The sequence below is a fragment of the Streptomyces sp. NPDC048001 genome, from assembly GCF_043203115.1.
GTDB classification, from domain to species: domain Bacteria; phylum Actinomycetota; class Actinomycetes; order Streptomycetales; family Streptomycetaceae; genus Streptomyces; species Streptomyces sanyensis.
The window spans coordinates 1-226,653 of the sequence record NZ_JBIDBN010000007.1 but is presented as its reverse complement, the minus strand read 5'-3'; the positions used below and the strand labels follow the sequence as shown (position 1 = coordinate 226,653).

Below are 226,653 nucleotides of genomic sequence, written 5' to 3'. Positions count from 1 at the left end.
GTGGACGCCGCCGTGCGGCTTCTTGTACTTGCCGGACTTCTCGTGCTCGTCGTCCTTCTTCTCCCAGTCGTCGGCCGAGACCGCGGCGAGAGCACCACCGCCGGCGTGGACGCCGCCGTGCGGCTTCTTGTACTTGCCGGACTTCTCGTGCTCGTCGTCCTTCTTCTCCCAGTCGTCGGCCGAGACCGCGGCGAGAGCACCGCCACCGGCGTGGACGCCGCCGTGCGGCTTCCTGTACTCGCCGGACTTCTCGTGGTCGCCGTCCTTCTCCCACTTCTTCTCACTGCTGGAGGCCTCGTCGCGGCCGTGGTCGTCGGCGACGGCCAGTGCGTAGGAGGCGGGGGCCGAGACGGCGAGGGCCGCGGTGACGGCGGCCGAGGCGATCAGAATGCGGGCAGAGCGCATGTCGAGCCTTTCCTTTCGCCGCGACTGCGTGGGCCGGCACTTCGCCGGCTCCGGGGATCGCAGTGGCGACGTGAATCACCGTCAGCCGGATTCGCGCCGCTCACCACCGGAGAACCGCGCATCCGGGTCACGCGGTGGGCCCCCTGAGTGATCTCCGGCCCATATTCACCCGTGCGTCGGCACGGCACGCCGAGGGGAGGTTTGACGGTCCGTCCGAGCGGTGCCCGGGACCGCGCCGACGGGGCGCCGGAGTCGGCGCACACCCTCTGAGCTGCGATGTTCCGGCCGGGCGGACGGCTTCTGCGGGCTATGAGCGCGGTGGCGGTCCGTCAGGCGGGAAGCACGGCGTCGTGGCGGTCCTGGCCGAGCACGACCTTCAGCGCCCCGGTCTCCGCGGCGCGGGAGAAGACCTCGTAGGCCTCCTCCATGGCCGCGAGGGGGAAGCGGTGGGTGATCAGGTCGCCGGCGGGGAGCCTGCCCGCGGACATCATGGCGAGCAGCCTCGGGGTGGAGGAGGTGTCGACCAGGCCCGTGGTGATGGTGATGTCCTTGATCCACAGGTCCTCCAGGTGGAGGGCCGCGGGCTTGCCGTGGACTCCGACGTTGGCGACGTGCCCTCCCGGCCGGACCGTGCGGGTGCACAGCTCGAAGGTGGCGGGTATACCGACGGCCTCGATGGCGACATCGGCCCCGGTCCCCGCGGTGAGGTCGTCCACCAGCCGCTCGGGTTGCTCGTCCGCGCGGGCCACCGCGTCGGCGCCCAGGGCACGGGCCGCGGCGAGGCGGGCGTCGTCGAGGTCGACGGCGATGACGCGTGCGGGGCTGTAGAGCCCCGCGGCGGTGACGGCGGCCAGTCCGACGGGGCCGGCTCCCACGACGACCACGGTGTCGCCGGGGCTCACCCGGCCGTTGAGCACGCCGACCTCGTAGGCGGTGGGGTAGATGTCGGCGAGGAGGACGGCGTCCTGGCTGTCGAGGGCGCTGGGCAGCGGGTGGAGCGACATGTCGGCGAAGGGGACGCGGACGAACTCGGCCTGGGTGCCGTCGACGAGGTGGCCGAGGACCCATCCTCCGCCGCCGCGGCACTGGCCGTAGCGGGCGCCGCGGCAGGAGGGGCAGCGTCCGCACGGGGAGATGCACGAGACCAGGACCCGGTCGCCGGGGCGGACTCCGCGGACCTCGCTGCCGGCCTCCACGACCTCGCCGACGGCCTCGTGCCCGAGGACGGTGCCCGGGGCGACCTCCGGCACGTCGCCCTTGACGATGTGCAGGTCGGTGCCGCAGAGCGTGACGGCGTCGACGCGGACGACGGCGTCCGAGGCGTCCTCGAGCGCCGGGTCCGGTACGTCCTCCCAGGCTGTCCGCCCGGGACCGTGGAAGACGAGCGCCTTCATGGCGGATCCTTTCTGCCGTGCCGGGGGGCGCCCGGCGCCGGATCGTCCTCCTCCAGCGTCCGCCGCGCGGCCACCGCGGCGCTTGGGCCACCGGGGCCCGCCCGCTGCCGCCCACGGGGCCGGTCGGCCCCGTCCGCCCGGGCCCGCGGGATCGCCCGGGCCCGCGGGATCACTCCCGGCCGTGCCCGAGCACGGCGGCACGCCCGGCCTCCAGCCGGGCCACCGGCACCCGGAACGGGGAGCAGGAGACGTAGTCGACGCCCGCGGAGTGGAAGAAGTGCACGGACCGCGGGTCGCCGCCGTGCTCCCCGCAGACGCCGACGGGGAGGCCGGGCCGCGCGGCCCGGCCCTCGCGGACGGCTGTCTCGACCAGGCGGCCCACGCCCTCGGTGTCGAGAGTCTCGAAGGGCGAGTCCCGGAGCACGCCGCGGTCCAGGTAGGCGGGGAGGAAGGAGGCCTCGACGTCGTCGCGGGAGAAGCCCCAGGTGGTCTGGGTCAGGTCGTTGGTGCCGAAGGAGAAGAAGTCGGCGTCGGCGGCGATGGCGCCCGCGGTCAGCGCGGCCCGGGGCAGCTCGATCATCGTGCCGACCGGGCAGGGGACGGCGATCCCGGTCTCCGCGGCCACGTCCTCAAGGGTGCGTCGCACCTCCTCGCGGACCAGGCGGAACTCCTCCACGGCGCCGACCAGGGGCACCATGATCTCCGGCCGCGGATCGCCACCGGCGCGGAGCCGGGCGACCGCGGCCTCGGCCACGGCACGCACCTGCATGGCGACGAGTCCCGGCACGGTGATGCCCAGCCGCACCCCGCGCAGGCCCAGCATGGGGTTCTCCTCGTGGAGGCGGGCCACCGCCGCCAGCAGCTCCCTGCGGCGGGGATCCGGACGGGCTCCCCGGCACTCGTCGCGCGCGAGTGCGACGGACAGGCCGGTCAGGTCGGGGAGGAACTCGTGCAGCGGCGGGTCCAGCAGGCGGACGGTGACCGGGAGGCCGTCCATGGCCTCCAGGATGCCGGTGAAGTCCGCGCGCTGCCGGGGCAGCAGTGCGGCGAGGGCCGCGGCCCGCTCCTCGGCGCCGGAGGCCAGGATCATGGCCTCGACCAGCGGGCGGCGCTCGCCGAGGAGCATGTGCTCGGTGCGGCACAGCCCGATGCCGCGGGCGCCGAAGCGCCGTGCCCGGGCGGCGTCCTCGGGGGTGTCGGCGTTGGCGCGGACCTCCAGGCGGCTCACGCCGTCCGCGTGGCGCAGCAGCGTGAGGGCCGCGTGGGCGGCGGGGTCGGCGCCGCGGGCCGCCGTGCCCGCTTCCAGGGCCCGGGTGACGGTGCTCTCCCGGGTCGGGACGGCGCCGAGGTGGACGGCCCCGGTGGAGCCGTCCACGGAGACCACCGTCCCCTCCTCGACGACGCGGTCCGGTGTGAGGACGCGGCGGTGGACGAGGTCGACGGTGATCCCGTCGGCACCGCAGACGCACGCCCGTCCCATGCCCCGGGCCACCACCGCCGCATGGCTGGTCTTGCCGCCGCGGGCGGTGACCACGGCCTCGGCGGCCACCATGCCCGCCAGGTCGTCGGGGGTCGTCTCGGGCCGGAAGAGGACGGTCCTCTCCCCCCGTTCGGCGCGGCGGACGGCCTCGGCGGAGTCGACGACGACGGCGCCGACCGCGGCGCCCGGCGAGGCGGGGATGCCGCGGGCGAGGGGGTCGGCCGGGGCGTCGGCGAAGGCGGGGAACATCAGCTGCGCCAGCGCGTCGCCGCCGACCCGCCCCAGGGCCTCGTCCTCGGTGATCGTGCCCTCGTCGGCCAGTTGGGCGGCGATGGTGAAGGCCGCCCCGGGGGTGCGCTTGCCGACCCGGGTCTGGAGCATCCACAACGTCCCGCGCTCGATGGTGAACTCGATGTCGCAGAGGTCGCGGTAGTGGGCTTCGAGGCGGTCCATGCAGCCGCGGAGCCGGGCGAAGGAGCGGGGGTCCAGCGAGGCCAGGCGCTCCAGCGGCACGGTGTCCCGGATACCGGCGACGACGTCCTCGCCCTGGGCGTCGGGCAGGTAGTCGCCGTAGACGCCGGGGCGCCCGGTGGCGGGATCCCGGGTGAAGGCGACGCCGCTGCCGGAGTCGGGGCCGAGGTTGCCGAAGACCATGGTCTGGACGGTGACGGCCGTGCCGGGGCCGTCGGGGATGCGCTCCCTTCTGCGGTACAGCCGGGCGCGTTCGCCGTTCCAGGAGGCGAAGACGGCCAGCACGGCGCGGTGCAGCTGCTCGGCGGGGTCCTGCGGGAAGGCCTCTCCGGTGTGCTCGCGGACGAGGTCCTTGTAGGTCTCGGTGAGCCGGATCAGGTCGCAGGTGTCGAGGGCGGTGTCGTCGGCGGCCCGGAGTTCCGCCTTGAGGCCGGTGAGCGCGTCCGCGAAGACGGCGGGGTCGGCGCCCATCACCGTGGAGCCGAACATCTGCACGAGGCGCCGGTAGGAGTCCCAGGCGAAGCGCTCGGTGTCGGGGGTCAGGCCGAGCCCGAGGACGGACCGGTCGTTGAGGCCGATGTCCAGGATGGTCTCCATCATGCCGGGCATGGAGTGCCGGGCCCCGGAGCGGACCGAGACCAGCAGCGGGCGGTCCGCCTGGCCGAGGCGGCGCCCGGCGCCGCGTTCGAGCCGCTCCAGGTGCGCGGCGACCTCCTTCTCCAGGTCCGCGGGGGGTGCGCCGGTGGCGAGGTACACGCGGCACGCCTCGGTGGTGATGGTGAAGCCCGGGGGCACGGGCAGTCCCATCCGGACCATCTCGGCGAGGTTGGCCCCCTTGCCTCCGAGGAGGTCGGCCATGCCCCGGTCGCCCTCGCTGAAGTCGTGGACATAGCTGGTGCTCATCTGCTCCGCCTCGTGGCTGGTGGGGACGGCGCCCCCGCGGAGAGGCGCCGGCACCCCGGGCGACTGGCCGGTACGGGCCGGCGCCGCCGCGTCCGACGGGGCGCCCTCCCCTTCCCTCCAGCCTCCCTCCGCGGAGGGCTCGGGCGCAGGGGCCGGTCGGCCCCCGCGCCGGGTCCGTCCGGCACGGCCGGCGCCCGGCTCTGCTGCGGGAGCGGGGCGGTTGGCTACGATCGATCGTCGCGGCGCCTCGGCCTGGGGACCGCCGCTCGGCCTGGCAGCGCGTCAGGCGGATGCCGCGACCGGCACGGCCGCGGCGCCGGGTTCGGGAGAGTGGGAGTGGGACCGTGTTCTACTACGTGCTCAAGTACGTGCTGCTGGGACCGTTGCTGCGCCTGCTGTTCCGCCCCCGGATCGAGGGGCTGGAGCACGTTCCCGACGAGGGCGCCGCGATCGTCGCGGGGAACCACCTGTCCTTCTCGGACCACTTCCTGATGCCGGCGATCCTCGCGCGGCGGATCACCTTCCTGGCGAAGGCCGAGTACTTCACCGGTCCCGGGCTGAAGGGGCGGCTCACCGCCGCCTTCTTCAGGAGCGCCGGGCAGATCCCGGTGGACCGGTCCGGCAGGGAGGCGGGCCGGGCGGCGATCCGGGAGGGGCTCGGCGTGCTCTCCCGGGGGGAGCTGCTGGGCATCTACCCCGAGGGGACCCGCTCCCACGACGGGCGGCTCTACAAGGGCAAGGTGGGCGTCGCGGTGATGGCGCTCAGGGCGGGGGTGCCCGTCGTGCCGTGCGCGATGGTGGGGACCTTCGAGATCCAGCCGCCCGGCCAGGTGCTGCCGCGGATCAAGAGGGTCACCGTCCGCTTCGGCGAGCCGCTGGACTTCTCCCGCTACGCGGGGATGGAGAGCGAGAAGGCGGTGGTCCGCGCCGTGACCGACGAGATCATGTACGCGGTCCTGCGGCTCTCGGGTCAGGAGTACGTCGACCGGTACGCAGCCGAGGTCAAGGCCGAGGAGCAGGAGCGGCAGCGCGTCCGGCGCCTGCCCGGGCGCGGCGGGGGCGGGGCGCCCCGGCAGGGGTAGCGCCGCAGGCCGGGCGGGCAGCACGCCGGGGCGGCTGCGCCACACGGCCCGGGCGCCGGGAGGCCGTCCGCCGGGGTCCGCGGCGCGGGCCCCGGCGGACGGGTCTCACAGGGCCCCGACGACCTTGCGCGCGGTGATCCGGACCACGACCCGTTCGGCGTCGTCCTTCGAGGCCGGGTTGAACTCGGCGTAGTCCTTGCCGGTGTACTTGTGGGAGAGGGCGTCGATGAGTTCCTGCCCGCCCTCCGTGGTCAGGGTGGCCGTGCCGCGGACCTCGGCGTAGGTGTAGGGCGCTTCCGCCGGGTTGATCAGGACGTTCACCCGGGGGTCCCGGCGCAGGTTCCGCTCCTTGCGCCGCCCGATGGTGGTGGAGAACAGCAGGTCCTCGCCGTCCCGGGTGATCCAGACGACGGACTGCTGGCAGCTGCCGTCGGGCTGGATCGTCGCCACGACGGCGAAGACGGGCCTGTCGACGGCCGCCTTCAGTTCCTCCGAGAGCACGCCGGACTCCTTCCCTCCGTGGACCGCCTGGTGCGGTCGCCCACGGGAGGAGACCACCATGGATGGACGGCCTGCTTCAGGCCGACTCGCCGCTTCGGCCGAATTCCGGCGCCCGTCGGCGGCCGCACCCGGGGGCCCGGCCCCGGGGCCCGGGGCCGCCCGCCGTTCAGTCCGTCCGCGCGGTGAGCTCCGCCAGGGCGCGGTCGAGGACGGCGCGCAGCTCCCTGCCGTCCTCCGCGACGGCCGTCACGAGGACGGCGGGGCCGGCCAGCGGGGCCAGCGCGGCGGTGGGGCCCAGGCTCCGGGGGCCGGGGGGCTGCCCGCCGAAGGCCGGGTCGACGACGAGGAGTTGCCCGGCCGCGCGGTGGCCCCCGAGGACGGCGGGCCCGTCCCAGCCCCCCGGTGCCCCGGGTCCGCAGGCCAGTTCGCCGTCCAGCAGGGGCCGGTCGCCGCGGTGCACGGAGAGCCGGGTGACGAGGGTGCCCGGCGTCTCCCGGTGGCGGCCGAGCACCTGCTCCTCGCGCAGCACCAGCCGGGCGGTGGCGGCGAGGCGTACCCGGGTGTGCATCCGCAGCACGCTGCCGCGGGCGGCCACCACGGGTTCCGGCAGCCAGTGCAGCGCCGCCCGCTCCCCCACGGTGAGGACGGTGTCGTAGTGGGCGGGCTCCCCGCCGCGGCCGGGCAGCGAGAGGGTGGCGGCGGCGGCGTCGACGGTGAGGCGGGTCGCCTCCCGCACCTCCGCCTCGATCGCCAGCCGGTCGCCGCCGAGCGGGGCGCTCATCGCACCGACCACGGTGACCCGCAGGTCCGGTCCGGCGGTCCGGGTGCGGCGCAGGGCGAGCGGCCCGTCCCCGGCGAGGACCGGCAGCGCGCTGCCGTCGGCGACGATGCGCGCCGTGGCGTGGATCCCCACGGGGCTCAGGTGTTCCAGGCCGCGAGCTGTGCCCGGACCCAGGCGGCGACCGGGGCCACGCCCTCCGCGTCCTTGAGGGAGGTGAGCAGGACGGGCAGGTCGCCGCGCTGCTCCTTGGCGTCGCGTTCCATCCGGGCGAGGTCGGAGCCGACGTGGGGGGCGAGGTCGGTCTTGTTGACCACGAGGAGGTCGGCCGTGGTGACGCCCGGACCGCCCTTGCGCGGGATGTCGTCACCGCCCGCCACGTCGATCACGAAGATCTGCGCGTCGACGAGGCCCTTGGAGAAGGTGGCCGTGAGGTTGTCGCCCCCCGACTCCACCAGGACCAGGTCGAGGGGCCCGACGGCGTCCTCCAGGTCCTCCACCGCCTCCAGGTTGGCGGAGATGTCGTCGCGGATCGCGGTGTGGGGGCAGGCGCCGGTCTCCACCGCCTGGATCCGCTCGGGGGGCAGTACCGCGTGGCGCAGGAGGAACTCGGCATCCTCGCGGGTGTAGATGTCGTTGGTGACGACGGCGAGGGAGAGGGTGTCGCGCAGGGTCGCGCAGAGGGCGGCGACGGTGGCGGTCTTGCCCGATCCGACGGGCCCGCCGAGGCCGATCCGCAGGGCGCGCCGGGTGCCGTCGGGGCGCCGGGCGTCGGCGCCGACCGCCGCGGGGCCGTGGTGGTCGTCGTGGGGGTGTGTCAGGTGCATCGTGGTCTCCTGGTCGGTGCGGTGCGGGCGGGTGCGAGGGCGGCCGCCCTCAGGAGGCGAAGAGGCGTACGGGCCAGGAGGCGTGGTCCTCGGCGGTGATGTCCAGCAGCGGCGCGGAGGCGGCGGGCAGGGCCTCGGGGCCCTGCCGTCCCGCGGCGGCCGCGCGGGCGGCCACCTCGTCCAGTTCGGGGGCGAGCCGTGCGAGAACGGCACTGGCCTGGAAGGGGTCCAGCCCGAGGAGCCGTACGGCCGCGGTCGCCGGGCCGCTGACCGCCTCGTACACGGCGCAGTGGGCGGCGTCCTCGGGGCCGAGGCCCGCGGCGCGCGCGGTGGTCCCGAGGACCACGGGCTGGTGGGCTCCGCGGGGGAAGGCGGCCGCCAGCGCGTCGAGTTCGGGGGCGGGCCAGGTGGCGCGGGCGGCGCGCAGGAGTTGCCGGCCCAGCCTGCGGGCCGCGGTGCGCAGTGCGGGCGAGGGGGTGCGGGCGTCCGCGGCGGCGTCGAGCAGGGCGGGGTCGTGCCCGTGGGCGGCCGCGGCGGCGAGGCCCGCCGCGGTGAGACCCGCGGTGTGCAGCCGCCCGCTGCAGAAGGCGGCGAGCCCTGCCGCGTCGCGGACGCGCCCCGCGGCGACCGCGGCCTCCACGCCTCCGGAGTGCGCGTGGCCCCCGGCGGGGAAGCGGCCGTCGGCGAGGACGAGCAGCGCGGCCCGGCCCGCGGCCGGGCGGGGGCCGGGGCGGCCGTCGGCGGGGGCGGGCGGGGGCGCGGCCGGTGCGGTGGTGGTGGCGAGGGCGGTCATCAGAACAGGAAGTAGCGCTGGGCCATGGGCAGTTCGGCGGCCGGGTCCGGCTCGACCGGCTCCCCGTCGACGGTGACGGTGAAGGTGTCGGCGTCCACCTCGACCCGGGGCAGGGCGTCGTTCTCCCGCATGTCGGCCTTGGTGACCCGGCGGGTGCTGCGGATCGGCGTGAACTCCTTGGCGAGGCCGAGCCGCCCGGGGAGGTCGTCCTCGATCGCGGCGCGGGTGACGAAGTTGAACGAGCCGCGGGTCGCGGCCCGGCCCAGGGCACCGAACATGGGGCGGGGCAGGACGGGCTGCGGGGTGGGGATGGAGGCGTTGGCGTCGCCCATCTGCGCGTAGGCGATCTGGCCGCCCTTGAGCACCAGGAGCGGCTTCACCCCGAAGAAGGCCGGCTCCCAGAGCACGAGGTCGGCGAGTTTGCCGGGCTCGACGGAGCCCACCTCGTGGTCGATCCCCTGGGCGAGGGCCGGGTTGATCGTGTACTTGGCCACATAGCGACGGGCCCGGTGGTTGTCCGCGCGCCCGTCGCCGGGGAGGGCCCCGCGCCGCCGCTTCATCACATGGGCCGTCTGCCAGGTGCGCAGGACCACCTCGCCGATGCGTCCCATGGCCTGGGAGTCGGAGGAGATGATCGAGATGGCCCCGAGGTCGTGGAGCACGTCCTCGGCGGCGATGGTCGAGGGCCGGATCCGGGACTCGGCGAAGGCCAGGTCCTCGGGAACGGAGGGGTTGAGGTGGTGGCAGACCATCAGCATGTCGAGGTGCTCCTCGATGGTGTTGACGGTGTGCGGGCGGGTGGGGTTGGTGGAGCTGGGGAGCACATGGGGCTCGGAGACCACCGTGATGATGTCCGGCGCGTGGCCGCCGCCCGCCCCCTCGGTGTGGTAGGCGTGCACGGTGCGCCCGGCGATGGCGGCGAGGGTGTCGCCGACGAATCCGGCCTCGTTCAGCGTGTCGGTGTGGAGGGCCAGCTGGGCGCCCGTCTCCTCGCAGACGCCGAGGCAGGCGTCGATCACCGCGGGGGTGGCCCCCCAGTCCTCGTGGATCTTGAATCCGAGTGCCCCGCCGCGGAGTTGGGAGTGCATGGCCTCCCGGGACATGGTGTTGCCCTTGCCGAGCAGTCCGATGTTGACGGGGTAGGCCTCCAGGGCCTCGAACATCCGGGCGAGGTGCCAGGGGCCCGGGGTGACGGTGGTCGCCTTGCTGCCCTCGGCCGGTCCGGTGCCGCCGCCGACGAGGGTGGTGACCCCGGTGGCGAGCGCCTGGTCGACGAGGGTCGGAGAGATGAAGTGGACGTGGGCGTCGACGGCGCCCGCGGTGACGATCCGCCCGTTGCCGGAGATCACCTCGGTCTCCGGACCGATGACCAGGGCCGGATGGACGCCGTCCATGGTGTCGGGGTTGCCCGCCTTGCCGAGGGCGGTGATCCGGCCGTCCAGGATGCCGATGTCCGCCTTGACGACACCCCAGTGGTCGAGCACGACGGCCCCGGTGATCACGGTGTCCGGGGCGCCCTCGGCCCGGGTGGTCCGGGACTGGCCCATGGACTCGCGGATCACCTTCCCGCCGCCGAAGACCGCCTCGTCCCCCGCGAGCCCGGGGCCGCCGGAGCGGTCCTGCTCGATCTCGACGAGCAGGTCGGTGTCGGCGAGGCGGATGCGGTCGCCGGTCGTGGGGCCGTACAGGGCGGCGTAGGCGGCGCGGTCCAGCTCAGCCATCGAGGGCACCTCCGGTGGTTCGGCGCAGACCGGGCACGATGCGCCGGCCCCGCAGGGCCACCAGTTCGACGCCGACGGGGATGCCGGGTTCGAAGCGCACGGAGGTTCCGGCGGGGACGGCGAGGCGCATCCCGCGGGCGGCGTCCCGGTCGAACTCCAGCCCGGGGTTGGCCTCGGCGAAGTGGTAGTGGGACCCGACCTGCACCGGGCGGTCGGCGGTGTTGACGACGGTGAGGGCCACGGTGGCGCGGCCCTCGTCCAGCTCGATCGGACCGTCGCCGAGGAGGACTTCCCCGGGGATCATGCGCGCCCCCTCAGACGATCGGGTCGTGGACGGTCACCAGTTTGGTGCCGTCCGGGAAGGTGGCCTCGACCTGGACCTCGCGGATCATCTCCGGGACGCCCTCCATGACCTCGTCGCGGCCGACCACCGCACGGCCGGAGGCCATCAGCTGGGCGACGGTGCGCCCGTCGCGCGCGCCTTCGAGGAGGTGCGCGGTGATGAGGGCGACGCACTCGGGATGGTTGAGGCGCAGGCCGCGCGCCCTGCGCCTGCCGGCCACGTCGGCGGCCACATGGATCAGCAGCCGCTCCTGCTCGTGCGGGGAGAGTTGCACGCGTCCACCTCACTGTCGTCCGGCCCGTGGGCGGGGTCGGCACCCACCTCAGCACGGCCTCGGCCCGGTTGCCGCACTTCGACACCAGGCGGTGAAGGTTAGGACGGAAGTTTTTCCGGCACGTTAACCGGCCTGGGGATCCCGCATGGACATCAGCCCTCTGAGCCCCGCCTGGAGCCCCTCCACGCGCACGTCGCCGAAGAGCGCCTGCTGGGCGATGAAGCCCTGCGCCGCCGCGATCAGCGTCCGGGCCATGTCGTCCGGGTCGACGTCGGAGTCGAGCATGCCGGCCTCCCGGTAGGCGCGCACGAGGTCCGCCCACACGCGGCGCATCGCGCCGTAGCCCTCCCTCAGGGTGTCCCCGAGGAGGTCGTTGCGCAGGGTCTCCGTCCACACCTGGACGACCAGCCGGGCGAAGGTCCCCGCATCGGCACCCGGGACGGTGTCGACGAGGACCCGGCCGAGGACGCGGCCGAGGAGTTCGTCCGGCATCGGGGGCGGGGTGGCGCTCGCGGCGTCCTCGTAGGCCGCGCGGATGGCGGCGAAGGCGCGTTCGGCGATGGCGGCGACGAGTGCGTCCTTGCTCGGGAAGTAGCGGTAGACGGCGCCCGCGGACAGCTCGGCCTCGCGCAGGACGTCCTGCATCGAGGTCGCGTGGAAGCCGTTGCGCGCGAAGCAGCGGGAGGCCGCCTCGATGATCTGCCGGCGGCGGGCGTCGAGGTGGGCCTGGGATACACGTGCCATGGCCCCAACAGTAAAACGAACGTTCATTCTTGACAACGCTCCACGGCCCGCCGCAGAGTGGACCCATCTAAAACGAACGATCCTTCTCTTTGATGGGAGCCCCCATGCGCGGCACACCGACCCGCCGCATGATCGCGGTCATGGCCCTGGTCCCGGTCGTGGTGGCCGTGGCCCTGTGGGCCTTCGCCTGGCCCGCGGCACGCACCGCACCGCACGGGCTTCCGGTCGGCGTGGCCGGCCCGGCCGCAGCGGCCACCGCCCTGGAGGAGCAGCTCCACCGGCGGGGCGACGCCTTCGAGGTCCACCGGTTCGCGGACGAGGCCGCCGCCCGGGAGGCGATAGGCGCACGCGAGGTGTACGGAGCCCTCGTCGCCTCGCCGTCCGGGCCCCGGCTGCTCACCGCCCCCGCCGCCGGACCGGCCGTCGCCCAGCTGCTCACGGCCGCGGCGCAGAGCCCGGACGGCCCGCCGGTCGAGGTCGCCGAGGTGGTCCCCCTCCCCGCGGGCGATCCGCGGGGCAGCGGCTTCGCCGCGAGCGTGCTGCCGCTCACCCTGGCCGGGGTCGCCGCCGGGGCGCTGGTGGCCCTGACGGGCCTGCGCGGGGCACGGGCGGCCGGGGCGCTGGCGGGCGCCGCGGCGCTGGCCGGCGTCACGGTCGCCGCGATGGCCCACAGCTGGCTCGGGGTGCTGGCGGGCGACTGGTGGCAGGAGGCGGGTGCGCTCGGGCTGACCACCCTCGCCGTCGGCTCCGCCGTCGCCGGGCTCGCGGCGCTCCTCGGCCCGCGGGGCATCGGACTCGGCGGCTTTCTGGCGGTCCTGCTGGGCAACGCCTTCGCGGGCGCCGCCGCGGCACCCGAGCTGCTGCCCGCGCCGGTCGGCGCCCTGGGGCAGTGGCTGCCGCCGGGCGCCGGGGTGTCCCTGGTGCGCTCGGTGTCCTTCTTCGACGGCGCCGGGGCGGGACCGGCCGCACTGGCCCTGGCGGCGTGGGTGGCGCTCGGACTCGCGGCGCTGGCCCTCGGCGCCCGCCGGCGGCCCGGACCGGCACCCGCCCCGAAGCAGCCCGCGGCCGCCGCGGCCTGACGCCGCGCCCGCCGCCCCGCCGCCCCGCCGTACAGGAAAGGGGCGCCGGGGGGGTGGCGCGCCGCTCAGCCCCGGGGACCCTCCGGACCCCGGTGCTCGGCGGTCAGCCCGAAGCCGCCGCGCGCCCCGGAGGCGTCGGCGACCGCGTCCAGCGAGGAGACCGAGCGGACGGGCCGCTCCTCCTCGACGGCCGCCGCCTCCAGGGCGTCCAGCCGCTCCAGATCGGCCGCGGACACGAGCGCCACGAGCGGCTTGCCGTGCCGGGTCACCACGACGCGCTCCCCGCCGTAGACGACGCGGTTGATCAGGTCGGCGAGTTCTGCACGGGCTTGCGTCACCGGAATCTCGTAGGCCATGCCCCCAGCCTATCGGGCGCCCGTAGGCGGGCACCGCTGCTGAACGGGAGACGAAAGGCCAGGTCAAAGGCTGTAGGGCGAGGGATTGCGGAGCCCCCTGCCACTCCGCGGCGAGGGCCGGGGAGCCCTCCGGCGGCGAGCGCCGCCCGGCGCCCGGGCGGGCGGGGCTCCCCGTCGTTCCCGGGACGGAGATACGTACGTCCTGTACATTTTCAAGGACAGCACTCCGGAACCGGAAGAGGTACGCCGTGCACCGTCCCGCCTCCCGCCATGCCCTGCCCGAGTTCACCGACCGCTCCCCGCTCGGCACCCGCACCCTGGACCCGTACGCGAAGCTGTTCGGCGAGCGGATCGTCGTCCTCGGAGCGCCGCTCGACGACACCGCCGCCAACGACGCCGTCGCCCGGCTGCTCCTCCTGGAGCACGCCTCACCCGGGCAGGACATCCAGCTCCACATCAACTCCCCCGGCGGCCCCTTCGCGGCGATGACCGCCGTATACGACACGCTGGCGGCCATCACCTGCGACGTCGCCACCACCTGCATCGGCAGGGCCGACTCCACCGCGGCGCTGCTGCTCGCCTCCGGCACACCGGGCAAGCGCTCGGCACTGCCCGGTTCACGCATCCTGCTCCGGCAGCCCGCGGTGGACGAGCCGCTCCACGGGAGCCCCTCCGACCTCGCGGTCCACGCCGAGGAACTGCTGCGCCGACGCGCGCTGACCGTGGCCCTGACGTCCCGTCACACCGGTCGGGACGAGGCCGCGGTGGCCGGGGACCTCGAACGGGACCTGGTGCTCGACGCCCGGGCGGCGAAGGCGTACGGAGTGGTGGACCACGTCCTCGGGGGCCGCCGCGGCACGGGGTGGACCGCGTGATCCCCGAACCGCCGCGACTGCCCGCGCCGACCCGGGCCGAGGGGGCCTACCTCGACAGCTACCTCCAGGCCGCCGACCGACTCGGCCGCGCCAACCCGGCCCGCGCGGAGCGCACCTACGAGGCGCTCCGGTCCGCCCAGGCGCTGGTGGGAAGCGCGATCGCGCTGCGCGATGCCCTCACCCGGATGCACCGCAACGGGGAGAGCGACGTGCACAGCGCGACCCTGGCCCGGGCGCTGCGCGCCCTCGACGGCGAACGGCGGACGAACCGCCTGACCCTGCCGCCCCTTTCGGGGCCGGAGGGGATCTGACGGAAGGTCCGCCCCTGTCAACCGCCGACGGGGTAACGGTGTTCGTCCCTCGTTCGGTGGAGCGGGGACGACGACTCCGTGCTCCGGAGCAGTTGCGGGCGAGGACCACCGATTTGGCTGAACCGGTCGGTTTCGATGCTGGTACGACGATGGTTCCGGCGGGAGCCGGGGGCGCCCCAACACCCCTGCCCACCCGAACAGATCAGTCGTGATCGGCTTCACAAAAGCCGTTTCAACTCGGAAATCGGACATCCGTGAGTCACGATCCCTGGGACGACAAGCCCCCGTCACCTCGACGGGGCGGTCCGGGCGGACGCTGAGTCCTGCCGCCGTGCCGGGCGTCGGGTCGACGGAAGTGCATCGGCAGGAGTGGAGGACCCGGCAGTACGGGGCGACCGGTGGTTCCGGTCCGCTCCTCGGGGTGAAGCCGCTGCGGCGGCCGGGCGTCTTCGCGGTCCGAACCCGACAGGTCACCCTTCACAGGCGGCAGACGAAGGGTTGCGCATGACCGCGCAGACGCAGGTTCCGTTCCCCTCCTCCTCCGTGCCCGCCGCCCCCCGCGGCGCCCGCCTCCCCCGCACGGGCGTCGTCTCGGCACTGACGGCCGCCGTGGTGGGCGGCTCCCTCCTGGTGCCGGGCGCGGCACCGGAGGCCGCCGCGTCGAGCAGCCACGCGGGCACGGCGCTCCGGGTGGCCGCCTCCAAGAAGGGCGCGCCCTACCGCTACGGGGCGGCCGGGCCCTACCGGTTCGACTGCTCGGGGCTGACGCTCTACTCGTACCGGAAGGCGGGCAAGGCGCTGCCGCGCACGGCCCAGCAGCAGTACAACCGCACCAGCCGCATCTCCGCGGGCAACCGCCGCCGCGGGGACCTGGTGTTCTTCCACTCCGGCGGTTCCGTCTACCACGTGGGCATCTACGCCGGGAGCGGCCGCATCTGGCACTCCCCCAAGACCGGCGACGTGGTGCGGCTGGCCAAGATCTGGACGAAGCGGGTGTCCTACGGCCGGGTGCGGTGACCCGGCGGCGGGACGGCCTGGGCGGCCGGGACCGGCCGCTCGGGGGAGGCGCTCCCGGCCGCCCGGGGAAGGCGCTCCCGGGCCGCCGGGCCGCCGAGCCCGGCCTCGGCTGCCGCCGGGGGCCGGGGCCCCGGCTCGCCCCGGCCGTGCCGGGGCGGGAGGGCGGGCTCCGTCAGCGGCTCCGGTTCCGGCAGGGGCAGGACGACCCACACCGTCTTGCCGCCGTCCTCCGTCGGGCTGACGAACATCCGTCCGCCGTGGTGGGCCGTGAGCGAGCGGATGATCCCCATGCCGCGCCCGTTGTCCTGCCGCACCGCCGCGGGAAGCCGGCGGGGCCAGCGCGGGTGGCTGTCCGTGACGCCCACCAGCAGCCGTCCCGCCGCCGTGCCCGGCCCGCCGTCCCCGGTTCCCGCCTCCTCCAGGAACAGGTCGACGCGGAACGTCGGGGACTGCCCGAAGGTGTGCTGAACGGCGTTGGTGGCGAGCTCGGAGACGATCAGGCGGACCGAGTCCCGCAGTTCGCCGTCCCCGGGCAGCCGCCAGGCGCCCAGCACGTCGGCGGCGTACCGCCGGGCCGTGGAGACCGACACCGGATCGCTCGGCAGGGTGACGGAGGCTTCTTGACGGTCTGCCATGGCGTTGCGGTCCCTTCCACCGGGGCGCGGTCCGGACGGCCGCGCGGGGCGGCCCGCCCCGGAATGCCCAACGCCGACAGGGTGCCATCCGGCACCGGGCGGGGGAGGCGTTCCGCCCGGATCAGGGGACAACTGTCGCCCGAAGCGGTGATGCCCGAGGCGTGCACCTGTTCGGCACGGGCGGCCGGGCCCGCCGGGCGAGGGCAGCCCGCGCGCCGCCCTCCCCGGGCGGGCCGCGGCGGGCTCATCCCGGCGGCGCGGTCGCCAGGACGGTTCCGGCCGCGGCGGCCACCTGGCGGTCCGTGAGATCGGCCCGGGCGGTGAGCCGGAGGCGGGAGACGCCGTCGGGCACCGACGGCGGTCTGAAGCAGCCCACCAGCAGCCCGGCGTCCCGGCAGTCGGCTGCCCACCGCACCGCGGCCTCCGGCGACGGTGCCCGCACCGAGACCACGGCGGCGTCCGGGCGGGCGGCCGTCAGACCGGCCTCGGTGAAGCGCCGGTGCAGCTCGGTGGCGACCGCGCGGGCCCGGGCGGGCAGGTGCGGCTCGCGCCGCAGGACCCCGAGGCTCGCGAGGGCGCCCGCGGCGGCGGCCGGGGCGAGGCCGGTGTCGAAGATGAAGGGGCGGGCGGTGTTGACCAGGTGCTCCACGACACGCGCCGGACCGAGGACGGCACCGCCCTGGCTGCCGAGCGACTTCGAGAGGGTGACGGTCGCCACGGTGCCCGGCGCCCCCGCGAGGCCCGCCGCGTACGGGGCGCCCCGGCCTCCGTCGCCGAGCACGCCGAGCCCGTGCGCGTCGTCGACCAGCAGCGCGGCGCCCGCCTCCCGGCAGGCGCCGGCGATCCCCGCCAGGGGTGCGGCGTCCCCGTCGACGGAGAACACCGAGTCCGTGACCACCAGCGCCCGCCGCCCGGGGTGCGCCTGGAGGGTCTTGTGCACCGCGTCCGGGTCGGCGTGCGGCACCACGGCCGTCTCCGCCCGGGCGAGCCGGCAGCCGTCGACGATCGAGGCGTGGTTGGCGGCGTCCGAGACGACCAGCGCACCGCGCCCGGCCAGGGCCGTGACGGCGGCGAGGTTGGCCGCGTACCCGGAGGACAGCACCAGCGCGGCCTCGAAGCCGCAGAAGGCGGCCAGCTCGCGCTCCAGCTCGGCGTGGAGCCGGGTGCTCCCGGTGACCAGGCGGGACCCGGTGGCGCCTGCGCCCCAGCGCAGTGCGGCGTCGGCCGCGGCCCGGGCGACCTCCGGGCGGCGGGTCAGCCCCAGGTAGTCGTTGCCCGCCAGGTCCAGCAGCTCCGAGGCGGCCTCGCGGGGGCGCAGGGTGCGGACGAGCCCGGCGCGCGCCCGGTGGCGCGCCTCCTCGTCGATCCAGTCGAAGGGGTCGATCCGGTCGACGGGATCGCGGGGGGCCTGCGCCATGGGGTCCGGTCCTTTTGTAGGCAGCGCACAGACCCTAGCGGGGCGGCAGCGCGCGCGGGATGTGGTCATACACACACCTGATTCCACCGCCGTTGTGCACATCCTCCTTGGCCCGGGCCCGTGCGGTGCGTCAGGATCAGCGCCATGGACCTGCTGAACACGCTGGTGGAAAAGGGCATGCGGCGCGAGCTGCCGACCCGTGAAGAAGCGCTCGCCGTCCTGGCGACCTCCGACGACGACCTGCTCGAGGTGGTGGCCGCGGCCGGCCGGGTCCGCCGCCAGTGGTTCGGACGGCGGGTGAAGCTCAACTACCTCGTCAACCTCAAGTCCGGGCTGTGCCCCGAGGACTGCTCCTACTGCTCGCAGCGCCTCGGCTCCAAGGCCGAGATCCTCAAGTACACCTGGCTGAAGCCGGAGGAGGCGACCGAGGCGGCGGCCGCGGGCGTCGCGGGCGGCGCGAAGCGCGTCTGCCTGGTGGCGAGCGGGCGGGGCCCGACCGACCGGGACGTGGACCGGGTGTCCAGGACCATCGAGGCGATCAAGGACCAGAACGGCGAGGTCGAGGTGTGCGCCTGCCTCGGCCTGCTCTCCGACGGCCAGGCCGAGCGGCTGCGGGCCGCCGGGGCCGACGCCTACAACCACAACCTGAACACGTCCGAGGAGACGTACGGGGAGATCACCACCACCCACACCTACGCCGACCGGGTGGACACGGTGAACAAGGCGCACGCCGCCGGGCTGTCCGCGTGCTCCGGCCTGATCGCCGGCATGGGCGAGAGCGACGAGGACCTGGTGGACGTGGTCTTCGCCCTGCGCGAGCTGGACCCCGACTCCGTGCCGGTGAACTTCCTGATCCCCTTCGAGGGCACGCCGCTCGCCAAGGAGTGGAACCTGACCCCGCAGCGCGCGCTGCGGATCCTGGCCATGGTCCGCTTCGTCTGCCCGGACGTGGAGGTCCGCCTGGCGGGCGGGCGCGAGGTCCATCTGCGCAGTCTCCAGCCGCTCGCCCTGCACCTGGCGAACTCGATCTTCCTCGGCGACTACCTCACCAGCGAGGGCCAGGCGGGCAAGGCGGACCTGGAGATGATCGCCGACGCCGGCTTCGAGGTCGAGGGCGCCGGCACGACGACCCTGCCGGAGCACCGGGCGGCCGGGGGCTGCGGCTCCGCGGGCGCGGCGGGCTCCGTGTGCGGCGAGGGCTCGGGCGGCTGCTCCGGCGGCGCCGGGGAGACCGCGTCCGCGACCGGGTCCGCCCCCGCCCCCGAGGCGGCTCCGGCCGGAGCCCGTACCGACCTGGTCGCGGTGCGGCGGCGCGGCGCGGGCACGGACCTGGCGCCCAATGCCTGAGTTCACCACCGGTGAGCTGCTGGACCTGGACCGGGCCCATGTGTGGCACCCGTACGGCCCGATGCCGGGCCGTACCGAGCCGCTGCTCGTGGAGTCGGCCTCCGGCGTCCGGCTCCGGCTGGCCCGGGAGGTCCACGGGCGGCGGGAGCTGATCGACGGCATGTCCTCGTGGTGGTCGGCCGTGCACGGCTACAACCACCCGGTGCTCAACGAGGCGGCCACCGCCCAGCTGGGACGGATGAGCCATGTGATGTTCGGCGGGCTCACCCACGAGCCGGCCGTGCGGCTCGCCGCGCGGCTGGTGGAGGTCACACCGGAGCCGCTGCGGCACGTCTTCCTGTGCGACTCCGGCTCGGTCTCCGTCGAGGTGGCCGCCAAGATGTGCCTGCAGTACTGGCGCTCCCTCGGCCGCCCGGCCAAGCAGCGGCTGCTCACCTGGCGCGGGGGCTACCACGGCGACACCTGGCAGCCGATGTCGGTGTGCGACCCCGAGGGCGGGATGCACGAACTGTGGCAGGGGGTCCTGCCCCGGCAGGTGTTCGCGGGGCCCCCGCCCGCGGAGTACGACGAGACCTACGCCGAGGAGCTGCGCGCGCTGGTCGCGGCGCACGCGCACGAGACGGCCGCGGTCGTGGTCGAGCCCGTGGTGCAGGGTGCGGGCGGGATGCGCTTCCACTCCCCGGCCTACCTGGCGGTGCTGCGCGAGGCCTGCGACGAGCACGAGGTGCTCCTGGTCTTCGACGAGATCGCCACCGGGTTCGGCCGGACCGGCGAACTCTTCGCCGCGGACCACGCCGGGGTGTCGCCGGATGTGATGTGCCTGGGCAAGGCGCTGACGGGCGGCTATCTGACGATGGCGGCGACACTGTGCACGACCCGGGTGGCGGAGGGGATCTCGCGGGGCGAGGTGCCGGTGCTCGCCCACGGCCCGACGTTCATGGGCAACCCGCTCGCCGCCGCGGTGGCCGGTGCCTCGCTGGACCTGCTCCTCGGGCAGGACTGGCGGGCGGAGGTGAAGCGGCTGGAGGCCGGGCTGCGCACCGGGCTGGCCGAGGCCGCCGCGCTCCCGCGGGTGCGCGAGGTCCGCGTGCTCGGCGGGATCGGGGTGGTGCAGCTGGACCACGAGGCCGACATCGCGGCGGCGACGGCCGCCGCCGTCCGGGAGGGGGTCTGGCTGCGGCCGTTCCGCGACCTGGTGTACGTGATGCCCCCGTATGTGACGGGGGACGAGGACCTGGCGCAGGTCTGCCGCGCGGTGTGCGCGGCAGCGGCGGCGGGCTGAGGCGCACCGGCCGGGCGGCCGGTGCCGGGCCGGGCGGGCCGCGCCCGTAGCGGGAGAGCGGCGCCCGGTACGGCACCCCGCGGGGCGCCGTGCCGGCCTCCTGGGCCCCGCCCGGCCGGTCCGGGAAGGCGGCGGGGCGGGGCACCGCCGCGACCGGGGCCGGCCGCGGCCGACGGGGGCAGTGGCGACCGCCGCGAGGCGCGGCGGTCGGTGGACGAGAACGGGAAGACCAGCATGTCAGTGATCGTCGTGACGGGTACGGGTACCGGGATCGGCAAGACGGTGGTGACCGCGGCGCTCGCCGCCGCGGCGCTGGCGGGCGGCCGTTCGGTGGCCGTGCTCAAGCCCGCGCAGACCGGGGTCGCCCCGGGTGAGGACGGCGACGCCGCGGTGGCGGCCCGGCTGGCCGGAGCCGTGACCTCGCGCGAACTGGCCCGGTATCCGGAGCCGCTGGCCCCGGCCACGGCGGCGCGGCGGGCGGGGGCCGCGCCGGTCACGCCGGCCCGGGTGGCGCAGGCGGCCGCCGAGCTGGCCGCCTGCCACGATCTGGTGCTGGTGGAGGGCGCGGGCGGTCTGCTGGTGCACCTGGACGACTCCGGGGCCACGCTCGCCGACGCTGCCGCGCTGCTCGGGGCACCGGTCCTGGCCGTCGCCCCGGCGGGGCTGGGGACGCTGAACGCGACCGCGCTGACGGCGGAGGCGCTGCGCACACGGGGCGTCCCCCTGCTCGGCTGCGTGATCGGCAGCTGGCCCCAGGCGCCCGACCTGGCCGCGCGCTGCAACCTGGCGGACCTGCCCTCGGCGGCCGGGGCACCGCTGCTGGGGGCGGTTCCGGAGGGGGCCGGGGCGCTTGAGCCGACCGCCTTCCGGGCCGCGGCCGCGGGCTGGCTGGCTCCGCAGCTGGGCGGCACCTGGGAGGGTGCGGACTTCGCGGCGGCCTTCGGCCCGCCGCCGGCCGCGGACGCTCCGGGGCCGCAGGAGCCGGTGGCCGGGGACGGCCCGGCCGGTGTCGACGCGCTGGTCCTCGACTGCGGCGAGCCGGCCGGACTCGCCCGCTTCTGGGGCGCCCTGCTGGGTGCCGAGGCGGTGGACCGGGGGCCCGACTGGTCCTGCGTGGACCCGCCCCGGGGGCCGCGGGTGGCCTTCCAGCGGGTGCCCGAGGGCAAGCGGGTGAAGAACCGTCTGCACATGGACCTCGGCACCGGGGACGTGGAAGCCGCTGCGGAGGCCGCCGTGCGCCGGGGAGCCCGCCGGCTCGGTGCCGTGGTCGAGGACGCTCAGGGGCGGTTCCAGGTGCTCGCGGACCCGGAGGGCAACGAGTTCTGCTTCGTCTCGCCCGCACCGGCCCCGGGGGAGGGCTGAGCGGCCCGGGACCGGCCCCGGCCGCTCGGCCCTCCGCTCCCGGCTACTGCGGCTGGTCGGCGTCGGGCGCGTCGGGGCGGTGGTCGGGCAGGGCCGACCCCGCCGTCGCCTCGTGGTGGAGGCGCAGGAACTCCAGGTGCCGCTCGTACTGGTCGAGGGTGTCGGCGATGAGCTGCTCCCGGGTGTACCCCATGACGTCGTAGCCCTGGTTGCCCTCGGCGAGCTGCACCTCGTAGCGCACATAGCTGTCGTGGGTGCTGATCGACCGGGTGGCGAAGCCGGGGGTGGGCCGTTCCACCGGCCAGACCCGGTAGAGGAACTGGTCGCGCGGGCCGATGGCCACGGTGATGCCGACGTGCGGCAGGCCGTTCTCCTCGTCGGTCCCCGCGGTGACCTCCGCCTGCGCGTCCTGCTCCCGCAGCGCCTGGGCGACCTCCTCGAAGGCGGGGCGGCACACCTCCTCGACGAACCGTGCCGCGGCGCGCGGGCCGGGGAAGGCCATCGCCCGGGTCAGGCGCTGGCGCCAGGTGCGCGTCCCCGCCGGGCCGTGCTGCGGGGTCCGCCCGGAGAGGGAGGCGGGCAGGGTGGTGGTCAGCGCCTCCTCGCGCATGCGCTCGGAGCGCAGCGCGAGATAGAGCCCGGCCATGATCAGGAACATCACGAAGGAGAAGGGCAGCCCCATGATGATGGTGGCGTCGGTGAGCGCCTGCACGCCGCCGACGATGAGCATGGCGAGGGTGAGCAGGCCCGTCGTCACCGCCCAGAAGATGCGCATCCAGGTCCGCGCGTCGGTCACCGGGGTGGGCAGGTGCGAGCTGAGGTTGCCCATCACCAGGGCACCGGAGTCGGCGGAGGTGACGTACAGCAGCAGGCCGACGAAGGTCGCCAGCCCGGCGCTGAAGGTGGCCCCCGGGTAGAGCTCCAGCAGTCCGTAGAAGGCCTGCTCGGGCGAGTTCAGCGCGGTCTCGCCGAAGGCGGCGTTGCCGTCCTGCACCACGAACAGCGCGCTGTTGCCGAAGACGGCGAGGAACAGCCCGGTGAAGAGGAACGGGATGATCAGCGTGGCGGCGACGAACTGGCGCAGCGTGCGGCCGCGGGAGATGCGGGCCAGGAAGAGCCCGACGAACGGCGCCCAGGCGATCCACCAGGCCCAGAAGAACAGCGTCCATGCGTCCAGCCACTCGGTGGGCTGGTCGTAGGCGAAGGTGTTCAGCGTCATGGAGGGGAAGCCGCTGACGTAGTCGCCGATGTTCTGCACCAGGGCGTTGAGCAGGCGGAACGGTTCGCCCACCACCAGGATGAACAGCATCAGCAGCACGGCGAGGAGCACGTTGAGCTGCGAGAGCCGGCGGATGCCCTTGTCCACGCCCGCGACGGCGGAGACGGTGGCCATCACCACGGCGACGCCGATCAGGCTGATCTGCGCGGGCAGCCCCTCGGGCACGTCGAAGAGGAACTTCAGGCCGTAGTTGAGCTGGACGACGCCGATGCCGAGCGAGACGGAGATGCCGAAGACGGTGCCGATGATGGCCGCCAGGTCGACCGCGTCGCCGATCCGCCCGTGGATGCGGCGGCCGATGATCGGGTACAGCGCGGAGCGGATGGCCAGGGGCAGCTTGTAGCGGAAGGCGAAGTAGCCGAGGACCATGCCCATCAGCGCGTACATCGCCCAGCCGGTGATGCCGTAGTGGAACAGGGTCCACACCACGGCCATCCGGGCGGCCTCCAGCGACTCCGGGGTCCCCTCGGGGGGTACCAGGTAGTGGCTCACCGGCCCGGCGACGGAGAAGAACATCAGGTCGATGCCGATGCCGGCGGCGAACAGCATGGCCGCCCAGGCGAAGAGCCCGTAGTCGGGCTTGTAGTGCTTGGGGCCCAGCTTGACCGTGCCGTACTTCGACACGCCGATGAACAGGACGAAGACCAGGTACAGGGTGGCGGCCAGGAAGTAGTACCAGCCGAACCAGTCCGAGATCTTGTCCACCACCACCCCGATGACCTCCTCCGCCCCGGAGGGGGTGATCATCGCCCAGATCGAGATGGCCAGGATGAGGACGGCCGAGCCGTAGAAGACCAGCGGCTTCAGCGAGCCCGGGTCCTCCTCCTCGGGCTCGACCGGCTCCTCGGGGGCGTACCCGGCGTCCCTGCCTCCTACGGTCGACACGGCCGGCTCCCTTCGGCTCGGGGTGGGGTCACTTCGCTGCTCCCTGACCGGAGGGGCCGGGACGGCCGGTGATCAGGTCGGCGGCGCGTTCGGCGGCGAGCAGCACGGTCACCATGGGGTTGATGGTCGGCATCGTCGGGAAGACTGAGGCGTCCACGACGCGCACGCCCTCGACCCCCCGCAGCCGCAGGTCGGGGCCGCAGACGGCCATCGGGTCGTCGGGCGCCCCCATGCGGCAGGTGCCGGCGGGGTGGTAGACGGTGTGCGCCGCGCGGCGGCCGTACTCGGAGAGCTCGGCGTCGGAGGTGACACCGGGCCCGGGAGCGACCTCGCGGACGAGCCAGTCGCGCAGCGGCGCGGTCGCGGCCACCTCGCGGGCGATCTTCAACCCGTCGACGACGGTGCGCTCGTCGTACCCCTCCGGATCGGTGAAGTACCGGAAGTCCAGCGCCGGATGCTCCGCCGGGTCGGCGCTGCGCAGCCACATCCGGCCGGTGGACCGGGCCCGCGGCACGTTGGGGGTCATGCACACCCCGTGCGCCGGGACGGGGTAGCCCAGGCGTTCGGTGTTGACGGTGAACGGCACCTGGTAGAAGTGGAACATCAGGTCCGGGCGGGGCCGGCCGGTGTCGCGGCGCAGGAACAGTCCGGCGTCGGAGTCCATCGCGGAGTTCGGCGGCAGCGGGCCGGCGGTCTCCCAGACGATCACGGACTCGGGGTGGTCCAGCAGGTTCTCGCCCACGCCCGGCAGGTCGGCCCGCACCTCGATCCCCAGCCGCCGCAGGTCGTCGGCGGGGCCGACGCCGGAGAGCAGCAGCAGGCGGGGGGTGTCGACCGCCCCCGCGCAGAGCAGGAGTTCGCGCTCGGCGCGCACGGTGGCGGGTGCGCCGTCGGCGCCGCGGACGGCGACCCGGGTCAGCCGGCCCGAGGCGTCCGGGAGCAGCCGGTGCGCCCAGGTCTCCAGCATGAGGGTGAGGTTGGGCCGGTCGAGGACGGGGTGGAGGTAGGCGACCGAGGCGGAGGAGCGCAGGTTGCCCTCGGGCTGGTAGGCGAGGGAGAAGAACCCGGCGCCCTCGGCGAAGGGCCGGGCGTTGAAGTCCTCGACGACCGGGACGCCGAGGGCGGCGGAGGCCGCGGTGACGAAGTCCTCGGCGATGGGGTTCCGGTCGGCCTCGGCCACCGGGACGATATGGGTCCGGAGCCGGTCGCGGTAGGGCAGGACCGTCTCGGGGCCCCAGCCGGTGCAGCCCGCGGCCACCCAGTCGTCGAGGTCCTCCGGCAGCGGGAGGAAGCTGATCAGGGTGTTGTGGGAGGAGCAGCCGCCGAGCACCCGGGCGCGGGAGTGCAGGATGTGGGAGTTGCCGCGGGGCTGCTCGACGGTGGTGTAGCCGTAGTCGAACTCCGAGCCGAGCAGGTTGATCCAGTTGCGCAGGCGCAGGATGCGGTCGTCGCCGACGTCGCTGGGCCCGCCCTCGACGACGCAGACACGGCAGTCGGGGTCCTCGCTGAGCCGTGCGGCGAGCACGCAGCCGGCGGTGCCGCCGCCGACGATGACGTAGTCGTAGGCGGTCTCGGTGCCGTGCGGGGTGGTGGAAGCCATGGGTGTCCTTCTTCGGGCCGCCGGTCGCGGGCGGCGCGCGGGGCTCGGTCAGCCCTTGAACCGTCCGGGGCTCGGTCAGCCCTTGAACCATCCGGAGGGGGCGGGGCTGAGGTTCTGGTAGATGTGCTTGGCCTCCTGGTACTCGCGCAGCCCGGTGGGCCCGAGTTCGCGCCCGACGCCGGAGAGCCCGAAGCCGCCCCACTCGGCGCCGGGGACGTACGGGTGGAAGTCGTTGATCCACACCGTGCCGTGGCGCAGGCGCCCGGCGACGCGCTGGGCGCGGCTCGCGTCGGAGGTCCAGACGCCGCCCGCGAGGCCGTAGCGGGTGTCGTTGGCCAGCTCCACCGCCTCGTCCTCGGTGCGGAAGCGTTCGACGGTGACGACCGGGCCGAAGACCTCCTCCTGCACGATGCGCATGGTGCGGTCGCAGTCGGCGAAGACGGTCGGCCGGAGGAAGAAGCCGCGGCCCAGTGCGGGGTCCGCGGGGCGGTCTCCCCCGGTGACGAGCCGGGCGCCCTCCTTGCGCCCCACGGCGATCATGCGCTCGACCTTCTCGCGGTGCTCGGCGGAGCTGAGCGGTCCGCTCTCGGTGCCCTGGTCCATGCCGTTGCCGAGCCTGATCGCCTCGGCGCGGCCCGCGAGGGCGTCGACGAAGCGGTCGTGCAGCGCGTCCTCGACCAGCAGCCGGGACCCGGCCGAGCAGACCTGGCCGGAGTGGAGGAAGGCGGCGTTGAGGGCGTTGTCGAGGGCGGCGTCGAAGTCGGCGTCGGCGAAGACGACGTTGGGGTTCTTGCCGCCCAGCTCCAGGGCGATGTTCTTCGGCCCCTCGGCGGCGCCCGCCATGATGGTGCGTCCGGTGGCCAGCCCTCCGGTGAAGGAGACGAGGTCGACCTCGGGGTGGGTGGTGAGCGCGGCCCCCACGGTGGCGCCCGCGCCGAGCACCAGGTTGGCGACCCCGGGCGGGGCGCCGGCCTCCTCGATGAGCCTGACCATGGCGATGGTGGTCAGGGGCGTGGTCTCGCTCGGCTTGAGCACGAAGGTGTTGCCCGCGGCGAGCGCCGGGGCGACCTTCCAGGAGGCCTGCAGCAGGGGGTAGTTCCAGGGGGCGACGAGCGCGCACACCCCGATCGGCTCGTGGACGACGCGGCTGAGGACGTCCGGGCCGACGTCCACGACACGGCCGCCGTCCTTGTCGGCGACCTCGCCGTAGTAGCGGAAGGCGTTCGCCACGTCCTCGACGTCGATGCGGGCCTCGGCCAGCGTCTTGCCGGTGTCGAGGGTCTCGGTGCGGGCGATCTCCTCCTTGTCGCGCAGCAGGAGGCCGTGGACGCGCAGCAGCAGGTCGGCCCGGCGGCGGGTGGGGGCGGTGGCCCAGTCCGCCTCGCGGAAGGCCCGGCGGGCGGCGCGCACCGCGCGGTCGACGTCACCGGCGTCGGCCTCGTCGACGGTGGTGACGACGGAGCCGTCGAAGGGATTGACCACCTCGCGCCGCCCGCCGGCCGCCGCCGGTGTCCACTCGCCGCCGATGTACAACTTGCCCACCGTGGGTCTCCTTCGCATCCGGCCCGGTGTCGCGCCGATCGACCCGACGGTCAGCAACATGGCCCATGCGGGGCCGTCGGCCTACGGGACGCACCGCCGCGGGCGGGAGCCGGGGGCCGAGGCACCCCGGGCGGGCTAACGGACCGCGGCTCCGGGCGTCCGGCGCGCGGGGCCCCGAGCGGGGGGCGGGGCCGCGGCGGCGCCGCACACCCATGGGGCGGCCCCGGTCGGGGCAGAATGCCGGTGAGGGTGTGTCCCCCTGCGAGGAGGTCGGTGACGGTGGCCCTGCGCTCCCCCAAGGTCCCCGGCGACGCGGTGCACCATCCGCTGTTCGCCCGTTTCTACGCCCGGTTCAGCGTGGCGGCGGATGCCCGGGCGGGTGTCGCCGCGCTCCGGTCGGAGCTGCTGTCGGGGCTGTCCGGCCGGGTCGTGGAGATCGGGGCGGGCAACGGGCTGAACTTCGCCCACTACCCCCCGGCCGTCAGCGAGGTGGTGGCGATCGAGCCCGAGCGGCTGCTGCGCGGTGCCGCCGTCGAGGCGGCGGTGCGTGCGGGGGTCCCGGTGGACGTGGTGCCGGGTACCGCGGAGGCCCTGCCGGTGAAGAGCGAGGGCTTCGACGCCGCGGTGGCCTCCCTGGTGCTGTGCTCCGTGCGCGATCTGCCGCGGGCGCTGGCGGAGCTCCGCCGGGTGCTCCGCCCGGGTGGGGAGCTGCGGTTCTTCGAGCACGTCGTGGCGCCGGCGCCGGGCCTGGCGCGGGTGCAGCGGGGGCTGGACCGCACGGTGTGGCCGCGGTTGTTCGGCGGCTGCCACACGGCGCGGGACACCCTGGCGGCGATCGGGGCGGCGGGCTTCGAGCGGCCCGCGTACCGGCGGCTGACGGTCCCGGAGGGCGGGGTGCCCCTGCCCTCGTCGCCGTGCGTCCTCGGCAGCGCACGCAAGCCCCCGGACGGCTGACGGCTGACGGCTGACGGCTGACGGCCTCCTGGTCCCGGCCGGGGCGTGCGGCTCAGGGGCGCCAGCCGCGCAGCTCGTCCGCGATGGCGCGGACGTCGGCCCGGTCCCGGGCGACCAGGCGCGCGAGGTCGCGCACCCGCTCCGCCGAGGTCTCCACCTCGACCCCGGAGGCGACGAGGTAGCCGTAGGCCACGGCGCTGGCGAAGAGGGCGTTGGAGTGCTCCAGCGCCGGCACGCGGAGCAGCAGGTGGAGCAGGGCCGCGGCGCGCTCGTGCGGATCGCCGTAGACGGGGGTCCCGAAGATCTCCGCGTCGTGGCGGGCCACGGCGGCGATGAGTGCGCCCCAGTCGGTCACCCGGGGGTCGCCGGGGGTGCGGTGCTCGGCCACCATCAGCAGCCAGGCGAGATCGATCGGGAGGCTCACCGCCGGTCGCCGGGCTCCTCGGCGAAGGCCGAGGCGTAGTCCTCCATGAACGCCGCGGCCGAGTCCACGAAGGTGCGCCCGGCCTCGCCCGCGTCCCTGCGGACGAGTTCCTCGATGTAGCGGTTGACGCTCATGCCCCGGGCGTCCGCCTGCCGGCGGGCGGTCTCGGCGGTGCTGGTGTCCACGCGCACGTTCAGCTGGGTCTTGGCCATACCCCACGCTAGCGCCGCGACGCTAGCACCGGCAAGGCCCTGCGCGGCGGAGTCGCACCGCCCTGTGGCACCGGACGGCGGGGGAACCGGACGGCGGGCGGCTCCCCGGCCGTGGCGGACTCGGGGCCCGTGGAGGAGGTGCGGACGCGCACGGGCGGACCGGAGGGGACGGAGGCCGTGCGCGCCGTCCGGCGGCAGGCGCCCGGGGCCCCGTCCGGGCCGCGCGGGGGACCCGGCGGCACGCCGCGGCACCCGCGTCGGCGACCGGCGCGCACGGTCGGCCGCGCGGCCTTCTACGATAGGGCCGACATCGGCCCCACGTTCGAAAGGTGTGAGCGTCCGCCCATGGGCGAGCCTCCCAGTAGCAGACATCGCGCGATCCGCCTCCCCCTGACCGATCATGGGACGGAGGTGAACCGATGACCGAAGTACTGCTGCTCGTCGTGGCCGTACTGCTCTCCCTCGCGTGCGGCGCCTTCGTCGCGGCCGAGTTCTCGCTGACGACCGTCGAGCGCGGCGACCTCGAACGGGCCGTGGAGCGGGGCGAGCGCGGGGCCGCGGGAGCGCTGAAGGCCGTCCGCAGCCTCACCTTCCAGCTGTCCGGCGCCCAGCTCGGCATCACGGTGACCAACCTGGTCGTGGGCATGCTCGCCGAGCCCTCCATCGCCGCGCTCATCCGCGGGCCGGTCGAGGCGCTCGGCTTCTCCCCCCAGGTGGCCTCCTCGGCCGCCCTGGTGATCGGTACCGCCCTGTCGACCGTGGTGCTGATGGTCGTCGGCGAGCTGGTGCCCAAGAACTGGGCCATCTCCTCGCCGCTGTCCGTCGCCAAGGTGGTCGCCGGGCCCCAGCGCCTGTTCACCGCGGCGTTCCGGCCCTTCATCGGCCACCTCAACAGCACCGCCAACAGGATGGTCACCCGGCTGGGCATGGAGCCCACCGAGGAGCTCGCCTCCGCCCGCAGCCCCAAGGAGCTGGTGGCGCTCGCGCGCCACTCCGCGAAGGAGGGCGCGCTGGAGGCGGACACCGCCGAGCTGTTCGTCCGCACCCTGAACCTGGCCGAGCTCACCACGGAGAACGTGATGACCCCCCGGGTGCAGGTGATGGCCCTGGACGTGTCGGCGACGGCCGAGGACATCGCCAACGCCACCCGTGCCACCGGCCTCTCCCGCTTTCCCGTCTACCGCGGCAGCCTGGACACGGTCGTCGGCATCGCGCACATCAAGGACGTGCTGGCCATCCCGGCCGCCGACCGCGCCCGGCGCGGCGTGTCGGCCCTGCTGCGCGAGCCGGTGCTGGTGCCGGAGAGCCTGACCGTCGACCGCCTGCTGGACCGCCTCTCCGGCCGGTCCACGCTGGCGGTGGTGATCGACGAGTACGGCGGCACCGCCGGGGTGGTGACGCTGGAGGACATCGTCGAGGAGGTCGTCGGGGAGGTCCGCGACGAGCACGACCCGCACGAGACCCCCGACCTGGCACGGGCCGGCGAGGACGCGGACGGCCGCGGCCTGTGGTCGGCGGACGGCGCGGCGCGCATCGACCAGCTGGCGGCGATCGGGCTGCAGGTCCCCGACGGCCCCTACGAGACCCTCGCGGGCGTGGTCGCGACCTCGCTCGGCCGCATCCCGGCCGAGGGGGACCGGATCGACCTGGCGGGCTGGCGCCTCGACATCGTGGACGCCTCGGGGCGCCGCGCGGCCCGGGTGCTGATGCACGCGCCGCCCGGCGACGGGGCCGCGGGCGCGGGCGGCACCGGAGAGGAGGCGGGCCGATGACCGCGGTCCAGTTGCTGATCGGCCTGCTCACGCTGGTGGCCAACGCCTTCTTCGTCGGCGCCGAGTTCGCCCTGATCTCCGTGCGCCGCAGCCAGGTCGAGCCGGAGGCGCAGGCGGGCAACAAGCGCGCCCGCAGTGTGCTGTGGGCGCTGGAGCACGTCTCGGCGCTGCTCGCCGCCGCCCAGCTGGGCATCACGCTGTGCACGCTGGTGCTCGGCATCGTGGCCGAGCCGGCGATCGCGCACCTGCTGGAGCCGGTGTTCGACGCGGTCGGTGTGCCGCACCCGCTGGTGCACCCGATCTCGTTCGTCATCGCGCTGTCCGTGGCGACCTATCTGCACATGCTGCTGGGCGAGATGGTGCCGAAGAACATCGCGCTGGCCGAGCCCCGGCGCACGGCCCTGTTCCTCGGACCGCCGCTGGTGGCGCTGGCCCGCGCCCTGCGCCCGGTGATCTTCACGATCAACGCGCTCGCGAACGGGGTGCTGAAGCTGCTCCGGGTGGAGCCCAAGGACGAGGTCACGGCGACCTTCTCCGACGACGAGCTGGCCACCATGGTCCGGGACGCCGGTGAGGCCGGGCTGCTCGACGACCGCGCGGCCGTGCGGCTGCGGGACGCCCTGGAGCTGGGCCGCCGCCCGGTCCGGGACGTGGTGATGCCGGTCGAGCGGGTGGTGTACGCCAAGGCGGGCACGACGCCGGAGCAGCTGGAGGCCCTGTCGTCGGAGTCCGGGTTCTCCCGCTTCCCGGTCATCGACACGGGCCGCCGGATCCTCGGCTACCTCCATGTGAAGGACGCGCTGGACGCGATGCCGCGGGACCTGCCGTTCCCGGTGACGGCGCTGCGCCCGATCGCCCGGGTGCGGGCCACCACCCCGCTCGACGACGTCCTCACCGCGATGCGCCGCAGCCGTACCCACCTCGCCGCGGTCCTGGACGAGGCGGGCCGGCCGGAGGGGCTGGTGACGATGGAGGACATCCTGCGGGAGCTGGTCGGGCGGCCCGGCGCCTGAGCCGCCCGGCCCCGGCGGTGGACCGGCCCCGGCGTCCACCGCCGGGGCCGGTCCGCGTCACGGGGCGGTGGCGGCGAGCCAGGCGTCCAGCACGGCGCGGTCGCCGCGGACGGCCACCTCGGGATCCCCCGGGCGCCGTCGCCCGTACACCAGCAGCAGCAGTGCGGCGGCGGGGGCCTCGACCCGTACGTCGGCGGGGCCCGCGCAGGCGGTCCAGCGCAGGCCGCCCGGCCCGAAGCGCACCGTCCAGGCGGCGCCCGTGTCGCGGGCGGTCAGGCCCACGGAGCCGACCGGCAGCGCGGCGAGCGGCTGCGCGAGGTGCGGCGCATGGGGCAGGTTCTCCAGGAACTCCGCGATGCCGTCGGCCGCCGTTGCGGGCCCGATGTGCGGCTCCTCGCCCAGCGCGGCCTGCGCGTCGCAGAGGTGGACGAGCGCCTCGAACAGCAGGCGGCGCGGGTAGTGGGCGATGCGCTGGTCCGCGCCCTGGGACCACACGGGCGTGTCCGGGTCGGCCTTGCGGAGCACCGAGAGCGCGGCGTCCGCGGAGCGCGCCAGCCAGTCGGGGTAGGCGGCCGGGTCGTCCGGCAGGTCCGCGGGAACCTCGTGCGCCCACACCCGCTCCGCCGCGCGGATCCGCACCGTGTGGGCGACCCAGCGGTGGGTGGTGCCGTGGTGGCGCACCACGTCGGCGAGGGTCCACCCCGGGCGGGCGGGCACCGGGGTGGCCGGGTCGGCGTCCCGGGCGAGCCGCACCAGGCTGCCCACCAGGTCCTCCACGGCGTCGCAGTACAGCTCGTGCTGGTCGTCGTCGAGGCCCAGGCCGTCCGGGACCCGCAGCAGCGCCTGCCGCTCCCGGCCCGGCGGCCTGCGGCCGGCGGCGGCGCGCAGCAGGCGGGCGAGCGCGCGGCGGTCGGCGGGCGGAAGTCTGTCCAGAACCGCCCCGGTGCCCTCCAGCCAGGCGACGGCGGTGTCGGGGTCCAGCTCCCCGTCGTCGCAGGTGTCGATCGAGACCACCACGTCGGCCAGTGCCTCGGCCAGCGCGTGCAGCAGGGCGTCGCTCACGGGTCGCTCCCCTTCCCCGGTACGGAACCGGGGGACCCTACCGCGCGGTAGGATCACTGCGCCATGGAGACGCATGCCACCTACACCAGTTTCGTCGCGGTCGGCGACTCGTTCACCGAGGGCATGTCGGACCGGCTGCCCGACGGGAGCTACCGGGGGTGGGCCGACGTCCTGGCCGGGCGGATGGCGGCCCGGGAGCCGGGCTTCCGCTACGCGAACCTCGCCGTGCGGGGCAAGCTCATCGGGCAGATCGTGAGCGAGCAGGTCGGCCCGGCGGCGGAGATGCGGGCCGACGTGGTCACGCTGGTCGGCGGCCTCAACGACGCCCTGCGCCCGCGCTGCGACATGGGCCGGGTCAGGGGCCTGCTGGAGGAGGCGGTGGCCCGGCTGGCACCCGCCTGCGGAACCCTGGTGCTGATGCGGTCCCCCGGCCGGCGCGGCCCGGTGATGGAGCGCTTCCGTCCGCGGATGGAGGAGCTGATCGCCCATGTCGACGCCCTCGCGGCGGCCTACGGGGCGCAGGTCGTCGACCTGTACGGGGCCCCGGTGCTCGGCGACCCCCGGCTGTGGGCCGCGGACCGGCTGCATCTGACGGGCGAGGGCCACCGGCGCGTCGCCGAGGCCGTGTGGCAGACGCTGGGCCTGGCGGCGGAGGAGGACTGGCGGGCCGGACTGCCGCCGGGGGCGCTGCCGGGCTGGTCGGCACGGCGGGCGGAGGACCTCCGGTTCGCCCGCCAGCACCTGGGGCCATGGATCGGGCGACGGCTGACGGGCCGCTCCTCGGGCGACGGTCTGCCGGCCAAGCGCCCCGGCCTGCTGCCCTACGAGCCCCCGCCGGGGCGGGGCGCCGGAGTGCCGGGCGGAGCCTGACGCTCCGGGCGGCGGGCCGCCGACGGCCCCGGAGCCCCGGAGCCCGGCCCCTCGTAGCAAGCCACAACCGGGACCGCGGCGCTGGCCTGCAGGAACCACCAGTAGAATCCGGACACGTGACTGCTGTGTCTGCGAAGCCTCGCATCCCCAATGTCCTGGCCGGCCGCTACGCCTCCGCGGAGCTCGCCGTCCTCTGGTCCCCCGAGGAGAAGGTCAAGCTGGAGCGCCGGCTCTGGCTGGCGGTGCTGCGCGCCCAGAAGGACCTCGGCATCGACGTCCCCGACGAGGCCCTCGCGGACTACGAGCGCGTGCTCGACCGGGTCGACCTGGGGTCGATCGCCGAGCGCGAGAAGGTCACCCGCCACGACGTGAAGGCCCGCATCGAGGAGTTCAACGCCCTCGCCGGGCACGAGCACGTCCACAAGGGCATGACCTCGCGGGACCTCACGGAGAACGTGGAGCAGCTCCAGGTCCGCCGCTCGCTGGAGCTGGTCCGCGACCGCACGGTGGCCGTCCTGGCCCGGCTGGGCCGGCTCGCGGGCGAGTACGCCGAGCTCGTGATGGCGGGCCGCTCGCACAACGTCGCCGCTCAGGCGACGACGCTGGGCAAGCGCTTCGCCACCGCCGCCGACGAGCTGCTGGTGGCCTTCGGGCGGCTGGAGGACCTGCTGGAGCGCTACCCGCTGCGGGGCATCAAGGGCCCCGTCGGCACCGCGCAGGACATGCTGGACCTGCTGGGCGGCGACGCGGGCAGGCTGGCCGAGCTGGAGGAGCGCATCGCGGGCCACCTGGGCTTCGCCCGCGCCTTCACCTCGGTGGGCCAGGTCTACCCCCGCTCCCTCGACTACGACGTGGTCTCGGCTCTGGTGCAGCTGGCCGCCGGCCCCTCCTCCGTCGCCAAGACGGTCCGGCTGATGGCGGGCCACGAGCTGGTGACCGAGGGCTTCAAGCCGGGGCAGGTCGGCTCCTCGGCCATGCCGCACAAGATGAACACCCGTTCCTGCGAGCGGGTCAACGGCCTGATGGTCATCCTGCGCGGATACGCCTCGATGACCGGCGAGCTGGCCGGCGACCAGTGGAACGAGGGCGACGTCTCCTGCTCGGTGGTGCGCCGCGTCGCCCTGCCGGACGCCTTCTTCGCCTTCGACGGCCTGCTGGAGACCTTCCTGACGGTGCTCGACGAGTTCGGCGCCTTCCCCGCCGTGGTCGCCCGCGAGCTGGACCGCTACCTGCCGTTCCTCGCCACCACCAAGGTCCTGATGGGCGCGGTGCGCGCCGGGGTGGGCCGCGAGGTGGCCCACGAGGCGATCAAGGAGCACGCGGTGGCCTCGGCGCTGGCCATGCGCGAGCAGGGCGCCGAGCGCAACGAGCTGCTGGACAAGCTGGCCGCCGACGAGCGCATCCCGCTGGACCGGGCCGCTCTGGACGCCCTGATGGCGGACAAGCTGTCCTTCACGGGTGCCGCGGCGGGCCAGGTCGCCTCGGTGGCGGCCCGGATCGAGGAGGTCGTCAAGCGCCACCCGGAGGCGGCCGGCTACGCGCCGGGGGCGATCCTCTGACCCGCCCGACGGCGGCGGAGCTGGAGGCCGCCCGCGACCGGCTGGTGCCGGACGTGGTCGCGGACGGCCTGCGCGTGCTGTTCTGCGGGATCAACCCGGGGCTGATGACGGCGGCCACCGGCCACCACTTCGCGCGGCCCGGGAACCGCTTCTGGCCGGTGCTGCACCGGTCGGGGTTCACCCCGCGGCGTCTGGACCCCTCCGAGCAGCACCGGCTACCGGCGCTGGGCCTGGGCATCACCAATGTCGTCGCCCGGGCCACCGCTCGGGCCGACGAGCTGACGGCGGAGGAGTACCGCGAGGGCGGACGGCTGCTCGCGGAGAAGGCGGCGCGGCTGCGGCCGGGCTGGCTGGCGGTGGCGGGGGTCACCGCCTACCGCGCGGCCTTCGGCGAGCGCGGCGCCTCGGTGGGGCCCCAGCAGCGCACCGTCGGCGGGGTCCGGGTCTGGGTGCTGCCCAACCCCAGCGGCCTGAACGCCCACTGGTCCCTCGACGCGATGGCCGCGGCCTACGCGGAGCTGCGGACGGCCGCCGGACCGCCCCCGTGCTGAGCCCGGGCCGCGGGGCGGGGGCCGCGGCCGGGGTGCGCCCGGGGGCGGGTTCCGCTCCTGCCGTGCCCCTCAGGGCGGGTCGATCTCGGTGACGAGGACGAGGAGTTCCAGGCGCCCCTCGCCGCAGCGGGCCGCGGCCAGGCCGGCCCACCGGCGGCCGACCCGCCACAGCAGGACGTCGTCGGCCCGCCGGACCGCCTCGTCCCAGGGCGCCGGGGGCGTCCGGCCCGCCGCGTCGCGGACCGAGGCGGACCAGAGTCCCAGGTGCTCGGGCGGCCCCCACCGGGCCCGGAGCGCCGCCGCCAGCGCCTCGCCCTCCGCCCGGCACCGCTCCGCCTGCCCGTCGGGGTCTGCGTCCCGCCCGTCGGGGTCCGCGGGAGGCCCGTGCGCCTCCGGCCCGGCCGGGCCGGGACGCGCCCGGTGGAAGCCGGGGCCGCTGTCGCCGAACCGGGTGGGCAGGTGCTCGGCCGGGAAGGGCTCTCGGAGCAGCGCGTCGATGGCGGCCAGATACCGGGCGGTGGTCATGGAGGCCAGTAAACGCCCCGGGTACGACAGTTGGCGGTGCGTCAGCAGCTCGGTGGCGCCCATCGCCCCGCCCGGCCCCTCCGGCGGCGGCCCGCCGGAGCCCCGCCCGGGGGCGTGCCGGCCCCGGGCCGGATGCGCGGCTGTCCGAGTCGCCGAGTACCATCCGGCAACAACGCGTACGAGCCGGGAGGACACACAGTGGGGCGGCTGACCGGCGGAGACCCTTCGCTGCTGCGGCGGATCAACTCCGCGGTGGTGCTCCATTCCCTGCGGGCGGCCGACTCGCCCACGCTCACGGACCTGACCCGGATCACCGGGCTGTCCCGGCCCACGGTCGAGGGGGTCGTGGAGGGCCTCGTGGAGGCCGGGCTGGTGGTCGAGAGCGTCCCCGAGGAGGGCGGGGCCCGCCGCCAGGGCCGTCCCGCACGCCGCTACCGCTTCCGTGCGGAGGCCGGGCACCTGCTGGGCATCGAGATCGGTCCCCACCGCATCGCGGCCCTGCTGTCGGGGCTCGACGGGCGGATCATCGGGGCGGGCAGCCGCGAGGTCACCCAGGCGGCGAGCGCCGATGACCGGCTGGAGAAGGTGCGCTCGGTGGTCACGGACCTGCTGCGGCGCACCGGTGTGCCGCGCAGCAGTCTGCGGGCCGTGGGCGTGGGATCGCCGGGCATCGTGGAGGCGGACGGCACGGTCCGCCTGTCGACGGCGCTGCCGGGGTGGACGGGGCTGCCGCTGGGCGAGCGGCTGGGCCGCTCCTTCCGCTGCCCGGTGCTGGTGGAGAACGACGCCAACGCGGCCGCCGTCGCCGAGCACTGGAAGGGCGCGGCGACGGAGTCGGACGACATCGTCTTCGTGATGGCGGGCCTGAGCCCCGGCGCCGGTTCGCTCATCGGCGGGAGGCTGCACCGGGGCTTCGGGGGCGCGGCGGGCGAGATCGGGGCACTGCACCTGCTCGGGCGCGGGGTGGCGCCGGAGCGGCTGCTGTCCACGACGGGCGAGCCGCTGCACCCGCTGGACGAGCACGCCGTGGCCGAGGTGTTCGCCCTCGCCCGGCAGGGCGACGAGGGGGCCCGTGCCGCGGTCGAGCGGTTCCTCCAGCGCCTGGTGCACGACGTGGCCGCGCTGGTGCTGGCCCTCGATCCGGAGCTGGTGGTCGTGGGCGGCTGGGCCGCCGGACTCGACGGCGTCCTGCAGCCGCTGCGCGAGGAGCTGGCTCGCTACTGCCTGCGGCCGCCTCAGGTGGTGCTGTCCCTGCTCGGTGAGGCCGCGGTCGCGACCGGAGCACTGCGGCTGGCCCTGGACCACGTCGAGGAGCAGTTGTTCGCCGTGGAGGGCACGGTCACGGCGCGGCGCTGAGCCCCCCGGCGGGTCCGCGGCCGTGCGGCGGCGCCGGACGCGTCCTCGCGCGGGCGTCCGGACCGCCGCCCCGCGGCCGCGGGGCTGGGTGCGGCGTCCTTCAGGAGACCCGGCGCTGCTCCTCCTCGTGGCGGATCTCCAGCCCGCCGTGGGCGCCGAAGGTGAGCCGGCAGGTGTCCGCCCGGTAGGTGGCCAGGGACACGGCCGCGGTCCGCCCCCCGGAGAAGTAGCGCGTGGTGACCACGAGGACCGGGGCGCCGGGCAGGCGGTCCAGTTCCTTGGCGTCCACGGCGCCGGCGGAGCCGAGTTCCACGGAGCGGTCCTGGCCGTCCAGCGGGAGGCGGGCGAGTTCGCGCAGCACGGTGCGGGCGAGGGCGGGGCCGGAGGGCGCGTCGATGCCCGTGAGCCCGGGCACGGAGGCGGCGGGGACGTGGAGCAGTTCCGCGGCGAGGGACTGGCCGTGGCTGGTGCGGACGCGGCGGACCACATGGGTCTGCGCGTCCGGTCCGATCTCCAGGAGGCGGGCCACCGCCGCGGGCGGCGCGGCGGCGGTGCACTCGGTCGGCTGCCAGGACTCGGGCCCGGTACCGGGCCAGGCGGTCTCGGAGGAGGAGACGTCGACGCCCATGCGGGGCGGCGCCACCGTGGTGCCGACGCCGCGGCGGCGCTGGAGGCGCCCTTCGAGTTCCAACTGCTCCAGCGCCTGCCGGAGGGTGGCCCGGGCGACACCGAAACGGGCCGCCAGCTCACGCTCGTTGGGCAGGATCTCGCCCACGGCGAACTCCGAGTCGAGCGCCTCTGCGAGCACCGTCTTGAGGTGCCAGTACTTAGGTTCCGGCACCGTGTCCAGCTGCGTGGTCCCCACCCTGACTCCTCCGCAATCGCCGTGTTCCCGGCGGCTTTCCGTGCCCTTGTTTATTAAAGGTTCCTGCACTAACTCTGTGACCATAGAACCGGCCACCCCCTTGGTCAAGACCAATGCTGCGGTGGTCACCCAGGGAGACGGAGCGACTTCGCAGGGCGTTCACAGGGATGTCGTATCCACGCGCCACCCGCACGCACAAGTCCCCGCGCCCGAATCGGACACGGGGCCTGACGTGCGCGGACAGCGGTTTCAGGACGGAGCGGGAACGGCGAACGCCTGGAGCTTGTCCGGGTTGCGGACGATATAGACACACGTGATGCGCCCGTCCCGGGCCTCCAACTGGATGACGCTGTCCGGCCGTCCGCCGACGGACACCAGGAGGGCGGGCGCCCCGTTGGCCTCGACGAAGGAGTACTGCGTCCCCTCGGCCGGGTCGCGGGTGACGGCGCACAGGAAGCGGCCCACCTTGTCGGCGGTCACCAGGACCCTGCGCGGCGCCTTGGCCTTGCCTCCGCTGTCGCCGACCAGCGTGACGTCGGGGGCCAGCAGGCGGAGCAGGCCCTGGAGGTCGCCGCCCGCGGCGGCCTCCAGGAAGCGCTCCGTCAGCTCGCGGCACCGGGCGGGGTCGGCGTCGAAGCGGCGGCGCCGCTCCGCGACGTGCCGCCGGGCCCGGCCCGCGAGCTGGCGCACGGCCGCCTCGCTCTTCTCCAGCGTCGCGGCGATCTCCGCGTACGGGAAGCCGAAGGCCTCGCGGAGCACGAACACCGCGCGCTCCGAGGGGCTGAGGCTCTCCAGGACCACCAGCACGGCGACCGAGACCGTGTCCGCGAGGAGCGCGCGTTCGGCGGTGTCGGGGACCTGCGGGCCGTAGTGCGTGACCACCGGTTCCGGCAGCCAGGGGCCCACGTAGGCCTCGCGCCGGGACGTGACGTGCCGCAGCCGGTCGATCGCCAGGCGGGTGGTGATCCGCACCAGGAAGGCCCCCGGCTCGCGCACCTCCGCCCGGTCCCCGGAGGACCAGCGCAGCCACGCCTCCTGGACCACGTCCTCGGCGTCGGCGACCCGGCCGAGCATCCGGTAGGCCACCCCCGTCAGGAGCGCACGGTGCTCTTCGAAGACGGCGGTCGCGGCGGGGGTCTCCATGGACTCCATCCCAGTCCACCGACGGGCGCGCTGTCCAGCGGATTCGGGACGGCGGGGCGGCGGTGGAGCACTCCGCGGCGCACCCCCGGCCGTGCCGCGCGTCCGCCGCGGAGACCGCCCGGCCCGCCCCCGGTGCCACCACTCCCCCACCGCCTTTCGCCCGCGCCCCTTGCCCTTGAACCTACCGCCCGGTAATCATGGCTGACGGACCGTCCGGACCTCCAGGGAGCAGCAGGACATGGCCTCAGCGATCTCGTTCCCCGTCCCCGGCGACCACGGCAGCGGATCGCTGACCCTCGCCTACGAACGCCGGGGCTCCGGGGCTCCGTTGCTGCTCCTGCACGGCATCGGGCACCACTGGCAGGCGTGGGAGCCGGTGCTGGACGTGCTGGCGGCGGAGCGCGAGGTGGTCGCCGTGGACCTGCCGGGCTTCGGCGCCTCGTCACCGCTGCCCGCCGGCCTCCCCTACGCCCTCCCGACGGTCACGGCGGTGCTGGAGGCCTTCTGCCGCGAGCTGGGCATCGACCGCCCGCATGTCGCGGGGAACTCCCTGGGCGGCCTGCTCGCCCTGGAGCTGGGCCGGGAGAAGCTGGTGCGCTCGGTCACCGCGCTGTCCCCGGCCGGGTTCTGGTCGGAGGCCGAGCGGGTCTACGCCTTCACCGCCCTGAGGGCGATGCGCCTGGCGGCCCGCTCGCTGCCCGGCCCGGCCGTGGAGCGCCTGGCGCGCACCACCGCCGGACGCGCCGTGCTGGTCAGCTCGATCTACGCCCGGCCCGGCCGCCGCGCACCGCAGGCGGCGGTCGCCGAGACACGGGCGCTGCGCGGGGCGACGGGGTTCGCCCCGACCCTGGGCGCCGGCGGGCGGGTGCGCTTCACCGACGACGTGCCCGGTGTCCCGGTGACCATCGCCTGGGGCGCCAAGGACCGCCTGCTGGTGCCCCGCCAGGGGCCGCGCGCCAAGCACACGATCCCGGCCGCGCGCCTGGTGCGCCTGCCGGGGTGCGGCCATGTGCCGATGAGCGACGATCCGGCGCTGGTGGCCCGGGTGCTCCTCGACGGCAGCCGCTGACCGGGCTCCCGCACGGCCCCCGGGCGCCCCTGTCGGCCGGTCGGCGGGCGAATTGCTGCACGGATCCGGCCGAATCCTCCCAGGATTCGGCCGGAAAGGGACGATAGCGGCCCCGATCGGCCTTTAACTCATCAGTCACAAAGCGTTCGTGATCACGCAACACCCTTCGTCCACAGTGGTCATATGACTGAGGCGACATCCGCGAAGAAGACCCTCCGCACCCCCCACTGGCGGCGCGACGTGATCGAGCTCGCCGCCCTCTTCACCGCGGTGGCGGTCGCCGACGCCCTCGCGAACCTGGTCGGTCACGGACCCGACGGCCCCTTCCTGCTCGTCGCCTCGGCCGCCGTCCTCGTCGCCACCGCCGCCTTCCACACCTGGTGGGCACACCGGCACCGCCACGCCGCGCCCCCCGACGACGGGGCACCCGGCCCGGCGGCGGCCGGGGACGGCGCGGTCCGGGAGACCGCGCTGTGGCGCATGCGCACCACGGTCGAGGACGCACCCGGGAGCCTGGCGGCCCTGTGCGCGGCCCTGGCCGCGCTGCGGGTGGACATCCTCACCCTCCAGACGCACCCCCTCGGCGACGGCACCGCCGACGAGTTCCTGCTGCGCGCCCCCGCCGAGGTCGACGCCCAGCGCCTGTGCCGCGAGGTCGCGGCGGCCGGTGGCCGGGACACCTGGACCGAGCGGGCCGACGCCCACGACCTCGTGGACACCCCCACCCGGGTCCTGGGACTCGCCACGAGGACCGCGCTGGACGCGGCGGAACTCCCCCTCGCCCTGCGCCAGCTGCTCGGGCGGTGCACCATCCGCTCGCGCCCGCCGGTCTCCCTCAGCGGCCGCCCCGTCGGGGACATGCCACCGGTGGAAGGGGTGCTGGAGGACACCGTGATGCATCTGCGCGACCCCGCCGGGGGCGCGATCACCGTCGAGCGCCCGTACCTTCCGTTCACCCCGACCGAGTTCGCCCGGGCCCGGGCGCTGGTCGAACTGGACGCGCGGCTCGGTCCCCGGGTCCCGCGCCGCCAGGACGTGCTGACGCTCCCCGCGGGCAACGAGATCATCGTCCGGCGCGCCGACCAGGCGGACGTCCCGGCCGCGCTCGCCATGCACGAGCGGTGCTCGGAGCGTACGCGCTCGCTGCGCTACCACGGCCCCGTGGCCGACGCGGACCGCTACCTCAACCACCTGCTGAGCCCGCGCTACGGCCGCACCCTCGCCGTGCAGACCGCGTCCGGCCGGCTGGTGGCCCTGGGCCACCTGCTGTGGGACGGGGACGAGACCGAGGTGGCCCTCGTCGTCGAGGACGCCTGGCAGCGGCGCGGGATCGGATCCGAGCTGTTGCGGCGGCTGGTCGCTCTCGCCGCGGAGGCGGGCTGCGCCAGCGTCTACGCCGTGACCCAGGCGTCCAACACCGGCATGGTCGCGGCGATGCGGGGACTCGGTCTGCCGCTCGACTACCAGATCGAGGAGGGCACGCTGGTGGTCACCGCCCGCCTGGACCCCGCCGCGTCGGCCCTCCCGGAGGCGTACCGCGGGCCCGCCCGGGCACCGGGGCGCGGCGAACGCTGAGCCGCGCGTCCGGCGGCGCCGGCGGGCCCGCGGGGCACGGAGAGTGCGGCCGGCCGGGCGGACCGGGGGCGGGGCGGAGCCGCCCCGCCCCCGGGGAGCGCCGCGGCCCGGCGTCCGCCCCGTGCGGGACCGGCCCCGCGCGCCCTCAGGAGCCCAGCAGTTCCGCGGGCCGGGCCGCGGCCGCCGGCCGGCCGCGGCCGCCGAGCGCCCCGGTCAGGTCCCGCCACAGGTCCTCGACGTCCTCCAGACCGACGGACATCCGCAGCAGGCGGTCGCTGACGCCCGCCGACCGCCGGTCGCCCTCGTCCACGATCCGGTGGCTGATCGAGGCCGGGTGCTGGATGAGCGTGTCCACGCTGCCCAGGCTGACCGCGGGGGTGATCAGCCGGACACCGGCGATGACCTCCAGGGGGTCGCCGTAGGTCTCGAAGGAGACCATGGCCCCGCCGACGGACGGGTAGTGCACCCGGGCCACACGCGGGTCCGCGGCCAGGCGGCGGGCCAGGTCCGCGGCCGTCCTCGACGCCGCCCGGACGCGCACCGGCAGCGTGGACAGCCCCCGCAGCAGCAGGTAGCCCGCGAGGGGGTGCAGCACCCCGCCGGTGGCGAAGCGGATCCGGCGCAGCGCCCGCGCGGACTCCTCGTCGCAGGCCACCACACCGCCCATCACGTCGCCGTGGCCGCCGAGGTACTTGGTGGCGCTGTGCAGCACCATCCGGGCACCCTCCTCCGCGGGACGCTGGAGCACCGGGGTGGCGAAGGTGTTGTCGACGAGCAGCGGCACCGATCCGCAGGCGTGGCGCACCGCCCGCAGGTCCACCTCGGCGAGGGTCGGGTTGGCCGGGGTCTCCACCATCACCAGCCCCGTGTCCGGGCGCAGCGCGTCGGCGATGCCCGCCGGGTCGGTCCAGGTGACCTCCGTGCCGAGCAGCCCGGCGGTCAGCAGGTGGTCGCTGCACCCGTACAGCGGGCGGACGGCGACGACATGGCGCAGGCCCTCGGCGGCCCGTGCCAGCAGCACGGCCGTGAGCGCGGCCATCCCGCTGGCGAAGGCGACGGCCGCCTCGGTTCCCTCCAGCGCGGCCAGGGCCGTCTCGAACCGTGCGGTGGTGGGGTTGTCGAGCCGGGCGTAGACGGGCGGGCCGTCCAGGCGTGCACCGGTCTCGGCGAAGGCGTCGATCCGGGCCGCTTCGGCGGCGGCGTCGTAGGAGGGGTAGGTTGTCGAAAGATCGAGCGGCGGGGCGTGCAGGCCCAGTTCCGCGAGATCCTCGCGGCCGGCGTGCACGGCGTCGGTGGCCAGGGCCCGGGATGCGGGCGCGGCCGCTGCTGCGTTCTCCATGGGCGGCACTGTGAACAGTTACCAAGAAGTAGCCCCCTGGCCCCGTGCTACGTTCGGCGCATGGCCGAATCCGTCGCACTGGACCCGGTGGATCTCCACATTCTCCGGCTCCTTCAGAACGACGCCCGGACCACCTACCGCGATCTGGCCGCCGAGGTCGGGGTGGCGCCCTCCACCTGCCTGGACCGGGTCGCCCGGCTCCGCCGCTCCGGCGTCATCACCGGGCACCGGCTGGCCCTCGACCCCGCCCGCCTGGGACGCGGGCTCCAGGCCCTGCTGATGGTCCAGGTGCGGCCGCACCGCCGGGAGCTGATCGGACCGTTCGTCGAGCGCATCAGGGCACTGCCGGAGTCGCTCGCCCTCTTCCACCTCACCGGCCCCGACGACTACCTGGTGCACGTCGCGGTGTCCGACATGGCGGACCTCCAACGTCTGGTTCTGGACGAGTTCACCTCGCAGCGGGAAGTGGCCCGGGTGGAGACCAGGCTGATATTCCAGCAGTGGGAGTGCGGTCCGCTGCTGCCACCGGCCCCGGCACGTCAGGCCACCCGCGGCGAAGGGTGCTGACGCGGCGGCCGCCCGCGTACCAGGATGGCCCCATGCCAGCCACTTCCAGCAGCGCGCTGCCGCGCCAGGTCGCCGACGCCTACGTCGACGCACTCGTCGAACTCGACCCGATCACCGGTACGTACCTGGGGATCCCGGAGAGCTCCGGACTGCTCCCCGACTTCTCCCCCGCCGGCCGGGAGGAGGTGGCCGCACTCGGGCGCCGCACCCTGGACCTGCTCTCCGCGGCGGAGCGGCTGCCCGGCGCCGAGGCCGAGACCGAGCGGCGCTGCGCGCGCCTGCTGCGGGAGCGCCTCACCGCCGAACTCGCCGTCCACGAGGCCGGCGAGGAACTCCGGACGGTGAGCAACATCCACTCGCCCGCCCACGCGGTGCGGGAGGTCTTCACGGTCACGCCGACCGCGACGGAGGAGGACTGGTCGGCCGTTGCGGAGCGGCTGCGGGCCGTCCCCCGGGCCCTGGACGGATACCGCGCCTCGCTGGCCCTCGGGCTCGACCGCGGGCTGTACGGCGGCCCCCGGGCGACCGCCACCTTCGTCGGCCAGCTGACCGAGTGGATCGGCGGCGGCCACGGCTGGTTCGAGGAGTTCGCCGCCGGGGGGCCGGCCTCCCTGCGCGTGGAGCTGGACGTCGCGGCCCGCGGGGCGACCGAGGCCCTGGTGTCGCTGCGGGACTGGATGCGGGAGGTGTACGCGCCGGCGGTCGAGGGGGCGCCCGAGACCGTGGGCCGCGAGCGGTACGCCCGCTGGTCGCGCTACTTCAACGGCACCGACCTCGACCTCGACGAGGCCTATGCCTACGGCTGGTCCGAGTACCACCGGCTGCTCGCCGAGATGCGGGCGGAGGCCGCGCGGATCCTGCCCGGCGCGGGCCCCTGGGAGGCGCTCGCCCACCTCGACGAGCACGGGGAGCACATCGAGGGCGAGGAGGAGGTGCGCGTCTGGCTGCAGAAGCTGATGGACGAGGCGATCGACGCGCTCGACGGCACCCACTTCGACCTCGCCGACCGGGTACGGCGGGTGGAGTCGTGCATCGCGCCGCCCGGAGGCGCCGCGGCCCCCTACTACACGGCCCCCTCGGAGGACTTCTCCCGGCCGGGCCGCACCTGGCTGCCGACCATGGGCGAGACCCGGTTCCCGGTGTACGACCTGGTGTCCACCTGGTACCACGAGGGCGTGCCGGGCCACCACCTCCAGCTCGCGCAGTGGGTGCACGTGGCCGACCGCCTCTCCCGCTACCAGGCCACCGTCGGCACGGTCAGCGCCAACTGCGAGGGCTGGGCGCTGTACGCCGAGCGCCTGATGGACGAGCTGGGCTTCCTCCCGGACGCGGAGCGCCGCCTGGGCTACCTGGACGCGCAGATGATGCGCGCCTGCCGGGTGATCGTGGACATCGGCATGCACCTGGAGCTGGAGATCCCTGCGGACTCCCCCTTCCACCCCGGGGAGCGGTGGACGCCGGAGCTCGCGCAGGAGTTCTTCGGCGCGCACAGCGGACGCCCCGCCGACTTCGTGGAGAGCGAGCTGACCCGCTACCTCTCCATGCCGGGCCAGGCCATCGGCTACAAGCTGGGCGAGCGCGCCTGGCTGCTGGGCCGGGAGAACGCGCGCCGGGCGCACGGTGACGCCTTCGACGCGAAGGCCTGGCACATGGCCGCACTGTCCCAGGGGTCGCTCGGGCTGGACGACCTGGTGGACGAGCTCTCCCGGCTCTGACCGGCACCGGGCCCCTCCGCCCTGCTCCCGCGGAGGGGCCCGGCACGGGCCGCCGGCGCGCGCGGCCGGGCGTCAGCAGCCGCAGGCGCCCGGGGCGGTGGGGGCGGTCAGGGGGTCCGGTGAGCGGCGCTCGGGCCCCTGGGCCGTGTCGTAGGCGAAGCCCTCGCGGGCCCAGTACTCGAAACCCCCGAGCATCTCCTTGACCCGGTAGCCGCGTTCGGCGAGGGCGAGGGCCGAGCGGGCGGCGCCGTCGCAGCCGGGGCCCCAGCAGTAGGCCACCACCGGGACCGCCCGGTCGAGCAGCCGCTCCGCCTGCTCGGGTACGAGGGCGGTGGGGAGGTGGACCGCGCCGGGGACGTGCCCCTGCTCCCACGCCTCGGTGGAGCGGGAGTCGACGAGGACGAACGCGGGCCCGCCCGGCGCGGCCAGGGCGGCGGCGACGTCGGCGACGTCGGTGTGGAAGGCCAGACTCGCCCGGAAGTGGGCGGCGGCGGCCTCGGGCGAGGCGGGCGGCACCTGCAGGACGGGGCAGTCGGTCCGGGAGGCGGTGGGCCGTGGTGTGCTGTTCATGACGGAAAATCTATGGCTGCTTCTCGCGGCGCTGAAGGCATCTTCCACGGGGTCCACGGTGATCCGCCGTGGAATCCCCTGTCATCATCAAGTGATGACGGGATATTCACCGGACGCCACGGATCGGCGCATCCTGGCGGTCCTCCAGGCGCAGGGCCGCATCGGCTTCACCCAGCTCGCCAGGGAGGTGGCCATGTCGGCGAGCGCGGTCACCGAACGGGTCCGGCGGCTGGAGGACGCGGGCGTCATCACGGGCTACGCGGCCGTGGTCGAGCCCGAGCGGCTCGGGCTTCCGATCCTGGCCTTCGTGCGGCTGCGCTACCCGAACGGCAACTACAAGCCGTTCCACGACCTGCTGGAGACGACGCCGGAGGTCGTCGAGGCGCACCATGTGACGGGTGACGACTGCTTCGTCCTGAAGGTCACCGCCCGCTCGATGCGGCACCTGGAGGAGGTGTCGGGGAGGATCGGCGCCCTCGGCTCGGTCACCACGAGCGTCGTGTACTCCTCCCCCCTGCCGCGGCGCGCGGTGGGCGGCTGACACCGGGCCCCGCCGGCAGCCGCCCCCGCCCCGCCTCCGTCAGCCCGCCGGCGCCCCCGTGCGCAGGCGGACGGCCGAGCCCGTGCGGGCCTTGACCACCTCCAGCTGGACGGGGATGCGGCGCCGCAGGTCGGGGACATGGCTGACGATGCCGACGCTGCGGTCGCGTTCGCGCAGGGAGTCCAGCACGTCGAGCACCTCGTCGAGGGTCTGGTCGTCGAGGCTGCCGAAGCCCTCGTCGATGAAGAGGGTGTCCAGGCGCATCCCGCCCGCCTCGTCGGTCACCACGTCGGCGAGGCCGAGGGCGAGGGCGAGGGAGGCGAAGAAGGTCTCGCCGCCCGAGAGGGTCGCGGTGTCCCGCTCGCGGCCCGTCCAGGCGTCGACCACGTGCAGGCCCAGCCCGGCGCGGCGGGCGCCCGCCCGGGCGTCCGAGTGCACCAGGGTGTAGCGGCCCGAGGACATCCGCTGGAGCCGCACCGTCGCCGCGGCGGCGACCTGTTCGAGCCGGGCGGCCAGGACGTAGGACTCCAGGCGCATCCGGCGCTCGTTGTCCGAGGAGGTGCCCGCGGTGAGCCCGGCCAGGGCGGCGACCCGGTCGTAGCGCTCGCGCACCGGACCGAGCCGGCGGACCTCCGCGGTCGCTTCGCGGGAGAGTCCGTCGAGCGCCGCCGACCGCTCCCGCGCGGCCGCGAACCGCTCGGCGGCCTCGCGCAGGGCGCGTTCGGCCCGCCCGGCCGCCGCCTCGGCGGCCGGGAGGTCGGCCGGGTCGAGGCCGGCCGCCGCCCGGGTGTCGGTCTCGGCCATGCGCTCCGCCACGGCCGCGTGCTCCGTCCGCCAGGCGTCGACCGCCGCCCGGAGCTCCTCCAGTTCGGGCGGGGCCAGGGCGGCCTCGCGCGCGTCCTCCGCCGTGGCGAAGCCCGCCTCGCGCAGGGCGGCGTCCAGGTGCTCGGCAGCCTCCTGGCGCTGCCGTTCGGCGGTGGCGAGGGTGCGCGCCGCCTCGCCCGCCGCGGCGAGCAGCGCGAGGCGCCGCTCCAGCTGCGCGGCGCGCTCGGCGACCGTCCCCGCATCGCCGCGGGCCCGGTGCAGCTCCTCTTCGAGGAGGTCCTGCTCCCGGTCGAGCGCCTCGCGGCGGGAGGTGCGGGCCGCGATCCGCTGCTCGGCCCGGTGGCGGGCGTCGCTGCGTTCGTCGTGCTCCCGCTCGGCCCGCTCCAGCGCCGCCCGGGCCGGGTGGGTCGCGGCGGCGCCGGAGCGGGCCTCGGCGAGCGCGCGCTCCAGTTCCTGGACCGCCCGTCCCAGTTCCTCGGCCGAGGGCTCGTCCTCCGCCGCGCGGGGTCCCGGCACGCCCGCCCGGCCGGGGTCGTCCGCGCCGGGGGCGAGGGCGGTGCGGAGGTGCGTGCCGCCGCCCTCCGGCGCCGTCGATGCGTCAGGGGCGGCGGCAGGCCCGTCCGGGGCGGCGGGGGAGCCGCCCGGTGCGGCGGGCGCCACCCCCCGGGCACGGGCGGCGGCACCCGCGCGGGCCTCGCCGAGCACGGCGAGTGCGCGCTCCCCCTCCGCGCGGCGCTCCTCGGCACGACGGCTCTCGGCGTACGCCGCGTCCTCGGCCGCGCGGTCGACATGGCCGGCGGACGCCTGCGCGGGGGCGGGGTGGTCGGTGGAGCCGCAGACGGCGCAGGGGGCTCCGGGTGCGAGGGCCGAGGCGAGTTCGGCGGCGATGCCGAGGACCCGGCGCTCCTTGAGGTCCAGCCAGTGGCTGCGCGCCTCGTTGGCCGCGCCGTGCAGCCGGTGGAGCCGGGACGCGGCCTGCTCGGCGCGGGCGGTGAGTTCGTCGCGTTCACGGGCGGCGTCCCGGCGTTCGCGGGCGGGGGCGAGGCGGCCCGCGAGGTGCTCGGCGCGGGTGGCGGCCTCCTGCGCGGCGGCGATGCGGTCGAGGTGGCCGCGCCGCAGGGCCTCCCAGCCCGCGAGCCAGGCGGACGCCTCCGCCAGCGCCTCCTCGTCGGCCCGGGCCTCGCGCTCCAGCAGGGCGCGCTCGCGGACGATCTCCTCGGCGCGCCGCTCCGCGCGGCGGGCGGACTCCAGGGCGCCCAGCTCCCGGCGCAGGGCGTGCTCCCGCTCGGTCGCCGCCTCGGCGCCGGGCTCCGCTGCGGTGTCCGCGGCGGCGGCGCGGTCGGCGGGGTGGAGGGCTGCTCGGGCGCGGTCGTGGGCCTCCCGGGCCTCGGCGTGGGCGCGGGCCGCGTCCTGCCCGAGGCGGAGCGCGGGCAGCACGGGCCCGGCCCGCAGGGCGCGGTCCTCCCGGGCCAGGCGGGCCTCGTGGCGGGGCCGGGCGGCCTCCAGGGCGTCCCGGCGGCCGGTGGTCTCGGCGTGGCGGCGCTGGAGGCGGGCCCGTTCGCGGGCGGCGTCCAGGGCGGCGCGGGCGTCGGCCTGGCGCGCCTCCGCGGCCTGTGCGCGCAGCAGCGCGGCCTCGTGCTCCTCGCGGGCCTCCACCCGGGCGAGGGCGGCCCAGCCGAGGACGGTCCCGGCGAGTCCGGCGTCCCCGGGACGGAGCCGCGGCAGGGCCAGGTCGCCGTCCCGGGGGGCGCGGGCGGCCTGCTCCATGCGGTGGGCGAGGGCGAGCAGGCGCTCGTCGCCCGCGCGCACCTGCTGCTCGGCGGCGCGCCGCAGTTCCGCGAGGCGCTCCTCCACGGCGGCGAAGCGGCGGGTGTCGAAGAGCCGTCCGAGGAGCTTGGCCCGGGACTCGGCGTCGGCGCGCAGAAAGCGCGCGAAGTCCCCCTGGGGCAGCAGCACGACCTGGCAGAACTGCTCCCGGCTCATGCCGACGAGGCGGGTGACCTCCTCGCCGATCTCCTGGTGCGAGCGGCTGAGCGCCGTCCAGGTGGCGGTGGCGGCGTCGTACTCGCGCAGCAGGCTCTGGGCCCGTTCGGTGGTGAATCCGGTGCCGCGGGCCTTGGGGCGCGGCTGGGCGGGTCTGCGGGTGATCTCCAGGCGCCGGCCGCCGACCGTGAGGTCGAGCCGGACCTCGGTGGGTGTGCGGGCGTCGGCGTGGTCGCTGCGGAGGGAGGCGCCGGGGCTCTGCCGGGCGCCCGGCACGGCTCCGTAGAGGGCGAAGCACACGGCGTCGAGGACGGAGGTCTTGCCCGCGCCCGTCTGGCCGTGCAGGAGGAAGAGCCCGGCCTCGGAGAGGGTGTCGAAGTCGACGTGCTGGGAGGTGGCGAAGGGGCCGAAGGCGGTCGCGGTCAGCCGGTGGAGTCTCACCCGGCCACCTCGCGCAGCCGGCCGTCGACGCGGACGGCGTCGAGGGCGTCGCGGAGGACGGCGCGCTCCTCGGCGTCGGGGGCGCTGCCGCCGCGCACATGGGCCACGAAGTCCTCCGCGATCTCCTGGTCGCTGCGTCCGGCGAGCCGCCGGGCGTAGCCGGCGGTGTCGTCCTGCCCGGCGCGTTCGGGTGCGAAGGCGAGGCTCAGTGTGTGGGGGAAGCGCTCGCACAGGCGGGCCATGGGGTCGGCGGGGCGCACGGGGTCGGTGAGCACCGCTTCGACGAAGGCGTCCTCGTGGCGGGTGTGGGCGGGGTCGGTGAGGAGCCGGTCGAGGGTGCCTCGGAGCCGGGCGAGACGGCGGGGGACGGGGCAGTCGACCCGTTCCGCGGCCAGTTCGCCGCCGGGGCCGAGGTCGACGAGCCAGAGGGACTTGCGGTGGGCGGCCTCGGAGAAGGAGTAGGCGAGGGGGGAGCCGGAGTAGCGGACCCGTTCGGTGAGGGTCTGGCAGCCGTGGAGGTGGCCGAGGGCGACGTAGTCGACGCCGTGGAAGACGCCCGCGGGAACGGCGGCGACTCCTCCGACGGTGATGTCCCGCTCGCTGTCGCTCTCCCGCCCTCCCTGGACGAAGGCATGGGCGAGGACGACGGACCGGGTGGCGGGGGGACGGCCGGCGAGGTCCTCGCGGACGCGTCGCATGGCCGCGGCGAGCACGCTCTCGTGTGCGGCCTTCTCGGTGCCGAACTCGTCTTTGACGAGGGCGGGTTCGAGGTAGGGCAGGCCGTAGAGGGCGACGGGGCCGTGGGCGTCGTGGAGGAGGACGGGGGCGGCGCAGCCGGCGGGGTCGGTGCGCAGGTGGATCCCGGCCCGTTCGATGAGTCCGGCGGCGACGCCGAGACGGCGCGCGGAGTCGTGGTTGCCGGAGATCATCACGGTGGGGACGCCGGCCTCGGCGAGGCGGTGGAGGGCGGAGTCGAAGAGTTCGACGGCGGCGAGCGGGGGCACCGCGCGGTCGTAGACGTCCCCGGCGACGAGCACCGCGTCCACCTCCCGGTCGCGGGCGGTGGCGACGAGGTGGTCGAGGAAGGCGGCCTGGGCGCCGAGCATGCTCACCCGGTGCAGCGACCGCCCCAGGTGCCAGTCCGAGGTGTGCAGGAGTCTCATGATCGGTGAGGGTATCGGCGGGGTCGGACATCGGGGGCGGGCGCGGCGGGCGGGGTGCGGCCGGGGTCACGCATCGCCGTAGGCCTCGCCGCCGATCTCCAGGGCGGCGGTGCCAGCGGTGGCGTCGGCGAGCCAGGCGGCGAAGGCCCCGACCTCGGCGTCGGGCAGCCCGATCTCGATGCGGACCGCGTCGCCGTAGGCGACCTCGCGGACGGTGCGCCCGGTGGCCCGGAGGTCGTTCTCCAGCTTGCCCGCGCGCTGGTGGCCGACGGTGACCGCGAGGATGCGGAAGCGCCTGCGGGTGACGGTGCCGAGGGCGTCGAGCGCTTCGCCGACCGCGCCTCCGTAGGCGCGGATCAGTCCGCCCGCGCCCAGTTTCACGCCTCCGTAGTAGCGGGTGACGACGGCGGCGGTGTAGCGGACCTCGCGGCGCAGGAGCATCTGGAGCATCGGGACGCCCGCGGTTCCGCCGGGCTCGCCGTCGTCGCTCGCCTTCTGCACGGAGGCGTCCGCGCCGACGACATAGGCGTAGCAGTTGTGCGTGGCGGTGGGGTGCTCCCTGCGGATGCGGGCGACGAAGGCCTGCGCCTCCTCCTCCGTCGCCGCGGGGGCGAGGGCGCAGAGGAAGCGGGAGCGGTTGATCTCGCTCTCGTGGACGCCCTCGCGGGCGACCGTCCGGTACTGGTCCTGCATCCCGCCACCCTATGCGCCCCGCGGTGCCGCCCGGGCGCCGGGAGGGGCGGGCGGGCGGCACCGCGGGGCGGGAATGCCCGACGGGTCGCGCCGGGTTGTGCGGGCATGGACGCTGACGACGAGACGATCCGCCGGATCCTGAACGACACGGGCGACACCTGGGCGGTGGTGGGGCTGTCCGGCAACCGGGCGCGTGCGGCGTGGGGCGTGGCGCGGACGCTGCAGCGGCACGGCAAGCGGATCGTGCCGGTGCATCCGAAGGCCGAGACGGTGCACGGCGAGCAGGGGTACGCCTCGCTCGCGGACATCCCCTTCGGCGTCGACGTGGTGGACGTGTTCGTGAACGCGGAGCACGCGGGCCGCGTGGCCGACGAGGCGGTGGCGGTGGGCGCCCGGGCCGTCTGGTTCCAGCTGGGGGTGGTCGACGCGGAGGCGTACGCCCGTACGCGGGCGGCCGGGCTGGACATGGTGATGGACCGCTGCCCGGCGATCGAGCTCCCCCGCCTGGGCTGAACCGCACCGGCCCGGCCGGGCCCGGGCCCGGCGGGGCGTGCCGGGCGGGTCCCGTGGGACGGGGCGCGCCCGGCGGGGCGTCCCCGGCGGGTCCCCGGCGCCGGGCGCGCCGCGCTCACGGGGCCGGGCGCGCCTGCCCCCGGGGCGGCCCGGCTCAGCGCACCGGGGGCACCGAGACGGCCATCATCAGCTCCACGGTCTCGTCCCCGTCGTTGCGGTAGGTGTGCGCGACGTTGGCCTCGAAGGTGGCCGAGGTGCCCGCCGGGACGGTGTGCTCCTGGCCGTCGGCGATCAGGGTGAGCACCCCTGCGGTCACATGGATCAGTTCGGTGGTGCCGTCGGGGTGGGGGTCTGAGGCGCTCTCGTCGCCGGGTGTCAGCCGCCAGGACCAGAGCTCCAGGGGGCCGCCGCGCTCGCTGCCGACCAGCAGGGTGGTGGAGCTGCCGGTGGAGGTGGACCACATCCGTACGGCCTGCTCCGGGGGGACCATGCGCACCTGGGCGCACTGCTGGTGGTCGAGCAGGGTGGTGATGCTGACGCCGAGGGCGTCGGCGAGCTTCACGGTGGTGCCGACGCTGGGGTTGGTGCGCGCCTGCTCGATCTGGATGATCATGCCCCTGCTGACGCCGGAGCGGGCCGCCAGGGCGTCCAGGGTGAAGCCGCGTTCGCTCCGCCAGTGCTTGAGGTTGCGGGCGAGGGACTGCGTGAGCTGGTCGAGGTCAGACACGGTCCGTCCAATATAGTGAATGACAGGATGCAATGGACTGCACTACCGTGTGGTGCACTCCACCGTTCAACACACTGTACTGCGAGGCCCTGATGACCGCACTCTTCGCGCTGGCGACGAGCCTCCTGTGGGGGCTCGCGGACTTCGGCGGGGGCCTGCTCACCCGTCGCACGCCGGCGCTGACCGTGGTGGTGGTCTCCCAGTCCGTCGCCGTGGTCGTCCTCGGTGCGGTGGTGGTCGCCACGGGCGGGTTCGCGGAGGCCGGCCCCCGGCTCTGGTACGCCGCGGCCGCCGGGGTGGTCGGCCCCGTGGCGATGCTCTCCTTCTACAAGGCCCTCGCGCTCGGCCCCATGGGCGTGGTCTCCCCCCTCGGCTCCCTGGGCGTGGCGGTCCCCGTCGGCGTGGGGCTGCTGCTCGGGGAGCGGCCGGGGCTGCTGCAGTTCGCGGGCATCGGCGTGGCCGTCGCGGGAGTGGTGCTGGCCGGCGGACCGGAACTGCGCGGGGCGCCGGTGCAGCGCCAGGCGATCTGGCTGACGCTGGTCGCCGCCTTCGGCTTCGGCGCCGTGATGGCCCTGATCGCGGAGGCCTCCACCAGCGTCAAGGGACTCTTCCTGGCCCTCTTCGTCCAGCGGGTCGCCAATGTCGCGGTGGGCGGCGCGGCCCTGTGGGTCTCGGTGCGGCGCGGCGGACGGGCCCTGCCCGCCGAAGGGGGCCTGGCGGTGGTGGCGGCCTCGCTGCCGGCCCTGGCCTTCGTCGGCCTGGCGGACGTCGCGGCCAACGGCACCTATGCCACGGCGGCGCAGCTCGGGCCGGTCACCATGGCGGCCGTGCTGGCCAACCTCTACCCCGTGGTCACGGTGCTCGCCGCGCTGGTGCTGCTGCGCGAGCGGGTACGGGCGGTCCAGGCCGCCGGTGCCGGTCTGGCGCTGATGGGCACGGTCCTGCTGGCCACGGGCTGACGGCCGGCCGGCCGCCGCGCCGACGCGCACGGCGCCGCCGCCTCAGCCCTCCTCCAGCTCGGCGAGCGCCAGCAGTTGCTCGGGGGTGACGCCCTCGGGGACGGGCACCGGGGCGGGCGTGCGCAGCGGCGGCTGCCAGCCCGCCTCCGGGTCCCAGCGCCGGACGACCCGGGCGGGCGCCCCGGCGACCACGGCGTGGTCCGGCACCTCGCCGCGCACCACGGCCCCGGCCGCGACCACCACGTTGCGCCCGAGGCGGGCGCCCGGGAGGACCACCGCCCCCGTGCCCAGCCAGCAGCCGGGACCGATCTCCACCGGGTCGGCGCGCGGCCACTGGCGGCCCACCGGCTGCTCGGGGTCGTCGTAGCTGTGGTTGGTGGAGGTGATGTAGACGTACGGCCCGCAGTAGGTGTCCGAGCCGATGGACACCCGGGTGTCGGCGATGACATGGCTGCCGCGCCCGAGCACCACTCCGTCCCCGAGGGTCAGGATCGCGTCGGGCCCCAGGTCGAGTCCGGGCATCATCCCGGCGGTCAGGGTCACCTGTTCGGCGATGACGCAGTGGGCCCCGAGCTCGATCCACCGCTCGCCGAAGACCGTGCCCTGCGGGAAGGCCAGGCGGGTGCCCTCGCCGATGCGGCGGAAGCGCAGCCGCCCGGGGTGGGACGCGGTGACGGACCCGGCCTCCTGCACCCACCGCCACCCGCGGTGGACGGCACGCGCGAGGACGCGCCGCCGCCACGCGGCGAGCGGGGAGGACGTGTTTCGGTTCCTGGGCACCCGCACACGGTAGTCGGGCCCCAGGACCCAAAGGCCCTGGTGCGCTGTGATGTTCACCCCACACGCGCCCCCCGCGCACGACCCGCTCCACGCGCCCGGCACCCCGGGAACTACCACGGACACGCGCCCCCGCGCGCGACTTCGCAGGGGCTTCCACCGTTCTGTGGACATACGCGCGCTCCCGCCGGTGCGGGGCACCCCCGTGGCTAGCATGAGCACCACACGTACACGAGCGATCACACCCGGCGACCGGCGGCCGGGTGCGATCGCGGACCTGCCGCCGCGGCCTCCGCCGCCTCCCGGGCGACCGCCGCGGCACCGGCCGCCCCGGGTCGACGGGCGGCCCGTCCCGTTCCAGGTGAACATCCCGCACAAGAGCAGCGAGGGATCGCGGAATGCCAGTGCCAGCCACTCCCCCGCAACGCAGGAACCACGCACCGCGACCGGTCTCCGCGGCCGCCCAGGCCGCCCTCGTCACCGCGGCGGCCGCCGCCGGTGCGGCAGCGGTCGCCGCGGCGCCCGACGCCGCGCGCCCCTGGGTGGCCGCGACCGTGTGCGCGGCATGGCTCTGCCTTGCGGCGGCGGTCGCCGGAGGGGCGGGCGCCGTGAACCGGGCCCGCCGCGCCGCCGCGGCCTCCGACGCCGAGCTGCGCACCCTGCGGGCCCGGGCCGCCCGGGCCGCCGCCGAGTCCGCGCAGCTGGCCGACACCGCCCTGCCCGCCCTCGCCGCGCGGCTGCGCGACGGGGAGCCGGCCGCCCGGGTGCTCGCCTCGCTCGCACCGCCGCAGGACCCCCGGTTGCAGCGCCTGCTGCGCCGACTCGCCCAGGAACTGGAGGACGCCGCCCGGCGGACGCGGCAGGCGGCGGACGACGGCGGGCGCGCCGTACGGCAGCTGGCGCTGGCCGCCGACGGGATCGACCGGCTGACCGCGGTGACCCTGCCCGCCGCCGTCGCCCGCCTGCGCGACGGCTCCTCCGCCGACACCGTCCTCGGCCGGCTGGAGCTGCCGCCCGACGGACGGCTGAGGGTGCTCGCCGAGGCGACCGTGCGCGAACTGGCCCTGGGCGAGCGACGGGCCGCGGCGGCCCGGGAAGCGGGTGCCCGAGCACTGAGCAGGGTGCAGGCCGCGGTGGTGTCCATGCTGGCCGATCTGCGGGAGATGCAGGACCGGCACGGCGAGGAGGTCTTCGGCGACCTGCTCCTCCTGGACCACAGCACCTCCCAGCTGGGCCTGCTCACCGACCGGCTCGCGCTGCTCATGGGCGGCCGCGCGAGCCGGGCGTGGAACAAGCCCCTTCCCCTGGAGAGCGTGCTCCGCGGGGCCGCCGGGCGCATCGCCGCCTACCGGCGGGTGCGGCTGCACTCCTCCGGCACCGCCTGCGTCGCCGGGTTCGCCGCCGAAGCGGTGATGCACCTCCTCGCCGAACTCATGGACAACGCGGCCAACTTCTCGCCTCCCGTCGACGAGGTGCACGTCTATGTGGAGGAGCGGACGGCGGGCCTGGTGGTGACCATCGAGGACAGCGGGCTGAAGATGGCCGACGCCGCCCTGCGCCGCGCCGAGGAGGCCGTCTCCGGGCGCTCCGAGGACCTCGCCCGGCTCCAGGGGACCCGGCTTGGCCTGACCGTCGTCGGCCGCATCGCCTCCCGCTACGGGCTGAGCGTCAGCTTCCGGCCCTCCTCGCGCGGCGGCACCGGGGTGGTCGTGCTGTTCCCCCCGCAGGTGCTCTCGCGGCCGGGGGACGCCGGGACCGGGGAGCCCGCCCCCCGCGCCGACGTCCTCGCACCGGGGCCCTCGGCCCCGACGGCCTCGGGGTCCGGGGCAGGGGCCGTGGACGAGGCGGTGCCGGTGCCGGTGACGGTGGCGGACGGCGCACCGGCCCGCCCCGCGGGGCACGCCCCGCTCCCCGCGGGCGCGACCACCGAACCGGGCGCCGGCACCTCCCGGACCGCCCCCGCCCCGCCTCCCCCGGCCGCGGACCGGCGGGTGGCCACCCCGGGCGGGCTCCCGGTGCGGCCCCCGGGCCGCACCATGGCGGCCGCGGACCGCGGCCGCCACGACCCGGGGCAGTCGCCGCCGCGTGCCCGGGGGGCGGGGGACGCCGGCGCGCGCTTCGGGGCCTTCGCCGACGGCCTGGCCCGCGCCCGGCCCCCCGGCCCCCCGGAGGGCGGGGCAGGAGGCGGACGTGGGCCCGCGGACGGGGCGCACCGCCCGCAGCCCCGGACGGCCGGCCCCGGCACCACCGCGCCGGACCCGGGCGCCGCACAGGCCGTGCCCGAGCCCCGGGCCCCGGGGAACCCGCCCGCCGGGGCCCGCTGAGCCCGGCCGGGGGCCCGGTCCCCCGCCACCCCGCGGACCCGTCGCGCCGGGCGCATCCGCGACGGACCCGACGTCCCGTACCAGACAGGAGGAGCGGCCCGCCGCCCGGCCACCGGCCGGGACGAGGCCCAGCGACATCATGCAGACCACCGACAACAGCCTGACCTGGCTCCTGGAGAGTCTGCTGGAGCGGACTCCGGGCACCCGCCATGCGCTGGTGCTCTCCCGCGACGGACTGAAGCTCTGCTGGAGCCCGCACCTGACCCTCGACCAGGCCGACCAGCTGGCGGCCGTCTGCTCCGGCATCCAGGCCCTCGCCCAGGGCGCGTCCGTGGAGTTCGGCGACGGCAGCGGCGGCGTGCGGCACTCGATGACCGAGTTCCACGGCGGCCTGCTGTTCATCGTGGAGGCGGGCGACGGGGCGCACCTGGGCGTCGTCGCCGAGGACGGCGCCGACCCCGGTGTGGTGGGCCACCACATGACCGCGCTCGTCGAGCAGATCGGCGACCACCTGCGGGCCGAGCCGCGGCTCCCCGCGCAGGAGGCCCCCGCCTCATGACGCGCCGCCCCGTCGAGGTGGGCGGTCCGGAGCGGCTCTACACCGTGACCGGCGGGCGCAGCCGCGCCGACGGCGACGCCTTCGACCTCGTCACCCTGATCGTGGCCGAGAGCGATCCGGCCCCCTGGATGCAATCCGAGCACGTCCGGATCCTGCGGTTGTGCCGCACGCCCTCCGCGGTGGTGGAGATCTCGGCGGACCTGGGCATGCCGGTGACCGTCGTCCGGATCCTCCTCGGCGACCTGCTCGCCACCGGACGCATCACCGCCCGCCACCCGCGACCGGGGGCGGACGTCCCGCTGCCCGACTCCACGCTCCTGGAGGAGGTGCTGCATGGACTCCGCCGGCTCTGACACCGCCGCCGGGACCGTCCCGGCCGCCCGCGTCCCCCTCGGCCTCGCGGCCGACACCGGACTGAAGATCGTGGTCGTCGGGGGCTTCGGCGTCGGCAAGACCACCCTGGTCCGCTCCGTCAGCGAGATCCGCCCGCTGAACACCGAGGAGGTGATGACCCGGGCCGGGGTCGGCGTCGACGAGACGGCGGGCGTGGGCCGCAAGAGCACCACCACGGTCGCGTTCGACTTCGGCCGCATCAGCCTGGACGAGCGCAAGGTGCTCTACCTGTTCGGGGCTCCCGGGCAGGAGCGCTTCTGGTTCCTGTGGGACCGGCTGTTCTCGGGCACCCTCGGCGCGGTGGTGCTGGTCGACACCCGCCGGATGAGCGACTCCTGGTACGCCGTCGACCGCCTGGAGCACCACGGCACCCCCTTCGTCGTCGCCGTGAACCGCTTCGACGGCGACCTCGCCGCCTTCTCGCTGGGCGAGATCCGCCAGGCGCTGTCCCTGGGCCCGGAGGTGCCCCTGATCGACTGCGACGCCCGGGTCCGCTCCTCCGGCAAGTACGTGCTGATCACCCTCGTCGACCATCTCCGCGCGCTGGCCGAGGCCCGGGAAGGGAAGCCGTGAACGACCCCACACCACCCGCACCCACACCACCCGGCGCGGACCGCCCAGCCGAGACCGCGGTGCGGCTGGGCGGTCCGGAGTACCAGCGGGCACCGGCCGCGCTCTACCGTGACCTGCGCCGCCGCTACGGCGGCGTGGCACCGGTGCTCCTCGACGGGGACGTCCCCGCCTGGCTGGTCCTCGGGTATGCCGAGCTCGGCCATGTCACCGCCCACGACGAGTTGTTCGCCCGGGACTCCCGGCGCTGGAACCGGTGGGGATCCGTCCCTCCGGACTGGCCGCTGCTGCCGTTCGTGGGGCACCGGCCCTCGGTGCTGTTCACCGAGGGGGCCGAGCACCAGCGGCGCGCGGGGGTGATCACCGAGGCGCTGGAGGCGGTCGACCAGTTCGAGCTGGCCCACGGCTGCCGCCGGATCGCGGAACTGCTCGTCGACGGCTTCGCCGGGTGCGGGGAGGCCGAGTTGATGGCCCGTTACGCACACGCCCTGCCGATGCGGGCGGCGATCCGGATGTGCGGGTTGCCCGACCGGGGTCCGGACGCCGAGGAGCTGGTGCGCGACCTGGGAGTCTCGCTGGACGTCGGGGAGGGCGACGACCCGGTCGGCGCCTACGCCCGGGTGCAGGCGCGGATCCAGCGGCTGGTGCAGGACAAGCGCGCCGCTCCCGGCCCGGACGTGGCCTCCCGGATGCTGGCGCATCCCGCCGCGCTGACGGACGAGCAGATCGTGCAGGACCTGATCGCGTTGATCGCCGGGGCCCAGCAGCCGACCGGGAACTGGATCGGCAACACCCTGCGGCTGCTGCTGACCGACGACCGGTTCGCGCTGCGGGTGTCCGGCGGGCGGCTGAGCGTGGGGCAGGCGCTCAACGAGGTGCTGTGGCTGGACACCCCCATACAGAACTTCATCGGCAGGTGGGCGGTGCGGGACACCACGCTCGCGGGGCGGCGCATCCGGGCGGGCGACTGCCTGGTGCTGGGGCTGGCGGCGGCCAACACGGACCCGGGGATCTGGCCGGACGGCCGTGTCGGGGCGGAGAACGCGGCGCACCTGTCCTTCGGCAACGGCGAGCACCGCTGCCCCTACCCGGCTCCGCTGCTGGCCGACGTGATGGCGCGCACCGCGGTGGAGACGCTGCTCGAGCGGCTGCCGGACGTGGTGCTGGCCGTGGAGCCGGAGCAGTTGGCGTGGCGGCCCTCGGTGTGGATGCGGGGGCCCACGGAGCTGCCGGTGCGCTTCACCCCCGTGGCGGGGTAGCCGCACCCCGGCGGGCGGGGGGCGCCGCGCGGGGCCGGACGGCCGGACGGCACGGGCGGGGGCGCCCCGGTGGTCGGGGCGCCCCCGCCGTCCCCTACCGTGCGGTGGGCGCGGCGGGACGGCCCGGCGCAACGATCACCCGAGGAGAGGCAGATGACGGAGCGCGCACTGGTGGCGGAAGTGGGCGGCAGCAGGCCCCGGGTCGACGAGGGGGCGTTCACCGCGCCCGGTTCGGTGGTACTGGGGGACGTGGTGCTGGCGGCGGGCGCGAGCGTCTGGTACCACAGCGTCCTGCGGGCGGACATGGGCCCCATCACGGTGGGCGCGGACAGCAACATCCAGGACAACTGCACGGTGCACACGGACCCCGGGTTCCCCGTCGTCGTCGGCGAGCGGGTCTCGGTGGGCCACAACGCGGTGCTGCACGGCTGCACCGTGGAGGACGAAGTACTGGTCGGGATGGGTGCGACGGTGCTCAACGGGGCGCGGATCGGGGCGGGTTCGCTGGTCGCCGCGCAGGCGCTGGTGCCGCAGGGCATGCAGGTCCCGCCGGGGTCGCTGGTGGCAGGGGTCCCGGCGAAGGTCCGGCGCGAGCTCACGGAGGAGGAGCGCGAGGGCATCCGGGTGAACGCGGCCGCGTACCTGGAACTCGCCTCGCAGCACCGCGCGGCGCTGGGCGGCTGAGCCGGGCAGGGGCCCGGCGGCCGGGGCCGCCGCACGGGACGCGAGCTTCCGGTGCGGCGGCAGCGGGACGGTGGCTCAGCCGTTCGGGCGCAGCGTCCAGACGATGTCCATCTCGCCGGTGACGGCGCCGTCCTCGCGGGTGATGGCGACGTTCACCGGGAACTCGGGGCGCTCGCCCGCGTCCAGTTCCGCGACGACGTCGGCGGCGGGCCGGCCGAGGGTGGCCGTGGCGGTGACGACGCCCCGGGCGATCTTCCTGAAGTCGATCCGCGCGGTGGTGGGCAGCGGCACGGCCCGCGAGAGCTGGTCGCCGAAGGCGGCGAGCACGATGGCGCCGCTCGCGGACTCGGCCAGGGTGAACATGGCGCCGGCGTGCGGGCCCTGGACGTGGTTGTGGTACGCGGGCTGGTCGGGCAGCCGGAGCACGGCCCGTTCGGGGGTGGTCTCCAGGTACTCCAGGTTGAGGGTCTTCACCATGGGGACCGTGGCGGCGAGCAGCTCGCCCAGGGACTTCTCGTCTGCGCTCATGCGCCGCATGTTACCCACGAGTAGTCACCCTTGGCCACAGCCGTCCCCGGGTGGGCGCTGACGCACCGGAGGGGTCCCTCTATGGTTACTGGCCATGTGGCCAGGACAGCAGCCGCCCGGGGGCGAGCAGAACCCGCAGGACCAGAACCCGTACCAGCAGCCGGGGTACCAGCAGCCGAACCCCTACCAGCAGCCGGGGTACCAGCAGCCGAATCCCTACCAGCAGCCGACCGCGCCCCAGTACGCGGTCCCGGGGCAGCCTCCGGGCGCGCCCGGGCCGGGGCGCGAGGACCGGCGCAGGACGACCCTGGTCGCGATCGCCGCGGCCACCGCGGTCGTCGCGGCGGCCGGGGTGACGGGCTACCTGGTGCTCGGCAAGGACGACGGCGGCGACTCGGGCAAGGGCGGCACCGCGGCCGCGTCCCCCTCGGCCTCCGCCTCCGAGGAGGGGGGCGGGTCGGCTTCCCCGGCCCCCGCGGACAACCCGCGCGCCGGGGGCGAGGCGAAGCCCGTGATCGAGGGATGGAAGGTCGTCACCAACCCCAAGCACGGCACGCGCTTCGACGTCCCGCAGGACTGGGAGGTGGCCGGCAGCGGCCTGGCCTCTGGCTTCGAGGACGAGAAGAAGGGCGACGGCTCGCCCGCGGTGATGATGACCGCGCCCGCCTTCCTCAAGAGCAGCTGGTGCGAGTTCGACTCGGACAAGGACGGCAAGGTCGAGGACTGGAGCCTGAGCGGTACCGGTTCCAAGGGCGGAAAGGGCGCCAAGAACACGGCCGAGGCGGCCTACAACGAGGCGGGCAACTGGGTGTGGGCGGCCTACGCCCAGACCGACCCGAAGAAGGTGAAGATCACCAAGGCGGTGGACTACACGACCTCCTCCGGCCTGAAGGGCAGCATGTCCAAGGCGACCGCCACCGGTGTCACCAAGGCGCACAAGTGCGAGACGGACGGGAAGGCCGTCGCCTTCTCCTTCAAGGACCCGAACGGCGACTTCAAGTCCTGGGTGCTCTACGCGGCCGCGGGGGTCGAGGACGAGCTGGACGACGCGACGATCGAGAAGATCATGAGTTCGGTGCGCCTGGCGGAGCCCACCCCGGCCTCCTGACCGCGGGACCGCTCCGCGCCGGGTGCCGGCGCGCCCCGCCCGGGCGGGGTGCGCCGGCACCCGGCTCCCACCCGGTCCGCCGGCCCCGGAGGCCGGCCGTCAGCGCAGGGTGAACGCTCCGCCCGGCGGCTCGGGCGAGTCCGTCGCCTCCTCGTCAAAGACCGGGCGGGCATCGCCGGTCAGGCGCCGCAGCGCGGGCCCGTGCTCGACACGGGCCGGGAAGGCGTCCGCCGCGGCCCGCCGGGCCATTGCGGCGGTGTCCAGCGGTGCCCGGGAGGCCACGAGCACGGCGTTGCCGAAGCGGCGGCCGCGCAGCACCGAGGGCTCGGCGATCAGTGCCAGCTCGGTGAAGACCGCGGCGAAGGTGGCCAGCTGGGAGCGGAGGAAGGCGAAGGGCGCCCCGTCCGCCAGGTTGGCCGCGTACACCCCGCGCGGCCGCAGCACGCGGCGCACCTCCCGCGCGTACTCCACGGAGGTGACCCGGGCGGGCACGCGGGCGCCGCCGAAGACGTCGGCGACCACGGCGTCGGCGCTCCCCGAGGGCCGCGACTCCAGGTGGGCACGGGCGTCCGCGGTGTGCACCGCGACCCCGGAGCCGGGGGGCAGCGGCAGCACGTCGGCGACCAGCTCGTTCAGCCGTCCGTCCCACTCGGCCACGTCCTGGTGGGAGCCGGGGCGCACCGCCGCGATCCAGCGGGGCAGGCTCAGCCCCCCGCCGCCCAGGTGCAGCACGTCGAGCGGCTCCCCCTCCTCGGCCGCGCAGTCCACCGCGTGGGCGAGTCTGCGGGCGTACTCGAACTCCAGGTGGAGCGGGTCGTCGAGGTCGACGTAGGACTGCGGGGAGCCGTCGAGCGTCAGCAGCCAGGCCCGCGCACGGTCCACGTCGGGCAGCAGTCTCGCGGTACCGCCGTCGACGGTGCGCAGCACGGGGATCGGGTCGTTCACGGACAGCATTCTGCCGGGCGGCCCCGGCCGCGGGAGCGGGCGGTCCCCGGGAGGACCGCCCGCCCGCGCCGTTCGCGGGCGCGCCGCCGGCGCTCAGGCCAGCGCCGTGACCGTCCCCGCACCGACGGTGCGCCCGCCCTCGCGGACGGCGAAGCCCAGACCGGGCTCCAGCGGGACCTCCCGCCCGAGCTCGACCGTCATCTCCACGGTCTCCCCGGGGTGTGCCGGGCCCTCCCCCGCGAGCTGCACGTCACCGACGACGTCCGCGGTCCGCAGGTAGAACTGCGGCCGGTACCCGGAGGAGACCGGTGTACGGCGCCCGCCCTCCCGTGTGGAGAGCAGGTGGACCCGTGCCGTGAAGCGCCGCGCGGGCTGCACGCTGCCGGGTGCCACCACCACGTGGCCGCGGCGGACCGCGTCCCGGGGCAGCCCCCGCAGCAGCAGCGCCACGTTGTCGCCCGCCTCGGCGGAGTCCATCGGCCTGCCGAAGGTCTCCAGCCCCGTCACCACCGTCTCCGCGTCGGCGCCGAGCACCTGCACCCGGTCCCCGACGGACACGGTGCCCCGCTCCACCGCGCCCGTGACCACGGTCCCGCGGCCGGTGATGGTGAGCACGTTCTCCACCGGGAGCAGGAAGGGCGCGTCGGTGTACCGGACGGGCAGGGGGACGTAGGTGTCCACGGCGTCGAGCAGCGCCTCGACCGCGGCCGTCCAGCGGGGGTCGCCCTCGAGGGCGCGCAGGCCGGAGACCCGGACCACGGGTGCGGCGTCGCCCCCGTAGCCGTGCGCGGTCAGCAGTTCGCGGACCTCCAGCTCCACGAGCTCGGTGAGCTCCTCGTCGCCCGCATCCGCCTTGTTGAGCGCCACCACGATGTGGTCCACGCCCACCTGCCGGGCGAGCAGCACGTGCTCGGCCGTCTGGGGCATGACCCCGTCGAGCGCCGACACCACCAGGATCGCGCCGTCCAGTTGGGCGGCGCCGGTGACCATGTTCTTCACGTAGTCGGCGTGGCCCGGCATGTCGACGTGCGCGTAGTGCCGGGTGCCGGTCTCGTACTCGACGTGCGCGAGGTCGATCGTGATGCCGCGGCGCGCCTCCTCCGGGGCGCGGTCGATGCGGTCGAGGGCGACATAGGAGGTGGTGCCGCCGGAGCGCTCGCTGAGCACCTTGGTGATGGCGGCGGTCAGGGTGGTCTTGCCGTGGTCGACGTGTCCCATGGTGCCGATGTTGAGGTGCGGCTTGGTGCGCACGAATGGCGTCTTGGCCATGACTGGTCTGCTGTTCCCTTCCGGAACCGGATGCCGTGGGGACCCCTGGGGCCTGCCGACCCTCCCCCTGCGGGGTCCACGGGACTGTCCGGGAAGGGTCAGCTTCGGGCGCCGTCGAGGGCCGCGGCTGCCGCGGCCGCGGCCGCCGCCGGGAACACGGCAGCCTTCGGCGCGTCCGCGACGGCGGACGGCGCTGCGGGGAAGGCGTGCCGGACCATGCCCCGATGGTCCCGGAGGGCGGGGCGCCGCGTCGACCGGTTTTCCGGGTGCTCCCCGCCGTGCCGGGACGGTGGCGGGCGCGATGCCGGGACGGTGGCGGGCGCGATGGGGTGCACCTCACGGCGGCCCGGTCCCCCCGTCCGCTACGCTCCCCGAATGCTCGCCCCCGTCCTCCGCGCCCCCTCCGGCCCGTCCGGCCCGGCCGCCCGCACGGCCAGGGTGCTGTCCTCCCCCTGGTCCCGGTTGTCGGTGCTCCTGGCGCTGCTCGCCGCGGCCGCGGCGGCGGTGGTGGTGTACGAGCCGCAGCACCTGCTCTCCTCGGGATGGCCGCTCCGGGTCGCGGGCCCGGCGGCCGTCGCGCTGTACGCCGCGGGGTACGGCGTGTGTGCCGCCGCCTTCGTGCCCCGGCCGGTGCTGAACCTCGCCGCGGGTGCCCTGTTCGGGTCGCAGGCGGGGCTGGTGGCGGCGCTCGGCGGGACGGTCCTCGGCGCCGGCATCGCCTTCACCCTGGGACGCGTGCTGGGCCGGGACGCCCTGCGGCCGCTGCTGCGGGGACGGCTGATACACGCGGCGGACGGGCAGCTGAGCCGCCACGGCTTCCGCTCGATGCTGGCCGTCCGCCTCTTCCCCGGGGTGCCCTTCGCGGCGGCCAACTACTGCGCGGCCGTCTCCCGGATGGGCTACGCCCCCTTCCTGCTGGCAACGGGCCTCGGCTCGATCCCGAACACCGCCGCCTACGTGGTGGCGGGGAGCCGGGCGGGGTCCCCCGACTCGCCGGTGTTCCTCGTCGCCCTCGGCTTCATCATGGCCTCGGGCGCGGTGGCCGCGGTGGTCGCCTGGCGCAGGCGCCACCGGCTGGCGTCCGGCTGAACCAGGGGGAGCCCGCTCGGCGGGGGCCCGCGGGAGGGCCCGTCATTTCGGGGCGCTACGCTGCCCCCGACCGGTGCACCCCGCGCGCGTCGAGGGGCCCTGAGGGGTGCGCCCGACCACCCGTCGGACACGTCAGCGAAGGGTCCGTATGACCACCGTGGAGCGCGCCTGCCCGTGACCAGGCCGGTGCGGGCCCTCCGGGGCCCCGGCAGCGGCGACCGATACCTCAGCAGCGCCGGTCCGTGCGTCCGCCGGACCGCCCGTGATCCCTTTGGGTGGCACAGCTTTCCATGTCTTGGTTCGAATCATTCATCCTCGGGCTCGTCCAGGGGCTGACCGAGTTCCTGCCGATCTCCTCCAGCGCCCATCTGCGGCTGACCGCCGCGTTCGCGGGGTGGCACGACCCGGGTGCCGCGTTCACCGCGATCACCCAGATCGGCACGGAGACCGCCGTGCTGATCTACTTCCGCAAGGACATCGGCCGGATCCTGTCCGCCTGGACGCGCTCGCTCACCGACAAGGCGATGCGGCAGGACCACGACGCCCAGGTGGGGTGGCTGGTCATCGTCGGCTCCATCCCGATCGGTGTGCTCGGGGTGACGCTCAAGGACCAGATCGAGGGCCCCTTCCGTGATCTGCGCCTGATCGCCACCACGCTGATCGTGATGGGCATCGTGCTCGGCGTCGCGGACCGCCTGGCCGCACGTGACGAGGCGGGCGGGCGCCACCGCGCCGTGCGCGAGCGCAAGACCCTGCGGAACCTCAGCGTGCGCGACGGCCTCGTCTACGGGATGTGCCAGGCGATGGCGCTGATCCCCGGCGTCTCCCGCTCCGGTGCGACGATCAGCGGCGGCCTGCTCATGGGCTACACCCGCGAGTCGGCGGCGCGGTACTCCTTCCTGCTCGCGATCCCCGCCGTGCTGGCCTCCGGCGTCTACGAGCTGAAGGACGCCACCGAGGGCCACGTCTCCTGGGGCCCGACGATCTTCGCGACCGTGGTCGCCTTCGGTGTGGGCTACGCGGTGATCGCGTGGTTCATGAAGTTCATCACCACGAAGTCCTTCATGCCCTTCGTGATCTACCGGATCGTGCTCGGTCTGGCGCTGTACATCCTGGTGGGCACGGACGTGCTGAGCCCGCACGCGGGCGAGTCCGGGGACTGACGGAGCGGGCCGTACAGGTGGCGCGATCCAGCGTTTCCTCGCGCCTGATGGCAGCACCACGTCGTGATCATCTCCCGAGGGGCGCACCGAGGACTTCCAGCGGGGCGCGATCGGGCGCATCGGCTCCTCGGGCAGGACGGTCACCGCCGTCGCCCGGGAGCTCGGGATCAGCTCAGAGTCCCTGTGCTGCTGGTACCGCCGGGCCATGACGGAACGGGGCGAGGCAAGTCCGGTGAGCTGAACAGCGCCGAGGCGGTCCGTGGTGCGGGGGGAGACGGTGAGTCGTCGGGCGACACCGAGATGATCACCGGCGTCCGGCGCGTCGGGCCCGCACGGGCCGAGTGAGAGTTCCGGTCGCTCGACTACGCTGACACCAGCGTTGGGCCCGTGTCCGCGATCCGGGATGAAGGCCCCTGACCTCTTCGAGGCGCCTGGAGGAAGCCGTGACCGCCGAACTCCCCGACTGGATGATCCCGCCCAGGATCAGCGGCTGGGAAGCCGATGACCTCGACCGCCTCACCCAGGCACCGCGGCACACCGAACTCATCGACGGAGCCCTGATCTTCATGATGTCGCCGCAGCGGTCCTGGCACGCCCGGCTGGTGGAGAACCTGACCTTCGCCCTGCGCCAGGCCGCCCCCGACGGGTTCGACGCCGAGCGTGAGATGACCGTCCGGCTCGACAAGAAGAGCCGCCCCGAGCCCGACCTCCTGCTCACCACCGCCTCCTACGACCCCGACCGGACCTGGTACGCGCCTGAGGACGTCGCCCTGGTCATCGAGGTCGTCTCGGAGGAGTCGGCGGACCGCGACCGCTCCCTGAAGCCCTTCAAGTACGCACAGGCGAAAATCCCCCACTTCTGGCGCGTCGAGGACGAGGCCGGCGCCCCCACCGTCCACACCTACGAACTCGACGTCATGACGAGCAGCTACGTGGCCACCGGCATCCACCGCAACCGGTTGAAGGTCTCCGTCCCCATCCCCCTCGACATCGACCTCGACAGCCTCGTGCCCTGAACTCTCTGCCGGACGCCGGGCCACGGCTCCACGAGCTGCGAGCCGCCTCACGCCCCCACAAGGACGAAGGCCAACGGTACGCGGGGCTCGCAGCGGCCGGTCACTTCGAGCGGCGCGGCGTAGGCACGGGCCGGGGTGCCGGCGAGCGGGAGGCGGTCGGGGTCGTAGGCGGCGCGTACGAGGCGGTCGGTTCACCCGGCGGCGGGGCGCCGCCGAACCCCTCGTACCGTCCCAGGTGGCCCGGCTGCTGCTGGTCGAACGGCGGGGATCGGTCATCACCGTGTACGCAGGCTCGTGGTGTACGCACGGCCTGCCGTAGAGGAACTCGATGTCCGCCGAGTCTCCCGTCATCTACCGGCGTGCTCGGTCCGGCCCTGTACGTCCTGGTGGGCACGGACGTGCTGAGCCCGCACGCGGGCGAGTCCGGGGACTGACGGAGCGGGCCAGAGCGCTGCTCCGGCCCGTTTCCGGGTGCGCCCCCCGGGGCCGGGCACCCCCTGCGCACACGCCTCCCCCACCACACGGTCACGAATCCGTCACCAAGAGGGACTTCGCCTCACCGGGGACGGGGCGGCGGGCTACGTTCGTGCCTCCACACACCCGTCCCCCGGGGGGCCACATGTCCTGGAACCAGCCCGTTCCGCCTCCTTACCAGCCGCCCGCACCCCCCGCGCCGCCCCGGCCCGGCTGGACGCGCAAGCGGGTGCTCCTGCCGTCGGCGTTCGCGGTCCTCCTCCTCGGCGCGGCCATCGGCTCCTCCGGTGACGGAGGGAGCGGCGGGGAGACGAAGGTCGCCGCGGCCGGCGCCCAGGCGGCGCCGACGGTCACGGCCACCGCCACGGTCACCGCGCCCCCGGAGCCCGCGGTCACGCGGACCGTGACGGCGGAGCCGGAACCCGCCCCCACCGTCACCGAGACCGTCCGGGTCACGGTGACGGTGGGCGGTTCCGGCGGGGGCGGATCCGGTGCGGTCGAGGGGGAGGACGGCGGCGGCTCGGTCTCCTACGCCAACTGCTCCGCGGCGCGCGCCGCGGGGGCCGCGCCGGTGCGCGCCGGCGATCCCGGCTACGGGCGCCATCTGGACCGCGACGGCGACGGGGTGGGCTGCGAGTAGTCGTGATACGGCCGCGAGGCGGTGCCCCCCGGTCATCCGGGGCCGGTGCCGCGCATGACATGCATCACTTCGCGATCATGCGGAATCCGCGTCCGGTGCCCGCAGCGGCGGGGTAGCCCCCCGCGTCTGCGCTGGTCGGAGGGCCCTCGGGGAGGGCGGTCGCGGCCCGGTGGCATGCCGGGGGCGGGGACGCGGCCGCCGGGGCGCCCGGGGGCGAGGCCGTAATCTGGGCCCATGTCCCCGTCTCGTACCGACCCCGCCGCCACCGTCCGCGCCATGACCGCCGCCGAGTTGAACGCCCGGATCCGCGAGCTGTGGCTGGACGGGGAGCTGCCCGAGGCGCGTCGGTCGGAGTACGAGGCCCTGGTCCTGGAGTGGGCGGCGGCCACCCGCGCGGACGTGGGGCCCGCGGCCTGAGCCGAGGGCCGCCCGCGGTCCACCCGGTGGGCCGGAAGGGCCCCGGCGCTCGGCTAGCCTGGTGCCCACGATGAACCGTCTGACCACGTCATGGGGCTCCTTCGAGCTCGCCCGCCACCCGCAGGACCCGCGCGACACACTCCGCGCCTGGGACGCCGCCGACGAGTACCTGCTGCGCCGCCTGCACGGCGAGGTCGAGGGCCCGGCGGTCCCGCTGTCGGGCACGGTCGCCGTCCTCGGCGACCGCTGGGGTGCACTGTCCGTCTCGCTGGCCGGGCACCACCCCGTGGTCCAGATCACCGACTCCTGGCTCGGTCAGCGGGCGACCCTGGACAACCTCGCCCGCAACGGCGTCGACCCCGACGCGGTCCGCCTGCTGACCAGCCGGGACACCCCTCCGGAGCGGATCGACGTACTCCTCGTCCGTGTCCCCAAGACGCTCTCCCTGCTCCAGGACCAGCTCCACCGGCTGGCGCCCGCCCTGCACGAGGGCACGGTGGTGCTGGGCACCGGCATGGTCCGGGAGATCCACACCTCGACGCTGCGCCTGTTCGAGCGGCTGATCGGGCCGACGCGGACCTCCCTCGCCGTGAAGAAGGCGCGGCTGGTGTCCGCCGTCCCCGCCCCGCGGCAGACGGCCGAGGCGAACCCCTGGCCGCTGCGGTACGACCTCCCCGAGGGGATCGGCCCCCTGTCGGGGCGGCCGGTGACCAACCACGCGGGGGTCTTCTGCGCGGACCGGCTCGACATCGGCACCCGGTTCCTGCTGGGGCACCTGCCCGCGCGGAGCGGACCCGAGCACGTGGTGGACCTCGGCTGCGGGAACGGGGTGGTCGGCACCGCCGCCGCACTGGCCAACCCCGCAGCCAGGGTGACCTTCGCCGACGAGTCCTTCTCCGCACTGGCCTCGGCGCGGGCCACCTTCCGCGAGAACGTTCCCGGCGGGGAGGCGGAGTTCGTCGCGGGCGACGCGCTGTCCGCGCTGGAGGACGCCTCGGCGGACCTGGTGCTCACCAATCCGCCGTTCCACTCCCACCAGGCGACCACCGACGCCACCGCCCGCCGGATGTTCGCGGACGCCCGGCGGGTGCTGCGGCCGGGCGGGGAGCTGTGGGTCGTGGGCAATCGGCACCTGGGCTACCACGTGCGGCTGCGCCGCCTGTTCGGGTCCTGCGAGGTGGTGGCGGGCGAGCCCAGGTTCGTGGTGCTGCGGGCCGTGCGCCGGGGCGGCCGCTGACCGCCCGTCGCACCCCTTTTCCCCGGGGCGGGACGGGCGGGTCGTGAGGTGTCGTCAGGAGCCCTCGGGCCAGTCGGCGTAGCGGATGCGGGCGATCTCCCGCACCTCGCCCACGGTCCCCCACTCGTCCTTCCCGAGCCGGGACAGCGGTGCGAGCCGGGTGATCTCCGGGTGGCCGTCGGCGAGGACCGACTCCTGGACGGCGGCGTGCACCACCCGCCCGAACACGACGGTGGAGTCACCGAGGCGCACGGTGCTGTGCAGCACGCACTCCAGGGCGACCGGGGAGGCGGCCACCCGCGGCGGCTTGACGCGCAGGCTGGGCTCCCGGGCGACGCCCACCGCGTCGAACTCGCCGACACCGCGGGGGAAGTCCGTGGCCGTGGCGTTGACCTGCTCGACGAGCGGTTCGGGTGCGAGGTTGACGACGAACTCGCCGGTCTCCTCGACGTTGTTCAGCGAGTCCTTGCGGCCGACGGAGGTGAACTGCACGATCGGCGGGGCCACGCACGCGATGGTGAAGAAGGAGTGCGGGGCGAGGTTGTCCGTCCCGTCGGGGGACGTGGTGGAGATCCAGGCGATCGGGCGGGGGACGACGGTCGCCGTGAGCAGGCGGTAGAACGTGTCCCGGCCGCAGGCGGCCGGGTCGAGGTCGATGCGCATGGTGCCAGTATCGCGCCGGTGCGCGGGCGCCCTCGACGCGGCGCAGGGCGGCGCGGGGCGGGGCGGCGCGGGGCGGGGCTGCGCGGGGCGGCGCGGGCCCGTCCGGTACCGGGTGCCCCGGGCGGAGGGCGGCCCGTGGCACGGGAGCGCCGGGGTGGTGCGCGTGCGGCACGGGTGGTGCGCTGGGCCGGGGCGCCACGGCGGCGCACACTGGTGCCCCCGTGCCCCACACTGGTGGGTGAGGAGCCGCAGATGCGCAAGCCGCATGTCCCCCGGGGCCCGTTCGCCTCGCGCCGTCCGTCCTCCCGCCCGGTGGGGCGGGGAGGTCCGGCCGTGCGCCGCTCCGGGAGCCGCACCCCGTGGGCACGGGCCGCTGGCGCGGTGGCCGCCGGCGCCCTGCCGGCCCTGGCCTTCCCCGAACCCTCGCTGTGGTGGTTCGCCTTCGTGGCGCTGGTGCCCTGGCTGCTGCTGCTGCGCACCGCCGGATCCGCACGCCGGGCGCTGGCCGAGGGCTGGCTCGGCGGGGTCGGCTTCATGGTCGCGGTGCACCACTGGCTGTTCCCGAGCCTCCATGTCTTCCTGCTGGTGCTGGCCGCGCTGCTGGGGCTGCTGTGGGCGCCCTGGGGCTGGCTGGTGCGGTCGGTGGCCGGCGGGCCGCCGACGGCGGCAAGGGCGCTGGCGGCGCTGGTCCTGGTGCCCTCGGGGTGGCTGGTGATCGAGCTCGTGCGCTCCTGGCAGGGGCTCGGGGGGCCGTGGGGGCTGCTCGGCGCTTCGCAGTGGCAGGTCGGCCCGGCGCTGCGGATCGCCTCCGTGGGCGGGGTGTGGCTGGTGAGCCTGCTGGTGGTGGCGGTCAACACGGCCGTGGCCCTGCTGGTGGCCGTGCCCCGGGTCAGGGTCCCGGTGGTCGCCGCGGCGGTGGCGGGTGCGGCGGCCGTGGCGGCGGTCTCGGCGTGGGCGCCGGGGCCGCGCGCCGGCGGCGGGCTGCGGGTGCTGGTCGTCCAGCCGGGCGTGGTGGGCGGCCCCGACAGCGTGGAGCGCCGCTTCGACCTGGGCGAGCGGCTCACCCTCGGGGCGCTGGAGCGCGACGCGGCTCCCGGGCTGGTGGTCTGGGGCGAGAGCAGCGTGGGCGCCGACCTCCGGGACCGCCCCGATCTGGCGGAGCGCCTGGCGGCACTGGCCCGCCGGGCGGGTGCGCCGCTGCTGGTGAACGTGGACGCGCGCAGCGCCGGGCCCGCGGGCGCTGCGGCGGGGATCCACAAGAGCGCCGTCCTGGTGGGACCCGACGGCCCCACCGGTGACCGGTACGACAAGATGCGGCTGGTGCCGTTCGGCGAGTACGTGCCGGCCCGTGGGCTGCTGGGGTGGGCGACCTCGGTCGGCAGGGCGGCGGGCGAGGACCGGCTCCGGGGCGACTCGCCCGTGGTGATGACCCTGCCGGACGGCCCGGACGCGGGGGCGCGGATCGGGCCCCTGGTGTGCTTCGAGTCCGCTTTCCCGGACATGAGCCGACGTCTGGTGAGGGACGGGGCCGACCTGCTGGTCGCGCAGTCGGCGACGTCCTCCTTCCAGGGCAGCTGGGCTCCCGGGCAGCACGCCTCGCTGGCGGCGCTGCGGGCGGCGGAGAGCGGCCGCCCGGTGGTCCACGCGACGCTCACGGGCGTCAGCGCCGTGTTCGGGCCGACGGGGCTCCCGGTGGGCGCCCCGCTCGGCACCGACACCGTCGGCACGGCCGTCTACGAGGTGCCGGGCGCGACGGGGACGACGCTGTTCGTGCGGTTCGGGGAGTGGCCGGTGTGGGGCGCGCTCGCCGCGCTCGCCGTCGCGGCGGCGGCCTCGGCGGCGCGGGTCAGGCGCCGGTCTGCTCCAGGGCGCGCAGCACGACGTCCTCGCACAGCTCGTGCGTCCGCAGGGCGTCCTGCGCGCTGAGGGTGCGCCGGTCCCGGACGGCGTCGAGGAAGGTGAGCACGGCCTGCTCGATGCCGCGCTGCCGGGCGACGGGGACCCAGTCGCCGCGGCGGCGCAGGCTGGGCTGGCCCTTGTGGTCGACGATGTCGGCGAGGTTGCGCACCTCGCGCTTGGAGTCCTGTCCGGAGACCTCCAGGATCTCCTCGGCGGAGCCGCTCATCCGGTTCATGGTGCCGATGGCGGTGAAGCCGTCGCCGGACAGCTGGAGGACGACGTGGTGCATCAGCCCGTCGACGACGCGGGCGCGCACGTCGGTGTGCTCGACGGGGCCCGGGGCCAGGAAGCGCAGGGTGTCCACGACGTGGATGAAGTCGTCCAGGACCAGGGTGCGCGGGTCCTCCGGCAGGCCGACGCGGTTCTTCTGCATCAGCACGAGGTCGCGGGGGTGCTCCAGGCACTGGGCGTAGGCGGGGGCGTGCCGGCGGTTGAAGCCGACGGCGAGGCTGGTGCCCCGGGCCTCGGCGAGTGCGACCAGGCGCCGCGAGTCGGCGAGTTCGTAGGCGAGGGGCTTGTCGACGTAGGTCGCGATGCCCGCGTCGAGCAGCCGGGTGACGAGTGCGGCGTGCGCGGCGGTGGAGGCGTGGACGAAGACCGCGTCGACGTCCGCGGCGATCAGGGCGTCGAGTTCGGTGTGGCGCCGGGCGGCGGGGACGTGGTGGACGTCGGCCACGCGGGCGAGCGTCGCGGGGGTGCGCGTCTGGAGGTGGAGCTCGACGCCCGGAAGGGTGCTGAGCACCGGGAGGTACGCCTTCTGCGCGATGTCGCCGAGACCGATGCAGCCGACCTTCACCGGTGGTTCTCCTTCGCTGCCGCCGCAGTCGCCCGGCCGCCCCGGCGTGCGGCCGGCGGCGGGGCCCGGGCGCTGTGCTTCGTGTGCCGGGTGGTGTTCATGCTGCGGGGCCTCTCGCGGGGAGAGGGCCCGCACGGGGCGGCCCGGCCGGTGGGGCCGCGGTCAGCGGCCCGCCGGGGGTTCGGGGACGTCCCCGTGTGCAGGTGCAGCATACGTCGGCGCCGGGGGCCGCCAGTCGGCGATGCCGTCGAAGGTGCGCAGCACGAGTTCGGGGCCGAACCGGGAGACCGTGGACACCAGCGCCTGCCGCAGGGCCACCGCGGGGGCGCTGCGCAGGGCCACGAGCCGGGTGGCGCGGGCCGAGCGGCGGACCACCGCGGTGGTGCGCGGCAGGCGCTCGGCGCTGTAGGCGGCCAGCCCGGGGCCGGTGCCCGCGCTCGGGGCCAGGTGGTGGGCGAGGACGACCGCGTCCTCGATGGCCTGGTTGCCGCCCTGCCCGAGGAAGGGCGTCATGGCGTGCGCGGCGTCGCCGAGGAGGGCGGTGCGCCCCCGGTGGTAGGCGGGGAGCGGCCGGATCATGTGGTGGACGTCGTGGCGCAGGACGCGGTCCGCGGACACGGCGTCGAGCAGGGCGGGGATCGGGTCGTGCCAGTCGCCGAACCTGCGCAGCAGCTCGGCCTTCTCGTCGGCGGCGCGGGCCCCGTCCGGGGCGGTGGCGGCGGCGTAGGCGTAGACCCGCCCGTCTCCGAGGGGCTGGCTCCCCCACAGCGACGCCGGGCCCCAGGACTCGTGGGGTGCGAACGGCCGCGCGGGGGCGGGGACCACGAAGCGCCAGGTGGTGAAGCCCGCGTGGACGGGTCCGGGGTGCTCGGGGAACAGGCCGGCGCGGGGGCGGACCGGATGCCGTCCGCGCCGACGACCAGGGCGGCCTCCAACTGGCCCCCGGGGGTGCGCACCCGGGCGAGCCGGCCGTCCGGGGTGCCGGGGTCGAGGAGTTCGCCGGGGCAGCCGGTGCGGACGGTGCCCTCCGGCAGGGTGCGGACGAGGTGGTCGACCAGGGCGGCGCGGTGGAGCAGGACGAGCGGCCCCCCGAAGCGCTCCGCCGCGGCGCGGGCGTCGGTGCGGGAGAGCCAGCGGCCGGCCGGGGTGCGCATGCCCCCCTCGCCCTGCCAGCTGGCGAGGGAGCGGATGGCGTCGCCGAGGCCCACGGTGTCGAGGGCGCGCTGCGCGTTGGGGGCGAGGACGATGCCCGCGCCGACGGGCTCCAGGTCCCGGGCCCGTTCCAGGACGGTGACGTGCCAGCCGCGGCGGCTGAGGGCGATGGCGGCGGTGAGGCCGCCGACCCCGCCGCCGATGACGACGGCGCGGCCGTCCGGTCCGGTTCCGGGCATGACTCCTCCACGGGGACTACACCTGTAGTGACCCCGGTAGGCTACTACAGGTGTAGTGAGGCGGGTAGGATCGGCTCCCATGACCGCAACCGCCGCCCACCGCACCACCGGCGGCTCCCGCTCCGAGCTGATCGCCGACACCGCCCTCGCCCTGCTGGCGGAGCGCGGGATGCGCGGCCTGACGCACCGCGCCGTCGACGAGGCGGCCGGCCTGCCGCAGGGGTCGACGTCCAACCAGGCGCGCACCCGCCTCGCCCTGCTCCAGGCGGCCGTGCGCCGGCTCGCCGAGCGGGAGGCCGCGGTGCTCGCCGTGGACGAGCTGCCGCCCGCGACGGGCGACCGCCCCGCACCGCTCGACGCGATGGCCCTCGCCGTCCACCGCTACCTCGCCGGCCACCACGCGTTGCTGGTCGCCCGCTACGAACTGGCCCTGGAGGCCGGGCGGCGCCCGGAGCTGCGGGAGTTCTACGACCGCGCGGGGGCCCGGTTCCGGGAGCCGCTGACGGCGATGCTGGCCGCCGCCGGGTCGACGGAACCGGAGCGCCACGCGCTGTCCCTGGTGTCCTGGTGCGAGGGGCTGATGCTGGCGTGCGCCATCGGCTCGTACCACCGGTCGGTGCCGAGCGAGGAGGAACTGCGTCGGGGGCTGGAGGAGTTGCTGCGCGGCATGCTGGGCGGCGACCCGCCCGGGGCCGCGCGGCCGTGACCCGCCCCGCGCACCCTCCCGGGGCGCACCGGCCGGGGGACCCGCCCGGGCCCGCGCACCGGGCGCCGCGAGCTGAGGAAGGGGAGTCGGGGAAGGGGAGTCGGGGGCCGGGGCGGGCGCCGCAAGCCCGGGGCGGGCGCCGCGAGCCGGGGCCGGGGCCGGGACGGCGAAACCCGCTCGCCGCCGGGCCGGGCACTGCGCGAGGATGGCGCCCATGACCACCGGGGACCGCAGCGAGCCCGCCACCACCGCCGGGGAGCGGCAGACGCTGGAGGGCTTTCTCGACTACCACCGCGCCACGCTGAGGGCGAAGTGCGCCGATCTGAGCGACGCCCAGCTGCGCACGGCGTCCGTGCCGCCGTCGACGCTGACGCTAATGGGCCTGGTGCGCCACCTCGCCGGTGTGGAGCGCTGGTGGTTCCGCATCGTCACCGCGGGCGAGGACCTCCCCACCCTCTACTACTCCGCCGAGGACCCCGACGGCGACTTCCGCACGACGGCGGGGACCACCTGGGGCGCCACCCTCGCCGACTGGGAGGCCGAGGTCGCGGCGGCCCGGGCGGTCACGGCGGCGCGCGGGCTCGAACAGCTCGGCGACGGAAGGCCCCACCGGGGGACGGCCGTCAGCCTCCGCTGGGTGCTCACCCACATGATCGAGGAGTACGCCCGCCACAACGGCCACGCCGACCTCCTGCGCGAGGCGATCGACGGCCGCACGGGAGAATGAGCCAGGCACCCGGGGGCGGCCGGATCCCGCGTCACCCGTGCGGACCAATCGCGGCCGGTACGGCACGGCAACACCCCGTACGCACAGCAGAGTTGCGCACGTGCAGCGAACGAGAACCACAGCGAGGGCCCTGGTCGGCCTGGCCGTCCTGGCGACGGCCGGGTGCGTCACCGTCGAGGCGCCGCGGAACCCGGGGCCCACCGCCCCGGTCGCCACGACCGGGGTTCCACCGGGACCGTCCGTCGAACCGCTGACCCTCCAGGGGCCGGCCCGGGAGGCCCTGGAGGCCGCCCTGCCCGACCCCGTGCCCTCACCCCCTCCCCCGCCCCGGAAGGCGCCACCGGCCGCGCCCTCCGGGCCCCCCGAGCCGCCGCCCGTGCGGGGGCCCGTACCGGTCCGGCCGCACACGCCCCGGCCCCCGGCGCCGCCGGAGCCCACCGCCGTGGACCTCGGCCGGCTCGCGGAGGGAGGGGCGGCCGAGGTGTGCGCGCTGGGACGCGAGTACGGCGGCTGGCTCCCGGACAGTCCGCAGGCGCACATCTGCGGCCGGGTCTACGGACAGGGGGGCGCGCGGTGAGCGGGCGCGGCCATGCCCGGGGACGGGCGCCGGACGGGCCGCGCGGAGCCGGCCCGGCACGGCGGACGAGGCCGCCCCGCACCCTCAGCCGGGGCCCAGCGCCCGGCCCAGCCGGGCGATCTCGGCCCGCACCCCGTGCCCGTACCCGTCGTCCGCCAGGGCACCCGTCGTCGCGCGCGCCCGGTCCAGGTGGTCCCTTGCGGCCTCCGGGCGCCGCAGTTTGAGGTAGTCGGCCGCGAGGCTGAGGTGGAGGGAGGGCCTCAGGACCCGCAGCGCGAGCGCCTGGCCGCGGCCGCCCCGCCCGTCCCCCTCGGCCAGCGCCAGGGCGCGCAGGTCCCAGGCCAGCTCGTCCTCCGGATCGTCCTGGGCGTCGGCCATGTAGTGGGCGAGGGTGCACCGGTGCAGGGCGTCGCACGAGTCCGCCGTCTCGGCCCACAGGGCGGCGAAGCGCTGCCGCGCCTCCTCCCGGTCGCCGACATGGAGCAGCATGACGGCCTGCCCGATCCGTGTCGGGGTGCCCCCGGGGCACGCCTGGTGCTCCTCCGTCACGTCGTCCTCCCGTTGCGCCACGCCAGTGCCGACGCACCGACGCTAGCCGCCGCGCGCGGCGACGGCCGTCAGGCACGTGGCCGGGTGCCCGGGGTGTGGGCCGGAGGTGTGACGTCAGCCGAGATCCGGGATGCGCCAGTCGATCGGGTCGTGGCCCTGGGCGGCGACGGCCTCGTTGATCCGGCCGAACGGCCGGGAGCCGAAGAACTTCTTGGCCGAGAGCGGTGAGGGGTGCGCCCCCTTGACCACCACGTGGCGGTTCTCGTCGATCAGCGGGAGCTTCTTCTGCGCGTAGTTGCCCCACAGCACGAACACGGCCGGGTCGGGGCGGGAGGCCACCGCCCGGATCACCGCGTCGGTGAACTTCTCCCAGCCCTTGCCCTTGTGCGAGTTCGCCTCGCCCGCGCGCACCGTGAGCACCGCGTTCAGCAGCAGGACGCCCTGCTCGGCCCAGGGCATGAGGTAGCCGTTGTCGGGCACCGGGTGCCCGAGCTCCGCCTGCATCTCCTTGTAGATGTTGCGCAGGGAGGGAGGCGTCCTGACACCCGGGCGGACGGAGAAGCACAGACCGTGGCCCTGCCCCTCCCCGTGGTAGGGGTCCTGGCCCAGGACGAGGACCTTCACCCGGTCGTAGGGGGTGGCCTCCAGGGCGGCGAAGACCTCCGCCCGCGGCGGGTACACCGGTCCGTTCGCCCGCTCCTTCTCGACGAACTCCATCAGCTCGGCGAAGTAGGGCTTGCTCAGCTCCTCGCCGAGGACGTCGCGCCAGGACTCGGGCAGCAGCTTGTCGGTCTCGGTGTCGGTCACGTCAACAACCTCCGTAGGGCGGGCGGTTCCGCGATCCGGGGAACCGTGATCACAGAACCTACCCGCCCTCACTGACAACCGGTGGTCACCAGCTCTTCTTGCGGTACAGCTCCCACATCTGCATGACGGTCTGCGGGTCGAGGGCGCGCTCGCCGCCGCCGATCTCCTCGTTGGCCGCCACGTACAGCTTGCCCTGCCACAGCGGCAGCAGCCGGACGTCGTCCACCAGGATCTCCTGGGCCCGCTCGAACTGACCGGTCACCGCGCCGCGGTCGCTCTCCCGGCGGGACTGCGGCAGCAGCTGCTCGGTGATCTCGGGGCTCTCGTACGGGGTACCGAGCACGTTCTTGGCGCCCACGAACGGGGCGATGAAGTTGTCCGGGTCCGGGAAGTCGGGGAACCAGCCTCGGCCGAAGACGGGGTAGTCGCCGCTCTGGTAGCCCTCCTGGAACTCCGCCCACGGCTTGCCCTGCAGGGTGATCCGGAACAGCCCGGTCTCCTCCAGCTGCCGCTTGATCTCGGCGAACTCAGGAGCGGTCGAGGATCCGTAGCGGTCGGTGGTGTACCAGAACTTCAGGGAGACCGGGGTGTCGATCCCGGCGTCGTCGAGGATCTCCTCGGCCTTGGCCGCGTCGGGGTCGCCGAAGCGGTCGTAGAACTCGGTGGTGTGCCCGGCGATGCCCTTGGGGACCATGGAGTACAGCGGCTCGGCGGTGCCGCGGTAGACCTTCTGCACCAGCTCGCCCCGGTCGACGGTCTGGGCGATCGCGCGGCGGACGGCCAGCTTCCCGGCGTTCGGGTCGTCCGGGTTGAAGACCAGGTAGCGGATGTCCGCGCCGACGGTCTCCACGAGCTGCAGGTGGTCGTTCTCCGGGCGCTTCTCCTGGAGCTCGACGACCTCCTCGGCGGTCAGACCGCGGTTGATCGCGTCGATCGTCCGGTCCTTGAGCGCCTGCATCATGACGTCCGAGTCCTGGTAGTACCGGATCGTCACCTGGTCGTTCTTGATCTTCGCGAAGCCCTTGTAGTCCGCGAAGCGGGTCATCTCGGCGCTCTCGCTCGCGGTGTACGAGTCCAGCGCGTACGGCCCGGAGCCGGTGAGCTTGCCGTCCTCGCGCAGCGCGTCGGCCGGGTACTCGGACGGCGGGACGATCGACATGGCCGGCGTCGCGAGGATGAAGGGGAAGGTGGCGTCGGCGGAGGTCAGCCGGAAGGTCACCGTGTCCTCGCCGGTGGTGCTGACCGACTCCAGGGAGCCGAGCAGACCGTTGGGGCCGCCCTCGGCGTCGATCGTCCGGATGCGGTCGATCGAGTGCTTGACGGCCGCGGCGTCCAGCTTGTCCCCGTTGGTGAACTTCAGGCCCGGGCGCAGCTTGCACTCGAAGACCGTGTTCGTGGCGTCGGGGAAGCGGCAGGACTCGGCGGCGTCCGGCTTCGGGGTGGTGGAGCCCGTCGGGAAGCTGAGCAGGGTCTGGAAGACGTTGCGGTAGAGCTCCCACGACCCGTCCCAGGCGGCCGCAGGATCGAGCGTGCTCGGCTCACTGGTGGTGCCGACGGTGATCTTCTGCTCTGCGTCGCCGTCGTCACCCGAGATCAGGCCGCATCCTGCCAGCAGGGATATGGACGCTAGGGCTGCAGTCGCCTGCAGACAGGTCCGGTAGAACACGTGCACGCTCCTCGTTCGACCCACGGTCGGCGAACCATACCGCAGCGCCCCGCCGGCACATGGAGAGGTCCCGGCGGGGCACTTGCATCATCCAGGTACAAACCGCCGCAAGGCGGTCCGATGGGCGGCGTCAGTGCACGCCCGCGTTGAGGAAGATACCCCCATCGACGACCAGCGTCTGCCCCGTGATCCAGTCGGATTGCGGGGAGGTGAGGAAAGCGGCCGCCCCACCGATGTCCTCGGGCACCCCGAGCCTCCCGAGCGGGTAGACGGAGGCGGCCTCTGCTTCGCGTCCCTCGTAGAGGGCCTGGGCGAACCGGGTCTTGACCACGGCCGGCGCGATGGCGTTCACCCGGACCCCCGGAGCGAACTCGTGGGCGAGCTGGAGGGTCAGGTTGACCATGGCCGCCTTGCTCATGCCGTAGGCGCCGATGAACGGCGAGGCGGAGACGCCGGCGATGGAGGCGATGTTCACGATCGCACCGCCGTTCTCCTTCTGCCACGCCTTCCACGTCTGCTGGGCGAACCCGAGCGCGGAGATCACATTGGTCTCGTAGACCTTGCGCGCGACGTTCAGGTCCAGCTCGGCCATCGGGCCGAAGACCGGGTTGGTGCCCGCGTTGTTCACGAGGAAGTCGACCCGGCCGAAGGCCTCCATCGCGGCCTCGACCGCCGCCGCCTGGTGGGCCTCGTCGTGGGCCTTGCCCGCCACGCCGACGACCCGGTCCGAACCGAGCCTCTCCACGGCCTCCTTGAGGGCCTCCTCGCCCCGTCCGGTGATGCACACCCGGTCGCCCCGGGCCACCAGCGCTTCGGCGACCCCGTACCCGATTCCCCGGCTCGCCCCCGTGACCAGGGCGACCTTCCCGCTCTCGGCGGTCTGCTGCGTCATGTCCGTCGTCCCTTTCCGTGTCAGTCGAGCGGGCCGCCGGCCACGTACAGCACCTGACCGGAGACGAACCCGGCCTCGTCGCCGGTGAAGAAGGCGATCGCATGCGCGACGTCCTCGGGGTGGCCGACCCGCTGGACCGGGATCTGGGTGGCCGCGGCCGCCTGGAAGTCCTCGAAGCCCATGCCCACCCGGGCGGCGGTCTGCGCGGTCATCTCGGTGGCGATGAAGCCGGGGGCCACCGCGTTCGCCGTGATGCCGAACTTCCCGAGCTCCTTGGCGAGGGTCTTGGTGAAGCCCTGGAGGCCGGCCTTGACGGCGGAGTAGTTGGCCTGGCCGCGGTTGCCCAGGGCCGAGGACGAGGAGAGCGAGACGATACGGCCGAAGCCCGCGTCCACCATGTGCTTCTGGCACGCCTTCGCCATCAGGAACGCCCCCTTGAGGTGGACGTTCACCACGGTGTCCCAGTCCGACTCGCTCATCTTGAAGAGCAGGTTGTCGCGCAGCACACCGGCGTTGTTGACAAGGATCGTGGGCGCACCGAGCTCCTCGGCCACCCGGGCCACCGCCGCCTCGACCCGGGCCGCGTCGGCGACGTCGCAACCGACCGCGAGGGCCCGCCCGCCCGCCGAGGTGATCTTCTCGACGGTGTCCTTGCAGGCCGCCTCGTCGAGGTCGAGGACGGCGACCGCGCGCCCCTCGGCCGCGAGCCTGACCGCGGTGGCGGCGCCAATGCCGCGCGCTCCGCCGGTGACGACGGCCACGCGCTGCTCGGTGGTGGACATGCTGGTTCTCCTCGCCCTTGAGCCCGTCAATGCCTGAGCCGGGTCCCGGTGCGGCCTCGGGGCCACACCCCTGAGCGACCGCTTAGTACCTCGACAGGAGCGACGCTAGAAGCCCCGGCACCCGGTGTCAACGCCGCCGGGGGCCGTCGGAGCCACTCGCACCCGGCCGGAGGGCGCCGCCGCGGCCGGGGGACCGCTCAGCGCACCAGCAGGTCGAGCAGGCGCTCCACCTCCGCCTCCGGGTCGCTCGTCAGACCGGTGTGCACCGGGCCGGGCTGCACCACCGTGGAACGGGGCGCGATCAGCCAGCGGAAGCGCCGACCCGCGTCGTCCCGGGCGGCCTGCCCGGCGTCGTCGCCGCCGCGGCACACACCCTCGACGGCCGCCAGCGCGGCCCGGACCCCCGTCACATCCGCCTCGGGGTCCAGGGCGCGCAGCCGGACGAGGTCCAGATGGGTGCGGGCGGCCACGAAGGACCGAGCCCGGCAGTAGACCACCACACCGGCGTTGAAGCACTCGCCGCGCTCCACCCTCGGGACGACGCGCAGCAGCGCGTACTCGAAGACCTCCCGCTCGCTCACCGCGTGCTCCCTTCCGCCGTGCGCCCCGCCGCGCCGGAGTCCGCCCCCGTGCTCTCGCCCGCCGTGTGGGGCCAGGGGCCCAGGTGGTCGGTCAGCCAGCCCGGGGGCTGCGGCACCCGGGGCCCGCTCGGGGCGCCGAGGGTGATCCGCTCGTGGACCGTCGCCGCCCGGTCGAGCAGCGCCCGCGCGTAGGCCCGGCGCACGGCGTCCGGGTCCTCGAAGCCGGGCTCGCCCAGCAGCCAGGCGTCGGGCACCTCGGCGGTGACCTCGTCCAGCAGCTCCTCGGTGATCCGCGGCGCCAACTCCGCCGCCGCGGAGGCCACATCGGGCGCGTAGCGGGCGAGCGCATGGTCGGAGGCGTCGTAGGGCCGGGCCGCGGAGGCCGCCGCCCCGGGCCAGTTGTGGTGCCAGATCATGGTCGCGCCATGGTCGATCAGCCACAGATCGCCGTGCCAGACCAGCAGGTTGGGGTTGCGCCAGGAGCGGTCGACGTTGTTGACCAGTGCGTCGAACCAGACCACCCGGCCCGCCTCCTCGGGGCTCACCTCGAAGGCGAGCGGATCGAAGCCGAGCGAGCCGGGCAGGTAGTCCATGCCGAGGTTCAGCCCGCCACTCGCCTTCAGCAGCTCCTGCACCTCCTGGTCCGGCTCGGAGAGCCCGATCACGGGGTCCAGCTGGATCGCCACGAGCTCGGGCACGCGCAACCCGAGCCGACGCCCGAGCCGCCCGCACACGACCTCGGCGACCAGGGTCTTGCGCCCCTGCCCCGCGCCGGTGAACTTCATGACATAGGTACCGAGGTCATCGGCCTCGACGATCCCAGGGAGCGATCCGCCCTCACGCAGGGGCGTGACATAGCGGGTCGCCGTCACTTCGGTCAGCATTTCGCCAGGCTATACGGCCCGCTCCCCTGGCAATCCACGGAACGGCCGAGAACCCGCATCCGGGCGAGTCCTGCCCCGTCAGCCCCGGGGAGAATCCGGGGAGTCTCCACCGGGCCGCCGACTGTCCAGCAGCCCGTCGAGCACGGCCCGCCCCTTCGTTCCGGCTTCGGGCATGACGTGTGCGCAGTACCCCAGAGCGACAGCCGGCGAGGAGCACCCGAGCCACCGCGCAACGGTCACCACGGACTCCCCCGCCTCCGGCCTTCCCCAGGGCAGTTCCACTTCTCGCAGCGGAAGGCCGCAAGGTGGCGCTTCAGCTCCCGAGCCACCGAGTCGGGCAGGTCGACGCCGCGCGCCCCGGCCCCCTTCGGCAGGGCGGCGTACTGCTTGCCGCCGACCGTCCGGACCTGTCGGCGGACGTGGAGCACACCCCGCTCGTCATCGATGTCCGCCGGGCCCAGGCCGAACACCTCACCCTGCCTCAGCCCGCACCCCAGACCGAGCACCACGGCAATGCGGTTGCGGGCGGGCCCTCCGGCCCGCCCCCGAGTCCGTCCCGGAAGACGGCCAGTCCTGCGCGGGGGAACGCCGTGCAGGCCCTCGGCGAATGCCACCGGCGTGGGGATCTCGGCGCATGCCCGGGCCGTCTACCGAGCATCTGGCCAAAGGGTCGCGCCGGCAAGGCATTTCCCCCCATCCCGCACCCGCCCTCCTCCGGAAACGGATATCAGCACACGAACCACCCCCTCAACCCAAACAGCAAGACCCCAGATCAGCCACTGAGCGTGCCAGCCCGGCCGCCTTCGCGCGCTTCAGGGCGGTGGCCGAGTCCGGAGCCCCGGCCTCCACAACGGTCAGCCCGTCATGGAGGCAGCGGTAGGCGGTAGAGATCGACAGGCCGCCGCTGTCACGTCGAGTTGGGCCAGCCGTGCACCATCGAGGAACCGCGCAGGATCAGGTGTGCCTACCGGAAACAGCCCAGCGCACGCCGCCCCTTGCGGGCCCCGACCTCGACCCAGAGGCGCTACCTCTGCCCGGAGTTGAATTCGTCGGACGCAGTCGCAGCACGGGGACCGCGATCTCACAGCGAGCGACGACCGCTTGCCGGGAAGGGCTCACTGCCCGCACACCAGCAAACCCCTCCCGGTGTCAGAGTTTTTAAAGGGCTGTGAAGTCGCATGCCGATCACTCCGGAGCGTCACCCTCCGGCCATAGCATGCCCGCCATGATGCATTCCAGATGGATCCTTCAACTGTCTTGTCACAGACCTTTGTTGACGTTTGCTCGATTGACGTCGGCCCTCCTGTCAGTGGCTCTGCTGGCATCCCTGGCAGTGGTCGTCGCACCGGGTCCTGCGGCGGCGGCCGACGGGGGCTGCGCGTCCTTCGGCTCGTCCTTCGCGCCGAAGCAGATTCCGGAGAACGGCAGCAGTCTTCGGGTGGGCTGTGCGCGCGACGCGGGGGACCTGCGCTCGCTTGCCGGCGGCGACAGCGATCTCGTACTGGCATTGGACTTCGACCCAACGCGGCGCCCGGAGCAGATGCGCGGGTTGCTGATGCAGACCGCCAGGGAGACCCAGGCCGACATGGCGCGGGGCCTGTCGCTGAGCCAGGCGCTGGAACTGCGCGCCGAACGCCACAGTGTGGACTACTACAGCGAGCCGAATGACGTCGACTTCGACGGGTCCGTACGGGTGGTGGGCACGAGCCTGGTAATCGTGGTTCCCGCCAGTGATGTCGGTACCGCCGGCTTCTGGGACGGCCTCTGGAGGAAGCTGGTGGTGGGTGCGGCCGTTATGGGGGTCACTGCGCTGTCAGCGTCTCTGTGCCTGCTCGCGTTCAACGTCGGGGCTCCGGCGGCGGCCCCGGTCTGCGGGGCCGTGTCCGGCGCGCTCGCAGGTGCCACCGGTGAACTACTCAGTGCCACGTTGGATGGTCATCCCATCGACGGGACAATAGTGGGGAATACCATCGGCACCGCGTTCTTCGGCGCCGTGGGTGGAGCTCTGCTGGGCGAGCTGCTGAGCTACGTCAACCTCGAGGCCCGCCCGCTGATCGAGAGCGTGCAGGAGAAGCTGGGGGAGTACGCAGCGGTGTTCACCCGATGGCGGACCCCCTTGACCGCCCTGCAGAATCTGTTCAACCCCGATGTGGCCCAGCTCATCATCGACACCGTCCGCCGGCTCTCCCACGGCATCGGCACCGCGCAGGCGAAGGTGCTGCCGCTCGGGGACTCGATCACGCACGGAGTCGGCACCCCCGGGCAGTCCAGCTACCGCGCCCAGCTCTTCACCGCACTCCAGGACGACACCTCGTCGTTGGACTTCGTCGGCTCGCAGGACTCGGGGCAGTTGGCGGATACCGACCACGAAGGGCATCCCGGCTGGAGAATCGGTCAGATCGACGAGATCGCCGACTGCACCGTCGCGCGCTACCGCCCGAATGTCGTCACCCTGCACATCGGCACCAACGACATGCGCGACGCAGCCACGGCTGCTGTGGCCCCGGCCCGGCTCCGCGCGCTCCTCGAGCGGCTGCGCAAGCGGGATCCGGACATGGCCGTCCTGGTTGCCACCCTCGTCCCGTCCACGTCGGGTTCAGTCAACGCCCGGGTCCGCGTGTACAACGCGCAGCTTCCGCGCATCGTCGCCGAGCAGCGGGCAAGAGGCCAGTTCATCCGGCTCGTGGACATGGGTGCGGTTACCACCGCCGACATGAGTGACTCGCTGCACCCCAACGCGGCCGGATACACCAAGATGGCCGCAGCGTTCCACCGCGCTGTGCGGCACGTCCTGTACTCGGCAAAGCTCGCCGCCCCTGTGGCCGGGGATCCGGCCGCCTGCGGCGGCACGGGCACTCCCGGCACGGGATCTCCCGGCACGGGCACTCCGGGCACGGGCACTCCCCCCGAGGACGGCTGGGACTGGCAGGGCACCATCACGCGCCCTGTGGGCGCGACCCGGGACGAGGTTCGTTTCGCCGACCTCGACGGCGACGGCCGCGACGACTACCTCGTCGTCGATGGCCAGGGTGCCGCCAAGGCCTGGCTGAACGTTTCCGTGGGTGGTTGGAAGTACGCGGGAGTGGTCTCCTCAGGTGTGGGCGCGACCCGGGACGAGGTTCGTTTCGCCGACCTCGACGGCGACGGCCGCGACGACTACCTCGTCGTCAGCTCCGGCGGCAGGGTCAAGGGGTGGCTCAACCAGTACAACGGTGTCGCGGGCTGGGCCTACCAGGGCGAGGTCGCCACCGGCGTCGGGGCCACCCGCGACCAGATCCGTTTCGCAGACGCCGACGGTGACGGCCGCGACGACTATATGGTCGTTGAAGGCCTCGGGCAGACGAAGGTCTGGCTCAACCGGTTCGGTCCCGGCGGTGGCGGCTGGAAATACCAGGGCGTCTTCGCCTCGGGCGTGGGTGCCGCGAGAAACTCGATCGAGTACGCCGACATCGACGGTGACGGCCGCGACGACTACCTCGTCGTCCGCGCCGACGGCGTGGTGAGCTGCTGGCTGAACGACCGCTGGCAGTAGCCGGACAACGGGGACCGGCAGGGCTTCGTATGGTCCGGTGCCACCGCTGAAGGACAGTTCGCCCGGGGCGCCGGATCGACCGGCGCCCCGTGGTCTTCGCCGACATGAATGGTGACGGCAGGGATGGCCACATGGCCATCGGCGTCGAAGGGCGCATCAGGGCCTGGGCGAGCACCCGTGAGTGGTCCACCTGGTCCGCCCAGGGCAGGTCGCCGGGGTTGGTGCCACCAGGGAGCAGGCCGAACTCGCCGACGTCCACGGCGACGGCCGCGGCGGCTACTACTGGGTGGCTGACGGCGGGGCCGTGCCCGTGTGGCTGTGCAACGGGATCGTGCGCAAGGTCGGCTCGTCCCGAAGGTGAGCGCATCCGGCGGTCCCGCTTCTGTGCGGCACCGCCGGGCTCGCTACGCCAGGGAGCGATTCGGCCCCCCATCTTCCCGAGAGTTCAGGCGGGCGGACGTCCGGGTGCCGCCGCGGGGCTCTGGTATCGACCCCGTGGCGGACCGCGTTCGCCGGTGACGCACGCCCTCAGCGGGCGGTGGAGAGCACTGGATCCAGGTCGCTCTCGCGCAGGGCCTGCTGGACGGTGTCGCCCATCGGGGGGGTCGACGACGGTGTTTGGGAATCGGCTCTCGGCGAACGCGATGTCGGCGATTGGCACCCAGGGCCGGATACACGCCGCGGTCTTCATCGAGAGCTTCACCGCGGAGGTGATGTGCCGGTTCCCGGACCGGCTCGCCGGCCACAAGGTCCATCTCGTGGTCGGCGGGCACTCCGTCCACCGGTCCAGGAAGGTCCGCGAGTGGCTGGCTCGCCGCCCGCCCGACGACGTCGATTCGCACTTCCTGGCGCCCCTACTCGCCGGAGCTTGGTGCCGAGGAGTCGGTCAACCGAGAGCTGCCGCTTCCTGCGCCGACGCCGACGTCAGCCGCACATCGTCCGCGGCTACTGCGGCGGCCCGCACGTCCGCTACATCCTGGACCGGAACCCCATGAGTTTCTGATCCATATGAGTAGGGGTACTCAGGTCCGCGAGGCGGTGCCCGGACGACCATGGAGTCGTGGCCGCGAGCGTGGCCGACCAGTTGACTCCCTAGGGGTTGTCTCATGTCCAGGCGCATCATCGTCTCTTCCCTCGCCGGTGCCACGGTTCTCGGAGCGGCGGGCGCATACGCCTTCGCGGCCCAGGCGTCCGAGTCCGGTCCGGCACTGCGGGACGCCACCGCGAACTATGCGGCCCCGGCAGAGGGCCGGGACGGGTCGCTCACCTTCACGGCCCGGGTGTCGGATGACTCCGGTGTCCGCGATGTCAAGGTGCTCGCATGGCCCGACAGCATGCAGCAGGCCCCGACAAAGCAGGAGATGGCCGCCGTCGAGTCCGCCGCCTGCACTCCGTCCGGAGGCGGGGCTGCCATGTGCCGCTACACCGTCCCCGTCACCGGCAGCGATGTGGCCGAGTCACCCGGGGGTGTCTGGAACGTCGCGGTCCTGGTCACCTCGAAGGACGGCGGCAACACGTTCGTGCCCCGGGCGGCAGCCTTCACCACCGGACTCTGAGCCGTTCGGGTGCCCCGATGCGCGCCGGACGGCGTCCTGTTCGTGACCGGCACGGGTGCAGAGGCGTGCCCGGAGTTGCGCGGGACGCCGGGGCGAATGCCCGGAGACCGGGTCCTTGCCCGCTCCGGGCGCGGCAGGCGGTCTCGCCGCCGCGATCACGGCACCCTTGAACCCAGAGGTCGCCTCCGTTGCGGCGCCGGGACGCCCCCCGAGAGCCCGGGGACCGGTGATCGTACGGGGGCATCGTCGAGTCCCGGCGCGGTCGGCCCATGGCCGGTCACACCGTGGCCAGGGCCTCGGTGGGGGTGAGGCGGGAGGCCCTGATGGAGGGGTAGACCCCAGCCGCCATGCCCACCACGATCGCGCCCCCGATGCCGGCGGCCATGGAGAACCAGGGGATGACCGGCGGCCAGCCCTGGTAGGTGGTGTAGCCGAGCGTGGCCAGGACGCCGATCAGCGTGCCGCTCAGGCCGCCGAGGCCGGACAGGGCGACGGATTCGGTGAGGAACTGCGCGCGGATCTGGCCGCGGTTCGCTCCCAGCGCCCGGCGCAGCCCGATCTCGCGCCTGCGTTCGAGTACGGAGATGACCATGGTGTTGGCAACCCCGATGCCGCCGACCAGCAGGGCGACCGCGGCCAGGCCCAGGAAGAGCGCCGAGAACGTGGTCTGAGTGGCGCGTTTGGCGGCCAGGGCATCCGAGGGGCGGCTGATCTGGACCATGCCGGGCAGCTCCGGGTGGACGGTGGCGGCGAGAACCGACCGGACGGCTTCCAGGGCGGGCTCTCGCGCCTTGACGTAGATGACGGTGGGGTGCCCGTCGAAGCGCAGCTCTGTTCGGGCAGCGTCCCACGAGACCAGCACGGAGCGGTCGATGTCGGGGGAGAGCGGGGTGGCGGCGAGGATGCCGATGACGGTGAACCAGCGGTCGTTGACGAAGATCTGCGGCGCCGGGCCGCCCGGTGGCAGGTCCGGGACGCCGAGCCGGGTCGCGGCGACCGAGCCGAGGACAGCGGTGGGGAACGATCGGGTCGCCGGGCCGAGGAAGACTCCGGCCCGGACCTCCGCGTTGATGACGGGCAGCAGGTCGTCCTTGGTGGCCAGGACGCTGAGTCCGGCGTAGTCGGCCGCATCGACGTGGTCGGAGCGGTGGACCACCGCATGGGTGTTGGCGACAGCACTGACCGCGGTGACCGGGCCGATGCGGCCGGCCATGGCGACCGACTCCTGCGGCAGCAGGACCGGTGGCTTCTGGTCCGGTACGGGTCTGACTTCGAGCATGTTGGTGCCCAGCGCCGTCAGCCGTGCGAGCAGGGCCTTCTGGCTGGACGCCGGGACGGCGGTCACCACGATCATGGTGGCGATGCCGAGGGAGATGCCGAGGGCGGACAGGGCCGCCCGGATCCTGCGGGTACGGATGCCCAGCATCCCCAGGGCCAGGATGTCGAGCGGCGACAGGCGCACGGGCCTGGTGTCCGGCGCTGTGCTGCGGTGGGTCATGTGGGGTCCGCTCCGCGGGTGTCGGAGACCAGCCTGCCGTCGAGGATCTCGATGCGCCGGGGCAACGTCCTGGCGATATCGCGGTCGTGTGTGATGACGGCGATGGTGGTCCCTTCGTCATTGAGTTCGGTGAGCAGGTCGAGCACGGCCCGGCCGTTGACGGTGTCGAGTGCGCCGGTGGGCTCGTCGGCGAGGACCAGGGCAGGACGGTGGACCAGCGCGCGGGCGATGGCGACCCTTTGGCGCTCGCCGCCGGAGAGCTGGTGCGGCAGGTGGCCGCTTCGGCGGGCCAGTCCGACGCGTTGCAGTGCCTCCAGGGCCAGAGGGCGTCGGCGGGCGCGGGGCACCCCCGCGTAGAGCAGGCCGGTGGCCACGTTCTCGGCGGCGGTAAGCCCCTCGGTGAGGTGGAACTGCTGGAACACGAAGCCCAGCCAGCGTCCGCGCAGGGCCGACAGACGGCGGTCGGAGAGAGCGGCGACGTCCTGGCCGCCGCAGTACACGGTGCCGCTGGTGGGCCGGTCCAGGGTGCCCATGACATTGAGCAGGGTGGACTTGCCGGATCCGGAGGGGCCGACGATGGCCAGCAGTTCCCCCGGACGGATGGTCACGGAGACCTCGTCCAGGGCCTTGACCCCGCCGCTGTAGACCATGCTCGCGCGCTCGACGGCGAGCACACGGGTATCGGGGCCGCCCGTCATGAGGTCGTCACCACCCTCAGGCCTGCGCTGAGCCCGCTGCCGCTGACCTCCACCAGGCCCTTGGCGAACATCCCGGTGGTGACCTTGATCAGTCGGCCGTCGGGTTCTTGGACGGCATAGCCGCCCTCGCTGAGCGCGACGAGAGCACCCACGGGCACAGCGAGCACCCCCTGCTTGGTCTGGCCCGTGAACTGCACCTGCACGGGTGCGGCGTCGATGCGGTCGAGCTTGCGCGCGTCGTCCACCTGGACGGTCACCGTGCGCTTCGGCGCGGCGTCGACGCCCTCCGCCGAGTCGGCGCTCTGAATGACGGTGCTGACGGCGCTGATCCTGCCGGTCGCCGTGGCGCCGTCCGGCAGGCTCACGGTGACCGCTTGGCCCTTCTGGAAGGACGCGGAGTCCTGTGCGGTCACGGGGACGGTCACCACCTTCTCGGTGCCGGTGAGCGACAGCAGTTCACCCGCCGCGTCGTCCCCAGGCTGCGCCTTGACGTCGCCGACGCGTACGGGCCCGGTCGTCACGATCACGTCACCGGCGTCGAGTACACCGGTGGGGGCCATGCCGGCACTCTGCTGCCAGCGTTTGAGGGCCGCGATCAGCGAGGGCGTCAGCACCGCGTCACCCTTGCGGACCGGGGTCGGGTCCTGGGACGCGGCAGGCGGCGCCGGATCCTTCTGTCCGCTTCCGGCGTGGCCCCCCTTGGGGTCTGCCGGGCCGGTCGGGGCCGCGGGCGAGGGAGTCCCCGCGGTCGTGGGCGCGCCGGGCGGCAGGGTGATCAGAGTGCCGACGGCGGGCTGGGGGCCGATGTCGTAGCCGAGGGCCTGGAGGTTGTCGGCGAGCACACGCACGTCGCGGCCGACGATGCCTGCGGCGTCCAGCCGTCTGAAGAGCGGGGTGGCCCCGTAGAAGACCATGGCCGGGCGGTCGTTGACGCGGTAGAGCTGCTGTCCGCGCCCGATCAAGGCACCAGCCGCCGGCAGCAGGGTGACCCGCCCGTCGGCAGGGCCCTTCAGCGTCCACGACCTGCCGTAGTTCAGGGTGCCGCTCTTGGTCACGGCGGTGGAGAGGTCTGTCCGCGTCACGGTCACGGTGCGCACATCGGCCGGGTCGCTCGCCTCCGCGCGGGTCACGTCCCCGGGGGAGGCGAAGAGGACCCCTACGCCTCCCCCGGCCAGGGCCGTCACGACTGCCGCCGCCACGGCTACGCGACGCCGACGGCTACTTCTTCCCGGCACCGAACGCCTCCGTTCGGCACTCGTTCTCGATCTGGATCGCATCGGGCGGGATCGGGCCGTCCGGGACGTCGTATCCCTCCTCGTCGGGTAGCGGAATCACCTTGTAGTTGCGCCGGTGCATACAGGCGATCCACTCGCGCCAGTCGTCCGCGAACCGGGGATTGCGGTTCCTGTCCAGCTCCGGCGGACCGAGCGGCACCTTGGACTCGCACTGTGCGCGGGCCGCGGGAAGCGCGGGATCGTCGTGCACGGGTACCCGCTGCCCGTCCTTGACGACGTCCTGGAAGTTGTGGAACCCATGCTGTTCCAGACATGACGCCCAGGCGTTGTACAGACGGGCCACCTCCTCCTTGGAGGAGTCCAGACGCAACTGGGGGCGCTGAGAGTCGAGCGAAGCGCCGGCGGAGGCGCCGGAACCCCCGGCGCTGGTCGTGGCCTTCGGAGCCGGTTCGCTGATCGAGGCGACACCCGCTTCCTCGCTCTTGCCCTCGCCACTGCTACATGCCGTGGGCAGGAGGAATGCCGCGGTGCCCAGGGCGGTGGCGGCCAGCCGGCGGTGACGCGTGAACGCAAAGGGGTGCGCTGGGGGAGTGTGGTTCGGCATGGCGACCACCCTGAACGAAGGATATGAAGTTCTTGTCAGGCCGATATCAGAGTCCTGTTCGGCGTGCTCGGGACGTGGCTAGGCTCCCCGCATGTGCGCATATGTCCTGGTGGCCGAGGACGACATCAAACAGGCCGCGATCATCGGCCGCTACCTCGAACACGAGGGACACGTCCCGCGGCTGGTCCACGACGGGTCGGCGGCCCTCGAAGAGGTCCGCCGACAACCTCCGGACCTGCTGGTGCTCGACGTGATGATGCCCGTAGTCGACGGCCTCGACGTATGCCGGATCCTGCGCCGGGAGTCGGAGCTGCCCGTCCTCATGCTGACCGCCCGCTCCACAGAGGAGGACCTGCTGCGGGGGCTCGACCTGGGTGCCGACGAGTACATGACCAAGCCCTACAGCCCGCGCGAACTGATGGCCCGGATACGCAGTCTCCTCAGGCGGGCGCAACGCTCCTGCCCCGCCAAGGAGCCGCAGGTCCTGCGCGCGGGCCGCCTCACCGTGGACCCGCTGCGCCGCACCGTGCTCGTGGACGGACGGCCCGTGGACTGCACGGCCTGCGAGTTCGAGATCCTCGCCGTGATGGCCGCCGAGCCGCAACGGGTCTTCACCCGCAAACAGCTGCTCGGGGTCACTCGCGGGACCCACCACTACATCACCGAGCGCACCGTCGACGTCCACGTGCTGAACCTGCGCAGGAAGATCGAACCGGATCCGCGGCGCCCAGTGCACCTGCTGACGGTGTACGGCGTCGGCTACAAGCTCGCCGACGACGGTGGCGAGGACCTCCGTGCGCGCTGACTCGACCCAGGCCCGACTTCCACTGCACCGGAGCCTGACGTTCCGACTGCTCGCAGCCGCCCTGCTCATCGCCGTCTGCTCGGTCACGGCCACCGCCTGGCTGGCTGTACGCACCACAGCCGTCGCCATCCGGCAACAACAGGGGCAGGTACTCGCCGACGACACGGCGGTCTACCGCACCCTCATGACGTACGCGGCCACCCATCCGGGCTGGGAGGGCGTCGACCAGACCGTACGGGACCTCTCCGACCGCACCGGGCGGCGCATCACGCTCACCACGCAGGACCGCCAGCGCCGCTCCCTCGCGGACTCCACGCCGCATGCCGAGTCGCTCCCCCACCAGGCGTTCGCGGTCATCGACCCGCTGTGGGTGGATCCCGCACTCGAACCCTCCTCCGGAGCCGACCGCATCGATCCACAGGCCGTGGGCCCCTACCGGCTGTCCGAAGCCGACCAGAGCCGACTGGTCAGCGCCGCGGGGAAAGCCGCCGAATGCCTCACCCGATTCGGCTGGGACCACCGCTCCTCCAGCACCCCCGCGGGCCGCCCCCGTGTCGAGGTCACCGGACCGTCGGAACAACTCGCGAAGAAACTCAGGAGCGAATACGGAGACCAGGCCGTATCCGCCACCTATGCCGGTGAGTCCTGCGCGCTGGCGGACCTCGATGCGCCCACCGCCAGCGAACGCACCGCACTTGCCGGTCTGAACACGCTGGTCGCCGCCTGTCTGCAACGTCTGCACCTGCCACCCGTGGAGATCGGCCTCGACTTCCGGTCGCCCCGACGCGAGGGCGACGCAGACGCCGCAACGCGCAACTGCGTGGACACGAGCCGACGGGAGCAGCTCGCCTCCTCGGTGGCTCCAGCGGCGCTGCTGTACGTCAGCGCCGAGTCCGAGGCCGCGATACCCGGCTTCGACCTGTCCCCCGCGAACACCGGTCGCATCGCCGCCGTGACCGCCCTGGTCCTCCTGGTCACCGTCGGGGTCACCACCACGGTGGGGCTGCGCCTCGTGCACCCGCTGCGGGCACTCACCCGTGCCGCCCGCCACCCCGCACGGCCCGACATCCGGGTCCCCGTCACCACCCGGGACGAGATCGGCCTCCTCACCGCAGCCTTCAACGACCTCTCCGAGCACCGCGCGCGGGCCGAGGAGCAACGCAAAGTCATGGTCAGCGACATCGCGCACGAACTGCGCACCCCACTCAGCACCATCCGCGGCACGCTCGAAGCGGCCCAGGACGGCGTCATCCCCGCCGACGAGCAGCTGAACGCCTCCCTTCTGGAGGAGACCCTGCTGCTCCAGCACATCATCGACGACCTCCAGGACCTCGCCGCCGCCGACGCGGGCACCATGCGCCTGCATCCCGAACCGCTCCACGCGGAAGACCTCCTGCACCAGGTGGTCGCCGGGCACCGAGCCCATGCCGAAGCAGCCGGAATCGTCCTCGCCGTACACGTCGAAGGCGACACGAAGGTGTCAGCGGACCCGCTGCGGCTGCGCCAGGCGGTAGGCAACCTCGTCTCCAACGCCGTACGCCACACCTCACGGGGGGACCGGATCACACTGCGAGCCCGGCGCGGTGAACACGGCCTGCTGATCGAGGTATCCGACACCGGTGCCGGGATCAGCCCGGCCGACCTGCCCCACGTCTTCGAGCGGTTCTGGCGAGCCGAGAAGTCCCGCAGCCGGCAGACCGGCGGCAGCGGACTGGGATTGGCCATCGTCCGCAAGCTCGTGGAAGCCCACGGCGGCACCGTGTCAGCAGCCAGCGCCCCCGGCCGCGGCACCGTCTTCACCCTCCGCCTGCCGACATGACCGGGCCCAGTGCCCCGCTGAAGCGCAGCCGGCGTGCCCGTCACCGCCGTCCGCTACCAGCGGCGCCCTCATTCACGTCCGCTCCCGCCGAAGCGGCCGGCCTCGACGCCTCTGCCGCGTGCGAGGTGCCGGCCCACCCGGTCGCCCGGGCAGTCCTCGGCACCGAGCAGGCAGCTTCGCCCAGCGCGGTGGTCACGAACGCGGGTCTCGGTGCCGGCGCCCTGCCGGCGGCTCACCAGCGGGCTCTGTCCGAGTCCGTCGCCCTCGGCGACGCGGAGTTGCGGCGGCTCCTCCGAGACGGCCAGGCGGCACCACGCAATCCCCCGGAGGAGGTACCGCAACCCACATGAGTGATCGAACACGGCATCCCAGCCCGCCCCGCCAGACCGCAGAAGGAGAGGGACCGGTATTCGGATTCGGGTTCTAGATTTCGCCCGCCTCTGCCCGTTACGGGGGTACGACAACCCCCGTTATCCGATCACCAGTCCGCATCCGACCCGAGGAGCCCCCGTGAATCCCGTACGCCTCCCTGCGCTCGGTCATCCCGTGTTCGAAAGCTCCACCGGCTCCTCGGGCATCCCTCTGCACTGCGTCATCGACCGCAACGCCCGCTGCGCCCGTGGGGCACGACCGGATGCGAGGTACCTGGCATGACGCACGCCACCGTCCCGTCGAGGCCGGCGAACCCAGCCAGCAGGTGTGACGGTCCCCGGCCCGTCGCGGCGGCGGGCCGGGCGCTGAGGGTGTGCCCCGAAGCCGATGCCACCAGCACTCCCGCCCACGGTCTCCGGCGCGGCAACGCCGTCGTCGCCGCGCCGGGACCGGGGCGGCGTCGCACGGGTGTGGGAGGGCCGTCTGTGAGCGAGGCACCTCACCTGCTGACCGCCGACGTCGCCCGGGTCCTGCTCCGGTCCGACGGCGCCGCCCTGTGCGTGCGCCGTACGGCGGACGACGTCCTCGCACCGGGCCGGCTCACCGTCGTGGGCGGCCACCTGGAGGCCGGAGAACCGCTCGATCGCGCCGCGCGGCGCGGGGCGAAGGAGGAGGCGGGGGTCCCTCTCAGCGCGGACCGGCAGGAGTTGTGCGGCCTCATCCACCACCACGGCCCCGGCGGTGGGACAGACCGGATCACCGCCGTACTCGTGGCCCAGTCGTGGACGGGTGAGCCGTACAACGCCGAGCCGGACCAGCACGAAGGGCTCCTCCGGGTGCCGATGGAGCGCCCGTCGCCCGACTGCCGTCCCTCCACGGCCACGATCTTCCCCATGCCCACCCAGGGCCCGTCCTACCGGGCCGCGAACTGCTCTGCGGGAGGCGCCCGGTGAAGAGGTTCTTCGGCCCCGTCACGATGGCCGATCCGCAGGTGTCCGACGCCGAGCACGAGTTGTTCGGCGGCCCCCTGCGCTACGACATGGGCTGGTCCCAGCACGAGCACGCGACGCTGGACCTGACCATGATGTCCGCGCTGCGCTCCATGCCGGCGCTGGTCGGCGCCACGCTGCGCATGGCGTGGCAGGCCGACCGGCGGGCCCTGCTCTCCGTCGGGGCGAGCGAGATCGGCCAGGGCATCGCCGCTGCGGCCGGCCTGCTCGCCGTCAACGCCGTCATGCACGCCCTGCTCGCCGGCAGCGGCAGCGCTGCCGACCGTCTGCACGCCCTGCTGCCCGCTCTCCTGGCCGCCGCGGTCGTCGGCGTCGTCAACTCCGCCCTGTCCGCATGGTCGACCTCCCGCGCCGGGCGGCTGGAGCCCAAGGTCGAGCGGATCGCCACCACCCAGTACCTGGCCGCCGCGGCCAAGGTGGAACTGGAGGCCATCGACGACCCCGACTTCCGGCGCCTCGTCGACATCGCCCAGCACGGGCCCGGCTCCGCCCGCCGCATGATCAGCGCCTGCGTCGCCGCGCTGAACGGCCTCATCTCCCTGATCACCATCGCCGGCGTGCTGGCCGTGCTCCACCCGGTGCTGCTGCCCATGCTGGTCCTCATCGCCGCCCCGCGCGGCTGGGGCGCCATGCGCGTGGCGCAGGAGCGGTACGTGTCGGTGATGAGCTGGATCGAGCACGTTCGGGCCAGCCGCCTGATCGGCAACCTGCTCACCGAACGCACCGCCGCCCAGGAGGTCCGCCTCCACGCCGTCGGCGCCTTCCTCCTGAGTCGCTACGAGCGGATGGCCGAGAGCGCCGAAGCCGAACAGGAACGCCTCGCCTCCAGCAAGGCCCTGACCGAATGGGCGGCCTCCGCTCTGTCCGGCCTGGCGATGGCCGCGACCTACGGCGCCATGTTCTGGCTGATCACGGCCGGGCACATGAGCCTCGCCGTCGCCGGGACCGCCGTCATCGCCGTGCGCACCGGTTCGGCGAGCCTGGGCGGACTGGTGATGAACATCAACCAGCTCCACGAGGAGAGCCTGTACGTCCGCGACCACGGCCGCTTCCTCACCCAGGCCGGCCGGCGGACGCTGCCCGTCGGCGGGGCACCCGTACCGGAGCGCGTCGAGGAGATCGTTCTGGACCAGGTCAGCTACCGCTACCCCGACCGGGACGCCCTCGCCCTGGACGGGGTGTCCTTGACCCTGCCGATGGGGTCGGTGACCGCGGTGGTGGGCGAGAACGGCTCCGGCAAGAGCACCCTGATGAAGATCCTCTCCGGGATGCTGCTCCCCGCCTCCGGAAGTCTGCGCTGGGGCGAGGCGGACCTCACCGGCCTTGACCGGGCCCAGGTCTTCGCGCGGGTCGGCCTGCTCACCCAGGACTTCCAGCGCTGGCCCGTGACCGCCGCGATGAACATCCGCCTCGGCCGACCCGACCACCCCGCCACCGACGACGACCTGAAGCCCTCGGTCGACTACGCCGTCGCCGGGCCCGTCATCGCCAAACTCCCCGACGGTCTGCGCAGCCTGCTGGCCCGCATGTTCCGCGGCGCCATCGAACTCTCCGGCGGCGAATGGCAGAAGGTCGGCCTGGCCCGTACCCACTGGCGCAGTTCCACGTCAGAGGCCGACGGCGTCCTGATCGTCGACGAGCCGACCTCCGCGCTCGATCCCGAAGCCGAGATCCAGGCGTTCGACCGCATCCGGCGCCTCGCCGCCCCGAACCGGGCCGTCGTTTTGGTCACCCACCGCATGTCCGGCGTGCGCCACGCCGACCACATCTACGTGCTCGACAACGGGCGCCTCGCCGAGCACGGCACCCACGACGAACTCATCGCCGCCCGCGGCCGGTATGCCGCCATGTTCGGCGCTCAGGCCGCCCAGTACGCCCCGACCGCGACCGTCCCCCGCCCCTCCGCGCCCACCGTCTCGGACCAGGTATGACCCGCCCGGCCGAAAGGCCCGCCGTGACCACACCGTCCACCACGGACCTCGACGAGGCCACCGACCTGCGCCGCCGGCCGGCCGACCGGCTCGCCGCCGCCGGGCACATCCGCACCCCTGCCGTCGACCGTGCCGTGCGCGCCGTGCCCCGGCACGCTCTCGCCCCCGAGGTCTCCCTCGTCGCCGCGTACGCCGACGACGTCGTCGCCACCCGCCACAGCCCCGACGGCACCACCACCGGCTCCGTCTCCGCGCCCTGGCTGCGGGCCGACATGCTCGAAGCCGCTCGCGTCCAGCCCGGCCGTCGCGTCCTGGAGATCGGCTCCGGCGGCTGCAACGCCGCCCTGACCGCCGGACTCGTCGGTCCGACCGGCCACGTCACCACCCTCGACATCGACCCGGCCGTCACCGAGAGGGCCGTCCGCTTCCTGCGAGACGGCCGCCCCCGGAGGACGGCACCCCGCTGTCCGTGGACCGGCTCGCCCCCGCCCTGGAAGTCGACCCCGAGGGCGACCACCAGGTCCTCGACCCGCCGCCACGGCACTGGCCCGCCGCCGCGGTCGTCCGCGGAGCCTCCCTCGCCCGGCCGGCCCATGAGCGCATCGGCGACGGAGACGACGGCAGGGGGACGGCAGCGCCGTGCGCAGCCCGGACCAGGTGGAGGCCGCAGTCCCCTGAGGCAGCCCCATGCCGTTGTCGCACGACCGCATCCGCACCACCGTCGAGACCTGCCTCGCTCGCCACCCTCACGGGCGCGAACAGCCCGGCGCCCTCCTCGAAGCCCTCGGCCGAACCGGCGACGACAGCACCAGCCGTTCCACCTCGCCGGGAGAGCCGAGGAGCAGCGTGCTAACGTGACCGGCCGTGCGCGCCCCGGGGCCTGCGGAAGTCCGGCCGCCCGGGCCCATCAACCAGGGGAGTCGACTTGTCACTTCACACGGGAACCGGCCGTTGCGCCGGCCTGCTCCTGACGGTGGCGGTGGCAGCCGGAGCGCTCACCGGATGCCAGTCGATCGCCGACGCCGCGTCCGCCTCGGGGTGCGAGGGCACCGAGAGCCGGGTCGAGAAGCTGGAGTCGTACGGCGTCCTGGACTCACGGCCTGAAGGAGCCGTCGTACCCAAGGGCTTCGAGAAGCCGGAGTCCGGCTGCTGGCAGGACAGCGGCGACGTGCAGCTGTACGCCTCGCGGACCTACGTCCTCCGTGGGGACAAGGCCCAAGTGGCCGCGCACTACCGGACCGTGGCGGAGCAGGAGGGCTGGAAGCCGGACCGCCCCGACCAGGGGGCGTCGAACGGCGGACAGTTCACCGGCCTCTGCTTCACCAGGGACGAAGGAGACCGGGCGGCCGCTTTGGACGTCTACTTCCTGACCAAGGAGATCCTGGAGGCGGAGGAGCGGAAGCCCGGCCCCGAGTTCGGCTCCGGATCCGGATACCGCGTGGAAGTCACCGCGGCCGCCGACGGCTCGCCCGCGGACTGCTCGGGCTGAAACAGGTCCACGACACCCCTGCACCGCTCACCACCGCGGCCCGCACCGGCCTCGCCCCCGAGGAGGCCTTCGACGCCAGGGGACTCAACTACCCCTGGCTCAACCGTGTCTGAGGGTTCATCGAGCCGGGGCCGCGGCCTTTCCGCGTGAGGAACGGGCACGGGGAGCGTCAAGAATGAGCAAAGAGTGAGCCGCTCACCACGCTCCTCGAATGACTACTTCGCCAGGATTGCCCGCTCCTTTTCGGTTGGATGGCCCGGATGCCCCCTTCGTGAGCCCTGGGCACCCGTCAGGGAAGTGCCTGCTCCGCTTACTGACTGGCTGACACCTGTTTGCGACATGTGAGGATCCCCTGTGCATGCGGGGTACACCCGCACCATGTGCGAGGAGTGAGAGTGCCAGGCACGTTTCTGTGGCCGGGAAGAAGACCGAACGCACCGTCCGTTCAGCCCTTCCTGCCACCCGTTCAGTTGAGGCGCCTGCGCCCGGTGGCCGCGGCCGTCGTGCTGACGATGGCCTTCGAAGCCACGGTCGTGGTCGGAACCGCCCATCTGGCGATGGGCGTCGAGCGCACGGCCGTTCCTGCTGAGAAGGCCGCCGACGCGAAGGACCTCGGGCCGGCGACCGCAGGGTCGGTGGCGGCCGCCCGGCTGAAGGCGAAGATCCAGAACCGCCGGATCGAGGCACTGGACGCGCGTACCGAGACCTCGACGGTCCACGTGAACCCCAACGGTTCGGTGACCGAGGAGGCGCACACCGGACCGATCCGGTTCAAGGACGACCGGGGCGCTTGGCAGGACGTCGACATCTCCCTGCAGAAGCTCTCGGACGGTTCGGTCGGGGCCCGCAGGCATCCCCACGAACTGCGCCTGGCCGGCCGGAGCGCGGCTCCCAAGGGGCTGAGGAGTACCGGCAGGAAGACCGCTTCGGCCGGCGTTCCCCTGGTGACGCTGGAGGGCCGGACCGGTCAGCGGATTCAGCTGGGCTGGTACGGGGCACTGCCCGCGCCGCAGATCGAGGGCGAGGAGGACACCGTCGCCCGGTACCGGAACGCCCTCCCGGCGACGGACCTCCTGATCGAGTCGACGCGCAGCGGCTACGAACAGTTCCTGGAACTGAAGGATCGTTCCGCCGTCGACGCGAGCGGTGCCATTGCCTACAGCCTCACGGCCAGGGGCCTGACCGCCGAGGCGAAGCCGGACGGTTCGGTCTCCTTCAAGGACTCCGAGGGCAGGCCCGTGGGCGCCATGCCCGCGCCGGTGATGTGGGACGCGAGGGTGGACTCGTCGTCCGGTGAGCACAAGCGCACCGCCCCGGTGGCGGTGAAGGTGGTCCAGGACGGTGACACCGTCACTCTGACCCTGACGCCGGACGCGAGGTTCCTGGCCGACCCCGCGACGCGGTTCCCCGTGACGATCGACCCCGCGATCAGTGTCGGGGCCAGCTTCGACACCTTCGTCCAGCAGGGCTACACGACCGACCAGTCGAGCTCGACGGACCTCAAGCTCGGCAACAACGGCTCCTCGCAGGTGGCCCGGTCGTTCCTCTCGTTCCCGATGAAGAACATCACGGGCAAGCAGATCACCGCGGCGAAGCTCAACCTGTTCGCGTACCACTCCTGGTCCTGCGCTCCCGCCAGTTGGGAGGTGTGGTCGACCGGAGCCGCCGGCAGCGGATCACGCTGGACCGCACAGCCGGCCTGGACGGCGAAGCACGCCACCAGCACCCAGACCAAGGGCTACTCCAGCGCCTGCAACGACGGCTGGGTCAGCGCGGACGTGACCTCTCTGGCCACGGCGTGGGCGGGGAACGGCAACGGAAGCAACCACCTGGGGCTGCGGGCCACGAACGAGAACGAACCGGCCGGCTGGAAGCGCTTCAACTCCGGCAACGCCGCCTCCAACACGCCTTATCTCTCGGTCACCTACAACTCGGTTCCCGACCTGCCGACCCTCATAGCCCCGGCTGCCGGAGCCGCCACCAACGACACCACGCCGACACTGTCGGCGAAGGCCCTGGACGGCGACGGTTCGCAGGTCACCCTCAACTACGAGGTGTGGACCTCCACCGGCACCTCCGCCCTGCTCACCGGCAACAGCGCGGCGGTCGCCTCGGGCGCCCAGGCGGACTGGACCGCCGCGCTGCCGGCCGGCTCCTACAAGTGGCGGGCGCGGGCCACCGACGGCTCCGCCGCCGGCGCCTGGTCAGCGTTCCGCACACTGGTCGTGGACACCACGGCGCCTGCCGCGACGACGGTCTCCTCGGCCGGCTTCCCCGCTGGCCAGTGGTCCGGCACGCCGGACGGCAACGGCGACTTCACCGGTGACTTCACCCTCACTCCCCCGGCCACGGACGTGAAGTCGGTCCAGTGGCAGCTGGACGGCGGGGCATGGCAGTCGATCGCCGCCACCGGCTCGCCAGTGACGGCCACGCCCGTCTTCCGCGCGGGCAAGCACACCCTGGCGGCACGCTCCAGGGACGCCGCCGGCAACGTCTCCGCCACCGCATCCTTCACCTTCTTCGCCGGCTCGGGCGCGGCCCTGCTCTCGCCGGGCCAGGGCGACCGTCCGGCGCGGCGGACCGTGCTGACCGGCCAGGGCAAGACCTCCGACACCGGGGTGCGCTACCAGTACCGGCGCGGTGAGACCGACGCCTGGAAGGACGTCCCGCTCGCCGATGTGCGTCGCCGGGCGGACAACACCGCCCTCGCCGCCTGGCCGGCCGCAGTGAGCGGTGGCCTGCCCGAGGCGCTGGTGTGGGACATCACCAGCAGCCTCACCGAGGACGGCCCGATCGACGTCCGCGCGGTCTTCACCGACGGCTCCGGCACTGACGCCTCCCCCGCCACCTCGATCACCGTCGACCGGCAGGCGGGCGCCGCACCCACCCAGGCCGCCGGTCCGGGTGACGTCAACATGCTCACCGGCGACTTCGTGCTCACCGAGACGGACAGTTCGGCGTTCGGCCTGACGGCCAGCCGCACGGCCTCCTCGCGCCGTCCCTCCGAGGGCGGACAGCAGGAGGGCCAGGTGGCCATCTTCGGTCCCCAGTGGACCGCGGGCGCTGCCGCGGAGCTCTCCGCCAGCGAATCGCTGTACCTGCGCAAGACGTCGAACACCTCGGTCGCGGTGGTGGACATCGACGGCGGGGAGACCGGTTTCACGGCGACGAGCGGAGGTGGCTGGAAGCCCGAGGAGGGCGCCGAGGCCCTCACCCTGACGGGCAGCCTGACCGGCTCCTTCACCCTCGAGGACACCGAGGGGACCGTCTCCCGGTTCGCCAAGATCGATACGGCCGCCACGATATGGCAGCTCTCCCAGAGCAGCCTCCCGACGGACAACTCCACCACCTCTCTGATCTCGGAGAAGGTCGTCGTGGGCAGCGCCGTCCTGGCCCGCCCGAAGTACGTGATCGCTCCCACCTCGGCGGTCACCAACGCCACGTGCGCGAGCACCCCTTCCACCAAGGGCTGCCGGATCCTGGAGTACCAGTACGCCACCACGACCACGGCCACCGGGAGCACGCCGGGCGACTACGCCGGGCAGGTCGCCCGCATCCGCCTGTGGTCCACCGACCCCGGTGCGGCGAACGCCACGGCCGCGGTCGTGTCGAACTACGCCTACGACGCCTCGGGGCGCCTGCGTGAGCAGTGGGACCCGAGGGTCTCCCCCGCGCTGAAGACGACCTACACCTACGACAGTGCGGGCCGGGTGGTCACCCAGACCCCGCCGGGCGAGCTGCCGTGGACCTTCTCGTACGGGAAGGCCGGCTCCAGCACGGTCGCGGGCGAGGGCATGCTGCTCTCCGCGTCCCGGCCGACCCTGAAGCCGGGCAGCAGGGACGAGACCGACGGCGGTACGTCAGCCACCTCGCTGGTCTACGACATACCCCTCACCGGTGCCAAGGCGCCCAATCAGCTGTCCCCGGCAGAGGCCCTGACATGGGGTCAGACGGACGCACCGACGGACGCCACCGCCGTCTTCCCGGCCGACCAGGTGCCGGCATCCCACAGCGGGAACGACCTCAACGCCGGTGACTACGACAAGGCGACCATCACCTACACCAATGCCTCGGGCCTCCAGGTCAACACGGGCCTGCCCGGCCGTCACCTGGCCACCACCCAGTACGACTCCTTCGGCAACGTCGTCCTGGAGCTGGGCGCCACCAACCGCGAACTCGCGCTCGGCAACGCCGACTACCAGGTCACCACGCAGAGCCAACTCGGCATCCTCGCCGACTCGCCGGCGGAACGCGCCCGCAAGCTGGCCACGGTCTCGGAGTTCTCCGCAGACGGCAAGCGGCAGCTGCAGCAGTACGGCCCGCTCCACCTGGTCACCCTGACCCAGCAGCTCCAGGGCGACTCCGACAGCCCCACCATCGCGGCCGGAACCCAGGTGGCGGCGCGCCGGCACACCGTCACCCGGTACGACGAAGGCCGTCCCACCGACGGGTCGGCCCGGGTCGCGGACCAGCCGACCACCGCATCAACCGGCGCATTCATCGAGGGCTACCCGAACGACGGCGATGTTCGTACCACCAACACCCGTTACGACTGGGTCAAGGGCCTGCCCACCGCCACGGTCACGGACCCGAACGGGATCAGGCTGACCCGCTCCTCCGAGTTCGACGCGCAGGGCCGCATCCTGAAGAGCATGCAGCCCAAGTCCAACGGCGCGGACGCGGGGACGGTGGCTTCCCGCTACTGGACCGCGGACGGGACCGGCGCCTGCTCCGGGCGTCCCGAATGGGCCGACCTGCTCTGCTCCAGCGGCCCCGCAGGCAAGATCACCGGTGGCGGCCCGAACCCCGACGAACTGCCCACCAGAACCCTGGAGTACAACCGCCTGGGCCAGGTGGCGAAGGTCACCGAGACCGCCAACGGCGTGACGCGAACCACGGTCACCACCTATGACGCCGCCGGGCGCGGTACGAAGAGCACGATCACGGGAGGAGCCGGCACCGCCGTACCGACGCAGACCATCACCTACGACTCGGCCAACGGGCAGGCGGTCACCGTCTCCGACGGGGCCGCCATGGTGCGCCACGTCACCGACAGGCTGGGCCGTGAGATCTCGTACGACGACGGTGCGGGCAATGTCACGCGCACCGAGTACGACCGCCGCGACCGGGTGACGCGGAGGACCGACTCGGTCCCCTCGGAGACCACCTACAGCTACCAGAGCCTCACCGGCCAGCCGACCGGAATGCACGACTCGGCGCTCGGAAGCACGGGCGACGTCAGCGCCTTCTACGACTCCGACGGCCGCCTCTACAAGCAGAGGCTGCCATGGAGCATCGACGTCGAGTACAACCTCGACCCCACGGGGAACGAGACCTCGCGCTACTGGCACTGGGAGTCCGGCTGGACCATCCAGGGCGAGTCGGTCAGTGAGAACATCCACGGCCAGGTCGTGTCCCGCACCACCTACACGGGCGGCGGAGCGTACCAGAGCTACACCTACGACGCGGCAGGCCGCCTGACCAAGGCCGACGACACCCAGGCCGGCGTCACCACCCACCGCAGTTACGGGTTCGACGCCAACACCAACCGTACGTCCCTGGTGACCACGGTCGACGACGTGGACGGCGGCGCGCCCACCACGAAGACGGTCAACTCCACGTACGACACCGCCGACAGGCTGAGCTCCGCCGGTACGGTCTACGACGCCTTCGGCCGCACCACCGCCCAGAGCAGCGGAGCCCGGAACTCCTACTTCGCCAACGATCTCGTCCGCCAGATCACGGCGGGCTCCGAGCGCACCACCTGGGACCTCGACGCGGCCGGCAGGCTCGCCTCGTTCACCACCGAGAACCAGGATGACAACGGAACCTGGTCGACGGCCTCGACCAAGCGCAACCACTACGGGGCCGACGGGGACAACCCCACATGGATCAACGAGGGTGACAGCAGGATCACCCGGAACCTGTCGGACCTGACAGGAGACCTGATCGCCACGACCGGCGCCACCGGTGACGTGGTCCTCCAGCTCACCAACATCCACGGCGACGTGGCCACGCAGCTTCCGCTGGTGGACGCCACGACTCCGGTGGTCAGCAGCTACGACGAGTTCGGCAACCGCCTTCCCGGCACCGACCCGGCCCGGTACGGCTGGATCGGCGCGGAGCGGCGCTCGTCGGAGACGCCGAGCACCGCCACACTGATGGGGGTGCGCCTGTACGACTCGGCCACGGGCCGATTCCTCTCCACCGACCGTATCGTCGGAGGCAACGCCAGCTCCTACGACTACTGCTTCGGCGACCCGGTGAACTGCTACGACATCAGCGGGAACTACGCCATCGGCGGGCTCGTACCGGAAGCCGCGATCTGCGCTCTGTTCCTCCTGTGGTGCGCGGACATGGTCTACGTGACCAACTGGGCACTGGGCGAGGCCAAGAAGAGGTACTCGAACGGAGCGAAGCAGAACGCCTACCGCCACTGCATCTGGCAGGCGATGCTCACCTGGTCGGTCGGGTCGTACCTGGCGAAGTCCCTCGGCAACGCGCACGAGAAGAACGCCGGCAAGTCCGCCGCGGCGAAGCGCGACTCGAAGGCCGACTCGTACAACAACACGGTCGGCAGGAGTGTGGGAGGAAAGATCACTGCCTGGACCTACGGCAAGGCGAAGCAGACCGCGTGCCGGCTCTGCAAGGACAAGGTCAAGAAGCACAAGCTGAAGTCGAATGCGAAGGGGAAGACGTGGGTCTAGCCGAACGGCCGTAGCGGTTCGGTGAAGGTGGGGCGGCGCCAGGTGGCGCCGCCCCACTGGGCGACTCTGGCGCCAGGCCATGAGGGAGTGCCCACGCAGGGCCTGCCGAGCCGGCACGGCACCCGGATGGCACCCGGGCCACCGCGCAAGGGTCACCACGGACTCCCCCGCTGACCGAGGTCTCGCCCGATCCTCGATCACTCCCCGGCGGTCGCCCCGTGCAGTGGGCCGGAGGCCAGGACTCTGGTGACGAAGTTCGCCAACTGCGCCCGCATTCTTTCCCGCGGAACGCCCTCTGCTCCGGCCAGGTGCTCGACGAGGTCGGCTCGCGTGGCGGCGAGCAGGACGTGGGCGGTGAAGTCGCTGTCGGCCAGGCCGGGGATCTGCTCCAGTACGGCCTGGAGGACACTGTGCCACCGCTGGTAGTGCTCCGCCTGGTACGGGCTGCTGCTCCCGCTCTCCTCCAGGGCCAGCGCGAGGCGCCGGTTGTCCAGTTTGAAACAGAGGACGGCGTCGAGCAGGGCGGGTACGCGATCCTGCGGTGAGGTGGCGGGCCCCAGGGGCGGTGGGCCGGCCTCGACGGCCCCCCTGAGCGGTTCGAGCCGTGCCTCGTACAGCGCGCGGAGCAGCCCGGCGCGATCGCCGAAGGCCCGGAAGAGCGTGCCCTTGCCGACGCCGGCCGCTGAAGCGACGTCGGCCATGGTGATGTCAGCGGGACTTTCGCGGCGGACGAAAAGGGCGTCGGCGGCTGCGAGCACGGCCTCCCGGTTACGGGCGGCGTCTTTACGGGACTTGCGCTCGGGCATGCTGCTCCTCCATTTGCAAACCGGACCCGCGGTCCGTATCGTCAAACTGGACCCAGGGTCCGGATTCTGGATCTGGAGGATACCCATGCCCGTACCGACTTCTCCGGCGGATCTGTACCGCCACAGCCTGCGGCTGCTGCTCGACAAGAACATTCCTGCGTGGGTCGCCCTGTGGGCCGAGGACGGCCTCATGGAACTCCCCTTCGCACCCGAAGGCCGGCCCCGGCGTCTGCAGGGCAAGGAGGCCGTCGCCGCCTATATGCGCCACTACCCCGACCACATCGATCTGCACGACTTCCCCGACCTGCGCATCCACCGGACCGCCGACCCGGAGACCATCGTGGTCGAGATGCGCGGCGTCGGCCGTCTGGTGGAGACCGGCGCTCCCTTCGACATGACGTACATCGCCGTCGTGACCGTGCGAGAGGGGCGGATCACCTCCTACCGCGACTACCGGAACCCCCTCGCCGTCCTTGAGCCCGGCACCGACTTCACCCGGAGCAGCCGATGACCACCACCGGCACCACCTTGGTCATCGGCGCCACCGGTACCACCGGCAGCCGCACCGCGGCACAGCTGACGGCCGCAGGCCACCGCGTCAAGGCCGCCAGCCGTCGGGCCACCCCGGTCGTCGGCGCCGAGCCGGTCCGCTTCGACTGGCACGATCCCTCCACCCACGCAGCCGCCCTCGACGGCGTCCACCACGTCTACCTCATACCGCCCGTGGGCGACTCCGAGCCCGCGGCGATCATGCTGCCGTTCCTCCGTCAGGCCCGCACTGCCGGCGTGCGCCGCGCGGTGCTGCTGAGCTCCTCGGCCATCCCCGAGGGCGGCCCGGCGGTGGGAACGGTGCACCAGGCCCTGCCCGGCCTCTTCGAACAGTGGGCGGTACTGCGGCCCTCGTGGTTCATGCAGAACGTCACCGGCACGCACGCGCACGCTCGCAGTATCCGTGACGAGCGCATCATCTGGACCGCCACCGGCACGGGCCGGGTCGGCTTCGTCGACGCCGATGACATCGCGGCCGTCGCCGTACGCGCTCTGACCGACGAGCAAGCCCCCAACGCCGATCTCGTCCTCACCGGACCCGAGGCACTCAGCCACGACGACGTCGCCGCGGTCATCACCGAGGTCACCGGTCGGCCCGTCGTCCACCGCTCTCTGTCCTACGAGCAGTTGCGCGATCGCCTCACGGCGCATGTGCCGGTGGAGTTCGCCGCAATGCTGGCCGGCATGGACCGTGCCATCGCCCATGGAGCAGAGGACCGGATCACCGACACCGTCCAGCGCCTCACGGATCGGCCCCCGCGCACCTTCCGGGCCCTCCTCGAGAGGGAGTTGGGCTGCAGCAACTGACCGTCCCGCCCCGATCCTCCACACCGAGACGATGCTGCTGGGCGAGCCGTGGTGGCACGACGAGGACGGCCTGGGAGCCGGCGGATGCCACCGGCTTCACGCCGAATCGACGGTGGCTGAGGGTGACGGGGTGCTTCTGGAGCAGCCGAAGCACTCGCCCGCCCGGCCGCCCTCGACGGCGTGCCGGGCGGGCTTGTTCGTGAGCCGTTTCCAGCCTGACGGCGCCGACTGTGCGTGGGACGGACCTGCGGAACGGCGAAGCTCCTGGTCGACGGGTTCACGACCAGGATCCACCGTCCGCCAGGAGCGCCAGGAGCGCCAGGAGCGCCAGGACTGGAACCCCTTCGGGTGACTTCCGGAATCCCCCGTGCTCGGGGTGGGAAGGGGCACAGGGCCGTACCAGGCCGGGCACGGCGATGCCCGGCGGCCGGGTGCGTCACGGGAGAAGCCGGGCGGGCACGGTGCCCCGGCCGGAATCGGGCGGCGGCGCGAGCATCATGTGCGCGGCCCACATGTCCGGAAGCGGAAGGAACTGCTGTGCGCTGGAAGAGGAAACTGGCCGTGCTGCTGATCGGCGCGTGCCTGGCGGCGGGCCTGCAGGCCGGGCCGGCAACGGCGATCGTCGGAGGACAGGAGGCGCACCCCCGCACCCACCGGTTCATGGCCGGCCTGGTCGACCTCTCGGAGCAGCGCGTGTTCTGCGGGGCGACACTGATCTCGCCCAGCCATCTGATCACCGCCGCGCACTGCCTCCGGGGACCGAACGCCCGGGCGGGCAACCTGGCGGTCCTGCTCGGCGACCACGACTACAGCACCGGCGCGGACACGCCCCACGCGAAGCTGGTCCCGGTCCACAGCATCACGGTGCACGAGAACTTCGACCTCACTTCCGGGGCGAACAACATCGCCGTGGTGACACTCTCGCGCGCAGTGGAGAGGAACGAGGGGATCAGGGAAGCCCAGCTGCCCTGGAAGTACGCCTCCGGTGCCTTCGACACCATCCGCGTGAGGGCTCTGGGCTGGGGCACCCTCAGCTTCGGCGGCCCGGTGAGCACCACCCTCCGGAGCGTCGTCCTCGACACGATGACCAACGACGAGTGCGCCAACCGAGGCGTGCGGGACCTCACTTCCGGCAGTATCTGCACCCACACGCCGGGCAGGGACACCTGCCAGTACGACAGCGGCGGGCCTCTGATCCACCAGGTGGACTACGACCGTCCCCTCGTGATCGGCGTCATCTCCCACGGCCGGGGCTGCGCCACCGACAGCCCCAGCGTCCACACCCGCGTGACCTCCTACCTGCAGTGGATTCTCCGCAACACCCCCGGTGCCACCTACGTCGTGGGCTGAGCCGCCGTTCCACCCGCGCCCGCGCGCAGCGGTGGGGCCGGCGCGCGGACGGCCGCGAGGACACAACACCCCCGGATCCACGGGCGAGCCCCGGACCGGCGACGCCCGTGGTGTGGCCGAGCGCCTTCCCCGAGTGACTTCCCCGGGCGCCTTCCCCGGGCGGATCCCCCCAGGCTCGGGAAGCGGCCGGGGAACTGACTGCCCGTCACCCGGGGGACGGCAGCCGCGCCGGCTGCTCGTCGGCCTCTTCTTCGCCGAGACGGTCGACGAGCAGCATCGCCGCGTCGTCCGCCAGGCGGTCGGCGGTGTGGCGGATCAGTCCGCGGTGGAGTTCTTCCAGGAACTCGTGGGGGGTGCAGGGGTCCACGGCCTCCATGGCCTCGGGCAGGGCGAAGAAGTCGTGGTCGTCGGGGTCGCGGGCTTCGATCACACCGTCGGTGTACAGCAGCAGACGGTCGCCGGGTGCGAAGGGGTGGCTCTCCGCCCTCACGGGAGGACCGGTGAAGAGGTCGTCCAGGCCGAGGGGCGGCAGCGGTGAGGCGGGCATCAGGGCCCGGACCTTCCCCCGGCGCAGCACCAGCGGCGGCGGGTGGCCGCAGTTGACGACCTGGACCTCGGGTGTGTCGGACACCTGGGCGATGAGCACGGTGACGAAACCCTCCAGCAGCACCTCCTGGCTTACCGCGCCGGGCACGGCACGCTCCTGGCGCAGCGCGGCCTCGCAGTGGTTCATCACCTCCGCGAGTTCCTCCTCGTAGTGCGCGGTCACCCGGAACGCGCTCAGCACGGCTGCGGCCGCACGCACGGCGGGCAGCCCCTTGCCCCGGACGTCGCCCACGATCAGCCGGACCCCGTACCTCGTCTGCACGGCCTCGTAGAGGTCGCCGCCGATCTGCGCCCCCGTCTCGGCGGCCAGGTACATGCTGGCCGCCCGCACCGGTCCCAGCCGTGCGGGCACCGGATGCAGGATGGCCTCCTGGGCTGCCATGGCGATCCGGCGGACCTGGTCGAGTTCGTCCTCCCTGCGTGTGCGGATGGCGTTGCTCATCGTGACACTGGCCAGCGACACCAGGAGCAGACTCGCGATGTTGCTGTAGTACGCGTGGTCGTAGGCCGGGGAGACCAGGTCGGTGAACAGGGCGAGAGCCGTCACCGAGAGGATGCCCTTCGGCCCCATCGTCAACGCGGCCACCGCCGGCATCGCGGTGAGGAAGGTGCCGGTGACCAGGAAGTTGGCCGGTGAGAACTCGATGACCAGCGCGATCAGCACCACCGCGAACGGCACCCACCGCGCGAACCGGACGAGGGACCGGCTGCGGCTGTCCACGCCTGGCGGAGGGGCTGTGCTGCGAAAGCGCGCTCGCATGGATACAGCCTGCCTCTCCGGAATCGAGTGTTCCACCCTTCGCTCCGGCGATCTCCTGTCCGGGCGTCCGTGCCCGCGGGAGGCCCGGCGTGACCCGCCCCGCGACGCGGGCCTCGGCCTCGGTCCGGCCGTCCCCTGGCCTCCTGCGGACCGCTCCCCACGGCACCGGCGGGCCGCCGGGACGTCCACCACCCCCGCACCAGGCCCGGGTCTGCCGCCCGGCGATCGGGGTGCCACGGCCGAGCGGCCCGTCGAGGGCGTCCTCGCGGCCTTCGACGAGCGCGCCGCGACGGTCCCGTGGGGCGAAGGGTGGCGACGGGCCGCAGGCAGCGTCCGCGGGGGGGGGAGACGCCGCTGCGCGGTGGTGCCCGACGCCCGCGGTGCCGCGCGAGCCGTGGCGGGTTCCCACGGCTGTGCCATTCTGAGAGGTGTGAGCGCCTTTCACACCCTTGCCTGCCAGGACTCGCAGCAGGGGGTGACGGTGGGATGACGAGATGCCCAATGACGACGGTGCCGGGGCCGGCGTTCCCGGGCCCCGGTCGGGACTGAGGGTCGGGCCGCGCGACGCCGGGGCCGGCTGGCAGCATGCGGCGGAGCAGGCCGCCCCCGCGCAGGTTCGGACCTTCGCGGGGGCGGCGCTGGCGGCTGTCTACACGGTGGGCGAAGGGGACGAGCTCCGGCTGGCCGGGTCCGCCGGCGGCCCCGTCGCCCGGTACGGACTGCCGGCGGGCTACGCCCTGACGGGGCGGTCCGCCGTCGTCGAGGCCTACCAGCGGGGCTGGCCCTTGTGGCTGGGCTCCGCGGAGGTCGCCGCCTACGGCGACAGCGGTCCCGGGACCCTGCCGCCCGGCATGTCGCTGGGTGTGCTGCCCCTGGGTGCGGACGGCAGGCGCCTGGGCTGCCTGGTCGTCGTGGACGACGCCGCCGACGGCTTCGGGGACGACCGCCGGGGCTTTCTGGAGCTGTACGCCGACCAGGTCGCCGCGCGCCTCCAGGCGGGCGGCGGGCCGGGCGGACAAGGCGACGGCCACCCGGAGGACCGGCCGGGCCGACCACCGGAGGAGCCCCGGAGCCGCGGTCCCGCGACGTCGCCGGGAGCGCAGGCGGCCCTGGACCACCTCGACGTCGGCTCGTTCACCCTGGCCCTGAGCACCGGCCGGATCGGCGCCGACGAACGGTTGCTCACCCTGGTCGGCATCGCTCCGGACGCGTTCGACGGCCAGGTGGCGACCCTGCTCGCGCACACCGTCCCGGACGACGTGCCCGCCCTGATGTCCGTCGTCGAGCCCGGTCAGATGGCCTCCGGCAGCCGCGAGCTGGAGTTCCGCGTCCGGCGGCCGACCGGTGAGCAGCGCTGGCTGCGGCTGCGCTGCCGGGTGCTCGCCGACGCCGCCGGCAGGCCGGAGCGCGTGCTCGGGGTGGTCGCCGACGCCGCGCATCTGCGCCCCCGGGCCGACGAGGTCTCGCGGGTCCAGTGGCTGTCCGCCGTGCTCGCCGACGCGATGACCGTCCGCGACGTCAGCCGGGCGGTGGTGGCCGCGTTGCGCGAGCCGCTGGGCGCCGACCGGATGGCGCTCGCGGAGATCGAGGGCGATCGGATGGTGGTCACCGTGCTCGACCCGCCGGACCCCAGGGCCTGGCCGGAGTCCTGGCGGTCCGAGTGGCGCGGCGAGTGGCCGGACGCCCCGACCCGCGTCCTGCCCACGCTGGAGACCGTGCTGCGTGAGGGGCGTACGAGCCTGTGGGCCGCGGGAACCGACCTGGAGCCCGGGCTCGCGGGCGTCGGGCCCGGCGGTCTCGCCGTCCTTCCGCTGCCCGCCCAGGGCCGGGTGGTGGGCGTGTGCCTGGTCGGCTGGGACCGGGAGCACGCCTTCAGCCCCGAGGAGCGGTCGCTGCTGACCGCGACGGCGGGTCTGGTGGGCCAGGCCCTGATGCGCGCGCACGCCTACGACGCCAAGCACGAGCTCGCCACCATGCTGCAGCGCAGCCTGCTGCCCCGCAGCCTCCCGACGCTCCCCGGCGGGGTGGCCGTGGCCCGCTACCTGCCCGCGATGACCGGGCTGGAAGTGGGCGGGGACTGGTACGACGTCATCCCGCTGACCGACGGCCGGGCGGCCCTGGTCATCGGGGACGTGCAGGGGCACAGCGCCGGAGCCGCGACGATCATGGGCCAGATGCGCACGGCGATCCGTGCCTACGCGGTGGAGGGCCATCCGCCCGATGTGGTCCTCTCCCACGCCAACCGGCTGCTCGTCGGCATGGAGACCGACCTGTTCGCCACCTGCTGCTATGTCGAGCTGGACATGGAGGAGGGCGTGGCCTGGATCGTGCGGGCCGGGCATCTGCAGCCGCTGCTGCGTCATCCGGACGGCACCACCGAGGAGGTGGCCGCCGAGGGCGGGCCGCCGCTGGGAGTGCTCGGCGAGGCCGACTTCCCCCTGACCTCGGTCGAACTCGCCCCGGGCGCCGTCGTGGCCATGATGACCGACGGCCTGGTCGAGTCCGCGAGCCTCCATCTGGAGGAGGGCACCCGCCGCGTGCGCGACGTGCTCGCCGCCACCGACCCGTCCGACGCCGGCCGGGTGGCCGACGCGCTGCTCGGTGGTCCCGGCCGACGCGACGACGACGTGGCGCTGCTCATCCTGCGCTACGACGGGATGAAGGTCCGGCCGATCCGGGTCGGCTGGACGGCGTGGCGGCTGCCGGACGCGGTCATGCACGCGCGCCGCTTCACCGCGCGCACCCTGCGCGCGTGGGACGTGACGCAGGATGCCGACGTCGTCCTGCTGATCGTCTCGGAGCTGGTCACCAACGCCCTGGTGCACACCCACGGCGCGGTGCGCCTGGACCTCACCCGCGCCGGGGACCGGCTGCGTATCGCGGTGTCCGACTCGTCGCCGCGGGCGCCGGCCAAGCCGGTGATCGTGGACTGGGAGGCCACCGGGGGCCGCGGCATCCTCCTCGTCGAGGCGATGTCGGCGGCCTGGGGGTCGGTGCCGGTCAGCGGAGGCAAGCAGGTGTGGAGCGAGATCGTCGTACCCCAGGGCGAGCCCGGCGCCGGGGAGCCGGAGCGGCGGCCGGGCAGCCGGACGGAGTGAGGAGGTGGTTCGCGTGCGCAACCCCGAGCTGCGGGGCCGTCCGGGCAGGGCGGCCGCCCTTCTGGCCGTGCTGACACTCCTCGCGGGCCTGGCCGCCTGCGGGGAGGCGGCGGATTCGGGCTCCGCTCCCGAACAGACCGGCGGTGCGGGGGGACCTGTGAAGATCGGTCTGCTGCTGCCCGACTCCTACACGGCCCGCTGGGAGAACTTCGACCGGCCGCTCATCGAGGACCGGGTGCGGGAGCTCTGCCCCGACTGCACCATCGAGTACGCCAACGCCCAGGGCAACGTGGCCACCCAGCAGGGGCAGATCGAGACCATGATCACCCAGGGGGTGGACGTGCTGATCCTCGATCCCGTCGACTCGGCGGCGCTGCAGAGCTCGGTCCGGAACGCGGCCGACGCGAACGTGCCGGTGGTCTCCTACGACCGGCTCGCGGAGGGCCCGATCGCGGCGTACGTCTCGTTCGACGGCGCGGAGGTCGGCAGGCTCCAGGGCGAGGCGCTGCTGAAGGCCATGGGCGACAAGGACGACCGGCCGCAGATCGTCATGATGAACGGGGACCCGGCCGACCCCAACTCCGCCTGGTTCGAGGAGGGTGCGCTGTCCGTCCTGGCGGGTGAGGTGAGGATCGGCAAGTCGTACGACACCGTCGGCTGGCGGTCGGAGAACGCCCACAGGAACATGACCGGTGCCATCGCCGCCCTCGGGCCGGACAGCATCGACGGCGTGTACTCGGCCAACGACGCGCTCGCGTTCGGCATCATCACGGCCCTCAGGGCCAACCACATCAGCCCGCTGCCCCCCGTCACCGGTCAGGACGCCGAGCTCGCCGCCGTGCAGCGGATCGTCGAGGGCGAGCAGACCATGACCGTGTACAAGCCCTTCGCCCCGCAGGCCCGTGCCGCCGCCGCGATCGCCGTCGCGCTGAGCCGCGGCGAGCCCGTCGAGGCCGTCGCCGGGGACGAGATCGACAACACGACCGACGAGGGGATCCCGGCCGTCCTGCTCACCCCCGTGTCCGTGAACGTCGGCAACATCATGGACACCCTCGTCAGGGACGGCATGTACACGATCGATCAGATCTGCACCCCGAAGTACGCCCCGGCTTGCGAGAGGGCCGGACTCACGTCGTAATCGGACGGGAAGGAGGTGCGTACCCGTGGCGGTTCCTCCCCTCCTGGCCCTGCGCGGCGTCTCCAAGCACTTCGGCGCCGTCCAGGCCCTGACGGACGTCGATCTGACGATCCGCGCCGGTGAGGTGGTCGCCCTGATGGGCGACAACGGCGCCGGGAAGTCGACCCTCGTCAAGGTGATCGCGGGAGTGAGCCTGGCGGACCGGGGCGTCATCGAGTGGCAGGGCGAGCCCGTGCACGTCAGGCGCCCGCGCGACGCCACCCACCTGGGCATCGCCACCGTCTACCAGGACCTCGCGCTGTGCGACAACCTCGACGTCGTCGGCAACCTCTTCCTCGGCCGCGAGATCCGGCGGATCGGCGTCCTCGACGAGGTGGAGATGGAGCGCCGCACCCGTGACCTGCTGAGCACCCTGGCCATCCGCATCCCCAACGTACGCCTCCCCGTGGCCGCCCTCTCCGGGGGCCAGCGGCAGACGGTCGCCATCGCCCGTTCGCTTCTCGGCGATCCCAAGGTGGTGCTCCTGGACGAGCCCACCGCCTCCCTCGGCGTCCAGCAGACCGCCCAGGTCCTCGACCTGGTGGAGCGGATGCGCGACCACGGCCTGGGCGTCCTGCTCATCAGCCACAACATGGGCGACGTCAAGGCCGTGGCCGACCTCGCCGCGGTACTCCGCCTGGGGCGCAACAACGGCCTCTTCGACGTGAACACCACGTCCCACGAGCAGATCATCGCCTCCATCACGGGGGCCACGGGGGACGCCGTGACCCGCCGCGCCTCGCCCCCGGGGGAGGCCGGGCGGTGAGCGGGCGCCGCATCGACCTCAAGGGCCACGCCGAGACCGTCCGGCACCGGATGAGCAGCGGCGAGTTCGGCTCGTTCCCGGTCGTCATGGGGCTCCTCCTGATCTGGGTGATCTTCCAGAGCCTCAACAGCAACTTCCTCTCGCCGCGCAACCTCTCCAACCTGAGCGTCGACATCGTCGGCACCGGGCTGATCGCGGTCGGCATCGTCTTCGTGCTGCTGGTCGGCGAGATCGACCTGTCGGTCGGCTCCGTCAGCGGCTTCGGAGCGGTCATGTTCGCCGTGCTCAACGTGCAGAACGGCATGGCGGAGTGGCTCGCCGTGATCGTGGCGATCCTCTGCGGCACGGCGATCGGGCTGGTGCAGGGGTTCTTCTTCGCCAGGGTCGGCGTGCCCGCGTTCGTGGTGACCCTGGCGGGGCTGCTCGGCTGGAGCGGCCTGATGCTGTACCTGCTGGGGACCAGCGGCACGGTCAACCTCGACGACGAGGGCCTGGTCGCCACGTTGACCAGCCACTACTTCGGCAACGTCGCCGTGGCGTACGGCGTGGCGGCGCTCGGCACGGCCGTGTACTTCCTCGCCTCGTACCGGGACAGGCGGCACCGCAGGGCCACCGGGATGCCGTGCCGTTCCCTCGCCGAGATCGCGCTGCGCACGGGCGCGGTGGGGGTGATCGTCTTCGCGGCCGCCTATGTGCTCAACCAGTTCCGGGGCCTGCCGCTCGCCCTCCTGATCTTCCTCGTCGTCGTCGCGGGGCTGGACCTCCTGCTGCGCCGCACACCGTACGGACGGCGGGTCTACGCCGTCGGCGGCGGTGCCGAGGCGGCGCGGCGGGTCGGCGTCAACATCGTGCGGGTGCGGATCTCGGTGTTCGCGGTCTCCGCGTCCATGGCGGTGGTCGGCGGACTGTTCCTGGCCTCGCGCATCACCTCGGCCAGCCAGACCTCGGGCACCGGCCTGCTGCTGCTCAACGCCATCGCCGCGGCCGTCATCGGCGGCGTCAGCCTGTTCGGCGGGCACGGCACGACCTGGTCCGCCTTCCTCGGCATCCTGGTCATCCAGTCGATCGCCTCCGGCATGGCCCTGCTGGGCATCCAGGCGGCCGTGCAGTTCATGATCACGGGAGGGGTGCTGCTGGCCGCCGTGGTCGTCGACTCCCTGGTGCGGCAGGCCCAGAAGGCGCACGGCAGAGCCTGAGCGGGTACGCCTGGGCGGGTACGCCCGGCCGCCCGCCGTCCCGACGTCAGGGCCACGGCGCCGTCCTCCGGCGCGGCGACCGCGCCGGAGGCCGGCCGGAGCGGCGGACGCACTCACGACGTGCCTGCCAGGGCGGGTGGGGCCGTCGGCCAGGCGGACCGGCCGGGGCCCGCTCCCCACCGGCGTTCGAGGGGACCGCGCCCGCCCGGGCGGGGGCGGTCCCCCTGCCACAGGCTCGGGGGCGGCTCATGGCGCGTCCGGGTGAGCCGAGGGGCGGGCGCGGTGCCAGGCGCCGTCGGCGAGCAGGCGCAGGCCGTTGAGGCCGACGAGGACGGTGGAGCCCTCGTGTCCGGCGACGCCGAGCGGCAGGGGCAGGGTGCCGACGAGGTCCCAGGCCACCAGGACGGCGATGAAGGTGCCCGCGATGACGAGGTTCTGGACGACGAGCGTGCGGGCGCGGCGGGAGAGGTTCACCACGGTGGGGATGGTGGCGAGCTCGTCGCGGACGACGACGGCGTCGGCGGTCTCCAGGGCGAGGTCGGATCCGGCTCGGCCCATGGCGATGCCGGTGTGGGCGGCGGCCAGTGCCGGGGCGTCGTTGACGCCGTCGCCGACGGCCAGGACCTTGGCGCCGCGGTCCTGGAGTCCGCGGACGGCGGCGACCTTGTCCTGGGGCAGCAGTCCGGCGCGTACGTCGGTGATGCCGACCTCGGCGGCGAGGCGGGCGGCGGCGCGCGGGTTGTCGCCGGTGACCAGGACCGGGGTGCGGCCGGTCAGTTCGGCCAGGGCGCGGGTGGCGGTGGCGGCCTCGGGGCGGAGGCGGTCGGCGATCCCGAGCACACCGGCCGGGCGGCCGTCGAGGGTGACGACGACGGCGGTGCGGCCCTCCTCCTCCAGTGCGGCGGCCAGGACGGCGGCCGGGTGGGCGGGGTCGTCGAGGAGGCGGGCAGGGCTGCCGACCGCGACGGCACGGCCGTCGACCGTGGCGGTGACACCGGTGCCGGGGGTGGATGAGAAGCCGACCGCCGGCACCGGGTCCAGCCCACGGGCCCGGGCCGCCTCCACCACTGCGCGAGCGAGGGGGTGCTCGCTGGGGTGCTCGGCCGACGCCGCGAGGCGCAGGAGCACGTCCTCGTCCAGGCCGGACCCGTCGAGCGGGCGCAGGTCGGTCAGGCGCGGGGTGCCCTCGGTGAGGGTGCCGGTCTTGTCGAGCGCGACCGTGTCGATCTGGCCGAGGCGTTCCATGACGACGGCGGACTTCACCAGGACGCCGTGGCGGCCCGCGTTGGCCATCGCCGAGAGCAGCGGCGGCATGGTGGCGAGAACGACGGCGCACGGAGAGGCGACGATCATGAAGGTCATCGCGCGCAGCAGCGTGGACTGCAGATCCGAGCCCATGAGCAGCGGGATCGTGAAGATCAGCAGGGTGGCGGCGACCATGCCGAGGCTGTAGCGCTGCTCGACCTTCTCGATGAACAGCTGCGTCGGCGCCTTGGTCTCGGCGGCCTCCTCGACCATGGCGACGATCCGGGCGATCACCGACTCGGACGGGTCGCGCCCGACCTTCACCCGCAGCGCCCCGGAGCCGTTCAGGGTGCCGGCGAACACCTCGTCGCCGGGCTGCTTGGCCGCGGGCAGCGGCTCACCGGTGATGGTGGCCTGGTCGACGTCGCTCGCGCCGTCGAGTACGCGGCCGTCGGCACCGATCCGCTCCCCGGGCCGCACGAGGACGACATCGCCCACGGCGAGGGAGTCCGCCGGTACGGACTCCTCGGTGCCGTCGTCCGCGATCCGCGTCGCGGTCTCCGGGGCCAGGTCGAGCAGGCCGCGCACGGAGTCGGCGGTACGGGCGGTGGCGATGGCCTCAAGAGCGCCGGAGGTGGCGAAGATGACGACGAGCAGCGCGCCGTCGAGGACCTGGCCGATCGCGGCGGCGCCGAGGGCCGCGACCACCATCAGCAGGTCCACGTCCAGCGACTTCTCCCTGAGAGCCTTCAGTCCCTCCCGGCCCGGCTCCCAGCCGCCGGCGACGTATGTGGCCGCGAACAGCGGGCCCCACAGCCATGCCGGTGCGTCCAGCAGGTACAGCGGGAGAGCGGCCAGGAACAGCACGAGCGCCGCGAGAGCCCACCGGGCCTCCGGCAGGGCCAGGATGCGGGTGCGCCGACGGGGGACGGCGGACGGCGTGCCGGCAACGGCCGGCGAGGGCCGTTCCAGGACAGGAGACATGACAGCGCAACCCTTCACGGGCGGACGGACGACACGGCCACGTTACCTGAATACCTGAACAGTTCTTCATGCATTGCGTCCGTATCATGGCCCCATGGGCCACGGAACGAACGCCGACAGCAGTACGCGCGAACGGCTCGACACGGTGGGCGCAGCGGAAGTCGCCGCGACCCTCCAGGCCCTGGCCACGCCGTCGCGGCTGTACATCCTGGCCCGGCTCCGACAGGGGCCCGCCTCGGTCGGCGATCTCGCAGCCGCCGTCGACATGGAGGCCTCGGCCTGCTCCCACCAGCTCCGCCTGCTGCGCAACCTCGGCCTGGTCACCGGCGAGCGGCAGGGGCGGTCGATCGTCTACGCGCTGTACGACAACCACGTCGCCGAACTCCTCGACCAGGCGCTCCACCACGTCGAGCATCTGCGCCGCGGCATCCGCGACCTGCCGGCCGATCTCGGCGCGGCACCGGGAGACGACCGGTGACCTGAGCCCGAGCCCGTCCGCACGGGGCTCCGGCCGGACCTCGACACCATGCGGCGCGGGCCGCAGCGCGGCACGACCCAGCGGCCGGCCCGGTGCCCGCCACGGCGCCGCGGGCACCGAGTCCGGGCCCTCGTGAATCCCACACATCTAATCCGCTTAGAATATTCAAAGCCTTCGTGCAGCCGGCCGCCCAGACAGGGCGGCGGCGAAGGCCCCGCCGCACCGACGGGACGACCAGCCTGTCGGCGGCCGAGGAAGAAGGAGCTCCGCAGTGGCCTCCCACCGCCGCCCGAAGCAGCCCGGACCGCGCTACACCGGCGTCCTCACCGCCACCGCCGCGGCGGCTGTGGCCCTGTCCCCCCAGGCGGCCTCGGCCGACCCCTTGCCCGACCCGAACAAGAAGGGCGTCAAGGCGCAGGTCGACCGCCTGTACGAACAGGCGACCCAGGCCACGGAGAAGTACAACGGGGCCAGGGAGAAGGCCGACGCACTGAGGAAGCACGTGGCGACGCTGCAGGACGCGGCCGCCCGCAAGCAGGGCGAGCTGAACGAGCTCCGCGACCGGATCGGCGCCGCGGCCGCCGGCCAGTACCGCTCGGGCGGGCTCGACCCGGCACTCCAGCTCCTGCTCTCCGGGGACCCCGACACCTACCTGGAGACCGCATCCGCCCTGGACCGCGCGGGCGAGCGGCAGACCGCCGCCCTGCAGCACTTCCTCTCCCAGCAGCGCGGGCTCCGGCAGCAGCGCAGGGAGGCGTCGGGGCAACTGCGCGAACTCGACTCCCTGCAGAAGGAGCTGGGCAGGCGGAAGAGCGAGATCCAGGGCACACTGCGCGAGGCGCAGCGCCTCCTCAACACCCTGTCCGCGAAGGAGCGGGCCCGGATCGCCGAAGAGGAGGACCGCGCCAACCGCGCGAGCGAGCGGGTGGACCTGGGGAACGAGGCGAGCACCTCCGAGCGGGCCGCCGCCGCGTTCGCCGCCGCCAAGAGCCGGGTCGGCATGCCCTACGTCTGGGGCGCGAGCGGCCCGTCCTCGTTCGACTGCTCCGGCCTGACCTCCTGGGCGTACCGACAGGCCGGCGTGACGATACCGCGCACCTCCCAGGGGCAGGCCGGCGCCGGCACGCGCATCGGCTCCCTCGACGCACTGAAGCCCGGCGACCTCGTCATCATGCGCAGCGACCTGAGCCATGTCGGCTTCTACGCGGGCAACGGGCAGATCCTCCACGCACCCAAGCCCGGCGCGCAGGTCCGCTACGAGTCGATCGCCCGCAGCGGCATGCCCTTCATGTGGGGCGTGCGCATCGGCTGACGCCACGCGACGGAGGGGGAGGGCCGCTCGGGTACGGCGCCCTCTTCCCCGACGCCGCGCCGGAGACGACGCGACCACCCCCGGCCCCCGTCCCCCTGCGTCCGCAACGGCCGCCCGACCGGCACCCCGAGGCCGAATCCGCCCGACCGGCACCCCGAAGGCCGAAAGCGGAGCCGCGGAACTGCCGACGGCCGCCACCAGCGCCGCTGTGACGCCGGCCGACCCGCGGACCGGACAGCGGGTCCGGGGCCGCCCCCGGCCCTTGCCGCGCGGGGCGCGGTTGAGAGGTTATTTATTTTTTAGCTTCTTAGTAAACACTATGACCGACCCTTCCAAACCAGACAATCGACCGAGTGTCTCCACGACTTATTCGCGCCATGTTGCGGAGATAACTCGAATCCACTCCAAAAGGCGGCTAACATAACGGCGTGATTACAGTCCAGCCGCGCCCGCGTGCGTCGCAGTCCCGCGTTTCGGCGGGGCTACGGCGTCTACTCGGCCTGGCCGGGCTACTGTTCGCCCTTCTGGCCGGTCACGGGGCAGACCCGCACGGACCATCAGTTTCCGCGCCTGCCGCCATGTCCTTCACGGCCCACACCCTGAGCGGAATCGACGGCGAGCACGATCCGGAAATCCCGGCACACGAATGCTCCCCACGGACCCCGGAAGGGGCACCGGCGCCCGGTGCACCGGGTGCCTCCCCGCAGTCCCACGCGCCGTGGGGCGCCGGACTCCGCCACGCGACCGGCACCGAAACGACCGCGGCCACCGCCTCGGGTTCGACCTTCTCCAGAACCTCGGCAGCCCTTCGGGTGTAGGACGCCCCACCCCGGACCGGCCGCCGAGGCGCACCCGCGCCCGTGCGCGGCGGAAAGGGGCCCGCACGTCCCCACGCCCGCGAGCCATCGCGGTCGCCCGTCCCTCTTGCTCCTCTACGGAGCCGAGGAGTCGTGCCACCCGGAGGAACCATGCCCCGCCGTCCTCGTATCCCTCTGCTCGCCGCCGTCGCCCACGCCCTTCTGCTCGCGGCGGTACTGTGCTTCACCCCCCTCGGCGAGGCCGCGCGCGGCCACGCCGACGCACAGACCGCCGCCGCGGCCTCCTTCGGGATCGGCCACTCCGAAGGCCGGTCCCCTCGGCACCAGCACCCTCACCACGGTCACACCGGCTCCTGCACCACCCCGGGCCTCACCGCCGACACCCACCTGGCGACGAGGCAGGCGCCCGACGCCACCGGGCTCGTCGCGTCCTACGAGGACGGCCCGGCCACCCCCGTGCCCCGGGCCCTGAGTCCGCCCAACGGCCGGGCACCCGCGGCGGAATCCGGCCGCTCGACGCAGATCCGCGTCTGCCGGTGGCGCGTGTAGACCCGTTCGGCTCCCCTGCGGCGCACGGCGCGGCCGCCTCCCGAACGAGTACCCGACACGCCCTACCGAAACGAGAGCGGACCATGCACTCCCCGACCACCGATGTCACACCCCCCACCCGATCCGCCCTGCCCGGGCTGGTGGGCAACACCCCCCTCCTCCACGTCTCGGAGCCGCTCGCCCCGGCCGGCCGCGGGTTCTGGGCGAAACTGGAGGGCTTCAACCCCGGCGGCATCAAGGACCGCCCGGGCCTCCACATGGTCGAACGGGCCCGCGCCCGCGGCGACCTGCGCCCCGGCGCACGGATCATCGAGTCCACCAGCGGCACGCTCGGCCTCGGCCTCGCCCTCGCCGGCATGGTCTACGGGCACCCCGTCACCCTGGTCACCGACCCGGGACTGGAGGGGTCCATGACGCGGCTGCTGTCCGCGTACGGAGTCCGGGTCAACGTGGTCTCCGAGCCGCACCCCACCGGGGGCTGGCAGCAGGCCCGCCGGGACCGGGTCGCCCAGCTCCTGGAACAGCACCCCGGCTCCTGGTGCCCGGACCAGTACAACAACCCCGACAACACCACCGCGTACACCCCGCTCGCCCTCGAACTGGCCGCCGACATGGGCCACATCGACGTGCTGGTGTGCAGCGTGGGAACCGGTGGGCACTCGGCGGGCGTCTCCCGCGTCCTGAGGCAGCTCTATCCGGACCTGACCCTGGTCGGCGTCGACACCGTCGGCTCGACGATCTTCGGCCAGCCGGCACGGCCGCGGCTGATGCGCGGACTCGGATCCAGCATCTACCCGCGCAACGTCGCCTACGACCGGTTCGACGAGGTGCACTGGGTCGCGCCGAGCGAGGCGGTGTGGACCTGCCGGCAGCTCGCCACCTCGCACTACGCCACGGGCGGGTGGAGCGTCGGCGCCGTCGCCCTCGTCTCCGGCTGGCTCGCCCGCTCGCTCCCCAGGGAGACCCGGATCGCGACGATCTTCCCCGACGGACCGCAGCGCTACCTCGGCACCGTGTACGACGACGACTACTGCGCCGCGCACGGCCTCCTCGACGACCCGCCCGCGCCCGAACCGGAGGTCATCGGCCGCCTGGACGAGAAGGAGGCGCTCCGCTGGACCCGTTGCACCAGCGTCGTCGACCCCCTCACCCTGAGCCGGGAGGACCGGTCCGACGCCGCCGAGCCGGCGGAGGCGGCGGAGGAGCGGGCCTGATGAAGGGTACTTTCTCCGAGTTCCGCTCCTACGATCGCAGTGTACGGCTGCTGATGGTGAACCAGTTCACCATCAACCTCGGCTTCTACATGCTCATGCCCTACCTCGCCACCCATCTGGCGGGCCCCCTCGGGCTTGCCGGCTGGCTGGTCGGGCTCATCCTCGGGGTACGCAACTTCAGCCAGCAGGGCATGTTCCTCGTCGGTGGCACGCTCGCGGACCGGCTCGGCTACAAGCCCCTGATCATCGCCGGTCTCGTCCTGCGCACGGTCGGGTTCGCCACCCTGGGACTGGTGGACTCCGTACCCGCGCTGATCGCCGCCTCCGCGGCCACGGGCCTCGCCGGCGCCCTGTTCAACCCGGCCACCCGCGCCTACCTCGCCACCGACGCCGGCGAGCGCCGGGTGGAGGCGTTCGCGCTGTTCAACGTCTTCTACCAGGCGGGCATCCTGCTCGGGCCGCTGGTGGGCATGGTGCTGACGGGGGTCGACTTCCGCGTCACGTGCCTGGTCGCGGCCGGCACGTTCGCCGTCCTGAGCGCGGTGCAGATCCGCGCCCTCCCGCCCCGCCGGGCCGAGGAGACGAAGGGGAGGGAGGGACGGAGCGTGCTTGCCGAGTGGCGCGGCATCCTCGCCAACCGCCCGTTCCTGCTCTTCTCCGTGGCCATGATCGGCTCGTACGTCATGTCCTTCCAGGTCTACCTGGCGCTCCCCCTGGAAGTGCGGCGACTCGGCGGCGAGGACGCGTCCGGCACGGCAGGCGTCGCCGTCCTGTTCGCCGTGTCCGGGCTGAGCACGATCCTGTTCCAGACGCGGGTGACCGCGTGGTGCAAGGCCCGTATGGAGCCGGGGCGCGCCCTCACCTGGGGTCTGCTCACGATGGGGACGGCCTTCGTGCCCCTGCTCCTCGCGGCAGCGGTTCCCGTACCCGACGAGGGCATCGGCCTGTGGCTGCGTGCCTGCGCACCGCCGGCGCTCTCCGCGCTCCTCCTCGCGATCGGCACCATGATCGCCTACCCGTTCGAGATGGACACCATCGTCCGGCTCTCCGGCGACCGGCTCGTGGCCACGCACTACGGCCTCTACAACACCGTCTGCGGAGTCGGCATCACCCTCGGCAACCTGCTGACCGGCGCGGCTCTCGACGCCGCCCGCAGAGCGGGGCTGTCCGCGCTGCCCTGGCTGGCGCTGACCGCGCTCGGCCTGGTGTGCACCGCTGCCCTCTACGGGCTGCACCGGACCGGACGGCTCGCCGCACCGCACACCGGAGCCCGGCCGAAGCCCGTGACCGTCTGACCTGACACCCGCGGCAGGGGCGGGCGCCCGGAGGCGCCCGCCCCCGTACCGCCGTGCCCACTTTCAGGAGTGAACTTGACGACCGTCCCCTCGCGGAAGGCCCGTGCCTGCGTGCGGCTCCTTCCGTTCCGCGCCGTCCGCTACGACCCGGCGCAGGCTGGCCAGTTGTCCGCCGTGCTCAGTCCTCCGCACGACGACATGAGTCCCGCGTACGCCCGCGCGCAGCGAGCCCGGCCCCACCACATAGCCCGCCTGCTCTACTCCCCCGCCCCCCGGGACGCCGCCGGACAGCTGGCCCGCTGGCTGGAGCGCGGAGTCCTGCGCCGGGACCCCGAGCCCTCGCTGTACGTCTACGAGCAGCGGCTCGGCCCGCGCCTCCTGCAGCGCGGCATCATCGGCGAACTCGCCGTCACCGGGGCTGATGCCGGTCCCGTCCTCCCCCACGAGGACGTGCAGGAGCACGTCGTACGGCAGCGCGCCGCCCACCTGAACGGCCTGCGGGCCCAACTGGAGCCGCTGCTGCTCACCCACCGCTCCGGCGGGGCCGCCGGTCGCCGTCTCGAGGAGTGGGCCTCCGAACACCCCCGCGTCGCCGCCGCCCGGCTGGATGGCGTCACACACCACCTGTGGCGGTGCACCGACCCCGCCGAACAGGAGTTCCTGACCTCCGGCCTCGGCGCACGCCGGATCCCGCTCCTCGCCGACGGCCACCACCGCCTCGCGGCGTCCCGACGGCTCAGCCGCCGGCGCGGGGGCCTCCCATGGATGCGCAACCTGGCGCTGCTCGTGGACTCGGCCTCCACCCCGCTGCGGCTGAGGCCGATCCACCGGCTCCTGCCGGGTCTGGAGGCGGCGAAGGCCGCGCGAGCGGCGTCCGGTGTCGCACGCGTCCGGTCGCTACCGTCCGGGCCGCGGCCGCCCCGGCCCGGCGAGCTGGTGCTCGCCGGAGACGGAGGTGCCTGGAGTGTGACGGACCCGCAGCCATCGGCGCTGTCCGAAGCGATGGCGGGCCTGCCGGAGCAGTGGCGCGGGGAACCCGCAGCCGTCACCGACCGCCTCCTCATCACGAGCTGCTGGTCCGTTCCCGACCTGCCCGGCGCAGTGGTCCACGTGCACGACGCCGACCGGGCCGTCGCAGCCGTGGCCCGTCAGGGCGCGGGCACCGCCGTGCTCCTGCCGACTCCCACCGAGAACGGGATACGCGACCTCGCCGAGCAGGGCGTTCTGCTGCCCCGCAAGTCCACCTCGTTCGGCCCGAAGCCCGCCGTCGGGCTGGTCATGAGGGTCCTGCCGCGGCACGCACCTGACTAGGGCGGTAGCGGGGCACGGCGGCCGGGGCCGGCCGTGCCCCGCACGCACAGCTCGACGGCGTCCGCGCGACGCCCGGCCACCGTCCCGGGCACGTGTCCTCCCGGACCCGGCGCCACGGCGCCCCGCTGCGTTGTCGAATCGCCCGAATACGCCCGGTATGAGGACGACCCTCCGCCGTGCGATGCAGCGCATCTGACGCCGCACGCCGGCCCACCGGCCGCTGCGGGACAGCCCGTAGTATGAAACCGAGTGCGGATCAGCGGAGAGGAACGGGCGATGCGCCGGCTGGGGGAACTCGAAGCGGAGATCATGGACCGCTTCTGGAGATGGAACCGCCCCGCCACCGTGCGCGAGGTCGTCGACGACATCAACCTGCACCGGGACGCCGCCTACACCACCGTGACCACGGTAACGACGATCCTCTTCCACAAGGGCCATCTCACACGGGCCAGGAACGGCCGGATCTGGCTGTACAAGGCCGCCGCATCCCGTGAGGCGTACTCGGCCGCGCTCATGGAGGACGGCCTCGAAGCCAGCGAGGACCGGCCCGCCGCTCTCATGCGGTTCGTGGAGAACCTCGACGAGGACGAGATCGCGGCGCTCCGGAAGGCCCTGCGGGACGTCGGACGACGGGCGAAGCAGTGAACGCGGCCCCCGCGCTTCTGGGGTACGCGGCCGTCGTGGGCGTCGCCGCCCCACGCCTGATGGTGCGCGGCGCCTGGCCCCACCGGGTACCGGCTCTCGGAGCAGCCGTGTGGTTCGCCCTCATGGTGTCGTTCACGCTCGCGACCGTGCTCGCGGTCTCCGAACTCGCCGCTCCGACCGGGCATCTGCACGCCGGCCTCGTGGGGCTGCTGCACGCCTGCGGCCTCGGCACGGGAGCCACGGCCGGCGGGCCGGCCCTGGCGATGCCCCTCTCCGTCGTCACCGCGGTCGTCGGCGCCTTCCTCTTCCACCTCGCGCGGGCAGGGCTGGCACGCGCTCGGCACCGTGACCGGCTCGACAAGGTGGGGGTGCGCTCCGACCGCCTGCGGGCCACCGTCCTGGCGCACGGCACCCCCGCGGCGTACTGCCTGCCGGGTCTCCGCTCCCGCATCGTGGTCAGCGACGCGGCCGTGCGGCTGCTCACGGAGGAACAGCTCGACGCCGTCCTCGCGCACGAGCGGGCGCACATCGCCGGCCGCCACCATCTGGTGATCGCCGCAGCGGAGGCGTTCGCCACCGTCTTCCCCTGGCTGCCGCTCGCACGCCGCACGCGGGAGGAGACGGCTGTGCTGCTGGAGATGATCGCGGACGACCGCACGCTGCGGAGCCACTCGCACGAGGCCCTGGCGACCGCGATGTACGCGATGGCAGCGGCCGGGACCCCGAAGGGCGCGTTCGGCGCCGGTGGCGCGACGGCCCTCCTCCGCATCCGGCGCATCCTCGGCCCACGCCGTGCCCCCCACCCGGCACTCCGCGGTTCGGTGGCCTCGATCGCCCTGGCCGTCCCACTGCTTCCCTTGCTGGTCGCCTGCCCTCCCGGTGTCTGACGCGTCCGGCCACGGCAGCCGCCCGCCGTCGTGCCGGGCGGCCTCCTGCCCCGGCGGCACGCCCCGGACCGGGCAGGCTGGATCGTCCTCGCGACGCGGTCACGGCCCCGGAGCGCCGAGCAGGCGCCGCGCCCTCCCCCTGGCCCCCGCCGTCGCGTCCGCCGCTGCCCGGAGCACTGCTCCCCGTCCCGCCTCGAAGCACCGTCCCGCCGACGGCCGCGCCCCGGATCCGCTCCTGCCGTGCGCTGTTCGCCGCCGCCTGTCAGCACGCGAGGGGCAGCGGGCGGCCGCCGGGTGGCCGTCGTCCACCGGCAGGCCGCTGCCGGATCCGCGGAGCGGCTTCGAGGGATGACGAGGCCACCGGCCGATCCACCCTTCAGGCCGCGCCGTGGGCGGGCGTGGCGGTGGCCGACCTCCGGGCCCGCCGCATCGAGACGGCGGTGAGTGCCGTCAGCGCGACCATGACCGCGACGGAGATCAGGAACGCCGGCGAGGCCGGCGACGCGGCAGAGGCCCCGGCGACCACGTAGGCGGCTGTGCCGGGCAGCACGCCCAGCGCTGTGGCGGCGGCGAAGGAGCGCAGCCGCACTCCGGAGAAGGCTGCGGCGAAGTTGACCGCGGGGAAGGGAACACCGGGGATGACCCGCAGCAGGAACACGCTGCGGAAGCCCTGCTCGGTGAGCAGCCGGTCCAGTGCAGCCGCCGCCTTCCCCTTCAGGAAAGGCCGCAGCGCCTCACGACCGAGCCCCCGTCCCAGCCCGAAGGCCAGGACTCCGCCGAGCGTCGTCCCCGCCACGGCGAGCAGCAGCCCCTCGGGACCGCCGAAAAGGACTCCGGCCGCGATGTTGAGCACGGGCTTCGGGAAGAACGCCAGGGTGGCCAACGCGAACACGATCACGAAGGCGAGTCCTCCCCAGAGCGGCGGAACATCCGAGGCGAGCTGCTGCGACAGCAGGCGTCGGGGGCTCCACAGAAGAAGGGAACCGGCCGCCGCCGCGAGGATCGCGACGAGCAGACCGAGCCGAACGAAGGGTGTCACGCGCACGCGTCGAGTGTACGGGGACGTCCTCCGCCGGAGCCGGGACGACGGCGGGCGCCCCCGAGCGGCGAAGCCGACAGGCACCGGTTCGGGCCCGTCGGCGGTGACGCGGTCGCCGCGGGACGTCTTCCGCTCGGGAACGGCCGTGATCTGCCTCCGGGTGGGGCAAGGGAACGACCGCATTCGACAACGGCCGTCAGGACAAGGCCCTGTTCGGGGCGGCCCGGCTCGGCGACCCCTCGGCGCCGGTGAACCGCGACCGGGTTCCGGACGGCGCCGGAGCCCGCGGGCTCCTCCTCAGCGGTTCGGGCCCCGCAGCTGGCCGAGCCGCTGTGCGAGGGTCCTCAGCGGCGAGGCGTCCGGCTTCGCCGCCGCCGAGGTGCGGGTCCGGGGCGCGCCGTCGCCACCGGTGGCCTCGGCGACCGCGGCAAGCGCCGACTCGGCCGCCTCCCGGTACAGGTCGCAGGAGGCCGTCATGGCTTCGAGTGCCTTGGCGTACCGGGTGACCATGGCGCGGGCGTGGACCAGTTCCTCGTCCACGGTGAGCAGGTGCCAGCCCCCGCGCAGCCGGGCCAGGGCCTGCTCGGCGCCCTCCGGCAGCGGGCGCGGGCGTGAGGCGAACTCCACGATCCTGGCCACCAGCTCGACGGGTTCGGTGCCGTCGAGGAAGACGTTGCGGACCGTGAACGCCTCCGCGTCATGGTCCGGGGCCGAGGGCTGGGGAGGCAGGACGACGGCGCCGCCGCGGGGCACTCCCACACCCAGCTCCCGCTTCGTCACGAAGTCGACGACGAGCGCCTGCTCCGGCCTGGCGCGGTGCTCGACCACGCAGTGCCGCAGCCCCGGGGGCAGGAAGTCCGTGATCGGCTGCCGGCCGGGCGTTCCGGGTGTCATGGCCTCGTGCACCACGACATGGACGAACCAGCTCTGCCGGGTGCAGTCACGCAGTCGGCGCCGCAGCTCGGATTCGTCCTGGGGCAGGTGGTTCGTCGTGCGCAGACGCAGACCCGGCACCGTGTCGTGGTCCCAGGGGACCCGGTCGCTGTCGGGCCAGAAGACGGTGGCGGGCGACGGCCAGCCCGCTTCCCAGGCCCGCTCCGCCTCGGCCGCGAGCACCCAGACGGCGCCCCCGGTCTGCGCCGCGCGGGGCTCGGGCTCGTAGGTGGTCAGCTGCGCCCGGACCGTGACACCGTCGGCCACGCGCCAGCGCGCCTCGAAGACGCGCCGGGCGGACGGTCCCGGGTCCGCGGACCCGTCCCGGGGGAACAGGTCCGTGGAACGGGCCGCCTCCGCGGGGTCGAGGTCCAGGAAGTCGTCGACGACCCCGGCCGCCTTGAGCGCGATCAGGTTGCGTCGGACGTCCAGCTCGGCCTCGGGGCCGAGGTACTGCCCCCGCCCGAGCCAGACGGTGTCGGGGGCGGCAGCCGGTGGAGTGCTCTTCTTGGCCATGGAACCGTTCGGTGGGTGGTCGGGGCGCGACCAGTATGATCCACGGCCCGGACGGCGGAGTCCACCGAGCCGCACGAACTCGGACGGGGGCGCCCCGGGGCGGAGCCGGCCGTGGGGGGTGATACGTGAGGCCCCGGGCCGGGAGGCCGGGTCCGGCCCGTCGCGAGAGGCGCCTTCCTCCGGTGTCCGGCCTGGCCGCAGCGGTCGCGGCGCATGCGCGCGCCGCCGGGCCGGGGCCTGGCGGGGCGGGGTGGGCGGCCTGCCGCGCAGGGGACGGAGGGGGTGGACGCCGTGGGGTCCGTCGCCTGCTTCGGCTGCGATACGCCCGGGAGGGTGATGCGCGGCCCGGGTGGTGCGGGGCCCCGGGTGATGCGGGGCCGTCCCTTCCGGCGGCGGTGGGGGTCCGCGCCGGAGGGGACGGCCCCGGAGGTCAGAAGCGCAGGGTCCAGGAGTCCAGGTGTCCCTGGTCGCGGTTGGCGTGGTCGTGGATGCGGAGGGTCCAGGTGCCGTCGGCGGCGACGCCCGCGCCGTTCAGGGTGAAGGTCTGGCGGATGTCGTCGGCGCTGCCGCCGGAGCGGTTCCACAGCCGCCATTCCCGGCCGCCGGGGGCGATCACGTCGATCGTCAGATCGCCGACCCAGGTGTGCAGGACCACGAGGTCCACCTCGAAGCTCGCCGCCGCGCCGACGCCGCGGACCGCGATGGTCGAGGTGGCGGTGGACCGGTCCCGGATCGGGACGTCGGTGTGGTTGCCGAACTCCCCGCCGCCGGGCGGGTCGCCGGCGGTGGTGACGGTGGCGGTGGCGCGGGGCGAGGCGTTGCCGGCGGCGTCGTAGGCGGTGACCCCGAGGACGTAGGTGGTCCCGGCCGACAGGCCCGTGTAGGTGTGGCCGGTGCCCGTGACGGCCGGGTTCACCACGGTGCCGTCCAGGTCCGCCGCGTAGCGGTGCACTCCGGTGTCGTCGGTCGAGGCCGTCCACGCCAGGGTGACGGTGGTCTCGGTGATGCCGTCGGCGGTGAGGGCGGACGGGGCGGTGGGCGGGGTGGTGTCGCCGGGGCCGCCGCCGCGGGTCCGGAAGGGCCCGGTGACCTCGTAGGTGATGCCGCCGGAGGAGGAGCCGCTGGTGCCGCGCTGGGAGGAGAAGTAGAAGCGGTCGCCGGCCGGGGTGAACCAGGGGCCGGTGATCTCGGAGGAGCCGTGTCCCTCGATGCGCAGGAAGGGGGTGACGACCTCGTCCGGGGTGATGAGGTTGATCTCCATGTCGGCGCCGTCCTCGGCGATGAAGAGGTCCCCGGAGAGCGCGGAGCCGGTGATGTTGTCCACGTTGGTGAGGGGGGCCGGGCCGTTGTTCACCAGGTCGTCGTCGTAGGCGAGTTCGTAGGTGTCGTCCGCGGCGTTGAAGCGCCAGACCCGGTTGTCGCCCTTCGTGGTGAACCAGCAGTGGCCGTCGGCGTAGTAGGCGCCTTCTCCGCCGACGAAGCGCTTGGCACCGCCGACCTGGCTGCGGGTGGGGGTCTGGCCCGGGGAGGGGGTGGGGTTCGGCACGGTCTGCCAGGTGGCGGAGCCGCTGGTGCCGCCCCCGGCGACCAGGACCTGAAGGGTGCCGCCCTGGGAGAGGTTGCCCCAGGCGTGGGGGACGAAGCGGTAGAAGCAGCCGTCGCGCTCGTCCTCGGTGAGGTAGACGACCTGCCGGTCGGGGTCGCAGGCGGCGGCTTCGTGGGTGAAGCGGCCCATCGCGTCCCGGCGGGCGGGCGGGGCGACGCCGTACGGGTCGGTCTCGAAGACGTAGCCGTGCTCCACCTCCTCGCAGGAGAGCCAGGTGTGCCACGGAGTGGGGCCGCCGGCGCAGTTGCGGCTGGTGCCGGTCAGGATCGCGTAGGCGCCGGTGACGTCCCCGTTCGCGTCGAAGCGCAGCGCGCCGACGCCCCCGTTGCCGCCCGGGAGTTCGGCGTTGGAGACGTAGATCCATCCCTGCCCGTCAGGGAAGCAGGCACCGCCGTCCGGGGCCCCGTGCCAGACGAAGCCGGTGCCGGGGACGATCCGGCCCGAGCGCGCCACCACCCGGCTGGTGAACCCGTTCGGCAGCCGGATGCCGTTGGCGTCGGCGGCCCGCAGGGCGCCGTACGGGCCGGGGCCGTTCTGGGCCGGTGCGGCCAGCGCGGCGCCCTGCCACAGGGTCCCGGCGAAGGCGAGGCCGCCACCGCCGGCGACGGCGGCGCGCAGGATGGCGCGGCGGTCGATTCCTGGACTTTCCTGTACCACTGCTGGCTCCTTGGTCGTGGGGCGCCCGGCCGGGTGGCCGGGCGGCGGAGCGGTGCGCCGCGGTGGCGGACGGGCAGGCCACCTCGGCGGGACACGGGCGCCGGTGCGGCGGGGGCGCGGCGTCGGTGCGGCGGCGCGCGGCCGTCTTGAGCATGGTTCCGCGGCGGAGGGGAGAGCGTGGTGCGCCGCTCCGGTGCGTGGCCGGGGCGGGTGCCGGTGCGTGGCCGGTGCGGGTGCCGACGGGGACGTCGCACCGGCGGCGGGCGTGCACGCACCGCGCCGGTGTCGAGGCGTCCGGTCGTGCGGAGACGCCTGGTGGCGGGGAGCGGTGTCCCGGTGCGCCGGACCGGGACGCCCTGCGCATCGGGACCGGCCGCGGTGGACCACGGCCTGCCGGAGACCGGTGCGCCGACGCCGGGTGGGACGAGCCCCCGCCGTCGCGGGGGGGGTTCCTCACGTCACCGGTGCGCCTGTGGGGGTGGGGGCGCGCAGGTGAGGTGCGGGTACACGACGACGTACGGGTGGGGTCGGTGCGTCGCCGGCGGCGTGCCGCCACCGAAAGATTCTTATAGGCATAGGATTTTGACAAGAGGTCTGGACCAAGTCGTACGACCGCCGTCGACGGACACCCCCTGCGACATGGCACGATGACGGACAGTCAGCCGGGCGCGCGGGACATGCCGGCCCGGGACGGGGCCGAGGCGCCGCCCCGGGCGGGCGCACCGGGCCTCGGCGGGGCGCCGAGGCCGCATCGTGATCCGCGCGAGATCCCGCCGGGCTGGTCCTGCGGGCCCGCCGGTGCGACAGTGGCGGCACTCTCCACCGATACGAGGTGCGCCGTGTCCGGCCTGGCCTTCGCCGTCCCGTGGCTGGTTCCCGTCGCCACGCTCTGGACGATCCTGCCGCTCGTCTGCCCGGGGCGCCGGCGGGTCGGCATCGTCGTCGCCCTCTCCCATCTCGTCGTGACGTCGGCGGTCGCACGCCCCTGGACCGAGGACTGGTACTGGAGCGACGGATGGTGGCTGGTCCTCGTGCTCGGGCAGGGCGTCCTCGTCGCGCTGGGGCGGCTGGTCTTCGAGATCAGCCCGTTGGGCGCCCGGCGGCGCCGCACGACGCACCGGCACCCGGACGGTGAACCGGCGGTGCCCCGCCCCCGTCCCTGAGGAAGGACCCGCCGCGAGGGTCGTGCAGACGGGCGGCCGCGACCGGGGCGAGTCCACCGGGACGAGTCCACCGGGGCGAGTCCACCGGGGCGAGAAGTGTGCGCAGGGCCCGGTGGCCCGCCGGCTCGAGGTGCCCGCCGGTCGGGGCCACGCGGGCGGGCACCCGGCACCGGGCCGCGGAACGGGCTCCGCCCGGCGCGCCGCCCCGGGTCGCCCGCCCCCGCGTCAGCGGCGGGCCGCGGCCCGCGCGTACCCGACGCCGTGGCCGGGCATCGTGAACGCCGCGACGGTGGGCGGCGTGGACGCGGGCAGGTCCGGTACGGGGCCGTTCAGCTCCGGGCGCAGGGCGCCTTCCGGGAGACCCTCAGCTCGGGCAGGAGCGCCTCGCGTCGGCGTTGCTCCATACCGGACCGCAGCCGGCAGACCTCCGCCAGCCGCGCCCCGAGGTCCAGGTTCCACAGCTGCACCGTGCCGTCGGTGCTGCTGCTGGCGACCGTGCGGCCGTCGGGCGCGAAGGCGACGCCCCACACCGCGTTGGTGTGCCCCGTCAGCGTGGCCCACGGCCGCTGCCGGGGCACGTCCCACAGGCGGACCGTGCGGTCGTTGCCGCTGCTGGCGAGGGTGCGGCCGTCCGGGGAGAACGCGATGCCGCGCGCGGAGCCGGTGTGGCCGGTCAGGGCCGCCTCGAAGCGGTGTGCGCGGGTGTCCCACAGGCGGACCGTGCCGTCGTTGCCGCTGGTGGCGAGGGTGCGGCCGCCCGGGCTGAAGGCGACGCCCCGTACCGCGCCGGTATGCCCCCGGAGCGTGGCCGGGCCGCGGCGCCCGGAGGGGTCCCAGAGCCGCACGGTCAGATCGTCGCTCACGCTCGCCAGGGTGCGGCCGTCGGGGCTGAAGGCCACGTCGTTGACGTAGTCCTTGTGGCCGGTCAGCGTCGTCAGACGGGTGCGCGCGGCCACGTCCCACAGGCGGACCGTGCGGTCGGAGCCCGCCGAGGCGAGGGTCCGGCCGTCGGGCGAGAAGGCCACGGAGAAGACCTCCCCCGTGTGGCCCGTCAGCGTCGTCGGATGCCCGCGCCCGGCCACGTCCCACAGCCGGACCGTGCCGTCGGAGCCCGCCGAGGCGAGAGTCCGGCCGTCGGGCGAGAAGGCCACGGAGAAGACCGTCTCGCTGTGGCCGTCCAGCTTGCGCACCACGGTGCGCTCCGCCACGTCCCAGAGCCGCACGGTGTGATCGGTGTCCGCGGTGGCCAGCAGCTTCCCGTCGGGGCTGTACTCGACCTGCCAGACCTCCGTGAACGGACGGGCCGTCAGCACCGGGCCGCCCAGGTTCCACAGGACCACGGACTGGTCGAAACCCGCCGTGGCCAGGAGGGCCCCGTCGGAGGTCACGGCCACTCCCAGGACGTAGTCGGTGTGCCCGGCGAGCGTCGCGGTCTGGCGGCCGCTGCGCACGTCCCACAGCCGGGTCGTGCCGTCGCCGACCGCGCCGACGACCGTGGCGCCGTCGGGCATGTACGTGACGGCGTTGATGTCGTCGCTGCTCCCGGTGAACGTCGCGGTCTGCCGGCCGGTCCGCGGGTCCCACAGCCGTACGGTCCGGTCGACACCGGCGGACGCCACCTCGCGCCCCCCGGGGGCGAAGGCCGCACCCAGCACCGCGTCGGTGTGCCCCTCCAGGACGCCCAGCGGCCGGGCCCGGTCGGTGTCCCAGAGCCGCAGGGTCCCGTCGGCTCCGGCCGAGACCAGGGTCCGGCCGTCGGGGGCGTACGCCAGGGCGTTGACGGCGCCCTCGTGCCCGGGGAGCGAGGCGGTGAGCCGGGGGCCTCGCCCGAGGTCCCACAGCTGTACGGTCCCGTCGGCCGTCGCGACGGCGAGCGCACGCCCGCGCGGGTCGAAGGACACGGCCCGGGCGCCCTTCGTCCGGGAGGAGAGCAGGGCCGTCCGGCGCTCGTCGGCGGCGTCCCAGAGACTCACGGGTCCGTCCGTCGACGTCGCCGCGAGGGTACGGCCGCCGGGGCCGAAGGCGACCGAGCGCACCCGTCCGGGGACGGTGAAGATGGCGAGCGTCCGGTGGCCGCCGGCCGCGCTGCGCAGGGTCACCGTGCCGTCCGAACTGGCCGTCGCCAGCGACTGCCCGTCCGGTGCGAAGGCCACGGCGTTCACCGGTCCGCGGTGGCCCGTGAGCCGGGCGGAGAAGGGCTGGGCCTGGGTGCTGAGCAGCGCCCCGCGCGCCTCGGCGGTGGCACCGGCGCGGTAGGCCTCCTCGGCGAGCAGCATCGACGCCTCCGGCCGTCCCCCGGCGAGGGACGCCGACCGCACGGCCAGCGCCTGGGAGCGGGCGATGCGCTCCTGGGCCAGGGCGCTCTCGCGCTGGGTGTAGGCGAGGGCGCCGGCGGTCAGGGCGAGGCCCAGCAGGACGGCGAGCGTGGCGAGCATGCCCTGGCGCAGCCGGACCTGGCGCCTGGCCTGGGCCCTGCGCCCGTCCTCCTCGGCCTGTCCGGCCCGCAGGAACTCCTCCTCGCCCGGGCCGAGTCGGCTCCAGCCGTCCAGTTCGTCGGCCCAGGCGCAGGCGGTGTCCAGACGGGTGCCCCGGTAGAGGGCGGACGGGTCGCGGTCCTCGCGCTCCCATTCGGCGGTGGCGTAGGCGAGTTGCTGGTGGAGCAGGAGCCCGGCGCGGTCGGCGTGGATCCAGTCGCGCAGTCGGGGCCAGGCGTGCAGCAGGGCCTCGTGGGTGATCTCGACCGTGTCGCTGTCCAGGGTGACGAGCCGGGCCCGGACGAAGGCGTCGAGCGCTGCGGCGGCCCCGTCCGCGTCGGCGAACTGCTCCATCAGGGCGGCCCGGCCCATCCGGCGGCGGGTCGCCCCGGTGCCGTCGGCGACATGGACGAGCCGGGAGAGGATGCGGCGGATCGTCCTCTGCTCGGCCGGGTGCAGCCGGGCGAAGACGCTTTCGGCGGAGCGCGCGATCGCGCCCCGGATGCCGCTGGCCCGCTCGTAGCCGGCGACGGTCAGCCGGGACTCCTCGCGTCGCTGCCAGGTGGAGAGCAGGGCGTGGGAGACGAGGGGCAGAACGCCGGCGGGCGTGTCGGCGCCGCTGCCGGGAGCCGCCGTGCCGGGCTCGTCACGGAGACCGGCGTCGCGGAGCACGAGGGGGACGAGCCCCGGGTCGAGGGTGATTCCGGCGCGTTCGGCCGGACGGGTGATCGACTCCACCAACTCGGCCACGGACATCGGGGACAGGACGAAGAGCCCGTCGGTCAGGACCGTGGTCAGCTCGGGATGGTCCAGGCAGTTGCCGGTGAAGTCGGCCCGCATGCCGAGGACCACCACCGCGGGGTCGTACGCGGGCTCCGTCGGCCGCGCGGTCGCGAGCGCGCAGAGCACGCGGACGAGGGAGCGCCGCTCCTCCTCGTCGGTGCAGACGGTGAACAGCTCCTCGAACTGGTCCACGATCAGGACGGGTCGGGGCGGCGGGGGCCGCCGTTCCCCGGGCGGCGCGGGCGGCGCGTCGTCCACCGCGGCGCGTACGGCGCCGAGCAGCGCCTCGGGGCGTTCCCGCACCTCTGCCACGGTGACGCCCAGGTCCCCGCCCAGGGCCTTCGCGGCGCGCTCCAGCAGCTCGTCCAGCGGTCGCGAGGTCGGCGTGAGGGTCACCACCGGCCAGCGGTCGGCGCCGGGCATGGGGAGGTCCCCGCGCCGGAGCGCGGTGACGAGACCGGCGTTGAGCAGGGACGACTTGCCCGCGCCGGAGGGTGCGACCAGCATCAGCGGTCCGCACCCGACCCGTTGGAAGACTCGCTCGACGAGTGCGGCCGTCGCACGCTCCCGCCCGAAGAACCACTCCGCGTCCTGCGCGGTGAACGGGGACAGACCGCGGTAGGGGCACGCGTCGTCGGGATGCGGTGCGGCGTCCTCCGCTGCCCGAGGGGGCTCGCCGTCCCCCGGCGCCGGTTCCACCAGCCGCAGCAGGGCGCCTCGGGCGTTCAGCACCTGGTCGCACAGGCGGGCGACATCGGGCGTGGCGCGCTTGGCGCCGGTCTCGATCTTGCTGAGGTAGCCCTTGCTGTAGTGCGTCCTGCGGGCCAGGTCGGCGAGGGAGAGCCCGCGTTCCTGCCGTGTTCTCCTCAGTTGTGCGGGGAAGGAAGGCCGACGGGGAGGGGGCGGCGGACTCCCGTCCCGGTCGTCGGTGCGGTCTGCTGCATCTCCGGGCTGCGGGTCCCCCATGACGTCCCCCAAGGCGGTACGGGCCGCGAGACGGCGGAGTTCCAGGCTACTGCGGGGGTTGTCGGGGCGGCCAAGCCGTTCACTCGTAGGGGCGAAAAACGACGAACGCCCGGAACCGCGCGTCGGCGGTCCGGGCGTTCCCTGCGGTGTCGGCTCAGCGGTGGTCGCGGCCGCCGCTCGTGCGCCGGGCGTGGTCCCGGTGCCCGGTGCGTCCCGGGTCGGGACGGCAGGTCCCTTCCTCCGGGCGCGGGACGGCCGGGGCGGCCCGGGCCGCCCGCGCCGGGCGATGGGTTCAGGTCAGGAAGTGACCGTTGCAGTCGCCGCCGTTCACCCACTTGTGGGAGGTGATGGTGTCGTTCGCGCCGACACCGTTGCTCAGCCGGTTGTCGGTCAGGTTGTCCGCGTACAGCTCGCCCGGTGCGAGACAGGAGTAGCCGCCGCCGTGGTTGATGTGCTCGTAGAACTTGACGTGGTCCAGGCTGCCGACGTAGCCGCGGTTCATGACGGACGTGGCCTTGTCGTTGCCGGCCCCCCACCAACTGCTGTTGCCCGCCGTGCTGATCAGCAGGGTGCCCGTGCAGTCCAGGTCCTGCCAGGCGTACATGTGGCCGTTGCGGGGGCCCCACTTGCTGTTGCAGACGGGGCCGGCGGCAACGCTCCCGGCGGCCTGCGCGGTGGTGGCGGGGACGGTGACGCCCAGGGCGGTGAGCCCGGCGAGCGCTGCCGCGGCGGTGAACATGCGCATGGTGATTCCCTCGTTTCGTCGGTGGTGCATGAGTGGTGGTGGTGCGCCGGGCGGTGGCCCCGCTCCCACCGGTGGGCGATGCACGCCCGGGGCGCGAGCCGGTCAGTCGCGCTCCGGGACGATGCGCACCGCCCGGTCGTAGGCCTGCCGAGCGAGGTCGCGGTGGGTGTCGACGTCCGGCCCGAACCGGTCGCGCAGGCGGTCTTCGTAGTACGTCTCCCGGGCCGAGGCCACGGCCCGCAGGGACGTCTCGCGGGCGCAGAGCGCGTCCGCCACGGCGGTCCTCCGCTCGGCGGTGAACGCCTCGTCCGCGCGGGCCGCGCCCAGCCGGACGGTGTGGGTCCTGACGGCCTCCCGGGCCGCCGGGGGGTCCCCGTAGGGGTGTCCGGCCCGCTTCATGCACCGGGACCACGCCCGGATCGCCGAGGTGAGCCGGGAGTCCGCCATCAGCTCCCCGCCGTAGAGGGCGCGCAGGCCGGAGACCACCTTGCCGGTGCGGAACCATTCCTCCGGGTCGCCGTAGAGCGTGCGCTCGGCCTCCTCGGTGCAGCCGCCGAGGCGCTTGCGGATCTCGCCGCCTCCGGGCAGGGGTGCCGCGAGCATGCGGGCGTCGTCACCGCCGTCGAGCGCGGTGTCGAAGGCGGCGCGACGGGGTGCGGAAAGGCTCTGCCGGTAGGTGCCGATGGGGTTGCGCTCGCGGACGCGGGCGTGTTTGGCGGCGATCCGGCCGCCGTAGCCGTGGGCACGGGCCCACGCCACGTCGTCCTGGACGTAGCGCACCGGCCGGCTCTCGCGCAGGGTCAGGGTGCGGTCCTCCCAGTAGTCGAAGCCGTGGCGGTTCATGCACTGCTTCGTCAGACGCTGCCGGGCGTCCGCGATGCGCACCTCCTGCCGCCAGGTCAGCTGCTGCTGCCGGACCTGGCGGTCGGCCGCGGCGGCAGGGCCGGGACCGTGCGCACCGGTGCCGTCGGTGCAGCCGCTCGCGGTGGCCGCCACGGCCACGGCGAGCGCGCACAGCGGCAGGAGTCTGCGTTTCATGGGTCCCCCCGTTCGGGCTCGCGGCTGCGTCGTGCCGTGGGCTGATGCATCCAGCGTTGCCCGGTTGCCCTCCGAGGTGGACGGGTTTCCCGTTGCCTCCCGGGCGCGTGGCCGGGAAACCGCGTCCGGCCTGGGGAGACGCAGGACGGGAGGCAACGCGCGCGGGGGGTGGGGGCGAAGGGGCGGGCCGGTCGGCAGGGCGGCGGGGGCGTCTGTGCGGCGGGGCGGGCAGAGGGAGGCGGGGGGCCGCGGGGGACGCCGCGCGCGGTGCGGTCGGGGGGAGGGTGGCGCGGAAGCCCAGCACGGGCGTGGGTGCGGCACCGCCGGTGGGTCCGGGCGTGAGCCGGACCCCGAGGGCCCGACCACAAGCGCCGGCCCCCGAGGGCCGGAAGGGGAAACGGCCGGGCACCCTGTGCGGCTGCTCCGAGCCCCGCGGCGGCGCCGGGAGCGGCATGGTCCGCGCGTCGTCCTCGCCGCCGCTCCCCCGGCGAGCCCCTCCCCCGCGGCCGGGGCCGGGTGGGCGGGAGGCGGCGGACGCGCCGCCTCCCGCCGGCCACCGCGGGGGGCTCGCGCGGGCGGGAGGTCCGGGTCCGCCGCCGCGGGCGGGCCCGGACCCCGGGGCGCGTGGGGGACCGAAGGGGTCAGACGCGGTCGGCCGCGATCAGGACGTACTGGAAGGAGCCGTCCCGGTACGACTCGATGAACGCCTCCTCGATACCCGTGACCAGCGAGGACGTGGCGCGGAGCTCCCAGTAGGGCAGCGTGTCCGGGGTCAGGTCGACGACGGCCTGCGGGACGAGGCGGTTGTCGGCCATGGCCCGCAGGTACTCCCGGCGGGAGTGGATGTTGCACTCGAAGTGGGCGTTGATCTGTGAGACCCACTTCGAGGGCTGGCCGTAGCGCGGGTTCCAGCAGCCGGTGACCGTCACGTACCGTCCGCCGGGCCTGAGCAGGCGCGCGTGCTCGGCGAAGAGGTCGTCCAGGTCGACGTACATGGTGGACTCGTTGTTCCACGACGCCGCGATGCTGCCCTTGTCGAAGGGGGTGTCGAGCATGTTGCAGACCCGGGCGCGTACCTGGTCCTCGATGCCGAGCTCCTTCGCCCGGCGGTTGCCGAAGTCGGCCTGTGCGGAGGAGAGGGTGACGCCCTCGACCCGGCAGCCGAAGCGCTGGTGGGCCATGACGCTCGTGCCGCCGCGGCCGCAGCCGGCGTCGACGAGTGTGTCGGCGGGGGTGACGGGGCCGAGGTGGTCCAGGAGGGTCTCGGCCTGCGCCGACTCCAGCCGGTGCAGCTCGGCGATCAGTCGCTGCTCGTACCCCGGGGCCTGGGGGTCGCCGAGCGCGGCGTGGTCGACGGCGCCGATGCCGTAGTGGTGGTGGTACAGCCCGTCCACGTCTCCGAGGCGCAGGTTCACCGGCCGGGCCTCGTTGTTCCAGTAGCGGGCGATGTCTCCCTGGTAGGGGGTGGCCGGGCCCGGGATGAACACGGAAGGGGCGTCGGCGGAGGTCAGCTCGGTAGTCACTGAGGAATCCATTTCTCACCAGAAGTCGGGCAGGCTGTATCGGTAGGTGTTGGTCTGGTGCCAGTAGTGGTTGCCGTCGACCCAGGCGGCCACGCCCTTGAGGAAGCGCAGCACGGTGGGGACGGGGCAGGCGGCTGCCAGCTCCGCCGCGGAGGCTTCGAAGGCGTGCATGAGGTCGTTGTGGACCTCGACGGCCTTCAGGTAGGCGTCGCGCTCGGAGAGCTTCTCCCGTTCGGCGAGCACGACCGGCAGGTTGAGGTGCCGACCGGGGGCGGCGAGCTCCTTGGTGTAGGAGTACAGGTCGTTGACGAGGGTGGTCGCATTGCCGGCGAGCGCGATGACCCGCTGCATGTCGGGGCGTGCGTGCAGGTCCGCCGGGAGTTCGTAGCCCCCGACGGAGTCGGTGATGGTCGGGCAGGGGCGGAAGTTGTTGAACTGGCGCATCGCCAGGTACTCCCACACCTGCGGGGTGTGGCCGGTCTCGGCCCAGGCCGCCTCGGCGAGGTAGCCCAGGTGGAGGCGGGCCATGTCGTGCCGGTAGCGGTCCGCCTGGGAGGGGGTGGAGGAGCGCACGAAGTGGTCCATGGCGCTGCGGTACGCCCGCCGGGGCGCGTCCGAGGCCAGTGACTCCGTCCACGCCGGGGCGTACTCGGCGGTGGTGTGCAGGGGGTCGAGGGCGGTGTGCGCGAGGAGCAGGCGTCCGCCGAGACCGACGGGCGAGCCGCCGTGGTCCTCGCAGTAGCAGTCGTCGACCGCGTTCTCCGCGATCATGAGCCGGGTGGCGAGCATCAGGTGGTCGACCGTCGGCGCGTCGGGGTGGCAGGCCACCATGTAGCGCCCGACGGAGAAGCCGTCGAACTGGCCCTCCCACTCCTCGGGGAACAGCTGGACCTCGTCCACCGCCCAGTCCTTGACCCGGCGGCTGACCTCGGCCACCCGGGCGGGGTCGGGATCGGGGACGGAGTGGAAGTAGAGGCCGGGGATCGGCCGTCCCGCGGCCTCCGCTCCTGCGGCTCCTGCCGCGCCCGGTGCGAGGGAGGCCGGTGCGGGGGAGGCCGGTGCCCCCGCGCTCCGGGCGAGGGAGAGAGCGGCCGTCCCCAGGCCGCTGGGTCCGCGCAGGATCCGTTCGAGCGCGGCCCCCGCAGGAGCGGCGACCGCTGCCGGGGCGGCGACCGGCGCCGGGGCGGTCGCGGCGGCCGCGTCCTCCGGCGCGGCCGGGGGCGCCGCTGCCGCCGCGGACACCAGCGGCTGCCCCCCTGTCGGAAGGGCGTACGGCGCCGGAGGAGCCGTCGCAGGCGCCTCGGCGGGGAGCGCCCCGCCCGGTGCGCCTCCGGAGGGGGCGGGGCTCCCTGCCGGGGAGCGGGAGCCGAGGCGGGCCGCCGCCGCGGGCACGCTCGACTGCGGTGGGGAGAGGTCAGGATCGGGCATCCGTAGCTCCTTGTGCGGGTGGGGGTGGCCGGAGCCGGAGGCGAACGCGCCCCGTCGGGTGGACCCGGGCTGCCGGAGCCGTCCGGCGCTTCCTCCGGGGTGAGTCGTCGACGTGCCGCCCGTCCCCGCGGTGGGACCGGACGGGGCGAGGCGTGCGTGCCGGGCGCGGGGGCGGCGGGGGGTGACCCGGCGCCGGGCCCTGGGGCTGCCCCGTCATCCCCGGAGGACCGGCGCGCGGCCCCGGACGCGGTGCGTCGCACCGCGCCGGGCCGCCTTGGCGCCGGGTGCGCACGGGCGACGCGAGGACGCCGGGGAACACGCCGCGGCCGTCGTCGTGCGCCCGCCGGGGACGACGGGGCGGCTCTCAGTCGCGCCTGCGGGCGATCTGCACGTTCTCCATCACGCCGAGCGCGTCGGGCACGAGGACGGCGGCCGAGTAGTACGTGGTGACCAGGTACGACATGATCGCCTGCTCGCTGATGCCCATGAAGCGGACGGAGAGGCCGGGTTCGTACTCCTCGGGCAGGCCGGTCTGGCGCAGTCCGATGACGCCCTGGTTCTCCTCGCCGGTGCGCATGGCGATGATGGAGCTGGTCTGCTCCCTGGTGATCGGGATCTTGTTGCAGGGCAGGATCGGGACACCGCGCCAGGCCGGGACCTGCTGGCCGCCGAGGTCGACGTGGTCCGGGTACAGACCGCGGGCGTTGAACTCGCGCCCGATCGCGGCGATCGTCCGCGGGTGGGCGAGGAAGAGCTTCGTGCCGCGGCGCCGGCAGAGCAGCTCGTCCATGTCGTCCGGGGTGGGCGGGCCGGAGTGGGTCTGGATCCGCTGCTTGAAGTCGGCGTTGTGCAGCAGCCCGAACTCGCGGTTGTTGACCAGTTCGTGCTCCTGGCGCTCGCGCAGCGCCTCGATGGTGAGCCGGAGCTGCTCCTCCGTCTGGTTCATCGGCCCGTTGTAGAGGTCGGCGACCCGGGTGTGGATCCTCAGGACGGTCTGGGCGACGGAGAGTTCGTACTCGCGCGGGTTGACCTCGTAGTCCACGAAGGCACCGGGGAGCACGGCCTCGCCGACATGGCCGGCCGACATGGCGATCTCGGCCTCGCCGTGCCGGTTCTGACGCTGGTTCGGCAGTGAGCTGAAGGCCTCGATGTGGGCCTGGAGGGCGGGCGAGGAGGCCTGGACGGCGGCGAAGTCCGCGCGGGAGAGGGTGAGGAGGGTGCCGGAGGTCTCCGCCTTCGCGGTGTAGTCCCAGGTGGCGTCGGCGTCGAGGAGGGCGTTCTCGCCGAAGCGGTCGCCGTCGGCGAGGACCGCGATCCTGATGCCGTCGCCGTACGGGCCCTCGGAGGACTGGCTGACGCGGCCGTGGGCGATCAGGTGGATCTCCCCTGCGGGGGCACCGCGTTCGGCGAGCACCTCGCCTGCGGTGAAGTCGCGCTGCGTGCAGCGGTCGGCGAGGGCGGCGAGGGCGGCATCGTCCTCGAAGCCCCGCAGCAGGGCGAGTTCGCCGAGCTCGCGGGGGATGACGCGGACCCGGGCGCCGTCCTGGACGAACTCGACGCGCCCGTCGCCGACGGTGTAGCTGAGCCTGCGGTTGACCCGGTACGTGCCGCCCTTGGTCTCCACCCAGGGGAGCATGCGCAGCAGCCAGCGGGAGGTGATCTCCTGCATCTGCGGCGCGGACTTGGTCGTACTGGCGAGCTTGCGGGCGGCTGCGGTGCCGAGGGACTGCTGCGGGGGCGCCGCCTGGGCGGGAGGCTGGGCTTCCGGGCTGGTTTCGACGGTCATCGGGGCGAGCTCTCCTTCGGGGGTGTGCGGACGGCACGGGACGGCCGGCCTGCCAAAGAGGAGGAAAGGAGGAAGGTGCCTGGACCTCGCGTCCAGATCCGGGGGAACAGTAACGGCCCGTCAGTCGGGCAGGTCCAGAGATTCCGAGGGCATTACCTCAATATGATGATCATGTTCGAGGTCTCGGTCGCGTGGCCGCCCGCGAGGTGATAAGGCGACGGAGGACGGCGGCCGACCGGAAGGGGACGCGGCGGCGCGCGGCCGTCTCCGCCACCGCCACCGGCACCGCCACCGGCACCGGAAGGGGCGAAGCCCGCCGGGCGGGCGATGCCCCCGCAGACGTCCGGGGCGGCGCGGCCCGGGTGCGGGGCGGGCGCGCCGTGAGACGGGGCGCGGCGCGTCGACCGGTGCGGCGGCCCGGGGCCCGGCTCCCGCAGCCGCCGGGGTTCCCGCGTCCGCCCGGGGCCCGGCGGGACGCGGAGGCACGGAGGCGCGGAGGCGCGGAGGCGCGGAGGCGCGGCTGCCGCTTCCGGTCCGTCCGCACCCTTGGAACCCGGGGCCGCTGACACCAGACTCTCCCTCATGACAGCCACCATCGAAGAGCGCTGGGAGCCCACCCACGGCGCCCCCTACCGGCCGGTCCCCTACCGCCCGGAGCGTATGGAGCCCGCGGAGTCCCTGACCCGCTCGGCGGAGCTGCGCGACCGGATGCGGCAGCGGCGCACGGTACGCCGGTTCTCGTCCGACCCCGTGCCGGACCAGGTCGTACGGGACGCGATCGCCTGCGCGGCCACGGCGCCCTCCGGCGCCCACCAGCAGCCCTGGACCTTCGTCCTGGTCAGGGACCCGCGGATCCGCAGTCGCATCCGGGAGGAGGCCGAGCGCGAGGAGCGGACCTCCTACGACGGCAGACTCGGCGAGGAGTGGCTCGCCGCCCTGCGCCCGCTGGGCACGGACGCGGTGAAGACGCATCTCACGGACGCCCCGGCGCTGATCGTGGTCTTCCAGCAGCGGTACTGGCTGGGCGAGGACGGCGAGAAGCGGAAGCACTACTACGTGGACGAGTCCGTGGGCATAGCGGTCGGCATGCTGCTGTCCGCCCTGCACCTGTCGGGCCTCGCCGCGCTGGTCCACACGCCGAGCCCGATGCGCTTCCTCTCCCAGGCGCTGGAGCGACCGGAGAACGAGAAGGCCTTCGCGGTGATCCCGGTGGGCTACCCGGCGGAGGACTGCCAGGTGCCGGACCTGCGGCGGAAGGCGCTGGACCAGGTGATGGTGGAGATCTGACGGAGGGCTGCGGCCTCGGCGCAGGCTGCCGGAGGGCCGGGCCCGATGTGCCGGGCCGCCGCGCGCGCCGGTGCCCGGGGACCGCTCAGCGGCCGGGCCGGGCCGCCGCGGCGGTCCGCCGGGGGCGGGTTCCGGCCGGTCGGCGTACGTCGAGCCGTTCCGCGATCGCACGGGCGGCTTCGCGGGCGGGGCGTCCGACGCCGACGAGGGTGGCGGAGGCGGGGCCGGTCCAGTCGCCGTAGCCGAGGAGGTGGAGCCGCGGTTCGGCCAGCGCCTGCGTACCGGCGGTGGCGATCCGGCCACGGGGTCCGCGCAGGCCGAGCGGGGCGAGAGGGGAGAGCGCGGGGCGGAAGCCGGTGCACCAGACGATCGCGTCCGCCTCGGCCCGGGTTCCGTCGGCCCACTCGGCACCGGTGGCGGTGAGGCGGGCGAACATCGGCCGGGCTTGGAGAAGTCCGCGGTCGCGGGCTTCGCGGACGGGCGGTACGGCGACGATGTCGCCGAGGGAGGCGACGCCGCCGGTGTCCGCACGCCCTTCGTCGAGGGCGCGGCGCCGGGCGGTCGCCGCGTCGAAGAGGGCGCGGCCGTCGATCTCGTCGGCGAGGAAGCGGGGCGGGCGCCGGGTGACCCAGGTGAGGTCGGTGCCGTACGCGAGGTCGGCGGCGATCTGGGCGCCGGAGTTCCCGCCGCCGACGACGATCACGCGCCGTCCGGCGAGGTCGGCGGGGCGGCGGTGGCCGACGGTGTGGAGCTGGGTGCCCCGGAACCGCGCCCGTCCGGGGACGGCGGGCACGAAGGGGCGCCGCCAGGTGCCGGTGGCGCTGATGACGGTGCGGGCGTGCCAGGTCCCGCTCGTGCTCTCCAGGCGCAGGACGTCGCCGTGGCGGTGGACCGCCTCGACCCGGACGGGGCGGACGACGGGCAGGTCGTAGCGCTGCTCGTAGTCGGCCAGGTAGTCGACGACATGGGCGGCGTCGGGGTAGGCCGCCCCGGGCTGCGGCGGCATGATCCGGCCCGGCAGGGAGGAGTGGGCGGCCGGGGAGAAGAGGCGGAGGGAGTCCCAGGTGTGCTGCCAGGCCCCGCCGGGGGCGGCCTGGGCGTCCAGAACGACGAAGTCCAGGCCGAGGCGGCGCAGGTGGTAGCCCGCCGCGAGTCCGGCCTGGCCGCCGCCGATGACGACCACGTCGAGGTGCCTTCCCATGGCTCCCGTGATCCCTTCCTCCGGGGCCGCCCCGCCCGGGAGGGGCGGGGCGGCCGGTGCCGTGCGAGGGCCTACGTCCCCTGGGGGGTGGTGGGCGCCGGGGCGGGGAACTTCTTCCGCCAGGCCAGCGAGACGTACACCAGTGCCACGAGGACGGGGACCTCGATCAGCGGGCCGACGACGCCGGAGAGTGCCTGGCCGGAGGTGACGCCGAAGGTGGCGATGGCGACCGCGATGGCGAGTTCGAAGTTGTTGCCCGCCGCGGTGAAGGCCAGCGTGGCCGTGCGGTCGTAGGTCAGGCCGATGGCCTTGCCGAGCAGGAACGTGCCGAACCACATGACCGCGAAGTACACGAGCAGCGGGAGCGCGATCCGGGCCACGTCCAGGGGCTGGGAGGTGATGGTCTTCCCCTGCAGGGCGAAGAGGATGACGATCGTGAACAGCAGGCCGTACAGCGCCCACGGCCCGATCCTCGGCAGGAACGCCGTCTCGTACGACTCGCGGCCCATCCTCTTCTCACCGATGCGGCGGGTCAGGAAGCCGGCCAGGAGCGGGACGCCGAGGAAGATGACGACGTTGAGCGCGATCTGCCACATCGAGATGTCCAGCGCCTCGCCCGCGCCCAGCCCCAGCCAGCCCGGGAGGAGGTCGAGGTAGAACCAGCCCAGCAGGCCGAAGGCGATGACCTGGAAGACGGAGTTGAGGGCGACGAGGACGGCGGCGGCCTCGCGGTCGCCGCAGGCCAGGTCGTTCCAGATGATGACCATGGCGATGCAGCGGGCCAGGCCGACGATGATCAGGCCGGTGCGGTACTCGGGCAGGTCCGGCAGGAAGATCCAGGCGAGCGCGAACATGATCGCCGGGCCGAGGACCCAGTTGACGACCAGCGAGGAGATCATCAGCTTGCGGTCGCCGGTGACCGCGTCGAGCCTGTCGTAGCGCACCTTGGCCAGCACCGGGTACATCATGATCAGCAGGCCGGCGGCGATGGGCAGGGAGATGCCGCCGATCTCGACCTCGGCGAGCGCGTCGTTCAGCCCGGGGACGAGGCGGCCCAGACCCAGACCGAGGCCCATGGCCAGGAGGATCCAGGCGGCGAGGAAGCGGTCGAGCGTCGAGAGTCTCGCGACGACCGAGGTCTCCCCGGTCGGGGCGGGCGCTTGGGTGGGGGTCACGGGCAGGCCCTCTTGTTCTCGGCTGCGGTACGGGCGGACGCGGCCAGCTCGGCGAACTGGCCTGCGAGGGAGGCGATGACGTCGGGGCGGAGCTTGTAGTAGGTGAAGCGCCCGCAGGGCTCAGTCTCCACCACGCCCGCCTCGCGCAGGACCCTCAGGTGGTTGGAGAGGTTGGTCTGCCGGGCCCCGGTCTCCTCCACCAGATGGGTGGTGCACAGCGTCTCGCGGGCGAGCAGGGTCACGATGCGCAGGCGCAGGGGGTCGCCCAGCACCCGCATCAACTCAGTGTCGACTGACGTCAGCATGGACTGATACTGTCACATCAGTGGTGGATGACACCACCAGGTGCTGGTTTCCGTGGCGCCTGATGCCGCCGCGAGTGGAGAGAGACCCGCCGTGCCCCAGAAGCCCTCCGTCCTGTTCGTCTGCGTCCACAACGCGGGCCGCTCCCAGATGGCCGCCGCGTGGCTGTCCCACCTGGCCGGGGACCGCGTCGAGGTCCGCTCCGCCGGCTCCGCCCCCGCCGACCGGGTCAACCCGGCCGCGGTCGAGGCGATGCACGAGGTCGGCATCGACATCACCGCCGAGACGCCCAAGATCCTCACGGTCGACGCCGTCAAGGCGTCCGATGTCTGCATCACCATGGGCTGCGGCGACACCTGCCCGGTCTTCCCCGGCAAGCGCTACCTCGACTGGGTCCTGGAGGACCCGGCGGGCCAGGGCGTCGAGGCCGTCCGCCCGATCCGCGACGCGATCAGGAAGCTCGTCGAGGACCTGATCGAGGAGATCGCCCCGGAGGCCACGGCCTGAGCGGTGCGCGGAACGCCGCCGCCCCCGGCGCCGGTCCGGAGCGGGCGGCCGCGGGGCACGGCACCGGGCCGCCGCCCCCGCCGGCACGGCCCCGGCGGGGCGCGCCCGAGGCGGACCGGCGGCACCGGGCGCCGTCGGGGCCGCCGGGGCCGCCGGGGCCGTCGGTGCGCCCGTCGCCCGCCGCCGTCCCGGGGAGTGCCGCCACGCACCCCCTCGCCGCAGGCCGGGCAGAGGCGTTCCCCCGGGACGTCCCGGGACGTCCCACCGCTCTGGTGGGAGGCGGAGCGCGCAGGCAGCGTTGCCGTCCGGCAGCGAGCGAGGACCGCTCGCTGCGGTCACCGGCCGGGGCGCCGCGCCGGTGCGCCCGTCCGCGGCCCGCCCCTCGGGCAGGCTCGCGAAACCGCGAAGGAGTGTCTGTGAACCGCATGATCGGCAAGGCAGTTGCCACCCTGGGAGGCACCGCGCTGGCGGCAGGAGTGCTGCTGGGCACGGCCGCACCGGCGAACGCGGCCTGGTCCGACTGCCCGAAGGGCTACCTGTGCGCCTACCTGGGCACGAACGGCACCGGCGGAAGCCCGGGCAAGGTGGCCGGCGACAACACCAACACCACCCAGTACACCAAGTTCCGGTACGCGGACTCCGCGTGGAACAACGGCAACAGCTGCAACGTGCGCGTCTTCAGCGAGCGCAACTACACCGGTTCCTACTGGACGATCAACCGGGGTGCGGCGCTCTACGACCTCAACGACTACGGCCAGCTGAAGAACGGCATCCACTCCAACAAGTGGTGCGTCTGACGCCCGAGCGGCTCCGGCCGGCCGTTCTCACCGGCCTGGCCCTGTCCCTGCTGGTGGTCGGCTGCGCCGGCGGCGCGGCCGACCACCAGCGGGACGACTCCGGGGTCCGGCCCTGGTCGGGAGCCGCTCGGTTCACGGCGGACGAGCAGGCCCGCCTCCACGAGGCGGTCCAGCGGGAAGTGGCCGCGTGCATGCGCACCCGCCGGTTGGAGTACCTGCCGCAACCGGCCGCCGACACCCGGAGGGAAGCCTCGGCCAGCCCCTACGGGCTGCTGACCGGGGCGAGGGCGCGCAGCGACGGGTACGGCATCGTCGGCGAGATCCTCTCGGGCGGGACCGGGCCGCCCCCCGACGCCAACGCCGGGCTGCTGGCGTCGATGGGCGCGGACCAGGCGGACCGGTGGCGCGGAGCCCTTCTCGGCCGCCCGGAGACGATGCGGCAGATCACCGTTCCCGACGCTCCCGCCGTCCGGTACGACCCGGACTCCTGTGCCGCACGGGGGCGCGCGGAGGTGTACGGCCGGGGCTGGGAGGAGGCCCTGCTGGGTGCCGAGGCCGCCACGAACCGGGTGGTCGACTCCGTCCGGAAGGACGCGGGTTACCGCAGGGCGGTGGCCGAGTGGTCCGACTGCATGGCCGGCCGGGGGTACGACTACCCCGATCTGCAGGCGCCCAGGGCCGCGCTGGCACGTCGTGCCGAGCGGGCGGAGACGGCCTCGGAACTGACCGCACTGGGACGGACCGAGATCGAGACCGCGTCCCGGGACTGGGCGTGCGAGCGGGAGGTCCGCCTGCACGACGCCGCCGAGCAGGCCCAGCGGCGCGCCGAGCAGGCCGAGTTGCAGCGGGATCCCGGGCTGGCCGGCCGGTTGGAGCGGTTCCGGGGCATGAAGCAGCGGGCGGTGGCCGCCACCGCCGGTGCCCGCACGGCGGGATAGGCCCCGCTCCGGGCAGGGCGGTCGTCGCCCCGGCGGGCGGGGCGGCGGGGAGGGGACGAGCACGGTCGTGTCCTCGGCGGCCCCGGGCCCGGGGCGGTTCCCGCGTCCCGCCCGTCACCGGGGTGCGGCGGATCACCGCAGGCCAGGCCGGTCGGCGTCCCGGGACGTCCCGCCCTGTGCCGGGGAACTGCCGTGCGCCCGGGGGCCGGTGGCACGCTGCGTCGGGTCCAAGGATCCCGTCGGAAGGAACCCACGCAGTGCGAGCGAACGCGATGCGGCCCCGGGGCACGCGGCGCGCCCCCGGGCGCGGCACCCACAGGTCCGCCCCCTCCGCGCCGGACGGCGCCCGGCACACGGCGGCACGGCACACGAGGCCACGGCACACGGCGGGGGCCGTGCCGGGGCCGGCCCGGCCGCGAGCCCGCGGGGGCTCGGCGCTGCTGGCCCTGCTGCTGCTCCTGACCGGTCTGGTCGCCGCCGCGGCCCCGGCCGCGGCCGCGCCGTCGTCCACGGTGCGCCATGTGCAGATGAACCTCGCCGGTCTGGGCTACCTGCCCGCGAACGGGGTGGACGGCATCGCCGGCCCGGTCACCGCGGCGGCGGTGCGGGCCTTTCAGACGGAGAACTGCCTGCCCGTGGACGGAATCGCCGGACCGCGGACCGGATCCGCGCTGACGGGGAAGGTCACCGCGGTGCAGCGCGCGGCCGGAGCCGCGGCGGACGGGCTCTACGGGGGCGCGACGCGGTCGGCGGTGCTCGCCTACCAGCGCGCCCAGGGCCTGCTGGAGGACGGGATCGCCGGGCCGAGGACCATGGCCGCCATGGGCATCGCCCGAGGGGACTGCGGAGGCGGCGGGGACGGAGAAGGAGGCGGCGGGCTGCCCTACCCGTCCTCGCATGCGCTCCAGGTCCAGTGGAACCTGGCGGGCATGGGCTACCTGCCCTGGTCCGGTGTGGACGGCATCAGCGGCCCGCAGACCCGGGACTCCCTGCGCGCCTTCCAGCGCGACGCCTGCATCGCCGTGGACGGCGTCGCCGGGCCCGTCACCGACTCGCGCATGGCACGGCAGGTGCGCCGCGTCCAGCAGAAGGCGGGCGCCGCCGCGGACGGGGCCTACGGCCCCGGCACCCGATCCGCCGTGGAGCGGTACCAGCGGGCCAACGGGCTGGCCGCGGACGGGGCGGCGGGCCCGGTGACCATGCGCGCCATGGGCATCGACCGGACCATGTCCTGCGGCGGCGGGGACGCGGGCGCCGACCCGCTCCCCCCGGCGGCGGGCTCCACGCGCGAGAGGATCGTCGACACCGCCCGCAGCCAGCTCGGCGTGCGCGAATGGGGCGCCAACTGCAACCCCTACGGCTGGTGCGACGCCTGGTGCGCCATGTTCGGCACCTGGGTGTGGCAGAAGGCCGGAGTGGACGTCCCCACCTACGCGTTCACCGGTGCCTGGTTCAACTGGGGCCTGGGCAACGGCCACTCCTCCTGGGGCTACGACGGGGTCCGCGCGGGGGACGCCGTCCTGTACGGCAGCGGCCCGTCCTCCGTGTCGACCAGCACCCACGTGGACCTGGTCGAGAAGGTCCACGCGGACGGGAGGCTCACCGTGATCGGCGGAAACGTCCGGGACGCGGTGACGCGCCGCACGATCGACCCCGCCACCGCCGGGATCTACGGGCACGTCCGGCCGTGAGCGCCCGGATGCTCCGCAGGTGACCGGCAGGTGACCCCGGGTCGTCCGCGGAGCCCGGCGACCGGTCCCGGCGGCGGGGCCGGTCGCCGGGCCGCGAGCGCGCCGCGGGCACCCGGTTCCGGCCGCGCCGGCCGCTCACCCCGGGACCGGCGAGGGTTCGGGCAGGGGTTCGTCGCCCCCGGCGCCGGTGCAGCCCTCCTCGCCGTCCGCCGTCCGCCAGCAGGCCCGCACCTCGGAGGGGGTGGGCACGCCGAGCATCGCCGTGAAGGCGGCGCGGGTGCGGTCCCCGGGCACCGTGGCCGCGTGGGTGCGGCCCCCGGACACGGCCGTCACCTCGTCACCGGGTGCGGCCCAGGTCATCCTGGCCCATGCCGCGCGGCACACGCTGCTGTAGCGGACCTCCACATGGGCCCGACCGACCCGGCCGGCCGCGGCCGTCCAGGCGTCGCCGCCGCAGCCCTGCTCGACGGGGTCGAGTCCTTCGCAGGCAGCACCGTGGCAGTGGGCGACCATCCCCTGCAGGGGGCCCTCGGTCTCGCGGACGGCGGCGCCCTCGCCCTGCCCGTCCCCCGTCCCCCACGGCGTCCAGAGCGCCAGCACCAGTGCGGCCGCGGCCGCGGCCACCGCGCCCGGCAGAACGGCCGCGAGCGCACGGGGCCGGTTCCCGGGGCGCACCGGGGCGGCCCCGCCCGCTTCCGTGACCGGCGCGGAGGCGGGTGGTGCGGAGGTGGCGGGCGGCGCGGGGGCTTCAGGCCCGGAGGCGGCGGGCGGGGAGGCCGGTGTCGTCCGGCCCCGTCCGCTGGCCGCCTGCTCCGCCAGCTCCCACAGTGCCAGCAGCCGCGCGGAGCCGTCCCCCGCGTGCCGCGCCAGCGCCACCACCGCGGATCTCGGCGGCAGATGACCGCCGTTCAGACAGCGCTCCCAGGAGCTGCTGCTGTACGCGGTCGCCCGGGCGAGCGCGGCGAAACTCCACCCCAGCGCTTCCTTCGTCCGCCGCACTTCCTCGACGAAGCGCAGGACGTCGGGTTCCAGATCACCGGGCACGGCCTTGCGCGCCGTCATGTCCCCACCCCCATGGGCCTGTCGCGTCCCTCGGCCTGCCTCCCACTCTCCCATGCCGCGGGGCAGCACCCCGGGGGCGAACGCCGCGCGGCCGCGCTCTGGCGGAAAACAGCCACCTGCGCGGTGCGCGGGTCCGCCGGTAGAACGGCATGCATGACTGCTTCCCGACGGCACCTGATCCTGGTCGCGAGCGTGGCGGTGCTGGGCACCGCCTGTTCCCCCGCCGCCCCGCCGCCCCCGTCCGCGGACCTCCCCGACGGCCGGGTGCACGTCACCGGGGAGGGCCACCCCGGCGACGACTGGGAGGACGAGGGCCTGCTCGGGGAGAACCTGCCGGTCCGCAGCGACCTGGCGGCGATGTGGCAGTCGGTGCTGTGGGCGGACGGATACCTGCGGCGCTCCGACGTCGACTGCCACTACGCCGGAAGGACCGTGGAGGCCACCCGTGTCTGGCAGAGCAACCGGGGACTCGCCGCCGACGGGATCGTCGGCCCGAAGACCTTCGGCCGCGCCGGCCGGCAGCTCCTCGCCAGGGACGGTGCGATCCACTACGAGGGCGCGGAGCACACCGTGCGGTTCCGGCGCGACCAGGACGGCCGGTACAGCGTCCTGGACGGCGGTACGCACAAGCCGCTCCGCAGGGACCGTCCCACGCTCAGCAGCTGCGAGGAGGCAGCCGGGTCGTGACCGCGGGCCCGGCGCTACCCGAGGGGCCCGGAGTGCACCCGGTTTCCCGCGTCCACACACGTCTGGACGTCGTCGAACACCGCGCAGAACTGCACGCCGGAACCGAGCCTGTCGGGCGCGGGCAGCATCCGGGAACGCCCGCTCCCCTCGCGCTCCCACCGCTGCCCCGCTCCGGGCACGCTCAGGGCGATCCCGCGGACCCCGGCCGGCGGTGCCGCCTCCCCCCAGACGGTGGCGCACGCCGGACTGTGGAGGAGTTCCACCCGGTGCTCCCCCCACTCGTAGCGTCCCAGGGTGCGCCGGTCCTCCACGCACCCGGTGCGGCGGGCGTCGAGCCCCGCGCAGGAGTCCCCGCGGCACGAGGAGGCGGCCTCGGCGCGCACGTCCACCGGCCATGCCCCGCCCGCGCGTCTCCCCTCGGGCGCGACGGAGGCCAGCGCCGCGGCGAGCAGCAGCGCCACGAGCACACCCGCCCACAGGCGCAGCGGAATCCCCCCGAGCCCGCCTCGCGTGCGGTGCGGCTGCGGACCGCCGGCAGGCGGGGCGACGGCCTCCGGCACCCCGGGCTCCGGCTCCGGCGTCTCCCGCTCCGGTGTTTCCCGCTCCGCGGCGGGCGGCGACGCCCGGACCGCTTCGGCCGCCTCCCACAGCACCCGGAGCCGCACCCGGTCCGCGTCGTCGACTCCGGTCAGCCCGGCGAGCGCCTCGGCGGCGTCCCACGGGGGGAACGCGAGACCGTTGAGGTAGCGCTGCCAGGAGGAGGGGCTCCGGGACGTCCGGTGCGCCAGCGCCGTGAGGCTGGCCCCGGCCCGGTCCTTGAGTACGCGCAACCGCAGTACCAGGCGCCGGTGTTCGGGCGGCAGGTCCGCAGGCAGTGGACGCCAACGCGCCATGATTCCCTGTTCCTCCCCTTGTTCGGCGGTGCTCGTCCGGGCTCCGTCCAGTCTCCCCGGCCGTCCGTCCCGCCACCCTGCCCGCCCCCCTCGGACCGGGTGGGCGGAACACACGGGCCCCTCGGACCGGGTAGGCGGAACACACGGGCCCCTCGGACCGGGTGGGCAGGGCACACGGGCCCCTCCCCCGGTTCCGGCCCGACCGGCCGCGGTCGGCGCCGGGCCTCCCCGGTGGCGCGGACCGCACGACCGCACCGCGCACCGGCGCCCGGGCCCGGCGGCGCTCCCGGTTCCCGTGGCCGACGCCCGGGGTTCACCCCCGGCTGCTGGGATGCGCACATGGTTCCCCCTCACCCCCGATCGAGGAGCACCGTGTGAATCTCGTAGTCAACGGCGACGCCGAGAGCGGCCCCGGAGGCTCCGCCGAGCCCGTCGCCGAGGTGGCCGGCTGGGAGGTGCGGGACGGGGCGCCCGCGCTCGTCCCGTACGCGCTCGGGGGCGGCTACCCCGGGCCCGGCGACCCCGGCCCGGCGGCGCGCGGCAGCCGCTTCTTCTCCGGCGGCAGCAGCCCCCGGACCGTGCTGGTCCAGGACATCGCCCTGCCCGAGCGCGGCCGCACCGGACGCCGCGCCGTCGACGCCGGCCTGGTGCGGTACACGCTGGCCGGATGGCTCGGCGGCTACGCCGGCCAGGAGGACGGCGCCCGCCTGTCCGTGGAGTTCCGGGACGCGCGCGGCACCCCGGTCGCGCTGTCCGTGCTCGGCCCCGTGACGGCCGCCGAACGCTCCTCGCGGACCGCGCTCGTGGAGTGCGCGGCGACCGCCGCCGTGCCGCCGGGGGCCCGCAGCGCGCGGGTGCTGCTGGTCCTGACCCGCGCGGGCGGAACGTCCAACGACGGCTACGCCGACGCCCTCTCGCTCACCCTGGCCACCGGAGGACACGCATGACCCGGCTCGACCGACGCGGACTGCTGAAGGCGGCCGGTGCCGCCGGTGCCCTGGGAGCCGTCTGGCCCCTGGCCGCCGGCCTGTCGCCCGCCCGGGCCCTTCAGGCCGCCGAGGCGCTCGGGGCGGACTACGACCCGGCCCCGTTCACCCTCGGGGTGGCCTCCGGCGACCCCCGTCCCGGGAGCGTGCTGCTGTGGACCCGGCTCGCCCCCGAGCCGCTGGCGGCGGAGCAGCAGCTGCCCGAGGTCGTCGAGGTGGACTGGACGGTGGCGGCCGACCGGGGACTGCGCCGGATCGTGGCCCGCGGGACCACCACGGCCTCCGCGACCCTCGGCCACAGCGTCCATGTCCCGGTCTCCGGGCTACGCCCGGGAACCCGTTACTGGTACGCCTTCCGCGCGCTGGGCAGGCGCAGCAGGGTCGGCCGGACCAGGACCGCGCCGGTCGGCCGCGTCTCCTCCGTCCGGTTCGCGGCCGCCAACTGCCAGGCCTTCCACGACGGCTTCTACGCCGCCCACCGGGGCATCGCGCGCGAGGACGTCGACTTCGTCGTCCACCTCGGCGACTACATCTACGAGCACGGGCAGGTGGGCGGCGTCCCCGCCGACCACGTCCGCGACCACGAGGGGCCCGCGGCCTTCACCGTCGCCGACTACCGGCGGCGCCACGCGCTCTACAAGGGCGACCGCTCCCTGCGCGAGGCGCACGCGGCACACCCGTGGTTCCTGACCTGGGACGACCACGAGGTCGTGAACGACTACTCGGGAACGGCCGGGGCCGCGCCCTTCGTCCGGCGGCGGGCCGCCGCGTACCAGGCGTGGTACGAGAACATGCCGCACCGCGACGCCGGCGGAGCCGCCCTCGCCCTCCCGGACCCGGAGATCCACCGGGTGCGCCGCTGGGGCGACCTGCTGGAACTGACCGTGCTCGACCTTCGCTCGCACCGCTCGGCGCAGAACCTGCCCGACGGGACGATCCTCGGAGCCGCCCAGAAGGCGTGGCTGAAGCGCACCGTCGACCGGGCCCCGGACTCCTGGCACGTGTGGGCCAACTCCATCATGCTCAGCCAGTTGCGCGGGCGCCCCGGCGGCCCGTACATGTTCACCGACCAGTGGGACGGCTTCCTCGCCGAGCGCACGGAGGTCCTCGGGCATGTGCACCGGTCCGGTATGGAGGACCTCGTCGTGGTCACCGGCGACTGGCACTCGGCCTTCGTCGACGACATCCGGCCGGACTTCGACGACCCCTCGTCACCGGTGATCGGGACGGAGTTCACCGCCCACTCGGTGACCTCGGGTGCCTACTCGGCCGACTGGAACGCGCACAACGGGCCCGTCATGGGTGCGGCCAATCCGCACCTGAAGTACTTCGAGGGCAACCGGTACGGCTACGACGTCTACCACGTCACCCCGGAGCGCTTCAGCGCCCGTATGCGGGTCGTCGCCGACCGCCGCGACCCCGCCTCACCGGTCACCACGCTGACCACCTTCCACGTGGACCGGGGCCGGGCGGGTTCCTACGAGGACCCGGCGACGAGGAACTCCCCGGCCCAGTACCGGCGCGACTGAGCCGCCGCCCCGGCGGCCCGCCGGGAGCGACGCTCCGGGTGATGGCCCGTCAGGCCGATGGCTGGCGCGTCGACGGCCGGCCGGAGCACGGCCGTCGACGCCCCTTCGGGCATCTGACGCCGCGGCCCCGGCGCAGTGCGCCGGGGCCGCCGCTACCCGGGCGGGACGCGGAGGGCGAGGATCGCGGTGTCGTCGCCCCCCGGCGCGGGGCGCAGGTCCGCGAGGGCGTCGCAGAAGCGGCCCAGCGGGGCCCGGGCGAGCGGGGCCGCGGCGCGCTCCAGCGCCGTCATCCCCGTGTCCAGTGCCTCGCCCCGGCTCTCGACGAGCCCGTCGGTGTAGAGGACGACCGTGCTGCCGGGTGCGAGGTCCAGGCCGTGGTCCGGGCGGGGGTGCCCGGGGTCGACGCCGATCGGCAGTCCGGGCTCGCCGCTCAGCACCCGGGCGGAGCCGCCCGGGTCGACCACCAGGGGCGGCAGGTGGCCGGCCGAGGTCCAGTGCATGCGGTAGCGGCCCTCGCCCGCGCGGTGGATGCGGACCAGGCACGCGGTGGCCACCGGGAGGTCGGTGATCGCCTGCTGGATGCGGTCCATGCGCCACAGCGCGGAGCTGGGCGGGCCGCGCAGCTCGTACAGCAGGGCCCGCAGCATGTTCCGGGTCTGGGCCATGGCCGCGGCGGCGTGGAGGTCGTGCCCCACGACGTCGCCGATCATCATGGCGCAGGACCCGTCGGGGAGCCGCATCGCGTCGTACCAGTCCCCGCCGACGTGGTGCCCCAGGCTGCCTGCCGGGCGGTAGAGGGCGTGCGCCTCGTAGGGGCTGAGGTCCGGCAGGCGGGGCACCAGCAGGCGCTGGAACCGCTCGGCCCCCTCCCGCACCGACTGGAACAGCCGTGCGTTGTCGATGGCGACGGCCGCGGCGCTCGCGAGGGCGGTCAGGACGGCCTCGTCGTGCTCGTCGAAGGCCAGCCCGTCGGTGCGGTCGGCGAGGTAGAGGTTGCCGTAGACGCCGTGGCGCCCGCGGATCGACACCCCCAGCAGGCGGGTCATGTCCGGATGGCCGGACGGGAACCCCACGGACTCGGGGTGCTCGGAGATGGCGTCCACGCGCAGCGGCTCCGGGTCGCGGATGAGGTGGCCGAGCAGTCCCCGGCCCCGGGGGAGCTCGACGTGCGCGAGGGCCCGGCGCTCGTCCTCGTCCAGGCCGACGGGGATGAAGTCCGACAGGGCGTCCCCCGAGGCGTCCAGCACCCCGATGGCACCGTAGCGGGCCCCCACCAGATCCTGGGCCGTCCTCAGGAGCGTCTGCAGCAGGACGGGCAGCTCCAGCTCGCCGGTCAGCGCGTGGAAGGCGCCCAGCAGGCCGTGGAAGTGGTCCTGGGCCCGTGCGAGGGACCGGAGCCTGACGGAGATCTCCTCGAGCTCGCCGTCCACCCGTGCCCGGAGTCGTGCGAACGATTCCGGCCCCTCTGTCGCCATAGCCCCTGACTAGCACGATTCCCCGGTCCTCGCGCGGGACCGGGCCGCGCGGGACCGATGCCTGCTGGACCGATGCCTGCGGGACCGATGCCTGCGGGGCCGGCGGGGATCAGCTGTTGCCGACGGGCAGCGGGTCCCGTGTCATGAAGGGAGGACGTGGGCGGGCACCGGGCGTGTCCGGTGGGCCCCGTCCGGGCGGCGAGACGAGGGAGGTGCCCCGTGGCGGATGACCGGGTGGCGGGCACGGTCGTGGTCGGCGTGGTCGACGCCGAGGGGCAGCACAGGGTCGTACGCCTCGCGGCCGAGGAGGCGGAGCGCCGGGGCACCGGCCTGCGGATCCTGCACGCGGTCGAGTGGCCGCTGCCGTCGGGCTCCTCCGGGGAGGGGGCCGCGGACGAGACGTACGTGAACCGGGCGGAACGGGTGACGGCACCGTTCGCCGCCACGGTGATGCGGGAGTTCCCGCAGCTGAGCGTGGCGGTGGAGCTGGTGACCGGCTCCCCCACGGCCGCGCTGGTGGACCGGTCGGAGGAGGCCGCGCTGATCGTGCTGGGGCACCGCGGCACCGGAGGGTTCGCCCGCCTGCCGCTGGGGTCGGTGAGCCTCCAGGTGGCCACGCACGCCGCCTGCCCGGTGGTGGTGGCCCGGCCCGGCGGCCGGGCGGAGCGGGACAACCGCGTGGTGGTGGGCGTGGACGTGCACGATGTCAGGCCGGCCGTGCTGGACTTCGCCCTCCACGCGGCGGCGATCCGCGGGGCCGCGCTCGACGTGCTCCACGCCTCCACGGCGCCGAGCCTGCTCGCCACCGGCCCCGCCGGGCCGCTGCGCGTCGGCCACGAGACGGCCGTCGACGCGGAGCAGGACCCGCTGGAGGAGGTGGTCGCCCCCTTCCGGGCCGCGTACCCGGACCTGGAGGTGCGGGTGCGCGCCGAGCACGGGCACCCCGCCCGCGTCCTGGTCGACGCCGCGCGCCGTGCCGAGCTGCTCGTGGTCGGGACGCACGGGCGGACCGGGCTGAAGCGGCTGCTCCTCGGTTCGGTGAGCGGGGAGGTGCTGCACGCGGCGGAGTGCACCGTCGCCGTGGTGCCGGCGGAGCGCTAGCCGTACCGCCCCGTGCCCCCCGGGGGCGCCGCCGGCGGTCGACAGCCGCCGGTCCCGGGACGATGCTTGAAGGAGTACAGCGGTGCCGCCTCGACGAAGGGGCTCGGAGATGGACTGGTGGATCTGGCTCGTCATCGTGGTCGCCGTGCTCGCCGCGGCCGCCGCGGCGCTCGTGGCCCTCCAGGCACGGCGGCGGTCCGGCGGGGTGATCGCGCAGGGGCGGCGGCCCCGCAGGAAGAGGGCCGGGTCGTGACCACCTATCTGCGGGCGAGCGAGATCATCAAGAAGCCGGTGGTCACCCTGGGCGGCGAGGACGTGGCCCAGGTCAAGGACATCCTCTTCGACGCCGCGCAGGGCCGGATCCGGGGCTTCACCCTCACCGGCCGCGGCCTGCTGTCGGGCCCGCTGCACCGGGAGCTGCTGTGGAGGAACGTCCACCGGCTCGGGCCCGACGCCGTGATGGTCCGCACCGCGAACGCCCTGGAGGACGACGACACCACCGCGCAGAGCGCGGTGGAGGGGCCCGGCGGCGGGAACGTGCTGGGTGTCGCCATGACGACCCGCAGCGGCACCCGGCTGGGGACGATCACGGACGCGATCATCGAGACGGGCACGACCCCGGTCGTCGCCGGCTACGAGCTGGAGAGCCCCGAGCACGGCAGCGTGCTGGTGCCCGTGGCCGGGCCCGTCACCGTCTCCAGTGAGCGGGTGCTGGTGCCCGACGAGACCGCCGAGCACAGCGCCGGCACCCTGGAGAGCTTCGGCACCGCGGCCGAGGGGCTGCGCCGGCGCCTGGAGCAGGACGCGCAGGGGGAGCAGGAGGACTGAGCGATGCTGTTCACCCGGGCCCAGGGCGAGGACGTCGTCGAACTGTCCAGTGCGGCGACGCTCGGGACCGTCACGGCGTGCACCCTCGCACCGTCCCCCGCCCGCATCTCCGGACTGCGGCTGAAGACCCGCGGCCGGGGCGGCCGCCACATGCTCGCCTGGAAGGACGTGGAGTCGTTCGGCCCGGACGCGGTGACCGTGCGGGACGCCTCCCGCCTCCACAGGGAGAAGGAGATCGAGGCCGGGCAGCAGACCCATCCCGACCACGACCCGATCGGCAAGCCGGTGCTCACCGAGGCGGGCGTGGCCCGGGGCACCGTGCTCGACATCGAGTTCGACGAGCAGACGGGGCGGGTGAGCCGGCTGCTGACCGCGGAGGAGCAGTTCTCCGGCGACGACCTGGTCGGGGTGGGCGGCTACGCGGTGGTCGTCGGCGACTCCTGACGCCGAGGCGCCGCCCCGCGTCCGACAGCGGGTGGGCACCAGGCAGGGCGGGGGCGCGCGGTGGGGCGCGATGTTCCCCGGCTCCGGAACCAGGGGACCCTTCCTCCCGACTACTGCGGTGTCCGGGGGTGAACCGCCCCCGCGTCGTGCTGCGGTGAAGGGTGTGGGATGGGCGGGTTGGACGTGCGCATGCGCGGGGTCACATGCCGGCACGGCCGGGTGGAGGCCGTCTCGGGGGTGGACCTGGAGGTCGCCGCCGGCGACCGCGTGGCCCTGACGGGGACCAACGGGTCGGGCAAGACCACCCTGCTGCGCGCCGTGCTCGGGCTGCACCGCCAGGCGGGGGGCTCCATCCTCGTCGGGGGCCGCGGCACGCGCACGGCCGCCGAGTGGGCCTGGCGGCGCCGCAGTTGCGCCTGGATTCCGCAGAAGCCGGCCGCCGGACGGTTCCCGCTGCTCGGCGCCGAACTGCTGGACAGCAGCCACGCCCCGGCGGAGGCCGCCGAGGCGGCGGAACGCCTCGGGGTCGGCACGCTCGTCGGCCGGCCCCTGCACACGCTCTCCGGCGGGCAGCTCCAGCGGATGTACCTGGCCCGGGCGATCGGCTGCGTCGCCGCGGGGGCCGAGGTGCTGCTCGCGGACGAGCCGACCGCCGCCCTGGACTTCGAGGGGCAGGCGGAGGCGGCGGACGTACTGGCCTCCCTGCCGGTGACCCTGGTCGTGGTCACCCACGACCGGGCCCTCGCCGAACGGTGCGACCGGGTGCTGGAGATGGCCGCAGGGCGGCTGCGGGAGGTCCGGTGAACGCCCTCGCGACGGCCGACGTCGGTGCGCTGCTCCAGCTGGTGCCGGTGCAGCGGGCCGGGCTCGCCCTGCTGCTGGCGGCGGTCGGCCTGCCGGTCATCGGGGTGATCATCGTGGGGCTGGACATCATGCCGGTCCGGTTCGCGATGATGCACGTCGCCCTGCTGGGCATCGCCGTCGGGCTGCTGACCGGGCTCGACCCCATGCTGTGCGCGCTGGTGGCCTGCGCCCTGGCCGGGGCGGGCGTGGCGCCGCTGGCCCGCACCCCGGACGGCCTGTCCGGCGCCATGGGGCTGCTGATGAGCCTGGCCATCGCCGCGGCGCTGCTGCTCCTGGCCGTCTCCGGGGTCAACGCCTCCGGCGCCTTCGCCCTGCTGTGGGGCTCGATCCTGTCGGTGGGCTCCCCCGACCTCGTGGTGCTCGGCGCCCTCGCCGTCGTCGTCCCGGCGCTGTTCTGGTGGCGGCGCCGGGACATCGGACTGCTGCTGTACGACCGGGAGCTGGCCCAGTGCTCCGGGGTACCGGTGCGGGCGCTGACGGCGGCGCTGCTGGTACTGGTCGCGGTGGCCGTGGCGGGAGCGATCAAGCTGACCGGGGCGCTGCTCGTCGACGCCCTGACCCTGCTGCCCGCCCTGGCGGCACGCCGCCTGGGCAGCTCACTGAAGTCGATCACCCTCTGGGCGATCGGTATCGGGGTCGTGGTGAACCTGAGCGGGTTCCTGCTGGCCCTGTGGCTGGACTGGCCCCCAGGCCCGGTCCTGGTCCTGATGGCGGGGGCGGTCGTCCTCGCCGTGCATCTCGTATCCGAACGGAGAACCAGCCCATGGCGCGCACCAGCGTCCGCATCCCTTCCCTCCTCGCACTGAGCGCGGTCGGCCTGGCCCTCGTCACCGGCTGCGGCGGCGGCGACACCGCCTCCCCCTCCGGCGCCTCGGCGCCCGCGGCGGGGGCGACCGCCTCCGAGGCCGCCTCCGAGGGCAAGGAGAAGCCCGCGGTCGTCGTCACCACCACCTGGGAGGGGGCGTTCGCCAAGGCGGCGGGTGCCGAGGACGTGACGGTCATCGTCCCCCAGTCGGTGCACCACGCCCCCGACTACGACCCCAAGCCCTCCGACCTGACCGCCGTCGCCCAGGCCGACTTCGTCCTCTACGCCCCGTTCGAGCCGTACGCCGAGAAGATCAAGGAGTCGGCGGGCTCCTCGGCGAAGCTGGTGGAGGTGAACCTCGACAACGACCCGGACAAGGTCAAGGCCGAGGTGGACAAGCTGGCCGCGCTGTTCGGCACGGCGGACGCGGCGACGCGGTGGAAGAAGACGTTCGACACCGAGTACGGGAAGCTCAACAAGGACGTCCGGGCCGCGTGGCCCGGCGACCGGAGCCCGGTGGTGGTCACCCAGCTCTTCACCGTGTGGGCGGCGAAGCTGGCCGGGGTGTCCCCGGCCGGGACGTACGGGCCGGAGCCGGTGACCCCGGCGCAGCTGGCGGAGCTGTCGGCGAAGAAGCCCGCACTGGTCCTGGACAACGCCCACATGTCCACCGGGACCGTGCTGCCCGACTCCGGTGCCGAACAGGTGAAGATCGTCAACTACCCCGGCGAGGACCTCGATCTGCTGGCGGTCTACCGCGACGCGGCGGCCGGGATCAAGAAGGCCATGGGCGGGTCCTGACCCTCCGCCGGGTGGACCCGGCGGCCGCGTGCGGGGGCGTTGTGCGTCGACTGCCCCCGTACGCGGCTTCCGCCCGTCTTCTGCGCCCTGTGAGTCGCGTCACCGGCCGCCGGCAGCGCTGCACCCCCGAGGCCGCACCTCCCCGCCAAGCATCCCGCGCGGTGGGCAGGCTGACGGGGTGTCGGCCGGGAAGCGCCCCGGCGGCCTCCGGGGGCCCGGCCCGGCGTCCCCGGGCGGCGGGGTTATTTTCTGGCCGTGCACGGACCCGGGAACTGGCCGAGGCGGACCCGGACGGGTCTGCTGGGTGCCTCGGCGTGCCTGCTGCCGGGAGCGGTCGGCCATGTGGCCGCGGGCGGCCGGCTGCCCGGCGCCGTCGGCCTGGCGGGCGTCTTCGCCGTGCTGGCACTGGTGTGCACAGCGCTCGGCGGGCTCCGCCGCCACCGCTTCGCCGCGACGGCGCTGTTCCTCGGCGCCGTCCAGAGCGTGCTCCACCTGGTCTTCCACGCCATGACCGGCGGCCACGGCGCCCCGGCCGCGCAACCCGGCGCGGGCGGGGCCCACCCGGGGCACGGGCACCACGGCATGCCGTCCCACGGCGCGGACGCGGCCCCGGCGGGGACCTCAGGGCACGCCGTGGACCCCGGGATGACGCTGGCCCACACGCTCGCGGCGCTCTGCGCGGCGGTCTGCCTGATCCACGGCGAGCGCGTCCTGGGCCGGCTGGCCGGACTGCTGCTCCGCCCGCTGCTGCGCATCCCCGCGGCACCCGCCGTGCCGGTGCCGCCCGGACGGCCCGGGCCGGGCCCCGGCCCGGCCGCGGCGGCCCCGCACGGAGTCCTCCACTCCCGCGTCCACCCTCGGCGCGGCCCTCCGCGGGCGACGTACGCCTGACCACCACCCCGCCCCGTCCGGCGGGTCCCCTTCCCGCACCGGCGGCGCCCCGGCGCCCGGTGCGGTTTCCCGTACGTCACCTTGGAGCACACCCATGTCTTCCACCACCGAACCGACCGGGCGGAGAGAGCAGCCCGCTCCCGCCGGGACGGCCCCCGCGGGCCGCTCCCGGCAGGGCGTGCGCGCCCTGCTCGTCCGGCTCCACTTCTACGCCGGCGTGTTCGTCGCACCGTTCCTGCTCGTCGCCGCCCTGACCGGCCTGGCCTACACCTTCACCCCCCAGCTCGACCAGGCGCTCTACGGCGACCGGCTGCGCGTCGAGGAGGTCGGCGAGCGGGTCCTGCCGCTGTCCGAGCAGGTGGCCGCCGCACGGGCCGCCCACCCCGAGGGGACCCTGGCGTCCGTCGTCACCCCGGCCGGCCCCGAGGACACCACCCGGGTGGTGCTGTCCGTGCCCGAACTCGGCGAGAAGCAGCGGACCGTGTTCGTCGACCCCTACACCGCCGAGGTGCAGGGCGAGCTGACCACCTGGTTCGGCTCGACCCCGGCCACCACCTGGCTGGACGACCTGCACCGCAACCTGCACCTCGGGGAGTTCGGGCGGCTCTACTCCGAGGTCGCCGCGAGCTGGCTCTGGGTGGTCGTCGCCGGGGGCCTGCTGCTGTGGACCGGCCGCAGCCGCGGGCAGCGTGCGCCGTCGGCGCGCGGCGTGCTGCTGCCCGACCTCAAGGCCCGCGGTGTGCGCCGTACCCGCGGCCTCCACGCGGCGACCGGCGTGTGGCTCGCCCTCGGCCTGCTGTTCCTCAGCGCCACCGGTCTGACCTGGTCCCAGTACGCGGGCGAGCGCTTCGGCAGGGTGCTGGACGCCACCCGGGGCCACGCGCCCCAGCTGGACACGCTGCTCCCCGGCGCCGAGCCGGCGGCGGAGGAGGCCGGGGACGCGCACGCCGGGCACGGCGGGCACGGCACGCGGACGGAGGCCCCGCCGGTGGACCCGGCGTCCTTCGACACGGCGCTCGCGGTGGCCCGCGAGGCCGGACTGGGCGGCACCGTCACGGTGACCCCGGCCGCCGACGCCACGAGCGCCTGGGTCGTGGCCCAGTCCGACAACGTGTGGCCGGTCCACTACGACCGGGTCGCCGTCGACCCGGTCGAGGGCGAGGTCACGGCGACGGTGCGGTGGGCTGACCACCCCGTGCCCGCGAAGCTGACCAGGCTCGGCGTCCAGGGCCACATGGGTGTGCTGTTCGGGGTCGCCAACCAGATCGTGCTGGCCCTGGTCGCCGCCGGGCTGGTCGCCGTGGTGCTCTGGGGCTACCGGATGTGGTGGCAGCGCCGTCCCGTACGCGAGGACCGCACCGCGCTCGCGGGGCGGGCCCCCGCCCGGGGCGCATGGCGCGGGGTGCCGCTGCCCTTCCTGGTCGTGGGCGTGCCGGCCGTGGCCGCCCTCGGCTGGGCGCTGCCCGTGCTGGGGGTCACCCTGGCGGCGTTCCTCGCCGTGGACGCGGCCGTCGGGCTGGTGCGCCGGACCCGGGGCGCATGAGGCAGGGGGCCGGCCCGGTGCGTGCGCGCCGGGCCGGCCCCGGTCCGGGCGTCGGGTCCGTCAGCCCGCCTGGGCCAGCGGGGGCCGGTCCCCCGGCGCGCCCTGCGCGCCCGGGGCCGCGGTCAGGCGCTCCCGCAGCGCCGCCCGGTCGGGCTTCCCGGCCGGTGTCAGCGGCATCCGCGCGACGACCAGGAGCCGTTCGGGGTGCTTGCGCCGCTCCATGCCCCCGGCCGCCAGGTGGCCGCCGAGCGCCTCCAGGGTGGGGGCCCGCTCCCCCCGGGGCACCACGCAGGCCGCGAGCCGCTCGCCCATCAGGGGGTCGGGGACGCCGACGCAGACGACGTCCCGGACCTGCGGATGGGAGGCGAGTCCGCGTTCCACCTCGGCCGGGCTGATGTTGGCACCGCCGCGGATGACGATGTCCTTCAGCCGCCCGACGACGTGCAGGACCCCATCGGCGTCGAGGTAGCCCAGGTCACCGGTGCGGACCCAGCCGTCGGGGGTGCGGTAGCGGGCGTCGAGTTCGGGGGCGCCGACGTAGCACAGCGGGGACATCGGGCCGCGGGAGACGATCTCGCCGATGGTGCCGTCGGCCAGTGCCCGGTGGCTGTCCGGGTCGGCGATGCGGATCTCGGTGACGCGGGGGTCGGGGCGGCCGGCCACCACCCCCGTGCCGTCGGTCGGCGGGACCGCGTGGGCGAGGCCGGTGTGGCAGTTCACCCCGTCGGCGGAGCCGTAGAGGTTGACGACGGGGCAGCCGAAGGCGGCCGAGGCCGCCGCGGCGGTGGTCTCGTCGAGCGGCGCCCCGCCGAGGACCAGGGCGGTGGGCGCGGGCACCCGCTCCCCCGTGGTGTCCAGGTGCTCAAGCATCATGCGGACCATGGTGGGCACGCCGAGGACGTGCGTCGGCCGGTGTTCCCGCAGCGCGGCGAGGGCCGCCTCGGGGGTGAAGCCGTCGAGCAGGACCAGGGTGCCACCGTGCCGGGCGAGGGTGACGGCGGTGCCGTTGGAGCCGAAGGCGGAGGCGAGCGGCACCAGGAAGAGGCAGCGGGGCGGCGTCCGGTCGGGTATGAGGGAGGCGAGGAAGTTGCCGCGCCCGCCGGCGAGCGCGTTGTGCGAGTAGGCGATCATCTTGGGCTCGGCCTCGGAGCCGGAGGAGACGAGGATGCGGGCCGCACCGTCCGGGTCGGGGCGGGCCGGGGCGAAGTCCCGGGCGTCACCGCGCATCAGCGCGGACCAGGCCGTCGTGCCCTCGGGCACGGCCCCGGGGCCGACCGCGACGACGTGCCGCAGGTCCGGCAGGGACCGCGCGAGGGCGAGGAGGTCGGCCGCGTGGTGGAAGTCCCGGTGCCGGACGGAGGCGATCACGGCGACGGCCCGGGCCCGTCGCAGCAGGCATTCGGCCTCCAGGACGCCGCGTCCCACCGGGAAGGGGAGGGCGACGGCCCCCAGGGCGGCCAGGGCCAGGTCGGCGATGACGGCGTTGCGGTGGTTGGGGAGCTGGACGCCGACCACGTCGCCGGGGCCTATGCCGAGGTCCCGCAGGCCGGCGGCCAGACATCGGACCTTGCGGTCCAGGGCCGTGTAGCAGAGCGTGCCCTTGGCGTCGAGGACGGCGGGGGCATGCGGCTCGGCGATCCGGCGGGCTCTGAAGAGGCTGTAGAGGTCGAGGTCGGGGCAGCTGCCGTCGGCCGCCCAGGAGCGGCGGAGTCCGGCGGGCAGCAGGTCCTTCAGGGCGGGGCCGTCGGTCATGCGAAGCTCCAGGGATCGGTGACGGCGGGCGCGCCGTGCGCGTCACGGTGGATCGAGCCCGCGAAGCGCGGGTCGCGGTGGAGGTCGGCGAGGTCGGTGGTGACCGCCGTGGCGGCCAGCCCGCGGCCGGCCAGCAGGGCCAGCGCCTCGGGGGTGGGCAGCGCGGAGACGTCGAGGGCCGCGGCGGCGGGGGCGTCGGCGTCCGCGGGGGCGATCCAGCCGTCCGCGGTGCGCAGGGGACGGCGGAAGCCCGCCGCACGGCGCGGGTTCTGTCCGCGTCCGACCCGGGCCAGGGCGGCGGCGGTGAGGGTGTCGGCCGCCCCCAGGAGGGAGGAGTCGACCCGGACGCCGCGCCCGGTGCGCGTCCTGAGCAGCAGTCCGGCCAGCACGGCCTCCGTGCCGTGCAGGCCGCCGAGCACGTCGAGCAGGGTCATCAGGGAGGGCGCCGGCGGCTCTCCGTCGGGGCGTACGGCTTCCCCGACGCCGGTGCGGGCCTGGACCATGAAGTCGGTGCCCATCGGGGCGCCCTCGATGCGGTCGGCCCAGCCGCCGGTGTAGGCGTAGACGAGGGCGGGGTTGGCGCGGGCCAGGTCCTCGGCGTCGAGGCCGAGTTCGGCGGCCTTGCCGGGGGCCCAGTTGTGCAGGAAGACGTCCGCGGTCGCGGCCAGGTCCCGCAGCCGGCCGCGGTCGGCCGCGGACTTGATGTCGATCTCCACCGCCTGCTTGCCCCGGTTGAGGGCGAGCCAGCGTGCCGAGACGCCGGAGCAGGTGGGCGGCATCCCCCGCAGGGGGTCCCCGCCGGGCGGTTCGATGCGGACGACCTCGGCACCCAGCAGGCCCAGGAGGTGGGCGGCGAGGGGGGCCTGGATGCGCCGTCCGGCCTCCAGCACGGTCAGGCCCGACAGGGGCCCGCCGGCGGCGGGCGGGGCGGCCGGGAGGGGGTGCCCGGGCGTCCGGGCGAACGCTTCGCCGCCGAACGGGCGGAAGGACCAGGGAGGCGCGCCGTCCGCCTCGGCGTACCGCTCGGCCAGCGTGCGCAGGACGCACACCTCGGCGCCGGAGGTCTCCGCGGCCCGGCGGATCACCGCCAGCGTCCGTCTGCGGGTGACCTCGTGGAGTGCGGCCGGGAAGGGTGCGCAGGCGGTGGCGTAGCGGAACTGGAAGGGGCGCCAGCCGGCCCGGACCGCGGCGGCCGGGGCGTCCAGGGCCCGCCAGAAGGCGGCCCAGGCGCCCGGGTCGAGGGTCTCCAGCTCGAACAGGACCCCGTCGGCGGAGGTGAACGGCGGTCCGCCGGGGGCGATGTCGGCCGCTTCGCCCTCGTCCGCGCCGGCCGCGGCCAGGTACTGGGAGACGGCGAGCAGTCCGGCCCGGTCGGCACCCGTGTGCGGGCGGCGCGTCCCGGTTCCGCGTGCCTGCCCGAGGAGGGCGGCGAGCAGTCCCTGGACGGTGAGCACCGCGGTGGCGGTGGCGGTGTAGTCGGCGGCCAGGCCGGCCGGGGCACCGTCGCGGCGCCCGTGGACGGCCATGACGCCGGTGGCGGCCTGTGCGGTGGCCTCGTCGGCGACACCGGTGCCGGGCGCTCCCCAGGCGGCGGTCGCGTCCACGGGGGCGAAGTCCCCGCCGCCCACGGTGAACCGGCCGGTGCCGGCCCGCGGTGGGGTGGGCTCCGCCTCCGCGGTGCGGGCCGGACGGGCGCCGAGCAGGTGCAGGTGTGCGGCGACGACGGTGGCGATCTCCGCGGGCCCCGAGACGGTGGTGTCCATCGCGTCGAGCGGTCGCAGGGCCGCCGTGGTTGCTGGTGACGCCATGCCTCTCCTCTCCCGGCGCGCGGCGGTGGCCGGCGCCCAGGTCGTACGGAAGGTGGGAGCCGGGGTACGTGCGCGTCCCGAGCGGCTCCACGGTCAGTCAGTCGGACACGCGTTCCCGGGAGTTCCCCGCGGAGGCGAGGAGGCGCTCCGGGGGCCGCCCGGCCGGGCGGGGCGGGGGCGGGGCCTTCCGGGGCGGAGCGGCCGGTGTCCCGGGGAGGCCGCGGATACCGGGCACCGGGCGGCTCCCGGGTGGGCCTGCGGGGGCCTGCGCGCCTGCGCGGTGCGGGACGGTGCGGGACGGTGCGGGACAGAGGCGGGGGCGGGGCGGACGGGTCTGTGCGGGCGCGCTCCAGGGCGGGGAGGGAGCGGGGAGGACGGTGGGAGCCCGCCCCCGGGCGCCCTCCCGTGCTCCCGCCCCGCCGGCCGAAGCGGCGAAGCCGCGCCCCGGCCCGTCCCGGGGCGCTGCCGAGGCCGCCCCCGCCCGGCGATCCGGACCGCGCACGGCCGGGCGGCGGCCCCGGCGGCGGCGAACGCCCCGGGGCGTCAGACGGATCGGGGCGCCCGGCGGATCGGCACGTCAGACGGATCGGGGCGCCCGGCGGATCGGCACGTCAGACGGATCGGGGCGCCCGGCGGATCGGGCGCCGCCGGGACCCCGGTTGCGCGCCCTACACCCGTGTCAGGTCCACCAGGCCGTTCAGCGAGGCCAGGCCGAGGGCGAGGAAGAAGTCGCCCCAGATCAGCTCGTGCCGCTCGGCCAGGCCCTCGGCGGCGTCGTAGCAGCCGTCCAGCAGCATGCCCGCGGGGCGGCCGTCCCCGCCCTGTGTCAGGTGCCCCTCGGCCAGCCTGCTCAGGATCGCCACTCCCCGGTACGCGCAGGCGCGCGACCAGTCCTCGGGCAGCCGGGCGAGCTTGAGGAGGGCCACCGCGGTGATGGCGGCGGCGGAGGTGTCCAGCGGGCCGCGGGGGGCGTCCACGCCGTCCGGCGGGACGAGCGGCCCGGCGAGCACGCCGTCGAGCGCGAGCAGGTGGCGGGCCGCCGCCGTGAGGCGGCCCGGCTCCTGGGCGGCGACCTCGGGGCGGAGCAGGGCGTCGGCGACGGCCAGCAGCAGCCAGGCCCGGCCGCGGCTCCAGCCGGGCCGCGGGTCCTCGCAGGGAAGCCACCGCGTCCGGGCCTCGTCGAAGCGCCAGGCGGGCCGGGGCTCCCCGCCTCCGGCGAGGCACAGGTCGAGATGGCGGTGGAGGTGGCCCGCGGCGGCGGCGGGGTCGGCGGCGGCAAGCAGCGGGACCATGCCGGGGACGCCGTCCGCGCGGGCGCGCAGCCGGGGGCCGCCGAAGGCGTCCCCCCAGGGCACGATGCCGAGTCCGCGGTCGCGGTCCCGCAGGGCGGCCCGTGCCGCGCGCTCCCGGAGCGCGGCGGCCGCCGGGTCGTCCCCGGCGAGGGCCGTCGGGTACCACAGGATCAGTCCGCGTGCGGCGGTGTCCGCCTCGGCCCAGGGGGCGAGGCGGGCCGTGCGGTCGGCCGCCGCCTTCCGGTCCGCGGGGGCCCCGGTGCGGCGGGCCCGCAGCCACAGCAGGCCCGCCCAGAAGCCTCCCGTCCAGGAACCGCGTCCGGTCGTCCGCCAGACCCCGTCCTCGGGGCCCGCGTACAGCGGGAAGCGGTCGCCGACCTGGTCCTGAGTGGTGCGTACCCGCTCCATCACTCCGGCCAGCGCCTGGTCCGCCCAGTCCCCCGCGCTCACGCGGGCTCCCCGCGTGCGTCGCGGCGGGCCCAGGTGTACCCGACCACCGCGGCCAGGGCGAACTCGGCGCCGACCAGCAGCCAGCCGGCGCCGTAGTGACCGCTCTCGGCGAACGGCGCGAACACCGCGGGACCCACCGCGAAGCCCCCGAAGAACCCCGCGGCGACCAGGGCGGAGTCCTGCCCTGCCCGGCCCGGTGTCGCCCGCTGCATCACCAGCACCATGGACACGGCGTTCGCCGAGACGGCGAACACGCCCACGGCGACCGCTCCCGCCCACACCAGCGGTACGGCCCACTGCGCGGTCGCCAGCAGGGCGGCGGCCAGCAGCGCCCCGCCCGCGAGCAGGGCGGGCAACCGCTCCGCCCGCCCCGGCCGGGCGGCCCGTGACCAGCAGACCCGGCCCGCGATCCCGGTGAGACCGAGGACGGCCACCAGGGCCGCGGCGACGGTGCTTCCGAGACCGAGTTCGCGCACCCCGTACAGCGCCAGATAGGTGTTGACGGAGGCGATGCCCGCGCCGAGGAGGAGCGAGTAGGCGCAGAGCCACGCCGTCATGCCGCGCGGCGCGCGGAGTGCGGGCGCCGGGGCCGCCGGGCGCACCGGGTCGGCGGGCAGCACCCGGTGGGCCCAGCCCGCGGCGAGCAGCGCGGCCGCCGCGGCGGTCCAGACGGCGGCGCGCCAGCCCAGGCCCGCCGCGAGCGCGGCGAGCGGCAGGCCCGCCGCGAAGGCGCCCAGTTGCACGCCCGACTGCTTCAACCCGGTCACCGCGCCGCGCCGTTCGGGGGCCACGGCCGCGAGCACGGCCTTGTTGGTGGCGGGGTTGGCCAGCGCCTGCGGCAGCCCGCCCAGGGCCACCGCGCAGAGCAGCACGGTCGCGCCGGGCGCCGCCCCGATCGCGGCGAGGGCCGCGGCCGAGGCCGTGAGCAGCAGCACCAGGGAGCGCCGGGGCCCCGTCAGGTCCACGATCCGGCCCCCGATCGGGGACAGCAGTGCCGCGGTGCCGAAGCCGACGGTCGTCGTCAGCCCGAGGACCGTCGGCGACACCCCCAGGTCGGCCACCAGGCGGGGGCCGAGCGCCCCCAGCAGGAAGAGCTGGAGCATGGAGAAGGCCATCGCGCCGGTGAGCAGGACGACGAGCCGTCGGTCCCCCCGGTCGGCGGTCGGGGCGGACGCTGCGGTCCCGGGTGGCGCCACGGTCGTCGTCTCCGTTTCCGGCGTCGCCGAGTTGCTGAAAGGGTGGGTGCACTCGGGGAGTCAGTCGGCCGGAGGCGCCGCCGGGTTCCACCCCGCCGGTGTGCCGTGCGCCACATCGGCAGGGGTCCGTGCGCCCGGGCACCGGTGTCCCGAGGCGCTTCGCGGGAGTGCGAGGATGGGCCCCGCCATGACCCCAGGCCGTCTGTCCCGAGCAGCCCGGGCCGCGATGTTCGCGGCCGTCTGCGTGGTGCTCGCGGCCGTCGGCCATGTGCTGATGTCGGGCACCGACCTGCCCGGGTGGGCGCTGCTGTCCGCGTTCGCGGGGACGGTCGGCGCGGCCTGGTGCCTGGCGGGCCGGGAGCGGGGGCTGCCCACGGTGACCGGGGCGGCCGTGGCCGTCCAGGCCGCCCTGCACACGGCCTTCTCCCTGGTCCAGGCGGCCGGGCGGCCGCCCGCGCCGGCGGGCGGTTCGTTCGCCCGCGAGTGGGCCGACTTCCTGATGTGCGGCTCCGGTCCGGCCGGGTCGATGCCGCTGCGGGAGGCGATGCGGATCGTCGACGGGGCGGGGCTCGGGGCGATGGTGTCCCGGCCGCCGCCCGGTGCGCCGGTGGCGGACCCGCACGCCGGGCACACGGTGCACGGCGCGGGGTCGGCATGGGCGGGCGCGGGGCACGAGATGGCCGGGATGTCCGCCTCGGGGATGCTCGCCGCCCATCTGCTGGCGGCCGTCCTCGCGGGGCTCTGGCTCGCCTACACCGAGCGGGGCGTCTTCCGGCTGCTGCGCGCCCTCGCGCACTGGGTGTGGGCCCCGCTGCGGGTCCTGCTCGGCCTGCCCGTGCGGACGCCGCACCGGTCCGGGGTCCGGCCGCGCCCCGGCACGGGCGCACGCGTCCTGCGCGGACGCCTCCTCGCCCACTCCCTCACCTCACGGGGTCCGCCCGTGGAGCCCGCTGTCCTGTGACAGCAGGTTCCCCGAGAGCACGCTGACGACCCGTCCGCCGCTCCTCGGGCATCGGCCCCGCCCTCCGGCCGGGCCGCCCCCGTCACCGGTCCCGCTGGGCGGGACCGGCACCTTCACCCGTGAGGACCACACGGCAATGACCCCTGCCCTGCCCGGCCCCTGCCGTCCCGACGGCCGGAGGCCGTCCCGGCACACCCCCGAATCCGACGCGGAGGCCACCGGACTGGCCCTGCGCGCCAGGGACGGCGACCCGGCCGGCACCGACCGCTTCGTCCGCGCCTTCCAGCACGACGTGCGCAGGTACGTGGTGCACCTCAGCGCCGACCCGCAGTCCGCCGACGATCTGACCCAGGACGTGTTCGTGCGCGCGCTGGCGTCGCTGCCCCGGTTCGAGGGCCGCTCCTCGGCGCGGACATGGCTGCTGACCATCGCGCGGCGCACGGTCGTGGACAGCCTCCGGCGGGCGGCGGCCCGCCCCCGGCTCTCGGACCGCGACTGGCAGGCCGCCGCGGAGCGGAGCCGGCCGCCGGGCGTGCCCGGCTTCGAGGAGGGTGTCGCGCTGGCGGAGCTGCTGGCGCTGCTGCCCGTCGAGCGGCGGGAGGCCTTCCTGCTCACGCAGGTGCTCGGCCTGGAGTACGCGGAGGCCGCGAGCGCGGTCGGCTGTCCCGTCGGCACCATCCGCTCGCGCGTCTCCCGGGCCCGCAGCCAACTGGCCGGCCTGCTGGCGGACACCGGCCCGGAGGCCGGTGCGGCCGCCCGCCCGGCGGCCGCACCGGACGCCGGCCCCGCCCCCGGGAAGCACCGCGCCCCGCTGCCGTACCGGGCCGGGACCGGTGGAGCCCTCCGCAGGCACGCCGCGTCAGCGGGATGCCAGCGGGATGCCAGCGGAACGGCTGCCGAACGGTGAGCGGGGTGGGCTGGAATGGCCGCAAGGCACACGGCGGAAGCCGCCGGCCGGCGGCGCTCCGCCCCGACGCATCGGGAGGCACCATGAGCAAGGACCTGAGCACCCTCGCGGACGAGATCCTGGAGCTGGAGGCGGAGACCTTCGAGATCTCCGACTACTCGGACGCCAGCGAGGTCGTGCTGGCCGGCTGCACCAGCACCAGCTCCACCTCGACCTCCAGCTCCACCTGCAGCACCACCTCCTGCTCCGCCTGACACCGCGTCCGGTGCGGCAGCACCCGGTCGGCTCCGCTCCCCTCGCCGGGAGGGGCGCCGACCGGGCCTTCGCCATGCCCGGGACGGGGCGGTCGCGGGGGTCGCGGGGGACCGTTCGCGGGCCGCGCCCCTTGCCCTGACTCCGGTCGTTTCCAGTCGAGTTGGGCCGCACGATCCGGTACGTCCGGCCCTCTCTGTGTGTTTGCCCGACCCCCCTTGACCCCCGTTCTACGCCGGTAGAAACTCACCCCTGTCGCACGACCGAGCGACTGCGTGAGGACGACGCCACACGCGTTTCGGCCTGCCCTGGCCAGAGGGGAGGCCGAGTTCCGACATGCGCCGCGGCACCCTGGCGGGGGCCCGCGGAGGCAGGAGCGCGCTCCCTGGTGCCGTAAGGCACCGGTGCGGCAGTCGTCGACCGACGGGGGAACTCCATTGCGCTTTCAACTACTCGGCCCGCTCAGCATCACCGACGGGCGCGACGTGGTCGTCCTGCCCCCGTCCAAACCGACCTCGCTGCTGGCGGCCCTGCTGGTCCGGCCCGGGGAGGTGGTGCCCGCCCAGCGGCTGCGCCAGGCCGTCTGGGGCGAGGACCAGCCCGCGACGGCCAAGGCCGCCCTGCAGAGCTGCGTCCTGCGCCTGCGCCGCCTCTTCGCGAAGTACGACATCGAGGAGCAGGCGGTGGTGGCGGTCGCGGGAGGCTACCGGGTGCCGGCCGACGGCGACACCCTGGACCTGCTCCACTTCCGTCGGCTGGCGGACCGGGCCGCCTCCGCGGGCGAGTCCGAACTCCCCCTGCTGCGCGAGGCTCTGGGGCTCTGGCAGGGTCCGCTGCTCGCCAACGTCCCCTCGGAGCTGCTGCACCGCGACGAGGTGCCCCGGCTGGTGGAGGAGCGCCTGCGCGTCCTGGAGCGGGTCTGCGAGATCCAACTGGCCCGGGGCCGCGGCCGGGAGGTCCTGGTGGACCTGTGGGAGGCCACCCGCACCCACCCCCAGCACGAGGGTTTCGCCGCCCAGCTGATGCGGGCCCTGTACCGGGTGGGCCGGCAGATCGAGGCGCTGGCGGAGTACCGCAGGATCAGGACACGGCTCCGCGAGGAGCTCGGCGTCGACCCGGGTGCCGAGCTGCAGGCCCTGGAGCTGGCCATCCTGCGGGGCGACGAACCCGGCGGCCCGGCCCTGACGGCGACGCTCACCCGCGCACCCCACGCGTCCCCCGCGGCACCCGGGGCCGCCCCGCGGACTCCCGCGGCCGCGGCGGTACGCGAGCCCGCCGACGCGCTCCCCTCCCCCGGCGCGCTCCCCTCCGGCGCCCGCCCGCCCGCCGGGGCGCTCCCCGCCCCCGGCGGCACGGCCGCCCCGGTGCCCCGGCTCCCGGCCGTCCCCGGCTTCACGGGGCGCTCCCGCGAGACCGCCGCCCTGGCGGAGCTGCTGGGCAGCGCCCACGGGAGCCGTCACGCCGAGGCCGCCCCGGTGCTGGCGGTGGTCTCCGGCGGCCCCGGCATGGGCAAGACCGCCCTGGCCCTGCACACCGCGCAGCTGGTGGCCGACCGCTACCCCGGGGGCGGCGTGCTGGTGCCGCTGACCGGGCCCGACGGCATGCCGCGGCCCGGCGGGGAGGCGGCCGCGGCCCTGCGCGCCGCGCTCCCCCGCCCCGGGCAGGGGCCCTGCCTGGTGGTGCTCGACGACGTGGTGCACCCGGACCAGGTACGGGAACTGCTCGACGTGCCCGGCTGCGGTGCCGTCGTCGCCACCAGCCGGATGGGGCTGGCCGCCCTGGTCGCCACCCACGCCCCGGGGGTGCTGCAGCTGGGCGCGCTGACGGCCCCCGAGTCCGAGGCGCTGCTCACCGCGGTCCTGGGAGCGGAGCGGGTGGGGGCCGAGGCCTCCGCCGCACGGGAGCTGGCGCAGACGTGCGGGCACGTCCCGCTGGCGCTGAGGATCGCCGCGGCCCGGCTGCTGACCCGCCCGAAGCTGCGCCTGGCGGACTACGCCGCATGGCTGCACCGGGACCTGCCCGCCCGACTCGCCCTGCCCGACGATCCGCGGATGTCGGTGCCGCTGGCGCTCGACGAGGCCCTCGGGCGGCTGCCCGCGCCCCTGGCCGAGGCCCAGTTGAGGCTGGCCCGCTGCGAGGGGCGGATCACGGCGGCGGCCGCGGGCTCGGCGCTGTCGCTGGCCGAGACCGACGCCGAGGAGCTGCTGGAGCGCCTCCTCGACACGGGGCTGCTGGAAGAGGAGCAGCCCGGCGCCTTCCGGATGAACCCGCTGTTCCGCGCCCATGCGCTGCGCCGCACCGCCCGGACCGCCGCCGGGCCCTCCCGGTCGTCGGCGGCGGCCCGGCGCGCACTGCCCTCGCCCGCCCCCTGACGAGCGGCCGTGCGCACGGTCCGCTCCGTGCTGCGCCCGCCCCCCACCCGTACAGACCCGAGCGGCCGCCCAGGCCCCGACCCGGAGGTGCCACGCCCGCATGCCCATGACGCCGTACGAGGAGACCGCGGACACCCGCCCCAGGGTGCGCCGCGACGTGCTGTTCACCGAGACCCCCAAGGGTGTGGTCTTCCACAACGCGGACGGCGGCTTCCAGTTCAGCTCGCCCTCGGCCTACCGGTTCGCCACCCTCCTCGTCCCGCACCTGGACGGGAACCGGACCGTGGCGGAGATCTGCGCGGGGTTCGGGGATCCGCAGATGGCCATGGTGGGCGGCCTGGTCAAGGCCCTCTACGCACGCGGCTTCGCCCGGCCGGTGCCCGACCCCTCCGCGGCGGCGGAAGGAGCCCGGGTGGAGCCCGCGGTGGCCGAGCGCTTCGCGGAGCAGATCGCCTACCTCGACCACTACGCCGACGGCGCGGAGGGGAGGTTCGCCCGCTTCCGCGGCACGCGGGTCGCCGTCCTCGGCGACGGTGACGTCGCCCGCTGGTGCGCCCTGTCCCTGGTGCGCAACGGCTGCGCCCGCGTCGGCGTGCAGACCGCACTGGCCGAAGGGCCCGCCACCGCGGCGGAGTTCGACCGGCTCCGCGCGGAGGCGGTCGAACTCACCGGGCAGGGGAGTCCCGCCGAGGTGGCGGTGCTGCCTCCCCCGGGGCCCGGCGGCGCGGGCGACTGGGCGGCCTACGAGGGGTACGAGGTGGTCGTCGCCGCATGCGGCGACGACGCCTTCGCGACCTCGCTGGCGCTGCTCGGGCAGGGCGTGCCGGAGGGGTGCCTGCTGGTGCCCGCCTGGACCTTCGGCGGCCGGGCCGTGGTCGGTCCGGCCGGCGCCCCGGGGGCGGCCGGATGCGTGGCCTGCGCCGCCCTGCGGCTGGGTGCGACGGGGGACGCGGCCGTCGCGGCGGAGCTCTGGAGCGGGGTGGCGCTGGGGGCCGGGCGGGCGGCCGCGCCGCGCGGGCCGCTCGCCGCGATGCTCGGCAACCTCCTCGGCTACGAGGTGTTCCGGCTGGTCACCGAGGCGCTTCCCGCCGAGACCCGGGACCGGGTACTGCTCCAGGACATGGCCTCCTTCGACGTCCTGGCCGAGCGGCTGCTGCCCCATCCGCGCTGTCCGCTGTGCCGGACCGGGCGGGGGGCCCCGGAACCGGTCGACCTGGCCGCGGCGCCCGGGCGGCCCGCCTTCCGGCCGGTCGTGGCCGCCGCCCCGGACGACGGCGCGACCGAGGGGCCGCTGGCCGAACTCGACCGGCGCGCGGTGGCCGTCCGCCCCTCGGTGGGCGTCTTCACCCGGTACGCGGACGAGCCCGTCACCCAGACCCCGCTGAAGGTCGGCGCCGTGGAGGTGGGACTGGGGCCGGCGGGGACCAGGACCGTCGCCGCGTTCGACGTGCACCACACCGCGGGGGCGCGGCTGCGGGCCCTGAACGCCGCGGCCGAGGTCTACGCCGAGCACGTGGTGCCGGCCGTCCCCGCGCCCGGTGGCGCGGACGGCGCGGTGCGGACGGCCCCCGAGGCGCTGACCACGGCCACGGGGGCGGGGGGCGATCCCGTCGCCTCCTGGAGCCTTGCGGTGTCCCTGCTGACCAAGGAGCAGGTCCGGGTGCCGTCCGGGGCCGTGCGGCCCTTCGGTCCGGACAACGCGGACCGCCGCTTCGAGCCGTCCCGGGCCGGGGCGGGGGCGGGCGGCGGCCTGCCGGAGGCCGCGGCCGCGGGGCTGCTGTCGGCGCTCTCCCACGAGGCGCTGCTGCGCGCTGTGCGGGGCACCGGGCGCACCTCGGTGATCCCCCCGGCGGTGCTCGCCGACGATCCGGAGGCGGCCTTCCTGCTGCGCTCCGCGGCGCATCTGGGCCTGGAGGTGGAGCTGCTCGACCTCGGGGAGGCCGAGCGCACGGCGGTCACGGTGGTCCTCGCCCGGGCGCGGCCGTCCGCGGCGGGCGAGGAGGGGCGCTGGGCGGTCGGGGCGGCCCTCGGGCGGGCGGCCGCGGCCACCGACGCCCTCCGCGACCTGCTGGGCGTGGTCCAGCTCGCCGCCGAGGGGGTGCTGGGGGCACCCGACACCGGTGATCCGCTGCTGGCCGACCTCGACGCGGCCCTCGTCCCGGTCACGGCGGGGCAGGAGGCGGCCGGGCAGGCCGCGGCCTCCTGGTCGGACGTCCTGGGGCGGCTGGCCGCCGCGGGGCGGGACGCCCTGGTCGTCCCGACGCACGCGGAGGACCTGCCCGCGGCCGGTGTCCACACCGTGCGGGTCCTGCTGACCAGGGCGGCGGACGATGACCGCTGACCTCCGCGAGGCCGCCGGGGGCCCGAGGCACGAGGCGTGCCGCCTGTTCGCCCGGGACCTGCGCGCCGCTCTGGCCGGGTCGGCGCCGGGGCTCCCGGAGGTCGCCGTCGCCGCGCTCGGCGTACGGGACGCCTTCGCCCCGGGGGGCCCGCAGGGCGTGGAGCCGCCGGTCCCCGACACCGCCCTGCCCGTCCACCTCTACGGCAGGCAGGCGCTGGTCGGCCCCTGGCCGGTGCCGGGGCGCACCGGGTGCGGCACCTGCCTGCGGCGCCGGTGGCAGGCCGTGCGCTCGGTCGGCCTGCGGGAGGGCGTCGAGCTGCGCGGCGGCACCCGCGAGGCGGGCGCCTGGCCCTACCGGGTGCCGTTCGCCGCGCAGGCCGTGGCGGCCCTGATCGCCCGGATCGGCGCGGCGCGGGACGACGGCCCGGGGGCCCGGTCGGGCGCCGGGCAGGCGGAGCGCACCGGGCCCTTTCCCGACGTGTGGCTGGTGGACCTGGAGGACCTGACGGTCCGTCACCATCCGCTGGTCCCGGAGCCCGACTGCCCCCGGTGCGCCGTGCCCGAGCCGATGACCGCCGCGGCGGCCGCCCTGGACATCGGGCCCGCTCCCAAGCACCGTCCGGGGACCGCCCGGGTCCGGCCGGTGGAGGCGTACGGCCTGCCGGTGGACGCCTTCGCCAACCCGCACTGGGGGGCGGTCGGCCCCTCGGTGGTGTGCGACGTCACCTCCCCCACGACGGCGGCCACGGTGGGGTGCTTCTCCAGCCGCTCGGGGGAGTACCTCCGGGAGACCTTCTGGGGCGGGCACGCCGCGTCCTACCGGGCCAGCACCCTGATCGGGGTGCTGGAGGGCATGGAGCGGTTCGCCGGGATGCGGGCCCGCGGCCGCGCCCTCACCCTCACGGCCCCGCTCAGCGAACTGGGACCGGCCGCCGTCGACCCGCGCGAGACGGGCCTGTACACCGAGGCGTTCCACCGGTCCCAGCCCTGGGTGCCGCCGTTCACCCCCGACCGCCCGATCCCCTGGGTGTGGGGCTGGTCGCTGCGCGACGGCGTCCCCCGTCCGGTCCCCGAGGTCCTCGCCTACTACCACAAGCCCGGGATCGAGCACCGGTTCGTCCAGGAGAGCTCCAACGGCTGCGCGTCCGGCGGGAGTCTGGCGGAGGCCCTGCTCGGCGGGCTGATGGAGGTGCTGGAGCGGGACGCCTTCCTGCTCGCCTGGCACGGGATGCAGCCGCTGCCCGAGATCGACCCGGCCAGCAGCACGGACCCGCGGACCCGGGTCATGGTCGAGCGGCTGGCCCTGTACGGGTACCGGGCCCGGTTCTTCGACACCCGGATCACCTTCCCCGTGCCCGTGGTCACCGCGGTCGCCGAGCGCCACGACGGCGGCCCCGGCCGGATGTGCTTCGGGGCGGGCGCCTCGCTCGACCCGGAGGCGGCGCTGGCCGCCGCCCTGTGCGAGATCGCCACCGACTCGGTGCAGCTGCTCCAGCGCTTCCGGCGCGGCGAGGCCGGGTACCGGGCCATGGCGGAGGACTTCGGGAGGATCACCAGCCTGCACGACCACCCGCTGGTCTACGCGGTGCCGGAGATGGGCCGCCACGCCGACTTCCTGCTGCGCCGTCCTTCGCCCCCCGAGCCGCTGGGCGTGGGCGACCTGCGCTGGTCGCGCGCCGACGGCTCCGGCCCGGACGTGCGGGAGGACCTGCGCGCCGCGGTGGAGGCGGTGACCGCCGCCGGGTTCGACGTGGTCGCCGTCGACCAGACCGCACCCGAGCAGCGGGCGCTCGGGCTGCACACGGTGAAGGTGCTGGTGCCCGGGCTGCTGCCGCTGGACTTCGGCTGGACCCGGCAGCGGGCCCGGCACATGCCGCGGATGCGCACGGCGCTGCGCGAGGCGGGCCTGCGGCCGGACGACCTCGCCGAGGGCGACCTGAACCCCGGCCCCCACCCGTTCCCGTGACCGGCGGCCCGCACGACCGCCGCGCGTCCGGCCACCGCCCGCACGACCGCCGCACGTCCGGTCACCGCCCGCACGACCGCCACGCGTCCGGCCACCGCCCGCACGACCGCCACGCGTCCGGCCACGCGGCCGGCGCGCCACCGACCCGAGGAAGACCGGCCGGACGGCCGGAGAGACGACCCGAGAGAGGGGGAGCCCGTGGGGTACGCCCATGAGTACGCGCACGCCGTCCTGCACCGCGGCCGCGTCCCGATGGAGCCCACCGACCACGTGGTGGACTGGGCCGACGGCCCGCGCAAGGGCAAGTACTACCCGCACGCCGAGGCCTTCGCCCTGCCCGGCACCGCGGACCTCCCGGACGTGCCCGTCGCGCCGGGACTGCTGCCGGACGCGGCCCCGGACGCCGCGGGCCCCGGCGGCGGCACCGCGCGGGGGTTCAGCCTGCCCCTGCTGGCGGCGATGCTGAAGGACTCCTACGGGCTGACGGGCCGCCGGCTGGGCATCCAGGCCAACACCGACCTGCCGGGGCTGCCGTTCTACACCCATGCGAACTGGTCGCGCGGCACGGCGGGCGGCGGGGGCCTGTACCCGGTGGGCATCCACTGGGCCTGCGGCCCCTCCGGGCCGCTGACCCCCGGGCTCCACTACTACGACGTGCACCGCCACGCCCTGCAGCGGCTGCTGGCCGGGGACGTGACGGACCAGGTCCGCGAGGCGCTCGGCCCCGACGCGCCCGCCGAGGCCCTGGCGACGGACCAGTACCTGGTGCTGAGCGTCAAGTACTGGCAGAACTCCTTCAAGTACAACAGCTTCTCCTTCCACGTGGTCTGCACGGACCTCGGCACCCTGGTGCAGACCTGGCGGATCTGGGCCGCCGCCCGGGGGCTGCGGCTCGCGCCGGTGCTGTGGTTCGACGAGCCCCGGCTCGGCCGGCTGCTCGGCGCGCCGGACGGCGAGGAGGCCGTCTTCGCCGTCGTCCCGCTGCACTGGGACGGCCCCGCGCCCCGGACGCCCGCGCCCGGCCCGGCGGCCCCGGACCACCGGCCCGCCGTCCGCCACCGGGACCGCGAACGCTCGCGCCGTCTGCTGGACTTCGCGGCGCTGGAGGCGATGCACGGGGCGACGCTCCAGGGTTCGGACCGCCGCCCCGCCCCCGGCGCCCTGGCCGCCGCCGCGGCCAGGCCCGTACCGGGCGGCGGCGAGCGGGTCCCGCTGCCCGCGCCGCGCTTCCCGGACACCGGTGTCCGCCGGGCCCTGAGGCTGCGGCGCTCCAGTTTCGGCAGGTTCGACGCCAGGCGCCCGCTCGGGGGCGGCGACCTGTCGGCGGTACTGGCCGCCTGCGCCGGGACCCGGCTGGCCGGTGACACCGACCCCTCCGGCGCGGTCCGCCCGGCCGGGCTGTACGTGCTCGCCGACCATGTGGACGGGCTGGCTCCGGGGGCGTACGCCTACGACCCGGAGGCCGGGGAGCTGCGCCTGCTGGCCGCGGGCCCGCAGGGCTCGTTCCTCCAGCGGAACTACTTCCTGTCCAACTACAACCTGGAGCAGGCCGGAGCGGTCCTGGTCCCCACCGTGCGGACCACGGCCGTCCTCGACGCCCTCGGCGAGCGCGGCTACCGGCTCGCCGTCGGCACGGCCGGGGCCGTCGCCCAGACCTTCTACACGGCGGCCGCCGCCCTGGGGCTGGGCGCCGGGGTGGCCCTGGGCTTCGACAACGTGTCGTTCGCCGAGCGGCTCGGCCTCGACGGCGGCGACGAGGCCCCGCTGCTGATCATGGCGCTCGGCCACGAGCGGCCCGGGTCCGCCGACTTCCGCTACGAGATCGCCTGACGGCACCGGAGGTTTCCCCATGACACCCGCAGAGCCCGGCGGCACCGCCCCGGGCGCCACCGAAGGGGCCGGGACCCGCTGGGAGCCCGGCAGGCGCTTCGTCCTCCGCGCGGCCGGCCTGCCCGTCGAGTCCGTGCACGCCCTGCGCTGCCCCGAGGCGGGCCGCTGGTCGGGGACCGTGCTGGCCGAGGAGGAGAGGCTGGCCGCGGCAGGAGCGGCTCTGAGCGACCGGCTGCACACCCTGGTCAAGTCGACCACCGCACCGGACGGGGGCCCGGACGCCGCCGCCGCGCGCCGCGCCCTGCTGGCCCTGCGCCGCCAGGTCTTCAACAGCCGGCTCCCGGCCGACCCGGGTGCCGCCGCCGCGCTGGTCGCGGGGCTGGACGAGGAGGCCGGACGGCACACGGCCCGCTGGCTGGAGGACCGGGCCCGCCTGGAGCGGCTGCGCGCCGAGGGAGCGGAGCTGCTCGCCGGCGGACTGCGCCGGAACCGCCGTGCGCTGCGCGAGCTGCTCGCCGACCGCCGGCTGCGCGGCGGCCTGCTGCTGGCCTCGCCCGCACTCGACGCACGCCTGGACGCCTACCTGCGCGACACGGCCGACCGGCCGGGCAACCGGCTCCGCAAGATCGAGCGCTCCGCGCTGGCGTACGTGTACCGTACGGCCTGCAAGACGAGCCCCTTCAGCACCTTCACCGGCATCGGCCTCGGCTCCTTCGAGGGCGGGCCGGAGGACGACGGGGCCGCGCTGCGCATCGACGGCGAGTGGGTCAGCCGGGTACGGCTGAACGTGGTGGCGCTGACCCGGCTGACCGAGCTGATCACCGCCGACCCCGCCCGCCGCCGGGACCTGCCGGTGGTCCTCTCCCCCGGCTGGGTGCACGACGCGGACCGGATCCGCTATGTGCGCCATGTGACGACCGCGGGCGACGACACCGCCGCCGTCACCTTCGACGCGGTCCGCGACCGGCTGTTCTTCCTGCGCCGCAGCGGCACCCTGGACCGCCTGCTGGAATGGCTGGGCGGCCGTGACCGGGGCGTCCGGCACGGGGAGCTGGTGGACTGGCTGGCCTCCGAGCACGACGCGGGGCGCGAGGCGTGCGAGCGGTACGCCTCGGCGCTGCTGGACCTGGGCATGGTGCAGGTGCCGCTGCTGGTGACGGACGTCCACTCACCCGACCCGCTGCGCGGCTACCAGGACGCCCTGCGCTCCCTGTCGGTGCCCTGGGCCGAGCGGCTGGCCGCCCTGCTGGAGGGCCCCGCGGACTGCCTGGCCCGCTACCCGGCGGCGGGGGTCGGCGAACGCCGCGCCCTGCTGTCGGCCCTGCGCGAGGGGCTTCTCGGCGCCCAGCGCGAGCTGGGCGCCGAGAAGCCGGCGCTGCCGCAGACCCTGGTGTACGAGGACGCCGCCGCGGGCGGGGAGCTGCGCTGCGGCCCGGGCGTGCTGGGCGGGGAGGCGGGCCGGTCCCTGCGCGCCGTCGAGGGCATCCTGCCGCTGTTCGACCTGACGCTCCCCCAGCGCATCACCCTGCTGGGCTTCTTCCTCGCCCGGTACGGCCCCGGCGGCCGCTGCGACGACCTGCTCGGCCTGGTGCACGACTTCCACGAGGACTTCTTCGACCAGTACGTGTCCTTCACGGCCAAGCGGGCGCCCTTCGACGGCAACGGCGACTACCGGCCCGAGGAGAACTGGCTCGGGCAGGACGAGATGCGGGCCCTGGACGGGGCGCGAGCCCACTTCCACGCGGGCATGCGCGCCCTGTGGAGTGCCGGCGGGGCCGGCACGGCGGAGGAGATCGAACTCCCCGCGCCGCTGCTGGAGGCCACCGCCGGCCGACTCGCGACCCTGGCGGGCCCGTTCGTGCCGCAGTGCCACCACCTTCAGCTGTCCCGGCCGCCCGGGGGCCCGGGCCGGATCGTCCTCAACAAGTCCTACGGCGGACTGGCCTTCCCCTTCAGCCGGTTCACCCACCTCTTCGACACCGCGGGCGCGGAGGCCGCCGCCCCGGACGGGGCGGACGGCCCGTTCTCCGGCGCCCTGCGCGCCGAGACGGCCGCCCGGCAGCCGGACGGCGCGGTCTTCGCCGAGGTCACCGGAGGGCCCGTCAGCAGCAACCTCAACCTGCACGGCCGCCTGACCGACCACCGGATCGTCTGCCCCGGGGAGACGGCGTCCGGCCCCGAGGAGGCCCGGATCCACCTCGACGACCTCTACGTCGAGCACGATCCGGCCGCCGGGCGCCTGGTGCTTCGCTCGCGACGCCTGGGACGCGAGGTCGTCCCGGTCTACCTGGGCTACCTCGTGCCCATCGCCCTCCCCGAGATCCCCCGCACCCTGCTGCTGCTCTCCCCCAGCACCATGGCCCCCTTCGACGTGTGGGCCGGGGTCCCCGAGGGCGAAGCCGTCGGCGGGGTCACCCGCAGGCCCCGGGTCCGGCACGGGGACGTGGTGGTGTCCCGGCGCAGCTGGACCGCGGAGGCCAAGTCGCTTCCCGCCCGGCGGAGCGACGCCCGGGAGGAGGAGGGCTACCTGGCGTGGCGGCGCTGGCAGCGCGCCCACGGGCTGCCCGACCGGTGCTTCGCCACGGCCTCCCCCGCGGGCGGGGGGCCCGCGGGGGCCAAGCCCGTCTACGTGGACTTCGACAGCCCGCTGTCCCTGACCGCCCTCGACGCCCAGGTGGAGCGGACCCCGGGGACCCGGGTGGTCTTCCGGGAGATGCTCCCCGCCGAGGACGGGCTCCACCTCGTCTCCCGGCACGGCCGGCACGTCGCCGAACTCGCCGTCGAGACCTTCACCACCCGCCCTCTGCCGCCGTCCCCTCCGGAGGTCGCACCCTCATGCCCGAACTGACCGAACCCGCGGCGTTCCGGCCCGCGCCCGAGGGCGACGGGCCCTCGCCCTGGCTGGCCCTGCACATCTACTACGCCGCCAACCCGCAGCCGCTGCTGGTCCGCTGCGTCCGCCCGCTGGTGGACCGGCTCACCGGGGACGGCCTGCTCTCCGGCTACTTCTTCATCACCTACTGGCTGGAGGGCCCGCACGTCAGGCTGCGCCTGCGCCCCAGCGGGCCCGGGGCGGAGGCCGAGGTCCGGCGGCGCGCCGAGGAGGCCGTCACGGACTTCCTGAAGACCCGCCCCGCCCTGTACGAGGTGGACTCGGGCTTCCTGAAGGACTTCTACAACGCGCTGTTCGACATCGAGTTCCCCGGCGAGGACCGGGCCCGCTACATGGGCGAGGACGGCCGGATGAACCTCCGGCCCAACAACTCCTTCTCCTACGAGCCCTACGCCCCCGAGTACGCCAAGTACGGGGGGCCGGCGGGGGTGGAGCTGGCCGAGTGGCACTTCCGCCACTCCAGCGACCTGGTCCTGGAGGCGTACCGCAGCATGAACCTCCATCTGCGGACGGTGCTGCTCGGGACCTCGGCGCAGCTGATGATGGTGATGGCGGCCTGCTTCCTGCCCGAGGAGCGGCGGCTCGCCGACTACCTCGACTCCTACTACGCCTTCTGGCACCGGCTGTTCCCCGGCACCGGCTTCATCGGCTCGACCGAGTACGAGCGCGCCTACGCGCGCATGGCGCCCGACCTGGGGGCCCGCTTCACCCGGATCAGAGGGGCCCTGGCCGACGGCGAGCCGGCCCGGCTGCCGCCCTTCCTCCGCGGCTGGGCGGAGCACTGCCTCGAACTGAGGGACCGCGTGGTCGAGTTGACCGAGCGCGGCGCGCTCGCCTTCCCCGCCTGGGACGGGCCGCCCCGGGAGGACACCGGCCAGGAGCGCCCCGAGGAGCGGGACGCGGCACCCCTGGTGACCGCGACCCATGTGCCCGCGGTCCTCCCCCGCCTGCTGTCGCCGTACATGCACATGACCAACAACCGGCTGCATGTGACGATCCGGGACGAGGCCTACCTGGCCTTCATGCTGGGAAGGGTGCTGCGCGAGACGGCGGGCGGACGGCAGGAGGCCCCGTGAGCGCGGCCGAAGCCCCCCACCCGGGCGCGCCGTCCGGGAACCGGCCCCCGGGACGGGCCGCGGCCGGGCTGTCCGGCGCCGCCCGCGCCTACCGCCCCGCCCTGCGCGCCGGTGTGCGGATCGGCCCGCCGCTGCTGCGCGGTCCGCGCACCGTCCACCTCATCCGCCACCCGGTCAGCGGGGCCGCCTTCGAGGTCGGGCCGAAGGAGCACTTCGTCATCAGCCGGCTCGACGGCACCCGGACACTCGACGACGTCGTCGCCGCGTACGCGGAGCGCTTCCGCCTGCGGCTCCCCGAGGAGCAGTGGACCCGGCTGCTGGGTCTGCTGGGCAGCCGCGGGCTGCTGGACGGCTCCCCCGACCCGGAGCCCCCGGAGCCGCCGCCCGCCCGCACCGGCACCTTCCTCAAGGGCAGCAGGAGGACCGTCGCCGACGCGCACGCGACCACGGGCCGCCTGCACCGGACGCTGCGCCCGCTGCTGCGCCCGTGGGTCCAGCTGCCGCTGGTCGCGGCCGTCGCCGTGATGTCCGCCGCCGTACTCGCCACCCCGTCCGCGCTGCTCGACGGCGTGCCGGAGCTGGCCTCCCGGCCCTGGGCACTGCTGCCGTTCGCCCTCTTCCTGTGGTGCAGCATCGGCCTCCACGAACTCGCCCACGGGGTGGCCGCCCGGCACTACGGCGGGACGGTCTCCGAGATCGGGGTGCGCTGGCGGTTCCCCGCCGTGATCATGTACTGCCGGGTCGACGACTACCTGTTCCTGCCGGGTCTGCGGGCGAAGCTGGTGGTCGCCGCGGCCGGGGCCTACGTCAACCTGCTGCTCCTGCTGCCCTTCGCCGTGTGGTGGGCCCTGCTCGACCCGGACGGGGCCGCCCGCCCGGTGCTCGCGGGAGTGCTGTGGATCGGCGTCGTGCAGGCCCTGAGCAACCTGGTGCCGCTGCCTCCCCTGGACGGCTACCGGATGCTCGGCCATGCCGCGGGCGCCGCCCGCCTCGCCCCGGAGACCCGGACCTACCTGTCCCTGCGGCGCAAAGGGCGCCGGGCCGTCGCCGCCTACTCCCCGCGCGCACGGCGGCTGTACGCCGGCTACGCCGCCGCGGCCACCGCCCTGGTGCTGCTCGCGGCCGGTGGGCTCGCCTCGGTCACCGTCCTGCTGCTGCTCCGCTGACCCCTCCCCGTCCGCCCGCCACCGGCCCCGGAAACGACCCGCACACCGATGAATGAGGTAACACCGATGAGCACCACCCACCCCAGCCCGGACGGCGAGGCCCCGCCGGCCGTCGCGGTCGCCGACGTCACCAAGAGCTATAGCGGGCGGCGGGCCGTGGACGGGATCACGCTGGACATCCGACGCGGCGAATTCTTCGGGCTGCTCGGCCCCAACGGGGCGGGCAAATCCACCCTGGTGGAGATCATGGAGGGACTGCGCAGGGCCGACTCCGGGTCGGTCGCGGTGTTCGGCGAGTCGCCCTGGCCTCGCAACACCGAGCTGCTGCCGCGCATGGGCGTGCAGACCCAGTCCTCCGCCTTCTTCGTGCGGCAGACCGTCCACGAGCACCTGCGCACCGTCGCGGCGCTGTTCGGCGCGGCCCCCTCGGCCGTCGACGCCACACTCCACTCAGTGGGCCTGTCGGAACGCCGGAACGTGCGCGTCGACGACCTGTCCGGGGGACAGCGGCAGCGGCTCGCCATCGCCTCCGCACTGGTCCACGGCCCCGAGCTGATCTTCCTCGACGAGCCGACCGCGGCGCTCGACACCGAGGGCCGCCGCGACCTGTGGGAGGTCCTGCGGGGCCTGAAGGCCGCGGGCCGGACCATCGTCTACACCACCCACCACCTGGACGAGGCCGAGGCGCTCTGCGACCGCGTGGGCATCCTGGTCGCGGGCCGGCTCGTCGTCACCGACGCGCCGCAGCACCTGATCGGCACCTTCGGCGCCACCAGCCGGCTGCTGGTCCCGCTCGGGCGGATCGACGAGCAGCAGGCCGCGGACCTCCCCGGGGTCGATGCCGTCGCCGTGCGAGGCGGCCACCTCGTGCTGGAAACCCGGGCCACGGGCCGGGTGCTCGCCGCCCTCGACGCCCTGACCGGCCTGGACGGCGTGCAGACCCGCACGCCCAGCCTGGAGGACGTCTACCTCGAACTCACCGCCCGGCACACCTCCGTCGCACCGGGCACGGACAACCAGGAGCAGCAGGCATGAGCGCCTACACCGCGCTGACCGCGGCAGGCTACCGCGCCCAGGTCCGGGACCGGACCACCCTCTTCTTCACCTTCGCCTTCCCGCTGGTCTTCCTCGTCGTCTTCGGGCTCGTCTTCCGCGGCCGCGACGTGGAGGAGAGCGGGTTCTCGTATCTCTCCTACACCGCCTCGGGCGTGCTGTCCTGGGGTGTCGCCAACGCCGCGGTCTTCGGCATCGGCTTCACCCTCATGCAGTGGCGGGCGGACGACATCCTGCGGATGATCCGGATGTCGCCCGCGCCGCTGTCCGCCGTCATCGGCTCCCGCTACGTCCTCGCGCTGGGCGTGGGGCTGGTGCAGTCGCTGCTGTTCGTCGGGGTGGCGATGCTCCCCGGCTTCGACCTGGTGCCCGCGGGCCGCTGGCCCCTGCTGGTGCCGGTGCTCGCCCTCGGCGTCACCACCTTCATGCTGCTCGGGGTGGTCATCGGCAGCATCGCCGACACCCCGGAGTCGGTCGCCGGCATCGCCAACTTCCTGATGCTGCCCATGGCCTTCCTCTCCGGCTCCTTCTTCCCCCTGGACGCCATGCCCGGGTGGCTGCAGAACCTCTCGCTCGTCCTGCCGCTGCGCTACCTCAACGACGCGGTGTCCTCGGCACTGGTCGGCCGGGGCGACCTGGGGGACATCGGCACCGGGTGCGCCGGACTGCTCGTGTTCGCCCTGGTCTTCGCGGCCCTCGCGGCACGCGCCTTCCGATGGACGAAGAGCTCGTGAGCGCCGCGCCCGGGCTGCTGCCGCAGCCCATGGAGGAGGCCCGCGCGCTTCTCCAGGCGGGCCTGGAGGCCCGCTTCGGAGCCGGGGCCGCCCCCCGGGTCGTACCGGTCGGCGCAGCCGGTGCGGACGCGGGGGGTGCCCCGGACCCTTGGGCTGCGGTCCGCCCCGCGGCCCGGGTCCACCTCACCGCCTCGGCCGTGCTGCTGGGCCCCTGGGGCGGCGACGGCGGCGCACCCGCCTGCGGCCGCTGCCTGGCGGTGCGCTGGCAGCGGCTGCGCAGCCGCAGCGAGCGCGACGCCCTGGAGACCGGCGGCCCCGACGGGCCCCGCCCGGCCGGTGCGTGGCCCCTCCTCACCGGCCACGTCCGCGACACGGTGCACGCGCTCTGCGAGGCGCTGCTGCACGGGCCGGGCGCGGCGCCCCCCGCCGAGCACCCGGCGGACCGGGCGCTGCCGCAGGTGACCCGGCTGGACCTGGCCACCCTGCTGGTCCGGACGTATCCGCTGCTCGCCGACCCGCTCTGCCCGCACTGCGGCACACGGCCCGGGTCCGAGGAGCCGGACGGCACCCCGCCGCTCGTCCTCGCGTCGCGCCCCAAGCCCGATCCCGGCGGGTACCGGCTGCGCCCGGCCTCCGCCTACCCGCTGCCGACCGAGGCCCTGGCCAACCCGGTCTGCGGCGCCCTGGGGGCGGGCACGTGGAACGACGTCACCTCCTCCACCACCGCCCCGGTGGCCGGGAGCGTGTTCGTGCGCGGCTACGCGGGACTGCACGACGTCACCTGGAGCGGGCAGGAGAACTCCTTCGCCGCCAGCCGCCGGCTGGCCTTCCTGGAGGGCCTCGAACGGTACGCGGGGACACGGCGGCGCGGCGGCGCCGCCCCGGTGGTCGCCTCCTACGACGCGCTCGGCGAGAAGGCGGTCGACCCGGCGGAGTGCGGTCTGTACGCGCCGGAGACCTACCGCGACGACCCGGCGGTCGAGCCCTTCGACCCCGCGCGGCCCATCCCCTGGGAGCGGGGCTGGTCGCTGCGGGACGGGCGGGAGGTGCTGGTCCCGTCGCGACTGGTGTACTACAGCGCCCCCGTGGCGGGAGACGCCTTCGTCTTCGAGTGCTCCAACGGCTGCGCCATCGGCGGCTGCCTGGAGGAGGCCGTCCTGGGCGGACTGCTGGAACTGGTCGAGCGGGACGCCTTCCTGAACGGGTGGTACGGGGCCGCCCGGCTGCCGCGCATCGACCTGGGGACGGTGGGCGGTCCGACGGCCCCGGCCATGGTGGAGCGGGCCGCGCTCCAGGGCTACGACGTGCTGGCCTTCGACAACCGGATCGACCTGGCGGTCCCGGCGGTGACGGTGGTGGGCGTGCGGCGGGACGGCGGCCCGGGCACCCTGTCCTTCGCGGCGGCCGCCTCGCTGGACCCGCGGTCCGCCGTGGAGGGGGCGCTCTCGGAGGTGCTCAGCTACATCCCGCACCTCGCCCGGCAGACGGCCGAGCGCCGGGCGGAGCTGGAGGCCATGGCCGACGACTTCCGGCTGGTGCGCCATCTGAAGGACCATCCCCAGCTCTACGGGCTGCCCCGGATGGCCCGGTACGCGCGCGCGTATCTGGAGCCGTCCGAGGCACGGCCCTTCGGGGAGCTCTACGAGGGGTGGGAGAGCCGCGGGCGCCCGCGCACCGGCGATCTGCGCGACGATGTCGCGGCGGTCGGGGACGAGCTGGTCCGGGCGGGCCACGACGTGATCGTGGTCGACCAGACCTCGCCCGAACAGGAGCGGATGGGCCTGCGCACGGTCTCGGCCGTGGTGCCGGGGCTGCTGCCGATCGACTTCGGCTGGAACCGGCAGCGGGCCCTGCTGATGCCCCGGCTGCGCACCGCGCTGCGCCGCGGCGGCCACCGCGACGCGGACCTCGCCGAGGCGGAGCTCCTGCGGGCCCCGCACCCGTTCCCCTGACCCCTCTTCCCGCACCCTCCCCGGGCCGTGCCTCCCCGTACGGCACGGCCCGGGCCGTCCCTCCGGAGCCGCCCGATGCCCCCCTCGCCGAACGAGGCCCCCCGCACACCGCCCCGCACCGCCGGGCCGCCGGAGACCGCCGAGGGCGCCGCGCCTGTGGGGGCGAGGAGCCTGCTCGCGCTGGCCGGGCCCGTGCTGCGGCCGGCGCTCGACCTGTATCTGGAGGTGCACGCCCGCCCGGAACTCTCCGGCCGGGAGGCCGCTACCGCGGACCGCTTCGCGCGGCGGCTGGCGGACGCGGGCTGCGCGGTCACGCAAGGGGTGGGCGGCCACGGGGTGGTGGGGGTGCTGCGCAACGGCGCGGGGCCGCGCGTCTGGCTGCGCGCGGAGCTCGACGCGCTCCCGGTCCGGGAGCGGACGGGGCTGCCCTACGCCGCCCGCGGCGAGGCCATGCACGCCTGCGGGCACGATCTCCATCTGGCCGCGGCGGCCGGGGCCGCGGACCTGCTGGCGCGCCTGCGCGACCGGTGGCGGGGCACGCTGCTGGTGGTGGGCCAGCCCGCCGAGGAGACGCTCGCCGGTGCCGAGGCCATGCTGCGCGACGGGCTGTACGAGCGCTTCGGCAGGCCGGGCGCGGTGCTCGCCCAGCACGCCGCGCCGCTGCCGTCCGGAACGGTGGCCCACGGCACGGGCGGCACCCCCATGGCGGCGGCCGCCGCGGTGCTGGACGTGGTGGTGCACGGACGCGGCGGCCACGCCGCCACCCCGCACCTGACCGCGGATCCGGTGCTGGCGGCGGCCGCCGCGGTCACCCGGCTCCAGGACCTCGTCTCCCGGGGGGCGCCGCCCGCGGAGCAGGTGACGCTGACCGTGGGGACGCTGCGGGCGGGCACGGCCGCGAACGTCGTCCCCGAGAGCGCGGCGCTCGGCATCGGCGTGCGCGCCTCCAGCGGGGCCGCGCTGGAGCGGGCCGTGGCCGGGGTGCGCCGCATCGTGCTGGCCGAGAGCGCCGCGGTGGGGGCGCCCCGGGAGCCCGAGATCACCGTGGTCTCCCGGTCCGCCGCGCTGCGGTGCGACCCGGTGACCACCGAGGAGGTGCGGCGGGTCCACGCGGAGCTGCTGGGGTCCGGTCGGGTGCTGGCCTGGCCCGGCTCGATGGCCGCGGAGGACTTCCCGCTGTTCGGGGACGCCGGTGAGGCGCTGCACGGGGAGCGGGGGGTGCCCCTGGCGTACTGGATGCTCGGGGTGGTGGGCCCCGAGGAGTGGCGCCGGACGGCCCCCGGGGGTCCCGACGCCGGGTCGCCGCCGGTCACCAACCACTCGCCGTACTTCGCCCCCCATGTCGGCAGCGCGCTGCGGCCCGCGATCGCCGCGGCGGCGGCCGCGGTGCTCGACCGGTTCGCGCGCCTGCCGCAGCGGGAGGCGCGTCCGGTGCCGTGAGCGGCGGGCGGGTGCCCTGAGCGTCGGGCGGGCGCCGTGAGCGGAGGGCGGGACCGGGTGCCCGGGGGCGGGTGCGGGGGCGAGGTCTTACGACTCCGTGACGCATGGAGTAGACCTCTGGAGCTTTGTCGCAGGCGGTAGTTGAGTTCCCGTCGGAACCCGTCTCCCCTTCGAGGAGGTCCGCAGACGTGCGTGTGAATCCGACGGCGGAACGACCGGCACCGGCCGCCCCACCCCCCTGGTCGGGCCCGGTGCTCGACGCCCTCCCGCCCCCGGAGCGGGCCCTGTTCCGGCGCTACGGCCAGGGTCCCCGCGTACCGGTGCCCCACTCCCTGGTGCACCGGGCCTTCGAGGAGCAGGCCGCGGCCCGGCCGCACGCCGTCGCGGCGGAGCACCTGGGCCGGAGCATCGGCTACGGCGAGCTGGACCGCCAGGCGGACCGGCTCGCCGCCCGTCTGGCCGCCTCGGGCGTGCGCCCCGGTGACCGGGTGGCCGTCCTCACCCGGCGGGGCCTGCCGATGCTGGTGTCCCTCCTCGGGGTCCTGAAGGCGGGGGCGGCCTATGTGCCGCAGGACGCGGCGCTCACCCCGCCCGCCCAGCTGGCCCATGTGCTGGAGGCGTCCGGGGCGACGGCGGTGCTCACCCTCGCCGCCTACGCGGACCGGGTCGCGGACCGGCCGGACCGGCCCGTCCTGTGCGTGGACAGGCTCATGGCGGAACCGCTGCCGGACCGCCCGGCGCGCTTCCGGCCGGTCCGCGGGCCGCAGGGCTCCGACCTGTGCTACGTGCTGTTCACCTCCGGGACGACGGGCCGCCCCAACGGCGTGGCCGTGACCCACGCCAACGTCTGCAACCTGCTGCTCACCGCTCCCGGGAACCTGGGCATCGGCCCCGGGCAGCGGGTGGCCCAGCTGCTCAACATCGCCTTCGACATGGCCGCCTGGGAGATCCTGGGGGCGCTGTGCCACGGGGCGACACTGGTGATCCGCGGCCGGGACCTCGCCGAGGCCGCCCGGACCGCGGACGTGGTGATCGCCACCCCGAGCGTCCTGGCCGGCCTGGACCCGGACCACTGCCCGAGGATCCGGACCGTGGCCGTGGCCGGGGAGCCCTGCCCCCGGCCGCTCGCGGACCGCTGGGCGTCCGTGTGCGCCTTCCACAACGGCTGCGGCCCGACCGAGACCACCATCGTCAACACCGTGCAGCGCTACGGCACCGGTTCGGCCCGGCTCACCATCGGGCGGCCGACGCCCAACAACACGGTCTACGTGCTGGACGCGCGGCAGCGCCCGGTGCGGATCGGGGCGACGGGCGAGCTGTGGGCGGGGGGCGCCGGGGTGACGGCGGGCTACCTGGCCGCCCCGCGTCTGAACGCCGAGCGCTACCGGCCCGACCCCTTCCTCGGGCCGGGGCACATGATGTTCCGCACCCGCGACCTGGGCCGCTGGACCCCGGAGGGCGAGCTGGAGCACCTGGGGCGGACCGACGACCAGGTGAAGGTGCGCGGCTTCCGGGTGGAGCTGGACGCGGTCTCCGCCGCCCTGGAGACCACCCCCGGGTGCGTGCGGGCCGCCACGGTCAGGGTGGACGACCGGACGCTGGTCTCCTTCGTCACGCCCGAGGACGTCGCGCCCGGAGCGGCCCGGCGGTCGGTCGCGGAGGCCCTGCCGTACTACTGCGTGCCCGAGGCGGTGCACGCCCTGGCCGAGCTGCCGCAGACCGGTCGCGGGAAGATCGACAAGGCGGCGCTGCTGGAGCTGGCGGTGCGGCGGCGCACGGCCGGGCTGGACGTGGCCTCGTGAGCACCGCCGTCCGCCCTGGGGCCGCCCCCGGCTCCGTCGAACTGCCGCCGCCCACCGGTCTCCTGCGGCGGGCCTGGAAGCATCCGCGGCTCATGCACTACAACCGGCTGATCGCACTCGTCCTGGCCGGGAACCTCGTACTGCTCTGGTACGGGCTGGCGGACGACGGCGCCGTCGGGGCGCGGAGCCTGTCCCACGCGGCACTCGGCAACCTGGCGCTGGCGGTGGTGGTCCGTCAGCAGTACGTGGTCAACGCGCTGTTCCGGATCGCGACCTCCGCACCCGTGCACTGGCCGCTGAAGGTCCGCTGGACACTGGCGAAGGTCTACCACTTCGGCGGACTGCACGTCGGCGGCGCCCTCGCCGGAACCCTGTGGTTCCTGGCCCTCGTCGCCGTCACCACCGCACAGGGCGCACCGGCGGCCGTGCTGGCCGCCGGGTACGCGCTGGCGGTGCTGTGCGTGGTGATCGTCGCGACCGCGCTCCCTCCCTTCCGGGCGCGCTTCCACGACCACTTCGAGCGGATCCACCGCTACGGCGGCTGGGCGGCCCTCGCCCTGCTCTGGGCCCACACGCTCCTGGTCGCGCGGGCGCGGGGCGCGTTCCCGCCGGCCGAGCCCGCGTTCTGGCTGCTCGCCGTGGTCACCGCCAGCGTCGCGCTGCCGTGGCTGCGCCTGCGCAGGGTGCCCGTGGCGGTGGAGACGCCGTCCCCGCACGTCGCCCTGGCCCGCTTCGACCACGGGGTGACGCCCTTCGCGGGCTCCTCCACCGCGATCAGCCGCAGCCCGCTCGGGCAGTGGCACTCCTTCGCCAACGTCCCCGAGCCCGGGCGCAGCGGCTTCCGGCTGACCGTCTCCCGGGCGGGCGACTGGACGGGCCGGTTCATCGACGACCGGCCCGGGACGGTGTGGGTCAAGGGCATCACCACCGCCGGGGTGGCCAACGTGGAGACGCTGTTCCGCAAGGTCGTCTACGTGGCCACCGGCAGCGGCATCGGCCCCTGTCTGCCGCACCTGCTGGCCGGTGAGGTGCCGGCGCGGCTGGTGTGGGCCACCCGCAGCCCCCGGGCCACCTACGGGGACGCGCTGGTGGACGAGATCCTCGGGGTGCAGCCGGAGGCGGTGGTGTGGGACACCGCCGAGCACGGCAAGCCGGACATGGTGGCGCTGGCCTGGTCCGTGTACCGGGAGTTCGGGGCCGAGGCCGTCATCTGCATCTCCAACAAGAAGCTGACCTGGCAGGTGGTCCACGGCCTGGAGCGCCGCGGCGTCCCGGCCTACGGCGCCATCTGGGACTCCTGAGCTCCGCCCCGCACTCCCCGGTGGGCGCGACGGCACCCGCGGCGCCGCGCCCGCGTTGCCGCACCGCCCGCCTGCACCCGGTGGGAAGGCGGCCCTCGGCCGTGATGCACCGCAGCCGACGCCGCACGCCGATCCACCGGGGACCAAGGGGCGGGCAGCGGGCCGCACCGCGGCATCCCGCACCCGCTCCGCACCACGACCGCACTCCTGCACAGAAGGGACACCCGTGTACCTGAGGACCGAACGCGACGGCAGGGTCCTGACCGTCACGCTGCACCGCCCCGAGGCGCTCAACGCCCTCGGCACCCCGCTGCTGGACGAACTGCTCGCCCTGCTGGAGCCCCTGGACGACGATCCGGGGACCGGCTGCATCGTCGTCACCGGTTCGGAGAAGGTGTTCGCCGCCGGGGCGGACATCCGGGAGATGGCGGAGAAGACCGCACCGGAGATGTTCGCGGAGGACTACTTCGGCCGCTGGGAGCGGTTCGCCCGGCTGCGCACGCCCCGGATCGCCGCGGTCGCGGGCTATGCGCTGGGGGGCGGGTGCGAGCTGGCCATGATGTGCGACACCGTGGTCGCCGCCGACACGGCCGTCTTCGGCCAGCCGGAGATACGGCTCGGCGTGATCCCCGGGATCGGCGGTACCCAGCGGCTGACGGGGCTGGTCGGCAAGGCCAAGGCCATGGACCTCGTCCTGACGGGCCGCACCATGGACGCGGCCGAGGCCGAGCGCTCCGGTCTGGTCGCCCGTGTGGTGCCCGCCGACCGGCTCCAGGAGGAGGCCGCCGGGATGGCCCGCGCGATCGCCTCGTTCAGCACCCCCGCCGTGCGGGCCGCGCGCGAGGCGGTGGACCGGGCGCTGGAGTCCCCGCTGAGCGAGGGGGTGCGCTTCGAACGGCGGGTCTTCCACGCGCTGTTCGCCGGTGCGGACCAGAAGGAGGGGATGCGCGCCTTCCTGGAGAAGCGCCCGGCCGTCTTCGGCGACGGCCGCTGAGGGCCTTCGCCGTGCGGGCCTCCCGGCGGGGCCCGCACGGAGGCGGGCGATTTCCGCGGCCGGTTGAACACCCGCCGCCGCGGGCGCGTACTCCCGGGTGAACGGGCCGGCACGGGGCCGGCCGTGACGAGGGAGCAAGCATGACCGGATCGCAGGGGACCGCACGCACCGTGACGCGCCGCACCGTCGTGGCCGCGGTGGGCGGAGCCGGTCTCACCGTCGCCCTGACCGCCTGCGGGACGGACGACCCCGCGCAGTCGGCCGAGGCACCGCCCGCGGGCGGCGGGGCGGGCACGGGAGGCGGCGAGCCCGCCGCGGGGGGCGGCACGGTGCTCGCCAAGACCGCGGACATCCCCGAGGGCGGCGGCATGGTCGTCGGCGACGTGGTGGTGACGCAGCCCGAGCCCGGCACGTTCAAGGCGTTCTCCTCGAAGTGCACCCACCAGGGGTGCGCGGTCAAGGACGTCTCCGAGGGCGTCATCACCTGCCCGTGCCACAACAGCCTGTTCGACGCCAACGACGGCAGCGTCAAGGGCGGTCCGGCGACCGCGCCGCTGCCGCCCGCGTCGATCACGGTCGAGGGGGACACCATCAGGCTCGCGTGACGCGGGCCCGGATCCGCCCGTCGGGGTCAGCGGGCGGATCCGGGCGCCGTTCTCACGCGAAGGGCCGGGGCATGCGGCGCGCAGGGTGGTGCGTGCATGCGCCCGGCCGACGGAACCGTCCGGGGTGCGCGGGTCGGCAGCGCCCCGGACGGTCCGTCCTGCGCTGCGGGCGGCCGCCGCGCCCCGAGGTCCGCAGCCGGAACTGCGGGCCTCGGGCCGGGGGCCGCCCGCGGCGCCGTTCTCGGGGCCGGGGCACGGGACCCCGAGGGGCGGCGGCCCGCCCTGCCGCGCGGGAGCGGTCAGCCGTAGCGCCGCACCCGGGAGGGGCCCCGCACCGCCTCGGCCACGGCACCGGCCAGTTCCTCGATCTCGGTGAGGTCCAGCCCGGAGACGGTGATCCGGACGGCGGGCGGGGTCGACAGCCGGAAGCGGGCCCCCGGTGCGACCGCCCAGCCCGCGTGGAGCAGCCGGGTCACCACGCCCGTCTCGTCGGCGACCGGGACCCACACGTTCATGCCGCTGCGACCCCGGGCCGGGACACCGCGCCTGGCCAGGCCCTCCAGCAGGGCCTCCCTGCGCTCCCCGTACGCCCGGGCCACGGCCGGCACGTCCACGCCGCCCGTCTCCCACAGGTGGGCGACGGCCCGCTGCAGGATGCGGCTGACCCAGCCGGGGCCGAGGCCGAGGCGGCCCTGGACGCGGTCCACGGTGAGCGCGTCGCCGGTGAGCACCGCCACCCGCAGGTCGGGGCCGTACGCCTTGGCCACCGACCGGACGAACGCCCAGTGCGCCGTGGCCCCGGCGAGCGGCCTGAGGGGCTCGTCGACGATCGCGTGGCCGTGGTCGTCCTCCACGAGCAGGACGCCGGGGTGCCGCCCCAGTACCGCCCTGAGCGCGGTGGCGCGCTCCGCGGTGATCGCCGCGCCGGTGGGGTTCTGCGCGCGGCAGGTGGCGATGAGAGCACGGGCCCCTCCCGCGAGGGCCCGCTCCACGTCGGCCGCGAGGGGCCCGTCGTCGTCGACGCCGACCGGTACGGCGCGGAAGCCCCGGGCGGTGACCAGTTCCAGCAGGCTGCCCCACCCCGGGTCCTCCACCGCGACGCCGTCGCCGGGCCGCAGATGGGCGGCGAGCACCCGCTCGATCGCGTCCAGCGCACCGGAGGTCGCGGCCAGCGGCCCCGGGGGGACCCCTTCGGCGTCGAGCGAGGCGCGGGCCAGGCGCGCGAACTCCGGGTCCAGCGGCTCCTCCCCGTAGAGCACGGGCTGCCGGTCCAGGACGCGGGTGGCCTCGGCGAACGCCTCGTGCAGGGGCGGCAGCAGGGCCGTGTCGGGGTTGCCCTGGCCCACGTCGCGCACGCCGGGCGGTGCCTCCACCCGGACGGCGTGGCGCGGGGTGGTGGCCGGGCGCGGGCGGATGCGGCTGCCCCGACGGCCGTCCGTCTCGATCACCCCGCGCTCGCGCAGGGTGCGGTAGGCGGCGGCGACGGTGTTGGGGTTGACGCCCAACTCGACGGCCAAGGCCCGCATGGGGGGCAGCAGTTGCCCCGGGTCGAGCGCACCGGAGCCCACCGCCTGCTCGACGCTCGCGGCGATCTCCGATGCGCGCCGCCCACTGATCCGATACTCTCCTAGCACAAACATGATTATGCACTAGTGCAATGGAGACCGCAATGCCGGAGACCACCGGGACCATCCCGCCCACCGGGACGGACGCCTACCCGCAGACCGGACGCACCGTGCCGACCCGCTCCCGGGACCGTGCCTCCTACGACCGCGGGACCGTCCACGCGATACTCGACGAGGGCTACCTGTGCCACCTCGGGTTCGTCCGCGACGGTGCGCCCGTCGTCCTGCCCACGCTCTACACCCGGATCGGCGAGGCACTCTACGTGCACGGGTCGACGGGCTCCAGGCCGCTGCGGATGGCCGGGGAGCCGGACCCGGGACTGGCGGTGTGCCTGACGGTCACCCATGTCGACGGACTGGTGCTGGCCCGCTCCGCCTTCCACCACTCGGTCAACTACCGCTCGGTCGTGGTGCACGGAACCGCGCACCAGGTGACGGACCCGCAGGAGAAGCGCACCGCGCTGGACGCGCTGGTGGACCAGGTGGTGGCGGGCCGCTCGGCCGACTCCCGCCCCGCCGACGCCAGGGAGCTGGCGGCGACGGCCGTCCTGCGGCTGGACCTCGCCGAGGTGTCCGCCAAGTCCCGTGCGGGCGGCCCGAACGACGACGCCGAGGACCTGGCGCTTCCCCACTGGGCAGGGGTGCTGCCGGTGTCCCGCACCCATGGCGAGCCGGTGCCGTCAGCGGACCTGGACGCCGCCATCGCCCTGCCGCCCTACCTGGCCCCCCGCGCCTGAAGGGCCCGGCGCGGGCGGGAGCCTCGCCTCCCGCCCGCCCTGCGGCCGGGGGCCGCACCCGGTCGTGATCGCGCCCTGCCGGAGCTACGGGCCCAAGCGGTGGGCGCCGGTCCGAACGGGTGAAGCAGAACCTTCCTGCGAGCACGACGCTCTCACCACGGACCGGACGTGGGGGATCGTGAGGTGTCCCGCATCGCGCTCCCCCTTGGAGTACATCCCATGCACGTGCGCAGCACCCTGGCCGCCGGTCTCGGCGCGCTCGCTCTCCTTGTCGCCCTGCCCGCGTCGCCGGCCTCGGCCGCCACAGGGGACTTCGCGTACGCCTATGCCGGTCCCGGCGGCATCAACCTGAACGGGACCCTGGCGGACCCGGAGAGCGGGGTGTGCATCGACGTCCCCGAGACGGTCGGCAACGACGTCCCCGCCTTCGCTCCCCGTAACCGCACGGACGCCACCGCCACCGTGTTCCTCGAAGCCGGCTGCGAGGGGGACACCTACTTCGTCATGAACCCGGGCCAGAACCTGGGCCACCGCCTGCAGTTCCGCTCCGTCGCCTTCGGCTGACACCTCCCGCACCAGCCGCAGGTTCTGGTCCGCCCACCGGCGGACCAGAACCCTCTCGCGCACCGCACGCCGCCAGGCGTCCCTCTAGGCGGGCGCCACCGTGCGGCGCCGCGCGGCCGCGCCCCTGGCCTCGGCGGCCGACAGCCCTGCCACGGCGGAGAGCAGCAGAAGGGTTCCGGCCACGGTGGCGGCCGACAGCCGCTCCCCCAGGAGGGCCACGGCGATCACCGCGGCGCTGACGGGTTCGAGCAGCATGATCACGGAAACGGTGGCGGCCCGGACGCGGGCGGCGCCCGCGAAGTACAGCGCGTAGGCCAGCGCCGTCGGGACCGCGGCCACGTACATGAGGAGCAGCACGACCCGGGCGGGTTCGGCCGTGTGCGGCAGCACGCCCTCGGACAGGGCCAGGGGAAGCAGCCCGGCGGACCCGATCGCGAAGGCCCATGCCGTGGTCGACAGGGAGTCGCCGCCGCCGCCCGTCCGGCCGAGGTGGCGGGTCAGCAGCGTGATGGCCGCGTAGCCCGCCGCCGAGAGCAGGGCGAGGGCGATCCCGGGCGGCCGCACCAGGGCGCGCTCTCCGCCCAGCACGAGCACCGCGAGCCCCGTCAGGGCCCCCGCGACGGCGAGCACCCCGCCGCGGCCCAGGCGCTCGCCCATCGCCAGGCGCGCCCCCAGGGCGATCAGCACGGGGCCGGCGCCGAGGGTGACCACGGTGGCCACGGCCAGCCCGGTCGCCTCCACCGCGGCGAAGTAGGCACTCTGGAAGAGCGTCAGTCCGATGCCGGTGCCCAGGATCCGCACCAGCCGCCGGCGCCGCGGCTCGGACGTGCGGACGGGCCTCCTGCGGGCCCGCAGGGCGAGCACGGGCAGGAGCAGCAGGAGTCCGCCGACACAGCGCCAGAAGGACAGGGCCAGCGGGCCGAGGTCGGCGGCGGCGAAGACGAGCGAGGCGGCGGCACCCGCGGTGCCCCAGGCGACGCCTGCGAAGACCAGGTAGACGAGACTCCGGCCGACGGGCACGCCGACGGGAGCGGTGGAGGGATGCGACACGTGTGGCTCCGAACGAGGAACGGGAGAGGGGTCTGCCTGCGGGAGGTCGTGCGGGCAGCACCCGTCCGCCCGGGGTCACCCCGGGCCCGGTCCTTGTCTGCTGACTGCCGCCCGCCTCAGGCGGCGGGAGGCGGAAGCACGGTCGAATGCATGCGCCCCACCCTAAGGGCTGTCCCGCCATCCCCGGCGGGCGCCCCCGCCCGGGGGTGCGCGGAGCCGCGCCCCGGCCTCAGGCCGGTCCGCTCCCCGCCGCCGCGGCCGGGGCGCCCCGGCCGTCCGCGACGGACGCCCCTTCCGGGCCGCCCGCCGCCACCGGCCCGGAGGGCGGGCGCGGGGCCTGGGACTGGGCGATGAAGGCGCCGAGCAGGACGACCGCGCCACCGAGGACCTGCGGCAGCGAGAGGTGCTCGCCGAGCAGGAACCAGGCGAAGGCGGTGGCGACCACCGCCTCCAGGCAGGCGACCACCCCCGCCACCTGCGGGGAGAGCCGCCGCACGGCGAGGACCCCGGTGGTGTAGGCGAGCACCGTGGCCACCAGGACCACCCAGCCCAGGAGAAGGGCGGCCGGCACCGGGCTGCCGTCCATCGAGGCCCCGCCTGCCAGTACGGCCCAGTCCATGCCCCAGGGCCGCGCGACCAGGGTCAGCACGGCCGCCCCGACGAGCAGCCCGTAGGCGATGACACCGAGCGGGGCGGGCGGGTCCTCCGCGTCCCCGCCCTGGTCGGCGAGGACGAAGTAGCCGACCTGGCAGCAGGCCGCGCCCAGCGCCAGCAGCATCCCGAGCAGGTCGAAGCGGAGCCCGGCCCAGGCCTCGACGACGCAGGCGAGGCCGACGACGGCCAGGGCCACACCGAAGGCGGCCGCGCGGGTCACGGGGCGGCGCTGGACGAAGCGCACCCAGCCGAGCAGGAGGGCGGGGCCCAGGTACTCGATGAGCAGCGCCACTCCGACCGGGATGCGGGAGATGGCGGCGAAGTAGCAGGCCTGCACGCCCGCGACGGCGAGCAGGCCGAACCCCGCGAGCAGCGCGGGGCGCCGCCGGACGAGGTCGCGGTGGCGCCAGGCGACGGGCAGCATCACCAGCGCCGCCCCGGCCACCCGCAGCCACACCACATGCAGCGGGTCGAGCCCCGCCTCGATCAGCGGCTTGGCCGCGACTCCCGAACCGCCGAACGCGAAGGCCGAGGCCAGGGCGAGGCCCAGCCCGGCGCTTCTTCCCGAGGACACGTGCATCGGGCCATGATGTCAGGGCCCGTCAGGACCGTCACCCCTGTGACACATGTCGAGACGGCTCGCGACCCGGCCCGCCAGGGCCGCCGGGTCGGTACCCGCCCGCCGCAGCACCTCCACGGCGCGGCACGTGGGGTCCGCGGCCAGACAGACGAGCAGGTCGAGTCCTGTCGCCTCCTCGCCGCCCCGGCGGCGGGCGCGGGCAGCCGCGGCGGCCACGGCGCCCGCCGCCGAGGGGGACAGCGGGGCGGAGGCGGAGGCGTGGGACCCGCCCCCGCGCCGTGCGGCGTGGCCCGGCCTCGGGTGCGCCCCCTCCACCGTGTGCTGCCAGTGCAGCCCGTACCCGATGCTGCGCTGCACGAGGTAGCCGAGCACCCGGGCCGCCCGCGCGGGGTCTCCGACGGCCTCGCGCGCCCGGTCGTCGCTCTCCAGCAGGGAGTGCAGGAGGTGGGCGGTGTCGGTGTGCCGGTCGCCACCGCGCAGGGCCCTGCGGCGCGCGCCCGAGAGGACGGCGGCGGGGCCGACGCCCGGGGCGGCGGGGCGGTCGGCGGAGGCGCGGCAGGGCCGTGTCGGCGGGGCGGAGCTGTGCACCCTCCCACTTCACCAGGCATCCGGCACCAAAACCTCCCCGCCGGGGAGCATCCACCCATCCGACGCAGGTCGGGCACGCGCCCCGGGTGCCTCATCCCTGCGGAGGAGATCGCCCCCCACGGGCCGCGCGCCGCCTTGCCCGCCCGGCCCCGGATGCGGGCGTGGCCCCGGGCCCGCGGTCGCGGGTCCGGGGCCGTGCCCCGTCCTCGGCACCTGCCGCCTGCTCGTCGGGCTTCAGCCTCAGTCGTCAGTCGTCGGCGAGGATGAGGTAGAGCTTCTTGCGCGCCTCGTTGATCACGGCGACGGCCTTCTGCCGCTGCTCCGGGGAGCCGGTCTTCCAGACCTGCCCGAAAGCCTCCATCAGACCGAAGCCGGCCTGCCGGATCTCGTTGACGGTGTCCCAGTCGACACCGCGGCCGGCCTCCTCCCAGGGAGCCTCGGGACCCGACTCGGCCTCGGTGCGCCCCGCGCCGGTCAGGGTGAACAGCTTCTTGCCGCCCTCGCTGGCACTCGTGATCAGACCCTCGTCCTCCAGCAGCTGGAGGGTGGGGTAGACCGATCCGGGGCTGGGCTTCCACGCCCCGCCGCTGCGTTCGGCGATCTCCTGGATCATCTCGTAGCCGTGCATGGGCCGGTCCTTGAGCAGCGCCAGGATCGAGGCGCGCACATCGCCGCGGCGAGCCCTGCCACGGCCTCCGCCGCGACCCCGCCCCCCGCCGAAGGGGCCGCCGAAGCCGGGACCGAACGGCCCGAAGGCCGCCCTGTGCCCCTCCCGTTCCCCACCGCCGCGATGACCGGGCCCGCAGTGTCCACGACCCCGTCCGTATCCGCCGTACTGTTCCGCGCTCATCGCGCACTCCTTCCCTCGTTGATCTGTCGCGATGCGTCAACGATATATCGGAACCTGTCGGATGACAATGCTCCCGGTCGACGCCCGCTGCCCTGTGACAGGGAAGTCGGACCGGTATCGCGGCCTGAAGAGGTCGCGCCCCTCGGTGAAGGCGACCCCGCGGAGGACGATCGCCTCACGGCACCACGCCCAGTCGGCAGCCCACTCCACGGGCAGGCGGCGGTCGATGAACGCGCGTCCGGCGGCAGCATCGCCCTCTTCCCTTGCGCCGCCGCCGGCGTCACAGACGATCGCGCCTGCTATGCTCCACGGCATTAGCTGAGCCTTTCCAGCCGGGTAGACCCCCGACGGAAAGGCTCTTTTTTGTGTTCAAATCCGGAACGTCCGGGATTCTCGTTGAATGGAGCCCCATGCCAGAGGTATCCGTGCGTTTGGCTGATGCTGCCGACAGCCCCGTGGTGAAGCGACTATGGCTGATGTTCCGCCATGATCTGTCGGAATTCGATGAGGCCCTTCCCGATATCGACGGGACCTTCTATGCCGATCGGCCCGACATCGTTCTCACTGACACCGACTGGGCGGCCTACCTCGTGACGATTGACGCCCGCCCAGCTGGTCTTGCCTTCGTTCGGGGTCTGGCCGGTCCGAAGCGCGTGCTGAACAGCTTCTTCGTCGTTCGTGGAGCCCGCAGAGCGGGAATCGGTCTAAACGCTGCTCAGCAGGTGATGGCCAGGCACCACGGCCCCTGGGAAATCGCCTTTCAAGACGCCAACGTGGGAGCAGTCCACTTCTGGCGACGCGTCGCCAGGGAGGTCGCTGGTGACGCATGGACAGAGGAGCGCAGGCCAGTGAGCCGTCGACCAGACCTGCCGCCCGACGTCTGGATCTCGTTCGACCCAGCTCAAGGCATTTCCCGCGAAATCTGAGCGGTGCGGTCGCGGAGTTCCACTCGCCAGCGGAATCCTCTTTGCTGGCAGGTTCCCGAGCACCATTTACGGATGGGGACCGGCTTTCGGTGGGCCATCGAGGAGGGGTTGGTCCGGGGTGGCCGGTAGCGCTGCTCGCAGCCCCGGCAGGCTTTCCTGCTATGAGGGCGCGGGATGTCGAGGTCTGTCGGATGGAGCTGTGTGTCCGCTTCTTTGGACGGCGTCGGCGGCGGCTCCGCGGGACGGTGATGTAGATGACCGGTATTCGTTCGGCCTGGCCGGGTGACGGCGGCGGTCCTGGAGTTCGTGGGCCAGGCCGAGCTGGGTCAGGGCCCTGATCGAACGCACGGGCAGGAGCCCCACCTGGCATGACTCGAACAAGGCCAACTTCGATGTCACAAAACAGCGTTGACCCAAATCCGATGACAACTCACCCGACATCGCTGTCGCAGGTCACCCGCCGGCCGATGACCCGACCGGCCCCGCCCACCCGGCACCACCGGTCGGCAGCGGCGAGGACCCCCGCCGCCCGACGGCGGCCTCCCCGTCGCCGGGACGTCGACCGGTGGAGGCCCTCCGCCGCCGCCGTGCGCAGTGGCCGGCCCGGTCCCAGTCGTCCCCCGGGTCCCGACGCGGGGGCCCGCCCTGCCGGGCACCGACCGGGAGTACGCCGCGGGGCAGGCCGCCGAAGGGTCCAGTGGGTGCGGATTGGCCTTGTCCCGCCGGGCCTCGTGCCCTCTACGGTCGCGGCATGCGGATTCGAATCGTCGACGCCTTCGCCCACCGTCCCTTCACCGGAAACCCGGCCGGCGTCCTGGTCCTGGACTCCCCCGGCTTCCCCGGCGACGCGTGGCTCCAGAACGTGGCCGCGGAGGTCAACCTCTCCGAGACGGCCTTCGCCCACCCCCTTCCCCCGGGGTCGGAGGCGGACTTCGCCCTGCGCTGGTTCACCCCCGCGGCGGAGGTGGACATGTGCGGGCACGCGACGCTGGCCACGGCGCACGTCCTGCACGGAGACGGCAGGACGGAGGGGACCGTACGCTTCGCGGCCCGGTGCGGGATCCTGACCGCCACCGCCGGGGACGACGGAACGGTCACCCTGGACTTCCCCACCTCGCCGCTCGCCCCCGTCGCCGCGCCCGACGGCCTGGCGGAGGCCCTCGGGGCCACACCCCTGTCGGTGCACGACACGGGCGAGCACATCGGCGACCTGCTCGTGGAGCTGGCCGACGAACGCGCCGTGCGCGGTCTGCGCCCCGACACGGCCGCGCTGGCCGCACTGTCGGACCGGGGAGTCATCGCCACCGCTCCGGCCGGGGACCCGGCCGGAGGCCACGACTACGTCTCACGCTGCTTCTTCCCCCGGCTCGGCATCGACGAGGACCCCGTCACGGGCAGCGCCCACACCGCCCTCGCCCCCTTCTGGTCCGCCCGGCTGGGGCGTCCGGTGCTGACGGGCCTCCAGGCGTCCGCGCGCTCCGGTCTGGTGCGCACCGAGCTGCGCGGGGAGCGCACCCTGCTGTCCGGAGGGGCCGTCACCGTCATCGACGGAGAGCTGCTCACGTCCCCCTGAGCCGGCCCGGGGCCGGGCAGTCGCGCGGCCCCGGCGCCGCCTCAGGGTGTCGGCAGCCAGTCGACCCGGCCGGCGAGCAGCCCGTACCCGACGAAGGCCACGATGTCCAGGAAGGCGTGCGCCGCGACCAGCGGCCCGACCCTCCCCCAGCGCCGGTAGAGCAGCACGAACACCACGCCCATCACCATGTTCCCGACGAAGCCGCCGACGCCCTGGTAGAGGTGGTACAGGCCCCGCAGCACGGCGCTCGCCGCGAGCGACGCCCTCGGCGACCACCCCAACTGGTCCAGCCTGCGCAGCAGGTAGCCGACGACGATGACCTCCTCGACGACGGAGTTCTGCAGGGCGGAGAGCACCAGCACCGGGTACTTCCACCAGACGTCCGGCAGGGACTCGGGCACCACGGTGAGGTTGAATCCCGCCGCCCGCGCGAGGAGGTAGAAGGCCAGCCCGGCGCTGCCGATCCCCGCCGCGACCAGCGCTCCGCGGCCGAGGTCGGACCAGGGGCGGCTCCGGTCGAAGCCGATCGCGCCCAGCCCCGCGCGCTCCCTGATGAGAAGATGCGCCACCAGCGCCACCGGCACCAGGGCGGTGGCGATGCCGAACAGCTGCCAGGCGAGGTCGAGCCAGGGCCGCCCGGGCGCGTAGGAGCCGTTGAGGGTGGCGGCCTGGTCCTTGAGCCCACCGGGCCTGGTGAGCGACCCGATGAAGCTGATCAGCGAGGAGACCGCGCTGGCCCCGAGCGACAGGGCCAGCACCAGCACGGTCTCGGACCGCAGCAGCCCGACCGACAGTCCTGCGGGAGGGCGGGGGTGGCTCCCGCCGACGGCCTCTGCCTGCACACGTGCCTCCAGGTTCGGTGGACGACCACGCTCCCTCGCCCTGGGGGGCACGGGTGCGGGGCCGCGTGCGGCGGGCCCGGGCCCCGCACCCGCGCAGGGCCCGGGCCCCTCCCGGCGCACCGGTGAGGGGGCCCACCGCATGGGGGATCACAGCTTGCCCGATGCGGGTGCCGCCGTCCCAGCCGGGTCCGCCCCGAGGCACCCGGGCCCCCGTCCGGCGCCTCCCGGCCCGGAGCCCGGCAGCGGGCGGAGGCCCCCCGGCGGTGGCTGCGGGGGTCGGTCAGGCGCGGCCCGGCCCGGGGAACCCGACGGGCCAGGTGTGCACCGGCTCGCCCTCCCGCATCAGCTCCATGTAGCGCCGGGTCGTCGCGGCGAGCGCCGCCTCGCGCCCGAGACCCGCCCCGAGCGCCCGGTGGTAGGTCCGCACCTGCCAGGAGGCGCCGTTGGCCCGCTGCCGGCAGCGCTCCTCGATCACGCCGAGGTAGCGGTCCCGGTCGGCCGGCTCGATGTTCCACGCGTCCAGCCCGGCCTCCGCGAGCGGCAGCAGCTCGTCGCGGACCAGGTCGACCACCGGCACGGTGACCAGCCCGCCGCCCCGGCCGGAGCGGGGCCAGCGCACCTCGGCGTCGATGCCGTGCCGGCAGGCCGCCGCGAAGTTCTCGTGGGCCGTCTCGAAGGGCATGCGGCTCCACACCGGCCGGGCGTCCTCCGCCAGCGCCCGCACCAGCCCGTAGTAGAAGGCGGTGTTGGCGATGACGTCCGTGACCGTGGGCCCCGCGGGCAGGACGCGGTTCTCCACGCGCAGGTGCGGCACTCCGTCGACGACGCCGTACACGGGGCGGTTCCAGCGGTACACGGTGCCGTTGTGCAGCACGAGCTCCTGGAGCCTGGGCACACCGCCGTCGTCGAGGACGCGCAGGGGGTCCTCGTCGTCGCATATCGGCAGCAGCGCGGGGAAGTAGCGCAGGTTCTCCTCGAAGAGGTCGTAGGCGGAGGTCACCCAGCGCTCCCCGAACCAGGTCCGCGGGCGTACCCCCTGGGCCTGGAGTTCGGGCGGGCGGGTGTCGGTGGCCTGCTGGAACAGCGGCGGCCGGGACTCCCGCCACAGCTCCTTGCCGAAGAGGAAGGGCGAGTTGGCGCCGACCGCGACCTGCAGGGCGGCGACGGACTGCGCGGCGTTCCAGACGTCGGCGAAGCGGGAGGGGGTGACCTGGAGGTGCAGCTGCACCGAGGTGCAGGCCGCCTCGGGGGCGATGGAGGAGGAGGTGCAGTGCAGATCCTCGACACCGGAGATGTCGAGGGCGAAGTCCTCCCCGCGGGCCGCGACGATCTGGTCGTTGAGCAGGGTGTAGCGGTCGACGGCGGAGAGGTTGGCGGTCACCAGGTCCTGCTGGGCGAGCGTGGGCAGAATCCCGATCATCACAATGCCGGCACCCGCCTCGCCCGCCTTCCGGTCCGCATATCCGAGGCCGGTGCGCAACTCCTCGGCGAGCTGGTCGAGAACATGGCCCTCCAGCCGGTGCGGAACGATGTTCACTTCGAGATTGAACATTCCGAGTTCGGTCTGGAAATCCGGGCTGGCGATGCGCGAGAGGACTTCTCCGTTCATCATGCGCGGCATACCGTCCCCGCCGGCGAGATTCAGCTCTATCTCCAGGCCCATGAGATTCCTCGGCCTGTCGAACCGCTTCTCGGCCAGGAGCCTCCCCAGTCCGGCGAGGCACTGCTGGAGCTTGCGCCGGTACCGCTGCCGATCGGACAGGTCGAACCCGCCTGCCACGACCTTCTCCCCCATCGGCGGTTCCTTCCTCGACTGGAAGCCACTCAGCCAGGGCGGCTCGTGACACGGACGATAATGCCCAGACTCTTTGATCCGTAACGCCCCCGGCGCAGGCGCGCTCCCGATAGGCTGGAGTCAGCCCCTGTGCGCGGCACATACCGGAGGCACATACCAGAGGATATGCCGGAGGGATATTCACCGGGGTGACGTGGCGAGAACCACCGACCGGATTCGGCCTACCGCGCGGCCGGTGAATCCGCTGGCCACGGTCCGCATCTCTCACCCGAACAGCGGGGAAGGCCCGTCGACGGGGTCCGGTATTCGCCTTGCGCGAAATACGGGCGACGACTAGCGGAAACATCGGGCGAACAAGTGTCGTATAAACTCCGCGAACGGGCCGACAGTCGGCGCCCGGTGGTCCTCCGGCCCCGCGCGGCCCCCTGCCGACAGCGTCGTCCGCACCTCCCCGCATCACCGTGTCTCCTGAGTGAGAGGCGACCCATCATGCCGCTGCTTTTCCCCCCGGCCCCCGCGTCCGCCCTGCGCAGCGTTCTCGCAGCACTCGGATCCCCCGCGGCGGTCCGCGAGGCTCCGACCCCGGCCCTGCGGTCCGTCCAGGGACCACTGAGCGCCGAGCTGCCGCTCCCGCTGCACGTCCTCGATCGGGTCGTGACCGGTGGCGGCCAGCCGGCGACCCGGCTCGCCGGCTGGCGCTTCCTGGTCCGCAGCGGTGATCGCGCCGTGGCGGCGGCCGACAGCGTGCCCAGCGCCGACGGCTGGGCGTTCTCCCACTTCTTCGAGGGGCCCTACCTGGCCTCCACCGAACTCGCCCTGCACCAGGCGGAGTCCACCGGTGCCCACGGCCAGGCCCGGCTGCTGTCGGTGCCCGAGCTCTACATGCTCACCCTGTGGCTGCACGCGGACACCGAGGCCGATCCGGCACGGGGCTCGCTCCAGCCGGGCGACCTCCTGGTCCCCCTGGCCCCGGCGCCCCCCGGGATCGCGGCGCACCGCCCGCACCCGGCGGCCGACCTGCTGCCGCTGATGACCCTCCGGCTGGCGCCGGCTCCGCTGCTCGACCCGGCCGCCTGACGGCACCCGCACCGCTCCGTACGCCCCGCGCCCCCACGGGCACGGGGCGTACCCGTGTCCGCCCCCGGACGCGCCCCGCCCGGAGTGACTAGCCCGCTGGGACCATGCAGAACCCTCCGAAGTGACGGCCCGGGTGTCCTGAACCGCTCCGGCGGGTGATGCGTCATCCATCAGTAGGAAGAGCTGCCGTGAAATCCCTGCGGATCGCGCTCCGCAGCGGAAGACTGGCACCGGACCGACACGATACGGGGGGCGGCCATGAACAGCTCATCGAGCCGCAGGAATCACACCACATCGCAGGGAAAGAACCCGCCCATGTGCCAGCACCAGCCTGTCTGCCCGACGTCCGACTCCGCCGACCGGGAGGCGGCCCGCCTGGTGGCGCACCATCCGGAGCAGGGCTGGAGCCTGCTGTGCAACGGCGTCCTGCTCTTCGAGGACACCGGTGAGCTGCTGCCCGACGGCCGGGTCATCGCGCCCCGGCGCGCCCTGGGCACCGGCCAGGTGGTGACCGCGGCCTGACCGCGGGCCGTCGGTTGTTCCCTCCGAAGGGGAGGCGCCACCGAACGGCGCAGGGGCCGCGCGAGGACGGTGTCCTCGCGCGGCCCCTGCGGGTCTTCCGCCCCGGGGGGCGGTCCGGTCAGGCGTCGTACTCGTCCAGCGGCGGGCAGGAGCAGACCAGGTTGCGGTCACCGAACGCACCGTCGATACGGCGGACCGGCGGCCAGTACTTGTCGGCGGCGCTCACCCCGGCCGGGAAGACGGCCTCCTCGCGGCTGTAGGCGTGCTGCCACTCGCCGCCCAGCGCCGCCGCGGTGTGCGGGGCGTTGCGCAGCGGGTTGTCCTCCGCCGGCCAGTCGCCGGAGGCGACCTTCTCGATCTCCGCCCGGATGGCGATCATGGTGTCGCAGAACCGGTCCAGCTCGGCCAGGTCCTCGCTCTCGGTCGGCTCGATCATCAGCGTGCCGGCCACCGGGAACGACATGGTCGGCGCGTGGAAGCCGTAGTCGATCAGCCGCTTGGCGATGTCGTCGACGCTGACTCCCGTCGCCTTGGACAGCGGCCGCAGGTCGATGATGCACTCGTGGGCCACCAGCCCGCCGGGGCCGGTGTAGAGGACCGGGTAGTGCGGCTCCAGGCGCTTGGCGATGTAGTTGGCGGCCAGCACCGCCACCTGGGTGGCCCGCTTCAGGCCCTCGCCGCCCATCAGGCGCACATAGGCCCAGGAGATCGGCAGGATGCCCGCGGAGCCCCACGGGGCCGCCGAGATCGGCCCGACGCCCGTCTCCGGGCCGGCGGTCGGCTGGAGCGGGTGGTTGGGCAGGTACGGCGCCAGATGGGCGCGGACGCCGACCGGGCCGACGCCCGGACCGCCGCCGCCGTGCGGGATGCAGAAGGTCTTGTGCAGGTTGAGGTGCGAGACGTCCCCGCCGAAGCGGCCCGGCTTGGCCAGACCCACCAGGGCGTTGAGGTTGGCCCCGTCGACGTACACCTGGCCGCCCGCGTCGTGGACCCGGGCGCAGATGTCGGCCACGTGCTCCTCGAACACGCCGTGGGTCGACGGGTAGGTGATCATCAGGACGGCCAGCTGCTCGCGGTGCTGCTCGATCTTGGCCCGCAGGTCCTCGACGTCGATCTCGCCGTCGTCGGCGGTCCTGACGACGACCACCTTCATCCCGGCCATGACGGCGCTGGCCGCGTTGGTGCCGTGGGCCGAGGACGGGATCAGGCAGACGGTGCGCTGCTCGTCGCCGTTCGCCCGGTGGTAGGCGCGCACCGCGAGCAGGCCGGCCAGCTCGCCCTGGGAGCCCGCGTTGGGCTGGATGGAGACCTTGTCGTAGCCGGTGACCTCGGCGAGCCGCTCCTCCAGCTCGGTGATGAGCGTCAGATAGCCCGCGGCCTGCTCGACCGGCGCGAACGGGTGCATCTGGCCGAACTCCGGCCAGGTGACCGGCTCCATCTCGGTCGTCGCGTTCAGCTTCATGGTGCAGGAGCCGAGCGGGATCATGCCCCGGTCCAGGGCGTAGTCCCGGTCGGCGAGGCGGCGCAGGTAGCGCAGCATCGCGGTCTCGGAGCGGTACTGGTGGAAGACCGGGTGGGCCAGGTAGTCGTCGCTGCGCAGCAGCGACGCGGGCAGCGCGTCGGCACCGGCGGCGTCCAGCGCCTCGACGTCCCCGCTCACCCCGAAGGCGGCCCACACGGCGGCGAGCTGCTCGCGGCCGGTGGTCTCGTCGCAGGCGGCGGAGACATGGTCGGCGTCGACGAGGCGCAGGTTGACCCCGCCCTCGCGGGCGGCCGCGACGACCTCGGCTGCCCGGCCGGGCACCCGGAGGGTGACGGTGTCGAAGAAGGAGCCGTGCACCACCTCGACGCCCCCGGCGCGCAGCCCGTCGGCGAGGAGCGCGGCGTAGCGGTGGGTCCGCTCCGCGATGGCCCGCAGGCCGTCGGGGCCGTGGTAGACCGCGTACATGCCCGCCATGACGGCGAGGAGCACCTGGGCGGTGCAGATGTTGCTGGTCGCCTTCTCGCGGCGGATGTGCTGCTCGCGGGTCTGGAGGGCGAGGCGGTAGGCCTTGTTCCCGTCCGCGTCCACGGAGACGCCGACCAGACGGCCGGGAAGGCTGCGGGCGTGGGCGTCGCGGACGGCCATGTAGCCGGCGTGCGGGCCGCCGAAGCCCATCGGCACGCCGAAGCGCTGGGTGGTGCCCACCGCGATGTCGGCGCCCAGCTCCCCGGGCGGGGTGAGCAGCGTGAGGGCGAGGAGGTCGGCGGCGACGGTCACCACGGCCCCGAGCCCGTGCGCCTGCTCGATGACGGGCTTGAGGTCCCGCACCTGGCCGGAGGCGCCCGGGTACTGCAGCAGCACGCCGAAGACACCGCGCTCCGCGATCTCGGCGGGGATGCCGTCGGACAGGTCGGCGGTGACGACCTCCACGCCGGTGGGCTCCGCCCGGGTCTCTATGACGGCGATCGTCTGGGGCAGCGCGTCGGCGTCGACGAGGAAGACACCGCCCTTGACCTTGCCCACCCGGCGGGAGAGGGACATGGCCTCGGCGGCCGCGGTGCCCTCGTCGAGCAGCGACGCGCCGGAGGTCGGCAGTCCGGTGAGGTCCGCCACCACGGTCTGGAAGTTGAGCAGGGCCTCCAGGCGCCCCTGGGAGATCTCCGGCTGGTACGGCGTGTAGGCCGTGTACCAGGCCGGGTTCTCCATGACGTTGCGGAGGATGACGGGGGGCGTGAAGGTGCCGTGGTAGCCCAGGCCGATCATGGGCGCGAGCACGCTGTTGCGGCGGGCGAGGGCGCCGAGCTCGGCGAGGACGTCGGCCTCGCTGCGGGCCTCGGGAAGGTCCAGGGCCTCCGCGCTCCTGATGACGTCCGGGACCGCGGCGGCGGTCAGCTCGTCGAGCGAGCCGTAGCCCACCTGGGCCAGCATCTTGGCCTGCGCGGCGGTGTCGGGGCCGATGTGGCGGTGCTCGAAGGGGATGCCGCGTTCGAGCTCCGAGAGCGGGATGCGGTTGTCGGTCATGTGGGAGGCCTCCTGGTCTGGTACGACCTGCGAGGGGCATCACGACGCGGATGCCCGGACGGCCTCCCCCTCTGTCATCTCGACCTGAGAGCTTCACCGGGCGCGTGTGGCACGCACCGGCTTTCACCGTCGGTGAGAGCGGATGCCGTCCGACGCCCGCCCTGCTTTCCAGAGTGACCTCGTCCGTGCGGTACAGGGGCCTGAGAGATTCCGGGGAGGATTTGCTCCTTCGGCGCCACCGGCGGGGTTTCACCGGTGGACTCTCCCGCACGGGGTCGACAGCCGTCTGCCAGGGTACCAGCGTGTTCCGCGCGGTCCCCCGAGTGGCCGACACCGCCGATGTGGCCTTTCGTAGGAGGGGGAGCAGCCGCGATCAGTTGGAGGGACCGTGCAGACCGACATCGATCCGCGCAGCCTGATCGGCCGCAAGGCCTTCGACCGCGACGGCCACAAGATCGGGACCGTCGACGAGGTGTACCTGGACGATGCGACGGGGGTCCCGGAGTGGGCGGCCGTGCGCACGGGTCTCTTCAGCCGGGACGCGTTCGTCCCCCTGGAGCCGAGTGAGCTCGTCGGCGGGATGCTGCGGGTGCCCTACGAGCGCTCCCTGATCAGGAACGCCCCGGACTTCGGTGTCGGCCGCCATCTCTCGCCCGAGCAGGAGCTCCAGCTCTACCACCACTACGGGCTCCATCTGGCCCCTCCCCCGCCGACGACGCCGGCTCCGGCGTCCGGGGACCGGTCCTTCGGCCGGATCGCGGGCGAGGAGGACTGAGGGCCGGCCGTCTCGGACAGGCGCTGCACCCGCGGCGGCTGAGCGCACCGGCCCCCGCCGTCCGGACGTCCGGAGCGGCGGGGGCCGGTGCGCTCAGCCGCGGGCCGCCTCCGGGCCGCCCGCGCGGGAGGGGGGCGGCCCGCCTCCCCCGACCAGGGGCAGGGGGTCGGAGGGCTCCAGCTCGGGGTCGTCCACGGGGAAGGTCCGTACCCGCCCGGGCTCGGACCCGGGCTGCTCGAACCGCACGGTGACCCGGCCGACGCCGCTGCCCTGGACCCAGCCGGGGCCGTGCACCGCGTGCCGGACGTCCTGCCCGGCCGCCCAGTGCCGGGGCTCCGCGGGGCTCCCTGGCTGCTCCCGGGCCGACGGCGCGGGGGGCTGCTCCCCGGCCCCGGCCGGCCTGCCCGGGGCGGCCCCGTCCCCGGCCGCCGCGCCGCCGGGTGCCGCGTGGCCCGGCGGTTCCGGGCCCGCCCCGGCGGCGGCCTGGGCGAACAGGTCCTCCTGGGTGTAGTCCGCCAGCCCGGTGACCCCCACGCCGAGCAGCCGCACGCCGCCCGTGGTGTCGACCGACTCCAGCAGGCGCCCCGCGGCCTCGCGGACGACCGCGGGATCGTCGGTGGGGCCGCGCAGGGTCTCGGAGCGGGTGAGGGTGGAGAAGTCGTAGCGCCGCACCTTCAGCACGATGGTGCGCCCCGAGTGCCCGCCCGCCCTCAGGCGCCGCACGCACCGCTCGGCCAGCCGGTCCACCTCCGTCCGCACCCGCAGCCTGTCGTGGAGGTCGGTGTCGAAGGTGTCCTCGACGGAGACGGACTTGGCGTCCCGCTCGGCCACGACCGGGCGGTCGTCGCGCCCGAGGGCCATCCGGAACAGGGCCGTGCCGTGCGTCCTGCCGAGCAGGCGCACCAGCTCGTCCTCCCCGGCCTCGACCAGGTCGCCCACCGTGGCCGTCCCCGCCCGGCGCAGATGCTCCCCGGTGGCCGGGCCGACCCCCGGCAGGATGCGCACCGGCATGGGGGCCAGCAGCTCGCGCTCGGTGCCGGGCTCGATGAGCAGGAGCCCGTCGGGCTTGGCCTGCTCGGATCCGATCTTGGCGAGCATCTTGGAACCGGCGAGGCCCACCGAGCCGCTCAGCCCCGTCAGCGCACGGATGTCGGCCCTCAGCCGCAGGCCGGCGGCCCGCGCGGAGGCGGAGTCCTCCGCCGCTCCCCCGGCCTCCAGATCGACGAATGCCTCGTCCAGCGACAGGGGCTCCACCAGCGGCGACAGCTCCCGGAGCAGAGCCATGACCTGGTCGCTGACCGCCCGGTAGAGGGCGAACCGGGGCACCAGGTAGGCGGCGTTCGGGGCGAGGCGCCGGGCCTGGGCCGTCGGCATGGCGGAGTGGACGCCGAAACGCCGGGCCTCGTAGGAGGCCGTGGCGACGACGCCCCGGGGCCCGAGGCCGCCCACGACGACCGCCTTCCCGCGCAGCGAGGGCTTCGCGGCCTGCTCGACGGCGGCGAAGAAGGCGTCCATGTCCAGGTGCAGGACGGTCGGGGCGGATCTCACACCCCCGATGCTGCCCTACCCCACCGACAGCGGCGCCGCGGTATCCGCGGCGCCGGGCACGGAACCGGCCGCGTACCGCCGGACGGGTGACAGAGGGTGCCGCCGGGCCGCTGCGCCGAGCGGCCGGGCCGGAGACGGGGGTGCCGGAAGGGCCTCAGACGGCGCGGTCGCGGCGGCGCCGGGCCAGCTCGTCGCCGGGGTTGTTGCCGATGAGCGTCTCCCCCGTGTCGACGCGCTCCCCGTGGAGCTGGGAGAGCGCGGTCTCCACGTCCCTCCACACGACGCCCACGGCGATCCCGAAGACGCCCTGGCCGCCCTGGAGCAGACTGACGACCTCGTCGGGCGAGGAGCACTCGTAGACCGTGGCCCCGTCGCTCATCAGCGTCATGCGCTCCAGGTCCCGGAACCCCCGGGCGCGCAGGTGCTGCACGGCCGCGCGGATGTTCTGGAGGGCGACACCGGTGTCGAGGAAGCGCTTGACGATCTTGAGGACGACGACGTCCCGGAAGCTGTAGAGGCGCTGGGTGCCCGATCCGTAGGCGGCGCGGACACTCGGCTCGACGAGCCCGGTGCGCGCCCAGTAGTCCAGCTGGCGGTAGGTGATACCGGCCGCCGCGCAGGCCGTCGGCCCGCGGTAGCCGATGGTGTCCTGCTCGGGTTCGCCCGTGCCCCCGCACGGCGGATACGGCACACCGCCCACCGGACTGATTCCGGGGCCGCCCCCAGCCGCACTGCCGCCGCTGCTTCTCACGCCGACCTCCGTCCTTGACCTGCCACCTCGACGGTAGGGAGTCGCCCGGGGCCCGTCAACGATCGCCGCACTCGCCACGCCGGGTGATAGTCACCCTGAGAGTGGTTTGCCGTGACCCGGGACCGGGAAAGGCTGGCCGAATGGTCACGGGCCCCCACCACTCCCGTCACCGACCGTCGAGACGACCCCGCACCGTCGTCACCCCGCGTGAGCACGGGCCCCGGTCCCGGCCGCCGTCCGGGGCACGCCCGCCGGCCGTCCGTACGGGCGCGTCGCCGGGGTCACTGGTTGCTGCTGCCGAAGTCCTCGGGCGAGATCTGGTCGAGGAACTCGCGGAACTTCTCGACCTCGTCCTCCTGCTCGTCCGGGATGGCGATTCCCGCGTCGTCGAGGACACCGTCGCTGCCGTAGATCGGCGTCCCGGTGCGCAGGGCGAGCGCTATGGCGTCGGAGGGACGGGCACTGACCTCGACACCGCTGGCGAAGACCAGCTCCGCGTAGAAGACCCCTTCACGCAGGTCGGTGATGCGGACCTCGGACAGCTCCTGACCCACGGCCTCGAGCACGTCCTTGAAGAGATCATGGGTAAGCGGCCTGGCGGGGGCCATGCCCTGCTGCGCGAAGGCGATGGCCGTGGCCTCACCCGGACCGATCCAGATGGGGAGGTACCGGTCGCCTCCCACTTCGCGCAGGAGCACGATCGGCTGGTTCGAGGGCATTTCGACCCGGACACCCACAACGTCGAGCTCATTCACACAGCAACCCTAGGACGTCCGCGCCGGGTTTGGGTAGTCGGGCCGGGTCAAGATCAGGTCGAGCGGATCCCGAGGGCACTGCGCACCAGGGCCGCGTGCAGCCGTACGGACAGGGCCGCGAGCTCCCTGGTGGTGGCCTCCGCATGGGCTCTGGTCTGCGGATTGCGGTGTCGGCGCAGCGGCGCGACGACCTGCTCCACCAGTCCGGCGTCACGCTCCGCCGACGCCCGCATGGCCCTCAGGTGGCGGGGCTCCAGCCCGAACCTGCCGAGATCGGCCACGAGCCGGGCGACGGTGACGGCCTCGGCGGGATAGCCGCCGTCCCCGTCCGGCGCCACCAGGCCGTAGGACTCCCACTCGGCCAGCTCCTCCTCGCCCGCGCCCGACGCGGCCAGCAGCTCGGCCCGGCCGACCCTGCGCACGGTGGGCTCCTCGGCCCCCGGCTCCCACAGCTCCTCCGCGGACTCGCCCGGGGCGGCGCCCGGCGGCAGCTGCGGCTGCTCGCCGCGTTCCAGGGCGTCGAGCTGCTCGCGGATCACCCGCAGGGGAAGGTAGTGGTCCCGCTGCATCCGCAGGACCAGCGCCAGCCGCTCCACGTCCTGGGGGCTGAACTTGCGGTACCCGGACGGGGACCTGCTGGGCTCCACGAGCCCCTCAGCCTCCAGGAAGCGGATCTTGGAGATCGTCACCTCGGGGAACTCGTCCCGCAGCCGGGTGAGCACCGCTCCGATGCTCATCGGCCGGTCGCCCGGTGCGGCGGTGCCGTGGCCGGCACCGCCTGGGGGTGTGCGCAGCATTACCTTCCCCTTGACGGGTCAGACGCCCCGCTGGCTCCCGTAGAAGACCAGCCGGTACTTGCCGATCTGGACCTCGTCGCCGCTGGACAGCGGGACGGAGTCGATCCGCTCGCGGTTGACGTAGGTGCCGTTGAGGCTGCCGACGTCGGAGACGGTGAAGTGGCCGTCGGCACCGCGGCGGAACTCCACATGGCGACGGGACACCGTCACGTCGTCAAGGAAGATGTCGCTCTGCGGGTGGCGCCCGGCCGTCGTCAGCTCGCCGTCCAGGAGGAAGCGGCTGCCCGAGTTCGGGCCGCGGCGCACCACCAGGAGGGCCGAGCCCTGCGGCAGCGCGTCCACCGCGGCCTGGGCCTCCGGGGAGAGCGCGGGCAGCGCGGTCTGGCCGGTGGTCTCCGAGTCGTACGCCTCGATCCCGGAGATCGAGATCGTCGACGTGGTCTCCGAGGCCCGCTCGGCAGGCACCCCGCCGCGCAGCGGCGCACCGCACTGGGAGCAGAACCGGGCGGCCTCGGTGTTCTGGTGGCCGCACCTCGTACAAACCGGCAAGCCCGCCATGGACGGTTCCTCCTGCCGCGGCTGCCCCGCGTGGGGGTCGGTCGCGTACGGGTCCGGGGCGAACCCTCCACCCGTACGTGATGGTTCCCCGAAACCTATGCGGCCTGCACCGGCAGGGTCAACAGACGACGCGCCCCGTCCACCGGAATGGTCGCCGGTGGCGACCTCGTCGCGGAACAGCGGACGGTCACCGCCCTGCTCCTCGGCCTGGCCGTGACGCGGCGCGCGGTGGCGGGCGTCGCCGTCCTCGCGCGCGCTCTTGCCGAACAACTTCCCAAACAACTTCACGGGCGTTTCCCCTTGACCGAAATAGACCCGCCCGTGGGGCAGGACGAACCCTGAACAACCACACCTGCCGACCCGGACACCCTCTCAACGTCCGTGACCACCCGACAGTTTCCACCACGCGCCGCCGATCCGGCGCGCCACCCCCCTGAACTCCCCTGCCCTGGCCCGGCAGCCCCCATGTTCCCCCGCTTCACTGCGATGACGACCGAGCGTAGTCAGGCGGTTCCGCCGGTCGCAAGGCGTCCACGACGATCTTCTCCGAACGAGCCACGGTAGCCGTGGCCTGCTCCTTCTCCAAGGTCTGCACCACACCGCCGGGGATGTTGAGCGCCGGCTCCAGGTCCTCCGGCTTGCCGATGGCCCGGAAGGTGTACGGCGCGCTGACCCGCTCGCCGTCCACCTCGACGGCGCCCGCGGTGCCGGAGAAGTAGGTCTCCGCCACCACCCGGACCCCGTTGACCTGGATCGCCTCCGCCCCGGCCGCACGCAGCTCCTGCACGGTGTCCAGCAGCCTGTCGGGCTCCACCGTCCCCGAGGGGTCGCCGATCGTGAGCGTGATGCCCGGCCCCTGGGCCGCCACCGTACCGGCCAGGATGCCGAGCTGCTGCTCCTTCTGCCGGAGCTGCTTGCGCGCCTCCTCTGCCTGGTCCGAGCTGTTCTCCAGCTCGGTGCGCTGCTCCTCCAGGCTCTGCTTCTCGTCCTGGAGGCGCTGGGTGCGGTTGTCGAGCTCGTCGAGGATGCGCACCAGGTCCTCCTGGCGGGCCCCGCGCAGCGCGCTCTCGTCGCTGTTGGAGCGTACCTGGATGGCCAGGCCCAGGCCCAGCACGAACAGCAGCACGGCGACGATGAGTTGGGCACGCGTCACGCGCGGCGGCCACAGGGCCTCACGCAGCCTCCGGCGTCCGGTGCTGCGCTCCTCCGCCTCCGCGGCGGCCCGGCCGTCCTCCGGTTCCGCGCTCGGCGGCGGGGGCGGGGCCAGGGGCGGCAGCGGTTCCCGCCGGGATTCCGGTGCGGGTTCCCGACGGGGCTCCGGTGCGGGTTCCCGACGGGGCTCCGGCGTGCCCTCGTTCGGCCGGTCGTCGCTGTTCATGTGCCTCACGCCCGGAAGACATGGCGGCGGATGGCCGCGGCGTTGGAGAAGATGCGGATGCCCAGGACGACCACCACGCCGGTGGACAGCTGGGCGCCCACCCCGAGTTTGTCGCCCAGGAAGACGATCAGCGCGGCGACCACGACGTTGGACAGGAAGGACACCACGAAGACCTTGTCCACGAAGATGCCGTCCAGCATGGCGCGCAGTCCGCCGAAGACGGCGTCCAGGGCGGCCACCACGGCGATCGGGAGGTAGGGCTCGACCACCGCCGGCACCTCCGGCCGGACCAGCAGACCGACCACGACTCCCACGACGAGGCCCAGTACGGCGATCACGATGCGTCCTTCTCTGTGTCGGCCGCGCCCGTCCGGCTGCCCTCATCGGCACCGGTGGTCCGCGGCTCGGCTGTACGTACGATCAGGCTCGGCGCGGCAGGCAGCCGGACCCGCTCTTCGGCGGTGATCCGGGTGCGGATGCCGAAGTCCTCCTTGAGCAGCTGCAGGTACTGCCCGTCGGCGCTGTCCTGGAAGGCGGAGGCCAGGTTCTCCCCGTCGCCCACCGCGAGCACCGTGTAGGGCGGCACCATGGGCCGGTTGTCCACGAGCACCGCGTCCCCCGCCGCGCGGATCGCGGAGAGCGCCGTGAGGCGGTGCCCGTTGATGGAGACCGCCTCCGCGCCCGACTCCCACAGGCCGTTCACCACGCGCTGGAGGTCCCGGTCGCGGACCCGCCCGGTGTCGGAGAAGCCGCTGCTCTCCCGGGGGCCGTCGCCCCCCTGTCCCGTGCCCTTGGCATCGTCGACCACCAGGGTGACCCCGGGGCCCTCCACCGCGGTCGCGCCCGCCAGCAGCCCGGCCGGGTTGCTGGCACCGGAGTCGTAGGAGCTGAGGGCCCTGCGCTGCCGCTCGTGGACGTCCTCGCGCAGCGACTCAACCGTGCGCTCCAGCTCACCCACGGAACGCGTCTGCGCCTGGACCCGGTCGATCAGCTCCTCGCGTTCCTTGGCGAGCACGGGGGCCGCCAGCCGCGTCTCCGCGGCGCCGACGGTGACGACGGCGCCGGTCAGCACCAGGCCCAGGGCCAGCCCGAGACGGGCCCTGAGGGTACGGGGGACACCGCCGCCCTCCGAGCGTCGCGCGGCCGCCTCGGCGTAGCCGTCGTCGAGGCTGTGCTCCATGACGTTGGTCAGCAGCGACATGGACGCGTCGGGGCGCGCGGGCGGCGCGGGACCACTGCTCCGAACGGGGGGCTGCTGGGACATGCCGCACATCGTCGCACGTCGCGGTCGCCGGCGCCGAACGGCCCCCGTGGAGTGCCGGGCGGGGCACCTGGCGCCCCGCCCGGCACAGGAGGCCTCCCGTCAGGTGCCGGCGCTGTCCACCACCGCGGTCCACTCGTCGAGCAGCGCCTCCGCCGACGCGTCGTCGGGCCCCTCGGCCCACAGGTGGGTCACGGCCTCGGCCGGGTCGGGCAGCACCATCACCCAGCGCCCGTCGGCCTCCACGACCCGCACGCCGTCGGTGGTGTCGACCCGGCGGTCGCCCGCGGCCTCGACGACCCGCCTCATCACCAGGCCCTTGACCGCCCACGGGGTGGCCAGGTCGCGCCGCAGCACATGGGCGCGCGGGATCCGGGCGTCGATCTGGCTCAGGGTGAGCTGGGTCCTCGCCACCAGGCCCACGAGGCGGACGAAGGCGGCGGACCCGTCGAAGACCGAGCTGAACTCCGGGACGATGAAGCCGCCCCGCCCGTCACCGCCGAAGATCGTGGACTCCTCGCGGCCCACCCGGGTCAGGTCGTCGGGCGAGGTCGTGGTCCACTCCACCTGGGTGCCGTGGTAGGCGGCGACCTGCTCGGCGATCCGTGTGGTGGTGACGGGCAGGGCCACCCGGCCGCTGCGCCGCTCCGCCGCCACGAGGTCGAGCAGCACCAGCAGGGCCCGGTCGTCCTCGACGATCCGCCCCTGCTCGTCGACGAGGGAGAGGCGCTCGCCGACGGGGTCGAAGCGGACGCCGAAGGCGGCCCGTGCCGAGGCGACGATCTCGCCGAGCCGCACCAGTCCGGAGCGCCGGGTGTCGGCCGACTCCGTGGGCCGGGACTCGTCGAGGCCGGGGTTGATCGTCAGGGCGTCCACGCCGAGCCGGCCGAGAAGGCTCGGCAGGACGAGGCCGGCACTGCCGTTGGAGGCGTCGATGACGACCTTCAGCCCCGACTCGGCGATGCCGCTGACGTCCACGCTCCGCAGGACGGAGCCGGTGTAGGAGTCGAAGACGCTCGACGGGAAGCGCAGGTCCCCGATCTCGCCCGGGAAGGCGCGCCGGTACTCCTGGCGGGCGTAGACGCGGTCCAGCTTGCGCTGCCGGGCCTGCGAGAGGTCCGCTCCGCGCTCGTCGAGGAACATGATGTCCACGGAGTCCGGGACACCGGGCGAGGTCCGGATCATGATGCCGCCGGCGCTGCCCCTGGCGGTCTGCTGACGGGCCACGGGCAGCGGTACGTTCTCCAGGTCGCGCACGTCGATGGCGCTCGCCTGGAGGGCGGAGATCACGGCGCGCTTGAGGGCGCGCGCGCCGCGCGAGTGGTCACGGGCGGTGGTGACCGTGGCCCCCTTCTTCAGGGTGGTGGCGTAGGCGCCGGCGAGGCGGACGACCACCTCGGGGGTGATCTCGACGTTGAGGATGCCGGACACCCCGCGCGCGCCGAAGAGGTGCGCCTGGCCGCGCGACTCCCAGATCACCGAGGTGTTGACGAAGGCGCCGGCCTCGATGGTCTTGAACGGGTACACCCGCACGTTGCCCTGGACGATCGACTCCTCGCCGATCAGGCACTCGTCGCCGATGACCGCGCCGTCCTCGATGCGGGCGGCGCGCATGATGTCGGTGTTCTTGCCGATCACGCAGCCGCGCAGATTGCTCTGCTGCCCGAGGTAGACGTTGTCGTGGACGACGGCCTTGTGGAGGAAGGCCCCCGACTTCACGACGACGTTGGATCCGACGACGGTGTGCTCCCTGATCTCCGCACCCGGCTCGATCTTGGCGTAGTCACCGATGTAGAGCGGTCCCCGCAGGACGGCGTCGGGGTGGACGTCCGCGCCCTCGGCGACCCAGACGCCCGGGGAGATCTCGAAGCCGTCGAGTTCGACGTCGACCTTGCGTTCCAGGACGTCCGCCTGGGCCTTCACATAGCTCTCGTGGGTGCCCACGTCCTCCCAGTAGCCCTCGGCGACATAGCCGAAGATCGGCTTGCCCTCCTTCATCAGCTGGGGGAACACGTCACCGGACCAGTCCACGGGGACATCCGGTTCGACGTAGTCGAAGACCTCGGGCTCCATCACGTAGATTCCGGTGTTCACCGTGTCCGAGAACACCTGGCCCCAGGTGGGCTTCTCCAGGAAGCGCTCGACCTTTCCCTCCTCGTCGACGATGGTGATGCCGAATTCCAGGGGGTTGGGGACCCTCGTGAGGCAGACGGTGACGAGAGCGCCCTTCTCCTTGTGGAAGGCGATCAGGTCGCTGAGGTCGAAATCCGTGAGCGCGTCACCGGAGATGACGAGGAAGGCGTCGTCCTTCAGCGCCTCCTCTGCGTTCTTCACACTCCCCGCGGTACCGAGCGGCTTCTCCTCGTTGGCATAGGTGAGCTCCATTCCCAGTTCCTCGCCGTCACCGAAGTAGTTCTTGACGAGCGAGGCGAGGAACTGGACGGTCACCACGGTCTCGGTGAGTCCGTGCCGCTTGAGCAGCCGGAGCACGTGCTCCATGATCGGCCGGTTGGCAACCGGCAGGAGCGGCTTGGGCATGCTCGAGGTCATGGGGCGAAGCCGGGTTCCTTCGCCACCGGCCATCACGACGGCCTTCATGTCGGAAGCGTCCTCCTTGAAGAGATGACGGTTCAGCCGACGGCACCCGTCCGAAAGGACCCTGTGGTGGCGTCCGCGGCCGGCCACTCTGCACGGCTGCGCTTCTGGAGGGGTCAATCGGCCGCTGCGTCCGCCTTGACGAGGCGGCGGACCTGGACCACGTAGAGGATCCCTGCCCACCAATACAGTGTTGTACCCCATCCGGCGAACGCCCATCCGAAAATCGCCGCCAGTGACGCCAGCCAGCCGGACCCGTCACTCAGGAGCAGCAAGGGGAAGGCGTACATGAGGTTGAAGGTGGCCGCCTTGCCGAGGAAGTTGACCTGCGGGGGCGGATATCCGTGGCGCCGCAGGATCCCGACCATGACCAGCAGCATCAGCTCTCTTGCGAGGAGCGCGACGGTGAGCCAGAGAGGGAGAATCTCTCGCCAGGTGAGCCCCACCAGGGTGGACAGGATGTACAGCCGGTCGGCGGCGGGGTCGAGGATGCGGCCCAGACTGCTGATCTGGTTCCAGCGGCGGGCCAGTTTTCCGTCGAGGTAGTCGCTGACTCCGCTGAGCATCAGGACGAGCAGGGCCCAGCCGTCGCTCTTCGGACCGCCGAACTCGGGGAGAAGGATCAGCCACAGGAAGAGCGGCACTCCGAGGAGTCGCGCCATGCTGAGAATGTTGGGGATGGTGAGCACCCGGTCGGTCTGAACGCGGGTCTCCTGGACCTCCACCCGAGGGCCTCCTGTGGGGAACGTGCTGACGATGCCCCCCGACCTTACCCGGGCGGCTCCCGCTTCCCGGCGGCAGGGGTCGTGCGCTCCGGTGTGGAGGCGGGCCGCCGAATCCCGGCGAGACCGGCGGAAACCTCCCCCGGACAGGGGCACCGGAACCTCCTCGGAAAACGGTCCGGAAACACGAAAAAGCCCCGGAACACACACGGTGTTCCGGGGCTCTCCCCAACAATAGTTCGGCGGCGTCCTACTCTCCCACAGGGTCCCCCCTGCAGTACCATCGGC

The 226,653-nt window shown here is 74.7% G+C and carries 191 protein-coding genes, 7 pseudogenes and 2 riboswitches; of the genes and pseudogenes, 108 read left to right on the top strand and 90 right to left on the bottom strand.

The genetic code is table 11. The features are described 5' to 3' along the window. From ACGF15_RS15040 to ppdK, 3 genes and pseudogenes are all read right to left on the bottom strand, one after another. Nucleotides 1–405: pseudogene (locus ACGF15_RS15040) on the bottom strand (hypothetical protein); the annotation flags it as partial. Between the two features lie 329 nt (nucleotides 406–734). Next, nucleotides 735–1,799: an alcohol dehydrogenase catalytic domain-containing protein gene (locus ACGF15_RS15035; protein WP_345614876.1), complete on the bottom strand. Its 1,065-nt coding sequence runs from the start codon at nucleotides 1,797–1,799 to the stop codon at nucleotides 735–737. A gap of 169 nt (nucleotides 1,800–1,968) precedes the next feature. Continuing rightward, nucleotides 1,969–4,653 carry a pyruvate, phosphate dikinase gene (gene ppdK, locus ACGF15_RS15030; RefSeq protein ID WP_345614877.1) on the bottom strand — a complete coding sequence of 895 codons (2,685 nt, stop codon included), beginning with the start codon at nucleotides 4,651–4,653 and terminating at the stop codon, nucleotides 1,969–1,971. Nucleotides 4,654–4,997: 344 nt separating this feature from the next. Here ppdK and ACGF15_RS15025 point away from each other — a divergent pair, with 344 nt between their 5' ends. Further along, complete coding sequence (locus ACGF15_RS15025) at nucleotides 4,998–5,735, top strand: lysophospholipid acyltransferase family protein (RefSeq protein WP_362740678.1); 738 nt, start codon at nucleotides 4,998–5,000, stop codon at nucleotides 5,733–5,735. A gap of 105 nt (nucleotides 5,736–5,840) precedes the next feature. Here ACGF15_RS15025 and ACGF15_RS15020 read toward each other — a convergent pair whose 3' ends face one another. The 8 genes from ACGF15_RS15020 to ACGF15_RS14985 all read right to left on the bottom strand — a co-directional run bounded on the left by ACGF15_RS15020 (nucleotide 5,841) and on the right by ACGF15_RS14985 (nucleotide 11,716). Continuing rightward, nucleotides 5,841–6,296, bottom strand: a complete 456-nt coding sequence (locus ACGF15_RS15020) for a PPOX class F420-dependent oxidoreductase (protein WP_376427487.1) — start codon at nucleotides 6,294–6,296, stop codon at nucleotides 5,841–5,843. A 106-nt stretch (nucleotides 6,297–6,402) separates the two neighbouring features. After that, nucleotides 6,403–7,149, bottom strand: coding sequence for an urease accessory protein UreD (locus ACGF15_RS15015; protein WP_392799172.1), 747 nt, complete (start codon nucleotides 7,147–7,149; stop codon nucleotides 6,403–6,405). 5 nt (nucleotides 7,150–7,154) lie between these two features. Further along, nucleotides 7,155–7,841: an urease accessory protein UreG gene (gene ureG / locus ACGF15_RS15010; protein ID WP_345614881.1), complete on the bottom strand. Its 687-nt coding sequence runs from the start codon at nucleotides 7,839–7,841 to the stop codon at nucleotides 7,155–7,157. Nucleotides 7,842–7,890: 49 nt separating this feature from the next. Beyond that, entirely contained in the window at nucleotides 7,891–8,634 is a 744-nt protein-coding gene (locus ACGF15_RS15005) for an urease accessory protein UreF (RefSeq protein WP_392799168.1), read from the bottom strand. Further along, on the bottom strand, nucleotides 8,634–10,355 hold the full coding sequence (locus ACGF15_RS15000; protein ID WP_345614883.1) for an urease subunit alpha: 1,722 nt from the start codon (nucleotides 10,353–10,355) through the stop codon (nucleotides 8,634–8,636). The genes ACGF15_RS15005 and ACGF15_RS15000 overlap by 1 nt, the downstream gene beginning before the upstream one ends. After that, the gene (locus tag ACGF15_RS14995) at nucleotides 10,348–10,659 is read right to left on the bottom strand and encodes an urease subunit beta (RefSeq protein ID WP_392799165.1); all 312 of its coding nucleotides are present in this window, start codon (nucleotides 10,657–10,659) and stop codon (nucleotides 10,348–10,350) included. Before ACGF15_RS14995 ends, ACGF15_RS15000 begins: the two co-directional genes overlap by 8 nt. A gap of 10 nt (nucleotides 10,660–10,669) precedes the next feature. After that, on the bottom strand, nucleotides 10,670–10,972 hold the full coding sequence (locus tag ACGF15_RS14990) for an urease subunit gamma (protein WP_392799162.1): 303 nt from the start codon (nucleotides 10,970–10,972) through the stop codon (nucleotides 10,670–10,672). 123 nt (nucleotides 10,973–11,095) lie between these two features. Continuing rightward, nucleotides 11,096–11,716, bottom strand: a complete 621-nt coding sequence (locus ACGF15_RS14985; protein WP_345614886.1) for a helix-turn-helix domain-containing protein — start codon at nucleotides 11,714–11,716, stop codon at nucleotides 11,096–11,098. Between the two features lie 104 nt (nucleotides 11,717–11,820). Here ACGF15_RS14985 and ACGF15_RS14980 point away from each other — a divergent pair, with 104 nt between their 5' ends. Further along, a complete protein-coding gene (locus tag ACGF15_RS14980) occupies nucleotides 11,821–12,795 on the top strand; it encodes an ABC transporter permease (protein ID WP_362608323.1) in 975 nt (324 codons plus the stop codon). A gap of 65 nt (nucleotides 12,796–12,860) precedes the next feature. Here the strand turns inward: ACGF15_RS14980 and ACGF15_RS14975 are convergent, their stop codons facing one another. Continuing rightward, nucleotides 12,861–13,151: a type II toxin-antitoxin system Phd/YefM family antitoxin gene (locus ACGF15_RS14975; protein ID WP_392799159.1), complete on the bottom strand. Its 291-nt coding sequence runs from the start codon at nucleotides 13,149–13,151 to the stop codon at nucleotides 12,861–12,863. A 248-nt stretch (nucleotides 13,152–13,399) separates the two neighbouring features. Between ACGF15_RS14975 and ACGF15_RS14970 the strand changes: the two genes are divergently transcribed. The 3 genes from ACGF15_RS14970 (at nucleotide 13,400) to ACGF15_RS14960 (ending at nucleotide 15,354) form a co-directional block, all read left to right on the top strand. Further along, nucleotides 13,400–14,026: an ATP-dependent Clp protease proteolytic subunit gene (locus ACGF15_RS14970; RefSeq protein WP_392799156.1), complete on the top strand. Its 627-nt coding sequence runs from the start codon at nucleotides 13,400–13,402 to the stop codon at nucleotides 14,024–14,026. Further along, complete coding sequence (locus ACGF15_RS14965; protein WP_392799153.1) at nucleotides 14,023–14,337, top strand: hypothetical protein; 315 nt, start codon at nucleotides 14,023–14,025, stop codon at nucleotides 14,335–14,337. Before ACGF15_RS14970 ends, ACGF15_RS14965 begins: the two co-directional genes overlap by 4 nt. A gap of 346 nt (nucleotides 14,338–14,683) precedes the next feature. Then, nucleotides 14,684–14,838: riboswitch (cyclic di-AMP (ydaO/yuaA leader) on the top strand. Nucleotides 14,839–14,841: 3 nt separating this feature from the next. Continuing rightward, nucleotides 14,842–15,354, top strand: coding sequence for a C40 family peptidase (locus ACGF15_RS14960; RefSeq protein WP_345614892.1), 513 nt, complete (start codon nucleotides 14,842–14,844; stop codon nucleotides 15,352–15,354). A 182-nt stretch (nucleotides 15,355–15,536) separates the two neighbouring features. Here the strand turns inward: ACGF15_RS14960 and ACGF15_RS14955 are convergent. After that, a pseudogene (locus ACGF15_RS14955) lies at nucleotides 15,537–15,989 on the bottom strand (ATP-binding protein); the annotation flags it as partial. A 244-nt stretch (nucleotides 15,990–16,233) separates the two neighbouring features. Then, on the bottom strand, nucleotides 16,234–17,406 hold the full coding sequence (locus tag ACGF15_RS14950) for an 8-amino-7-oxononanoate synthase (protein WP_392799150.1): 1,173 nt from the start codon (nucleotides 17,404–17,406) through the stop codon (nucleotides 16,234–16,236). A gap of 144 nt (nucleotides 17,407–17,550) precedes the next feature. Here ACGF15_RS14950 and bioB point away from each other — a divergent pair, with 144 nt between their 5' ends. The 3 genes from bioB (at nucleotide 17,551) to bioD (ending at nucleotide 21,397) form a co-directional block, all read left to right on the top strand. After that, nucleotides 17,551–18,753 (top strand): biotin synthase BioB, encoded by a 1,203-nt coding sequence (gene bioB / locus ACGF15_RS14945; protein ID WP_392799147.1) that lies wholly within the window; start codon nucleotides 17,551–17,553, stop codon nucleotides 18,751–18,753. Next, nucleotides 18,746–20,035 (top strand): adenosylmethionine--8-amino-7-oxononanoate transaminase, encoded by a 1,290-nt coding sequence (locus tag ACGF15_RS14940; RefSeq protein ID WP_392799144.1) that lies wholly within the window; start codon nucleotides 18,746–18,748, stop codon nucleotides 20,033–20,035. Before bioB ends, ACGF15_RS14940 begins: the two co-directional genes overlap by 8 nt. A gap of 234 nt (nucleotides 20,036–20,269) precedes the next feature. Next, nucleotides 20,270–21,397, top strand: coding sequence for a dethiobiotin synthase (gene bioD / locus ACGF15_RS14935; RefSeq protein WP_362608308.1), 1,128 nt, complete (start codon nucleotides 20,270–20,272; stop codon nucleotides 21,395–21,397). Nucleotides 21,398–21,440: 43 nt separating this feature from the next. Here bioD and betT read toward each other — a convergent pair whose 3' ends face one another. The 3 genes from betT to ACGF15_RS14920 all read right to left on the bottom strand — a co-directional run bounded on the left by betT (nucleotide 21,441) and on the right by ACGF15_RS14920 (nucleotide 26,703). Beyond that, nucleotides 21,441–23,561 (bottom strand): choline BCCT transporter BetT, encoded by a 2,121-nt coding sequence (betT, locus tag ACGF15_RS14930; RefSeq protein WP_345614897.1) that lies wholly within the window; start codon nucleotides 23,559–23,561, stop codon nucleotides 21,441–21,443. 28 nt (nucleotides 23,562–23,589) lie between these two features. Beyond that, nucleotides 23,590–25,161: a GMC family oxidoreductase gene (locus tag ACGF15_RS14925; RefSeq protein WP_392799140.1), complete on the bottom strand. Its 1,572-nt coding sequence runs from the start codon at nucleotides 25,159–25,161 to the stop codon at nucleotides 23,590–23,592. A 75-nt stretch (nucleotides 25,162–25,236) separates the two neighbouring features. Next, on the bottom strand, nucleotides 25,237–26,703 hold the full coding sequence (locus ACGF15_RS14920; protein ID WP_392799137.1) for an aldehyde dehydrogenase family protein: 1,467 nt from the start codon (nucleotides 26,701–26,703) through the stop codon (nucleotides 25,237–25,239). A gap of 279 nt (nucleotides 26,704–26,982) precedes the next feature. Here ACGF15_RS14920 and ACGF15_RS14915 point away from each other — a divergent pair, with 279 nt between their 5' ends. Further along, the gene (locus tag ACGF15_RS14915) at nucleotides 26,983–27,657 is read left to right on the top strand and encodes a class I SAM-dependent methyltransferase (RefSeq protein WP_362608329.1); all 675 of its coding nucleotides are present in this window, start codon (nucleotides 26,983–26,985) and stop codon (nucleotides 27,655–27,657) included. A gap of 52 nt (nucleotides 27,658–27,709) precedes the next feature. Here the strand turns inward: ACGF15_RS14915 and ACGF15_RS14910 are convergent, their stop codons facing one another. Next, a complete protein-coding gene (locus tag ACGF15_RS14910; RefSeq protein ID WP_345614900.1) occupies nucleotides 27,710–28,081 on the bottom strand; it encodes a fic family toxin-antitoxin system, toxin component in 372 nt (123 codons plus the stop codon). Beyond that, the gene (locus ACGF15_RS14905) at nucleotides 28,078–28,293 is read right to left on the bottom strand and encodes an antitoxin (RefSeq protein ID WP_345614901.1); all 216 of its coding nucleotides are present in this window, start codon (nucleotides 28,291–28,293) and stop codon (nucleotides 28,078–28,080) included. Before ACGF15_RS14905 ends, ACGF15_RS14910 begins: the two co-directional genes overlap by 4 nt. A 419-nt stretch (nucleotides 28,294–28,712) precedes the next feature. Between ACGF15_RS14905 and ACGF15_RS14900 the strand changes: the two genes are divergently transcribed. Then, the gene (locus ACGF15_RS14900; RefSeq protein WP_345614902.1) at nucleotides 28,713–30,065 is read left to right on the top strand and encodes a hemolysin family protein; all 1,353 of its coding nucleotides are present in this window, start codon (nucleotides 28,713–28,715) and stop codon (nucleotides 30,063–30,065) included. Further along, entirely contained in the window at nucleotides 30,062–31,078 is a 1,017-nt protein-coding gene (locus tag ACGF15_RS14895; protein ID WP_392799133.1) for a hemolysin family protein, read from the top strand. The genes ACGF15_RS14900 and ACGF15_RS14895 overlap by 4 nt, the downstream gene beginning before the upstream one ends. A 57-nt stretch (nucleotides 31,079–31,135) precedes the next feature. Here the strand turns inward: ACGF15_RS14895 and ACGF15_RS14890 are convergent, their stop codons facing one another. Further along, complete coding sequence (locus tag ACGF15_RS14890) at nucleotides 31,136–32,140, bottom strand: maleylpyruvate isomerase family mycothiol-dependent enzyme (RefSeq protein WP_392799130.1); 1,005 nt, start codon at nucleotides 32,138–32,140, stop codon at nucleotides 31,136–31,138. Nucleotides 32,141–32,203: 63 nt separating this feature from the next. On the opposite strand from ACGF15_RS14890, the gene ACGF15_RS14885 reads away from it, so the two are divergent. The 3 genes from ACGF15_RS14885 (at nucleotide 32,204) to mug (ending at nucleotide 35,120) form a co-directional block, all read left to right on the top strand. Then, nucleotides 32,204–33,010: an SGNH/GDSL hydrolase family protein gene (locus tag ACGF15_RS14885; RefSeq protein WP_392799126.1), complete on the top strand. Its 807-nt coding sequence runs from the start codon at nucleotides 32,204–32,206 to the stop codon at nucleotides 33,008–33,010. Nucleotides 33,011–33,126: 116 nt separating this feature from the next. Continuing rightward, the gene (gene purB, locus ACGF15_RS14880; protein ID WP_345614906.1) at nucleotides 33,127–34,569 is read left to right on the top strand and encodes an adenylosuccinate lyase; all 1,443 of its coding nucleotides are present in this window, start codon (nucleotides 33,127–33,129) and stop codon (nucleotides 34,567–34,569) included. Beyond that, complete coding sequence (mug, locus tag ACGF15_RS14875) at nucleotides 34,566–35,120, top strand: G/U mismatch-specific DNA glycosylase (protein ID WP_345614924.1); 555 nt, start codon at nucleotides 34,566–34,568, stop codon at nucleotides 35,118–35,120. Before purB ends, mug begins: the two co-directional genes overlap by 4 nt. 69 nt (nucleotides 35,121–35,189) lie before the next feature. On the opposite strand, the gene ACGF15_RS14870 is transcribed toward mug, so the two are convergent. Then, complete coding sequence (locus tag ACGF15_RS14870) at nucleotides 35,190–35,645, bottom strand: hypothetical protein (protein ID WP_345614907.1); 456 nt, start codon at nucleotides 35,643–35,645, stop codon at nucleotides 35,190–35,192. Between the two features lie 198 nt (nucleotides 35,646–35,843). Between ACGF15_RS14870 and ACGF15_RS14865 the strand changes: the two genes are divergently transcribed. Beyond that, nucleotides 35,844–37,001: an ROK family transcriptional regulator gene (locus ACGF15_RS14865; protein WP_345614908.1), complete on the top strand. Its 1,158-nt coding sequence runs from the start codon at nucleotides 35,844–35,846 to the stop codon at nucleotides 36,999–37,001. A gap of 100 nt (nucleotides 37,002–37,101) precedes the next feature. Here ACGF15_RS14865 and ACGF15_RS14860 read toward each other — a convergent pair whose 3' ends face one another. Both ACGF15_RS14860 and ACGF15_RS14855 read right to left on the bottom strand, forming a co-directional pair. After that, nucleotides 37,102–37,866, bottom strand: a complete 765-nt coding sequence (locus tag ACGF15_RS14860) for a GntR family transcriptional regulator (RefSeq protein WP_345614909.1) — start codon at nucleotides 37,864–37,866, stop codon at nucleotides 37,102–37,104. Nucleotides 37,867–38,115: 249 nt separating this feature from the next. Further along, nucleotides 38,116–39,009, bottom strand: coding sequence for an RNA polymerase sigma-70 factor (locus tag ACGF15_RS14855; RefSeq protein ID WP_392799121.1), 894 nt, complete (start codon nucleotides 39,007–39,009; stop codon nucleotides 38,116–38,118). A gap of 238 nt (nucleotides 39,010–39,247) precedes the next feature. Between ACGF15_RS14855 and ACGF15_RS14850 the strand changes: the two genes are divergently transcribed. Continuing rightward, nucleotides 39,248–40,078 (top strand): alpha/beta fold hydrolase, encoded by an 831-nt coding sequence (locus tag ACGF15_RS14850; RefSeq protein ID WP_362608292.1) that lies wholly within the window; start codon nucleotides 39,248–39,250, stop codon nucleotides 40,076–40,078. Between the two features lie 183 nt (nucleotides 40,079–40,261). After that, a complete protein-coding gene (locus ACGF15_RS14845) occupies nucleotides 40,262–41,653 on the top strand; it encodes a GNAT family N-acetyltransferase (RefSeq protein WP_392799117.1) in 1,392 nt (463 codons plus the stop codon). Nucleotides 41,654–41,798: 145 nt separating this feature from the next. Here ACGF15_RS14845 and ACGF15_RS14840 read toward each other — a convergent pair whose 3' ends face one another. After that, the gene (locus tag ACGF15_RS14840; protein WP_362608288.1) at nucleotides 41,799–42,992 is read right to left on the bottom strand and encodes a PLP-dependent transferase; all 1,194 of its coding nucleotides are present in this window, start codon (nucleotides 42,990–42,992) and stop codon (nucleotides 41,799–41,801) included. Between the two features lie 60 nt (nucleotides 42,993–43,052). Between ACGF15_RS14840 and ACGF15_RS14835 the strand changes: the two genes are divergently transcribed. Both ACGF15_RS14835 and ACGF15_RS14830 read left to right on the top strand, forming a co-directional pair. Then, on the top strand, nucleotides 43,053–43,559 hold the full coding sequence (locus ACGF15_RS14835; RefSeq protein WP_392799113.1) for an Lrp/AsnC family transcriptional regulator: 507 nt from the start codon (nucleotides 43,053–43,055) through the stop codon (nucleotides 43,557–43,559). 32 nt (nucleotides 43,560–43,591) lie between these two features. Further along, the gene (locus tag ACGF15_RS14830; RefSeq protein WP_362608286.1) at nucleotides 43,592–45,274 is read left to right on the top strand and encodes a DUF885 domain-containing protein; all 1,683 of its coding nucleotides are present in this window, start codon (nucleotides 43,592–43,594) and stop codon (nucleotides 45,272–45,274) included. A 72-nt stretch (nucleotides 45,275–45,346) separates the two neighbouring features. Here the strand turns inward: ACGF15_RS14830 and ACGF15_RS14825 are convergent, their stop codons facing one another. Beyond that, nucleotides 45,347–45,844, bottom strand: coding sequence for a rhodanese-like domain-containing protein (locus ACGF15_RS14825; RefSeq protein ID WP_392799110.1), 498 nt, complete (start codon nucleotides 45,842–45,844; stop codon nucleotides 45,347–45,349). 94 nt (nucleotides 45,845–45,938) lie between these two features. Between ACGF15_RS14825 and ACGF15_RS14820 the strand changes: the two genes are divergently transcribed. Further along, complete coding sequence (locus ACGF15_RS14820; protein ID WP_345614929.1) at nucleotides 45,939–46,385, top strand: Lrp/AsnC family transcriptional regulator; 447 nt, start codon at nucleotides 45,939–45,941, stop codon at nucleotides 46,383–46,385. 39 nt (nucleotides 46,386–46,424) lie between these two features. On the opposite strand, the gene ACGF15_RS14815 is transcribed toward ACGF15_RS14820, so the two are convergent. The 3 genes from ACGF15_RS14815 to ACGF15_RS14805 form a co-directional block, all read right to left on the bottom strand. Then, nucleotides 46,425–49,634, bottom strand: coding sequence for an AAA family ATPase (locus ACGF15_RS14815; protein ID WP_392799106.1), 3,210 nt, complete (start codon nucleotides 49,632–49,634; stop codon nucleotides 46,425–46,427). After that, on the bottom strand, nucleotides 49,631–50,797 hold the full coding sequence (locus ACGF15_RS14810; protein WP_392799103.1) for an exonuclease SbcCD subunit D: 1,167 nt from the start codon (nucleotides 50,795–50,797) through the stop codon (nucleotides 49,631–49,633). The genes ACGF15_RS14815 and ACGF15_RS14810 overlap by 4 nt, the downstream gene beginning before the upstream one ends. A 66-nt stretch (nucleotides 50,798–50,863) precedes the next feature. Next, nucleotides 50,864–51,490: a YigZ family protein gene (locus ACGF15_RS14805; RefSeq protein ID WP_345614932.1), complete on the bottom strand. Its 627-nt coding sequence runs from the start codon at nucleotides 51,488–51,490 to the stop codon at nucleotides 50,864–50,866. Nucleotides 51,491–51,595: 105 nt separating this feature from the next. Here ACGF15_RS14805 and ACGF15_RS14800 point away from each other — a divergent pair, with 105 nt between their 5' ends. Next, nucleotides 51,596–52,003, top strand: a complete 408-nt coding sequence (locus tag ACGF15_RS14800) for a CoA-binding protein (RefSeq protein ID WP_360654757.1) — start codon at nucleotides 51,596–51,598, stop codon at nucleotides 52,001–52,003. Between the two features lie 154 nt (nucleotides 52,004–52,157). Here the strand turns inward: ACGF15_RS14800 and ACGF15_RS14795 are convergent, their stop codons facing one another. Beyond that, nucleotides 52,158–52,730 (bottom strand): helix-turn-helix domain-containing protein, encoded by a 573-nt coding sequence (locus tag ACGF15_RS14795; RefSeq protein WP_392799098.1) that lies wholly within the window; start codon nucleotides 52,728–52,730, stop codon nucleotides 52,158–52,160. Between the two features lie 92 nt (nucleotides 52,731–52,822). On the opposite strand from ACGF15_RS14795, the gene ACGF15_RS14790 reads away from it, so the two are divergent. Next, nucleotides 52,823–53,689 (top strand): EamA family transporter, encoded by an 867-nt coding sequence (locus ACGF15_RS14790; RefSeq protein WP_392799095.1) that lies wholly within the window; start codon nucleotides 52,823–52,825, stop codon nucleotides 53,687–53,689. A gap of 42 nt (nucleotides 53,690–53,731) precedes the next feature. Here the strand turns inward: ACGF15_RS14790 and ACGF15_RS14785 are convergent, their stop codons facing one another. Next, a complete protein-coding gene (locus tag ACGF15_RS14785) occupies nucleotides 53,732–54,469 on the bottom strand; it encodes an acyltransferase (RefSeq protein ID WP_345614935.1) in 738 nt (245 codons plus the stop codon). A 395-nt stretch (nucleotides 54,470–54,864) separates the two neighbouring features. Between ACGF15_RS14785 and ACGF15_RS14780 the strand changes: the two genes are divergently transcribed. From ACGF15_RS14780 to ACGF15_RS14755, 6 genes are all read left to right on the top strand, one after another. Continuing rightward, nucleotides 54,865–56,790 carry an ATP-binding protein gene (locus ACGF15_RS14780; RefSeq protein WP_392799092.1) on the top strand — a complete coding sequence of 642 codons (1,926 nt, stop codon included), beginning with the start codon at nucleotides 54,865–54,867 and terminating at the stop codon, nucleotides 56,788–56,790. A gap of 139 nt (nucleotides 56,791–56,929) precedes the next feature. After that, nucleotides 56,930–57,349 (top strand): roadblock/LC7 domain-containing protein, encoded by a 420-nt coding sequence (locus ACGF15_RS14775; protein ID WP_345614937.1) that lies wholly within the window; start codon nucleotides 56,930–56,932, stop codon nucleotides 57,347–57,349. Beyond that, nucleotides 57,346–57,702, top strand: coding sequence for a DUF742 domain-containing protein (locus ACGF15_RS14770; protein WP_392799089.1), 357 nt, complete (start codon nucleotides 57,346–57,348; stop codon nucleotides 57,700–57,702). The genes ACGF15_RS14775 and ACGF15_RS14770 overlap by 4 nt, the downstream gene beginning before the upstream one ends. After that, nucleotides 57,683–58,315 (top strand): ATP/GTP-binding protein, encoded by a 633-nt coding sequence (locus ACGF15_RS14765; protein WP_345614939.1) that lies wholly within the window; start codon nucleotides 57,683–57,685, stop codon nucleotides 58,313–58,315. Before ACGF15_RS14770 ends, ACGF15_RS14765 begins: the two co-directional genes overlap by 20 nt. Continuing rightward, nucleotides 58,312–59,571 carry a cytochrome P450 gene (locus ACGF15_RS14760; protein ID WP_392799086.1) on the top strand — a complete coding sequence of 420 codons (1,260 nt, stop codon included), beginning with the start codon at nucleotides 58,312–58,314 and terminating at the stop codon, nucleotides 59,569–59,571. Before ACGF15_RS14765 ends, ACGF15_RS14760 begins: the two co-directional genes overlap by 4 nt. 153 nt (nucleotides 59,572–59,724) lie before the next feature. Further along, nucleotides 59,725–60,255 (top strand): gamma carbonic anhydrase family protein, encoded by a 531-nt coding sequence (locus ACGF15_RS14755; RefSeq protein WP_392799083.1) that lies wholly within the window; start codon nucleotides 59,725–59,727, stop codon nucleotides 60,253–60,255. A 75-nt stretch (nucleotides 60,256–60,330) separates the two neighbouring features. Here ACGF15_RS14755 and ACGF15_RS14750 read toward each other — a convergent pair whose 3' ends face one another. After that, nucleotides 60,331–60,783, bottom strand: a complete 453-nt coding sequence (locus tag ACGF15_RS14750; protein WP_345614942.1) for a DUF4442 domain-containing protein — start codon at nucleotides 60,781–60,783, stop codon at nucleotides 60,331–60,333. A gap of 94 nt (nucleotides 60,784–60,877) precedes the next feature. Between ACGF15_RS14750 and ACGF15_RS14745 the strand changes: the two genes are divergently transcribed. Continuing rightward, nucleotides 60,878–61,891, top strand: a complete 1,014-nt coding sequence (locus ACGF15_RS14745; RefSeq protein WP_345614943.1) for a hypothetical protein — start codon at nucleotides 60,878–60,880, stop codon at nucleotides 61,889–61,891. Between the two features lie 99 nt (nucleotides 61,892–61,990). Here the strand turns inward: ACGF15_RS14745 and ACGF15_RS14740 are convergent, their stop codons facing one another. Continuing rightward, nucleotides 61,991–62,836 (bottom strand): spermidine synthase, encoded by an 846-nt coding sequence (locus tag ACGF15_RS14740; protein ID WP_392799078.1) that lies wholly within the window; start codon nucleotides 62,834–62,836, stop codon nucleotides 61,991–61,993. A gap of 93 nt (nucleotides 62,837–62,929) precedes the next feature. Continuing rightward, nucleotides 62,930–64,105, bottom strand: a complete 1,176-nt coding sequence (gene tuf, locus ACGF15_RS14735) for an elongation factor Tu (protein ID WP_392799075.1) — start codon at nucleotides 64,103–64,105, stop codon at nucleotides 62,930–62,932. Between the two features lie 375 nt (nucleotides 64,106–64,480). Between tuf and ACGF15_RS14730 the strand changes: the two genes are divergently transcribed. The 7 genes and pseudogenes from ACGF15_RS14730 (at nucleotide 64,481) to ACGF15_RS14700 (ending at nucleotide 70,141) form a co-directional block, all read left to right on the top strand. Next, complete coding sequence (locus tag ACGF15_RS14730; protein ID WP_392799072.1) at nucleotides 64,481–65,194, top strand: TVP38/TMEM64 family protein; 714 nt, start codon at nucleotides 64,481–64,483, stop codon at nucleotides 65,192–65,194. A 290-nt stretch (nucleotides 65,195–65,484) separates the two neighbouring features. Then, nucleotides 65,485–66,357 carry an undecaprenyl-diphosphate phosphatase gene (locus tag ACGF15_RS14725; protein WP_362609152.1) on the top strand — a complete coding sequence of 291 codons (873 nt, stop codon included), beginning with the start codon at nucleotides 65,485–65,487 and terminating at the stop codon, nucleotides 66,355–66,357. Nucleotides 66,358–66,454: 97 nt separating this feature from the next. Next, nucleotides 66,455–66,598: pseudogene (locus ACGF15_RS14720) on the top strand (transposase); the annotation flags it as partial. Between the two features lie 226 nt (nucleotides 66,599–66,824). Continuing rightward, nucleotides 66,825–67,373, top strand: a complete 549-nt coding sequence (locus ACGF15_RS14715; RefSeq protein WP_305886043.1) for a Uma2 family endonuclease — start codon at nucleotides 66,825–66,827, stop codon at nucleotides 67,371–67,373. A 619-nt stretch (nucleotides 67,374–67,992) separates the two neighbouring features. Then, entirely contained in the window at nucleotides 67,993–68,487 is a 495-nt protein-coding gene (locus ACGF15_RS14710; protein ID WP_362609149.1) for an excalibur calcium-binding domain-containing protein, read from the top strand. A gap of 234 nt (nucleotides 68,488–68,721) precedes the next feature. Continuing rightward, nucleotides 68,722–68,904: a hypothetical protein gene (locus ACGF15_RS14705; protein WP_256525269.1), complete on the top strand. Its 183-nt coding sequence runs from the start codon at nucleotides 68,722–68,724 to the stop codon at nucleotides 68,902–68,904. Nucleotides 68,905–68,974: 70 nt separating this feature from the next. Further along, nucleotides 68,975–70,141, top strand: coding sequence for a methyltransferase (locus ACGF15_RS14700; RefSeq protein ID WP_362609147.1), 1,167 nt, complete (start codon nucleotides 68,975–68,977; stop codon nucleotides 70,139–70,141). 54 nt (nucleotides 70,142–70,195) lie between these two features. On the opposite strand, the gene ACGF15_RS14695 is transcribed toward ACGF15_RS14700, so the two are convergent. Beyond that, nucleotides 70,196–70,804: a flavin reductase family protein gene (locus ACGF15_RS14695; protein ID WP_392799067.1), complete on the bottom strand. Its 609-nt coding sequence runs from the start codon at nucleotides 70,802–70,804 to the stop codon at nucleotides 70,196–70,198. A 252-nt stretch (nucleotides 70,805–71,056) separates the two neighbouring features. Between ACGF15_RS14695 and lnt the strand changes: the two genes are divergently transcribed. After that, nucleotides 71,057–72,730: an apolipoprotein N-acyltransferase gene (lnt, locus tag ACGF15_RS14690; protein ID WP_392799064.1), complete on the top strand. Its 1,674-nt coding sequence runs from the start codon at nucleotides 71,057–71,059 to the stop codon at nucleotides 72,728–72,730. On the opposite strand, the gene ACGF15_RS14685 is transcribed toward lnt, so the two are convergent. Both ACGF15_RS14685 and ACGF15_RS14680 read right to left on the bottom strand, forming a co-directional pair. Next, a complete protein-coding gene (locus ACGF15_RS14685; protein WP_345614952.1) occupies nucleotides 72,651–73,559 on the bottom strand; it encodes a Gfo/Idh/MocA family oxidoreductase in 909 nt (302 codons plus the stop codon). The genes lnt and ACGF15_RS14685 overlap by 80 nt on opposite strands. Before the next feature lie 162 nt (nucleotides 73,560–73,721). After that, nucleotides 73,722–74,950: pseudogene (locus tag ACGF15_RS14680) on the bottom strand (FAD-dependent oxidoreductase). Nucleotides 74,951–75,029: 79 nt separating this feature from the next. Here ACGF15_RS14680 and ACGF15_RS14675 point away from each other — a divergent pair. From ACGF15_RS14675 to ACGF15_RS14665, 3 genes are all read left to right on the top strand, one after another. Then, nucleotides 75,030–75,656, top strand: coding sequence for a TetR/AcrR family transcriptional regulator (locus ACGF15_RS14675; protein WP_392799060.1), 627 nt, complete (start codon nucleotides 75,030–75,032; stop codon nucleotides 75,654–75,656). A 214-nt stretch (nucleotides 75,657–75,870) separates the two neighbouring features. Next, entirely contained in the window at nucleotides 75,871–76,383 is a 513-nt protein-coding gene (locus ACGF15_RS14670; protein WP_392799057.1) for a DinB family protein, read from the top strand. 100 nt (nucleotides 76,384–76,483) lie between these two features. Then, on the top strand, nucleotides 76,484–76,960 hold the full coding sequence (locus ACGF15_RS14665; RefSeq protein WP_392799054.1) for a hypothetical protein: 477 nt from the start codon (nucleotides 76,484–76,486) through the stop codon (nucleotides 76,958–76,960). A gap of 84 nt (nucleotides 76,961–77,044) precedes the next feature. On the opposite strand, the gene ACGF15_RS14660 is transcribed toward ACGF15_RS14665, so the two are convergent. The 9 genes and pseudogenes from ACGF15_RS14660 to ACGF15_RS14620 all read right to left on the bottom strand — a co-directional run. Continuing rightward, nucleotides 77,045–77,509, bottom strand: a complete 465-nt coding sequence (locus ACGF15_RS14660) for a hypothetical protein (RefSeq protein WP_376428710.1) — start codon at nucleotides 77,507–77,509, stop codon at nucleotides 77,045–77,047. Between the two features lie 114 nt (nucleotides 77,510–77,623). Then, entirely contained in the window at nucleotides 77,624–78,316 is a 693-nt protein-coding gene (gene ung / locus ACGF15_RS14655) for a uracil-DNA glycosylase (RefSeq protein WP_392799051.1), read from the bottom strand. An 85-nt stretch (nucleotides 78,317–78,401) separates the two neighbouring features. Next, a complete protein-coding gene (locus ACGF15_RS14650; protein WP_345614959.1) occupies nucleotides 78,402–79,982 on the bottom strand; it encodes an ABC transporter substrate-binding protein in 1,581 nt (526 codons plus the stop codon). A 130-nt stretch (nucleotides 79,983–80,112) separates the two neighbouring features. Next, on the bottom strand, nucleotides 80,113–80,874 hold the full coding sequence (locus ACGF15_RS14645) for an SDR family oxidoreductase (protein ID WP_345614960.1): 762 nt from the start codon (nucleotides 80,872–80,874) through the stop codon (nucleotides 80,113–80,115). Between the two features lie 20 nt (nucleotides 80,875–80,894). Continuing rightward, a complete protein-coding gene (fabG, locus tag ACGF15_RS14640) occupies nucleotides 80,895–81,656 on the bottom strand; it encodes a 3-oxoacyl-ACP reductase FabG (protein ID WP_345614961.1) in 762 nt (253 codons plus the stop codon). 197 nt (nucleotides 81,657–81,853) lie between these two features. Beyond that, nucleotides 81,854–82,237: a DUF3037 domain-containing protein gene (locus tag ACGF15_RS14635; protein ID WP_392799046.1), complete on the bottom strand. Its 384-nt coding sequence runs from the start codon at nucleotides 82,235–82,237 to the stop codon at nucleotides 81,854–81,856. Continuing rightward, on the bottom strand, nucleotides 82,234–83,121 hold the full coding sequence (locus tag ACGF15_RS14630; protein WP_392799043.1) for a HipA family kinase: 888 nt from the start codon (nucleotides 83,119–83,121) through the stop codon (nucleotides 82,234–82,236). Before ACGF15_RS14630 ends, ACGF15_RS14635 begins: the two co-directional genes overlap by 4 nt. Before the next feature lie 236 nt (nucleotides 83,122–83,357). Continuing rightward, nucleotides 83,358–83,630, bottom strand: a complete 273-nt coding sequence (locus tag ACGF15_RS14625) for a hypothetical protein (RefSeq protein ID WP_392799040.1) — start codon at nucleotides 83,628–83,630, stop codon at nucleotides 83,358–83,360. Between the two features lie 283 nt (nucleotides 83,631–83,913). After that, a pseudogene (locus ACGF15_RS14620) lies at nucleotides 83,914–84,121 on the bottom strand (IS5/IS1182 family transposase); the annotation flags it as partial. Between the two features lie 309 nt (nucleotides 84,122–84,430). Here ACGF15_RS14620 and ACGF15_RS14615 point away from each other — a divergent pair. From ACGF15_RS14615 to ACGF15_RS14605, 3 genes are all read left to right on the top strand, one after another. Further along, nucleotides 84,431–86,653, top strand: a complete 2,223-nt coding sequence (locus ACGF15_RS14615) for a GDSL-type esterase/lipase family protein (RefSeq protein WP_392799038.1) — start codon at nucleotides 84,431–84,433, stop codon at nucleotides 86,651–86,653. 181 nt (nucleotides 86,654–86,834) lie between these two features. Next, nucleotides 86,835–87,014: a hypothetical protein gene (locus tag ACGF15_RS14610; RefSeq protein WP_392799035.1), complete on the top strand. Its 180-nt coding sequence runs from the start codon at nucleotides 86,835–86,837 to the stop codon at nucleotides 87,012–87,014. Nucleotides 87,015–87,759: 745 nt separating this feature from the next. Then, entirely contained in the window at nucleotides 87,760–88,209 is a 450-nt protein-coding gene (locus ACGF15_RS14605; protein ID WP_392799032.1) for a DUF5707 domain-containing protein, read from the top strand. Between the two features lie 277 nt (nucleotides 88,210–88,486). On the opposite strand, the gene ACGF15_RS14600 is transcribed toward ACGF15_RS14605, so the two are convergent. The 4 genes from ACGF15_RS14600 to ACGF15_RS14585 are packed head-to-tail and all read right to left on the bottom strand — an operon-like array spanning nucleotide 88,487 to nucleotide 92,244. After that, entirely contained in the window at nucleotides 88,487–89,707 is a 1,221-nt protein-coding gene (locus ACGF15_RS14600; protein ID WP_392799029.1) for an ABC transporter permease, read from the bottom strand. Then, nucleotides 89,704–90,405, bottom strand: a complete 702-nt coding sequence (locus ACGF15_RS14595; protein ID WP_345614971.1) for an ABC transporter ATP-binding protein — start codon at nucleotides 90,403–90,405, stop codon at nucleotides 89,704–89,706. The genes ACGF15_RS14600 and ACGF15_RS14595 overlap by 4 nt, the downstream gene beginning before the upstream one ends. Next, nucleotides 90,402–91,604 carry a hypothetical protein gene (locus ACGF15_RS14590; protein ID WP_392799026.1) on the bottom strand — a complete coding sequence of 401 codons (1,203 nt, stop codon included), beginning with the start codon at nucleotides 91,602–91,604 and terminating at the stop codon, nucleotides 90,402–90,404. Before ACGF15_RS14590 ends, ACGF15_RS14595 begins: the two co-directional genes overlap by 4 nt. Nucleotides 91,605–91,623: 19 nt before the next feature. Beyond that, entirely contained in the window at nucleotides 91,624–92,244 is a 621-nt protein-coding gene (locus tag ACGF15_RS14585; RefSeq protein ID WP_362610121.1) for a hypothetical protein, read from the bottom strand. 91 nt (nucleotides 92,245–92,335) lie between these two features. On the opposite strand from ACGF15_RS14585, the gene ACGF15_RS14580 reads away from it, so the two are divergent. From ACGF15_RS14580 to ACGF15_RS14550, 7 genes are all read left to right on the top strand, one after another. Continuing rightward, nucleotides 92,336–93,049 carry a response regulator transcription factor gene (locus ACGF15_RS14580; RefSeq protein WP_345614974.1) on the top strand — a complete coding sequence of 238 codons (714 nt, stop codon included), beginning with the start codon at nucleotides 92,336–92,338 and terminating at the stop codon, nucleotides 93,047–93,049. Further along, nucleotides 93,039–94,868 carry a sensor histidine kinase gene (locus ACGF15_RS14575; RefSeq protein WP_392799022.1) on the top strand — a complete coding sequence of 610 codons (1,830 nt, stop codon included), beginning with the start codon at nucleotides 93,039–93,041 and terminating at the stop codon, nucleotides 94,866–94,868. Before ACGF15_RS14580 ends, ACGF15_RS14575 begins: the two co-directional genes overlap by 11 nt. Before the next feature lie 857 nt (nucleotides 94,869–95,725). Next, complete coding sequence (locus ACGF15_RS14570) at nucleotides 95,726–96,193, top strand: NUDIX domain-containing protein (protein ID WP_345614976.1); 468 nt, start codon at nucleotides 95,726–95,728, stop codon at nucleotides 96,191–96,193. Further along, complete coding sequence (locus ACGF15_RS14565) at nucleotides 96,190–98,181, top strand: ABC transporter ATP-binding protein (protein ID WP_392799018.1); 1,992 nt, start codon at nucleotides 96,190–96,192, stop codon at nucleotides 98,179–98,181. Before ACGF15_RS14570 ends, ACGF15_RS14565 begins: the two co-directional genes overlap by 4 nt. After that, entirely contained in the window at nucleotides 98,178–99,152 is a 975-nt protein-coding gene (locus ACGF15_RS14560) for a hypothetical protein (protein ID WP_392799015.1), read from the top strand. Before ACGF15_RS14565 ends, ACGF15_RS14560 begins: the two co-directional genes overlap by 4 nt. Then, entirely contained in the window at nucleotides 99,107–99,670 is a 564-nt protein-coding gene (locus tag ACGF15_RS14555; protein ID WP_392799440.1) for a hypothetical protein, read from the top strand. Before ACGF15_RS14560 ends, ACGF15_RS14555 begins: the two co-directional genes overlap by 46 nt. Nucleotides 99,671–100,158: 488 nt before the next feature. Then, entirely contained in the window at nucleotides 100,159–106,377 is a 6,219-nt protein-coding gene (locus tag ACGF15_RS14550; protein ID WP_392799012.1) for a DNRLRE domain-containing protein, read from the top strand. Nucleotides 106,378–106,574: 197 nt separating this feature from the next. Here ACGF15_RS14550 and ACGF15_RS14545 read toward each other — a convergent pair whose 3' ends face one another. Then, complete coding sequence (locus tag ACGF15_RS14545; protein ID WP_362740703.1) at nucleotides 106,575–107,183, bottom strand: TetR/AcrR family transcriptional regulator; 609 nt, start codon at nucleotides 107,181–107,183, stop codon at nucleotides 106,575–106,577. A gap of 85 nt (nucleotides 107,184–107,268) precedes the next feature. On the opposite strand from ACGF15_RS14545, the gene ACGF15_RS14540 reads away from it, so the two are divergent. The 3 genes from ACGF15_RS14540 to ACGF15_RS14530 all read left to right on the top strand — a co-directional run bounded on the left by ACGF15_RS14540 (nucleotide 107,269) and on the right by ACGF15_RS14530 (nucleotide 109,889). Continuing rightward, entirely contained in the window at nucleotides 107,269–107,694 is a 426-nt protein-coding gene (locus ACGF15_RS14540; RefSeq protein WP_392799009.1) for a nuclear transport factor 2 family protein, read from the top strand. After that, entirely contained in the window at nucleotides 107,691–108,539 is an 849-nt protein-coding gene (locus ACGF15_RS14535; RefSeq protein ID WP_392799006.1) for an NAD(P)H-binding protein, read from the top strand. Before ACGF15_RS14540 ends, ACGF15_RS14535 begins: the two co-directional genes overlap by 4 nt. A 537-nt stretch (nucleotides 108,540–109,076) precedes the next feature. Next, entirely contained in the window at nucleotides 109,077–109,889 is an 813-nt protein-coding gene (locus tag ACGF15_RS14530; RefSeq protein ID WP_392799003.1) for a serine protease, read from the top strand. 205 nt (nucleotides 109,890–110,094) lie between these two features. Here the strand turns inward: ACGF15_RS14530 and ACGF15_RS14525 are convergent, their stop codons facing one another. Further along, a complete protein-coding gene (locus tag ACGF15_RS14525) occupies nucleotides 110,095–111,216 on the bottom strand; it encodes a PP2C family protein-serine/threonine phosphatase (RefSeq protein ID WP_392799000.1) in 1,122 nt (373 codons plus the stop codon). 533 nt (nucleotides 111,217–111,749) lie between these two features. Between ACGF15_RS14525 and ACGF15_RS14520 the strand changes: the two genes are divergently transcribed. The 4 genes from ACGF15_RS14520 to ACGF15_RS14505 are packed head-to-tail and all read left to right on the top strand — an operon-like array spanning nucleotide 111,750 to nucleotide 117,492. Further along, nucleotides 111,750–114,353 carry a SpoIIE family protein phosphatase gene (locus tag ACGF15_RS14520; RefSeq protein ID WP_392798997.1) on the top strand — a complete coding sequence of 868 codons (2,604 nt, stop codon included), beginning with the start codon at nucleotides 111,750–111,752 and terminating at the stop codon, nucleotides 114,351–114,353. Between the two features lie 13 nt (nucleotides 114,354–114,366). After that, nucleotides 114,367–115,491 (top strand): substrate-binding domain-containing protein, encoded by a 1,125-nt coding sequence (locus ACGF15_RS14515; protein ID WP_345614985.1) that lies wholly within the window; start codon nucleotides 114,367–114,369, stop codon nucleotides 115,489–115,491. 25 nt (nucleotides 115,492–115,516) lie between these two features. Next, on the top strand, nucleotides 115,517–116,296 hold the full coding sequence (locus tag ACGF15_RS14510; protein ID WP_392798994.1) for an ATP-binding cassette domain-containing protein: 780 nt from the start codon (nucleotides 115,517–115,519) through the stop codon (nucleotides 116,294–116,296). After that, nucleotides 116,293–117,492, top strand: a complete 1,200-nt coding sequence (locus tag ACGF15_RS14505) for a sugar ABC transporter permease (protein WP_392798991.1) — start codon at nucleotides 116,293–116,295, stop codon at nucleotides 117,490–117,492. Before ACGF15_RS14510 ends, ACGF15_RS14505 begins: the two co-directional genes overlap by 4 nt. A 246-nt stretch (nucleotides 117,493–117,738) precedes the next feature. Here ACGF15_RS14505 and ACGF15_RS14500 read toward each other — a convergent pair whose 3' ends face one another. Continuing rightward, nucleotides 117,739–119,721: a heavy metal translocating P-type ATPase gene (locus ACGF15_RS14500; RefSeq protein WP_392798988.1), complete on the bottom strand. Its 1,983-nt coding sequence runs from the start codon at nucleotides 119,719–119,721 to the stop codon at nucleotides 117,739–117,741. A gap of 94 nt (nucleotides 119,722–119,815) precedes the next feature. On the opposite strand from ACGF15_RS14500, the gene ACGF15_RS14495 reads away from it, so the two are divergent. The 8 genes from ACGF15_RS14495 (at nucleotide 119,816) to ACGF15_RS14460 (ending at nucleotide 128,230) form a co-directional block, all read left to right on the top strand. Next, on the top strand, nucleotides 119,816–120,199 hold the full coding sequence (locus ACGF15_RS14495) for a metalloregulator ArsR/SmtB family transcription factor (RefSeq protein WP_345614988.1): 384 nt from the start codon (nucleotides 119,816–119,818) through the stop codon (nucleotides 120,197–120,199). A 271-nt stretch (nucleotides 120,200–120,470) separates the two neighbouring features. Continuing rightward, the gene (locus tag ACGF15_RS14490; RefSeq protein WP_392798985.1) at nucleotides 120,471–121,511 is read left to right on the top strand and encodes an NlpC/P60 family protein; all 1,041 of its coding nucleotides are present in this window, start codon (nucleotides 120,471–120,473) and stop codon (nucleotides 121,509–121,511) included. Between the two features lie 968 nt (nucleotides 121,512–122,479). After that, nucleotides 122,480–122,878: a hypothetical protein gene (locus ACGF15_RS14485; RefSeq protein WP_362609560.1), complete on the top strand. Its 399-nt coding sequence runs from the start codon at nucleotides 122,480–122,482 to the stop codon at nucleotides 122,876–122,878. A gap of 83 nt (nucleotides 122,879–122,961) precedes the next feature. Then, nucleotides 122,962–124,092, top strand: coding sequence for a PLP-dependent cysteine synthase family protein (locus ACGF15_RS14480; RefSeq protein WP_345614991.1), 1,131 nt, complete (start codon nucleotides 122,962–122,964; stop codon nucleotides 124,090–124,092). Beyond that, nucleotides 124,092–125,387 carry an MFS transporter gene (locus ACGF15_RS14475; RefSeq protein ID WP_362609564.1) on the top strand — a complete coding sequence of 432 codons (1,296 nt, stop codon included), beginning with the start codon at nucleotides 124,092–124,094 and terminating at the stop codon, nucleotides 125,385–125,387. The genes ACGF15_RS14480 and ACGF15_RS14475 overlap by 1 nt, the downstream gene beginning before the upstream one ends. Nucleotides 125,388–125,456: 69 nt before the next feature. After that, the gene (locus tag ACGF15_RS14470) at nucleotides 125,457–126,698 is read left to right on the top strand and encodes a DUF1015 domain-containing protein (protein WP_362740545.1); all 1,242 of its coding nucleotides are present in this window, start codon (nucleotides 125,457–125,459) and stop codon (nucleotides 126,696–126,698) included. A 276-nt stretch (nucleotides 126,699–126,974) separates the two neighbouring features. Continuing rightward, on the top strand, nucleotides 126,975–127,343 hold the full coding sequence (locus ACGF15_RS14465; RefSeq protein ID WP_362609593.1) for a BlaI/MecI/CopY family transcriptional regulator: 369 nt from the start codon (nucleotides 126,975–126,977) through the stop codon (nucleotides 127,341–127,343). Beyond that, nucleotides 127,340–128,230, top strand: coding sequence for a M56 family metallopeptidase (locus tag ACGF15_RS14460; protein WP_345614994.1), 891 nt, complete (start codon nucleotides 127,340–127,342; stop codon nucleotides 128,228–128,230). The genes ACGF15_RS14465 and ACGF15_RS14460 overlap by 4 nt, the downstream gene beginning before the upstream one ends. A gap of 376 nt (nucleotides 128,231–128,606) precedes the next feature. Here the strand turns inward: ACGF15_RS14460 and ACGF15_RS14455 are convergent, their stop codons facing one another. The 4 genes and pseudogenes from ACGF15_RS14455 to ACGF15_RS14440 all read right to left on the bottom strand — a co-directional run. Then, nucleotides 128,607–129,275, bottom strand: a complete 669-nt coding sequence (locus ACGF15_RS14455) for a TVP38/TMEM64 family protein (RefSeq protein WP_392798981.1) — start codon at nucleotides 129,273–129,275, stop codon at nucleotides 128,607–128,609. A 291-nt stretch (nucleotides 129,276–129,566) separates the two neighbouring features. Continuing rightward, the gene (locus ACGF15_RS14450; protein ID WP_392798978.1) at nucleotides 129,567–130,718 is read right to left on the bottom strand and encodes a hypothetical protein; all 1,152 of its coding nucleotides are present in this window, start codon (nucleotides 130,716–130,718) and stop codon (nucleotides 129,567–129,569) included. Between the two features lie 430 nt (nucleotides 130,719–131,148). Further along, a pseudogene (locus ACGF15_RS14445) lies at nucleotides 131,149–131,739 on the bottom strand (proprotein convertase P-domain-containing protein); the annotation flags it as partial. Between the two features lie 48 nt (nucleotides 131,740–131,787). Then, nucleotides 131,788–132,960: pseudogene (locus ACGF15_RS14440) on the bottom strand (alkaline phosphatase PhoX); the annotation flags it as partial. Nucleotides 132,961–133,820: 860 nt separating this feature from the next. On the opposite strand from ACGF15_RS14440, the gene ACGF15_RS14435 reads away from it, so the two are divergent. Continuing rightward, nucleotides 133,821–134,144 carry a hypothetical protein gene (locus tag ACGF15_RS14435; protein ID WP_362609575.1) on the top strand — a complete coding sequence of 108 codons (324 nt, stop codon included), beginning with the start codon at nucleotides 133,821–133,823 and terminating at the stop codon, nucleotides 134,142–134,144. Nucleotides 134,145–134,473: 329 nt separating this feature from the next. Here ACGF15_RS14435 and ACGF15_RS14430 read toward each other — a convergent pair whose 3' ends face one another. The 6 genes from ACGF15_RS14430 to ACGF15_RS14405 all read right to left on the bottom strand — a co-directional run bounded on the left by ACGF15_RS14430 (nucleotide 134,474) and on the right by ACGF15_RS14405 (nucleotide 144,887). Further along, nucleotides 134,474–138,367 (bottom strand): helix-turn-helix domain-containing protein, encoded by a 3,894-nt coding sequence (locus tag ACGF15_RS14430; protein ID WP_392798975.1) that lies wholly within the window; start codon nucleotides 138,365–138,367, stop codon nucleotides 134,474–134,476. Nucleotides 138,368–138,659: 292 nt separating this feature from the next. Beyond that, nucleotides 138,660–139,112, bottom strand: a complete 453-nt coding sequence (locus ACGF15_RS14425; protein WP_345614999.1) for a peptidase inhibitor family I36 protein — start codon at nucleotides 139,110–139,112, stop codon at nucleotides 138,660–138,662. A 102-nt stretch (nucleotides 139,113–139,214) separates the two neighbouring features. Continuing rightward, nucleotides 139,215–140,150 (bottom strand): hypothetical protein, encoded by a 936-nt coding sequence (locus ACGF15_RS14420; protein WP_392798972.1) that lies wholly within the window; start codon nucleotides 140,148–140,150, stop codon nucleotides 139,215–139,217. Nucleotides 140,151–140,791: 641 nt separating this feature from the next. Continuing rightward, the gene (locus ACGF15_RS14415) at nucleotides 140,792–141,685 is read right to left on the bottom strand and encodes a geranyl diphosphate 2-C-methyltransferase (RefSeq protein ID WP_345615001.1); all 894 of its coding nucleotides are present in this window, start codon (nucleotides 141,683–141,685) and stop codon (nucleotides 140,792–140,794) included. 3 nt (nucleotides 141,686–141,688) lie between these two features. Then, complete coding sequence (locus ACGF15_RS14410; RefSeq protein ID WP_392798969.1) at nucleotides 141,689–143,101, bottom strand: family 2 encapsulin nanocompartment cargo protein terpene cyclase; 1,413 nt, start codon at nucleotides 143,099–143,101, stop codon at nucleotides 141,689–141,691. 364 nt (nucleotides 143,102–143,465) lie between these two features. Continuing rightward, on the bottom strand, nucleotides 143,466–144,887 hold the full coding sequence (locus ACGF15_RS14405; RefSeq protein WP_392798966.1) for a family 2B encapsulin nanocompartment shell protein: 1,422 nt from the start codon (nucleotides 144,885–144,887) through the stop codon (nucleotides 143,466–143,468). Between the two features lie 582 nt (nucleotides 144,888–145,469). Here ACGF15_RS14405 and ACGF15_RS14400 point away from each other — a divergent pair. Next, entirely contained in the window at nucleotides 145,470–146,174 is a 705-nt protein-coding gene (locus tag ACGF15_RS14400) for a nitroreductase family protein (RefSeq protein ID WP_392798963.1), read from the top strand. 85 nt (nucleotides 146,175–146,259) lie between these two features. Here the strand turns inward: ACGF15_RS14400 and ACGF15_RS14395 are convergent, their stop codons facing one another. The 3 genes from ACGF15_RS14395 to ACGF15_RS14385 form a co-directional block, all read right to left on the bottom strand. Continuing rightward, on the bottom strand, nucleotides 146,260–147,375 hold the full coding sequence (locus ACGF15_RS14395) for an ArsO family NAD(P)H-dependent flavin-containing monooxygenase (RefSeq protein WP_392798960.1): 1,116 nt from the start codon (nucleotides 147,373–147,375) through the stop codon (nucleotides 146,260–146,262). Nucleotides 147,376–147,446: 71 nt separating this feature from the next. After that, the gene (arsB, locus tag ACGF15_RS14390; protein WP_392798957.1) at nucleotides 147,447–148,550 is read right to left on the bottom strand and encodes an ACR3 family arsenite efflux transporter; all 1,104 of its coding nucleotides are present in this window, start codon (nucleotides 148,548–148,550) and stop codon (nucleotides 147,447–147,449) included. Further along, entirely contained in the window at nucleotides 148,547–148,855 is a 309-nt protein-coding gene (locus ACGF15_RS14385) for a metalloregulator ArsR/SmtB family transcription factor (RefSeq protein WP_345615007.1), read from the bottom strand. Before ACGF15_RS14385 ends, arsB begins: the two co-directional genes overlap by 4 nt. Nucleotides 148,856–148,946: 91 nt before the next feature. On the opposite strand from ACGF15_RS14385, the gene ACGF15_RS14380 reads away from it, so the two are divergent. From ACGF15_RS14380 to ACGF15_RS14365, 4 genes are all read left to right on the top strand, one after another. Further along, on the top strand, nucleotides 148,947–149,360 hold the full coding sequence (locus ACGF15_RS14380) for an arsenate reductase ArsC (RefSeq protein WP_345615008.1): 414 nt from the start codon (nucleotides 148,947–148,949) through the stop codon (nucleotides 149,358–149,360). A 425-nt stretch (nucleotides 149,361–149,785) separates the two neighbouring features. Continuing rightward, the gene (locus ACGF15_RS14375) at nucleotides 149,786–150,157 is read left to right on the top strand and encodes a peptidase inhibitor family I36 protein (protein ID WP_345615071.1); all 372 of its coding nucleotides are present in this window, start codon (nucleotides 149,786–149,788) and stop codon (nucleotides 150,155–150,157) included. Beyond that, complete coding sequence (locus tag ACGF15_RS14370; protein ID WP_392798954.1) at nucleotides 150,145–151,095, top strand: hypothetical protein; 951 nt, start codon at nucleotides 150,145–150,147, stop codon at nucleotides 151,093–151,095. Before ACGF15_RS14375 ends, ACGF15_RS14370 begins: the two co-directional genes overlap by 13 nt. 395 nt (nucleotides 151,096–151,490) lie before the next feature. Next, complete coding sequence (locus ACGF15_RS14365; RefSeq protein WP_392798951.1) at nucleotides 151,491–152,786, top strand: peptidoglycan-binding protein; 1,296 nt, start codon at nucleotides 151,491–151,493, stop codon at nucleotides 152,784–152,786. A gap of 135 nt (nucleotides 152,787–152,921) precedes the next feature. On the opposite strand, the gene ACGF15_RS14360 is transcribed toward ACGF15_RS14365, so the two are convergent. Continuing rightward, the gene (locus ACGF15_RS14360; protein ID WP_392798948.1) at nucleotides 152,922–153,848 is read right to left on the bottom strand and encodes a DUF2690 domain-containing protein; all 927 of its coding nucleotides are present in this window, start codon (nucleotides 153,846–153,848) and stop codon (nucleotides 152,922–152,924) included. A gap of 153 nt (nucleotides 153,849–154,001) precedes the next feature. On the opposite strand from ACGF15_RS14360, the gene ACGF15_RS14355 reads away from it, so the two are divergent. Next, nucleotides 154,002–154,535 carry a peptidoglycan-binding protein gene (locus ACGF15_RS14355; RefSeq protein ID WP_392798945.1) on the top strand — a complete coding sequence of 178 codons (534 nt, stop codon included), beginning with the start codon at nucleotides 154,002–154,004 and terminating at the stop codon, nucleotides 154,533–154,535. A 14-nt stretch (nucleotides 154,536–154,549) separates the two neighbouring features. Here the strand turns inward: ACGF15_RS14355 and ACGF15_RS14350 are convergent, their stop codons facing one another. Next, nucleotides 154,550–155,428, bottom strand: coding sequence for a helix-turn-helix transcriptional regulator (locus ACGF15_RS14350; protein ID WP_362608234.1), 879 nt, complete (start codon nucleotides 155,426–155,428; stop codon nucleotides 154,550–154,552). Between the two features lie 374 nt (nucleotides 155,429–155,802). On the opposite strand from ACGF15_RS14350, the gene ACGF15_RS14345 reads away from it, so the two are divergent. Further along, complete coding sequence (locus ACGF15_RS14345) at nucleotides 155,803–156,375, top strand: phosphoesterase (protein WP_362608236.1); 573 nt, start codon at nucleotides 155,803–155,805, stop codon at nucleotides 156,373–156,375. Next, nucleotides 156,372–157,943, top strand: a complete 1,572-nt coding sequence (locus ACGF15_RS14340) for an alkaline phosphatase D family protein (protein WP_362608238.1) — start codon at nucleotides 156,372–156,374, stop codon at nucleotides 157,941–157,943. The genes ACGF15_RS14345 and ACGF15_RS14340 overlap by 4 nt, the downstream gene beginning before the upstream one ends. A 152-nt stretch (nucleotides 157,944–158,095) precedes the next feature. On the opposite strand, the gene ACGF15_RS14335 is transcribed toward ACGF15_RS14340, so the two are convergent. Continuing rightward, nucleotides 158,096–159,418, bottom strand: a complete 1,323-nt coding sequence (locus ACGF15_RS14335) for a GAF domain-containing SpoIIE family protein phosphatase (protein WP_345615017.1) — start codon at nucleotides 159,416–159,418, stop codon at nucleotides 158,096–158,098. Nucleotides 159,419–159,637: 219 nt separating this feature from the next. Here ACGF15_RS14335 and ACGF15_RS14330 point away from each other — a divergent pair, with 219 nt between their 5' ends. The 9 genes from ACGF15_RS14330 (at nucleotide 159,638) to ACGF15_RS14290 (ending at nucleotide 166,695) form a co-directional block, all read left to right on the top strand. After that, nucleotides 159,638–160,519 (top strand): universal stress protein, encoded by an 882-nt coding sequence (locus tag ACGF15_RS14330; protein ID WP_392798940.1) that lies wholly within the window; start codon nucleotides 159,638–159,640, stop codon nucleotides 160,517–160,519. A 109-nt stretch (nucleotides 160,520–160,628) separates the two neighbouring features. Continuing rightward, entirely contained in the window at nucleotides 160,629–160,772 is a 144-nt protein-coding gene (locus ACGF15_RS14325; protein WP_345615019.1) for a hypothetical protein, read from the top strand. Next, entirely contained in the window at nucleotides 160,769–161,347 is a 579-nt protein-coding gene (locus ACGF15_RS14320; protein ID WP_345615020.1) for a PRC-barrel domain-containing protein, read from the top strand. The genes ACGF15_RS14325 and ACGF15_RS14320 overlap by 4 nt, the downstream gene beginning before the upstream one ends. 3 nt (nucleotides 161,348–161,350) lie before the next feature. Beyond that, nucleotides 161,351–161,791 (top strand): PRC-barrel domain-containing protein, encoded by a 441-nt coding sequence (locus tag ACGF15_RS14315; protein ID WP_345615021.1) that lies wholly within the window; start codon nucleotides 161,351–161,353, stop codon nucleotides 161,789–161,791. Between the two features lie 168 nt (nucleotides 161,792–161,959). Continuing rightward, a complete protein-coding gene (locus tag ACGF15_RS14310; RefSeq protein ID WP_345615022.1) occupies nucleotides 161,960–162,595 on the top strand; it encodes an ABC transporter ATP-binding protein in 636 nt (211 codons plus the stop codon). After that, complete coding sequence (locus ACGF15_RS14305) at nucleotides 162,592–163,461, top strand: metal ABC transporter permease (RefSeq protein ID WP_345615023.1); 870 nt, start codon at nucleotides 162,592–162,594, stop codon at nucleotides 163,459–163,461. The genes ACGF15_RS14310 and ACGF15_RS14305 overlap by 4 nt, the downstream gene beginning before the upstream one ends. Next, nucleotides 163,419–164,261 (top strand): metal ABC transporter solute-binding protein, Zn/Mn family, encoded by an 843-nt coding sequence (locus tag ACGF15_RS14300; RefSeq protein ID WP_392798934.1) that lies wholly within the window; start codon nucleotides 163,419–163,421, stop codon nucleotides 164,259–164,261. The genes ACGF15_RS14305 and ACGF15_RS14300 overlap by 43 nt, the downstream gene beginning before the upstream one ends. A 255-nt stretch (nucleotides 164,262–164,516) precedes the next feature. Further along, nucleotides 164,517–165,152 (top strand): hypothetical protein, encoded by a 636-nt coding sequence (locus ACGF15_RS14295; RefSeq protein ID WP_392798931.1) that lies wholly within the window; start codon nucleotides 164,517–164,519, stop codon nucleotides 165,150–165,152. Nucleotides 165,153–165,246: 94 nt separating this feature from the next. Then, a complete protein-coding gene (locus tag ACGF15_RS14290) occupies nucleotides 165,247–166,695 on the top strand; it encodes a PepSY-associated TM helix domain-containing protein (RefSeq protein WP_392798928.1) in 1,449 nt (482 codons plus the stop codon). A 60-nt stretch (nucleotides 166,696–166,755) separates the two neighbouring features. Here ACGF15_RS14290 and ACGF15_RS14285 read toward each other — a convergent pair whose 3' ends face one another. The 4 genes from ACGF15_RS14285 to ACGF15_RS14270 form a co-directional block, all read right to left on the bottom strand. Further along, complete coding sequence (locus ACGF15_RS14285; RefSeq protein ID WP_362608246.1) at nucleotides 166,756–168,447, bottom strand: class I adenylate-forming enzyme family protein; 1,692 nt, start codon at nucleotides 168,445–168,447, stop codon at nucleotides 166,756–166,758. Next, entirely contained in the window at nucleotides 168,444–170,255 is a 1,812-nt protein-coding gene (locus tag ACGF15_RS14280) for a CoA transferase (RefSeq protein ID WP_345615028.1), read from the bottom strand. Before ACGF15_RS14280 ends, ACGF15_RS14285 begins: the two co-directional genes overlap by 4 nt. A gap of 668 nt (nucleotides 170,256–170,923) precedes the next feature. Then, the gene (locus tag ACGF15_RS14275; protein WP_392798924.1) at nucleotides 170,924–171,997 is read right to left on the bottom strand and encodes a sugar ABC transporter permease; all 1,074 of its coding nucleotides are present in this window, start codon (nucleotides 171,995–171,997) and stop codon (nucleotides 170,924–170,926) included. After that, nucleotides 171,994–173,193 carry an MFS transporter gene (locus ACGF15_RS14270; RefSeq protein ID WP_392798921.1) on the bottom strand — a complete coding sequence of 400 codons (1,200 nt, stop codon included), beginning with the start codon at nucleotides 173,191–173,193 and terminating at the stop codon, nucleotides 171,994–171,996. Before ACGF15_RS14270 ends, ACGF15_RS14275 begins: the two co-directional genes overlap by 4 nt. Nucleotides 173,194–173,380: 187 nt before the next feature. On the opposite strand from ACGF15_RS14270, the gene ACGF15_RS14265 reads away from it, so the two are divergent. The 18 genes from ACGF15_RS14265 (at nucleotide 173,381) to ACGF15_RS14180 (ending at nucleotide 198,838) form a co-directional block, all read left to right on the top strand. Then, entirely contained in the window at nucleotides 173,381–174,154 is a 774-nt protein-coding gene (locus ACGF15_RS14265) for a hypothetical protein (protein ID WP_392798918.1), read from the top strand. A gap of 136 nt (nucleotides 174,155–174,290) precedes the next feature. Continuing rightward, the gene (locus ACGF15_RS14260; RefSeq protein ID WP_392798915.1) at nucleotides 174,291–175,061 is read left to right on the top strand and encodes a sigma-70 family RNA polymerase sigma factor; all 771 of its coding nucleotides are present in this window, start codon (nucleotides 174,291–174,293) and stop codon (nucleotides 175,059–175,061) included. Nucleotides 175,062–175,144: 83 nt separating this feature from the next. Next, nucleotides 175,145–175,315 carry a thiazolylpeptide-type bacteriocin gene (locus tag ACGF15_RS14255; RefSeq protein ID WP_112471283.1) on the top strand — a complete coding sequence of 57 codons (171 nt, stop codon included), beginning with the start codon at nucleotides 175,145–175,147 and terminating at the stop codon, nucleotides 175,313–175,315. Between the two features lie 435 nt (nucleotides 175,316–175,750). Beyond that, nucleotides 175,751–177,685, top strand: coding sequence for a BTAD domain-containing putative transcriptional regulator (locus tag ACGF15_RS14250; protein WP_345615033.1), 1,935 nt, complete (start codon nucleotides 175,751–175,753; stop codon nucleotides 177,683–177,685). Nucleotides 177,686–177,785: 100 nt separating this feature from the next. Further along, nucleotides 177,786–180,026 (top strand): TOMM precursor leader peptide-binding protein, encoded by a 2,241-nt coding sequence (locus ACGF15_RS14245; protein WP_392798912.1) that lies wholly within the window; start codon nucleotides 177,786–177,788, stop codon nucleotides 180,024–180,026. Then, nucleotides 180,016–181,992, top strand: a complete 1,977-nt coding sequence (locus tag ACGF15_RS14240) for a TOMM precursor leader peptide-binding protein (protein ID WP_345615035.1) — start codon at nucleotides 180,016–180,018, stop codon at nucleotides 181,990–181,992. Before ACGF15_RS14245 ends, ACGF15_RS14240 begins: the two co-directional genes overlap by 11 nt. A 198-nt stretch (nucleotides 181,993–182,190) precedes the next feature. Further along, on the top strand, nucleotides 182,191–183,822 hold the full coding sequence (locus tag ACGF15_RS14235; RefSeq protein ID WP_392798908.1) for a nitroreductase family protein: 1,632 nt from the start codon (nucleotides 182,191–182,193) through the stop codon (nucleotides 183,820–183,822). 19 nt (nucleotides 183,823–183,841) lie between these two features. After that, entirely contained in the window at nucleotides 183,842–186,670 is a 2,829-nt protein-coding gene (locus ACGF15_RS14230; RefSeq protein ID WP_392798905.1) for a lantibiotic dehydratase, read from the top strand. Further along, nucleotides 186,658–187,791 (top strand): lantibiotic dehydratase C-terminal domain-containing protein, encoded by a 1,134-nt coding sequence (locus ACGF15_RS14225; protein WP_392798902.1) that lies wholly within the window; start codon nucleotides 186,658–186,660, stop codon nucleotides 187,789–187,791. The genes ACGF15_RS14230 and ACGF15_RS14225 overlap by 13 nt, the downstream gene beginning before the upstream one ends. Beyond that, complete coding sequence (locus ACGF15_RS14220; RefSeq protein WP_392798899.1) at nucleotides 187,788–188,957, top strand: metalloprotease; 1,170 nt, start codon at nucleotides 187,788–187,790, stop codon at nucleotides 188,955–188,957. Before ACGF15_RS14225 ends, ACGF15_RS14220 begins: the two co-directional genes overlap by 4 nt. 66 nt (nucleotides 188,958–189,023) lie before the next feature. Then, complete coding sequence (locus ACGF15_RS14215) at nucleotides 189,024–189,992, top strand: ATP-binding cassette domain-containing protein (RefSeq protein WP_392798896.1); 969 nt, start codon at nucleotides 189,024–189,026, stop codon at nucleotides 189,990–189,992. Further along, nucleotides 189,989–190,744, top strand: coding sequence for an ABC transporter permease (locus ACGF15_RS14210; RefSeq protein ID WP_360646997.1), 756 nt, complete (start codon nucleotides 189,989–189,991; stop codon nucleotides 190,742–190,744). The genes ACGF15_RS14215 and ACGF15_RS14210 overlap by 4 nt, the downstream gene beginning before the upstream one ends. Next, the gene (locus tag ACGF15_RS14205) at nucleotides 190,726–192,696 is read left to right on the top strand and encodes a TOMM precursor leader peptide-binding protein (RefSeq protein WP_392798892.1); all 1,971 of its coding nucleotides are present in this window, start codon (nucleotides 190,726–190,728) and stop codon (nucleotides 192,694–192,696) included. Before ACGF15_RS14210 ends, ACGF15_RS14205 begins: the two co-directional genes overlap by 19 nt. A gap of 75 nt (nucleotides 192,697–192,771) precedes the next feature. Beyond that, nucleotides 192,772–194,136 (top strand): amidohydrolase, encoded by a 1,365-nt coding sequence (locus ACGF15_RS14200; protein ID WP_392798888.1) that lies wholly within the window; start codon nucleotides 192,772–192,774, stop codon nucleotides 194,134–194,136. A 251-nt stretch (nucleotides 194,137–194,387) separates the two neighbouring features. Beyond that, nucleotides 194,388–195,938, top strand: a complete 1,551-nt coding sequence (locus ACGF15_RS14195; protein WP_345615074.1) for an amino acid adenylation domain-containing protein — start codon at nucleotides 194,388–194,390, stop codon at nucleotides 195,936–195,938. 92 nt (nucleotides 195,939–196,030) lie between these two features. After that, nucleotides 196,031–197,239 (top strand): hypothetical protein, encoded by a 1,209-nt coding sequence (locus tag ACGF15_RS14190; protein ID WP_376429144.1) that lies wholly within the window; start codon nucleotides 196,031–196,033, stop codon nucleotides 197,237–197,239. A gap of 226 nt (nucleotides 197,240–197,465) precedes the next feature. Then, a complete protein-coding gene (locus ACGF15_RS14185) occupies nucleotides 197,466–198,233 on the top strand; it encodes an enoyl-CoA hydratase-related protein (RefSeq protein WP_392798886.1) in 768 nt (255 codons plus the stop codon). Nucleotides 198,234–198,373: 140 nt separating this feature from the next. Further along, nucleotides 198,374–198,838 carry a Rieske (2Fe-2S) protein gene (locus tag ACGF15_RS14180; RefSeq protein ID WP_362613691.1) on the top strand — a complete coding sequence of 155 codons (465 nt, stop codon included), beginning with the start codon at nucleotides 198,374–198,376 and terminating at the stop codon, nucleotides 198,836–198,838. Between the two features lie 299 nt (nucleotides 198,839–199,137). On the opposite strand, the gene ACGF15_RS14175 is transcribed toward ACGF15_RS14180, so the two are convergent. Continuing rightward, nucleotides 199,138–200,472, bottom strand: a complete 1,335-nt coding sequence (locus ACGF15_RS14175) for an aminotransferase class I/II-fold pyridoxal phosphate-dependent enzyme (protein WP_392798884.1) — start codon at nucleotides 200,470–200,472, stop codon at nucleotides 199,138–199,140. Nucleotides 200,473–200,495: 23 nt separating this feature from the next. Between ACGF15_RS14175 and ACGF15_RS14170 the strand changes: the two genes are divergently transcribed. After that, nucleotides 200,496–201,200, top strand: a complete 705-nt coding sequence (locus tag ACGF15_RS14170; protein WP_392798881.1) for a pyridoxamine 5'-phosphate oxidase family protein — start codon at nucleotides 200,496–200,498, stop codon at nucleotides 201,198–201,200. A 219-nt stretch (nucleotides 201,201–201,419) separates the two neighbouring features. After that, entirely contained in the window at nucleotides 201,420–201,764 is a 345-nt protein-coding gene (locus ACGF15_RS14165) for a hypothetical protein (RefSeq protein ID WP_392798878.1), read from the top strand. A gap of 84 nt (nucleotides 201,765–201,848) precedes the next feature. On the opposite strand, the gene ACGF15_RS14160 is transcribed toward ACGF15_RS14165, so the two are convergent. The 4 genes from ACGF15_RS14160 to ACGF15_RS14145 form a co-directional block, all read right to left on the bottom strand. Next, entirely contained in the window at nucleotides 201,849–202,814 is a 966-nt protein-coding gene (locus ACGF15_RS14160; RefSeq protein ID WP_392798875.1) for a DMT family transporter, read from the bottom strand. A 229-nt stretch (nucleotides 202,815–203,043) separates the two neighbouring features. Then, nucleotides 203,044–204,048 (bottom strand): DMT family transporter, encoded by a 1,005-nt coding sequence (locus ACGF15_RS14155; RefSeq protein WP_392798872.1) that lies wholly within the window; start codon nucleotides 204,046–204,048, stop codon nucleotides 203,044–203,046. Nucleotides 204,049–204,060: 12 nt separating this feature from the next. Further along, nucleotides 204,061–204,636, bottom strand: coding sequence for a Clp protease N-terminal domain-containing protein (locus ACGF15_RS14150; RefSeq protein ID WP_392798869.1), 576 nt, complete (start codon nucleotides 204,634–204,636; stop codon nucleotides 204,061–204,063). Nucleotides 204,637–204,883: 247 nt separating this feature from the next. Next, a complete protein-coding gene (locus tag ACGF15_RS14145) occupies nucleotides 204,884–205,486 on the bottom strand; it encodes a PadR family transcriptional regulator (protein WP_345615054.1) in 603 nt (200 codons plus the stop codon). 410 nt (nucleotides 205,487–205,896) lie between these two features. On the opposite strand from ACGF15_RS14145, the gene ACGF15_RS14140 reads away from it, so the two are divergent. Together ACGF15_RS14140 and ACGF15_RS14135 are read left to right on the top strand one after the other, a co-directional pair. After that, nucleotides 205,897–206,412 (top strand): GNAT family N-acetyltransferase, encoded by a 516-nt coding sequence (locus tag ACGF15_RS14140; RefSeq protein WP_345615056.1) that lies wholly within the window; start codon nucleotides 205,897–205,899, stop codon nucleotides 206,410–206,412. 751 nt (nucleotides 206,413–207,163) lie between these two features. Beyond that, nucleotides 207,164–207,985: a PhzF family phenazine biosynthesis protein gene (locus ACGF15_RS14135; RefSeq protein WP_345615057.1), complete on the top strand. Its 822-nt coding sequence runs from the start codon at nucleotides 207,164–207,166 to the stop codon at nucleotides 207,983–207,985. 41 nt (nucleotides 207,986–208,026) lie between these two features. On the opposite strand, the gene ACGF15_RS14130 is transcribed toward ACGF15_RS14135, so the two are convergent. Together ACGF15_RS14130 and ACGF15_RS14125 are read right to left on the bottom strand one after the other, a co-directional pair. Beyond that, nucleotides 208,027–208,827 (bottom strand): CPBP family intramembrane glutamic endopeptidase, encoded by an 801-nt coding sequence (locus ACGF15_RS14130; RefSeq protein ID WP_376428688.1) that lies wholly within the window; start codon nucleotides 208,825–208,827, stop codon nucleotides 208,027–208,029. A 280-nt stretch (nucleotides 208,828–209,107) separates the two neighbouring features. Then, nucleotides 209,108–210,622, bottom strand: coding sequence for a glutamate-cysteine ligase family protein (locus ACGF15_RS14125; RefSeq protein WP_362615258.1), 1,515 nt, complete (start codon nucleotides 210,620–210,622; stop codon nucleotides 209,108–209,110). Between the two features lie 489 nt (nucleotides 210,623–211,111). Between ACGF15_RS14125 and ACGF15_RS14120 the strand changes: the two genes are divergently transcribed. Beyond that, nucleotides 211,112–211,699 carry a hypothetical protein gene (locus tag ACGF15_RS14120; protein WP_345615059.1) on the top strand — a complete coding sequence of 196 codons (588 nt, stop codon included), beginning with the start codon at nucleotides 211,112–211,114 and terminating at the stop codon, nucleotides 211,697–211,699. 315 nt (nucleotides 211,700–212,014) lie between these two features. Continuing rightward, complete coding sequence (locus ACGF15_RS14115) at nucleotides 212,015–212,221, top strand: DUF5999 family protein (protein WP_345615060.1); 207 nt, start codon at nucleotides 212,015–212,017, stop codon at nucleotides 212,219–212,221. Between the two features lie 118 nt (nucleotides 212,222–212,339). On the opposite strand, the gene gcvP is transcribed toward ACGF15_RS14115, so the two are convergent. Then, nucleotides 212,340–215,225 carry an aminomethyl-transferring glycine dehydrogenase gene (gene gcvP, locus ACGF15_RS14110; RefSeq protein WP_362615741.1) on the bottom strand — a complete coding sequence of 962 codons (2,886 nt, stop codon included), beginning with the start codon at nucleotides 215,223–215,225 and terminating at the stop codon, nucleotides 212,340–212,342. 178 nt (nucleotides 215,226–215,403) lie between these two features. Next, a riboswitch (glycine riboswitch) is annotated at nucleotides 215,404–215,503 on the bottom strand. 110 nt (nucleotides 215,504–215,613) lie between these two features. Here gcvP and ACGF15_RS14105 point away from each other — a divergent pair. Further along, nucleotides 215,614–216,000 carry a PRC-barrel domain-containing protein gene (locus tag ACGF15_RS14105; protein ID WP_256525136.1) on the top strand — a complete coding sequence of 129 codons (387 nt, stop codon included), beginning with the start codon at nucleotides 215,614–215,616 and terminating at the stop codon, nucleotides 215,998–216,000. A gap of 93 nt (nucleotides 216,001–216,093) precedes the next feature. On the opposite strand, the gene ACGF15_RS14100 is transcribed toward ACGF15_RS14105, so the two are convergent. The 10 genes from ACGF15_RS14100 to ACGF15_RS14055 form a co-directional block, all read right to left on the bottom strand. Further along, nucleotides 216,094–217,548 carry a DNA polymerase IV gene (locus ACGF15_RS14100; protein ID WP_392798862.1) on the bottom strand — a complete coding sequence of 485 codons (1,455 nt, stop codon included), beginning with the start codon at nucleotides 217,546–217,548 and terminating at the stop codon, nucleotides 216,094–216,096. A gap of 154 nt (nucleotides 217,549–217,702) precedes the next feature. Beyond that, on the bottom strand, nucleotides 217,703–218,299 hold the full coding sequence (locus ACGF15_RS14095; RefSeq protein ID WP_376428910.1) for a MerR family transcriptional regulator: 597 nt from the start codon (nucleotides 218,297–218,299) through the stop codon (nucleotides 217,703–217,705). Between the two features lie 281 nt (nucleotides 218,300–218,580). Further along, nucleotides 218,581–219,054, bottom strand: a complete 474-nt coding sequence (locus ACGF15_RS14090; protein ID WP_345615063.1) for a bifunctional nuclease family protein — start codon at nucleotides 219,052–219,054, stop codon at nucleotides 218,581–218,583. Nucleotides 219,055–219,107: 53 nt separating this feature from the next. Next, nucleotides 219,108–219,851 carry a MerR family transcriptional regulator gene (locus ACGF15_RS14085; RefSeq protein WP_345615064.1) on the bottom strand — a complete coding sequence of 248 codons (744 nt, stop codon included), beginning with the start codon at nucleotides 219,849–219,851 and terminating at the stop codon, nucleotides 219,108–219,110. An 18-nt stretch (nucleotides 219,852–219,869) separates the two neighbouring features. Beyond that, nucleotides 219,870–220,739, bottom strand: a complete 870-nt coding sequence (locus ACGF15_RS14080; protein WP_345615077.1) for an FHA domain-containing protein — start codon at nucleotides 220,737–220,739, stop codon at nucleotides 219,870–219,872. Nucleotides 220,740–220,887: 148 nt separating this feature from the next. Then, nucleotides 220,888–221,787 carry a DUF881 domain-containing protein gene (locus ACGF15_RS14075; RefSeq protein ID WP_345615078.1) on the bottom strand — a complete coding sequence of 300 codons (900 nt, stop codon included), beginning with the start codon at nucleotides 221,785–221,787 and terminating at the stop codon, nucleotides 220,888–220,890. 5 nt (nucleotides 221,788–221,792) lie between these two features. Then, nucleotides 221,793–222,125, bottom strand: a complete 333-nt coding sequence (locus ACGF15_RS14070; protein WP_003970459.1) for a small basic family protein — start codon at nucleotides 222,123–222,125, stop codon at nucleotides 221,793–221,795. Continuing rightward, complete coding sequence (locus ACGF15_RS14065; protein WP_345615065.1) at nucleotides 222,122–223,051, bottom strand: DUF881 domain-containing protein; 930 nt, start codon at nucleotides 223,049–223,051, stop codon at nucleotides 222,122–222,124. Before ACGF15_RS14065 ends, ACGF15_RS14070 begins: the two co-directional genes overlap by 4 nt. Before the next feature lie 99 nt (nucleotides 223,052–223,150). Next, the gene (locus ACGF15_RS14060; protein ID WP_345615066.1) at nucleotides 223,151–225,646 is read right to left on the bottom strand and encodes a mannose-1-phosphate guanyltransferase; all 2,496 of its coding nucleotides are present in this window, start codon (nucleotides 225,644–225,646) and stop codon (nucleotides 223,151–223,153) included. Nucleotides 225,647–225,759: 113 nt separating this feature from the next. Next, the gene (locus tag ACGF15_RS14055; protein ID WP_256525131.1) at nucleotides 225,760–226,368 is read right to left on the bottom strand and encodes a CDP-alcohol phosphatidyltransferase family protein; all 609 of its coding nucleotides are present in this window, start codon (nucleotides 226,366–226,368) and stop codon (nucleotides 225,760–225,762) included. Nucleotides 226,369–226,653: the final 285 nt, after the last annotated feature.

Bases quoted from the DNA above. Each gene is read 5' to 3' on its own strand.
- ACGF15_RS15035 (WP_345614876.1), bottom strand. From the start codon at position 1,799: ATGAAGGCGCTCGTCTTCCACGGTCCCGGGCGGACAGCCTGGGAGGAC.
- ppdK (WP_345614877.1), bottom strand. From the start codon at position 4,653: ATGAGCACCAGCTATGTCCACGACTTCAGCGAGGGCGACCGGGGCATG.
- ACGF15_RS15020 (WP_376427487.1), bottom strand. From the start codon at position 6,296: ATGGTGGTCTCCTCCCGTGGGCGACCGCACCAGGCGGTCCACGGAGGG.
- ureG (WP_345614881.1), bottom strand. From the start codon at position 7,841: ATGCACCTGACACACCCCCACGACGACCACCACGGCCCCGCGGCGGTC.
- ACGF15_RS15005 (WP_392799168.1), bottom strand. From the start codon at position 8,634: ATGACCGCCCTCGCCACCACCACCGCACCGGCCGCGCCCCCGCCCGCC.
- ACGF15_RS15000 (WP_345614883.1), bottom strand. From the start codon at position 10,355: ATGGCTGAGCTGGACCGCGCCGCCTACGCCGCCCTGTACGGCCCCACG.
- ACGF15_RS14995 (WP_392799165.1), bottom strand. From the start codon at position 10,659: ATGATCCCCGGGGAAGTCCTCCTCGGCGACGGTCCGATCGAGCTGGAC.
- ACGF15_RS14985 (WP_345614886.1), bottom strand. From the start codon at position 11,716: ATGGCACGTGTATCCCAGGCCCACCTCGACGCCCGCCGCCGGCAGATC.
- ACGF15_RS14980 (WP_362608323.1), top strand. From the start codon at position 11,821: ATGCGCGGCACACCGACCCGCCGCATGATCGCGGTCATGGCCCTGGTC.
- ACGF15_RS14975 (WP_392799159.1), bottom strand. From the start codon at position 13,151: ATGGCCTACGAGATTCCGGTGACGCAAGCCCGTGCAGAACTCGCCGAC.
- ACGF15_RS14960 (WP_345614892.1), top strand. From the start codon at position 14,842: ATGACCGCGCAGACGCAGGTTCCGTTCCCCTCCTCCTCCGTGCCCGCC.
- ACGF15_RS14950 (WP_392799150.1), bottom strand. From the start codon at position 17,406: ATGGCGCAGGCCCCCCGCGATCCCGTCGACCGGATCGACCCCTTCGAC.
- bioB (WP_392799147.1), top strand. From the start codon at position 17,551: ATGGACCTGCTGAACACGCTGGTGGAAAAGGGCATGCGGCGCGAGCTG.
- ACGF15_RS14940 (WP_392799144.1), top strand. From the start codon at position 18,746: ATGCCTGAGTTCACCACCGGTGAGCTGCTGGACCTGGACCGGGCCCAT.
- bioD (WP_362608308.1), top strand. From the start codon at position 20,270: ATGTCAGTGATCGTCGTGACGGGTACGGGTACCGGGATCGGCAAGACG.
- ACGF15_RS14925 (WP_392799140.1), bottom strand. From the start codon at position 25,161: ATGGCTTCCACCACCCCGCACGGCACCGAGACCGCCTACGACTACGTC.
- ACGF15_RS14905 (WP_345614901.1), bottom strand. From the start codon at position 28,293: ATGGCCAAGACCCAGCTGAACGTGCGCGTGGACACCAGCACCGCCGAG.
- ACGF15_RS14900 (WP_345614902.1), top strand. From the start codon at position 28,713: ATGACCGAAGTACTGCTGCTCGTCGTGGCCGTACTGCTCTCCCTCGCG.
- ACGF15_RS14895 (WP_392799133.1), top strand. From the start codon at position 30,062: ATGACCGCGGTCCAGTTGCTGATCGGCCTGCTCACGCTGGTGGCCAAC.
- ACGF15_RS14885 (WP_392799126.1), top strand. From the start codon at position 32,204: ATGGAGACGCATGCCACCTACACCAGTTTCGTCGCGGTCGGCGACTCG.
- ACGF15_RS14870 (WP_345614907.1), bottom strand. From the start codon at position 35,645: ATGACCACCGCCCGGTATCTGGCCGCCATCGACGCGCTGCTCCGAGAG.
- ACGF15_RS14855 (WP_392799121.1), bottom strand. From the start codon at position 39,009: ATGGAGACCCCCGCCGCGACCGCCGTCTTCGAAGAGCACCGTGCGCTC.
- ACGF15_RS14850 (WP_362608292.1), top strand. From the start codon at position 39,248: ATGGCCTCAGCGATCTCGTTCCCCGTCCCCGGCGACCACGGCAGCGGA.
- ACGF15_RS14845 (WP_392799117.1), top strand. From the start codon at position 40,262: ATGACTGAGGCGACATCCGCGAAGAAGACCCTCCGCACCCCCCACTGG.
- ACGF15_RS14840 (WP_362608288.1), bottom strand. From the start codon at position 42,992: ATGGAGAACGCAGCAGCGGCCGCGCCCGCATCCCGGGCCCTGGCCACC.
- ACGF15_RS14835 (WP_392799113.1), top strand. From the start codon at position 43,053: ATGGCCGAATCCGTCGCACTGGACCCGGTGGATCTCCACATTCTCCGG.
- ACGF15_RS14830 (WP_362608286.1), top strand. From the start codon at position 43,592: ATGCCAGCCACTTCCAGCAGCGCGCTGCCGCGCCAGGTCGCCGACGCC.
- ACGF15_RS14825 (WP_392799110.1), bottom strand. From the start codon at position 45,844: ATGAACAGCACACCACGGCCCACCGCCTCCCGGACCGACTGCCCCGTC.
- ACGF15_RS14820 (WP_345614929.1), top strand. From the start codon at position 45,939: ATGACGGGATATTCACCGGACGCCACGGATCGGCGCATCCTGGCGGTC.
- ACGF15_RS14810 (WP_392799103.1), bottom strand. From the start codon at position 50,797: ATGAGACTCCTGCACACCTCGGACTGGCACCTGGGGCGGTCGCTGCAC.
- ACGF15_RS14805 (WP_345614932.1), bottom strand. From the start codon at position 51,490: ATGCAGGACCAGTACCGGACGGTCGCCCGCGAGGGCGTCCACGAGAGC.
- ACGF15_RS14800 (WP_360654757.1), top strand. From the start codon at position 51,596: ATGGACGCTGACGACGAGACGATCCGCCGGATCCTGAACGACACGGGC.
- ACGF15_RS14790 (WP_392799095.1), top strand. From the start codon at position 52,823: ATGACCGCACTCTTCGCGCTGGCGACGAGCCTCCTGTGGGGGCTCGCG.
- ACGF15_RS14780 (WP_392799092.1), top strand. From the start codon at position 54,865: ATGCCAGTGCCAGCCACTCCCCCGCAACGCAGGAACCACGCACCGCGA.
- ACGF15_RS14775 (WP_345614937.1), top strand. From the start codon at position 56,930: ATGCAGACCACCGACAACAGCCTGACCTGGCTCCTGGAGAGTCTGCTG.
- ACGF15_RS14770 (WP_392799089.1), top strand. From the start codon at position 57,346: ATGACGCGCCGCCCCGTCGAGGTGGGCGGTCCGGAGCGGCTCTACACC.
- ACGF15_RS14765 (WP_345614939.1), top strand. From the start codon at position 57,683: ATGGACTCCGCCGGCTCTGACACCGCCGCCGGGACCGTCCCGGCCGCC.
- ACGF15_RS14755 (WP_392799083.1), top strand. From the start codon at position 59,725: ATGACGGAGCGCGCACTGGTGGCGGAAGTGGGCGGCAGCAGGCCCCGG.
- ACGF15_RS14750 (WP_345614942.1), bottom strand. From the start codon at position 60,783: ATGAGCGCAGACGAGAAGTCCCTGGGCGAGCTGCTCGCCGCCACGGTC.
- ACGF15_RS14745 (WP_345614943.1), top strand. From the start codon at position 60,878: ATGTGGCCAGGACAGCAGCCGCCCGGGGGCGAGCAGAACCCGCAGGAC.
- tuf (WP_392799075.1), bottom strand. From the start codon at position 64,105: ATGGCCAAGACGCCATTCGTGCGCACCAAGCCGCACCTCAACATCGGC.
- ACGF15_RS14730 (WP_392799072.1), top strand. From the start codon at position 64,481: ATGCTCGCCCCCGTCCTCCGCGCCCCCTCCGGCCCGTCCGGCCCGGCC.
- ACGF15_RS14725 (WP_362609152.1), top strand. From the start codon at position 65,485: ATGTCTTGGTTCGAATCATTCATCCTCGGGCTCGTCCAGGGGCTGACC.
- ACGF15_RS14715 (WP_305886043.1), top strand. From the start codon at position 66,825: ATGATCCCGCCCAGGATCAGCGGCTGGGAAGCCGATGACCTCGACCGC.
- ACGF15_RS14710 (WP_362609149.1), top strand. From the start codon at position 67,993: ATGTCCTGGAACCAGCCCGTTCCGCCTCCTTACCAGCCGCCCGCACCC.
- ACGF15_RS14705 (WP_256525269.1), top strand. From the start codon at position 68,722: ATGTCCCCGTCTCGTACCGACCCCGCCGCCACCGTCCGCGCCATGACC.
- ACGF15_RS14700 (WP_362609147.1), top strand. From the start codon at position 68,975: ATGAACCGTCTGACCACGTCATGGGGCTCCTTCGAGCTCGCCCGCCAC.
- ACGF15_RS14695 (WP_392799067.1), bottom strand. From the start codon at position 70,804: ATGCGCATCGACCTCGACCCGGCCGCCTGCGGCCGGGACACGTTCTAC.
- lnt (WP_392799064.1), top strand. From the start codon at position 71,057: ATGCGCAAGCCGCATGTCCCCCGGGGCCCGTTCGCCTCGCGCCGTCCG.
- ACGF15_RS14675 (WP_392799060.1), top strand. From the start codon at position 75,030: ATGACCGCAACCGCCGCCCACCGCACCACCGGCGGCTCCCGCTCCGAG.
- ACGF15_RS14670 (WP_392799057.1), top strand. From the start codon at position 75,871: ATGACCACCGGGGACCGCAGCGAGCCCGCCACCACCGCCGGGGAGCGG.
- ACGF15_RS14645 (WP_345614960.1), bottom strand. From the start codon at position 80,874: ATGACGCAGCAGACCGCCGAGAGCGGGAAGGTCGCCCTGGTCACGGGG.
- fabG (WP_345614961.1), bottom strand. From the start codon at position 81,656: ATGTCCACCACCGAGCAGCGCGTGGCCGTCGTCACCGGCGGAGCGCGC.
- ACGF15_RS14630 (WP_392799043.1), bottom strand. From the start codon at position 83,121: ATGCTGACCGAAGTGACGGCGACCCGCTATGTCACGCCCCTGCGTGAG.
- ACGF15_RS14605 (WP_392799032.1), top strand. From the start codon at position 87,760: ATGTCCAGGCGCATCATCGTCTCTTCCCTCGCCGGTGCCACGGTTCTC.
- ACGF15_RS14600 (WP_392799029.1), bottom strand. From the start codon at position 89,707: ATGACCCACCGCAGCACAGCGCCGGACACCAGGCCCGTGCGCCTGTCG.
- ACGF15_RS14595 (WP_345614971.1), bottom strand. From the start codon at position 90,405: ATGACGGGCGGCCCCGATACCCGTGTGCTCGCCGTCGAGCGCGCGAGC.
- ACGF15_RS14585 (WP_362610121.1), bottom strand. From the start codon at position 92,244: ATGCCGAACCACACTCCCCCAGCGCACCCCTTTGCGTTCACGCGTCAC.
- ACGF15_RS14580 (WP_345614974.1), top strand. From the start codon at position 92,336: ATGTGCGCATATGTCCTGGTGGCCGAGGACGACATCAAACAGGCCGCG.
- ACGF15_RS14560 (WP_392799015.1), top strand. From the start codon at position 98,178: ATGACCCGCCCGGCCGAAAGGCCCGCCGTGACCACACCGTCCACCACG.
- ACGF15_RS14545 (WP_362740703.1), bottom strand. From the start codon at position 107,183: ATGCCCGAGCGCAAGTCCCGTAAAGACGCCGCCCGTAACCGGGAGGCC.
- ACGF15_RS14540 (WP_392799009.1), top strand. From the start codon at position 107,269: ATGCCCGTACCGACTTCTCCGGCGGATCTGTACCGCCACAGCCTGCGG.
- ACGF15_RS14535 (WP_392799006.1), top strand. From the start codon at position 107,691: ATGACCACCACCGGCACCACCTTGGTCATCGGCGCCACCGGTACCACC.
- ACGF15_RS14520 (WP_392798997.1), top strand. From the start codon at position 111,750: ATGCCCAATGACGACGGTGCCGGGGCCGGCGTTCCCGGGCCCCGGTCG.
- ACGF15_RS14500 (WP_392798988.1), bottom strand. From the start codon at position 119,721: ATGTCTCCTGTCCTGGAACGGCCCTCGCCGGCCGTTGCCGGCACGCCG.
- ACGF15_RS14495 (WP_345614988.1), top strand. From the start codon at position 119,816: ATGGGCCACGGAACGAACGCCGACAGCAGTACGCGCGAACGGCTCGAC.
- ACGF15_RS14485 (WP_362609560.1), top strand. From the start codon at position 122,480: ATGCCCCGCCGTCCTCGTATCCCTCTGCTCGCCGCCGTCGCCCACGCC.
- ACGF15_RS14480 (WP_345614991.1), top strand. From the start codon at position 122,962: ATGCACTCCCCGACCACCGATGTCACACCCCCCACCCGATCCGCCCTG.
- ACGF15_RS14475 (WP_362609564.1), top strand. From the start codon at position 124,092: ATGAAGGGTACTTTCTCCGAGTTCCGCTCCTACGATCGCAGTGTACGG.
- ACGF15_RS14465 (WP_362609593.1), top strand. From the start codon at position 126,975: ATGCGCCGGCTGGGGGAACTCGAAGCGGAGATCATGGACCGCTTCTGG.
- ACGF15_RS14450 (WP_392798978.1), bottom strand. From the start codon at position 130,718: ATGGCCAAGAAGAGCACTCCACCGGCTGCCGCCCCCGACACCGTCTGG.
- ACGF15_RS14430 (WP_392798975.1), bottom strand. From the start codon at position 138,367: ATGGGGGACCCGCAGCCCGGAGATGCAGCAGACCGCACCGACGACCGG.
- ACGF15_RS14425 (WP_345614999.1), bottom strand. From the start codon at position 139,112: ATGCGCATGTTCACCGCCGCGGCAGCGCTCGCCGGGCTCACCGCCCTG.
- ACGF15_RS14420 (WP_392798972.1), bottom strand. From the start codon at position 140,150: ATGAAACGCAGACTCCTGCCGCTGTGCGCGCTCGCCGTGGCCGTGGCG.
- ACGF15_RS14415 (WP_345615001.1), bottom strand. From the start codon at position 141,685: ATGGATTCCTCAGTGACTACCGAGCTGACCTCCGCCGACGCCCCTTCC.
- ACGF15_RS14410 (WP_392798969.1), bottom strand. From the start codon at position 143,101: ATGCCCGATCCTGACCTCTCCCCACCGCAGTCGAGCGTGCCCGCGGCG.
- ACGF15_RS14405 (WP_392798966.1), bottom strand. From the start codon at position 144,887: ATGACCGTCGAAACCAGCCCGGAAGCCCAGCCTCCCGCCCAGGCGGCG.
- ACGF15_RS14400 (WP_392798963.1), top strand. From the start codon at position 145,470: ATGACAGCCACCATCGAAGAGCGCTGGGAGCCCACCCACGGCGCCCCC.
- ACGF15_RS14395 (WP_392798960.1), bottom strand. From the start codon at position 147,375: ATGGGAAGGCACCTCGACGTGGTCGTCATCGGCGGCGGCCAGGCCGGA.
- ACGF15_RS14385 (WP_345615007.1), bottom strand. From the start codon at position 148,855: ATGCTGACGTCAGTCGACACTGAGTTGATGCGGGTGCTGGGCGACCCC.
- ACGF15_RS14375 (WP_345615071.1), top strand. From the start codon at position 149,786: ATGATCGGCAAGGCAGTTGCCACCCTGGGAGGCACCGCGCTGGCGGCA.
- ACGF15_RS14360 (WP_392798948.1), bottom strand. From the start codon at position 153,848: ATGACGGCGCGCAAGGCCGTGCCCGGTGATCTGGAACCCGACGTCCTG.
- ACGF15_RS14355 (WP_392798945.1), top strand. From the start codon at position 154,002: ATGACTGCTTCCCGACGGCACCTGATCCTGGTCGCGAGCGTGGCGGTG.
- ACGF15_RS14350 (WP_362608234.1), bottom strand. From the start codon at position 155,428: ATGGCGCGTTGGCGTCCACTGCCTGCGGACCTGCCGCCCGAACACCGG.
- ACGF15_RS14340 (WP_362608238.1), top strand. From the start codon at position 156,372: ATGACCCGGCTCGACCGACGCGGACTGCTGAAGGCGGCCGGTGCCGCC.
- ACGF15_RS14335 (WP_345615017.1), bottom strand. From the start codon at position 159,418: ATGGCGACAGAGGGGCCGGAATCGTTCGCACGACTCCGGGCACGGGTG.
- ACGF15_RS14325 (WP_345615019.1), top strand. From the start codon at position 160,629: ATGGACTGGTGGATCTGGCTCGTCATCGTGGTCGCCGTGCTCGCCGCG.
- ACGF15_RS14315 (WP_345615021.1), top strand. From the start codon at position 161,351: ATGCTGTTCACCCGGGCCCAGGGCGAGGACGTCGTCGAACTGTCCAGT.
- ACGF15_RS14310 (WP_345615022.1), top strand. From the start codon at position 161,960: ATGGGCGGGTTGGACGTGCGCATGCGCGGGGTCACATGCCGGCACGGC.
- ACGF15_RS14300 (WP_392798934.1), top strand. From the start codon at position 163,419: ATGGCGCGCACCAGCGTCCGCATCCCTTCCCTCCTCGCACTGAGCGCG.
- ACGF15_RS14290 (WP_392798928.1), top strand. From the start codon at position 165,247: ATGTCTTCCACCACCGAACCGACCGGGCGGAGAGAGCAGCCCGCTCCC.
- ACGF15_RS14285 (WP_362608246.1), bottom strand. From the start codon at position 168,447: ATGACCGACGGCCCCGCCCTGAAGGACCTGCTGCCCGCCGGACTCCGC.
- ACGF15_RS14280 (WP_345615028.1), bottom strand. From the start codon at position 170,255: ATGGCGTCACCAGCAACCACGGCGGCCCTGCGACCGCTCGACGCGATG.
- ACGF15_RS14265 (WP_392798918.1), top strand. From the start codon at position 173,381: ATGACCCCAGGCCGTCTGTCCCGAGCAGCCCGGGCCGCGATGTTCGCG.
- ACGF15_RS14260 (WP_392798915.1), top strand. From the start codon at position 174,291: ATGACCCCTGCCCTGCCCGGCCCCTGCCGTCCCGACGGCCGGAGGCCG.
- ACGF15_RS14255 (WP_112471283.1), top strand. From the start codon at position 175,145: ATGAGCAAGGACCTGAGCACCCTCGCGGACGAGATCCTGGAGCTGGAG.
- ACGF15_RS14245 (WP_392798912.1), top strand. From the start codon at position 177,786: ATGCCCATGACGCCGTACGAGGAGACCGCGGACACCCGCCCCAGGGTG.
- ACGF15_RS14240 (WP_345615035.1), top strand. From the start codon at position 180,016: ATGACCGCTGACCTCCGCGAGGCCGCCGGGGGCCCGAGGCACGAGGCG.
- ACGF15_RS14230 (WP_392798905.1), top strand. From the start codon at position 183,842: ATGACACCCGCAGAGCCCGGCGGCACCGCCCCGGGCGCCACCGAAGGG.
- ACGF15_RS14225 (WP_392798902.1), top strand. From the start codon at position 186,658: ATGCCCGAACTGACCGAACCCGCGGCGTTCCGGCCCGCGCCCGAGGGC.
- ACGF15_RS14215 (WP_392798896.1), top strand. From the start codon at position 189,024: ATGAGCACCACCCACCCCAGCCCGGACGGCGAGGCCCCGCCGGCCGTC.
- ACGF15_RS14210 (WP_360646997.1), top strand. From the start codon at position 189,989: ATGAGCGCCTACACCGCGCTGACCGCGGCAGGCTACCGCGCCCAGGTC.
- ACGF15_RS14205 (WP_392798892.1), top strand. From the start codon at position 190,726: ATGGACGAAGAGCTCGTGAGCGCCGCGCCCGGGCTGCTGCCGCAGCCC.
- ACGF15_RS14200 (WP_392798888.1), top strand. From the start codon at position 192,772: ATGCCCCCCTCGCCGAACGAGGCCCCCCGCACACCGCCCCGCACCGCC.
- ACGF15_RS14190 (WP_376429144.1), top strand. From the start codon at position 196,031: ATGCACTACAACCGGCTGATCGCACTCGTCCTGGCCGGGAACCTCGTA.
- ACGF15_RS14180 (WP_362613691.1), top strand. From the start codon at position 198,374: ATGACCGGATCGCAGGGGACCGCACGCACCGTGACGCGCCGCACCGTC.
- ACGF15_RS14170 (WP_392798881.1), top strand. From the start codon at position 200,496: ATGGAGACCGCAATGCCGGAGACCACCGGGACCATCCCGCCCACCGGG.
- ACGF15_RS14165 (WP_392798878.1), top strand. From the start codon at position 201,420: ATGCACGTGCGCAGCACCCTGGCCGCCGGTCTCGGCGCGCTCGCTCTC.
- ACGF15_RS14155 (WP_392798872.1), bottom strand. From the start codon at position 204,048: ATGCACGTGTCCTCGGGAAGAAGCGCCGGGCTGGGCCTCGCCCTGGCC.
- ACGF15_RS14145 (WP_345615054.1), bottom strand. From the start codon at position 205,486: ATGAGCGCGGAACAGTACGGCGGATACGGACGGGGTCGTGGACACTGC.
- ACGF15_RS14140 (WP_345615056.1), top strand. From the start codon at position 205,897: ATGCCAGAGGTATCCGTGCGTTTGGCTGATGCTGCCGACAGCCCCGTG.
- ACGF15_RS14135 (WP_345615057.1), top strand. From the start codon at position 207,164: ATGCGGATTCGAATCGTCGACGCCTTCGCCCACCGTCCCTTCACCGGA.
- ACGF15_RS14125 (WP_362615258.1), bottom strand. From the start codon at position 210,622: ATGGGGGAGAAGGTCGTGGCAGGCGGGTTCGACCTGTCCGATCGGCAG.
- ACGF15_RS14120 (WP_345615059.1), top strand. From the start codon at position 211,112: ATGCCGCTGCTTTTCCCCCCGGCCCCCGCGTCCGCCCTGCGCAGCGTT.
- ACGF15_RS14115 (WP_345615060.1), top strand. From the start codon at position 212,015: ATGTGCCAGCACCAGCCTGTCTGCCCGACGTCCGACTCCGCCGACCGG.
- gcvP (WP_362615741.1), bottom strand. From the start codon at position 215,225: ATGACCGACAACCGCATCCCGCTCTCGGAGCTCGAACGCGGCATCCCC.
- ACGF15_RS14085 (WP_345615064.1), bottom strand. From the start codon at position 219,851: ATGCTGCGCACACCCCCAGGCGGTGCCGGCCACGGCACCGCCGCACCG.
- ACGF15_RS14075 (WP_345615078.1), bottom strand. From the start codon at position 221,787: ATGAACAGCGACGACCGGCCGAACGAGGGCACGCCGGAGCCCCGTCGG.
- ACGF15_RS14065 (WP_345615065.1), bottom strand. From the start codon at position 223,051: ATGTCCCAGCAGCCCCCCGTTCGGAGCAGTGGTCCCGCGCCGCCCGCG.
- ACGF15_RS14060 (WP_345615066.1), bottom strand. From the start codon at position 225,646: ATGAAGGCCGTCGTGATGGCCGGTGGCGAAGGAACCCGGCTTCGCCCC.